At 32.7% G+C, this 230,686-nt stretch carries 199 protein-coding genes and 2 tRNA genes (2 of these 201 cut by a window edge); 126 read left to right on the forward strand and 75 right to left on the reverse strand.

Features of this window, described 5'->3' with window-relative positions; all coding sequences use genetic code 11:
• The 3 genes in view from Q0921_RS17925 to Q0921_RS17935 are tightly spaced (at most 44 nt apart) and all read left to right on the forward strand, a layout consistent with a single transcriptional unit that may run on beyond the window.
• Positions 1-319 carry the 3' portion of a DUF2721 domain-containing protein gene (locus Q0921_RS17925; protein ID WP_299259319.1) on the forward strand. 77 nt of this gene lie to the left of the window's left edge, so only the last 319 of its 396 coding nucleotides appear in the window; the start codon falls outside the window, past its left edge; its stop codon occupies positions 317-319.
• Positions 320-363: 44 nt separating this feature from the next.
• The gene (locus tag Q0921_RS17930) at positions 364-1,815 is read left to right on the forward strand and encodes an ATP-binding protein (RefSeq protein ID WP_299259320.1); all 1,452 of its coding nucleotides are present in this window, start codon (positions 364-366) and stop codon (positions 1,813-1,815) included.
• An 18-nt stretch (positions 1,816-1,833) separates the two neighbouring features.
• On the forward strand, positions 1,834-2,241 hold the full coding sequence (locus Q0921_RS17935) for a response regulator (RefSeq protein WP_299259322.1): 408 nt from the start codon (positions 1,834-1,836) through the stop codon (positions 2,239-2,241).
• Positions 2,242-2,295: 54 nt separating this feature from the next.
• On the opposite strand, the gene pyk is transcribed toward Q0921_RS17935, so the two are convergent.
• From pyk to Q0921_RS17960, 5 genes are all read right to left on the reverse strand, one after another.
• The gene (gene pyk, locus Q0921_RS17940; protein ID WP_299259324.1) at positions 2,296-3,723 is read right to left on the reverse strand and encodes a pyruvate kinase; all 1,428 of its coding nucleotides are present in this window, start codon (positions 3,721-3,723) and stop codon (positions 2,296-2,298) included.
• Positions 3,723-4,217: an IPExxxVDY family protein gene (locus tag Q0921_RS17945; RefSeq protein ID WP_299259326.1), complete on the reverse strand. Its 495-nt coding sequence runs from the start codon at positions 4,215-4,217 to the stop codon at positions 3,723-3,725. Before Q0921_RS17945 ends, pyk begins: the two co-directional genes overlap by 1 nt.
• Before the next feature lie 199 nt (positions 4,218-4,416).
• Positions 4,417-5,154 carry a ribonuclease III gene (gene rnc / locus Q0921_RS17950; RefSeq protein WP_299259328.1) on the reverse strand — a complete coding sequence of 246 codons (738 nt, stop codon included), beginning with the start codon at positions 5,152-5,154 and terminating at the stop codon, positions 4,417-4,419.
• 2 nt (positions 5,155-5,156) lie between these two features.
• A complete protein-coding gene (gene fabF / locus Q0921_RS17955; RefSeq protein ID WP_299259330.1) occupies positions 5,157-6,410 on the reverse strand; it encodes a beta-ketoacyl-ACP synthase II in 1,254 nt (417 codons plus the stop codon).
• Positions 6,411-6,427: 17 nt separating this feature from the next.
• On the reverse strand, positions 6,428-6,661 hold the full coding sequence (locus Q0921_RS17960) for an acyl carrier protein (protein WP_027394586.1): 234 nt from the start codon (positions 6,659-6,661) through the stop codon (positions 6,428-6,430).
• A 178-nt stretch (positions 6,662-6,839) separates the two neighbouring features.
• On the opposite strand from Q0921_RS17960, the gene Q0921_RS17965 reads away from it, so the two are divergent.
• Both Q0921_RS17965 and Q0921_RS17970 read left to right on the forward strand, forming a co-directional pair.
• On the forward strand, positions 6,840-7,430 hold the full coding sequence (locus tag Q0921_RS17965) for a phosphoribosylglycinamide formyltransferase (RefSeq protein WP_299259331.1): 591 nt from the start codon (positions 6,840-6,842) through the stop codon (positions 7,428-7,430).
• Positions 7,431-7,631: 201 nt separating this feature from the next.
• A complete protein-coding gene (locus Q0921_RS17970; RefSeq protein ID WP_299259332.1) occupies positions 7,632-8,267 on the forward strand; it encodes a ribonuclease H family protein in 636 nt (211 codons plus the stop codon).
• A 114-nt stretch (positions 8,268-8,381) separates the two neighbouring features.
• On the opposite strand, the gene Q0921_RS17975 is transcribed toward Q0921_RS17970, so the two are convergent.
• Both Q0921_RS17975 and Q0921_RS17980 read right to left on the reverse strand, forming a co-directional pair.
• Positions 8,382-9,452 carry a matrixin family metalloprotease gene (locus Q0921_RS17975; protein ID WP_299259334.1) on the reverse strand — a complete coding sequence of 357 codons (1,071 nt, stop codon included), beginning with the start codon at positions 9,450-9,452 and terminating at the stop codon, positions 8,382-8,384.
• 243 nt (positions 9,453-9,695) lie between these two features.
• Positions 9,696-10,772 carry a M12 family metallopeptidase gene (locus tag Q0921_RS17980; protein ID WP_299259336.1) on the reverse strand — a complete coding sequence of 359 codons (1,077 nt, stop codon included), beginning with the start codon at positions 10,770-10,772 and terminating at the stop codon, positions 9,696-9,698.
• Positions 10,773-11,016: 244 nt separating this feature from the next.
• On the opposite strand from Q0921_RS17980, the gene Q0921_RS17985 reads away from it, so the two are divergent.
• Both Q0921_RS17985 and Q0921_RS17990 read left to right on the forward strand, forming a co-directional pair.
• Positions 11,017-11,943 carry a PfkB family carbohydrate kinase gene (locus Q0921_RS17985; protein ID WP_299259338.1) on the forward strand — a complete coding sequence of 309 codons (927 nt, stop codon included), beginning with the start codon at positions 11,017-11,019 and terminating at the stop codon, positions 11,941-11,943.
• 100 nt (positions 11,944-12,043) lie between these two features.
• Positions 12,044-13,942, forward strand: coding sequence for an amidophosphoribosyltransferase (locus Q0921_RS17990; RefSeq protein WP_299259340.1), 1,899 nt, complete (start codon positions 12,044-12,046; stop codon positions 13,940-13,942).
• Between the two features lie 273 nt (positions 13,943-14,215).
• Here Q0921_RS17990 and Q0921_RS17995 read toward each other — a convergent pair whose 3' ends face one another.
• Positions 14,216-14,824, reverse strand: coding sequence for a superoxide dismutase (locus Q0921_RS17995; protein ID WP_299259341.1), 609 nt, complete (start codon positions 14,822-14,824; stop codon positions 14,216-14,218).
• Positions 14,825-15,027: 203 nt separating this feature from the next.
• Here Q0921_RS17995 and Q0921_RS18000 point away from each other — a divergent pair, with 203 nt between their 5' ends.
• The 19 genes from Q0921_RS18000 (at position 15,028) to Q0921_RS18090 (ending at position 40,189) form a co-directional block, all read left to right on the forward strand.
• Positions 15,028-18,180 carry an exodeoxyribonuclease V subunit beta gene (locus Q0921_RS18000; protein WP_299259343.1) on the forward strand — a complete coding sequence of 1,051 codons (3,153 nt, stop codon included), beginning with the start codon at positions 15,028-15,030 and terminating at the stop codon, positions 18,178-18,180.
• Between the two features lie 284 nt (positions 18,181-18,464).
• Positions 18,465-19,859 carry an OmpA family protein gene (locus Q0921_RS18005; RefSeq protein WP_299259345.1) on the forward strand — a complete coding sequence of 465 codons (1,395 nt, stop codon included), beginning with the start codon at positions 18,465-18,467 and terminating at the stop codon, positions 19,857-19,859.
• 72 nt (positions 19,860-19,931) lie between these two features.
• Positions 19,932-22,667, forward strand: coding sequence for a PD-(D/E)XK nuclease family protein (locus tag Q0921_RS18010; protein ID WP_299259347.1), 2,736 nt, complete (start codon positions 19,932-19,934; stop codon positions 22,665-22,667).
• A 2-nt stretch (positions 22,668-22,669) separates the two neighbouring features.
• Positions 22,670-23,518 carry an alpha/beta hydrolase family protein gene (locus tag Q0921_RS18015; RefSeq protein ID WP_367183349.1) on the forward strand — a complete coding sequence of 283 codons (849 nt, stop codon included), beginning with the start codon at positions 22,670-22,672 and terminating at the stop codon, positions 23,516-23,518.
• A gap of 57 nt (positions 23,519-23,575) precedes the next feature.
• A complete protein-coding gene (locus Q0921_RS18020; RefSeq protein WP_299259349.1) occupies positions 23,576-23,863 on the forward strand; it encodes a hypothetical protein in 288 nt (95 codons plus the stop codon).
• A 74-nt stretch (positions 23,864-23,937) separates the two neighbouring features.
• Entirely contained in the window at positions 23,938-26,331 is a 2,394-nt protein-coding gene (locus Q0921_RS18025; RefSeq protein ID WP_299259351.1) for a TonB-dependent receptor, read from the forward strand.
• 12 nt (positions 26,332-26,343) lie between these two features.
• Positions 26,344-26,916: a type 1 periplasmic binding fold superfamily protein gene (locus Q0921_RS18030; RefSeq protein ID WP_299259353.1), complete on the forward strand. Its 573-nt coding sequence runs from the start codon at positions 26,344-26,346 to the stop codon at positions 26,914-26,916.
• Positions 26,917-27,718: 802 nt separating this feature from the next.
• Positions 27,719-29,362 carry a tetratricopeptide repeat protein gene (locus Q0921_RS18035; RefSeq protein ID WP_299259355.1) on the forward strand — a complete coding sequence of 548 codons (1,644 nt, stop codon included), beginning with the start codon at positions 27,719-27,721 and terminating at the stop codon, positions 29,360-29,362.
• Positions 29,363-29,593: 231 nt separating this feature from the next.
• Complete coding sequence (locus Q0921_RS18040) at positions 29,594-30,325, forward strand: hypothetical protein (protein WP_299259357.1); 732 nt, start codon at positions 29,594-29,596, stop codon at positions 30,323-30,325.
• Positions 30,326-30,342: 17 nt separating this feature from the next.
• Positions 30,343-30,630 carry a hypothetical protein gene (locus Q0921_RS18045; protein ID WP_299259359.1) on the forward strand — a complete coding sequence of 96 codons (288 nt, stop codon included), beginning with the start codon at positions 30,343-30,345 and terminating at the stop codon, positions 30,628-30,630.
• 129 nt (positions 30,631-30,759) lie between these two features.
• The gene (locus Q0921_RS18050; RefSeq protein ID WP_299259361.1) at positions 30,760-31,314 is read left to right on the forward strand and encodes a hypothetical protein; all 555 of its coding nucleotides are present in this window, start codon (positions 30,760-30,762) and stop codon (positions 31,312-31,314) included.
• Positions 31,301-31,918: a hypothetical protein gene (locus Q0921_RS18055; RefSeq protein WP_299259363.1), complete on the forward strand. Its 618-nt coding sequence runs from the start codon at positions 31,301-31,303 to the stop codon at positions 31,916-31,918. The genes Q0921_RS18050 and Q0921_RS18055 overlap by 14 nt, the downstream gene beginning before the upstream one ends.
• Positions 31,919-31,995: 77 nt before the next feature.
• Positions 31,996-32,262, forward strand: a complete 267-nt coding sequence (locus Q0921_RS18060; RefSeq protein ID WP_299259365.1) for a hypothetical protein — start codon at positions 31,996-31,998, stop codon at positions 32,260-32,262.
• Positions 32,263-32,435: 173 nt separating this feature from the next.
• On the forward strand, positions 32,436-33,008 hold the full coding sequence (locus Q0921_RS18065; RefSeq protein ID WP_299259367.1) for an SMI1/KNR4 family protein: 573 nt from the start codon (positions 32,436-32,438) through the stop codon (positions 33,006-33,008).
• A 25-nt stretch (positions 33,009-33,033) separates the two neighbouring features.
• Entirely contained in the window at positions 33,034-35,526 is a 2,493-nt protein-coding gene (locus tag Q0921_RS18070) for a WG repeat-containing protein (RefSeq protein ID WP_299259369.1), read from the forward strand.
• A 287-nt stretch (positions 35,527-35,813) separates the two neighbouring features.
• Positions 35,814-36,020, forward strand: a complete 207-nt coding sequence (locus Q0921_RS18075) for a hypothetical protein (protein ID WP_299259371.1) — start codon at positions 35,814-35,816, stop codon at positions 36,018-36,020.
• A 248-nt stretch (positions 36,021-36,268) separates the two neighbouring features.
• Positions 36,269-37,759 carry an FGGY family carbohydrate kinase gene (locus tag Q0921_RS18080; RefSeq protein ID WP_299259373.1) on the forward strand — a complete coding sequence of 497 codons (1,491 nt, stop codon included), beginning with the start codon at positions 36,269-36,271 and terminating at the stop codon, positions 37,757-37,759.
• Complete coding sequence (gene xylA / locus Q0921_RS18085; RefSeq protein WP_299259375.1) at positions 37,759-39,084, forward strand: xylose isomerase; 1,326 nt, start codon at positions 37,759-37,761, stop codon at positions 39,082-39,084. The genes Q0921_RS18080 and xylA overlap by 1 nt, the downstream gene beginning before the upstream one ends.
• 73 nt (positions 39,085-39,157) lie before the next feature.
• Positions 39,158-40,189, forward strand: a complete 1,032-nt coding sequence (locus tag Q0921_RS18090; protein WP_299259377.1) for an aldose epimerase family protein — start codon at positions 39,158-39,160, stop codon at positions 40,187-40,189.
• A 30-nt stretch (positions 40,190-40,219) separates the two neighbouring features.
• On the opposite strand, the gene Q0921_RS18095 is transcribed toward Q0921_RS18090, so the two are convergent.
• Positions 40,220-41,251 (reverse strand): LacI family DNA-binding transcriptional regulator, encoded by a 1,032-nt coding sequence (locus Q0921_RS18095; RefSeq protein WP_299259379.1) that lies wholly within the window; start codon positions 41,249-41,251, stop codon positions 40,220-40,222.
• A gap of 546 nt (positions 41,252-41,797) precedes the next feature.
• On the opposite strand from Q0921_RS18095, the gene Q0921_RS18100 reads away from it, so the two are divergent.
• The 10 genes from Q0921_RS18100 to Q0921_RS18145 all read left to right on the forward strand — a co-directional run bounded on the left by Q0921_RS18100 (position 41,798) and on the right by Q0921_RS18145 (position 64,016).
• Positions 41,798-42,520 carry a glycoside hydrolase family 11 protein gene (locus Q0921_RS18100; RefSeq protein ID WP_299259381.1) on the forward strand — a complete coding sequence of 241 codons (723 nt, stop codon included), beginning with the start codon at positions 41,798-41,800 and terminating at the stop codon, positions 42,518-42,520.
• A gap of 105 nt (positions 42,521-42,625) precedes the next feature.
• Positions 42,626-43,474 carry a formylglycine-generating enzyme family protein gene (locus Q0921_RS18105; protein WP_299259382.1) on the forward strand — a complete coding sequence of 283 codons (849 nt, stop codon included), beginning with the start codon at positions 42,626-42,628 and terminating at the stop codon, positions 43,472-43,474.
• A 383-nt stretch (positions 43,475-43,857) separates the two neighbouring features.
• Positions 43,858-45,525: a sodium:solute symporter gene (locus Q0921_RS18110; RefSeq protein WP_299259383.1), complete on the forward strand. Its 1,668-nt coding sequence runs from the start codon at positions 43,858-43,860 to the stop codon at positions 45,523-45,525.
• A 107-nt stretch (positions 45,526-45,632) separates the two neighbouring features.
• Positions 45,633-49,799, forward strand: coding sequence for a hybrid sensor histidine kinase/response regulator transcription factor (locus tag Q0921_RS18115; protein ID WP_299259385.1), 4,167 nt, complete (start codon positions 45,633-45,635; stop codon positions 49,797-49,799).
• A gap of 564 nt (positions 49,800-50,363) precedes the next feature.
• Complete coding sequence (locus tag Q0921_RS18120) at positions 50,364-53,033, forward strand: glycoside hydrolase family 3 protein (protein WP_299259386.1); 2,670 nt, start codon at positions 50,364-50,366, stop codon at positions 53,031-53,033.
• A 134-nt stretch (positions 53,034-53,167) separates the two neighbouring features.
• Complete coding sequence (locus Q0921_RS18125; RefSeq protein ID WP_299259387.1) at positions 53,168-56,305, forward strand: TonB-dependent receptor; 3,138 nt, start codon at positions 53,168-53,170, stop codon at positions 56,303-56,305.
• Positions 56,306-56,336: 31 nt separating this feature from the next.
• Positions 56,337-57,887, forward strand: a complete 1,551-nt coding sequence (locus tag Q0921_RS18130) for a RagB/SusD family nutrient uptake outer membrane protein (protein WP_299259388.1) — start codon at positions 56,337-56,339, stop codon at positions 57,885-57,887.
• 4 nt (positions 57,888-57,891) lie between these two features.
• Positions 57,892-59,088 (forward strand): hypothetical protein, encoded by a 1,197-nt coding sequence (locus tag Q0921_RS18135; RefSeq protein ID WP_299259389.1) that lies wholly within the window; start codon positions 57,892-57,894, stop codon positions 59,086-59,088.
• Positions 59,089-59,212: 124 nt separating this feature from the next.
• Entirely contained in the window at positions 59,213-60,595 is a 1,383-nt protein-coding gene (locus Q0921_RS18140) for an endo-1,4-beta-xylanase (RefSeq protein WP_299259390.1), read from the forward strand.
• Between the two features lie 352 nt (positions 60,596-60,947).
• Positions 60,948-64,016, forward strand: coding sequence for a glycosyl hydrolase family 8 (locus tag Q0921_RS18145; protein ID WP_299259391.1), 3,069 nt, complete (start codon positions 60,948-60,950; stop codon positions 64,014-64,016).
• A gap of 66 nt (positions 64,017-64,082) precedes the next feature.
• Here Q0921_RS18145 and Q0921_RS18150 read toward each other — a convergent pair.
• Positions 64,083-64,156 (reverse strand) — tRNA-Ala (locus Q0921_RS18150).
• Between the two features lie 9 nt (positions 64,157-64,165).
• Complete coding sequence (locus Q0921_RS18155) at positions 64,166-64,975, reverse strand: universal stress protein (RefSeq protein WP_299259392.1); 810 nt, start codon at positions 64,973-64,975, stop codon at positions 64,166-64,168.
• 188 nt (positions 64,976-65,163) lie between these two features.
• Between Q0921_RS18155 and Q0921_RS18160 the strand changes: the two genes are divergently transcribed.
• From Q0921_RS18160 to Q0921_RS18180, 5 genes are all read left to right on the forward strand, one after another.
• On the forward strand, positions 65,164-65,664 hold the full coding sequence (locus Q0921_RS18160; protein WP_299259393.1) for a GNAT family N-acetyltransferase: 501 nt from the start codon (positions 65,164-65,166) through the stop codon (positions 65,662-65,664).
• Entirely contained in the window at positions 65,661-66,992 is a 1,332-nt protein-coding gene (locus Q0921_RS18165; RefSeq protein WP_299259394.1) for an MATE family efflux transporter, read from the forward strand. The genes Q0921_RS18160 and Q0921_RS18165 overlap by 4 nt, the downstream gene beginning before the upstream one ends.
• Positions 66,993-67,206: 214 nt before the next feature.
• A complete protein-coding gene (locus Q0921_RS18170) occupies positions 67,207-67,974 on the forward strand; it encodes an enoyl-CoA hydratase/isomerase family protein (protein ID WP_299259395.1) in 768 nt (255 codons plus the stop codon).
• 148 nt (positions 67,975-68,122) lie between these two features.
• A complete protein-coding gene (locus Q0921_RS18175; protein WP_299259396.1) occupies positions 68,123-68,575 on the forward strand; it encodes a 6-carboxytetrahydropterin synthase in 453 nt (150 codons plus the stop codon).
• A 42-nt stretch (positions 68,576-68,617) separates the two neighbouring features.
• The gene (locus tag Q0921_RS18180; protein WP_299259878.1) at positions 68,618-69,370 is read left to right on the forward strand and encodes a UDP-2,3-diacylglucosamine diphosphatase; all 753 of its coding nucleotides are present in this window, start codon (positions 68,618-68,620) and stop codon (positions 69,368-69,370) included.
• A 69-nt stretch (positions 69,371-69,439) separates the two neighbouring features.
• Here the strand turns inward: Q0921_RS18180 and Q0921_RS18185 are convergent, their stop codons facing one another.
• The 4 genes from Q0921_RS18185 to Q0921_RS18200 all read right to left on the reverse strand — a co-directional run bounded on the left by Q0921_RS18185 (position 69,440) and on the right by Q0921_RS18200 (position 75,091).
• On the reverse strand, positions 69,440-70,981 hold the full coding sequence (locus tag Q0921_RS18185) for an Ig-like domain-containing protein (RefSeq protein WP_299259397.1): 1,542 nt from the start codon (positions 70,979-70,981) through the stop codon (positions 69,440-69,442).
• A gap of 208 nt (positions 70,982-71,189) precedes the next feature.
• Positions 71,190-72,167: an ABC transporter ATP-binding protein gene (locus tag Q0921_RS18190; RefSeq protein WP_299259399.1), complete on the reverse strand. Its 978-nt coding sequence runs from the start codon at positions 72,165-72,167 to the stop codon at positions 71,190-71,192.
• A 79-nt stretch (positions 72,168-72,246) separates the two neighbouring features.
• Positions 72,247-74,415: a prolyl oligopeptidase family serine peptidase gene (locus tag Q0921_RS18195; RefSeq protein WP_299259401.1), complete on the reverse strand. Its 2,169-nt coding sequence runs from the start codon at positions 74,413-74,415 to the stop codon at positions 72,247-72,249.
• A gap of 304 nt (positions 74,416-74,719) precedes the next feature.
• Positions 74,720-75,091, reverse strand: a complete 372-nt coding sequence (locus Q0921_RS18200; protein ID WP_299259403.1) for a DoxX family membrane protein — start codon at positions 75,089-75,091, stop codon at positions 74,720-74,722.
• Positions 75,092-75,233: 142 nt separating this feature from the next.
• On the opposite strand from Q0921_RS18200, the gene Q0921_RS18205 reads away from it, so the two are divergent.
• Positions 75,234-77,780, forward strand: coding sequence for a M14 metallopeptidase family protein (locus Q0921_RS18205; protein WP_299259405.1), 2,547 nt, complete (start codon positions 75,234-75,236; stop codon positions 77,778-77,780).
• 103 nt (positions 77,781-77,883) lie between these two features.
• On the opposite strand, the gene Q0921_RS18210 is transcribed toward Q0921_RS18205, so the two are convergent.
• The 4 genes from Q0921_RS18210 to Q0921_RS18225 form a co-directional block, all read right to left on the reverse strand.
• On the reverse strand, positions 77,884-78,876 hold the full coding sequence (locus Q0921_RS18210; RefSeq protein WP_299259407.1) for an aspartate-semialdehyde dehydrogenase: 993 nt from the start codon (positions 78,874-78,876) through the stop codon (positions 77,884-77,886).
• 235 nt (positions 78,877-79,111) lie between these two features.
• The gene (gene mscL / locus Q0921_RS18215; RefSeq protein WP_299259409.1) at positions 79,112-79,519 is read right to left on the reverse strand and encodes a large conductance mechanosensitive channel protein MscL; all 408 of its coding nucleotides are present in this window, start codon (positions 79,517-79,519) and stop codon (positions 79,112-79,114) included.
• A 102-nt stretch (positions 79,520-79,621) separates the two neighbouring features.
• A complete protein-coding gene (alr, locus tag Q0921_RS18220; protein WP_299259410.1) occupies positions 79,622-80,734 on the reverse strand; it encodes an alanine racemase in 1,113 nt (370 codons plus the stop codon).
• Entirely contained in the window at positions 80,727-81,374 is a 648-nt protein-coding gene (locus Q0921_RS18225; protein ID WP_299259412.1) for a thymidine kinase, read from the reverse strand. Before Q0921_RS18225 ends, alr begins: the two co-directional genes overlap by 8 nt.
• A 170-nt stretch (positions 81,375-81,544) precedes the next feature.
• Here Q0921_RS18225 and Q0921_RS18230 point away from each other — a divergent pair, with 170 nt between their 5' ends.
• The 10 genes from Q0921_RS18230 to Q0921_RS18275 all read left to right on the forward strand — a co-directional run bounded on the left by Q0921_RS18230 (position 81,545) and on the right by Q0921_RS18275 (position 88,862).
• Positions 81,545-82,345 (forward strand): hypothetical protein, encoded by an 801-nt coding sequence (locus Q0921_RS18230; RefSeq protein WP_299259414.1) that lies wholly within the window; start codon positions 81,545-81,547, stop codon positions 82,343-82,345.
• Positions 82,346-82,405: 60 nt separating this feature from the next.
• Positions 82,406-82,753 carry a DoxX family protein gene (locus Q0921_RS18235; RefSeq protein ID WP_299259416.1) on the forward strand — a complete coding sequence of 116 codons (348 nt, stop codon included), beginning with the start codon at positions 82,406-82,408 and terminating at the stop codon, positions 82,751-82,753.
• A 3-nt stretch (positions 82,754-82,756) separates the two neighbouring features.
• On the forward strand, positions 82,757-83,428 hold the full coding sequence (gene rsmI / locus Q0921_RS18240) for a 16S rRNA (cytidine(1402)-2'-O)-methyltransferase (protein ID WP_299259418.1): 672 nt from the start codon (positions 82,757-82,759) through the stop codon (positions 83,426-83,428).
• Positions 83,429-83,431: 3 nt separating this feature from the next.
• A complete protein-coding gene (locus tag Q0921_RS18245; RefSeq protein WP_299259420.1) occupies positions 83,432-83,779 on the forward strand; it encodes a HopJ type III effector protein in 348 nt (115 codons plus the stop codon).
• A gap of 222 nt (positions 83,780-84,001) precedes the next feature.
• Positions 84,002-84,670: a M50 family metallopeptidase gene (locus Q0921_RS18250; RefSeq protein ID WP_299259880.1), complete on the forward strand. Its 669-nt coding sequence runs from the start codon at positions 84,002-84,004 to the stop codon at positions 84,668-84,670.
• Between the two features lie 287 nt (positions 84,671-84,957).
• Positions 84,958-85,755, forward strand: a complete 798-nt coding sequence (locus tag Q0921_RS18255) for a hypothetical protein (RefSeq protein ID WP_299259422.1) — start codon at positions 84,958-84,960, stop codon at positions 85,753-85,755.
• A 196-nt stretch (positions 85,756-85,951) separates the two neighbouring features.
• A complete protein-coding gene (locus Q0921_RS18260; protein ID WP_299259424.1) occupies positions 85,952-86,422 on the forward strand; it encodes a hypothetical protein in 471 nt (156 codons plus the stop codon).
• A 91-nt stretch (positions 86,423-86,513) separates the two neighbouring features.
• Positions 86,514-87,230, forward strand: coding sequence for a hypothetical protein (locus tag Q0921_RS18265; RefSeq protein ID WP_299259425.1), 717 nt, complete (start codon positions 86,514-86,516; stop codon positions 87,228-87,230).
• A gap of 165 nt (positions 87,231-87,395) precedes the next feature.
• A complete protein-coding gene (locus Q0921_RS18270; RefSeq protein WP_299259426.1) occupies positions 87,396-88,178 on the forward strand; it encodes an ATP-binding protein in 783 nt (260 codons plus the stop codon).
• A 30-nt stretch (positions 88,179-88,208) separates the two neighbouring features.
• Positions 88,209-88,862, forward strand: coding sequence for a response regulator transcription factor (locus Q0921_RS18275; protein ID WP_299259427.1), 654 nt, complete (start codon positions 88,209-88,211; stop codon positions 88,860-88,862).
• A gap of 106 nt (positions 88,863-88,968) precedes the next feature.
• Here Q0921_RS18275 and Q0921_RS18280 read toward each other — a convergent pair whose 3' ends face one another.
• Positions 88,969-89,559 (reverse strand): carboxymuconolactone decarboxylase family protein, encoded by a 591-nt coding sequence (locus Q0921_RS18280; RefSeq protein ID WP_299259428.1) that lies wholly within the window; start codon positions 89,557-89,559, stop codon positions 88,969-88,971.
• A gap of 131 nt (positions 89,560-89,690) precedes the next feature.
• On the opposite strand from Q0921_RS18280, the gene recJ reads away from it, so the two are divergent.
• On the forward strand, positions 89,691-91,376 hold the full coding sequence (gene recJ / locus Q0921_RS18285; RefSeq protein ID WP_299259429.1) for a single-stranded-DNA-specific exonuclease RecJ: 1,686 nt from the start codon (positions 89,691-89,693) through the stop codon (positions 91,374-91,376).
• Positions 91,377-91,436: 60 nt separating this feature from the next.
• Positions 91,437-91,790, forward strand: a complete 354-nt coding sequence (locus Q0921_RS18290; RefSeq protein WP_299259430.1) for a hypothetical protein — start codon at positions 91,437-91,439, stop codon at positions 91,788-91,790.
• A gap of 6 nt (positions 91,791-91,796) precedes the next feature.
• Here the strand turns inward: Q0921_RS18290 and Q0921_RS18295 are convergent, their stop codons facing one another.
• The 11 genes from Q0921_RS18295 to pdxA all read right to left on the reverse strand — a co-directional run bounded on the left by Q0921_RS18295 (position 91,797) and on the right by pdxA (position 101,262).
• Positions 91,797-92,729, reverse strand: coding sequence for an alpha/beta hydrolase (locus tag Q0921_RS18295; RefSeq protein ID WP_299259432.1), 933 nt, complete (start codon positions 92,727-92,729; stop codon positions 91,797-91,799).
• A gap of 133 nt (positions 92,730-92,862) precedes the next feature.
• Entirely contained in the window at positions 92,863-93,315 is a 453-nt protein-coding gene (locus tag Q0921_RS18300) for a 3-oxoacyl-ACP synthase (protein WP_299259434.1), read from the reverse strand.
• A 133-nt stretch (positions 93,316-93,448) separates the two neighbouring features.
• Positions 93,449-94,021, reverse strand: coding sequence for a hypothetical protein (locus Q0921_RS18305; RefSeq protein WP_299259436.1), 573 nt, complete (start codon positions 94,019-94,021; stop codon positions 93,449-93,451).
• 73 nt (positions 94,022-94,094) lie between these two features.
• Positions 94,095-94,769 (reverse strand): monofunctional biosynthetic peptidoglycan transglycosylase, encoded by a 675-nt coding sequence (gene mtgA, locus Q0921_RS18310; protein WP_299259438.1) that lies wholly within the window; start codon positions 94,767-94,769, stop codon positions 94,095-94,097.
• Positions 94,770-94,786: 17 nt separating this feature from the next.
• The gene (locus Q0921_RS18315; RefSeq protein WP_299259440.1) at positions 94,787-95,899 is read right to left on the reverse strand and encodes an FAD-binding oxidoreductase; all 1,113 of its coding nucleotides are present in this window, start codon (positions 95,897-95,899) and stop codon (positions 94,787-94,789) included.
• A gap of 43 nt (positions 95,900-95,942) precedes the next feature.
• The gene (gene accC, locus Q0921_RS18320; RefSeq protein ID WP_299259442.1) at positions 95,943-97,295 is read right to left on the reverse strand and encodes an acetyl-CoA carboxylase biotin carboxylase subunit; all 1,353 of its coding nucleotides are present in this window, start codon (positions 97,293-97,295) and stop codon (positions 95,943-95,945) included.
• 90 nt (positions 97,296-97,385) lie between these two features.
• Positions 97,386-97,880, reverse strand: a complete 495-nt coding sequence (gene accB / locus Q0921_RS18325) for an acetyl-CoA carboxylase biotin carboxyl carrier protein (protein WP_299259444.1) — start codon at positions 97,878-97,880, stop codon at positions 97,386-97,388.
• A 28-nt stretch (positions 97,881-97,908) separates the two neighbouring features.
• Positions 97,909-98,904 carry a beta-ketoacyl-ACP synthase III gene (locus Q0921_RS18330; protein WP_299259446.1) on the reverse strand — a complete coding sequence of 332 codons (996 nt, stop codon included), beginning with the start codon at positions 98,902-98,904 and terminating at the stop codon, positions 97,909-97,911.
• Positions 98,905-99,177: 273 nt separating this feature from the next.
• A complete protein-coding gene (rpmF, locus tag Q0921_RS18335) occupies positions 99,178-99,375 on the reverse strand; it encodes a 50S ribosomal protein L32 (protein ID WP_027394691.1) in 198 nt (65 codons plus the stop codon).
• A gap of 9 nt (positions 99,376-99,384) precedes the next feature.
• Positions 99,385-99,924 (reverse strand): DUF177 domain-containing protein, encoded by a 540-nt coding sequence (locus Q0921_RS18340; protein ID WP_299259448.1) that lies wholly within the window; start codon positions 99,922-99,924, stop codon positions 99,385-99,387.
• Between the two features lie 270 nt (positions 99,925-100,194).
• Positions 100,195-101,262, reverse strand: coding sequence for a 4-hydroxythreonine-4-phosphate dehydrogenase PdxA (gene pdxA / locus Q0921_RS18345; RefSeq protein WP_299259450.1), 1,068 nt, complete (start codon positions 101,260-101,262; stop codon positions 100,195-100,197).
• An 85-nt stretch (positions 101,263-101,347) separates the two neighbouring features.
• Between pdxA and Q0921_RS18350 the strand changes: the two genes are divergently transcribed.
• Positions 101,348-101,935 (forward strand): riboflavin synthase, encoded by a 588-nt coding sequence (locus Q0921_RS18350; RefSeq protein ID WP_299259452.1) that lies wholly within the window; start codon positions 101,348-101,350, stop codon positions 101,933-101,935.
• Between the two features lie 16 nt (positions 101,936-101,951).
• Here Q0921_RS18350 and Q0921_RS18355 read toward each other — a convergent pair whose 3' ends face one another.
• From Q0921_RS18355 to mce, 3 genes are all read right to left on the reverse strand, one after another.
• Positions 101,952-102,125: a hypothetical protein gene (locus Q0921_RS18355; RefSeq protein WP_155839739.1), complete on the reverse strand. Its 174-nt coding sequence runs from the start codon at positions 102,123-102,125 to the stop codon at positions 101,952-101,954.
• Positions 102,126-102,484: 359 nt separating this feature from the next.
• Positions 102,485-102,558: transfer RNA gene (locus Q0921_RS18360), tRNA-Ile, on the reverse strand.
• 56 nt (positions 102,559-102,614) lie between these two features.
• Positions 102,615-103,016, reverse strand: a complete 402-nt coding sequence (gene mce / locus Q0921_RS18365; protein WP_299259882.1) for a methylmalonyl-CoA epimerase — start codon at positions 103,014-103,016, stop codon at positions 102,615-102,617.
• 275 nt (positions 103,017-103,291) lie between these two features.
• Here mce and rbfA point away from each other — a divergent pair, with 275 nt between their 5' ends.
• Both rbfA and Q0921_RS18375 read left to right on the forward strand, forming a co-directional pair.
• Positions 103,292-103,684: a 30S ribosome-binding factor RbfA gene (gene rbfA, locus Q0921_RS18370; RefSeq protein WP_299259454.1), complete on the forward strand. Its 393-nt coding sequence runs from the start codon at positions 103,292-103,294 to the stop codon at positions 103,682-103,684.
• Positions 103,685-103,782: 98 nt separating this feature from the next.
• Complete coding sequence (locus Q0921_RS18375) at positions 103,783-104,988, forward strand: FtsX-like permease family protein (RefSeq protein WP_299259456.1); 1,206 nt, start codon at positions 103,783-103,785, stop codon at positions 104,986-104,988.
• A 13-nt stretch (positions 104,989-105,001) separates the two neighbouring features.
• Here Q0921_RS18375 and dusB read toward each other — a convergent pair whose 3' ends face one another.
• Positions 105,002-105,994 carry a tRNA dihydrouridine synthase DusB gene (gene dusB / locus Q0921_RS18380; protein ID WP_299259458.1) on the reverse strand — a complete coding sequence of 331 codons (993 nt, stop codon included), beginning with the start codon at positions 105,992-105,994 and terminating at the stop codon, positions 105,002-105,004.
• Between the two features lie 279 nt (positions 105,995-106,273).
• Here dusB and lepA point away from each other — a divergent pair, with 279 nt between their 5' ends.
• A complete protein-coding gene (lepA, locus tag Q0921_RS18385; RefSeq protein WP_299259460.1) occupies positions 106,274-108,070 on the forward strand; it encodes a translation elongation factor 4 in 1,797 nt (598 codons plus the stop codon).
• A 305-nt stretch (positions 108,071-108,375) separates the two neighbouring features.
• Here lepA and Q0921_RS18390 read toward each other — a convergent pair whose 3' ends face one another.
• Positions 108,376-109,194: an HAD family hydrolase gene (locus Q0921_RS18390; RefSeq protein WP_299259462.1), complete on the reverse strand. Its 819-nt coding sequence runs from the start codon at positions 109,192-109,194 to the stop codon at positions 108,376-108,378.
• A 268-nt stretch (positions 109,195-109,462) separates the two neighbouring features.
• On the opposite strand from Q0921_RS18390, the gene Q0921_RS18395 reads away from it, so the two are divergent.
• From Q0921_RS18395 to Q0921_RS18405, 3 genes are all read left to right on the forward strand, one after another.
• Positions 109,463-109,690, forward strand: coding sequence for a hypothetical protein (locus Q0921_RS18395; protein WP_299259464.1), 228 nt, complete (start codon positions 109,463-109,465; stop codon positions 109,688-109,690).
• Positions 109,691-109,785: 95 nt separating this feature from the next.
• Positions 109,786-111,123, forward strand: a complete 1,338-nt coding sequence (locus Q0921_RS18400) for a hypothetical protein (RefSeq protein WP_299259465.1) — start codon at positions 109,786-109,788, stop codon at positions 111,121-111,123.
• Positions 111,120-111,542 (forward strand): secondary thiamine-phosphate synthase enzyme YjbQ, encoded by a 423-nt coding sequence (locus Q0921_RS18405; protein WP_299259466.1) that lies wholly within the window; start codon positions 111,120-111,122, stop codon positions 111,540-111,542. The genes Q0921_RS18400 and Q0921_RS18405 overlap by 4 nt, the downstream gene beginning before the upstream one ends.
• On the opposite strand, the gene Q0921_RS18410 is transcribed toward Q0921_RS18405, so the two are convergent.
• From Q0921_RS18410 to uvrC, 10 genes are all read right to left on the reverse strand, one after another.
• Complete coding sequence (locus Q0921_RS18410; protein WP_299259468.1) at positions 111,539-111,979, reverse strand: hypothetical protein; 441 nt, start codon at positions 111,977-111,979, stop codon at positions 111,539-111,541. The two genes, Q0921_RS18405 and Q0921_RS18410, sit on opposite strands and share 4 nt — an antisense overlap.
• A 103-nt stretch (positions 111,980-112,082) precedes the next feature.
• Positions 112,083-115,337 (reverse strand): TonB-dependent receptor, encoded by a 3,255-nt coding sequence (locus Q0921_RS18415; RefSeq protein ID WP_299259470.1) that lies wholly within the window; start codon positions 115,335-115,337, stop codon positions 112,083-112,085.
• A gap of 175 nt (positions 115,338-115,512) precedes the next feature.
• Positions 115,513-117,150 (reverse strand): glucose-6-phosphate isomerase, encoded by a 1,638-nt coding sequence (gene pgi / locus Q0921_RS18420; protein WP_299259472.1) that lies wholly within the window; start codon positions 117,148-117,150, stop codon positions 115,513-115,515.
• A gap of 4 nt (positions 117,151-117,154) precedes the next feature.
• On the reverse strand, positions 117,155-118,411 hold the full coding sequence (locus tag Q0921_RS18425) for a peptidoglycan DD-metalloendopeptidase family protein (protein ID WP_299259474.1): 1,257 nt from the start codon (positions 118,409-118,411) through the stop codon (positions 117,155-117,157).
• Positions 118,412-118,417: 6 nt separating this feature from the next.
• Positions 118,418-119,383: a tryptophan 2,3-dioxygenase family protein gene (locus Q0921_RS18430; RefSeq protein WP_299259477.1), complete on the reverse strand. Its 966-nt coding sequence runs from the start codon at positions 119,381-119,383 to the stop codon at positions 118,418-118,420.
• Positions 119,383-120,159: a DUF3108 domain-containing protein gene (locus tag Q0921_RS18435; protein ID WP_299259479.1), complete on the reverse strand. Its 777-nt coding sequence runs from the start codon at positions 120,157-120,159 to the stop codon at positions 119,383-119,385. The genes Q0921_RS18430 and Q0921_RS18435 overlap by 1 nt, the downstream gene beginning before the upstream one ends.
• Before the next feature lie 389 nt (positions 120,160-120,548).
• The gene (gene hppD, locus Q0921_RS18440; RefSeq protein ID WP_299259481.1) at positions 120,549-121,688 is read right to left on the reverse strand and encodes a 4-hydroxyphenylpyruvate dioxygenase; all 1,140 of its coding nucleotides are present in this window, start codon (positions 121,686-121,688) and stop codon (positions 120,549-120,551) included.
• Between the two features lie 159 nt (positions 121,689-121,847).
• On the reverse strand, positions 121,848-123,005 hold the full coding sequence (locus Q0921_RS18445) for a homogentisate 1,2-dioxygenase (RefSeq protein WP_299259483.1): 1,158 nt from the start codon (positions 123,003-123,005) through the stop codon (positions 121,848-121,850).
• Positions 123,006-123,189: 184 nt separating this feature from the next.
• Positions 123,190-125,475 carry a patatin-like phospholipase family protein gene (locus Q0921_RS18450; RefSeq protein ID WP_299259485.1) on the reverse strand — a complete coding sequence of 762 codons (2,286 nt, stop codon included), beginning with the start codon at positions 125,473-125,475 and terminating at the stop codon, positions 123,190-123,192.
• Between the two features lie 7 nt (positions 125,476-125,482).
• On the reverse strand, positions 125,483-127,282 hold the full coding sequence (gene uvrC / locus Q0921_RS18455; protein WP_299259486.1) for an excinuclease ABC subunit UvrC: 1,800 nt from the start codon (positions 127,280-127,282) through the stop codon (positions 125,483-125,485).
• Between the two features lie 162 nt (positions 127,283-127,444).
• Here uvrC and Q0921_RS18460 point away from each other — a divergent pair, with 162 nt between their 5' ends.
• The 5 genes from Q0921_RS18460 to Q0921_RS18480 all read left to right on the forward strand — a co-directional run bounded on the left by Q0921_RS18460 (position 127,445) and on the right by Q0921_RS18480 (position 130,770).
• Positions 127,445-127,882, forward strand: a complete 438-nt coding sequence (locus Q0921_RS18460; protein WP_299259487.1) for a RimK/LysX family protein — start codon at positions 127,445-127,447, stop codon at positions 127,880-127,882.
• The gene (gene rimK / locus Q0921_RS18465) at positions 127,872-128,744 is read left to right on the forward strand and encodes a 30S ribosomal protein S6--L-glutamate ligase (RefSeq protein ID WP_299259488.1); all 873 of its coding nucleotides are present in this window, start codon (positions 127,872-127,874) and stop codon (positions 128,742-128,744) included. The genes Q0921_RS18460 and rimK overlap by 11 nt, the downstream gene beginning before the upstream one ends.
• A gap of 6 nt (positions 128,745-128,750) precedes the next feature.
• On the forward strand, positions 128,751-129,740 hold the full coding sequence (locus Q0921_RS18470) for a succinylglutamate desuccinylase/aspartoacylase family protein (protein ID WP_299259490.1): 990 nt from the start codon (positions 128,751-128,753) through the stop codon (positions 129,738-129,740).
• A complete protein-coding gene (locus Q0921_RS18475; RefSeq protein ID WP_299259884.1) occupies positions 129,733-130,299 on the forward strand; it encodes a 5-formyltetrahydrofolate cyclo-ligase in 567 nt (188 codons plus the stop codon). The genes Q0921_RS18470 and Q0921_RS18475 overlap by 8 nt, the downstream gene beginning before the upstream one ends.
• Positions 130,300-130,362: 63 nt before the next feature.
• Positions 130,363-130,770: a response regulator gene (locus Q0921_RS18480; protein ID WP_299259492.1), complete on the forward strand. Its 408-nt coding sequence runs from the start codon at positions 130,363-130,365 to the stop codon at positions 130,768-130,770.
• A 4-nt stretch (positions 130,771-130,774) separates the two neighbouring features.
• On the opposite strand, the gene Q0921_RS18485 is transcribed toward Q0921_RS18480, so the two are convergent.
• From Q0921_RS18485 to ileS, 8 genes are all read right to left on the reverse strand, one after another.
• The gene (locus Q0921_RS18485) at positions 130,775-131,386 is read right to left on the reverse strand and encodes a lipoprotein signal peptidase (protein WP_299259494.1); all 612 of its coding nucleotides are present in this window, start codon (positions 131,384-131,386) and stop codon (positions 130,775-130,777) included.
• A 42-nt stretch (positions 131,387-131,428) separates the two neighbouring features.
• Positions 131,429-132,049, reverse strand: coding sequence for a hypothetical protein (locus Q0921_RS18490; RefSeq protein WP_299259496.1), 621 nt, complete (start codon positions 132,047-132,049; stop codon positions 131,429-131,431).
• 65 nt (positions 132,050-132,114) lie between these two features.
• Entirely contained in the window at positions 132,115-132,828 is a 714-nt protein-coding gene (locus Q0921_RS18495; protein ID WP_299259498.1) for a DUF4097 family beta strand repeat-containing protein, read from the reverse strand.
• A gap of 32 nt (positions 132,829-132,860) precedes the next feature.
• Positions 132,861-133,619, reverse strand: coding sequence for a DUF4097 family beta strand repeat-containing protein (locus tag Q0921_RS18500; protein ID WP_299259500.1), 759 nt, complete (start codon positions 133,617-133,619; stop codon positions 132,861-132,863).
• Between the two features lie 32 nt (positions 133,620-133,651).
• Positions 133,652-134,443: a HEAT repeat domain-containing protein gene (locus Q0921_RS18505; protein ID WP_299259501.1), complete on the reverse strand. Its 792-nt coding sequence runs from the start codon at positions 134,441-134,443 to the stop codon at positions 133,652-133,654.
• Between the two features lie 4 nt (positions 134,444-134,447).
• Positions 134,448-134,981, reverse strand: a complete 534-nt coding sequence (locus Q0921_RS18510; RefSeq protein ID WP_299259503.1) for an RNA polymerase sigma factor — start codon at positions 134,979-134,981, stop codon at positions 134,448-134,450.
• A gap of 127 nt (positions 134,982-135,108) precedes the next feature.
• Entirely contained in the window at positions 135,109-135,492 is a 384-nt protein-coding gene (locus Q0921_RS18515; RefSeq protein WP_299259505.1) for a TraR/DksA C4-type zinc finger protein, read from the reverse strand.
• A gap of 4 nt (positions 135,493-135,496) precedes the next feature.
• Complete coding sequence (ileS, locus tag Q0921_RS18520) at positions 135,497-138,901, reverse strand: isoleucine--tRNA ligase (protein ID WP_299259508.1); 3,405 nt, start codon at positions 138,899-138,901, stop codon at positions 135,497-135,499.
• A gap of 234 nt (positions 138,902-139,135) precedes the next feature.
• Here ileS and Q0921_RS18525 point away from each other — a divergent pair, with 234 nt between their 5' ends.
• Together Q0921_RS18525 and Q0921_RS18530 are read left to right on the forward strand one after the other, a co-directional pair.
• Complete coding sequence (locus Q0921_RS18525; protein ID WP_299259510.1) at positions 139,136-139,600, forward strand: hypothetical protein; 465 nt, start codon at positions 139,136-139,138, stop codon at positions 139,598-139,600.
• Between the two features lie 45 nt (positions 139,601-139,645).
• Positions 139,646-140,434 (forward strand): amidohydrolase, encoded by a 789-nt coding sequence (locus tag Q0921_RS18530; RefSeq protein ID WP_299259512.1) that lies wholly within the window; start codon positions 139,646-139,648, stop codon positions 140,432-140,434.
• Here Q0921_RS18530 and Q0921_RS18535 read toward each other — a convergent pair.
• Entirely contained in the window at positions 140,421-142,034 is a 1,614-nt protein-coding gene (locus Q0921_RS18535) for an Ig-like domain-containing protein (RefSeq protein WP_299259514.1), read from the reverse strand. The two genes, Q0921_RS18530 and Q0921_RS18535, sit on opposite strands and share 14 nt — an antisense overlap.
• Positions 142,035-142,093: 59 nt before the next feature.
• On the reverse strand, positions 142,094-142,774 hold the full coding sequence (locus Q0921_RS18540) for a ComF family protein (protein ID WP_299259516.1): 681 nt from the start codon (positions 142,772-142,774) through the stop codon (positions 142,094-142,096).
• A 79-nt stretch (positions 142,775-142,853) separates the two neighbouring features.
• On the opposite strand from Q0921_RS18540, the gene Q0921_RS18545 reads away from it, so the two are divergent.
• The 3 genes from Q0921_RS18545 (at position 142,854) to Q0921_RS18555 (ending at position 148,687) form a co-directional block, all read left to right on the forward strand.
• Positions 142,854-143,735: a hypothetical protein gene (locus tag Q0921_RS18545; RefSeq protein WP_299259518.1), complete on the forward strand. Its 882-nt coding sequence runs from the start codon at positions 142,854-142,856 to the stop codon at positions 143,733-143,735.
• Between the two features lie 143 nt (positions 143,736-143,878).
• On the forward strand, positions 143,879-145,414 hold the full coding sequence (locus Q0921_RS18550) for a glycine--tRNA ligase (protein WP_299259520.1): 1,536 nt from the start codon (positions 143,879-143,881) through the stop codon (positions 145,412-145,414).
• Positions 145,415-145,693: 279 nt separating this feature from the next.
• The gene (locus Q0921_RS18555) at positions 145,694-148,687 is read left to right on the forward strand and encodes a GEVED domain-containing protein (protein WP_299259522.1); all 2,994 of its coding nucleotides are present in this window, start codon (positions 145,694-145,696) and stop codon (positions 148,685-148,687) included.
• Here the strand turns inward: Q0921_RS18555 and Q0921_RS18560 are convergent.
• Both Q0921_RS18560 and Q0921_RS18565 read right to left on the reverse strand, forming a co-directional pair.
• Positions 148,684-149,052, reverse strand: coding sequence for a hypothetical protein (locus Q0921_RS18560; protein ID WP_299259524.1), 369 nt, complete (start codon positions 149,050-149,052; stop codon positions 148,684-148,686). The two genes, Q0921_RS18555 and Q0921_RS18560, sit on opposite strands and share 4 nt — an antisense overlap.
• A gap of 48 nt (positions 149,053-149,100) precedes the next feature.
• Positions 149,101-152,517 (reverse strand): hypothetical protein, encoded by a 3,417-nt coding sequence (locus tag Q0921_RS18565; protein ID WP_299259526.1) that lies wholly within the window; start codon positions 152,515-152,517, stop codon positions 149,101-149,103.
• A gap of 446 nt (positions 152,518-152,963) precedes the next feature.
• Here Q0921_RS18565 and Q0921_RS18570 point away from each other — a divergent pair, with 446 nt between their 5' ends.
• The 5 genes from Q0921_RS18570 (at position 152,964) to Q0921_RS18590 (ending at position 159,363) form a co-directional block, all read left to right on the forward strand.
• Positions 152,964-153,629 (forward strand): ATP-binding cassette domain-containing protein, encoded by a 666-nt coding sequence (locus tag Q0921_RS18570; protein WP_299259528.1) that lies wholly within the window; start codon positions 152,964-152,966, stop codon positions 153,627-153,629.
• 50 nt (positions 153,630-153,679) lie between these two features.
• Positions 153,680-154,108 carry a cytochrome c oxidase assembly factor Coa1 family protein gene (locus Q0921_RS18575; RefSeq protein ID WP_299259530.1) on the forward strand — a complete coding sequence of 143 codons (429 nt, stop codon included), beginning with the start codon at positions 153,680-153,682 and terminating at the stop codon, positions 154,106-154,108.
• 115 nt (positions 154,109-154,223) lie between these two features.
• On the forward strand, positions 154,224-157,457 hold the full coding sequence (locus Q0921_RS18580) for a CHAT domain-containing protein (protein WP_299259532.1): 3,234 nt from the start codon (positions 154,224-154,226) through the stop codon (positions 157,455-157,457).
• A gap of 101 nt (positions 157,458-157,558) precedes the next feature.
• Positions 157,559-158,323, forward strand: coding sequence for an exodeoxyribonuclease III (locus Q0921_RS18585; RefSeq protein WP_299259534.1), 765 nt, complete (start codon positions 157,559-157,561; stop codon positions 158,321-158,323).
• Positions 158,324-158,403: 80 nt separating this feature from the next.
• Positions 158,404-159,363, forward strand: a complete 960-nt coding sequence (locus Q0921_RS18590; RefSeq protein ID WP_299259536.1) for an OmpA family protein — start codon at positions 158,404-158,406, stop codon at positions 159,361-159,363.
• A gap of 56 nt (positions 159,364-159,419) precedes the next feature.
• On the opposite strand, the gene Q0921_RS18595 is transcribed toward Q0921_RS18590, so the two are convergent.
• Positions 159,420-159,842 carry a hypothetical protein gene (locus Q0921_RS18595; protein WP_299259538.1) on the reverse strand — a complete coding sequence of 141 codons (423 nt, stop codon included), beginning with the start codon at positions 159,840-159,842 and terminating at the stop codon, positions 159,420-159,422.
• Between the two features lie 281 nt (positions 159,843-160,123).
• Between Q0921_RS18595 and Q0921_RS18600 the strand changes: the two genes are divergently transcribed.
• The gene (locus tag Q0921_RS18600; protein ID WP_299259540.1) at positions 160,124-160,642 is read left to right on the forward strand and encodes a hypothetical protein; all 519 of its coding nucleotides are present in this window, start codon (positions 160,124-160,126) and stop codon (positions 160,640-160,642) included.
• A 136-nt stretch (positions 160,643-160,778) separates the two neighbouring features.
• Positions 160,779-161,075 carry a hypothetical protein gene (locus Q0921_RS18605; protein ID WP_299259542.1) on the forward strand — a complete coding sequence of 99 codons (297 nt, stop codon included), beginning with the start codon at positions 160,779-160,781 and terminating at the stop codon, positions 161,073-161,075.
• Between the two features lie 533 nt (positions 161,076-161,608).
• On the opposite strand, the gene Q0921_RS18610 is transcribed toward Q0921_RS18605, so the two are convergent.
• The gene (locus tag Q0921_RS18610; protein ID WP_299259543.1) at positions 161,609-161,827 is read right to left on the reverse strand and encodes a hypothetical protein; all 219 of its coding nucleotides are present in this window, start codon (positions 161,825-161,827) and stop codon (positions 161,609-161,611) included.
• A gap of 619 nt (positions 161,828-162,446) precedes the next feature.
• On the opposite strand from Q0921_RS18610, the gene Q0921_RS18615 reads away from it, so the two are divergent.
• Positions 162,447-163,478, forward strand: a complete 1,032-nt coding sequence (locus tag Q0921_RS18615) for an aldo/keto reductase (protein ID WP_299259544.1) — start codon at positions 162,447-162,449, stop codon at positions 163,476-163,478.
• A 20-nt stretch (positions 163,479-163,498) separates the two neighbouring features.
• Positions 163,499-164,320 carry a phosphodiester glycosidase family protein gene (locus tag Q0921_RS18620; RefSeq protein ID WP_299259546.1) on the forward strand — a complete coding sequence of 274 codons (822 nt, stop codon included), beginning with the start codon at positions 163,499-163,501 and terminating at the stop codon, positions 164,318-164,320.
• A gap of 34 nt (positions 164,321-164,354) precedes the next feature.
• On the opposite strand, the gene radA is transcribed toward Q0921_RS18620, so the two are convergent.
• The 5 genes from radA to panC form a co-directional block, all read right to left on the reverse strand.
• Positions 164,355-165,722, reverse strand: a complete 1,368-nt coding sequence (gene radA / locus Q0921_RS18625; RefSeq protein ID WP_299259548.1) for a DNA repair protein RadA — start codon at positions 165,720-165,722, stop codon at positions 164,355-164,357.
• Between the two features lie 119 nt (positions 165,723-165,841).
• The gene (locus Q0921_RS18630) at positions 165,842-166,990 is read right to left on the reverse strand and encodes an alpha/beta hydrolase-fold protein (RefSeq protein ID WP_299259550.1); all 1,149 of its coding nucleotides are present in this window, start codon (positions 166,988-166,990) and stop codon (positions 165,842-165,844) included.
• Between the two features lie 95 nt (positions 166,991-167,085).
• Positions 167,086-168,078 (reverse strand): lysylphosphatidylglycerol synthase transmembrane domain-containing protein, encoded by a 993-nt coding sequence (locus Q0921_RS18635; RefSeq protein ID WP_299259552.1) that lies wholly within the window; start codon positions 168,076-168,078, stop codon positions 167,086-167,088.
• Between the two features lie 4 nt (positions 168,079-168,082).
• The gene (panD, locus tag Q0921_RS18640; RefSeq protein ID WP_118459936.1) at positions 168,083-168,433 is read right to left on the reverse strand and encodes an aspartate 1-decarboxylase; all 351 of its coding nucleotides are present in this window, start codon (positions 168,431-168,433) and stop codon (positions 168,083-168,085) included.
• 19 nt (positions 168,434-168,452) lie between these two features.
• Positions 168,453-169,301, reverse strand: coding sequence for a pantoate--beta-alanine ligase (gene panC / locus Q0921_RS18645; protein WP_299259554.1), 849 nt, complete (start codon positions 169,299-169,301; stop codon positions 168,453-168,455).
• A gap of 108 nt (positions 169,302-169,409) precedes the next feature.
• Between panC and Q0921_RS18650 the strand changes: the two genes are divergently transcribed.
• The 12 genes from Q0921_RS18650 to Q0921_RS18705 all read left to right on the forward strand — a co-directional run bounded on the left by Q0921_RS18650 (position 169,410) and on the right by Q0921_RS18705 (position 189,684).
• Entirely contained in the window at positions 169,410-170,219 is an 810-nt protein-coding gene (locus Q0921_RS18650; RefSeq protein ID WP_299259556.1) for a glycogen/starch synthase, read from the forward strand.
• A 14-nt stretch (positions 170,220-170,233) separates the two neighbouring features.
• Entirely contained in the window at positions 170,234-171,964 is a 1,731-nt protein-coding gene (locus Q0921_RS18655) for a DUF4270 domain-containing protein (protein ID WP_299259558.1), read from the forward strand.
• 20 nt (positions 171,965-171,984) lie between these two features.
• Positions 171,985-173,832, forward strand: a complete 1,848-nt coding sequence (gene glmS / locus Q0921_RS18660; RefSeq protein ID WP_299259560.1) for a glutamine--fructose-6-phosphate transaminase (isomerizing) — start codon at positions 171,985-171,987, stop codon at positions 173,830-173,832.
• Between the two features lie 199 nt (positions 173,833-174,031).
• Positions 174,032-176,707 carry a TonB-dependent receptor gene (locus Q0921_RS18665; protein ID WP_299259562.1) on the forward strand — a complete coding sequence of 892 codons (2,676 nt, stop codon included), beginning with the start codon at positions 174,032-174,034 and terminating at the stop codon, positions 176,705-176,707.
• A gap of 273 nt (positions 176,708-176,980) precedes the next feature.
• Positions 176,981-179,704 carry a TonB-dependent receptor gene (locus tag Q0921_RS18670; protein ID WP_299259563.1) on the forward strand — a complete coding sequence of 908 codons (2,724 nt, stop codon included), beginning with the start codon at positions 176,981-176,983 and terminating at the stop codon, positions 179,702-179,704.
• Positions 179,705-179,980: 276 nt separating this feature from the next.
• Positions 179,981-182,746 (forward strand): TonB-dependent receptor, encoded by a 2,766-nt coding sequence (locus Q0921_RS18675; protein ID WP_299259564.1) that lies wholly within the window; start codon positions 179,981-179,983, stop codon positions 182,744-182,746.
• Between the two features lie 24 nt (positions 182,747-182,770).
• The gene (locus tag Q0921_RS18680; RefSeq protein WP_299259565.1) at positions 182,771-184,351 is read left to right on the forward strand and encodes a G-D-S-L family lipolytic protein; all 1,581 of its coding nucleotides are present in this window, start codon (positions 182,771-182,773) and stop codon (positions 184,349-184,351) included.
• Positions 184,352-184,769: 418 nt separating this feature from the next.
• On the forward strand, positions 184,770-186,278 hold the full coding sequence (gene atpD, locus Q0921_RS18685; RefSeq protein WP_299221453.1) for a F0F1 ATP synthase subunit beta: 1,509 nt from the start codon (positions 184,770-184,772) through the stop codon (positions 186,276-186,278).
• A 94-nt stretch (positions 186,279-186,372) separates the two neighbouring features.
• The gene (locus tag Q0921_RS18690) at positions 186,373-186,648 is read left to right on the forward strand and encodes a F0F1 ATP synthase subunit epsilon (RefSeq protein WP_299259566.1); all 276 of its coding nucleotides are present in this window, start codon (positions 186,373-186,375) and stop codon (positions 186,646-186,648) included.
• A 77-nt stretch (positions 186,649-186,725) separates the two neighbouring features.
• Positions 186,726-187,538, forward strand: a complete 813-nt coding sequence (locus Q0921_RS18695; RefSeq protein WP_299259567.1) for a LytTR family DNA-binding domain-containing protein — start codon at positions 186,726-186,728, stop codon at positions 187,536-187,538.
• A gap of 130 nt (positions 187,539-187,668) precedes the next feature.
• Positions 187,669-188,529: an alpha/beta fold hydrolase gene (locus Q0921_RS18700; RefSeq protein ID WP_299259569.1), complete on the forward strand. Its 861-nt coding sequence runs from the start codon at positions 187,669-187,671 to the stop codon at positions 188,527-188,529.
• Between the two features lie 153 nt (positions 188,530-188,682).
• Entirely contained in the window at positions 188,683-189,684 is a 1,002-nt protein-coding gene (locus Q0921_RS18705) for a hypothetical protein (RefSeq protein ID WP_299259571.1), read from the forward strand.
• Between the two features lie 61 nt (positions 189,685-189,745).
• Here Q0921_RS18705 and Q0921_RS18710 read toward each other — a convergent pair whose 3' ends face one another.
• Positions 189,746-190,294: a GNAT family N-acetyltransferase gene (locus tag Q0921_RS18710; protein WP_299259573.1), complete on the reverse strand. Its 549-nt coding sequence runs from the start codon at positions 190,292-190,294 to the stop codon at positions 189,746-189,748.
• A 66-nt stretch (positions 190,295-190,360) separates the two neighbouring features.
• On the opposite strand from Q0921_RS18710, the gene Q0921_RS18715 reads away from it, so the two are divergent.
• From Q0921_RS18715 to Q0921_RS18740, 6 genes are all read left to right on the forward strand, one after another.
• Positions 190,361-191,701 (forward strand): DEAD/DEAH box helicase, encoded by a 1,341-nt coding sequence (locus Q0921_RS18715; protein WP_299259575.1) that lies wholly within the window; start codon positions 190,361-190,363, stop codon positions 191,699-191,701.
• Positions 191,702-191,819: 118 nt separating this feature from the next.
• Positions 191,820-192,269, forward strand: coding sequence for a KTSC domain-containing protein (locus Q0921_RS18720; RefSeq protein ID WP_299259577.1), 450 nt, complete (start codon positions 191,820-191,822; stop codon positions 192,267-192,269).
• Positions 192,270-192,405: 136 nt separating this feature from the next.
• Entirely contained in the window at positions 192,406-193,569 is a 1,164-nt protein-coding gene (locus Q0921_RS18725; RefSeq protein ID WP_299259579.1) for a pyridoxal phosphate-dependent aminotransferase family protein, read from the forward strand.
• A 29-nt stretch (positions 193,570-193,598) separates the two neighbouring features.
• Positions 193,599-194,225 carry a dethiobiotin synthase gene (gene bioD / locus Q0921_RS18730; protein ID WP_299259581.1) on the forward strand — a complete coding sequence of 209 codons (627 nt, stop codon included), beginning with the start codon at positions 193,599-193,601 and terminating at the stop codon, positions 194,223-194,225.
• Positions 194,222-195,487, forward strand: a complete 1,266-nt coding sequence (bioA, locus tag Q0921_RS18735; RefSeq protein WP_299259583.1) for an adenosylmethionine--8-amino-7-oxononanoate transaminase — start codon at positions 194,222-194,224, stop codon at positions 195,485-195,487. The genes bioD and bioA overlap by 4 nt, the downstream gene beginning before the upstream one ends.
• A gap of 133 nt (positions 195,488-195,620) precedes the next feature.
• The gene (locus Q0921_RS18740; RefSeq protein WP_299259585.1) at positions 195,621-196,388 is read left to right on the forward strand and encodes a hypothetical protein; all 768 of its coding nucleotides are present in this window, start codon (positions 195,621-195,623) and stop codon (positions 196,386-196,388) included.
• Positions 196,389-196,449: 61 nt separating this feature from the next.
• On the opposite strand, the gene Q0921_RS18745 is transcribed toward Q0921_RS18740, so the two are convergent.
• Together Q0921_RS18745 and Q0921_RS18750 are read right to left on the reverse strand one after the other, a co-directional pair.
• Positions 196,450-197,472 carry a hypothetical protein gene (locus tag Q0921_RS18745; RefSeq protein ID WP_299259587.1) on the reverse strand — a complete coding sequence of 341 codons (1,023 nt, stop codon included), beginning with the start codon at positions 197,470-197,472 and terminating at the stop codon, positions 196,450-196,452.
• 26 nt (positions 197,473-197,498) lie between these two features.
• Positions 197,499-197,936 (reverse strand): cytochrome c oxidase assembly factor Coa1 family protein, encoded by a 438-nt coding sequence (locus Q0921_RS18750; RefSeq protein WP_299259589.1) that lies wholly within the window; start codon positions 197,934-197,936, stop codon positions 197,499-197,501.
• Positions 197,937-198,081: 145 nt separating this feature from the next.
• On the opposite strand from Q0921_RS18750, the gene Q0921_RS18755 reads away from it, so the two are divergent.
• The 5 genes from Q0921_RS18755 (at position 198,082) to Q0921_RS18775 (ending at position 204,240) form a co-directional block, all read left to right on the forward strand.
• The gene (locus tag Q0921_RS18755; RefSeq protein ID WP_299259591.1) at positions 198,082-199,254 is read left to right on the forward strand and encodes a beta-ketoacyl synthase N-terminal-like domain-containing protein; all 1,173 of its coding nucleotides are present in this window, start codon (positions 198,082-198,084) and stop codon (positions 199,252-199,254) included.
• 102 nt (positions 199,255-199,356) lie between these two features.
• Positions 199,357-200,463, forward strand: a complete 1,107-nt coding sequence (gene bioB / locus Q0921_RS18760) for a biotin synthase BioB (protein ID WP_299259593.1) — start codon at positions 199,357-199,359, stop codon at positions 200,461-200,463.
• 145 nt (positions 200,464-200,608) lie between these two features.
• The gene (locus tag Q0921_RS18765) at positions 200,609-201,475 is read left to right on the forward strand and encodes a cupin-like domain-containing protein (protein WP_299259594.1); all 867 of its coding nucleotides are present in this window, start codon (positions 200,609-200,611) and stop codon (positions 201,473-201,475) included.
• Positions 201,476-201,545: 70 nt separating this feature from the next.
• Positions 201,546-202,685 (forward strand): AraC family transcriptional regulator, encoded by a 1,140-nt coding sequence (locus Q0921_RS18770; protein WP_299259595.1) that lies wholly within the window; start codon positions 201,546-201,548, stop codon positions 202,683-202,685.
• A gap of 169 nt (positions 202,686-202,854) precedes the next feature.
• The gene (locus Q0921_RS18775) at positions 202,855-204,240 is read left to right on the forward strand and encodes a S41 family peptidase (protein ID WP_299259597.1); all 1,386 of its coding nucleotides are present in this window, start codon (positions 202,855-202,857) and stop codon (positions 204,238-204,240) included.
• Positions 204,241-204,301: 61 nt separating this feature from the next.
• On the opposite strand, the gene Q0921_RS18780 is transcribed toward Q0921_RS18775, so the two are convergent.
• The 3 genes from Q0921_RS18780 to Q0921_RS18790 form a co-directional block, all read right to left on the reverse strand.
• Complete coding sequence (locus Q0921_RS18780; protein ID WP_158597060.1) at positions 204,302-204,466, reverse strand: hypothetical protein; 165 nt, start codon at positions 204,464-204,466, stop codon at positions 204,302-204,304.
• A gap of 381 nt (positions 204,467-204,847) precedes the next feature.
• Entirely contained in the window at positions 204,848-205,828 is a 981-nt protein-coding gene (locus Q0921_RS18785; RefSeq protein WP_299259599.1) for a hypothetical protein, read from the reverse strand.
• 99 nt (positions 205,829-205,927) lie between these two features.
• Positions 205,928-206,125 (reverse strand): hypothetical protein, encoded by a 198-nt coding sequence (locus Q0921_RS18790; RefSeq protein ID WP_299259601.1) that lies wholly within the window; start codon positions 206,123-206,125, stop codon positions 205,928-205,930.
• Positions 206,126-206,452: 327 nt separating this feature from the next.
• Here Q0921_RS18790 and Q0921_RS18795 point away from each other — a divergent pair, with 327 nt between their 5' ends.
• The 3 genes from Q0921_RS18795 to Q0921_RS18805 all read left to right on the forward strand — a co-directional run bounded on the left by Q0921_RS18795 (position 206,453) and on the right by Q0921_RS18805 (position 208,821).
• A complete protein-coding gene (locus Q0921_RS18795) occupies positions 206,453-208,150 on the forward strand; it encodes a helix-turn-helix domain-containing protein (protein WP_299259602.1) in 1,698 nt (565 codons plus the stop codon).
• Positions 208,151-208,288: 138 nt separating this feature from the next.
• The gene (locus Q0921_RS18800) at positions 208,289-208,519 is read left to right on the forward strand and encodes a class I lanthipeptide (RefSeq protein ID WP_299259604.1); all 231 of its coding nucleotides are present in this window, start codon (positions 208,289-208,291) and stop codon (positions 208,517-208,519) included.
• Positions 208,520-208,587: 68 nt separating this feature from the next.
• On the forward strand, positions 208,588-208,821 hold the full coding sequence (locus tag Q0921_RS18805; protein WP_299259606.1) for a hypothetical protein: 234 nt from the start codon (positions 208,588-208,590) through the stop codon (positions 208,819-208,821).
• A 44-nt stretch (positions 208,822-208,865) separates the two neighbouring features.
• Here Q0921_RS18805 and Q0921_RS18810 read toward each other — a convergent pair whose 3' ends face one another.
• The 3 genes from Q0921_RS18810 to Q0921_RS18820 all read right to left on the reverse strand — a co-directional run bounded on the left by Q0921_RS18810 (position 208,866) and on the right by Q0921_RS18820 (position 211,527).
• Complete coding sequence (locus tag Q0921_RS18810; RefSeq protein ID WP_299259608.1) at positions 208,866-209,348, reverse strand: regulatory protein RecX; 483 nt, start codon at positions 209,346-209,348, stop codon at positions 208,866-208,868.
• A gap of 57 nt (positions 209,349-209,405) precedes the next feature.
• Complete coding sequence (locus tag Q0921_RS18815) at positions 209,406-210,944, reverse strand: Rne/Rng family ribonuclease (RefSeq protein WP_299259610.1); 1,539 nt, start codon at positions 210,942-210,944, stop codon at positions 209,406-209,408.
• Between the two features lie 292 nt (positions 210,945-211,236).
• A complete protein-coding gene (locus Q0921_RS18820; RefSeq protein WP_024768281.1) occupies positions 211,237-211,527 on the reverse strand; it encodes an HU family DNA-binding protein in 291 nt (96 codons plus the stop codon).
• A gap of 131 nt (positions 211,528-211,658) precedes the next feature.
• On the opposite strand from Q0921_RS18820, the gene mutY reads away from it, so the two are divergent.
• The 12 genes from mutY (at position 211,659) to Q0921_RS18880 (ending at position 224,073) form a co-directional block, all read left to right on the forward strand.
• A complete protein-coding gene (mutY, locus tag Q0921_RS18825; protein WP_299259612.1) occupies positions 211,659-212,711 on the forward strand; it encodes an A/G-specific adenine glycosylase in 1,053 nt (350 codons plus the stop codon).
• A 43-nt stretch (positions 212,712-212,754) separates the two neighbouring features.
• The gene (locus Q0921_RS18830) at positions 212,755-213,216 is read left to right on the forward strand and encodes a single-stranded DNA-binding protein (RefSeq protein WP_299259614.1); all 462 of its coding nucleotides are present in this window, start codon (positions 212,755-212,757) and stop codon (positions 213,214-213,216) included.
• A gap of 24 nt (positions 213,217-213,240) precedes the next feature.
• On the forward strand, positions 213,241-214,566 hold the full coding sequence (locus Q0921_RS18835; protein WP_299259616.1) for a gliding motility-associated protein GldE: 1,326 nt from the start codon (positions 213,241-213,243) through the stop codon (positions 214,564-214,566).
• Positions 214,556-215,128: a gliding motility lipoprotein GldD gene (gene gldD, locus Q0921_RS18840; RefSeq protein WP_299259618.1), complete on the forward strand. Its 573-nt coding sequence runs from the start codon at positions 214,556-214,558 to the stop codon at positions 215,126-215,128. Before Q0921_RS18835 ends, gldD begins: the two co-directional genes overlap by 11 nt.
• Before the next feature lie 82 nt (positions 215,129-215,210).
• Positions 215,211-216,098, forward strand: a complete 888-nt coding sequence (locus tag Q0921_RS18845; RefSeq protein ID WP_299259620.1) for an EamA family transporter — start codon at positions 215,211-215,213, stop codon at positions 216,096-216,098.
• Between the two features lie 218 nt (positions 216,099-216,316).
• Positions 216,317-216,790, forward strand: a complete 474-nt coding sequence (locus Q0921_RS18850) for a DUF4199 domain-containing protein (RefSeq protein ID WP_299259622.1) — start codon at positions 216,317-216,319, stop codon at positions 216,788-216,790.
• A gap of 99 nt (positions 216,791-216,889) precedes the next feature.
• Complete coding sequence (gene rplU, locus Q0921_RS18855) at positions 216,890-217,579, forward strand: 50S ribosomal protein L21 (RefSeq protein WP_299259624.1); 690 nt, start codon at positions 216,890-216,892, stop codon at positions 217,577-217,579.
• A gap of 35 nt (positions 217,580-217,614) precedes the next feature.
• Positions 217,615-217,875, forward strand: coding sequence for a 50S ribosomal protein L27 (rpmA, locus tag Q0921_RS18860; protein ID WP_118459983.1), 261 nt, complete (start codon positions 217,615-217,617; stop codon positions 217,873-217,875).
• Between the two features lie 94 nt (positions 217,876-217,969).
• The gene (locus Q0921_RS18865; RefSeq protein ID WP_299259626.1) at positions 217,970-218,302 is read left to right on the forward strand and encodes a hypothetical protein; all 333 of its coding nucleotides are present in this window, start codon (positions 217,970-217,972) and stop codon (positions 218,300-218,302) included.
• Between the two features lie 108 nt (positions 218,303-218,410).
• Entirely contained in the window at positions 218,411-220,000 is a 1,590-nt protein-coding gene (locus tag Q0921_RS18870; RefSeq protein WP_299259628.1) for a tetratricopeptide repeat protein, read from the forward strand.
• A gap of 177 nt (positions 220,001-220,177) precedes the next feature.
• Positions 220,178-223,045, forward strand: coding sequence for a TonB-dependent receptor (locus Q0921_RS18875; RefSeq protein ID WP_299259631.1), 2,868 nt, complete (start codon positions 220,178-220,180; stop codon positions 223,043-223,045).
• Positions 223,046-223,062: 17 nt separating this feature from the next.
• Entirely contained in the window at positions 223,063-224,073 is a 1,011-nt protein-coding gene (locus Q0921_RS18880; RefSeq protein ID WP_299259633.1) for a phytase, read from the forward strand.
• A 118-nt stretch (positions 224,074-224,191) separates the two neighbouring features.
• On the opposite strand, the gene ahcY is transcribed toward Q0921_RS18880, so the two are convergent.
• Positions 224,192-225,508 carry an adenosylhomocysteinase gene (ahcY, locus tag Q0921_RS18885; RefSeq protein WP_299259635.1) on the reverse strand — a complete coding sequence of 439 codons (1,317 nt, stop codon included), beginning with the start codon at positions 225,506-225,508 and terminating at the stop codon, positions 224,192-224,194.
• Between the two features lie 137 nt (positions 225,509-225,645).
• Between ahcY and Q0921_RS18890 the strand changes: the two genes are divergently transcribed.
• The 8 genes from Q0921_RS18890 to Q0921_RS18925 all read left to right on the forward strand — a co-directional run.
• Positions 225,646-226,281, forward strand: coding sequence for a 4'-phosphopantetheinyl transferase superfamily protein (locus Q0921_RS18890; RefSeq protein WP_299259637.1), 636 nt, complete (start codon positions 225,646-225,648; stop codon positions 226,279-226,281).
• A gap of 27 nt (positions 226,282-226,308) precedes the next feature.
• Positions 226,309-226,569, forward strand: coding sequence for a hypothetical protein (locus tag Q0921_RS18895; protein WP_299259639.1), 261 nt, complete (start codon positions 226,309-226,311; stop codon positions 226,567-226,569).
• Positions 226,553-227,185, forward strand: coding sequence for a nicotinamide riboside transporter PnuC (gene pnuC, locus Q0921_RS18900; RefSeq protein ID WP_299259641.1), 633 nt, complete (start codon positions 226,553-226,555; stop codon positions 227,183-227,185). Before Q0921_RS18895 ends, pnuC begins: the two co-directional genes overlap by 17 nt.
• Positions 227,146-227,709, forward strand: a complete 564-nt coding sequence (locus Q0921_RS18905) for an ATP-binding protein (RefSeq protein WP_299259642.1) — start codon at positions 227,146-227,148, stop codon at positions 227,707-227,709. Before pnuC ends, Q0921_RS18905 begins: the two co-directional genes overlap by 40 nt.
• A gap of 1 nt (position 227,710) precedes the next feature.
• Positions 227,711-229,276: a DUF4301 family protein gene (locus Q0921_RS18910; RefSeq protein WP_299259643.1), complete on the forward strand. Its 1,566-nt coding sequence runs from the start codon at positions 227,711-227,713 to the stop codon at positions 229,274-229,276.
• Entirely contained in the window at positions 229,273-229,674 is a 402-nt protein-coding gene (gene arfB / locus Q0921_RS18915) for an alternative ribosome rescue aminoacyl-tRNA hydrolase ArfB (protein ID WP_299259645.1), read from the forward strand. Before Q0921_RS18910 ends, arfB begins: the two co-directional genes overlap by 4 nt.
• 182 nt (positions 229,675-229,856) lie before the next feature.
• Entirely contained in the window at positions 229,857-230,186 is a 330-nt protein-coding gene (locus tag Q0921_RS18920; protein ID WP_299259646.1) for a hypothetical protein, read from the forward strand.
• A 184-nt stretch (positions 230,187-230,370) separates the two neighbouring features.
• Positions 230,371-230,686: the 5' end (the start) of a sigma-54 dependent transcriptional regulator gene (locus tag Q0921_RS18925; RefSeq protein WP_299259647.1), read on the forward strand. The gene runs 1,037 nt beyond the window's last position; only the first 316 of its 1,353 coding nucleotides appear in the window; its start codon is at positions 230,371-230,373; its stop codon lies off the right edge, out of view.

Below are 230,686 nucleotides of genomic sequence, written 5' to 3' on the forward strand. Positions count from 1 at the left end.
TTTGGCAATAGCAGGATTAATAAGACAGTTACACAAGGAATATCAAGCTTCGCCATCAAAAAATACAGTGTTACAAATTAAAAACCTCAGAAAGCGATTGTGGTTGATAAGAAACATGCAAGCAATTGCTATTGTTAGTTTTCTTACCAGTGTAATCACTATGTTTTTATTATATGTAGAAAAAAACAGTTTGGCCAATTTAATATTTGGCATAAGTTTATTTGCCTTAATGATTTCACTTTTTTTATCATTTATTGAGGTTCAGATTTCTACAAAAGCATTGTCTATAAGGTTAGATAGAATTGAAGAAAACAATTAGAAATTCTTATATTGTTAGAATCATTATTTTTTAACCGACTTTAAATGCTCCAGAATGAACTTTTTAATAATGTAATGCAAGATTTCAATACGGGTTATTGGGAGTTACATCGCGATCCGTATAGAGAAAATTGGTCAGAGAGATTTTATGAAATCCTTGGGTATTCTATAAATGATATCAAATCTAACTTTGATTATTTTTTGGAACATCTTATTCATAAAGAAGATGTTGACATCTTTAGAGACAATTTTTTAAATTATCGAATAAATTCTGTAAACTTCAAGCAACACATTAAGATACTAAATAAAAAAGGCAAGTATCAGTTGTTTCGATGTGTTACAAATAATGCGTTACCAGTAAATATTAAAGCCGAAACTAGCTTTGTTTTTTTCTTTGAAATAAAACTGGAACCTGAAAACACAATTAAAAAAGATAATTTTTATTATAAAGAAACCGCCCAGATGACCTCTACAGGAAGCTGGTATGTGGATTTTCATAAAAAAGGAAGTTATTGGGATTTCGAGACTTATAGAATACTAGAGTATTCAGAAGATTATAAACCTTCTCTAAAAGATTCTGCTAACTATTATGCAGAAGATTGTAGACAATTAGCTGCTGATTGTTTTTTTAATTGTGCTATGATGGGGACACCATTTAATACCGAGATAAAAATGGTTACAGCTAATAAGAGAGAATTTTGGGCAAGAGCAATCGGAAAACCGGTTTACAATGAAAGCAAGGAAATTATAGGTATTCGAGGTGTTTTTCAAGATATTGATGATATAAAAAGTAAAGAAATTAGGTTACAGAAATCTGTAGATATTATAGCTGCTCAGAATTCTAGGCTATTTAATTTTGCGCATATTGTTTCGCATAATCTTAGATCACATACTAGTAACCTGTCTCTGTTAGTTCAACTTATAGAAGATATTGATGATCCTAAGGAAAAAGAAGAATTAATTAAAGAAGTAAAAACCATTTCCTCTAATCTAAACACCACGATAGAGCACCTTAACGAAGTTGTTACTGTACAAACAAATAATAATCAAAAAAGAGTAGGTGTAAAATTTAATGATGCTTTAAAGTTGGTGGTCAATGGAATCAGTCATGTGATTAGCAATAGTAATTGTCAATTACGATCTGATTTTAGTGAAGTCGAAGAAATCGATTACATACCTGCTTATTTGGAAAGTATTTTACTTAATTTAATAACCAATGCTATTAAATATAAACATCCCGAAAGAGATCCTATCATCAATATAAAAACATACATTCATGAAGGAAGGAAGTATCTAAAAGTTTCGGATAATGGAATAGGAATTGATATGACACTTTTTAAGGATAAAGTGTTTGGGATGTATAAAACCTTTCATTATAACAAAGATGCTGTAGGTATTGGATTATTCTTAACCAAAAATCAAGTAGAATCGATGGATGGTACTATAAATGTCGAAAGTGAGGTTGATAAAGGAACCACTTTTACTATTGAATTTTAAACACACAATTCTTATATAATGGGCGATAAAATAGGAGTAGCATGTATCATCGATGATGATAGTATATATGTCAATTTAGTGAAACGAATAATTGAGGCAAAACAGCTTTGCCAGAACTTATTAGTTTTCGAAAACGGAAAGGAAGCTTTAGAATACTTTGAAGCGATTTTGAGTAGTTTGAACGAAGATAGCATTCCCGAGATCATCTTTTTAGACCTTAATATGCCAGTAATGGATGGGTGGGAGTTTTTAGAAAAATTTATTAAAATTAAGAATAAATTTGGAAAAGTAATTACACTCTATATCGTAAGTTCTTCTATTAATCCGCTGGATATCAAGAAAGCAAAAAGCATAAAGAGTGTCAAAGATTATCTAATAAAACCAGTTACAATAGGAGATTTAGAATCTATTTTTAGCACAGCTTAAAAATAATTGAGGCCTCTATTGAGGCCTCAATTAAAATATTTTGATAAACAATATTTACATTTGTGATACTCTCAATGTATTTACCATTCCTTTTTCTACTACAGGCATAGCAGCAAGATTGATTAACATATCACCTTTTTCTACAAAGCCCCGCTCTAAGGCTAAATTATTAACATCTTGTACTGTTTCATCTGTACTAACATACTTATCATAATAAAATGCTTTTACTCCCCAAAGAAGACTAAGTTGAGATAGGATTCTTCTATTGCTTGTAAAAACTAGAATATGAGCTCCTGGTCTCCACGCAGAGATCTGAAAAGCAGTATATCCACTATTGGTTAATGTACAAATGGCTTTAGCATTTATATCATTTGCCATATGTGCAGCGTGATAACAGATAGATTTTGTAATAAATCGATTTGTTCTTATGTGTGGAGGATTTTGAGGAACTTGTATCAGATCAGAGTTTTCTACACTATTAATTATTTTAGTCATAGTTTCGATGACTTGCACAGGATATTTACCCACTGATGTTTCACCAGATAACATTACAGCATCAGCACCATCCATAATGGAATTAGCTACATCATTAACTTCGGCACGAGTTGGGGTTAAACTATCGATCATAGTTTCCATCATTTGCGTTGCTATAATCACGGGTATTCTTGCCGTTTTAGCTTTTAAAACCAATTTCTTTTGAATTAAAGGAACTTCTTGAGCTGGAATTTCTACCCCGAGATCCCCTCTTGCGACCATTAAACCATCACAATAAGCAACAATCTTATCGATGTTTTCTACACCTTCTGGTTTTTCAATTTTTGCTACGATAGGAATTTTATGTTCTGTATGTTCTTTTATAAGGTCTTGTAACCCTATTAGATCCTGAGCGTGACGCACAAAAGATAAGGCCATCCAATCCACCTCTAGACTACAGGCAAAAATTGCATCTTTAACATCTTTTTCGGTAAGTGCAGGCAAGGAGATATCCGTGTTCGGTAGATTTACACCTTTTTTAGATCTTAAAGGTCCACCTTGAATTACTTTTGCCTTAACAGTATCTTTATTGTTGGTTGAAACGACTTCGAAAATTAATTTTCCATCATCCAGTAAAATTCGTTCTCCTGATTTTACATCTTTAGGAAAACTGGCGTAGTTCATATAGACACTTTCCGCAGTACCTTCAAAAGGTTTTCCTGTTATAAAATTAATAAAATCACCGTCATTAACGATGACATCACCTTTCATAACACCAACTCTTAATTTAGGTCCTTGTAAATCGGCTAATATAGAAGCATTATAATTATGTTCCGAACTTAAATCACGTATCATTTTTACACGCTCTTTTACATCTTCATAGTCAGCATGAGAAAAATTAATTCTAAAAACATTTACACCTGCATCTAGCATGTTTTTCAATACCTCCTTAGTACTGGTAGCAGGTCCAAGTGTTGCCACTATTTTAGTCTTTTTAGTTTTTGGCATTATTCAAATATTAAATTGTTCTTTGATTTTAGTTGTGTATAATCCACTACATAAGCTGTTATGACTTGTGGAATAGTAAGTAATCTACTTGTCAATGATTTACTCGAAAATTGAGAAGTTTCAGCTTCTATTTTTAAAAAGTAATCTACATTTTTTAATTCAGGAATTAGATATTTAGTAACATAATTATCCTCTTCTTCTGCAGCAAATAATCCTTCTACGGCTGCAGTTTCTGATTCAATTTTTGTTCTGAATTTATTTCCCAAAAGGCTATAAGTATTATATTGAAAATGATCGTGATATTGAAACAGCGGAAAACTTGCCGAATGAGTATCATATTCAAATTTTATATCTTGTTTTTTTCTGAAAAGCCGAAGATCCACATATTTGTTTAACCCAAAAGCTAAACGATATGACGCTAACGAACAATGAATGGCAATTAAGTCATAATCATCATCCATAATGGTATCTAAAACTAACCTTTGGATCGCCATTAGAATTTACATTTTTCCAGAATTATCGAGAAATATACAAATAAAATCTCCTTGGAAGTTTAATAAAACATAAAGATATTGTACGAAAACGATTGAGTTAGTATCTTTTAGTTAAGCTGGGATAAAACTGAGGATAAAATGACAATTTTGTAATCTATTAACACCTTTTTTAAAATAGGAATAAAAGAATGGTTCTGTTTTATGGAAAATTGATTTTTGACTGGAATGCGAAATAAGCTCTTTTTGATGCTTTTTCTTCTGCCTTTTTTTTAGAAGTTGCTCTAGCTTTTGCAACTACCTTTTCATCAATCCAAAGTTTTACCGCAAAATGTTTCATTTCATCTTTTCCGGTATCTTCATAGATTTCATAGTTAAAGTTCTTTTTTACTTTTTGACACCATTCTATCAATAAACTCTTATAACTAATAATTTGGCCTTCAAGACTCTCTATATCTACGTATGGATTGATAACAGCTTCGTGTATAAAACGTTCACAGTAAGGAAATCCCTTATCAAGGTAAATAGCACCGATTAATGCTTCAAATAGATTACCATGAATATTTATACCGAATTGAGATTTTGGAATGTTTGTACGAACCAGATCAATTAATTTGAGATCTTTTCCTAGTTCGTTCAGATGTTTTCTGCTTACTACTTTAGCTCTCATTTTAGTAAGATATCCTTCATTACCTTCAGGAACTTGTTTAAACAAGTGAGCTGCAATAATACTACTCAGCATAGCATCACCTAAAAATTCGAGTCTTTCATAATTAACAGCATTCCCTTTTTTATCTTTTAGATTCAGTGATCTGTGCGTAAAAGCTTTTTCGTAAGGCGCAATACTTTTAGGTTTGAATCCAAGAATATTTTGAATTTTGGAAAAAAAATTCCCGTTCTTTTCAGAGCGGGAACTTAATATGTTGCGAATAACACTCATTATTATTCGTCTAGTTTTTTAAATAATACACAAGCATTATGACCTCCGAAGCCAAATGTATTGCTCATTGCATACGTAATATCACGTTTTTGTGCTTTGTTTAAAGTTAAATTCAACCTACTATCTATGTTCTCATCCACAGTAGTGTGGTTGATTGTTGGAGGAATTATACTGTGTTGCATGGCGAGTATAGAAGCAATTGATTCTATAGCTCCAGCTGCACCAAGTAAGTGTCCAGTCATAGATTTTGTCGAATTTATATTCATGTTAGGTGCGTGATCACCAAAAACTTTAGTAATAGCCTTCAATTCTGCAACATCTCCTAAAGGAGTGGATGTTCCGTGAGTATTTATGGCATCTACTTGTTCTGGTTGTACACCTGCATCTTTTAAACAGTTAAGCATTACACGTTCTACTCCAATCCCATCTGGATGAGGGGCGGTCATGTGATAAGCATCACTAGACATTCCACCACCTACAACCTCTGCATAGATTTTTGCACCACGTGCTTTAGCGTGTTCATACTCTTCAAGAATGAGGGCTCCACCACCTTCTCCTAATACAAAACCATCTCTGGTAGCATCAAAAGGTCTAGAGGCAGTTTCTGGACTCTCATTTCTTGTTGATAAAGCATGCATAGCATTAAACCCTCCCATACCAGCGATGGTAACAGCAGCTTCACTTCCTCCTGTAACAATGATATCACAGTGCCCTAATCGAATATAGTTTAAAGCATCAATCATTGAATTAGCGGAAGAGGCACAAGCCGAAACCGTAGTATAGTTAGGACCCATAAAACCATTTCTGATAGAAATATGTCCTGGAGCAATATCGGCAATCATCTTCGGGATGAAGAAAGGATTGAAACGAGGTGTTCCATTCCCATTGGCATAACCAATTACTTCTTCCTGAAAGGTTTCTAATCCACCAATACCAGCACCCCAGATAACACCAACTCTAAATTTATCAACCTTCTCAAGGTCGATAGCAGCATCTTTTATTGCTTCTTCTGAAGAAACAATGGCGTACTGCGCAAATTTATCAAGCTTACGTGCTTCTTTTCTTTCGAAATGATCTGTAGGATTATAATTTTTGAGTTCGCAAGCAAATTTAGTCTTGAAATGTTCGGTATCGAAATAAGTAATGGGAGCGCAACCGCTCCTACCATTTACCAATCCATCCCAATATTCTTCAATATTGTTACCGATGGGCGTTAATGCCCCTAGTCCTGTGACTACAACTCGCTTAAGATTCATATTGTGTTGTGAAGTTATTACTTTGCGTCTTCAATATAAGATATTGCTTGACCAACTGTTGCAATGTTTTCAGCTTGATCATCTGGAATCTGAATATCGAATTCTTTTTCGAATTCCATAATCAACTCTACAGTGTCTAACGAATCAGCGCCTAGGTCATTTGTGAAGCTAGCTTCAGTTACAACCTCATTTTCGTCTACTCCTAATTTGTCAACGATTATCGCTTTTACTCTTGATGCAATGTCTGACATAATGTTTAATTTTAATTTTTTAATTAGGTGGCAAAAATAAAAAACTTTATTTTAAAACCCCACAATCCTCTAAAAATGTATTTGTATTTTATCAAATATATGGAAGTATTGCGTTTTTGCTACCTAAAAATGGATAATAATTATTTTTTTTGTGCTCTCTAATTTAACAACTCTATTTATGAAGCGTATCATAATTTTTGCTTCCGGTTCCGGTACCAATGCCGAAAATATAATTAAATACTTTCAAGAGCGGAAAACTGCTAGAGTAACACATGTGTTCTCTAACAACCTGCGTGCCAAAGTCTTAAAACGAGCTCATGACCTGGAAGTAAAGGCTTTACATTTTGACAAAGAGTCATTTTATACTACTAATGAAGTGCTAAATATCATTAAAGATGCCCAACCAGATATTATTGTGCTAGCTGGGTTCTTATGGATTTTTCCAAAAAAGATCATTGATGCCTTTCCTAACAAGGTAATTAACATCCATCCTGCTTTACTTCCTAAATATGGAGGGAAAGGCATGTATGGTAGCCATGTTCATAAAGCGGTAGTAAAGAATAAGGAAAAAGAAAGTGGTATTACGATTCATTATGTAAATGAACATTATGACGAAGGAGCGATTGTTTTTCAGGCGAAAACTCCTGTAGAAAATGATTACTCCGCTGAAGATGTGGCTAAGGCAATTCACACATTAGAATATAAATATTTTCCTATCGTTATTGAAAAAGTATTGGGGTTAAGGGAAGAGGTTTCAGAAAGTAAGTGAATATTTTGAGAAGTTGAGGAATGAGAATTAGATTGATGTTCTGACTGGCTATTCGTTGTAATACTAAAGTTTTTTATGCTGGAAATGCATATACTCATGATTTCTCAAAACAATGTAAGTCGATGAGTAATCTCTAACGCAGAAAATTAGTCTAATATAAAAAACCTTAAACAACAATTAACTAGTAACTGTCAAAGAAATATGGGCAAGAAAGAAAAATTTTATGTTGTCTGGGAAGGTCACAGACCGGGAATCTATACGAAATGGGATGATTGTAAAGCAGCAGTAAAAGGATATGCAAGTGCGAAATATAAATCTTTCGAATCTTTTGATGTAGCAAAGAAAGCCTATAATGGGGATTATGAAGATTATAAAGGAAAAAGCAAACCAAAATCTTCTCTTACCAAAGAACAATTAGAAAAAATAGGAGAACCTAACTTATACTCTATAGCTGTAGATGCAGCTTCTAGTGGTAATCCTGGTAAAATGGAATATCGAGGAGTGGATACACAGACAGAAAAACAACTTTTCCACCAAGGACCTTTTCCACAAGGAACAAATAATATTGGTGAGTTTTTAGCTTTAGTTCACGGGTTGGCATATTTGAAAAATAAGGGTAGTGATAGAATTTTATATACAGATTCCAGAATTGCCATGGGTTGGGTGCAAAGAAAAACTTGCAAAACTAAACTACAACGGAATGTCAAAAATAAAGAAATGTTTGATCTAGTAGATAGGGGAATCAAATGGCTTAAAGAAAATAAATATACTACGACAATAGTTAAATGGGAAACTAAAGCGTGGGGTGAAATTCCAGCAGACTTTGGTAGAAAGTAACTTGAAGAGTCTTATTTATAAAATGCTCCAGTTATTTTTCTGGAGCATTTTATTAAACAATGAGATTCTTAAATCTAATATACTAAACGAATCGTTATAAGATTACAAGTTTTTTTAGCCACCACAAGGCCCAAGATTACTCCATCCCGAAGCAGTTCTTTGGTATAAATCTCCGTTATAAGTAACTTGATCTCCAGCAGAATAAGAAGCACTTCCGTTATATGGTGCTACACCATCACAAGGGTCGGTACTAACAGGACCACAGGCTCCAAGATTTGACCATCCCGAAGCAGTTCTTTGATATAAATCTCCATTATAAGTAACTTGATCTCCAGTAGAATAAGAAGCATTACCATTATATGGCGCTACGCCAGCACAAATATCTCCGCCAGTAGCAGGAAATGGATATATTGTGCCAATAAATTGTTTATCAGTGTCTGATAATTGGTTATTAGAACCTACTCCAACTCCATCTAATGTATGTTCTGCAGGAACAGGATAGTGCATAATTGATGCTGGATCATATGCACTGTAGTTAGAAATATTTGCTTCATAACGTCTAAAAAGGTTATTGTCAACCTGCGCTCTAGACCAATTATTTGGTGGTCCAGCATAATATGCATAAACAGTTTCTTTATCCCAGTTAATTCCAGCAACAGGATTTTGATGCTCATGGATTAATCCAAGTGCATGTCCAAATTCGTGAATTGTTGTTCTTCTGAATTCTGCATCAGTTGTGTTATTGTCAAACCATCCAAAATGCATACTATGTGCATAGCTGTTAGAATCAGTTCCTAAATAAGACCAAGAACCTGCTTCATTTGCATATTGACCTTCTCTAAAAGCAATTTTGATATTTGCACTACTGGTTGAAGAAACCCATTCAAATTTAAGATTTGCATAGTCTTCCCATTGTACAGCATATTGTCTAACTTTGGATTGAACAAAGCTGCTTCCGTTTAAAAATTTTACTCGAATAGTTTGGCCTGTTTCCCATTGTTTGTCCTTAACACTGGTAGCCTTTGCTTCAGTTGGAGAATCCCACTTAGCAATACAAACGTGTGCACTTTTAGCGTCATCAATTTGATTCGTTTCAAAAACATCTTCTGTGTCTTTATCACAATTTGAAAGAGAAAATGAGACTAGTACAGCCAGAACTAGTCTGGTAAACTTATTTGTTTTCATAATAGAGTTGAGTTTGTTAAATATTTCATAAATTTAACACAATTTTAGTAAGAAAACAAGTTTTTTTGAAAGAAAATACTTTTTATACGTATAATTACTACGGTAAAATTGTAAAAAATTGATTTAGATAAATACTATTACAATAGTTAAAATTGAATAAAAATACCCTGAAGTGTAAAACAACAGGGTATTTTTATTTATCATTTATAATAGTATTATTTAAGTAATGAGTTTTGGTCGCTATTAACTACCACAAGCCCCAAGATTGTTCCATCCACTAGCTGTTCTTTCGTATAGATCTCCATTATAAGTAACTTGATCTCCAGTGGAATACGAAGCACTACCATTATATGCTGCTACACCATCGCAAATATCAGTGCTAGGAACACTATCACAAGGGCCAAGATTAGTCCATCCGCTAGCGGTTCTTTGGTATAAACTTCCTTGATAGGTTACTTGATCTCCGATAGCATACGAAGCACTATTATTATATGTTGCTACACCGTCACAGTTGCTGCCACCAGTTGTAGTTCCAGGGTAAATAGTAGCTATAAAAGATTTGTCTGTTGTAGATAACTGAGTATTACTTCCTACGGCAACACCATCTGTAGTATGTTCTGCAGGGATAGGATAGTGCATGATAGATTTTGGATCGTAGTCACTATAGTTAGAAACATTCACTTCATAACGTCTGAAAAGATTATTATCTACCTGTGCTCTACTCCAGTTGTTAGGTGGCCCTGCATAGTATGCATATACGGCCTCTTTATCCCAATTAATACCAGCTACAGGGTTTTGATGTTCGTGAATCAAACCAAGAGCATGTCCGAATTCGTGAATTGTAGTTCTTCTAAATTCAGTATCAGATGTGTTATTATTAAACCATCCAAAATGCATACTATGTGATTGGTTATTCGAATCAGTTCCAAGATATGACCAAGATCCTCCATCATTTGCAAATTGGCCTTCTCTAAAACCAATTTTAATGTTAGCACTACTGCTTGAAGAAACCCATTCAAACTTAATGTTTGCATAATCTTCCCATTCTACAGCATATTGTCTTACTTTAGATTGAACAAAATTATTTCCATTTAAAAATTTTACTCGGATAGTTTGACCTGTTTGCCATTCCTTTGCTTTAAGACTAGCAGCTTTTGAAATGTCATTATCAGTGTTCCATTTTTCTATACATACGTGAGCGACTTTTTCAGTTGTAATTTGATTTGTTTCAAAAGTATCTTCAATATCTTTTTCACAGTTAAGCAATAAAAGTGAAACTAAAGGGGCCAAAACTAATTTGGTTAATTTTAATTTTTTCATAATTATATTGAGTTTATGTGTTAGTTCAATAAATAAACAGCTAACAATTAGATAACCCTATCTTTAGCGTTAATTTTTTAGCGTTTAGATTTATCTATATGTTAAAAACGGATGTTATTTTTAATATCAAAGTAGACTTTTAGCAAAGGATGATATCTGCTTTTTTGTAAAAAGTAAGTTTACTTCAATCTCATAATTACTCAAAACTAAAACGTATATTTGCAAAAAAATATTACGCTATTTTATGAGCAAATTACTTATTGTAGGTACCGTAGCCTTTGATGCTATTGAGACGCCATTTGGTAAAACAGACAAAATCTTAGGCGGAGCAGCGACTTATATAGGTCTTTCTGCAGCTAATTTTAATATACCTTCAGCAATAGTTTCTATTGTGGGAGATGATTTTCCTGAAGAATATCTAACAATGCTTCAAAAGAAAAATATCGATACTTCTGCTGTAGAGGTTGTAAAAGGAGGAAAAACCTTTTTCTGGAGTGGAAGATATCATAATGATCTAAATTCTAGAGATACTTTGGATACTCAGCTTAATGTATTGGCGGATTTTAATCCAGTAGTTCCTGAGAGTTATAAAGATGCAGAAATTGTAATGTTAGGAAATTTACACCCTTTAGTTCAGCTAAGTGTTTTAGAACAAATGTCATCTAAACCTAAGTTATCTGTTTTGGACACCATGAACTTTTGGATGGACAATGCCTTGGAGGATTTGATGAAAGTTATTGCAGAAGTAGATGTAATTACGATTAATGACGAAGAAGCAAGGCAACTAAGTGGAGAATATTCATTGGTAAAAGCAGCTAGAGCAATTGAGAAAATGGGCCCGAAGTATGTAGTTATTAAAAAGGGAGAACATGGAGCATTATTATTTCACAATGATCAAATTTTCTTTGCACCAGCATTACCATTAGAAGAAGTGTTTGATCCTACTGGAGCTGGAGACACATTTGCAGGAGGTTTTACTGGATATTTAACAAAAACAGGAGATCTCTCTTTTGAGAATATGAAAAAAGCAATCATTCATGCTTCTAACCTAGCTTCTTTTTGTGTAGAGAAATTTGGTACGGAAAGAATGGAGGACTTAAAACGAGAAGAAGTTCAGAAACGACTTCTGGAATTTAGGGAATTGACACAATTCGAAATAGAATTGTCTTAATAATAAAATATAAGCCCTGCTCGTTTCGTGTAAGGGCTTTTTTAATTGACTATTAAATAGTAAACCTACGATAACACAACAATAGAATTTTTGGAATACAATGAGTGATGCCTTAAAACATGAATGCGGAATCGCATTTATTAGATTATTAAAACCATTAGAGTATTATAAAGAAAAATACGGAAGTGCATTTTATGGAGTAAATAAAATGTATTTGATGATGGAAAAGCAACATAATCGCGGACAGGATGGAGCGGGGTTTGCTAGTATTAAACTAGATACGGCTCCTGGAGAACGGTATATAAGTAGAGTTCGTTCAAGCGAGTCGCAGCCAATTCAAGATATCTTTTCGCAAATTAATGATAGAATCAATAAAGAATTGGTTGAGCATCCTGAGTATACTGATGATGTTGACTTACAGAAAAAAAATATCCCTTATATAGGAGAGGTGTTATTAGGTCATGTTCGTTATGGTACTTTTGGTAAAAACAGTGTAGAAAGCGTACATCCGTTTTTAAGACAAAACAACTGGATGCATCGTAATCTTATAGTAGCGGGTAATTTTAATATGACCAATAACAATGTGCTATTTGATAATTTAGTACGATTAGGCCAGCATCCTAAGGATCATGTGGACACGGTTACGGTAATGGAAAAAATTGGCCATTTTTTGGATTCCGAAGTTGCCAAACTTTATAAAAAACTTAAAAAGGAAGGATACAGTAAGGTAGATGCTTCTCCAGAGATCGTAGAAAGATTAAACGTTGTCAAAATACTAAAGAAATCATCTAGAGATTGGGATGGAGGTTATGCTATGGCTGGAATGCTAGGTCATGGGGATGCTTTTGTTCTTAGAGACCCTGCAGGAATAAGACCAGCTTATTATTATCAAGATGATGAGGTAGTGGTTGTGGCTTCTGAAAGGCCTGTAATTCAAACAGTGTTTAATGTTCCGTTTAATAAAGTAATAGAGTTAGATCCAGGAAAAGCTATTATCGTTAAAAAAGATGGCAAAACATCTATAAGTAAAATTATAGAACCGTTAGAAAGAAAAGCATGTTCTTTTGAACGTATTTATTTTTCAAGAGGAAGTGATGCAGAAATTTATGAAGAGAGAAAAAATCTTGGTAAGCTAATCATGCCCCAAGTATTAAAGGAAATAGATCATGATACTGTAAATACAGTTTTTTCTTTTATACCAAACACTGCTGAAACATCTTTCTACGGGATGGTAGAAGCAGCGCAAGATGAACTTAATAAACAAAAAAATGAAACCATACTTTCTGAGAAAGACTCGTTGACCGATGAGCGATTAGCAGAAATACTTTCTTCTAGGTTGAGAACTGAGAAATTAGCGATTAAAGATGCTAAACTACGTACATTTATTACAGAAGATAGTAGCAGAGATGATTTGGTAGCGCATGTATATGATGTTACTTATGGAGTAGTAAAACACCAAGATAATCTGGTAATTATAGATGATAGTATAGTAAGGGGGACAACCTTAAAGAAAAGTATTATCAAGATGCTCGACAGATTGAAACCTAAAAAAATTATAGTTGTTTCTTCTGCTCCTCAGATTCGTTATCCTGATTGTTATGGAATCGACATGGCGCGACTGGAAGGGCTTATTGCTTTTAAAGCTTCATTAGAATTGTTAAAAGAAAATGGTAATTATGATCTAGTAGAGCAGGTTTATGAGAAATGTAAAGCGCAAGAGCATCTAGCTGATAAAGATGTCCAGAATTTTGTGAAAGAGATCTATGAAGGCTTTTCTGATCAGGAAATAAGTGATAAAATTGCAGAGTTGTTAATTGATGATACAGTAAATGCAGATATAAAGATTATTTATCAAACTGTAGATAATTTACATATTGCTTGCCCTAAAAATTTAGGAGATTGGTATTTTACGGGTGATTATCCAACCGCAGGTGGGAATAGAGTCGTAAATAAGGCGTTTATAAATTTTTTCGAAGGGAAAGATGAACGTGCATACTAAAAAAACAAAAAACCTCGTTGTTAAAATCAGTTAATTTGTGTATTTCAACAATTATTTTAGCTTTTCGTCTAAAACATTTTTACACATTGAAATAACGCTTTATATTAGCAGAGCCATAGCATAAGTAGGTTAAGTTCATGGTAGATTTGGGGCAAAAAAAGGTGGACTTTCCACCTTTTTTTATTTTAGAATAGTTTGTAAAACATATATATAAAAAAAGAGTCATAAATTTTATGACTCTTTTTCTTTATTATGATAAATATTGAATATAATCTATTTTCCTTGTGCGTATCTTATAGAAACTTCATCCCAATTAATTACATTAAAAAATGCACCTATATAATCAGGACGACGGTTTTGATAATTTAAATAATAGGCATGTTCCCATACATCAAGACCCAAAATAGGAGTTCCGCCACAACCAGTACCTGGCATTAATGGATTATCTTGGTTTGGAGTAGCGCAAACTTCTAATTTACCACCTTCCTGAACACATAACCAAGCCCATCCAGAACCAAATTGTGTTGCTGCTGCATTAGAAAAAGCTTCTTTGAACGCATCAAAAGAACCAAAAGCACTATTGATAGCATCACCAAGCTCGCCAGAAGGAGTTCCACCGCCATTAGGAGACATAATTTCCCAAAACAAACTATGGTTATAATAACCGCCACCATTGTTTCGGACAGCGCCATTAGATTTGTCTAGATTAATAAGAATGTTTTCTATAGTCTTACCTTCAAGATCAGTTCCAGAAATGGCTGCATTCAATTTATTAGTATATCCAGCATGATGTTTATCATGATGAATTTCCATCGTACGAGCATCTATATTAGGTTCTAATGCGTCAAAGGCATATTTTAATTTCGGTAATTCAAATGACATAATCTATTTTTTTAGTTAATAAGAAAAAAATGAAACCAAATTTAGGAATAAGAGTGATGAATAAAAATTAATATTTGTTATAAATTAATTAAATTCAAATTTTTGCGAACCCCTTTCTCCGTTGAACTTGAGTTCAATTTATTTTTAGTGGTTATTAATACATAAAAACTACTCTTTTTTGATACTTTAGTAAAAAAACAGACTTGAATTCTCAATATCCTTTCACTATTTATAATGCAGCTGCAGGAGCTGGAAAAACGTATACCTTGGTTAAGGCGTATTTGGTTGCTCTTTTAACAGGAGAGTATAAGGATGCTTATAAAAATATTTTAGCAATTACGTTTACGAATAAAGCAGTCGCTGAAATGAAAACCAGAGTTATAGAAAATCTGGTAGGTATTCGCAGTGCTGAAATTTCATCCAAATACGAGTTGTTATTAAACGATATTATCCAAGAAACGGGATTAGAGAAAGAGGTAGTAAAACAAAAAGCAGATAGAATCCTTAAAAGTATTCTACACAATTATGCAGCTTTTGATATCGTCACGATAGATACCTTTACGCATAGGGTGATTAGAACATTTGCAAGGGATTTAGGGATTCCGATGAATTTTGAAATTGAAATGGATACAGAATCATTAATAGAAGAGTCTGTAGATGCAGTCATAGCAAAAGTAGGAGAAGATGCAGTCTTAACAGAAACAATTATTGATTTTGCTTTAAGTAAATTAGAAGATGATAAAAGTTGGGATATTACCATAGAGCTAAACAAAGTAGCTAGGCTTTTGTTTAGTGAAAATGATCGAGCACACTTAAATAGTCTTTCTAATAAAACAGCGAAGGATTTTGATGAATTAAAAAAGCAATTAATATCCAAAATCAAGAATCAAAAAGAAAAGATTGTAAAAACCTCTGCGGATATTCTAAGCCTTATCACAAGTAATTCTTTAGATTACAAGGATTTTTTCAAAAGCTACATTCCTCTTCATTTTGTAAAACTTTCTAAAAAAGACTTTAAAATAAATTTCTCTTCTGCGTGGAGGCAAAATATTGAAACTACAGACTTTTACACAAAATCTCTCAATCCTGATAAAAAAGAATTGATAAATAGTATTCGGCCGCCAATTGAACAAGCGTTTTTAGAAACAAAACAACAAATACTAGACATAAAGTTATATGAAAATATAACAAAGAACCTTACGCCTCTTTCTGTGCTGAATGTTATTAATAAGGAGCTTCAAAAGATCAAAAAAGAAAGGAGTATCTTATTAATATCAGAATTTAATAAGATTATTAGCGAAGCAATTCAAGATCAACCTGCTCCTTTTATATATGAGCGATTAGGAGAGCGATACAGAGATTATTTTATAGATGAGTTTCAGGACACATCAGAACTACAATGGAATAATATAGTTCCTTTGATAGATAATGCTATTTCTTCAGAAACCTTAAGTGGTAAAAGAGGGCAATTAACTATAGTTGGTGATGCTAAACAGGCTATCTATAGATGGCGGGGAGGAAAAGCTGAGCAGTTTATAAATCTTTCTTTAAATCAAAATCCATTTTCAGTTGAAGAAAAACAAGTACTTAATTTGCCTAAAAATTATCGAAGCCATCAAGAGGTCATTAAGTTTAATAATGATTTGTTTACACTTTTATCAAACGACTTTAGTGACGATCTGCATAAGAAGTTATATTTATTAGGTAATAATCAGGAGTATAATGATAAAAAAGGGGGTTACGTGCAACTTTCTTTTGTAGAAGCTAAAAATGTTGAAGAAGAAAATGAAATATATCCAGAAAGAGTATATGAGTCAGTGTTAGAACTTAAGAAAAAGGGATATTTACTAAATGAAATTTGTATTCTTACCAGAAAACAAAAGGAAGGAGCTGTTATTGCAGATTTTCTTACTGAAAAAGGAATGTCTATTATCTCTTCAGAGACACTATTGCTTAAAAATGATCCAAGAGTACGTTTTATTGTTGATATGCTTACCTGGTTTGTGTACCCAGATGAGTTGTTGTCCAAAACCAACGTTTTACATTTTATAACAGAAGAGTTTTCAATATCGGAGAAACACACCTTTTTAAAAAAACTGGTATTCGCTGATAAAAAAACATTTTGTGATGAGGTTGAATTGTTAGGAGTTGAGTTTAGTTTTACTCAATTGGACATAAAACCTCTTTATGAAGGGGTAGAGTATATTATAAATAGTTTTAATCTTACATCAGTATCACCGGCATATGTACAATTTCTCTTAGATGTAATATTTGGATATACCCAAAAACACGCTGAAGGTATTATCGGTTTTTTGTCATATTGGGATCATAAAAAAGATAAGCTAAGCATAATTGCTCCAGAAGGAGAAGAGGCAATTCAGATAATGACGATACATAAGGCTAAAGGTTTAGAGTTTCCCTGTGTTATCTACCCATACGCAAACATTGATATTTATAGAGAAATAGAGCCTAAAACCTGGTTGCCGGTTGCAAAAAAAGATTTTAATGGTTTCCGTGAGGTGTTTGTTAATTATAATAAAGAGCTTTCTGATTATGGGGTGCAAGCAGAAAAAATCGTTCAAGAACGACAATCACAACTAGAATTGGATGCTTTTAATCTATTGTACGTTGCCTTAACCAGAGCAGAAGAACAATTATATATTATTTCTAAAGCAGAAATAAATAGTAAAGGAGAGGGTAATTCAAATAAGTTTTCAGGAAAGTTTATTAATTATCTAAAACATATAGGTGCTTGGCATAATGAACAATTATCATATGATTTTGGTGATCCAGAAAAACCTTTTAAGGAAACTGTATCTATAAAGTCTAAAACAAAGAATATAACACTTACTAAATTTGAGAATTCAAGAAAAAAACGCAAAGTACATATTGTTACCAATTCAGGAAAACTTTGGGATACATCACAGGCCGCTGCAATAGAAAAGGGTAATCTAATACACGAACTAATGTCGTCTATATATTCTCATAAAGATCTGGATAAAGTTGTAGAAAGTGCTTTTGAAACAGGAATGATTAGTTTTTTAGATAGAGAAACACTCCATAATGAGTTAAAAATGGTTTTAGATCATCCAGAACTCTCTAAATATTTTTTAGAGGATAAACAAGTGTTAAATGAAAGGGAAATTATCTCAAATGGACGCATTTATAGGCCAGATAGAGTTATAATTGATGCCCAAGGAGAGGCTGCAATAATTGATTATAAAACAGGGGAACACAGTGCTTTGCACGGAAATCAGTTAAAGGAATATGGCTTACTTCTTCAGAGGATAGGATATAAATTAAATAATCAGATATTGGTGTATTTTAATGACGGGATTACTTTAAAATATGTATAAATAAAAAATATTTTAGTAATTACTAGTAGAAATTTATTGATAAAAAATATTTTTATCTTATAATTGTACCGTAATTAAGGAAATTAGAACAGTAGGTTTCAGCTTAATACGGCAATTTTTTCACATTTGAGGGGGGCTTAAAGATTTAAAATAGAACTTTAAAAACTTCGCAAAGGTCGATATACACTGGCCTATTAAGAAAAATTTATTAGTTTTGTCTTTGACAGTAATTTTTAACATATTACATTTGCTCTAATTAACACTTAAAAATTAAATTATTGAATATGAAATATCTTAGCAGATTTTTAGTGGCTTCGTTATTAGTACTTGGGTTTAGTACTGCGAATGCACAGGATGAAAACAACCCTTGGGCAGTATCGATCGGCGTTAATGCTGTTGATATCTTTCCTACTGGAGGAGATTTACCTAACCAAGGTGAAATCTTTGACGAGTTTTTTAACGCTACTGACCACTGGAATATTCTTCCATCTGTTTCTAAACTATCGGTTGGTAGATATATAGGAGATGGTTTTACTTTTACCGCTGCTGGTTCAGTTAACAAAATTGATAAATTAGGAGAAACTCCTGATGGAACTCAAGTTACAGCTGAAGACTTATCTTATTATGCAGTAGATGGAACGATAAGCTATAGCCTTAAAAACGTTTTGAAGTCTAAATGGTTCGACCCTTACTTAGGAGTAGGTGGTGGTTACACTTGGGTTGATGAAATTGGTGTTGGAACTCTTAATGGTTCTTTTGGATTAAACCTTTGGGTGACTGAAAATTTAGCTTTCAATTTACAAACTACTTATAAGCACGTATTCGAAGATTACGAGATTAGTAACTATCCTCCAACTCACTTTCAACATTCTGCAGGAATTACTTTCGCTTTCGGAGGTAAAGATACAGACGGTGACGGTGTATTTGACAAAGATGATGAGTGTATCGATGTTCCTGGTTTAGCAGAATTTAACGGATGTCCTGATACTGATGGTGATGGAATCACTGATGCTAAAGATGACTGTCCTGATACTGCAGGTACTGCAGAATTTAACGGATGTCCTGATACTGATGGTGATGGAATCGCTGATCCTAAAGATGATTGTCCTACTGTTGCTGGTTTAGCTAACTTAAATGGATGTCCTGATGCTGACGGTGATGGAATCACTGATGCTAAAGACGGTTGTCCTAACGAAGCTGGTCCTGCTGCTAACAACGGATGTCCTTACCAAGATAAAGATGGTGACGGAGTATTAGACAAAGATGATAATTGTCCTGATGTTGCTGGTACTGTTGCTAACAACGGATGTCCTGAAGTAACTGAAGAAATTCAGAAAACTTTAAATGAGTATGCTGCTCAAGTATTGTTTGATTCAGGTAAAGCAACTATAAAAGATCAGTCTACTAAAGTATTAAATGATATTATCGGTATCCTTAAAGAGTATCCTACTGCTAAATTCGTTATCGAAGGGCATACAGATAGTCAAGGTAGAGAAGCAAATAACCAGAAGCTTTCTGATTCTAGAGCAAACGCTGTTAAGACATTCTTAACTAGTAACGGTATCGATCAGTTCAGATTATCTGCTGTTGGTTATGGAGAAGCAAGACCAGTTGCATCTAATAAAACTAGAGCTGGTAGAGCACAAAATAGACGTGTAGAGATCAACTTAGTGAAGTAATTATTTTTCACTAAATAATAAATATATAGACAAAACGTCCCGATTATTCGGGACGTTTTTTATTTTTAATGGGTGGATAGTTTTTTAAAAGAAGTTATATCAGAAGTACAAAAAAAAGATCACAATATAAGTGAGCTTATTTTTATACTACCTAGTAAAAGAGCAGGGCTTTTTCTTAAAAAGGAATTGCTAGAAAAGTATACGGACCAAACTTTTTTTGCACCGATAATTCTTAGTATAGAGGAGTTTATCACACAATTATCTGGATTACGTCAGATTGATGCTACACAAACCTTATTCGAGTTTTACGAAACCTATCTTACAACACATACCCATTTAGAAAAAGAAAACTTAGAGACATTTAGTAGCTGGGCTCAAACCTTGGTGTATGATTTTAATGAAATCGATCGTTATTGCATTGATAACGAAAGCTTTTTTTCATATCTCTCAGGGATACAAGATCTAAATCACTGGTATCTTCAAAAAGAAAAAACTGAACTTATACAGAACTACATTAGTTTTTGGAATAACCTATCTGATTATTATACCAATTTTAAAACCAAACTTCTAGAAAAAAAGATTGGTTATCAAGGATTGTTGTATAGAAAAGCTTCAGAGAATATAGGAGGTTATATTAAGAATAATGACCAGAAACATGTTTTGGTAGGTTTTAATGCGCTTAATAACGCAGAGCAAGTCATTTTTCAATCATTGTTAGAAGCTAATATTGCTGAGGTATATTGGGATGTCGATACGTTCTTTTTAGAAAATAAATATCACGAAGCTTCTTTGTTTTTAAGAGATTACAAAAATCAATGGAATTACTATAAAGAACACCCATTTAAATGGATTAGAGATAATTTTTCATCTTCAAAAGATATTAAACTAATTGGAGTTCCTAAAAATGTTGGCCAAGCAAAATTAGCTGGTCAAATACTTAGAGCTATTCCATCTGCTAGTATTGAAAAAACTGCATTGGTTTTAGCTGACGAATCATTGCTACTGCCAGTTCTAAACTCATTACCCGAATCAATTAATTCACTCAATATTACGATGGGATTACCTCTAAAAGATGTCCCGGTAGCTTCATTTTTTGAGTTGTTATTTAAACTTCATAAGGCTGTAAATTCTAAAGGACTATACCATAAGTCTGTTTTGGAGATTCTAAATAGTCAACCTAGTTATTGGTTATTAGGTTCTTTGACTAATCAATTAATTACAAAGATCTCAAGAGAAAATCTTATTTTTATTTCTTTAGAAAAATTGCAAGATGAAGCTAGTGATCTAGACAGTGAAGTTTTGGAAATATTATTCTCTCCTTGGGATAAAGCTTCAAAAGCCATAGAACAATGTAGGAGAATAGTTCAGTTATTAAAAGAGAGTTTAGATAAAGAGAAAGATTCTTTAGAACTTGAGTATGTATATCATTTTCATCTTGTTTTTAATAAACTATTGACTCTTAGTAGAAATTATCAATACATTACAACAGTATTTTCTTTATATCATTTATATAAAGATATCATTAACTCAGAGACACTTGATTTTAGAGGAGAACCTTTTAGTGGATTACAATTAATGGGGATGTTAGAGTCTCGGTGTTTAGATTTTGAAACAGTAATAATTACTTCTGTCAATGAAGGTGTACTTCCTGCAGGAAAAAGCATGAATTCTTTCATACCATATGATCTAAAGAGAGCCTATAGCCTTCCAACATATAAAGAAAAGGATGCAATATATACATATCACTTTTATCGTTTAATTCAGAGAGCTAAAAATGTGTATTTAATTTACAACACCGAGGATGAAGGAGTCGGAGGTGGTGAGAAAAGTAGATTTTTACATCAGTTAGAAATAGATAAAATACCAGCGCATCAATTATCTAAATATATAGCATCTTCTGAAGTACCTACGCTAAAAAACGATCCATTGGTTGTTGAAAAGAATGATGCTGTAATTAAAAAAATAAAAGAATTAGCATTAAATGGATTATCACCTTCTGCATTAACATCTTATATTAGAAACCCTATTGATTTTTATTATAAATATGTGTTAGGAATTAGAGAAAGTGATCAGGTAGAAGAAACTATTGCCGCAAACACCTTAGGAACAGTAATCCATAATACGCTGGAAAATTTATATAAACCGTTAGAGAATAAATTTATATCTATTGAGGACATTGCAAAAATGATTACCCAAATTGATGCTGAAATCAAATACCAGTTTCGGAAAGAGTATTCTAAATTAGATATCACCCAAGGTAAAAACTTACTTATTTTCGAGGTAGCTAAAAGGTATATTTATAATTTTCTAAAAGCCGAAGAGAAGATGCTGAAATCCGGGTCACAATTGAAAATTATTGCTATAGAAAGTAATCTAAAAAGAGAATTAAGGATTCCTGAGCTTGATTTTCCTGTTTTTATTAAAGGAAAAGTAGATCGCATTGATCAATTAGACGGAGAATTACGAATTATTGATTATAAAACTGGCAGCGTGACTAAAAGTGATGTGATTTTGATGGATTGGGATGTAATTACAGAAGATTACAAGTACAGTAAAGTCATACAAGTATTAGCATATGCGTATATGCAAGATAACCAACAATCACTATCAGAACCTTTTCAGGCTGGAATTATTTCTTTTAAAAATCTTAAAGAAGGATTTCTGAAATTCGGGACTAAAACATCTGTTAGAGGAAAAGTTGATTACGAAATAACAACTGAAGTATTTGATGAATATTTGTTACAACTAAAAAAATTAATTACAGAAATCTCTACTTTAGAAATTCCTTTTACAGAAAAAGAAGTATAGGTATGATTATAAATAAAAAGAATATCATTATAAATGGAAAACACCAAAGACCCATTCTTGTGGATGTTTTTTATAATGAAGAGAAAAAACAGCAGCCTATAGTTATCTTTTGTCATGGATATAAGGGATTTAAAGATTGGGGAGCTTGGGATTTGGTAGCGAATACATTTGCAGAAGCTGGTTTTTTTTTCGTGAAGTTTAATTTTTCTCATAATGGCGGAACGGTAGAGCAACCTATAGATTTCCCAGACTTAGAAGCTTTTGGTCATAATAATTATATAATAGAACTAGATGATTTAGAATCTGTTTTGGATTGGGTGACCGGTTCTGATTTTGAAGACAAACAATTTATAGATACTAATAATATTACGCTTATAGGTCATTCTCGAGCAGGTGGGATTACAACGATCAAAACTTCAGAAGATGCTAGAATTACAAAATTAATTACCTGGGCGGGTGTTTCTGATTATGAACAGAGGTTTCCAATTGGAACAGCCTTCCAAACTTGGAAAAATGATGGAGTATATTATATAGAGAATGGTAGAACCAAACAAAAAATGCCACATTATTTTCAATTTTACACATCATTTGTTGAAAACAAAGAAAGACTTACCATTTTTAAGGCTGCAGAAAAAATTAAAGTCCCCTATCTAATTATTCATGGAACAGAAGATCCTACCGTTAACTTACAAGAAGCTAAAAGTTTACATAGTTGGAATCCACAAAGTGACCTGTTTTTGGTAAAAGGAGCAGATCATGTTTTTGGAGTCAAACACCCTTGGGAACAAGAAGAAATACCTAAGGATTTAACAATAATCACTGAGAAATCAATAGCGTTTGCAATACTTTAACACACTTTAGTGATTGAATTTATAAAGATTTTGATTTTTTTTTGTTTATTTGCGATTGTGAAGACTAATAAAAGACATATCATAGCTTCTGTATTTCTGATAGTATTCAGTCTTATACAAGTATTAGATTTGCACGCCTTAAGTCATGATGCTAATGATTTAGAGTGTAAAATATGTCAATTAGCTGCAGAAAATCTAGATGATAATTTTGTTTCGGTAGACTTTATAGAAACACCAAAAGAGATTATTCTTCCATCAGATCATATTCAGATCAATAATATAACGATCTATTTTGATAGAGAAACACACTATTCTTTTCTCAATAAAGCACCGCCTGTAGCTTAAGCTATTAACCAATCAGGTTATTATACCTATTTACTATTGCTCATTGGCAATAGAGATCCTTTTTTATTTTTAGAATGAAACGAAACACATTATGTATTGTGTTTCTTCTAGTAGTCAATCATTTATTCGCTCAAGATTGTAATCAAACACTTTCTGGTCGTGTAATTGATTTCCACGATGGAGTGCCTCTAGAAGGAGCAACAATTACTTTTAATAGTACAACAATTAAAACTGATAGTAACGGGATGTATAAAATGACAGGGCTTTGTGCCACTTCTTATGCCTTTACCATATCACACGAGGATTGTAATTCTCAAGTGGTTACTATTAATATAAATGAGGTTTCAAATAAAGACTTTTATTTAGAACACCATTTGAACGAATTACTAGAAGTAAAGGTTTCTGGTAATAATAAGACTAAAACATCCTCTTCCCAAGAAGAGACTATTAACAAAGATGTTATCGAAAGATATAGTAGTGCAGCTTTAGGAGATGCACTTAGAGAGATTACAGGTGTTTCCTCTCTCAATACAGGCTCTACGATTGTAAAACCGATTATTCAAGGTTTAAGTGGAAGTAGAGTATTAATTATGAATAATGGTGTACGGATGCAAGATATGGAGTGGGGAGACGAACATGCTCCTAATGTAGATATCAATACGGCTGGTAATGTAACTGTAGTTAAAGGAGCAGCAGCACTGCGTTATGGAGGAGATGCTATTGGAGGAGTTATTGTTATGGAACCTAACAAAATTGCAGCAAAAGACACATTGTTTGGAAAAACTGTTGTTACCGGTGCTACTAACGGTAGAGGTGGAGCCATCTCTTCGGAGATAATTAAAGGATATGAATCTGGCTGGTTTTTGAAAGCGCAAGGAACATTAAAAAGATTTGGTGATGTAGAAGCACCTGATTATGTTTTATCTAACACCAGTATTTTTGAAAGAGGAGGATCCTTATCCTTCGGAAATAATAAATTTACTCAAGGTTGGGATGTGTATTATTCATATTACCAAAACGAAATAGGAGTTCTCGCTGCATCCCATATTGGAAATGCAGATGACCTTATTGAATCCATTAATAGTGGGCAACCATCTGTTATAGAAAATTTCACTTATACTATAGATAATCCAAAACAAGATGTTACACATCATCTGGGTAGACTACGTTACTTTAAAAGATTTGAGAAATTAGGTAAATGGACTACCCAATACGATTTTCAACATAACCAACGCTTCGAATTTGATATTAGACAAACTGAAGAGTTAAGAAAAATTCCAAGTTTAGATTTGGAACTTACAACACATACGCTGACTTCTGACTTCGTTTTAGATTCTAAATTTGATTATAATCTAGATTTTGGGATAGTAATGCGTTACCAAGATAATTTTGCTGATCCTAGTACAAGAGCAAGAAGATTAATTCCAGATTATGATAAATTTGATGCGGGATTATTCGTATCAGGTAAATACGATATCAATGATAATGTAACTATCGATGCAGGGGTTCGATATGATTATAACCAAATCGATGCTAAGAAATTTTATATAAAAACCAGATGGGAGGAGCAAGGCTACGATCAAGAATTTAATGATCTTATTATTGCAGATGAAGGTACACAATGGCTTACAAATCCAAAGTTTGATTATCATAGTATTTCGGCAACCACTGGGTTTAATTATGTTTTCGAAGATAGTTATGAGTTAAGAGGTAATTATGCACTAGCTCAAAGAGCGCCAAACCCTTCAGAATTATTTAGTGATGGTTTGCATCATTCAGCATCTCGAATCGAACTGGGAGATCTAAGGATTGATCAAGAAACATCTCATAAAATCTCATTTTCTTTTCAGAAAAATGATGAGAATTGGACTTGGGAAATTGCTCCTTATGCTAATTTTATTAATGATTATATCCTATTAGAACCTACAGATGTTGAACTCTCTATTAGAGGAGCGTTTCCCGTTTGGGAATATCGACAAACGAATGCGAGATTATTAGGTATTGATGCTAAACTGACTAAGAAATGGCATACTAATTGGCATACTAATCATCAATTTTCTTTGGTGAAAGGAAAAGATACTGAAACTAAAATACCTCTTATTAACATTCCTGCAGCTAATTTTAGAAATAGTATAGTTTTTCAAAAAGAAGATTGGATGGGCTTAGTGATGAGTCTTGAGAGCGATTATACCTTTAGACAAAATGAATTTCCCGATAATATCATTGTTTTTTCACCTCAAGAACAAGAAGATGTTCTTTTAGATATTAATACACCTCCTGGTGATTATCATCTTTTGCATATGAATGCAGATATTAGGACTCCTTTTTTTAAAGAAAATGAGTTGAATATTGGTTTAACCATAAATAATATTACAAATAATAAATATAGAAACTATCTGAACCGTCAACGCTATTTTGCAGATGAAGTAGGACGAAACTTTTTATTGAGATTAACTTTTAACTATTAAATTTTTTAAATGATGAACACACGTAAATTTTTATCAATGTTAGCAATCGCAAGTGTATTAATGTATTCTTGTTCTGACGATGATGACAACCCCGCAGTAGTAAATGAAGAAGAGGTTATAACGACTATGACGGTTACTTTAACTGCAGGAACAGATGTAGTTACCTTAACATCTCGCGACTTGGATGGACCTGATGGACCTAATGCACCTGTGATTGACATATCTGGGCCATTATCAGCCAATACAACGTATGCTGGAGAGGTAGTATTACTTAATGAAACTGAAACACCAGCAGAAAATATTAATGAAGAAATTGAAGAGGAAGCAGATGAGCACCAATTCTTTTTTGTGGTAGCGGGTACTTTAAACGCAACAACAATGTATACAGATACGGAAGCAGATTATCCGCCTAATACTGGAACTAATCCAGTTGGAATTACTTTTAATCTTACTACCACAGATGCTAGTACAGGTAGTTTTTCTGTTACGTTACGTCACCAGCCTACAAAGCCTAATGATGGAACATTAGCTGATGCTGGTGGAGACACAGATATTGCACAATCCTTTGATGTTACAATACAATAGGATAATAGAAATAAATTATAACAATTATAAGTTGGGTTTGTTTATAATATAAACAAACATTTTTTTCAAGATGAGACTCTTGAGAAGTAGTTAGCTCAGGAGTCTTTTATTTTAATTATCAAAAAAATAAACCACATTAATAAGCAAAATTGAAACAACCATAAATCATAGTATAATAATAAGTTGAGTTTGTGTATTTTATTATTAATACTGATTTGTTTCAATCTGAACCCTTGGGATATTTATCCTGAGGGTTCTTTTATCTATCGCGAAATTTTAACTATAAAATATGAAGTTCGGTACGAACTTTGATCAATTATCATCAAACAATTAGCGAGTTATTAGATTTTATAGAAAAAATCATTAAGAATATAGTAACAAATTAGAGAGAAAAGACACTAATATATAGTAAAGCTTGATTTTTAGTGAGTTAATCTCAAGAATTTTAATGAGGTATTAAGGCATCGTTAAATGTGTATTACTACTCTAAATTCATTTAAATATTTGAAGATTAGCTCTTATATTCGCGGCGTAAAAACCTAACCAAAAAAACAGCAAAATTGAAGCAATCATAATTATGTATAAGTTGAGTTTGTGTTAAATATTATAATTTAGTTTCAATTCAGACCCTCAGGAAGTAGTTAGCCTGAGGGTTGTTTTTTTTAATAGATTACAAATCAACATATTTTAACTTATTTGGGAAGCATGAACAAGGAATGCTAAATCAAATTATTTTCTAAAAACAGATATTCATCATACATTTGTTTTATACTTCAGTTTATCACCAGTTGATTTTTAATAAATGCGTATTCTACTTTACATAATCCTTGCTTTTATACCATTTTCTTTAATTGCGCAAAATGAACTAGATACAATTACTACAGTTAAAGAAGCTAAATTCAGTTTGTCTATTGATAGTATTTCTAAATATCAACAGTTGTCTGTAAAAGCTCATCAGAAGGGAAATTTTAAAACCTTTAAAGAATATTGTGAGGCTATTTTAGAGATTGCCAATAAACACGAATTAGATGATTTAAAGAACCAAGTCTTAGTGAATTTGGGGATTTATTATAGTAATGTCGATCAATTAGATAAAGCTATCGAAAAGTACTTAGAAGTTTCAGATAACCTAAGTAAACTTCCCGAAAACAAAAGAGCAGAGCTTATAGTTTTAGCAAACCTAGGTAATTTATATAATAAGATAAAAGAATATGATAAGGCGATTGCCACTATGAACGAAGTGGTTGCAGTTGCGTCAACAATAGATGAATCCGAGCATTATTTGATGATGGCTTATAATGCTTTAGGAATTGCTGCCTCTAGTAAAAAAGAATATTGCGAATCAGTAACGTATAGTTTGAAAGCTAAAGATCTAGCAGTGAAACTAAATCGTAAGGGTGCTATTATAAGTATTCTTTTAAATTTAAGCGATAGTTTTCTAGCATTAGAGGAGTATGATAAGGTAGTTTTTTATTGTAAAGAAATATTAACCGCCATTACTGAAGAAGATTCTAAAAAACATCAAGCGACTGCTCTAATACTTATAGGAGATGCTTTGGTTCGTAACAACGAACCATCGGAAGCTTTTTCGTATCTAATAGAAGCTAGAGATCTTGCTATTTCTGGAAATTTTTTTAAAATACGAAAAAACGCTCATAAATTACTTGCTAAAGTATATGAGATTAAGGGAGATTTCAAAAAATCTTTAGAAGAGCAGAAGTACTATACTGTGGCTAATGAAGAATATCTTAATACGCTTTCTAAAGCCCAAAAAAAACAATTAGAAGTAGAATCAGAAGAGAAGACAGAATTATTAACCGAGCAAACAGAAGAACTTAAATTTCTTGCCAGAGAAAAACAGATATACTTGTTTTTTGGGTTTGTATTATTGATTTTATTAATAAGTTCTTTTGTAATATATAAGAAAAAAAGGAAAAGACTTATATCTGAATCTTTGAGTTTAAAAGCAGATAAAGAGCTATTAACAAATGAAAAGGAAGTATTACAGGTAAAGTTAAAAAGGATCGCTAAGAATACTAAAAACAGAAAAAACACTAATATTACTTCTTATCAGAATTCTTCACTTACCCAAGACGATCGAAAATTGTATATGCAACAAATCTTGGATTACATGGATAATAAAAAACCATATTTGAATCATGAGATTAAACAATCAGATATAGCAAGTGACTTGTCTATGAGTGTTCATCTTTTTTCTGAAGTATTGAATGTGTGTTTTCATAGAAACTTCAATAGTTTTATTAATTTATACAGAGTAAGTGAGGCAAAATCACTTATGAAAAACCCTAAATACGAACAGTATAAAATTTTATCTATTGGTTATGAAGCAGGTTTCTCAAGCAAAACTTCATTTAATAGGGTTTTTAAAAACCTAGTGGGCTCGACACCTTCAGAGTATCAAAAAAAACATATTATTTTAGATTAAGTGTACGTTTCGTATTAAGTCTGCTCTCCCCTAATTTATAACTGTGATTATAACAGTTATAGGTTTCAAATTATAAGATGGAACCATTTTTACAGTATTTCTTTTTAACATTGGAATGTCGTAATTAATAAGGTTTAATATGAATCCGACGAACATTAAATTGTCGATAAGATGGCCTTAATATAAATTCGAAAGTTTTTTTGATGAGATTAAACCAAGAAGAATACACCAATGTTAAGAAGGAAAGAGTTTATAGAACTGTATAAAAGTTTCGAGAGTAAGTTTGTATCTCCATATAGTGAAACAAGGGAACTGATAAAAGTACAGTTATATAAACAGATAGTATCTTCTAGAATATCAGTAAATATAAAAAAGAAGCCATTGGTAGTCTTTTATTTTGCATCTAACGGAATCGATATTCCTAAGGAAGATTGGACTTATGAAATGAAGCAAAGCGCAAAACAGTATGCGATGGATTATCCGGTGCCAGGTGCAGAAAAGAAATATTCTCGTTTTGGAAAAGTTACAAACGCTGTAGCGGGTATAATAGTCGTATTGATATGTGTAACTATTTTTTATTATTTTAATCAAAAAGCAATTAAGCTTAGAAATGATTTTGTTGAATTTACAAGTTTGCCAAAAATAGGAGATAAATATTATGGATCTATTACTCAGTCCGTATCTGATTCGGATGTACCAGAAAAAAGTTATGGTTGGATAAAAATAATATATGTGAATCCTTCTGATAGTATTATTAGTTATAGAACAAGCTTCGATTTAGGAGAAGTTACTTTTAATACTTTAAATACGGATTATACTAATTTTGAATTTATAATTTTTGAAGGTAAGTTTGAAGTTACAGCAGATCGCGAAATAAAGATTATATCACCAGATGAAAAAATGAGATTCGAATCTCAAGTGATTCGTGAGAATACCAGAAATTATAAAATATCAGCGTATTAAGTAAAATCGATAAATCTATGAAAGTGCCATTTTATGTTTTTTTGACCTTTACTATACTGTTGTTAGGTTTGTTTATCTATAATGCATTTTTTGCGTATCATGGAGCGGATGGTCTAAGCGGTTTTTTTGAAGGTATTATACTTGGAGCAGGCTTTATACTGTGTATGATTATTACGATATCATTTGGTAGTATTGCTTTTCTTCCTAAAGCTTCAGTAACGAAACGTTTTATTGTTGCAACAAGTCTTTCTATTCTGGGTATTATAATATTTCTGTCAACATTCATATTGTTAGGGACTACTTAGATGATAGAATTAATAAAAGAAACTTAGATATCAATAGTACAAATGTCAATTTATAATTTGAAACTCTTTTAACTATAAAATTAACCGTTTTAAACCATTTCATTTTTGATTAATTTATGTTTAGAAACTATGAGAAGAATTTTTAAAAACACAATAGTAAAAAGTAAACACATTTTTGTGTTATTAGTAATATGTTTTCAAGCTTGTAATCTGCATACACCGGAAAATTATTTTGGTAGAACAACTTTAAACACTAATAGGTATCATAATTTAGGTGCTAGAGATTTTGCAGAAATGAAATCTTCTAAAAAAGCAAATATGCTATACGGTAGTTTTGATGAGGGAGAATTTAAAACTACGGATAGTTATGAAACCCATATAAGAGGAATGAAAATGACCTTTTTAGATGAAGATATTAAAAAAATTAAAGAACTAAAAGTAACTTCAGAAACAGAAGACTTGATAAAAACCTCTTTAGAAGTTTTCGAGCTTGTGCAATCAATTTATGAAAATGATTATATTAAAATTGCTAAATTGATGGATGATAAAGCTTCATCTGAAGATTTAGATGCAGCTATGAAAAAATTAGAGCGTTCTGTTAATCAATATTATGTAAAGCGGGAAGCACTTATGGGAATAGCAATCCCATACGCAAAACAAAATAAAATAGATGTTAGGTTTTAAGAAGGATTATGCCGTAATAATTACCATAATCGTCATAATAGTATCTTGTACTTCGCAAAATAAAAAGATACAAATTACAGATGAAAAAGATACTGTTTTGACTGTAAATCAGAATCAGTTATCTCCATACGAGGAGTATTTGAATAATTTTCGGTTTGAGAACGGAACAGATACGTTATTAGTACAGCGAAAAAGCAGAATATTTTATTGTGGTACGGGAGCTATGGAATATTATGATGAGCTAAAGAAAAATGGGTTAGAAAAATACTTTGAGAAGTATAAGGATTTAGTTGAATATCCTACATTTTCTAAAAAAATAGAAACGAACAATAAAACAAAAATACTATGGGTGAATCGCGGTAACGAAGGTGAACTTATGCAATTAGAAAATAAGACTATTCGTGCTAATAAGGAATTGGAGAAAAGACTTTTTGAAGAAAAAGCTTTTGTTCAAATTACCGAAAACCCTCTTACTATGGACAAGGTAGAAATCTATACAACGATTTTTTATCCTGTATCAAACAAAACCGAAAATTTAATGCACATTATCATTAAAAATAAAGGAGAATGGAACATAAAACTATTGAAAAGAGAAATTAGGTAAGATGATAAATAGAAGTATGATTAGTTTTGATTTTGGTTTCCTGTAACAATATCGACTCTAAGACAATCGAAAAAAACATGAATTCTTCTAATACAGAGATATATGAATACGATTTAGGTTTCTTTGGTGATGAAGAAGGTTCTTGGATTCACAAACAAGCAAAACATTTTGAAATAAGTGAAATAAAACGAAATCATAACACTGGCCAGCATTTATACATATATAAACCGAAAGAAGGATTTACAGGTACTGATGTTGTAGAAATTGAAACAAATAAAGGCTCTAATGGAGCAAGTTTTGGAACTAAAAATTTGTTGAAAATTGTATTTAATTTAAGTGATTAAGAAGCTAATATTAGGGCAGGAGCTGATCAAGATTATATAAAGTAATTCTAATAACTGTTTTTAAGAAATATGTAGTTTTTGCAAAATGCTATATTTTAAAGTACCTAGTAAACATGAAACGGATAGTGTTATTGTTCTTCTTATTTGTATTTATAAACTGTACTGATAATACGATGAAAACTGAAATAAAGAAATTAGATAGTAACTTAAGAGAAAAACGTCCTGAATATTATAGTAAACTTCAGAAACCATTATCAGAAGCCGAAATTTATGATTTAGAAGTTAAATACAGCATTACATTACCAGAAGATTTAAAAGAACTTTATTTATGGAAAAATGGACAAGAATATACTTGTTATGAATCATTTGTAAATAATTCACAATTCGAACCGTTGGAACAAGTATTGTCTGGAAATCAGGAATTAACTGAGATGATAGGGTATGATTTTGAAATTGAAAATTGGTGGAATAAAAATTGGTTACCAATATTTAGCAATGGCGGCGGAAGTTATATTTGTTATGATACTGAAGGTATTTTTACTAAACAAAAAGGACAATTAATAAGCTATTGGAATGAATATAATGACAGAAATGTAATTGCTCCAAGTCTATTTGATTTTATTAAAAGTTTGAACGAATACTACAAAGAAACTCCAGCATCAGAGTTTGATGAATATTTTAATATTACTTCAAAAATCTCAAAATGGAAAAAAGAATTTATCGTCGACAAGCGTATCGCACAATGAATATTATAAATAGAAATATAGTAAAATGCCAAAATTTCCTTTTTCAAAATTATTGACTTTCGGTTTTATTTTTTTAGCACTTTGTAATTCATATGCTCAAGAAAATCAAGAAATTATACCAACAAAAGGATACTATATTATAGATAGCCTTTCTCACGATATCCCGAAAGATATTATGAAATCTATTAATTGGAGTCTCCCAATAGATTCGTTGTCAAAAAAATCTTATTATTTTTTAGAGACTGATGCAGCAGAAGTATCTTATATCAGTGCCTATACTACTCAGAAAAAGAAAAAAGATCGCATCGATTTTCAGAAATTAAAAATCCTAGATGATTCTGATAACGCATTACATCTTATTGATCAAAGCAGGTTCATTATTGAGTTAACGATGAATTTATCATTAACTAGTTCTGCCAGATATTATATAAAATTAAATTTAGGAAAAGTATCTGAGAATGATAATAAGTTACGAACTATTAAAGCCAAGATCGAAAGTTTAAATAACAAAAAGAAAAAGGAGCAAGATAAATTTACGCAAGATTTTTTATATGAAGAGAAAAGAACTGTAGATGGATACGTAACCGCTATTGAAGTAAGTGATTATGGGATTTCAATTCCATTAGAATATACGTCCAAATATCTCAGAGAATCTGGAGAAAAGACATCGCTATATTCATTGAAAAAAGATAGCCTTCTCGGTGGAATTACTTTAGGAAAATACAAAGATCATTTTTATGGTCATATGAATGTAGGTATCATAACATCTAAACAACCTGTTACTATAGCAGATTATATAGCGGTGGCTCCAAATTACAGACAAGAGGTATTCTTTAAAGATGGTGATTTAATATTATTTAAGTTTTTTAATGAGTTTAGATTTATTGGTGTCAAAAAAATAAATGACCAAACTTATGCTATTGCAGAAGCCGAAAGCCAAAACAAAAATATAGAAGAGTTAAAAGAGTTTTACCGTATTTTTAATTCAGTGAATAGTATCTCAGAAGTAAAAACCTTAGATCTAAAATCAGTTTTCTTACAAGTAGCACCCTTTTTACAAACCGATAAGGAAAAAGAACTATTTAAAAAGATAGAAAAAGAGGTGAATAATAGCTTAAAAGATAAAATGAGACCAGATCATTTTGTAGAGAAACGGTTGCCAAAAAGCTTTTATTTAGAGGAGTACAATACATATTCGGTAGTTTTTTCGATAACAAATGTATCAATAGATAAAAAGCTACAGGAAATTATACAAAGCTATCCCGATGCATCTATTATCATACAAACTAACAATAGTATCGTATTACAAACAAAAGATAAAATATATAAACCTTTTGTCCTTAGAAAGTATCAAGGGTATACTTTACTTTTCCAAATTAAAGAAGACTCTTTTTCTAAGAATGTTCCCCTAAAACTTGCTGTTAAATTTTATCAGGTAATAGAACGATTAGAATTAGGAATCTATCCTTTAAAGAAAGAATTGAAATCATATTTCAACAGATTCCGATCAGCATACAGAGATAGGATTGATTCTACATATATTTTTATAAGTGACGAAGGTTGGGATACCAAAGGAGTTCTTTCTGATAAAGGAAAAATTATTTTACCAACAAAATATGAGAATATTAGAAGTTATAAGCAAGGGTTTTTGTTAACTATTGATAGTCTTGTAAACAAAGAAAATACAGAGACAAATAAAAAGAAAGAATATACCGGATGGGCAAATAGAAAAGGTGAAATTGTTTTAAAACCTAAATATGAAAGTATATACCCTATGGAAGAAACATCTTTTTTGAAAGTTAAAGATTCTCTGTATGGTCTATATGATATGAACAAGAAGCAATATATCATACCTTCTTCTTATGAAACAATAAGTTTTCATAAAGAAGCACAGCGTATAGAACTTAAAAAAAAGAGTAAAGAATACTATATGGCAGATTATACAGGAAGAATAACTCATAATAAACCATTTACAAGTATTAGAGTTTTAGGTAAGCAGGCTCCGATAACATTTATGGCAACCAGAAATCATAAGGACTTCTTTATCGATCACAACGGAAAAAAGTTAGATAGTAATCAATATGATATGTTATATCCTCATTATAAAGAAAAGGTGGTTTATTATAGAATAGGATCTTATGGTTCTGTAGATAAAAAAGATGGATATTTAGATTATCAAGGGAATATAGTGGAAGAGTTTTCGAAGACATGTAAGGATATTGATAGAAAAATTGTAACTCGTCCGAACGAAGTCTTTATTGCTGATATAAACGGAAATAGATTGCACAAAAGATCTTTTAAAAGTGTATTCAGAATTCCAGAAAAACGATTATTTATAGTTACTGAAAACAGAAAGAAGTTTATTGTTAATGACTCTGGTGTACCTATTAATAAGAAGAAATATGACGGACTATTTCCTGTAGTTCCAGAAAAAAGAATTCTTTATAGGATAGGAAAAAAAGGATCGTCGGAGGTAAAAGAAGGATATTTAGACTTTGATGGAAATATTATGCAATAAATTCAGAGAATAATGAAATCGAAAATATTAGGAATACTAAAGCAAGATATTGGAAACTGACCTTTAGAAAAGGATTGAATAGCTATGAAACCAATAGCAACCCCTTTTTTTTGAAAACAAGGAGGTTCCATATCGATTGGATTTTATAGAGTTTTCCTATAGAGATCTAAATATAGTGGATCAAACACTTTCGAGTTTTATGAATATTGATTCATCTATAAAAAGGAAGCTGCCGAAAGGGCTTTTGATGATTGGAAAACATTTAATGATGCTGTAGGTTACCTCTTTTGTCGCTTGATGAGCCCAAAAAAGTTTGGAGCTACATAACACCAACCGATATTATTATTACTAAAGATAGACATCGGAGAGATAATGAGATTTATGATCAAATCTTGTGTGATTGTGTATGGCAAGAAGGACATGGATTACATTTTATATTAAGAAAAGGAAATGAATTGATTAGAGTTAGTGATCAAGACGGAAATTCATTTTAATAACTGAGATTACTTTAACGGACAGAGCTTTCACTGTTTAATTTCAGTAGAAATGGCAGATATCTTTTCTTAAAATCTATTCCATAAGGATATCTGTACTAAATTGGTTCTTATTTATAAAGGAAATGCACGTTCCTGTTTGTCGTTTTTTACGAAAATTTACCTACGAGTTTTCGTTCATATCCATAACTTATCCATTGTAATTGGTATAGATTTTAGATTTTTATATCCAATAACCAAATTACTGAATGTATTATATAGGATTTGATATAGGAAGTTCATCTGTTAAAGCAGCGTTGATTGATTCAGAGAACGGCAAAAGTATTGCTTCAATAAATGAGCCAAAGGATGAGATGGATATTATCTCAGTAAACAAGGACTGGGCAGAGCAGAATCCAGATTTCTGGTGGGAGTATGTTTGTATTGCTAGTAAACGATTATTAAAAGAAAATGCAATTTCTCCTGAGTTAGTTATAGGAATAGGGATTTCTTATCAGATGCACGGTCTTGTTTTGGTAGATAAAGAAGGGAGTTTATTGAGAAATTCAATTATCTGGTGTGATAGTAGAGCAGTTGATATCGGGAATAAGGCTTTCAAAGAATTAGGAGAAAAAAAATGTAAAAGTAGTTTACTTAACTCTCCAGCAAATTTTACTGCGTCTAAATTAAAATGGGTACGAGATAATGAACCTGGTATTTATAAGAAAGCATATAAATTTATGTTGCCTGGCGATTATATCGCTTATAAATTTACTGGTACAATTAATACTACTAAATCAGGGTTGTCTGAAGGAATACTATGGGATTACAAAAAACAAGAGTCTGCAAAATGGTTGTTAGAGTATTATGACATTGACCCAAGCTTAATACCTGATATAGTCGATACGTTTTCGAACCAAGGAGAATTAAATAGTAAAGGAGCTCAAGAAAGTGGTTTACAAAAGGGAACTCCTATTTTTTATCGAGCAGGTGATCAACCTAACAATGCTTTATCTCTCAATGTTTTTAATCCGGGAGAAGTAGCATTAACAGGTGGTACTTCTGGTGTTATTTATGCTGTAACGGATAATGTATCTGGAAAAGAACCTGTAAAGTATAATAATTTTGCGCACGTTAATTATAGTGAGAATAAGCCAATAATTGGTAAGTTACTATGCATTAATGGAGCAGGTATTCAATATAGGTGGTTAAAAGATAACCTTAACCTAGAAACTAATTCATATCAGGCTATGAATGTGCTTGCTTCAGAAGTTCCGGTAGGATCTAATAATCTACAAATAATACCTTTTGGTAATGGTGCGGAGAGAATGTTTGAAAATAAAACAATAGGAACTCAAATCTGCAATATCAATTTAAATAAACACACCCGATCACACATATGTAGAGCAACATTAGAAGGTATTGCATTTTCTTTTGTGTATGGAATGGAAATTTTAAGAAAAGATGGTGCGAATATAAAGGTGTTAAGGGCTGGAAATGATAATTTATTTAGATCAGAAATTTTTTCTAATACAGTCTCTACATTAATAGATCAAGAAATAGAAATTTATAATACAACAGGTGCAATAGGAGCAGCTAGAGCTGCAGGATGGGCTCAAGGTGCATTTAAGGATATTGGTGAGATGATAATAAAAAATGATAAAGTCATGACCTACCATCCTTTACACAATAGAGATGATTATCAGTTAGCTTACCAAAGATGGAAAAATGAATTAAATAGAATTTTAAAAAATAAGTAATGGTTTTACTAGGAGATAAAGAGTATTTCAAAGGAATAAGTGAAATTAAATTTGAAGGGAAAGAATCTGATAATCCCTTAGCATTTAAGTATTATGATCCTGAAAGAATTGTAGCTGGAAAAACGCTAAGAGAACATTTTAAATTTGCAATAGCATATTGGCATACCTTCTGTGGTCAAGGGGCTGATCCATTTGGATGGGGAACCCAAAACTTTGCTTGGGACACATCTTCAGATCCAATTCAAGCAGCAAAAGACAAAGCGGATGCAGCATTCGAGTTTATTAGCAAAATGGGGTTTGATTACTTTTGTTTTCACGATTTCGATTTGGTTCAAGAAGCCCCATCGTTATTAGAGTCAGAGAAAAGGTTAGTCACAATTGTCGATTATGTAAAAACTAAGAAAAAGGAATCTGGCATTAAGTTATTATGGGGTACAGCAAATTGTTTTTCTAACCCTAGATATATGAATGGTGCAGCAACTAATCCCGATTTTAATGTTTTAGCAAGAGCAGGTGCTCAGGTTAAATCGGCATTAGATGCTACCATAGCATTAGACGGAGAAAATTATGTGTTTTGGGGAGGGAGAGAAGGTTATATGTCTTTACTTAATACAGATATGAAAAGAGAATTAGATCATTTAGCTCGGTTTTTAACAATGTCTAGGGATTATGCAAGAGCAGAAGGGTTTAAAGGCATATTTTTTATAGAACCAAAACCAATGGAACCAACAAAGCACCAGTATGATTTTGATACTGCTACGGCTATAGGATTTCTTAAAGAATATGGTTTAGAAAAAGATTTCAAGATTAATATAGAGGTAAACCATGCAACGTTAGCACAGCATACATTTCAGCATGAATTAGAGGTAGCGGCAAGTGTAGGAATGTTAGGAAGTATAGATGCTAATAGAGGAGATTATCAAAACGGATGGGATACAGATCAATTTCCAAATAATATTTTAGAAGTCACAGAAGCTATGTTAGTCTTCCTTAAAGCAGGTGGATTGCAAGGAGGAGGAGTTAATTTTGATGCGAAAATAAGAAGAAATTCTACAGATTTAGAAGATGTGTTTTTAGCACATATTGGAGGAGCAGATGTCTTTGCTAGAGCATTGATTACTGCGGATAAAATAATTACTTCTTCTTCGTATGAAAAATTGAGAACAGCTAGATATAGTTCTTTTGATATTGGAAAAGGGAAAGAGTTTGAAAACGGTACATTAAATTTAAAGGATTTGTACGAAATAGCATCGGATAATGGTGAGTTTTCTTTGCAAAGTGGCAAGCAAGAGCTGTTTGAGAATATTGTAAACCAATATATTTAATAGCTTTACAAAAGTTTTTTAAAATGTTATAGTAGCGCCAAATATTAGTTATATAAAATAACAGTTGTGAAAAATGACTCATATAATCGTGGATAAAAAGGAATATACTGATTGTGTTTCTATAGTACTCGCAAATGATCAAAGAACTAAGTTAACCTTAACTAATTTTGGAGCATCAATTGTAAGTTTAGAAATTCTGAATAAAAGAGAAGAATTTATCAATGTTATAGTCGGTTTAGACGCTATTGATGCCTATAAAGAAATCTCGGTTCATCCAAGTGCTAAGTTTTTAGGAGCTTCTATCGGAAGGTATGCCGGTAGAATTCGTAAAGGAGGTTTTGTGCTTAACGACTATAAATATGAGTTGTATGAAAAAGCAGGAGTTAATTTGCATGGAGGGTTAGAAGGTTTTGATAAAAAATTTTGGAAAGTTGACTCGATCGATCACGATACAAATACCGTTATTTTTTCGTATTACAGTAGGCACATGGAAGAAGGATATCCAGGTAATCTAGAGGTAAAAGCAATCTATCAATTATCAGATGATAACAATGTAATGATTACCTATAAAGCATTTTCGGATCGAGATACTTTTGTAAACCTTACGAATCACGCGTATTTTAATCTCAATGGTTCAAATAATATTTTGGATCATTCATTGTTTTTGGATTGCCCTGAATATTTAGAAGTTGATACGCAACAATTACCAACAGGAGAGCTAAGATTAGTTAATGATACTAAGTTTGATTTTTTAGAGCCTAAAAACTTAGCATCATTAGAAAATTTTGGTCTAATAGATGATACCCTTATTTATAATGCTAAAAATGGAGCGTCAATTGATAAAATCAAAGCTAGATTGATTGCTCCAAAGAGTGGTTTACAAATGGAAATCAAAACAAATCAACCAGCAGTAGTGATTTATACTCCAGAAAATTTCCCTAATTGGAATTTTAAAAATCAAACAAGATACGATAGTTTTCCAGCTATTTGTTTTGAGAACCAGAATTATCCTGATGCACCTAATCATCATCATTTTCCATCTGCTTTACTAAAAGCAGGAGAAGAATATGAAAACACAAGTATTTTTGAGTTTTCGATTATTTAAAATGATAAAGTAGTTTCCCCTGCCCTATTGTTAATGAAGACGTTTTGTAGATTCTCTCTCGATTAGGTTTGTTTTTATTACTTTGGTAGTATAAGAGGTTTCTATGTTTTCGTTTTCTATTTTGTCAATAAGAATTTTTGCAGCAGCTTCACCAAGATAAATACTGTGTTGACTTACAGTGGTAATAGATGGTGTTACATGACGAGGAAGAACACCATTAGTAAAGCCTATGATAGAAATATCTTCCGGTACCTTATATCCTTTAGATAATACCATTTTTAGAGTGCTAACGGCAGAATCTTCTTCAAGACACAGTATCGCATCTACTTTTTTCGAGTCAAGCAATATTTTTAGCAAAGTATTAATATCATTGAATTCATCAACCTTAAGTATTAAGTCTTCATCAATTAGGATACCCGCTTCCGTAAGTGCTTTTTTATACCCTTTTAGTCTAAGTTTTCCAACACTAAGTTGGTGTATGTTAGAAACTATTGCAATGTTTTTGCAATTGGTTTTAATAAAATAATTAACAGCATTAAAGGCTCCTTCTTCGTCATTTACAATAACCTTATCACATTCTATCTCATCAGTAACTCTATCAATCATTATGATTGGAATTCCTTGATTTATAGCGTTCCGAAAATGTTTAAAGTCTCTTTTGATTTGTGTTTCTTCTGCAATTGATAAAATGAATCCATCTAAATCTGAATTTTTTAATAGCTCCATAGCAGCAACTTCCTTTTCTCTAGATTCGTTAGAAATACATGTAATAATATTATATCCTTTTTCTGTTGCAATCTTTTCGATACCTACAAAAACTTTGGTAAAAAAGTGATTAAGCATATTGGGTATAATTACACCTATCGTTTTAGTGCTTTTATGTCTTTCATTTGCAAAAGCGCTATTATTGGATTTGTATTGGAGCTCTTTTGCATATTCCTGAATCATAGATTTAGTGCTATTGCTGATTTCATAGCTATCATTAAGAGCTTTTGAAACGGTCGCAATGGAAACATTAAATTTTTTTGCAATATCCTTTAATGTGATTCTCTTTTTTTTCATACTAGTTTTTAAAGATGTTTTTGACTAAATAATGGCTAAGAGTTGTTTATTCTGAGATATCAAAATTTTCTGAAAGGTTTTAATAAGTTATTCGTAAAGATCAAGTAAATGAAGCTTCCTTGTAAAGTAATCTTAATAATTTAATTTGTAAGGATGTGAAGTTCTAATTGCAACAAAATTTGTAAAGATTGCTTCAAATATTTTAGAGCTACCTCTTTTTGAAGGATTGGAAGTGAATAGGTATTTCATTTTCTTAGAGTACTTCTTAGAAGATAGTATTTTTAAAAGTAAGTTGGATCATTACCTTCAGAATGAAACATATAAATAATTGTTTTTCAGGTTTTTATGAGTTTACGAAAAGTTTTCGTAGAATTAGATTTAAAATGAATAAAATTATCAATTGTTTTTATATTGAATCATAATTTTGAGCATTAACTAAATTTTTAACACAAATTCACTTGTATTCATAATCAATTAATCTCAAAAGATTATTGATAATAATTGAATATGAATTTTTGAATCACTCTAACTTTAAAACATGTAATTATGAAAACACTTTTAAGCATTTCAGTATTTTGTTTGTTTTTATTTACCAATTGCTCTGACGATTTGGATTCTGATAACCTGCCAGAAACAATAGAACTCGAACAAAAATCGATAGATAGTAATGGCTACATTAGCGATAATCGTACCGATGGATATAATAAAGGTTATTTTTGGACCATTTATAAAGAAGGAGGATGGGGTAGACTTAGATTTCCTCAAGCCAATCAATACAGTGGTAATTTTGAGATTGAATATAAAAATAATCAAGATATTGTTGGAGGAAAAGGATGGTCAACAGGTAATGGTAGAAGAATAAACTATAACATAGGACTGCTGCAAGGGTCGTACAATTTTGTTGGTGTATATGGATGGACACAAACGCCACTTATAGAATATTATGTGGTAGAAAAAGGTAGTATTACAGGTCAAAATCAAAACAGAAACTATACTGTAAATAATAAGAATTACAAATTCAAGAAACAATTAAGGTCCAATGCTCCTTCAATTTTAGGGACTAAAACATTTTATCAATATATAAGTGAGCACGGTAATGCTTCTACTGGTTCTAATCAACAAGTTCATATGCAAGCACATATTAATCATTGGAATAAGTATGGTGGTCATAAACCAGAATGGGGAAATCTTAGGGATTTTGATTATCAAGTTTTCGGTATCGAATCTTATACCGGTAATTGGGGAAAAATTAATGCGAGTATTTGGTAATTAGTACATGAAAAATTAAAAACTATAAGGCCGATTCATTGTTTCGGCTTTATGGTTTTACAAGTTTATTAAAAACAGAAAGGCTATTAATTTTTTGATTTAATAATGAAAAGAGTTTTATTCTATTTTTTTGCTGGATTCTTAATGATGTTTTATTCCTGTAACCAGGAAGAAACGAAGAGAATTATAAATGATAATTTGATTTTAGTCAAAGGAGGAACCTTTATAAATAAGCAATCTAATTTATATGGAAAAAATGCTTATGTGAATGATTTTTACATAGCGAAAAGTGAAGTTACACAAAAGGATTGGATAGCGGTTATGGGAAACAATCCATCTCGATTTAAAGGAGATAGTCTACCTGTCGAAATGGTCAGTTGGTATGATTGTGTAGAGTTTTGTGTCAAAAAAAGCATAGCAAAAGGATTGAGACCTTATTATAAAATTTATAAAGATTCTATTGACAAGTTTAATGATTCCGAGTTCGATAGTATTAAATGGCTAGTCAAGAAAAATCCAAAAGCAAATGGATATCGCTTGCCCACTGAAGTCGAGTGGGAGTATGTTGCAAGCGGCGGTCAGTTAAGTAAAAATTATTCATATAGTGGAAGCAACAATATTGATGAGATTTCCTGGTATTGGAGAAATAGTGGAGATACTATTTTAAAAGAAAAATGGGATTACCGTCTTCTAGAACAAAACCGATGTAAAACACATCGTGTAGGCACTAAAAGCCCCAATGAGCTTGGCTTATATGATCTTACAGGAAATGTTAGAGAATGGTGCGATGATTGGTATGAAGATGAAGGAATACCTCGTGGACATTTTCGCTCGCAAAGAGGTGGCGGATGGATTGGCCTTGAAACTTACTCCAAAAACGACGACAGAGATTATTTTGAAGCTAGTGGTGTAGGGCCAGATCAAGGTTTTCGTATCTGTAGGAATAAACCTTAAAAACATACTTTATTTTCTTTCGCTAATATTGTTAACTGATATAGCATTTTGATTTTCTGATATTCTCTCTCTTTACGATTAGGAACTATTAAAAGAGTAAAATTCAAGGCACTTGAATGAATATAGTTTCTTGTACATCATAATTTACAGTATTTGCTTCAAATCTTCCATTTAATTAAGGGGTCACATAATAGTTTTGGTTTTTACTTAAAATTTTAAGTAAAAATTAAACGATTTATCAAATGATGTTTTCGAAAATTGCTAATCGTTTATAGGTTTGTAAATATTTTATTCAGTAACATAATAAATGAGATGATCATTTAGCACTGAATTACTAGAAGTTTTAAACAACACAAATTTTTATAATTAACCAAAAAGGATTTATGGAATCAGTCTTAGAAGAATTGGATTGGATAGTATTAGGTATTTATTTTTTAGCACTTATTGGAGTAGCAGTCTGGGTAATATTACAAAAGAATAAGGATACTGCGGATTATTTTTTAGCAGGGCGTAATGTAGGTTGGTTTGTTATTGGAGCTTCAATTTTTGCATCTAATATTGGATCAGAACATGTGGTTGGTCTGGCAGGAACTGGTTTTGAATCTGGAACTCCAATGGCACATTATGAGTTGCACGCTTGGATAGTATTGCTTTTAGGTTGGTTATTTCTTCCTTTTTATATTAGAAGTGGAGCGTATACTATGCCTGAGTTTTTAGAAAAACGATTTGATAGTAGATCACGTTGGTTCTTATCACTTTTTTCTTTGGTTGGTTATGTAATTACCAAAGTTTCGGTAACTATATATGCTGGAGGAATTGTAGTTTCTGAGTTACTGGGCGTCTCTTTTTGGGGAGGTGCCATTGGTATTGTGATATTTACAGGGATTTATACAGTCATAGGAGGAATGAAAGCGGTAATTTATACGGAGACCTTACAGACAGTCATTCTTATTTTAGGTTCTTTGATAATCACTTATCTTGGATTGCAAGAAGTCGGTGGATGGGGAGAGCTCACAACAACGGTAAAAGCAGTAAGTCCAGAGCATTTTAATATGTGGCGACCGATGAACGATCCTGACTTTCCGTGGACAGGTCTGCTAATTGGAGGTACTATTGTAGGGATTTGGTATTGGTGTACAGATCAGTATATTGTTCAACGAACATTGGCTGCAAATAATATAAAAATAGGAAGACGAGGAGCAATTTTTGGGGCGTATCTAAAGTTACTACCAATTTTTATCTTTCTGATTCCTGGAATTATTGCTTTTGCGTTAACTATTCAAAATCCAGAAGTATTTAGTGTTGAAAAGGCAGATAGAGCGTTTCCTATGTTAGTAAAAACTTTGTTACCTGTTGGCTTAAAAGGTTTAGTAGCAGGAGGATTGATAGCCGCATTGATGAGTTCTTTGGCTTCTGTGTTTAATTCCTGTTCTACAATTTTCACAATAGATATTTATAAGAAATTAAAACCCGAAAAAACGGAAAAAGAGTTGATTAAGATTGGTAAAATAGCTACAGCTTTTATTGTAGTACTTGGGATCTTTTGGATTCCTGTAATGGAAAAAATAGGAGGAGGAGTAATGTACCAATACTTGCAAAATGTACAGTCTTATATCGCACCTCCCGTAACTACAGTTTTTTTATTAGGTGTTATCTGGAAACGTGTAAACTCCAAAGCTGCAATCACAACTTTACTGGCAGGACTCGCTTTATTAATAGTTCGTTTAGGTACAGAAATATTTTATCAACCAGAAATTTTTCATTTTAAAGAAACGGGAGAGCAAATAGCTACAGGTATTGCATATGCTTTTGCAACTATTAATTTTGCACATATGGCCATCTTTATGTTTATTTTTTCTGTTATTTTATGTATTTCGGTTAGTCTAGCTACGAGTCCTCCAGATTACCAATTAATCAGAGGATTGGCCTTTGGTACATTAACAGAGTCTGAAAAACAAGATGCAAAGGGAAGTTTTACTTGGTTAGATGTGATTTTATCCATATTATTGGTGGTTCTCGTTATAGTAGTATTAACCTATTTTACTGGCTGATAATTATATCGGTATAAATCTAATTTCTTAAACTTGAAGGGTATTAAAAATCAACGAAATACAATAAAACATGCTATATTTATTCTTAGGTACTGGAATATCAATTTATGAATAATAAAAATACTATAGCATTTTTATTATGTTTTTGCTGTTGTCTGAATTTCATTTGGACACAAGAAAAATGTAATGATTTCAATTTTGTAAATTTTGAAGATGGTATCTCTAAAATAGCTGTACCAGTAATTGTCCAGGACCATAATGGTTTTATTTGGATTGGTACTAGTGGAGTAGGTTTACATAGATATGATGGGATCGACTATGTATCATACAAGCATAAGTTAAAGGATACGACCTCCTTAAGTAGTAGTTCGATTTATTGTTCATTCGTTGATAAAAAAAATAGACTTTGGTTTGGTACAGAAAACGGATTAGATCTTTATGATAGAGAATTGGATCAATTTAAGAGAATTGATATTATTTCTCAATTAAAGAATTTTAATCTATCTAGTATTGCGGTTGGTAGTATCACAGAAGACTCAATTGGTAATATTTTTATTGGCACCTTCGAAAGAGGTTTACTTAAGTTAGATGTAGAAACAAAGGTGATTGAACAGATTGCCAATGTTGATATTCATAATACGCAAAATTTAATAGATATTAATGATCTTAAAAATGATCAGCAGGGAAACATATACGCGGCAACCAATTATGGGCTAAGAATATATAATCCTAAAACAAACAGCTTGAGCCTTGCGGTTTTTAAAACGGGAAAGGGTTTGGAATCAGTAAGCACTCCAATTGAATCTTTATTGATTGATAAGGAGGACCGGATTTGGTTAGGGAGTATGTCTAATGGTATATATAGAATACATAGGGATTCTGATACTATCTATAGAATTGAAAATCTTCCATTTACAGAAAAGCGGATATTATCAATGATTTTTAATGCAGATGGGTCTATAATCTGCGGTACTGAAAATGATGGGTTGTTTCATATCAAAGCTAATGGCGAGCTGATAAAAAATTACCTTTTCGATAAAAATGATAAAAACAGTATTCGATCTAATTCCATATGGTCTTTGTTTATAGATAATAATGAAAGGATATGGATAGGGTATTACAATAAGGGTATTGCAGTATATGACAAACTGTATGATAAGTTTAAAAATATAGAAAGTCTGGCCAGTAATCCCAATTCTCTAGAAGCAGGTTCTGTTACTGGTATTGTTCAGGATAAGTCAGGCTTACTTTGGATCAGTACAGATGGAGGTGGAATCGATATTTATGACCCAAATGATCAGAAGTTTATTCATATTAACAAAAATAGTAATGAAGACTTTTCAAACCTTACTGCATATGATATTCAAACCATATTTATAGATAGCAAAGAAAATGTTTGGGCAGGAAGTTGGAATGGAGGTGTTTTTTTACTGAAAAAAGGAACAAAAAGATTCATTAATTATACGATAGAAAACACAAATGGAGCATTAGCCTCTAATAGTATATTAAGTTTTGCAGAAGATACTAATGGAACCATTTGGTTAGGGACTTTTTTTAGTGGAGTAATATCGTATAATCCATCAAATGAAGGATTTACTCATCATGATTCAGAAGAGTTTTCTAAATATGGAATTCATACTAGTGATGTTCGAAAGGTGCTAATAGATTCTGATAATAATTTATGGATAGGTGCTACTAATGGACTGTATAAAGTAAGTAAAAAGGATGCTGATCATTTTTCTGTAATATTTTTTAGAGATAAAATGACTAATAAATATCAAAATGACTCAAATGCAAATCATATATTCTCGCTTTATGAAAGTGTTGATGGATCTATTTGGATTGGTACAAAAGGAGCAGGATTATGTAAGTATGATACTGATAAAAATAGCTTTATATGGTATAATGAAATGTATGGATTAGAATATGAAAATGTCTCTGCGATTATTGAAGATGAGTATAACAACATTTGGACAAGTGGTAATGCAGGAATTCATAAGTTGAACCTTAAAAATAAAAAAAGTATTGATTATAATATTAACGATGGCCTTCTATCAAATGATTTTAATTTTAACGCCGCTTTTCGTGATAAAAAAGGAAATATTTATTTTGGAAACTATAATGGTGTAGATTATTTTAATCCGAAAAACATACAAACAAATAATAGTTCGACGAGTTTATACCTTACTGATTTTAAAATATTTAATAAGAAGGTTTATCCGAACCAGAAAGGATCTCCTCTAGGTAAAGTAATATCAGAGACTGATAGTATTTCCTTGAGTAATGAACAATCAGTTTTTACAATTGAATATACCGGTATTAACTATACACGTTCAGAGAAAAATCAATATGCTTATTACTTAGAAGGGTTAGAGGATTCTTGGAACTATGTAGAAAACACAAGAAGTGCTACTTATACTAATCTGGATCCGGGAAATTATACATTTAAATTAAAAGTCGCGAATAATGATGGTAAATGGAATGAAACTCCGCTGCATTTACACATAAAGATTTTACCGCCTTGGTGGAAAACAAACTGGGCATTATTGTCATATGTTCTATTGTTTTTGCTTGGTATATATCTTCTAAATAAAGTAACAAAAAATAGAATCAGAGAGAAGCAACTAATACAATATGAAAGGGAAAAAAGAATTAAAGAAGAAGAACTTCATAATAAGAAACTACAATTTTTTACAAACATATCTCACGAGTTTCGAACTCCTTTAACACTTATAATTAATCCTCTAGAAGATATACTCAAAAATGAAGAATTAAACTTACCAAAGGAGGTGAATGAAAAGCATCTGATAATTCATAAAAATACAGATCGACTATATAGATTAATTAATGAGTTGATGGATTATAGAAAGCTAGAACTTAATAAATTGAGTATTAAGGCAAGGCAACTCGATATCATCATCTTTGTACGAGATGTAGTAAGTCATTTTGTTGTGGAAGCGTCTCATAAAAAAATAGATCTGACTATAAATCATGAAGTTCCAGAACTAAAAGTATGGGTAGATATTGGTATGCTAGAAAAAATCATTTTCAATTTATTGTCCAATGCATTTAAAGTTACACCAGAAGGAGGAGAGATAACCGTTTCAATAAAAAATACTAGACAAACTCTTACAGAAAAGGCTACTGAGGATGTTTTATCTCACTCTTTCGAAATTAGTGTGTCTGACACGGGCCCCGGTCTCAAAAAAGAACAATTGGATAAGATATTTGAGCGATTTTATCAAGTGGATAACTTAAACAAATGGTATTATGGCGGCACCGGAATTGGTTTAGAGGTTGTTAGAAGTTTTGTAGAACTGCATAAAGGGAAGGTAAAAGTTGATAGTGTTGTTAATGAAGGAACAACATTTTCGGTAATATTACCTTTGGGTAAAAAACACTTCAGCGAAAGCGAAATTGTGTTAAGTGATGAAGATTTGGATGTTCTGCTTAAAACTAAATTTATAGGCAATGTTCATAATCAAAGCTTAGAAAATCAAATAGAAGAGGAACAAAAAACCAACAGGTTATTAATTGTAGAAGATAATACCGAGTTGCGAAACTATTTGAAAAAAGAATTAAGTAATAACTACAAAGTTTTTGATGCGAAAAATGGTAATGAAGGACTTGAAATAGCTAAAAAAGAAGTGCCGGATATAATTATTACGGATGTAATTATGCCAGAAATGGATGGTTTTGAATTCTGTTTAATGATTAAAAAAGATATAAAGACAAGTCACATCCCTATTTTAATGCTTACTGCAAAAACCATGGCCGATGATCGATTAAAAGGAATTGAGTCTGGTGCAGATGTATATTTAAACAAACCCTTTGATATGAGGGTTTTGAAATCTTATTTAACGCAAATGCTATCGATCAGGCAAATACTTTTTAATAAGTATTTTAGTGATATTAGTGATGCTGATATCAATCAGAACAACACATCACTGGATAAAGAATTTATTCAAAAAGTATTGAATCATATTTATGAGAATTTAAGTGATCCGGATTTAAGCGTAGAATCGTTATCTTCAGAACTTCACCTGAGTAGAAGCCAGTTTTACAGGAAGATAAAAACGCTTACAGGACAAACGGCTAATCAATTTTTAAGGAACATCAGATTGCAAAAGGCGAAACAAATTTTAGAAAGTGGCTCTACTAATATTAGTGAAGTCTGCTATAAGGTAGGGTTTTCTTCTCCCTCCTATTTTACAAAGTGTTTCAAAACACAGTTTGGAATATTACCCACAGAGGTAACTACTAATGAATCTTAATACTATCCATATACGTCAAAATAAGTATTCAAGGCGACATTATTGACTTTTTACACCATAATTTAATTATCTAATTATAGGGTTATTAATAGGTTATACCCCTATCCTATCCTAACGTTATTTTAAGTGTAATTGAAGGATCGTTTTATGGCGCAATGTATTTTGATCAATCCCTTGTAATTTGAGATATATTTAATTTTCTATAGCGTTAATTATAGAAGTATTAGTAAAGAGAGCCGTAAAATAAATTTTTCACAATTAGGTCACGGATTGGTCAAATTTAGCTATAACGATTGTTGCTTCAACTGTCTAAAATGTTGTAAAACCCCTGTAAAGAGGCGAGATGCAACAAATGTTTTATCATATGCTTTATCTGTGGCATTGTTTTTTTAATCCTGTATATAAATTGTTAAAAAATTGTGAATTAGTCAAAAGAGATGAATAGGAAGTACTCTAAAATTAAAATTTTGGGAGAGATATTTTTAATAGTATTAGTGCTTGGATTGTTTGTTTTTATACTTGATCTAATATCATAAAAAGAACCAGCTTTAACTAACAATAATAATGATAAGGAAAGAATCTAAAAAAATATTTAAAACACTTTTCAGGGTTAACAATTTAATTGTTATTTCAATTATTCTTCAATTAAATATTGGATGCGAAACAAAAAAAGAACCAGAATATAAATTTAAGAACCCCGAACTGTCTACTAGTGAGAGAGTAAGTGATCTAATAAGTCATATGACTCTTTCGGAGAAGGTATCTCAGATGCGTTATGACGCGCCTGCTATCGAACGTTTGGGAGTGCCTGAGTACAACTGGTGGAATGAATGCTTACACGGTGTTGCAAGAGCTGGAGAGGCCACAGTGTTTCCGCAGGCAATTGGAATGGGTGCTACTTGGAACGCACCATTATTATTTGATGTGGGTACTGTAATTTCTGATGAAGCAAGAGCGAAGCATCATCGTTTTGTCAAGGAAAATAAAAGAGGAATATATCAAGGACTTACTTTTTGGACTCCTAATATCAATATTTTCAGAGATCCAAGATGGGGAAGAGGTCAAGAAACCTATGGAGAAGACCCATACCTAACGGGAAGAATGGGAGTTAATTTTATAAAAGGATTACAAGGAGATGATCCAAAATACCTTAAAGTGGTAGCTACGGCTAAGCATTTTGCAGTGCATAGCGGACCGGAAAAATCAAGACACGAGGATAATTATCACACATCGGATAGAGATTTAAGAGAAACATATTTACCAGCTTTTGAAGCAGCGATTAAAGAAGCTAATGTGCAATCAGTAATGTGCGCATATAATAGGTATAGAGATGAAGCTTGTTGTGGAAGTAATTTATTGTTAAATGATATACTTCGAAAAGAGTGGGGGTTTAATGGTTATGTGGTTTCAGATTGTTGGGCAATCAATGATTTCTGGGAACCAAATAAGCATGAATTAGTCGAGACCCCTGCTGAGGCTTCAGCCTTGGCGGTAAGTAGAGGTACGGATTTAAATTGTGGAGATGTATATGATCCTAACTTAGGAGATGCTGTCCTTAAAGGATTAGTAGATGAAGAAAAGGTTGATCGTGCATTATCCAGATTGATGGAAGCTCGGTTTAAGCTTGGCATGTTTGACCCAGAAGAGATAGTATCTTGGTCTAAAATACCTTATGATGTTGTATGTAGCGATACCCATTATAAGTTGTCTGAGAAAACAGCCAGAGAATCGATGGTATTGTTAAAGAACAAGGGAAAATTACTTCCTTTAAAAAAAGATATCAAATCTATTGCTGTGATAGGTCCTAACGCAAACGCTAAACAAGCGCTATTAGGAAATTATCATGGAACTCCTCTAAATAATATTACACCTCTAAAAGCGATCAAAGAAAAACTACCTAATACAACAGTACATTATGCTAAAGGAAGTCATATTGCAAAAGGGTGGCCTTTATTACAACCAATACCGACTTCTGTATTGCGAAATGGAGATAATGTAGGATTAAAAGGAGAGTATTTTGACAATAAAGAGTGGAAAGGTGAACCAAAAGTAACCAGAAATGATAGTATAATAGACTTTATATGGGTTTCTGAAGCACCATTCGAAAGTGCAACTTCAGATAGTTTCTCTATTAGATGGACAGGAAAAATTATTCCAGAAGAAAGTGGTTCATATAGAATAGGATTGAGAGCTAGTAGTGCAGGTAAACTTTATGTAAATGATTCGCTAAGAGTAGATTTTAAAGATGATCACGAGCCAAAAATGAAATATCTGGACATGAAATTGGAGGCAGGTAAATCATATGATATTAAAATAAAATATTACAATTATCATACAGATCCACAAGCTCAATTACTGTGGTCTAAATTAGATGAAGATCTTTTATCCCCAGCAATAGAAGCGGCTAAAAAATCAGAAGTTGTAGTGCTTTGTTTGGGATTATCTCCTGATATAGAAGGAGAAGAAATGCCAGTTGTTTTAGATGGTTTTGATAAAGGAGATAGATCAGAAATCTCTTTACCGCAATCTCAGGTTACTTTATTAAAAGAAATACAAGCTCTAGGTAAGCCAACAGTATTAGTATTGATGAACGGAAGTGCGCTTGCCATCAATTGGGCTGATGATAATGTTGCTGCTATTCTTGAAGCATGGTATCCAGGAGAATTTGGAGGAAGAGCTGTTGCTGATGTTCTTTTCGGAGATTATAACCCAGCAGGTAGATTACCTGTTACCTTTTATAAATCTGTTGAAGACCTTCCGGATTTTAAATCCTATGATATGACGAACCGAACGTATAAATATTTTAAAGGAGATCCTCTATATGAATTTGGACATGGATTGTCATATACCACTTTTTTATATTCAAAATTAGAAACACCGGATACTATAAAAGCTAATGAAAATATTTCTGTAACAGTAGAAATTACTAACACTGGGGATGTTAAAGGAGATGAGGTTGTTCAGCTCTACCTATCTCAAGATAAAAAACAATTTACTGATGGACCGAAACATTCTTTAATAGGGTTTAAAAGAATCAACTTAGAAGTCGGAGAAACAAAAAAAGTAAGTTTTACCGTTACTCCAAAACAATATGCTGTTATCAATTCAGCTGGAGAGGAACAAAAAATATTAGGAGCAGTTCAAATTTATGTGGGAGGAAAACAACCCAATCGAAATGATGAATTAGATACTACAACTCCAAAGAATTTAACTAAAACAATCACACTTAATTAAAAATGGAACTAAAAAATGAAGCTTTAATTAATAGGTATATCTAAATAGTTGTAAGGGACAAGGAATACTAATTAAAGGAAAACAAAAGGAGCTATCAAGCGCTTTTTAACTAAACTACATAAAAACAATGTCATATGATAAAACTTAAACTAGCAATTATTGCATTTATTTTAATTGGAACACAGCACGTTTTTTCGCAAGAAGATACTGTTAGTGGAACAGTTACAGATAAATCTAATTTGCCCTTACCAGGCGTAACTGTATTGGTAAAAGGTAGCACTAACGGTGCGTTAACTGACTTTGACGGGAATTATGAATTACAGGGACTATCCAAAGGAAATATTTTAGTGTTTTCTTATGTTGGAATGCAAACTGTGGAAAAAATTGTTATTGAATCCGGACAAATTAATGTCGTTATGATTCCAGAAGCAACAGATTTAGAACAAGTTGTGGTTATTGGATATGGAGAAAGTAGAAAAAAGGATCTTACATCAGCTATATCAACAATTAGTGCAGACGTTTTAGAAAAACAAGTTGTTACTAATATTGATCAAGGTATTCAAGGATTAGTATCTGGTGTTACGGTAACACGAAGTTCTGGACGACCGGGTGGAGCGGTATCTGTAAGAATACGTGGAACTACATCGGTAACCGGATCTAATGAACCTTTATATATTATTGATGGAGTAAACGTTCAGAATTCAGAGAGTGATTCTTTTAATTTTTCGCGTTTCGGAGGAACTGGCGGGCAAACTGCAATAAGTCCTCTTTCTGCATTGAACCCTAATGATATCGAATCAATAACAGTTTTAAAAGATGCTTCTGCTGCAGCGATATATGGAGCACAATCTTCTAATGGAGTGGTTCTGATTACAACAAAAAGAGGAAAAGCTGGTAAAGCTAAGATAAGCTATGAAACGTATGGAGGTATACAAACAGCACCAAAATTGTTGGATATGATGAATCTTAGAGAATTTGCAGCATATTCAAATGAGGTTAGACAAAGCCCATCAACTAATTTACCTCCAGCTCCTCAGTTCGAAGATCCAAGCATTTTAGGAGAAGGTACTGATTGGCAAAAAGCAATTTTTAGAGCTGCGCCGATAACAAATCATCAATTATCTATTTCAGGAGGAAAAGAAAACACTAAATTTTATGCCTCAGCCAATTACTTTGAACAAGATGGTATTATAATCAATTCTGGTCTAAGAAGATATGGTTTACGATTAAATCTCGATCATAAATATAATGATTGGATTAAATTTGGACACAATATAAACTTGAGTAGCTCATTAGAGCAAATAGGATTAAACGATTCTCGTAATGGGACTATTACATCAGCTTTAAGACAAACACCTGATGTACCTGTTCGAAATCCAGATGGGACTTTTGGTTCCCCAGAAAATGGTTTAGGGAATACAGGAGCACTTAACCCAGTAGCAGCTTCAGAAATAAGAAATAGTACGCTGGAACGATTTAAAGTGAATGGAAATGTTTATTTGGATCTAAAATTGGCGAGTAACCTAAAGTTTAGATCTGACTTGGGATATGATTATAATACTGCCAAAACAGAAAGTTTTTTCCCAACTTTTGATTTTGGATCACTTTCTAATGGCTTAAATTCAGCTTTTAAAGGAGCAAATGAAGGATTGTATTATCTATTTAAAAATTATTTAACGTATACCCCACAGATAGGAAATCACGGATTGGATATTTTATTAGGTACAGAAGCCCAAAAAGTACAATTTCAGGGTCTATCAGGACAGCGATCTAATTTTCCTAGTAATGATATTCCAGGTCTAAATACGGGTGATGCAGAAACGTCCCTATCAGAATCTTTTGAAGGAGCTCAATCACTCCTTTCATATTTCGGTAGAATTAATTATAATTATGACTCTAAATATTTTCTTTCAGCATCACTTAGGTATGATGGATCTTCAAAATTTGGGCCTAATAATCGCTGGGGGTTATTCCCGTCTTTATCAGCTGCTTGGGTAGTTAGTGATGAGCCTTTTATGGAAGGAATCGCCAGTAGCTGGAGTTATTTTAAGATCCGAGCAGGATATGGAACAAGTGGAAACCAGGATATCAATAACTTCCTTTATTTAAGTTTTCTGAGAAATCAAAATACAGCACTTGGTAGTGGATTTAGTTTAGCCAATTTCGCGAATGCCGATGTAGCTTGGGAATCATTGATTTCTCCTAATTTAGGAGTTGAACTTGGTTTTGTGGATAATAAAATTAGACTAGATGTTGATGTGTATAGAAAAACATCCAAAGATTTTCTTGCTACCAGACCAGTTCCTGGTTTTTTAGGAAGTTTAAATACATTATCTTTTATAGGAGTTAACGCGCCTGTGGAGAACTTTGGTGAAATGATCAATGACGGTATTGATGTTACTTTAAACACAAAAAATATAACTAATAAAAAGTTTAGCTGGGATACTAATATTGTATTCAGTTTATATCGTAATGAAATCACAGAACTATCCGGTGAGAATGATGCTATTATAGGTACATTGAGAGATGAGGAAATTATTGCAGATTTAACAAGATCAGAAGTTGGTCAGCCAATCGGAATGTTTTATGGTTTTGTAACTGATGATCTATTTAGAACGCAAGAGGAATTAGATAATGGTGTAATTCCTGCAGAGAGTAGTCGTAATGAGGCTACTGGTACTTGGATAGGAGATATACGTTTTGTAGATCTTAATGAAGACGGCGTTATAGATGATAACGATAGAACTTTTATTGGGAATCCACATCCTGATTTTACGTATAGTATTACTAATAATTTCCGATATGGAATGTTTGATCTCTCTATATTTCTTCAGGGATCTTACGGTAATGACATTTATAACTATACTAGAACATATATCGAAGGTGTAAATCGTTTTAATGCCAATCAAGCAGCCTCGGTGATCGATCGCTTCAGTGCTTCGAATACAGATGGAAGCTTACCAAGATATTCTGACGGAGACAAGAATGGAAACAATAGAGTGTCTGATAGGTTTATAGAAGATGGATCTTATCTAAGAATTCAGAGTCTTACTTTCGGATGTACCTTGCCGAAAGATACGTTTGGTAAAACCAAAATCTTTGATCAAATTAGAGTATATACCACTATTCAAAATTTATACACGTTTACGGATTACTCGGGTTATGATCCAGAGGTAGGATCATTAAATCAAAGCGCTCTTTTTAAAGGTATAGATTTTGGTAGATATCCCGTTCCAAGAACAATGACGCTTGGACTAAATGTACAGTTTTAAAAAAAATGAAAAAGAAAATAATATGTTCGATATGAAAATTAATAAGAATTTTTTTAAGTATGTTATTGTATTGACCTTTCTCACCTCTTGCGGGGATGATTTTTTAGAAATTGATGTCGTAGATTCTATCACAGAAGATAATTTTTATACTACAGATGATCAATTATTATCAGGTGCAAATTCCTTATACGGACAATCCTTTTTTACAACAAACGATAAGTTTATGTATTCTTTGGATATGCTGTCTGGTAATTCGATAGGTTTCGAAGGAGACGCTCCTTATAGATTATTCTCGGTAGGAGTTAATAATGGTGCTCTCTTAGAAGGATGGGAAGGTTTTTATAAAGGAATTGCAGATGCAAATCAACTATTAAAAGTCGTAGGAGGGGAATTGAGCCCTGAGATTTCTGAGGAAGTTAAAAATCAAGTAGAAGGTGAAGCGCGCTTTATCCGCGCTTTTTCGTACTTCTATTTGGTACGATTATGGGGAGAAATTCCAATTATTGATGAAATTACTTCAGACACCTCAAGTTTATACCCACTTAATACAGTTTCTAGTATTTATGCTTTTATAGAAAATGATTTACAAAGGGCAGCAGCGTTATTACCATCCGGATCTTCGGATGGAATAAGAGTTGGAAAAACAGCGGCTTGGTCGTATCTAGCAGAAATGTATTTAACTCTTAAGGATTATGACAAATCTAAGGAGTATGCAGAATTGGTAATCAATAGTGGATTGCACAATTTACAGCCCAATTATCAAGATCAATTTATAGATCCATCAGCGAGTGTAAATAGTGAAGGTATTTACAGATGGGTTTGGACAGCTATAAACGGTTTATGGGGTATACAAAACACTAATCAAGCTTATCTTATAGCGAGTGATGATGTTATTGGTAATGATGGTTCTTTTGGTTCTGTATCGCCAAGTATCGATCTGTTTCTTGCCTTTGATAAGATAACAGAACCTGGTGAAGAAGATCTACGAAGAAAATGGATTATTTGCGAACCGGGAAGAACGTATTCTGAATTGCTAACTTCTGAAGGTGGGTGGACATTTCCTGAGAATGGAGATGAATCTTCAACAAAGTTACGATATAGAAAATATGTGGTAGGATCATTAAATGAGCATCCAAATGTATTTTTTATGAGAACAGAAATGAGTACACAATTGATGCGATATGCCGATGTACTTATGATCTATGCAGAAGCTATTATGGGTGATGCAGATGCTACAGGAGATGTTCAGGCATTAGATGCATTTAATCAAATTCGAAGAAGAGCTGGTTTATCAGAAAAAACATCATTAACAAGACAAGAACTTATGGATGAAAGAAGAATCGAATTTGCTTTTGAAGCAGGGAAGTATTGGCTTGATTTAGTAAGAATGGATAGAGGTATGGCAACATCAATTATTCAAAGTCAAGATAGAGGAACTGTAAATACATTGGTTCCATTAGATGTCACATCATTTTTTGTTAATAATGTAGATAATAATGCCTTTACATTGCCAATTCCATCTGCAGAGTTATCATTTATAGATACTACAAGCCCAGCAGTAGATTATGTAATTAATAATTAAGAAAATGAAAAACAAATTAATAAATACGAACAAGGGATTACTTACCTTATCTTTTACAATGATATTGTTCTTAGGGTTATTTTCTTGTGAAGAAAATGAAAACGATAGAGATGGGTTTGGTACACCAGAAATAGCAAATATCCTATCTCTTGGTGATGAATCTACAATCAATTCAGGTTTTCCGGATGAATTGGTTAGAGTAGAAGGATCAGGTCTAAGTGATATGAAAGAAATCGTTTTTGATGGCACGGTAAATACCTTTTTCAATTCAGCATTGAATTCTAATGTAGCATTATTTTTTAATATTCCTTTTGATATAGATCAAGGAAGCCGTTTTGGAAATCAGACAGTGAAATTTACTAATCTTTATGGTGAAACGGTGTCTTCTCAGTTTGAGATAAAACAACCTGAACCTACATTGACGGTTCAGGATACTTTTTCTCCGGCAAAAGGAGAAGGTGGTATAGAAATTAGAGTGTTTGGTAACTGGTTTTTTAACGTAGAAGATGTACTGATTGATGGAGAATCAGTAGGGGATTTTATTGTGGTTTCTCCTCAGGAACTTATTTTTACTTTTCCTGACGGTAAAACAGAAACAACAGAGTTTACAGTGGTAACTTCTGCAGGAATGGTTTCTAAGGATTTACCAATTGTAGGCGGTATTGTAGAGATCTTGATAAGTGATTTTGAAGGAAATGGAATACCAAATATTAACAATGATTACGCGGCAGATTGGTTTAGTTATGGAGACAATATGTTTCGAATAGCCAATGGGATAGGAGCAGATGGAAGTACTGGAGCAGAAATTATTTGGGATGATACAGGTACAGATGGTTTTACAGGAAGTTCTCATCAAAGTATTGCTTCTGTAACAACAGCTACGGATGCAGAAAATGCTTTCCTAATTATTGATATTAATGGAGATGGTTTTCCAGGTACAATAATGGAATTTGTATTAGAAGATGACCGAAGCAATTGGTTAATCAAAGCTCCATTAGAAGGAACAGGGTGGCAAACCTTAAGATTAAAAATGGCTGATTTCGGCTTTGGCTTTGACCCAGGAAATCAGGGTAATGGAGATGTAAATCCATCAACTATCGTAGCTGTTAAAATGCAAATCAGTCAAGAAGGTGGTACTGGAGTAGTGCCTTCAGGATATAAATATGATAATATTAAATTAGAGGTTTTAGAGTTGGAATAACAATTCTAAAAAAAAGAGCCCTAGATGCTTTTCTAAAAAAAGTTAGTCATATCAAGGAGGAACTGATTCAAGTTAAGATTTGATGAGATCCTCCTTGTCTTATGTAAATAAAAAAATAAATACAATGAAAATGGGAAAAATATGTAATTGGATATTTTATGTAATAGTATGTCTTATCACGCTATCACTTACATCGTGTGCTAGTGATGATAATGGAAATGATGCTTCGGGAGTATTAGCACCGGTAGCTCAAGAAGCAACCGATATTTCTTTAACAAGTTTTAAGGCAAACTGGGATAATGTATTCAGAGCGAGTGAATATGTGCTAGATGTATCTACAACTAATGATTTTAGTTCTTTTGTAGATGGCTTTAATAATCTGTCTATAAATCAACTGTCTCAATCTGTTACTGGGTTGATGTCAAACACTACATATTATTATAGAGTTAGAGCAGTCGTAAGTGGAGTAATCTCTGGAAACTCAAATATTGTTTCTGCCGAAACAAACACAGAGTTTCCTGATGATATTACCCTTAAAAGTGCCACTGAAAATAACTTTTTTGTTGGTGTAGCTGTTTCTGAAGCTAGAACTAATATTTCATCCTATGATGAAATATATATAAGAGAGTTTAGTAGCATCACCGCAGAAAATGATATGAAAATGGCTTCTATATTTACAGGTATTGATAATACGGGTGCAATTATATATGATTGGAGTAAAGTAGATGCATTAGTTGATTATGCAGAAACAAATAATATAAATGTACACGGGCATACACTGATTTGGCATAGAAGTTTACCACAAGCATTAGAGAATTTTAGTGGTACAGATCAAGAGTTTGAAGACTTAATAGAGCAGTATATAACGGATGTATTAACTAGATATCAGGGTAAAATTAATTCGTGGGATGTGGTTAATGAAGCTATTGATGATGATCCAAATGTCCAATGGAGAGATACTGTTTTCTTACAAAGAATGGGTGAGGATTATGTAGAAAAATGTTTTGCTTTTGCCAGAGCTGCTGATCCGGATATCAAGTTGTTTTATAATGATTATAATATGACATTTGATGCTACTAAAAGAGGGAAAGTCCTGGATCTGGTAGATCAATTACTATTGGAGAATATTATAGATGGTGTTGGATATCAAATGCACATAGATTACAATTTTCCAAGTACGCAACAAATACAGGATGCCACGGATGAGTTAGTTGCAAAAGATGTATTAATACATTTTGCAGAACTGGATGTAAAGGTTAATGCTGCAAATGATTTAACTGAACTTACTGAAGAAAGAGCTATGGCTCAATCCCAAAGAGTAAAGGAGGTTGTTGAAATTTTCAATGCTATTCCACAGAGCAAAAAGTATGCAATAACAGTTTGGGGATTAAAAGATGATGATACTTGGTTAATTCCCGAAAACAATGGTCGACCAGAGTGGCCTTTGTTATTTGATGATTCTTTTGATAAAAAATCTTCATACCAAGGGTTTTTAGAAGGGCTCTAATAAGGCTTTATCTTATAATACAAATAGTTATATATAATCCCTGTAAATACAATTTTTACGGGGATTTTTATTTCTAATCATATGTACTAGTTATCCATTTTACTTTTTTTTGATATTATTTTTCACGAAAACCTTTTCGTAAAAAATATAAAAATTGTGCAATTCAAAAATAAAATTACATAATTGATTATCAGTAATTTAATTATTTATTAGTGATTGTTTTTATCTAAAAGGAAGTTGTTAATTAGTTGCCTTTTCTAAAGAATTTTTATGTGTTGCATTGTTTGCTAATTGTTTGTCTGAAAATATCATAGTTTAGACCAACTTAATTTCTAACACACACACACTACTTATGAAAACAATTAAAACTATTTTTTTAAAACTATTTTTACTCTGTGGAGTAATAGTTTCTGGACAAAATATTGTTCAGATAGAAGACCTGAGCATTGGTGGCTTATATGCAGGAACGATTGATTCGCCTTTCAATGGTGTAGGCTTTTACGGCAATGGAGATAAAGCAGAAGGTTCACTTAGTTTATCAGTATTACCTGGTTTATATAAAGTAGAAATAAGAGGAGCATCTTCAAATAATAGCGAAGCTAATATTAATTTGACTATAGGAGACACTAATGCTGGTTCTTTTAGCTTTTCTGGAGCCTCTATTTCTAATAGTTCTAGAGAGATTACGATTATAGAAAGTAATCCTCTTGATTTTTCTTTAGAATTAATAACAGATAATGGATCGAATGATACATTTTTAGATCGAATTAGTTTTACTTTTTTAGGATCTCCTCCTCCACCTAGATCAGCTCCTGTTATTCCTTCAGTTCCTTCATTTGAATCTGGGGTATATAGAAATATGTTTGTAGAGTCTGGAAAGTCTGAAACGGCAGTACAACAAAAATTAGATGCTATTTGGAATCAGTATTTTGTAAATGGAGATACTAATAATGAAAGACTTTATTATGAAGTAAATGATGATATGGCGTATATTTTAGATACAGGAAATAATGACATAAGATCTGAAGGCATGTCTTATGGTATGATGATCTGTGTCCAATTAGGTAAGAAAGATCAATTTGATAAATTATGGCGATTTGCAGAAACTTATAGTCAACATAAAGAAGGTACAGATAGAGAGGGATTATTCTCTTGGCAATTAAGTCGATCTAATTTTTCTATGATCGACCAAAATTCTGCACCGGACGGAGAAGAGTATTTTGTAACAGCTTTATTCTTTGCAGATGCTCTTTGGGGTAGTAATGGTTCTATTGATTATAGAGCAGAGGCAAATTATATTCTTGATAGTATGCTTAACAAACCAACACCTAGTTCAGGAGGATGTCCTACCGGTTTGGTAGATCAAGATGAAAAACAAATAGTTTTTGGAATTTGTGGAAACTCTGCAAGTTTTACAGATCCATCGTATCATCTCCCAGCTTTTTATGAAATATGGACTATAGAAGCTGATAATAATAATCAATTATGGGCAGATATGGCAACAATAAGTCGAACCTATTTGCTCCCAAGAGCAGCACATCCGGAGACTGGATTAATGCCCGATTACTCCGAGTTTGATGGTAGACCTGTAATTCAAGGAAACCATGGTAATTTTGAGTTTGATGCTTGGCGAAATATTATGAATATGGGATTTGATTTTGCTTGGTTTCAAAAAAATAAAAATAGTATACAACCACTAATTGACAAGCAAATCAATTTTTTTAAAGATAAACCAGGTTATAGCACTTTGTGGACATTAGATGGTTCTTTTAGCAGAAATAGTGACCATTCTTCAGGTTTAGTGGCTTGTAATGCTGTCGGGGCTTTAGCTCTCGAAGACTCAAAAGTATGGCCATTTATAGATGAATTTTTTGATACTCCAACTCCTTCAGGTCAATTTAGATATTATGATGGGTTGTTATATATGATGAGTTTTATGCATTTGTCAGGAAATTTTAAAGCAATTATAAATAACGTTAATATTCCAGATTGTAATGGTACATCATTTCCAACTGCTGCGATAAGCACTACAGATGAAACAATGCAGGGAGCTAATGATGGAAAAATCACTTTTACGTTTTCTGATGAACCTGATAGAGGAGCTATAGAGTTTAGTAGCGATGGAGGGTTAACATATCCTTTAAATGTGAATGATGATTTAGGTTCTGCAACCTTTAACAATGTTGCTCCAGGAAATTATGATGTATGGGTGCGTTGGGGGAATAATGATTGCCCTACTAATTTAGGTAATGTGGTTATAGGTGAAGGAGATATAGTAGATCCTACACAATCACCGTTTAGAAGTCATACTATTCCAGGGATAATACAAGCAGAAGATTATGATAATGGAGGGCAAGGAGTTGCCTATAATGATTCTGATTCAAGTAATAATGGAGGCCAAGGCAGAACAAACGAGGGAGTTGATCTACAAAATACAACCGATAATGCTGGTGGTACTAATGTGGGATGGACAGCTAATGGAGAATGGTTAGAATATACCATAGGAGATGTTACTCCTGGAACATATGATATAGTTTTGAGAGTCGCAAGTACTCAAAATAATTCGAAAGCTTTATCTCTAAAATTAGGAACATCAGAATTAGGTTCAGTAGCTATTCCTAATACCAATGGATGGCAATCTTGGCAAAATGTTCGTATAGAAAATGTACAAATAACAAGTGGAAGTGCAAACCAAATATTAAGATTAAACATTTCAGGTGGTCTTTTTAATATGAATTGGATAAGGTTTGAAGAATCAGATAGTGATACAGGAGGTTCAAGTTGCGAAAAAATACAAGCAGAAAATAATTCAGATAATTTTTATCAATTGAATACTGTAAATGGAGTCGTAACGAATATTAGTTACTCTCATTGGATGAGGTTTGATAATATTGATATATCAGGAGGTAAGTTTACATTCAGATACTCTAAAGGAAATAATGAGAATGGTTATATGAAAATACGACTTGACAATAATCAGGATAGTAATAATATAGCAGAGATATATCCCGAAAGCACAGGAAATTGGAATAATTATGTGGAAAAAATAATAGATGTATCAGGTACTGGTAATCATGTTGTATACCTATATTTTCATAATGCAAGTAGAAATATTCAATTAGATTGGATCAGTTTTAAAACTGGATGTGACCAACGAATTGATGATGATAATGAATCCAAAGACGAGGAAGAAACTATACGAATTTTTCCTAATCCAAGCAACGGAAATGTCCATATTGAAGTATCAGATTATGATGACATAAGACGAATGATTTTATTTGATATATCTGGTCGAGAGGTAAGAAATATAGAAAAAACAGGTCAAAAAGAATATAGCTTTAGTAACCTTACTAAAGGTGTTTATATTTTGAAAGTAAATAAGAATAAAAAATCGATAATAAGGAAGCTTATTGTGAACTGATCAAAAGATAGAATTGTTATATTTTTCAAACAGTTATGAAAATACTTTCATAACTGTTTGTTTTTGTGGAGAAGATGGGACTCGAACCCACGACCTCTTGACTGCCAGTCAAGCACTCTAGCCAGCTGAGCTACATCCCCAAGTATTGATTAATCACGTAAAGCGCCCTTAAGAATTAACAAAGGTATTCTACTTTCGAAATCTTTTTTCAATATTGTATTCTCCTCCCATAGCTTGGCAAAAAAACCTCTTCTTCGTCTAAAAACACATAACAAATCGGGATTGTTTTCATTAAGATGTTCTAAAACTCCGTGAAATAAAGTTGCATTTTCAGAAGATTTATAGGATGTTATAATTTCTGCCAAATCTTTTTGAAACTCTACATCTTCTGGTAAAAATTCTTTTGTTTTAACCTGAAGTAACTTTACATCTGAATTAAAAGCATTTAAAATTTCTTTTATAGGGTTCAGCGATTTTTGTTTTTTAATAACCCCTGATTTGATAGCCATTAAAACTTTGGATATTGGTTGGAAAATATAATTTTCTGGAATTACAAGCACTGGTATCTCAGTTTTTTTTAACAAACTCCCGGAGGTCTGACCAAGGAAATAAGGGTTTTTGATATCATGACTTTCTGCACCAAGAACGATTAAATCAATGGAGTGCTTTAGATTAAATTCTGGGATAGCCTCTAATAAATCATCACCCTCTAAAGGAAGTGCAATTATATCAACCCCCTTTTTATTAACTTGAGCAAATTTTTCCTCAATCGTAGTAACTGAAATATTTTTTAGCGTTTCGTTGACAGAAGGAAGACTACCTGATCTTGGTAGTTCTTTAAAAACTTGAACAGCATATACTGTTCCTCCTATTTCTTTTGCGAAATCAATAGTGTATTGAAGTCGTGCTATACTAACTGAATTTTCTGATAGACCTAAAGGAACAAGAATATTTTTCATTACTAAACTTGATTTGTGTTTAAGGATGCAAAATTACAATTTTTGATCAGTAAATAAGATTTTTTAGGTACTCATAATGCTATTAATAACCTGTGTTTTCTTAAAGTTTATATAAAATAATGTTCACGCATACTTTAGATATCATTGTGCAAAATAATAGTTTGTATTTTTGAAGCTTGTAAAAAAGTATGATCCGTAAAGCTGTACCTTTTAATCTAGATGCTATTCATAAATTAACACAGGCTTGTGCTAAGGCCATGATTGCTAAAGAAATTTACCAATGGAATGAACATTACCCTACTCGATCTCGTTTTGAGAAAGATATAGAACTACAAGAATTATATGTTTTAGAAGAGAACAATGTCATTAAAGGTATTATTGTAGTTACGGAATTAATGGATGATGAATACATTCCGATCGAATGGCTTACTAAGAACCAAAAGAATCTATATATCCATCGATTGGCAATACATCCTGATTATTGGGGTCAGGGGTATGCACAACAATTAATGAACTGGGCAGAAATCTTTGCGGAAAAGAAAGGTTATAAATCTATTCGTCTAGATACTTTTAGTCAGAATAAAAGAAATCAAAAATTTTATGAAACCAGAGGGTATAAAAGGTTAGGAAATATTTTCTTCCCTAAGCAAAGTAAACATCCTTTTTATTGTTATGAATTAGTATTGTGAGTAGTGTTATAAGTTTTAAAAATATAAACCGTTTGGCAATTCCGGCAATTATAGCAGGGGTTGCAGAACCAGTCTTATCTGCCACTGATACCGCAATCGTCGGAAATATACCTGTAAATGGAACAGAATCTCTAGCTGCAGTTGGGATTGTGGGATCATTTTTGTCTATGTTGATATGGGTGCTAGCACAAACTCGTGCAGCGATCTCGGCTATTATTTCGCAATATTTAGGAGCAGGAAAATTAGATGAGGTAAAGACGCTACCTGCACAAGCAATACTTTTTAATATTGGTCTAAGTATAACGATTCTTCTTATTACCGTACCTTTTATTAAAGAAATTTTTATACTTCTAAAGGCTGAAGGTCAGGTACTGAAGTATTGTATTTCGTATTATGGCATTCGAGTATGGGGATTTCCTCTATCATTATTTGTATTTGCTGTTTTCGGAATTTTCAGAGGACTTCAAAATACATTTTGGCCTATGATTATTGCCTTGATTGGAGTTGTAGCTAATGTTATATTAGATTTTGCTTTGGTTTATGGAATAAAAGGAATTTTGGAACCAATGTATCTAGAAGGTGCGGCATGGGCAAGTCTTTTTTCGCAGATTCTAATGACTGTCTTATCACTTATCTTATTGCTTAAAAAAACAGAAGTATCACTAAGATTAGAAAAACTTTGGCATCCTGAAATGAAACGTTTTTTAGTGATGAGTGGAAATCTCTTCATTCGCTCACTGGCACTAAATACGACATTACTTCTAGCGGTACGAGAAGCGACAAGTTTAGGAACAAATTATATCGCAGCACATAGTATTGCTATACAATTATGGTTATTCTTTGCGTTTTTTATTGATGGATATGGTGGAGCTGGTAATATTTTAGGTGGGCGATTATTGGGTGCTAAAGACTATAAAAGCCTAGTTGAAATGTCTAAGAAAGTAAACATATACGGAATTATAGTAGCGTGTATTTTAGGAGGTTTCTCTTTCTTGATGCTAGAACAATTAGGTTTGATTTTTACTAAAGACCCCGAGGTGTTAACTATATTTACCGGTTTTTTCTACTTAGTTCTACTTGCATTACCAATAAATGCATTGGCGTTTGTTGGTGATGGAATATTCAAGGGACTTGGAGAAACTGGATTTTTACGCAATGTACTATTAGGGTCTACGTTTCTTGGTTTTGTTCCTACATTAGTAATCGCAAGATATTTTGATTGGAAACTACACGGAGTATGGATCGCAATTACTGTTTGGATGCTGATTAGAGGGTTAGCATTAGTAATAAAATTCAGAAGTAAGTATTATCGATTAGCCGCTACTTAAAACGCAAATTTTAAAATTGCCATTACAATAATTACATATAAACAAATGAGTAGAGCTGCTAATCTGAATTTTCCCAAATATTTTTTTTCCATAAATCAAAGTTAATTTATCAAATGAGAAATATAAATACGTGGAAATACGCGTTTATATTATAGTACGTGCTTAGTGTAAAAGAATCTAAAATATTATCTATTTTTATCAAAAATCTAGTATGATGACTACTACAAGAACCAACGGAAGTTTATATACACACTCAGAAAATCATATTGCCACTGTAGAATTTGGACACCCATCAAGTAATTCATTCCCATCGGAGCTATTAGAGAGATTGACAAATGCTATTAATACGTTGTCTAAGGACTCTTCGATTCATGTTATTATTTTAAAATCAGAAGGAGAAAAAGCATTTTGTGCGGGAGCTTCTTTTGATGAATTAGTTTCTATTACTAACCTAGAAGAAGGAAAAAAATTCTTTTCAGGGTTTGCTAATGTAATAAACGCAATGCGAAAATGTAAACAACCAATTATTGGTAGAATACAAGGGAAAACTGTAGGTGGTGGTATTGGATTAGCTTCGGCGTGTGATTATTGTATGGCAACAGAAGCCGCATCAATTAAATTAAGCGAATTGACCATTGGAATTGGACCTTTTGTTATTGAACCAGCTGTATCTAGAAAAATAGGATTAGCCGCGTTCGAAGCATTAGCCTATGACGGATCCCAATGGAAAAATGCCTATTGGGCAAAAGAAAATGGAGTATTTGCCAGAGTATTTGAAACCATTGCAGAGCTGGATAAAGAAGTTCAATTGTTTACGGAGAAATTAGCAAGCTATAACCCACAGGCAGTACAGACAATGAAAAAAGTCAATTGGAAAGGAACTGATCATTGGGATGAATTATTGATGGAAAGAGCTGAAGTATCAGGAGAATTAGTATTGTCAACATTTACCAAAGATGCATTAAAAAAGTTCAAAAAATAACATATGGATATACTCAGTTTTTTAGGGGGTAATGGATTATTCCTGATCTTAGGAATTATATTGGTAGTAGTTTACTTTTATAATAAAAGAAAGAGAAGATAATGTTCACTAACTTTGCAAAAAGTTACAAAAAGTTACAAAGCGACAAATGAGTAAGATCAGAATTACCAAACAGTTTTCTTTTGAAACAGGTCACGCATTATATGGATATGATGGTAAGTGTAAAAATGTTCATGGACATAGTTATAAATTAAGTGTTACTGTTATCGGAAGTCCTATCACCGATACGTCACACGTAAAATTGGGTATGGTTATCGATTTTGGAGACCTTAAGAAGATTGTAAAAGAAGATATAGAAGATGTCTTTGATCACGCCACTGTTTTTAATAAGAACACGCCACACTTAGAGTTGGCTGAAGAATTAGAAAAAAGAGGGCACAATGTTATTTTGGTAGATTATCAACCTACAAGTGAAAATATGGTAATTGATTTTGCTGAAAAAATTAAGGCTAGGCTTCCAGAGAATATACTATTACACTCCCTAAAACTTAAGGAAACCGAAACTTCTTTTGCAGAGTGGTATGCATCTGATAACGATTAATAACGAATATTTTTTTATCATCTAATAACATACATGAAACTTATAAATCTTCCAGAAGGTAAAAAGATATATTTTGCATCTGATAACCACTTAGGAGCTCCGACAACGGAGAAGAGTTTTCCAAGAGAGCAAAAGTTTGTAAGCTGGTTAGATGATGTTAAAAAAGATGCCGCTGCGATCTTTTTATTAGGTGATCTTTTCGACTTCTGGTTTGAATATAAAACCGTAATTCCTAAAGGATTTACAAGAACATTAGGAAAGCTAGCAGAAATTACTGATGCGGGTATTCCTATATATTATTTTGTAGGGAATCACGATCTTTGGATGAATGGTTATTTTGAAGAAGAATTAAATATCCCAGTATTTCACAAACCACAAGAATTTACTTTTAATAACACAACATTTCTTATAGGTCACGGAGACGGACTAGGACCTGGAGATAAAGGGTATAAGCGCATGAAAAAAGTGTTTACCAATCCTGTCGCCAAATGGTTTTTTAGATGGTTACATCCAGATTTAGGAGTAAAACTAGCGCAATACCTTTCTGTAAAAAACAAATTAATATCAGGAGACGAGGATGTTACTTTTCTCGGAGAAGATAATGAATGGTTGGTGCAATATTGTAGACGAAAACTAGAGGCTAAAAATATAGACCACTTTGTTTTTGGACATAGACACCTTCCTATGGAGATTGAACTAAATTCAAAATCGAGATATACCAATCTAGGAGATTGGATAGTGCATTATACCTATGCTGTTTTTGATGGTAAGGAAATGAAGTTGAAGCAATATTAAAAATAAAAGCTGATAATAAAAAAGCGGATAACCTAAATTGATTATCCGCTTTAAAATATAAGGAACGAATTATTGTTTCGTTATTTTCTTAGTAATTACTGTATCATCCAATCTAACCTTTATTATATAAAGTCCATTGGAAAGCATACTTTGTTTCATTTCATTTAATGAAATAGATTTGGTACCTGATTCCATAGCACCTGTATTCTTTTTTGCAATACTATTTCCTTTGAGGTCTATAATTTCAATAGAAGAATATGTCACTTTTTTAGGTAATGAGATTGTAAGGTTAATATCATCAGCGTTCATAGGAATAGGATATACACTAATCGAATAAGGTTCTATGTTTCCTTTAATTAATTCATTTGACCTGTTTGTGTTTAATCCTTTGATAGTAAATTTTTCCCAATCACCTATTGCATCTCTGTTACAATTAATGGCTTTAGTACCGTTTTCGTGACTTACGTACTTGCCATTATTCCCTTTAATAGCGTAAAGATCACCTCCTATAGACTCTAAGGTAAATTTTTCCCAAGATCCTACAGCATTTCTATTACAGTTCATAGGCTTGCCACCATTTTCTGAACTAACATATTTGCCATTACTATCCTTAAAACTTACTGTTCCGTTTCCAGCTGATTCAACAATAAATTGTTCGTTTGTTCCTACAGAATTTCGATTTGCTTGCATAGTTCTAGTGCCACCTTCAGAGCTTACATACTTGTTAATACTTTGTCCTAATATTGTTACAAAGTCACTAGTTCCTCCTCCATCATCATTACCTACAGTAAAAGAAATTGTTTTTGTCGTTTTGGCTCCTTTAGTATCAGTAGCTTCAGCTTTTAACGTATAACTTCCTTCAGGAAGATTTTTTAAGACATTATCCTGATTATTGTTATTCCAAGTGTACGGGCTAACGTTTTCTTGTCTTACTAAAGAATTATTAAGATATAAGCGCACATTACTTACACCATCACTATCAGTTGCGGTAACAATAGCTTCTATAGTCGCAGGAGCTGAAAAAGATGCGTTATTTGATGGAGTAGTAAATGAAGTATTAGGACCAGTATTGTCTCCGTTTCCGCCACCACCAAATCGAGGTCTAGAACCTAACCAGTTCATATCGAATTTAGGTCCTTTACATTGACACCCTGCACTACCTTGGTCTACACGACCAGGACAAACTTTCTCGTCTTTAATTCTCTTACCTTGTATGGTAATGGCGTCTTCATGTCCAGGGTCGTTACCACATTGTATCGTATTATATCTGGGATCTCCGTTTGCTATATTCCTGAAACTAGGATGTTTTTTAAGCTCATCACAGATATCTTTAATATTTCTCCCTTGTCCATTGATATCAATTTTGAAATTACCAACACCGTGATCAAAAGAAGATTCACAGAAACAAAAACCATTTGCTTGATAGCTATCCTTCCATGAATTAGCATTAGGGACAATTCTCACACCTTGGTCAAAAGTATCTTGACCAGTACAACCTGTATCTGCTACTTTGGCTATAGAACTATCGGTTTGATTTGATTCTTGAGCAATTGCGATATTGGCAATAAACAAGAAAGCTAAAATTTTTAAAATAAATAATTTACGTTTCATAGTTGTTGGTTTTAAGAGTAAATATTCTATAAGATAATAATAATTGGCTAGATAGATGTGTAATATCTACCAACTGTAAAGGTATTTTAATAAAGTGAATTAGAACGATTAGAAATAGAATCCGTAGAGGACTAATTAGCCTGCGTTAGGTTTGGTTGACCAGAAGTCGGGAGTTTATATTTATCTTGCTAAGTTGTTTATCCTAGAATTAATTGTTTTTGGCTCTAGAGGTAATTATTTCTTGAGAAACTTGTATTGCAATTTCTTCGGAATTTTCTATGGAATACGGATGTTCAATAAAAATAACTTTATTGTTAAAAACAGCTTCAATTAGATAATGATTTCCATTAAAATAGGATTTCTTAATTCTAGCCTTTAGATCAGAATTCTCGACAATTTGCAACTCATGAGGATATAACAAAATAGTTTTATCATTGTTAGAATCTGGTATAATGGTAGAAATTGGTAATTCGTTTACTTCACCAAAAAGTGATGCGATATAATAGTTATCAGGATTTTGATACAGGTTATGAGTTTTTCCTTTGGTTATAATCTCACCTTTATGAATTACAATAGTTTCTTGAGCAAAGGATAGGATGTCTGTTTTATCGTGAGTTGCTGTAATACTAGTAATCTTATTTCTTTTTAAGTAGGAAAATAAATTTCTCCGTAAAGAACTTCGTCTGAAATTATCAATATTTCCGAATGGCTCATCTAACAGTAGCAACTCTGGTCTTTTTGCTAATGCTTTTGCCAGTGCAACTCTTTGTTTTTGACCTCCACTTAAGTTTTCAATTTTAGTATCGGCAAATGGAGCCATCTCTACGATTTCCAAAAGTTCATTGACACGACCAAGTTTCAGTTCTGGTTCAAAATTAGATAGATATTGACCTATATTTTCTTCTACAGTTCTGAAGGACTGCAGTTCGAATCCCTGAGAAAGGTATTTCATGTTTTCTTGTCCGGGAACCAAATTATATGCGGGTCCTAATATCTTTTGATCATCCCAGAATAGCATTCCTTGATCCACGTCCAAAAGTCCATAAATGATTTTTAGCAATGTGCTTTTTCCACAACCACTAGCTCCGATGAGAGCAATATGTTGCCCTTTTTCAATAGTAAAATTGATTTTTTTTAAAACCGGAGCGGTATCATAAGCGAAAGAAACATTTTGAACTGTAAGCATATTTCAAATATAAATAACTTCAACAAAAAAATCCGTCTCTTTTCAGAAAACGGATCTTTTAATTTTAATAATAAAACAATTATCCTTTTATCTTATCATTTACTTGTTCTGGTAAGACTTCATATCCCATATTGAATAAGGTAAAGCTAAAAATATCTGCGTATTGTTCAATTGTCTTTTTAACGGGTGTACCTGCTCCATGACCAGCATTTGTTTCAATTCTTATCAATGTTGGATTGCTACCGCTTTGTTTTGCTTGTAATTCTGCTGCAAATTTAAAGGAGTGTGCAGGTACAACACGATCATCGTGATCTCCAGTAGTAACAAGTGTAGCCGGATATTTGACACCTTCTTTTACGTTATGTACGGGAGAATATCCTTTTAGGTATTCAAACATTTGTTTGTCATCTTGTGCAGTTCCATAATCATATGCCCATCCTGCACCAGCTGTGAATGTATGATAACGTAACATATCCAAAACGCCAACAGCAGGTAATGCTACTTTCATTAAATCAGGACGCTGTGTCATTGTTGCTCCTACCAATAAACCACCGTTAGAACCTCCTCTAATAGCAAGATACTCACTGGAAGTATATTTATTTTCTATTAAATATTCTGCAGCAGCTATAAAATCATTAAATACATTTTGTTTTTGCATTTTAGTTCCGGCATCGTGCCATTTTTTACCATATTCACCACCACCTCTAAGATTAGGAACAGCATAAATTCCACCTTGTTCCATCCATACAGCATTGGTAATACTAAAAGAAGGGGTAAGGCTAATATTAAACCCTCCGTATGCATATAAGATAGTTGGATTCTTACCTGTCAATTCTATTCCTTTTTTATGAGTAATGATCATTGGGACTTTAGTACCGTCCTTAGAGCTATAGAAAACTTGTTTACTTTCGTAATCTTCCGGATTAAAGTCAATTTTAGGTTTACGATATAATTCTGAAGTACCTTCTGCAATGTTATATTTATAAATACTTCCTGGAGTTTTGTAATTTGTAAATGAATAATATAATGCCGTTTCTTCTTTTTTGGTTCCAAAACCTCCTACGCTTCCTACTCCTGGTAATTCTACATCACGTACCAGTTTCCCATCGTAATCATATTGTAAAACTTTAGATACAGCATCTACCATATATTCTGCAAAGAAATAACCACCACCTGTATTTGGACTCAAAACATTTTCAGTTTCTTGAATAAAATCTTTCCAGTTTTCGGATATCGGATTAGCCGCATCTACTGTTACAATTTTTTGATTGGGTGCATCTAGATTAGTGACAAGATATAGTTTAGAACCTACATTTTCGATTACATAAGTATCACTTTCTGTTGTATCCAAAACAGTAACTAATTTGCTATTTGGTTTAGTTAAATCTTTGATGAATAACTTGTTTCCTGAGGTAGAAGTACTAGCGGTAATAACCAAATATCGATCGTCCTCAGTTACACGACCACTAGTATATCTATGTTTTTCATCTGGAGTGCCTCCAAAAATTAATGAATCATCTTTTTGAGAAGTTCCCAATTTATGATAATACACTTTATGTTGATCAGTCTTAGCAGATAGTTCACTTCCTTCTGGTTTGTCATAACTAGAATAATAGAAACCTTCATTTGCTTTCCAAGACATTCCAGAAAACTTGATATCTACCAATGTATCTTCTATAATTTCTTTGGTTTCTGAATTTTTGATAATTATTTTTCTCCAATCACTACCTCCTTCAGAAATAGAATAAGCCAATAATTTTCCATTTTTAGAAAAACTCAACCCTCCGAGAGAGGTTGTTCCATCTTTACTAAAAGTATTTGGATCTAAAAATATTTCTGGTTCATCACCTTCGTTTTTAAATCTATAAATTACATATTGATTCTGTAATCCGTCGTTTTTATAAAAATAGGTATAGTCACCTTCTTTAAAAGGAGCTCCAACTTTTTCATAGTTCCATAAACTAGATAATCGTTTTTTTAGCTGATCTCTAAAAGGTATACTATCTAGATATCCAAAAGTTACTTTGTTCTGTTCAGTAACCCAGTTTTCAGTTTCTTTACTGCGGTCATCTTCTAACCATCGGTAAGGGTCTTTGACTTGAGTATCGAAATAAGTATCTACAGTATCTACTTTTTTGGTTTCTGGATAATTCAATGGAATAGTAGTTTTAGCAGTTTCTATTTTTGTTTCTTCTTTACATCCTATTATAAATGAGATCAAAAATAGTATTAAAAGTGATTTTTTCATGATGAGTTAGATTTTGCAGTCTTATAATTAGCTGTACATTATTTATTTCATAAGTAATTCGACTTATTTTTTAATACCTATTGTGATTTAACACGCAAATCTATTAAAAGTCCAAACTGCAATATGCTAAAGAAAGTATAAAAAAGACTGCTCTACTAACGATCATATAGTTATTACACATTTAAGTGTTGCTTTGGGGTTTAGCAACGCTGGAGATCATTTAATGTAGAGCAGTCGGAATTTTCCGTCCTCTAAGAAACGAAAAATTTTACTTTTATACCAGTAAAATTATACGAGTAGCCTGTTAAAATAAGCTTTTAAAAGTGTTCCAATTTCCATAAATTAAGAATGCATTTATCAGAAAAACAAATGCTCCGGGAGCTATGTTTGCAGGATCCAGCGTCGCATGAAAGAGAATTATGTTTACAGAAATAGGAGCCATTAACACTAATGCAAAGGGCACCGCTTTATTACTTACTAATAAAAGTCCGACAATTACTTCTATCAATCCAACGGTTTTAAGGATATAACTACCTGCCAATGCTCCAAAAAGAACTCCTGCCTCTGGATTAGCAAATTCAAAATCAGGTAAAAAACCGATAAACTTATTACTTCCGAAAACAATTAATAAGATTCCTAATAAGATTCTTATGGCTAATATTAATTTAGTATTCATTGTTTTATTTTTTTATGATTAAGTGATGTATTAGAGGAGCAAATGTTAAAAACCTTACAAATGTTATTAAAAACCGGAGTTAAAAAAATATCTTACACCTATTGAAAACTAACTAATTGAAGCAATTTTAATATTATAAATAATGAGGCTCACACATCTTCTAACACTAACCTTTTTTATCTCTTTGTTATGTACGATCCCTATTATTGGACAAGATTATTTTTTAAAAGACAAAGCTCCTTTTTCTTCGGAAATTCCAACACCTGAAGAATTTTTGGGGTATCCAATAGGTGAACAACATACACGTCATGATCAAATTGTGGGATATCTTACAAAGCTTGCGGAATTATCAGAAAGAGCATCTATTAAAAGCTATGGAAAAACTCATGAGAATAGAAAATTAGTGATATTGACTGTTTCTGCATCGGATAATCTAAAGAATCTACCAAAACTCAAAGAGCAGCATTTAGCATTTACGAAAACTTCAATTAATCCTACAAATTATAATGATGTACCGATTTTTGTTCAATTGGGATATAATGTTCACGGCAATGAACCTTCCAGTTCCGAAGTAGCCATGTTAACAGCATATACCTTGGTAGCTTCTAACACTTCGGAAATAAAAACATATCTGGAAAATGCTATTATATTCATTGATCCTACGATTAATCCAGATGGACGTGATAGGCATACTCAATGGGCTAATCAGTTTAAAGGTACTCCATTAGTAAGTGACCGTTATGATGCTGAGCATAATGAAGGATGGCCTCGTGGTCGAACGAATCATTATTGGTTTGATCTTAATCGAGATTGGTTACTGGGGATCAATCCAGAAAGTCGTGGAAAATTAACGTGGTATCACGAATGGTATCCAAATGTGGTAACTGATTTTCATGAAATGGGCACGAACAGTACGTACTTTTTTGAACCTATGAAACCTATTGGTTCTCAAAATCCTATTATGCCTAAGGAAAATTATGAAGATTTAAATAATCTATTTGCGCCATATTTTTCTAATGCGTTAGATAATATAGGGTCTTTTTATTTTACAAAGGAAGCTTTTGATGGAACATATCCAGGTTATGGATCTTCCTATCCTGATTTGCAGGGAGCATTAGCCTTATTGTTTGAGCAAGCTAGTTCCAGAGGGCATTTGCAGGATACAGATTATGGAACAATTTCATTTCCTTTTACAATCAGAAATCAGTATGTTTCTAGCATAGCTACAATAAAAGCCGCTGTCGAAAATAAGGGAGCACTCCGTAAGTATCAGCAGAACTTTTTTAAATCAGCAGTGACTAATGCGGTAAAGAATAATGTTGCAGGGTATGAGTTTGGAGATGCTTACGACCAGAATAGAAATAAGGCCTTTATTGATAAATTATTGCTTCATAAGATTAAGGTATATAAAAAAGGAGACCGATATGTTGTACCAGTAAAACAACCTCAAAAACGAATGGTGCAGACTATTTTCGAAACCTACAATAAATATCGAGATAGTGTTTTTTATGATGCTTCGGCCTGGAGTGTTGCTAATTTTTACAACCTAAAATATAAAGAATTGAAATCTATCAACTTAGGAGAAGAGGTAACTTCTACTGAAGGAATAACTACTATTTCAAAGGTTTCAAAATCTGATTATGCATATATAGTGGATTGGGATGATTATAACTCCCCAGCTGCATTATATTATATGCAATCCAAAGGATTACTTGTAGCATCAGCTTTTAAACCATTTAGTATCATAACCTCTAATGGAAACAAAAGCTTTAATTACGGAAGTGTTTTGATTCCGGTAAGTAAGCAGAAAAAAAACAGTGACGAAGTATTTACAATAATTAAAGAAGTACAAGAAAAGTTTAATGTACCTATTTTTAGTACAAATACCGGATTTAGTACGTCAGGAATTGATTTAGGAAGTGGTAATTTTAGAAAATTAGATATTCCAAAAGCACTATTATTAATTGGTGATGGAATAAATTCTTATGAAGCGGGAGAGGTATGGCATTTATTGGATACTCGAGTCCACATGCCAATAACCAAGTTAAGAATGAGTATGTTTAATAGAGCTTCTTTAAAAGAATATAACACCTTAGTTATGGTTTCTGGAAGATACCAACAATTAGATTCTCTTCAACAGAAAAAAATAAAAGAATGGGTGTCTTATGGAAATACACTGGTTACTATTGCAAATGCTTCAAAATGGGTCATCGATAAAAAAATGGTGAAAGAAGAGTTCACCAAAAAAGAAAAGGACACCACAAAGAATAAAGTTGTAAAACGGTTAGCATACGTAGATGCAGGTGAAAATATTGGAAGAGAACAAGTTGGAGGGGCAATTTTCGAAGTAGATCTTGATATTACACACCCTTTAGGTTTTGGATATCGAGATAATTCATTGCCTGTTTATAAAAACAATGAGGTATTTATCGCTCCAAGCAAGAATCCATACGCTACAGTGGCAAAATATACAGAAGATGCACATATTGATGGATATGTATCTAGTGATAATTATGAAAATTATTTAAAACCATCAGCTTCACTTATTGTCAGTAATATAGGAAGCGGTCGGGTGATTTTATTTGCTGATAATCCTAATTTTAGAGGTTCTTGGTACGGAACTAACCGTCTATTTCTGAATGCATTATTTTTAGGAAAGCACATATATGTACCAAGAGTTGGAGAGTAATACTTAAATAGATATAAATCTTAATTTATAAAATATCAATAAAGAAAAACCCCTTGTTTATACTTTCGTGATAACAAGGGGTTTTAGAATAAAGGTTGGTTATTTAGCCGATTAAATTATTTTCTACTAAGTATTCTCCAATCTGTACAGCATTAGTGGCTGCTCCTTTACGAAGATTATCCGCTACAATCCACATATTAAGGGCATTTTCTCTGGAGTGATCTCTTCTTATTCTACCCACAAAAACATCATTCTTTCCTTCTGCATAGATAGGCATAGGATACGTATTGGTATCGGGATTATCCTGTACAGTAACTCCAGAAGTGTTATTTAACAATTGACGAATTTCATTTTCCTGAAATTCATTATCAAATTCAAGATTTACACTCTCGCTATGTCCTCCAACAACCGGAATACGAATGGCTGTTGCTGTAACAGCAATAGTACGATCGTCAAGGATTTTTTGAGTCTCATTAACCAACTTCATTTCTTCTTTAGTATATCCGTTTTCCTGGAATACATCACAGTGCGGGATAGCATTACGATGGATTGGATAAGGATACGCCATTTCGCCTTTTTCACCTGCGTACTCATTTTCTAACTGTTGTACAGCTTTTACTCCGGTACCGGTAATAGACTGATACGTGGAAATTACAGCGCGCTTGATTTTATATTTTTTATGTAATGGACCTAATGCCATTACCAGTTGTATGGTTGAACAATTAGGATTAGCAATAATCTTATCTTCTTTGGTTAACTCTTTTGCATTAATTTCCGGTACCACTAACTTTTTAGTTGGATCCATTCTCCAAGCCGATGAATTATCAATCACTGTAATTCCAGCATCTGCAAATTTGGGAGCCCACTCTGTTGAAGTACTTCCACCTGCCGAAAATAATGCTACATCAGGTTGCATTTCTATAGCAGTAGCCAAGTTAACTACGGTAAACTCTTGATTTTTATAAGATATCTTCTTACCCACAGATCTTTCTGACGCTACTGGAATTAATTCCGTTATTGGAAAATTACGTTCTTCTAATACTTTTAACATTACGGTACCTACCAATCCTGTGGCACCTACAACAGCTACTTTCATCTGCTTTATTTATTATTGACTTCTTAAAGACACAAAAATCGGTCTTTGTTTTTAAATTCCAGCAAATGTGCTGAATATTTCTATAAGAGTAATGATTTTTTAATAAATTATATCAATTTAAACAATTTGTTATTTATTTAACATTATTATAAAAAAGAACCGCTCGTATAGAGCGGTTTAGTTAGAATATGTAGTATAGCGGTAGCTATAGATTATTCATTTGAGATATAAGATTTTACTTTTTAAGTAAATCTCTAATTTCAGCTAATAACTCTTCTTGAGTTGGTCCAGCTGGAGCTGCAGGAGCTTCTTCTACTGGTTTTTTAGTTTTGTTGTATGCTTTTACAATCATAAACATAACAAATCCAACTATGATTAAATTAATTATGGTATTAATCCAAGCTCCATAAGTTATCGCATTTTCTGCGGTTGTTATGGCACCCGTAGCATCTACAATTGCTTCTTGAAGAATGATTTTCTTATCGTTAAAATCTATTCCTCCAGCAAAATAACCTACAACAGGCATCACGATGTTAGATACGAAGCCTTTTACAACTCCTCCTATTGCAGTAGCCATAATAACGGCAACGGCAAATTCAACGACATTACCAGTCATTATAAATTCCTTAAATTCTTTAAGCATGATTTATTTTATTTAGTTAGTAAATATATCAACCAAAATACGCAAAATATCAATGATTTGTAAAAATAATGTTAAAAAACAGCGCGGAGAATTCGATGAAAATCAATTATTATCGATAACAATACGTTTTACCCTTGGAGAAATTGCGGTAAGCAGCTCATAAGAAATTGTACCTGCACCTTCAGCAATTATAGCTGCAGACGAGGAGTTGTCAAATATTATTACCTCATCACCTTCTTTACACTCAATATCCGTGATATCTATCATAATCATATCCATACACACATTGCCAATGATATAAGCCTTTTTGCCATGTATGGTTACAAAACCTTTTTTGTTCCCATACTGTCTTCCAATACCGTCCGCATGTCCGATTGGTATGGTTGCTGTTTTGGTAAAGCTATCTGCGGTAAAAGCTCTGTTGTATCCCAGAGTTTCTCCTGGTTCCAACATATGGATTTGGGAAATAACAGATTTTAAAGATGCTACGGGTTTTAATTGATTATCATAAATTGTCTCGTTTCCATATCCATATAAACCTATTCCCGTGCGGACCATATCAAAATGAGCTTTAGGGTAGTTTAACACTCCCGAAGTGTTCGACTGATGAAGTATTGGTGTATATCCGAGTTGATCAATCATTTCTGAAGCGGTTTTCTTAAATGAATTGATCTGGTTTATCGTAAATTCTTTTTCATTATGATCTTCACTTGCCGCAAGATGAGAGAATAGAGATCGTATTCTAATGGAGTCAGTTTCGTTTAGATGATCAATAATATCATCCACATCATTCTCCCAAAACCCTAATCGGTTTAGTCCAGTATTAAGCTTTATATGAACAGGATATTCTTTTTGCTTTTTAGTCTCAGCTATAGCAATAAATTCTTTCAAAACTCTTGAACTATATAGACTAGGTTCTAGCTGATAATTTATTAATGCCAAAAAATTTATCGGTTGGGGATGTAGTACCAGTATCTGAGTTGTGATTCCCGCTTCTCGTAACGCAATTCCTTCAGAAACATAGGCGACTGCAAAATAATCAGCTCCTATTTTTTCCAGATGCTTTGCCATAACTACAGCATCACTACCATAACCCGCAGCTTTTACTACTGCTAATAGCTTAACTCCTAGTTTGAGCTTACTTCTTAAATAGTTATAGTTATGAGTAAGGTGAGCCAAGTTAATTTCCAGAACAGTTTCTTTTACATTACTCATTAGATTTTTCAGAATTTTTAGATAATTCTTTAGGATCAGTGACTTCAATGTCTTTTACTTTTTCTTTAAGAGAAGCTTTGTAATAAGCAGCACGACTTAGCGGTTCATACTCATCGGTTTCTCCGAGTAATACTAAATCGTCTTTTTTTGATTTTCGAAAACTAAACTGAGCGAGATTACCGGTTCGTGTACAAACAGCGTGGACTTTGGTAACATATTCTGCAGTGGCCATTAGCGCTGGCATTGGTCCAAAAGGATTTCCTTTAAAATCCATATCTAATCCTGCGACAATAACACGAATACCTTTATTAGCCAAATCATTGCAAACACTTACAATTTCATCATCAAAAAATTGTGCTTCATCAATACCTACCACATCACAGGTATCCGCCAAAATTCTAATATTAGCTGCCGCTGGAACCGGAGTAGAACGAATTTCATTAGCATCGTGAGAAACAACCATTTCATCGTCATAACGAACATCGATGGCTGGTTTAAAAATTTCAACTTTTTGTTTGGCAAACTGTGCGCGTTTTAGTCTACGGATCAATTCTTCGGTCTTACCCGAAAACATCGAACCACAGATAACTTCTATCCACCCAAATTGCTCTTTATGATTTACCGTATTTTCGAGAAACATTTTGTATTTTTCAGCGTCAATTAAAAGAAACCCTATTCCTTTAATACCAAATGAAATTTAAGACCGTCGTTGAAACAATCTTACATTTCACTTTATTATTTGGTATTGCTTTAAAGATGAGGTAAATTTATTAAAAAACAAAAAGCATAGCCCAAACGAACAAGAAAGTTATGAAGAAGAAATTGGAAAAAGAACTAATAAGCATTGCACGTAGGATATTGCAACTTCAGGATAGATCTACCTTACCGCAATTGCAGGAAGAGGCAAGACAACTGTATGAAAAAATAAGTATTCTAAATTTTACAGAATCTCATTTCGCTGATGCTGAACCAACAATAGGACTGATTAAAAATATTTTAGCAGAGCAAGATACGACAGAGATTCCAGAGGAAACTACACATAAAATAAAATCAAAACCTATTATAAGTCTTGATGAGGAGATCGAAGCAGAGGAGGTTTCGGAAACAATGTTTAATCTCGGAAACAAAACTATTGAACCACCATTAGAGGAATTTGAAGAACAAAAACCTGAAATTTTTATTGAAAAGATCAACGAGAAAGTGACCGAAGATCTTTTTGTACCTGTTCCAAAATTTACCGAAGAAAATGTTTTATTATCAGAACCGGTATATGAAAAAAATGATAAAGAAGAGATTGGATCTGTACCACAGAGTATGCCTATTTTGGAAAAAGTTAATGATATAGATGAAAAACCAAAATCGTTAAATGACCAATTAAAAAAAGGCATAAATATAGGGCTTAATGATCGTTTGGCTTTCATAAAACATTTGTTTGATGGAAGTTCTACCGATTATAACCGTGTGCTTTCACAACTAAATACGCTGAATAGTAAAAGTGGAGCGCGACAGTTCGTTAAGAATATGGTGAAACCAGACTATAATAATTGGGTAGGGAAAGAAGAATATGAAGAGCGTTTTATGGCGATTGTAACCAATAAATATGAATTCTAAGTAAGGATTAATGTTTTTTGATAACTAAATCCCTCAAGAAATAAAATAACAACGATTTATATGAAAATTATCTACTGGATTGCTACGATAGCAATGTGTGGAATTATGCTGTTTTCTGCACAGATGTATTTTAGGAATACCGAAATGGTAAGAGGTTTTTTTGAAAGCCTCGGATATCCAATCTATTTGGTCATACCTCTTGCAATTGCTAAAATAGGAGGAATTATTATGATCCTTACAAATAAAATAAAATGGTTAAAAGAATGGGCGTATGCAGGTTTCTTTTTTGATATGGTACTTGCCTATACTGCTCATTATATAAAAGATGATGGACAAGGGTTATTTTCAACTTTAGGATTAATATTTCTGATCGTATCATATACAACCAGTAAAAAAGTAAGACCTTAACACATGTCTAAATTATACTTAGTTCCAACGCCTATTGGTAATCTAGAAGACATGACTTTTAGAGCTATTAAAGTACTAAAGGAAGTCGATCTCATTTTAGCAGAAGATACCCGCACTAGTGGTAAATTATTAAAGCATTATGAAATAACAACGCATATGCAAAGTCATCATATGCATAATGAACATAAAACTATAGAGCGTATTATTGGAAGATTACAGAGTGGCGAAACAATTGCTTTGATTAGTGATGCAGGAACACCAGCTATTAGTGATCCTGGGTTTTTATTAACCAGAGCTTGTGTCGAAAATAATATAGCAGTAGAATGTTTACCTGGGGCAACAGCATTTGTTCCTGCTTTAGTTAATAGTGGTTTGCCAAATGATAAATTTATTTTTGAAGGATTTCTTCCAGTAAAAAAAGGAAGGCAAACCCGACTCAAAATATTAGCAGAAGAAACCAGAACCATGATCTTTTATGAATCCCCTCATAAGCTTATAAAAACATTGGGAAGTTTTACCGAATATTTTGGAATAGATAGATTAGTTTCAGTATCAAGAGAATTAAGTAAACTCCACGAAGAAACAGTTAGAGGAACTGCAAAAGAAGTATTGTCTCATTTTGAAAATAAACCTCCCAAAGGAGAAATAGTTATTGTAGTTGGAGGTAAAAAATAGTATATGAATATATCCGAATTTATTAAAAAACTTAGAAACCCTTCAACAGAAATTACATTTCAGAATACAATGGACATCATAGATGCTCATTATAGTTTTGAACCACAATCTTTTGTTAATGGAAATATAACTAATCAAGCTGGAGAAAATTCTGGTTCTTGTAAATTATTTTCCTTTGCAAAATTGCAAAATTTAACTAAAGAAGAAACGTTAGATTGTTTTGGTAAGTATTATAAAGGTGTGCTGGAAAATCCAGAAGGAACGGATCATCAAAACATCCGTAATTTTATAAAAAAAGGATGGAGTGGTGTATCTTTTCAAGGTCAGGCCCTGACTAAAAGGCTCTCTTGATTTATTGTCTTTACTTTTTAAAATTTTTCTGATTACCATCGATTGTTTTGTAACTTTTTCTTAACAATGAATACCAATAGTTAGAAAATAAGCCAGAATAATAAAACATACCAGCAGATGATTTTGGGAAATTTAAAGTCACATATTTGGTTTGTTTCTTAAAGACTATAAACAAATTTAAAAATCACAAGTATTTCTAAACGTTTTGATTATACCATAATTATTGTTGCTTTAGTAGTTGTTGTACTATGGCAGTTACCCTATTTTGGATGGTTTCAATATCCTTTTCGGTTATTAGGAACGTGGTTTCATGAAATGGGTCACGGACTAACAGCCTTATTAGCAGGTGGGAGTTTTGAGTATTTGGAAATTTATGAAAATGGTGGAGGTGTTGCCTATTATCATTTAGGAGGAAGTTATCTGCCAGCTTTTATGGGTAATGCTTTAGTAGCTGCCGGTGGATTATTAGGGCCAGCGGTTGTGGGGGCGTTATTAATTGTATCAGCAAAATCGCATAGAAGTTCTATGATTGCTCTTAGAATATTGATAGGTGTCATGATACTTTCCTTATTACTCTGGATCAGGTCTTTTTGGGGAATTGCGGTAATGAGCAGTTTTGCAGTGTTCTTATTCGTTATTACGCTATTCAAAAGTAGAAAGTTAGAAGTAGTAGTGATTTTGTTTTTAGGCTTGCAGTCTGTATTAAGTACCTATCTTCAGTTAGATTATTTGTTTACGAAACAGTTCGAACGAGATGGTGTTATTCAGATTTCTGATACGCAGGCTATTGCTCAGAATACTATTGGGACTTATTGGATATGGGCCATTCTTATCATTATAATAAGCATCTATTTACTTTGGAAGAGTTTTCGATATTATTTTAAAAAGTAACAACCTAAATTCTTGAAAGAGAATATTCCCAACATTACTTATTTATTAGTTTTTATTGTTTTTTGAGTATGTCTAAAATATTCTTGTATGCAGAAGATATTGACTCTTCAGTATTTGTATAACTATACATAGAATAAGAGGTGCGAATGGCGGGAGTTTTGAACCCGTGGTAAATACGTGTTTTTTAATGGTTATTACCTGTTAGTTGAGTCATTATTAGCAGCAAAGTTGTTTTTTGATTAATTTTAAAGGAATAAACCAATTTAACGTACTAAATTTTCACACAAATGGAACAGACAACCCTAGAAAAAAAACAGTTAATGACCTTAGATCAATCAGAGAAGATTCAACGATGGCAAGAAGAAGAGGTATTGTTATTAGCAAGACATTTTCAACGTTTAAATGAGACGAAAGGCAAACCTTTTAGTGGGCATTATACTCGTACTAATTATTTTCAGATGAAACAACAAGATGTTGATACATTAAACGGTCTTAAGGATGAAAAAACTATCCAAAGCATTAAAACCCATCTGGCATTGGAGGTAGAAGATAAAAAGCAATTCACTTTTGTACCAATAATAGAGGTAGATGTAGTAGGTACATTAGGAAATTTATTTTTCAGTTTGGTACCGCGTTATAAGGAGCCATTACAGCCTAATCAGAATGGAACAGTAGGAGATGCGGATAATGGAGGAGCATTGGTACCAGGCATATTTAAAGAGATGATATTAACCAATTGGAACAATCTCGAAGATAATTTGGTGGATGATCTTTTCGTAGCGGTCGACACTAAAGCAAGACAGCGGGAACGAGTAAACTATTACTTGATTGAAAATACCGATATTATCACTCTTTTTAATGATGCTTTAATAGGTAATATCAAGGAATTTATTCTCTATCCAGGAGTAGATATGAATAAGTTTCTTAAAAGAGATATGATTTCATTTACACCAGTTATAGGAATCACTCCTAAAATAGAGGTAAAGACCGATATTATATCAAGACATGCAGTAGTAGAATTTACAGAAGACGAGATTTTTATAGAATATTCTAGGCCTTGTCCACCAACATGTCCTATAGAATAGACTATTAAAAATAATACAAATGGGTAAGCAATTGTTTGATAATTTAAGTTTGATATCATCATTTATAGTTGTTATCCCTTTAATATTATCTGTAGTTAAAATCAAGTTATTAAATAAGGTTCAATTAAGACTTTTATATTTACTTATAATAATTTTTATTGTAGAAATCATTTCAAATATTCTCTGGTATAAAAAAATGAATAACTTACCATTATATCATTTTTATGCGGTGATCGAGTTTGTATTAATTATTAATATTTACAGAATAGTATTGTCAAAAATATTTTCAAAGCAAGTTTTTATTATTCTAGGAGTTGCTTTTACAATATTTGCTATAATGAACACACTGTTTTTTCAAAACTTAAATACATTTAATTCTAATGTGACAACCCTTATGGGGTTACTGGTTATTTTTCTTGCTCTAAGTTACTTTTATGCCTTGTTAAAAGAAGTAAAGTATAGTGCTTTAGAAACCAATCCAATGTTCTGGATTAATGCTGGTTTTTTGATATATTTTTCGAGTAACTTAATCCTGTTTTTTATTAATAATAATATGTTCAAAGGTTCTACAGAAGCTAGTTATCTGGTCTGGGGGCTTCATGCAATCGTAAATATTGTATTGACAATTTTTTATACAATCGCTTTATGGGTGCATCCGGGGAAATAATAACTTAAGGAGTAGTTTAAATTTAGTTAAATAGGTATATCTTGTGCGATCATTATCCTATTTTTATATAAACTTTTAAAACCTTAAAATTATGAAAACAAATCATGTATTATTTTTAATGTTGTTTGCTGTTTTTATTTCTTGTCAGCAAGAAGAAACTGTTACGAATCCAGAACAACAGAATGATGTAGCCGAAAACTGGAAGAAAGTCACTCCCGAAAAAGTGTTTACGATTCCTGAAAATGGTTTTAGTATCTCTAAAGAAGCTATAGAACGAGCATTAAGCCTTCCTGAAGTAACAACTATACGTTTTGTACTAGAAGTTAATGATGCAGCATTACAAATCCGAATAGTTGGCGCAGATCAGCGTGGAAATACAACTGAAGGAATGCTGGCAACACCAATCTTATTAGAAAAGACAATTAACAAGCTTTTTGATGAAAAATCAACACGTTTTGAAAAATCAATATTTTCTAAATCAGTAGCATCTCATATCATGCAACCAGAGGATGCAGTAACTTTTATATCCAGATGGCAACAACAATTTACGGATCAAACATTAGAAACAGCAGTTGGGTATAACGGAGTACGTATTGAACATTTTAGTATGCCTGCAGCAGTAGGAGAACAAATGTTACTGAGCAGTTCAGAAAGTATAAACTTGGTATGGGGGGTAAATCCAGAAGGAAAATTTACTACCATATTTTTGCCAGAATTGGATCAGGAACAGCGTTTATTCAAAAATAATGAACTTATTTTTGAATATTCGTCACCTTGTCCTCCAACGTGTCCAGATCTAGATAATTAATGAAGTAAAGAGGCTGTCTTAAACATACTATTATTTTTCAATCTGTCACATGGAACGTAGTCGAAATATATTGAAAACCAAGACAAATTATTTCTCGACTCCGTTCAGAATGATAGAAAAATTAACTTTTCTGGCAGCCTATTTACGGTTTTGTATAATGACTTTATGGGTGCATCCGAAGAAGCCATAACACTAAAGATCATCATCATTGGTATGGTAGTAATTTTTTTACTATCATTATCAGTGATTGTGTTTTTTATTATCTATCAGCGCAGATTATTGGCGCAGCAAAAAAAACATCAAAAGGTAGAATCAGATTATCAGAAAGAATTACTAAAAACAGCTATCCAGAGTCAGGAGGAGGAGCGCACCAGAATAGCAAAAGAATTGCATGATGATGTAGGTGCTATGTTGACGACAACCAAACTTTATATTGGTCAGATAGAACCAGAATTATCGTCAGAGGAGTTAACAGGCCTAGCTGATAAAATAGGAGGATTTTTTGACGACATGATCCAGAGTGTACGCAGTATTTCTCAGGATTTAAGACCAGTTGTGTTAGAGAAGTTAGGATTCATTGAAGCTATGGATAGCTTGGTACAAACAATAAGGGATTCAGGAAAAATCAAAATTTCTTTTAAAAATTATAGCACACTATCTATAGCCAAAACCAAAGAGTTAAATATTTATAGAATTATTCAGGAGTTAATTACCAATACACTTAAGCATGCGGAAGCCTCAGATATAAAAATTGAGATGAAGAATCAAAATGATGCATTAATTATTGTGTATGAGGATAATGGAAAAGGACTGGATCAAAAACAACTTCAGTATAGAAAAGGACTTGGGCTAAAAAACATTGAAAGTAGGTTATCTGTTTTATCAGGAACTATTAGTTTTTTAGAAGAAAAATCAGGAATGAAAGTTCTACTAGAAATACCAGAATGAGAACTCTTAACAACCTAAAAGACTACAACCATGGAAACTATTACACTTGGATTAATAGATGATCATAATTTATTTCGGGAAGGTATCAAATCGTTATTGGATAAAATGAACAATATAGAACTTGTTCTAGAAGCAGTTAGTGGAAAAGATTTGTTAGCCAAATTAAACAATACAGTTCCTGATGTGATACTATTAGATTTGGAAATGGAAGAAATGAATGGGATGGATGCAACAGTAAAAATAAAAGAGTTGTATCCAGATATGAAAGTTATTATACTGACTATGCATAAAGAAGAACGAATGATATCGTATCTTATGGAAGTCGGTGCAAACGGATATTTATTAAAAGATACGAATCGGCAAGAATTAGAAGATGCAATAAAATCTGTGTATGATAAAGGTTTTTATTTTAATCCTTTTGTCTCTCAAGCGTTATTAAAAGGATTGAAGAATAAATCGGCTAAGCCTCCTTTAATCGGAAAAGACTATCATCTCTCTTCAAGAGAGATGGAAGTGTTGGAGTTAGTTACTAAAGAATATACTACTGCAGAAATTGCAGAAGAATTATTTCTGAGCGTTCGAACCATAGAAGGCCATCGTAAAAATTTAATGATGAAATTAGAGGTGAAAAATACTGCAGGGCTAATTATAAAAGCGATAAGAGAGAAAATTATTTCTGTGTGAAGATTTTATAAAAAGACCTCACAGATGTTCAAAATCTGTGAGGCCTGATCCAATATTATTACAATCTAACTATGCTAACATTCTAAAAATTGAACGATCTATAAAATTATATGTGTTTTCCTTTTTCCCAGCCGTGTTTGCCGAGATATTGCTCTCCAGATTCGATGGCTCCTTCCTCTACAGTAGTTCCCATAGAATCATTCCATCGGTTTAAGTATCCAAATAAAGAAATAACACCAAGCATTTCTACGATTTCACCTTCATCCCAATATTTATAAAGCTCTGTTTTGATAGCTTCATCTACATTGTTAGGAACTAAGGATGCAGCCAAAGAAAAATCAAGTGCTGCACGTTCCGCATCGCTGAACGCAGGATGTGTTTTATACTCCCAGATATTATCTAATTGTTCTTGTTCTGCGCCATATCTTTCTGCAGCGCGTATTGCGTGAGCTTGACAATATCTACACCCCGTAGCATTGCTACTCACCCAGGCAATCATTCGTTTTAAGGCTGAGGTTACACGACCTTCATTTGCCATAACTGCTTTGTTTAAATTGATAAAAGCTTTAGAAATAGCAGGTCTTCTCTGCATGGTTAATACAGAATTAGGACAGAACCCTAAGGTTTCATTAAAGAATTCAGCCAATTCTTTGGTCTTTGGATCGTGATCAGCTGATAAAGGTGTTACTAATGGCATGTGTATGTGTAATTTTTTGAGTTAATTATAAATTTTAGTATAGCAAAATACAAAACTAATGGCAAACCGAAAGGAGTAGGGATGTTTTTCGTACTTTGGATTTTTTAAATAATTTCGGAACGAGAATACCAATGAGATGGACCTTAAAGCCAAAACTTGACACTGCAATCATAAACAACTTAGTAGAAGCTCTAAATGTAGATGCTATAATTGCTTCTTTATTGGTCCAAAGAGGAATTGAAACCTATGATCAAGCAAAAAAGTTTTTTCGACCGTCATTAGAAGACTTGCATGATCCTTTTTTAATGAAAGATATGGATAAAGCTGTTTCTAGAATTGAGAAAGCATTCTCAGATCAGGAAAATATCATGGTGTATGGCGATTATGATGTGGATGGAACCACATCTGTAGCATTAATGTCTTCATATTTAGAAACAATATCATCTCAGGTTACCACATATATTCCAGATCGTTATGGAGAAGGATATGGAGTCTCTTATCAGGGAATTGATTATGCTTCAGATAATGATATTTCATTGATTATAGCATTAGATTGCGGGATTAAAGCTATAGAAAAAGTAGCATATGCAAAGTCAAAAGGGATTGATTTTATAATCTGCGACCATCACCGACCGGGAGTTACAATTCCTGATGCTGCTGCTGTGTTAGATCCGAAAAGAGAAGATTGTGAATATCCATATAAAGAGTTATGTGGTTGTGGTGTAGGTTTTAAATTAATTCAAGCAGTTGCTTTTGGCCAAGGACAATCAATAAATGATTTATTAGTGTATTTAGACTTGGTTGCTACTGCTATAGCTGCAGATATTGTTCCAATGACAGGAGAGAATAGAGCACTGGCATATTTTGGTTTACAAGTTATTAATCAAAGTCCAAGGATGGGTTTTAAGGCAATGCTTTCGCAAGTTAAAAAAGATACCTTAACAATTACTGATGTAGTATTTATATTGGCCCCTAGAATTAATGCGGCTGGAAGAATGAAACATGGATTGCATGCCGTAAACCTCCTTAAGGAAGAAGATTCTGAAATAGCAATGCAGTATGCTGCAGAAATAGAAACGTATAATAGTGATCGAAAAGATGCAGATAAAAGCATTACAGAGGAAGCTTTAGAGCAAATAGTCCAAAATTCTGAAGAAGAAAGATTTACTACCGTGGTATATGATGAGCAATGGCATAAAGGTGTGATAGGAATCGTTGCGTCCAGATTAACAGAAACCTATTACCGACCTACATTGGTTTTTACCAAAAGTGGGGATAAACTCGCCGCTTCCGCTAGATCAGTAAAAGGGTTTGATGTATATAATGCCTTGGATGCTTGTTCGGAACATATAGAACAATTTGGAGGTCATAAATATGCAGCTGGATTGACGTTGAAAGAAGAAAATTATGAAGGGTTTAAGCAAAAGTTCGAAGAAGTAGTGCTATCTACTATTGATAAGAAGTTATTAACTCCAGAAATTCTGATAGATGGAATTATAGAATTTGATCAGATTACACCAAAATTCTTTAGAATTCTAAAACAGTTTGCGCCATTTGGTCCAGGAAATATGACACCGGTTTTTATGACTGAAGATGCTAAGGATACTGGATATGCAAAATGTGTCGGAGCTGATGAGAAACATCTGAAATGTAAAGTGCAGAAAAACGGATTAGCTATTGGTGCTATTGGCTTTAATCTTGGATCTAAATATCATTTGATAACGGAGTCTCAAAGCTTCAAATTAGCTTATACGATTGATGAAAACGAATGGAATGGAACCGTATCTCTACAATTAAAACTTAAAGATATAATTTAACTTATTTTTATTTAGATTAATTATAAATAATTAATATTTTTGAATCAAATACGATTCAAGATGAGTGCTATTGATAAAATTTACAGTAACAAAATTGGTATTTCTTTTTTTTGGAAGAAGCAACAAGCTACTACTTTGTTAAAAGTTCAATTGGTATTTAAGGATATTGGATTTTTGCTTACACTAAACGAGTTAAAGGATTTTTCGGAAGCATGCAGGATTACTGAAGAATCTCAGTGTTGTGATCAATGCGAAGGAAATCAGAATTGTAGATCCTTACTACTTAGAACACCATCTGATAAAATTGATTTAGCTATAAGTAAAGATGAGCTCTTGCAGATAAAAGAATTAATAAATGGTACTGTTTTTAGAATAGAATTACAACATTGGGTAACGAATGCCGGTCTTAATTAGACAGTATTATTTAAGAAAATCTAAGATTTTATAGGAAATCTCTTCTGCTTTTGTTTCCTGAATAAAATGTTTTTCATCAATAAAATGAATATCCGCTTCATCTATTTTGAGAGCATTCGTTACTTTGGTTTGTTGCGGAGTCCACTGAAGCATGGTGTCGTGAATTCCCCAAATTACCGCAACTGGAATATCGATACTCTCAAAAACTAAGGAATAGTCAGGAAAGTAATTACACGTTCTAGTAAAGAAATAGTACATTCCGTCAGTTTTTCCTTCTAATAAAGGAGTTTTATAGCCCTCAACGTCAATTTCATTTAACTTGTTTTCTTTTAGTCCTTCTTTAAATAACGATTTTAGTAGTGTGTTGGTGGTGACTCCATTACGATAAGACCACATTGCTGCTTTGGCCGCTGCACCGGGACTAAATCGTATTGGAGGATAAAACCCTTCTTCATACAGTAGTGTATTTAGTATGATTAGTTCTTCAATTCTTTTAGGAGCTTGATTAAAAAGTTCCCAGGTCCATACACCACCTACATCGTGCATTACATGAGACCAATACTCAATGCCTAATTCATCCATAAGGGCAATAAGCCTTTCTGCGTGTTCTTTTTCACTATAGATTTTATATCCTTCAGGAGAGTCGCTAGAGCCATAACCTAACATATCTGGAACAATAACACGGTATCCTCCTGCAACTAATGGGTCGATCATTTTACGATATAACCAGCCAGAAGTAGGAACTCCGTGGAGTAATACAATCACAGGTCCATTTCCTTTATCAATATATTTTATAATCCCATCTTTACTCGGAAAAGATCGTTGTTGTGTTCTAAATTCTTCATAGGTCATCTGACCTTTTCGGATTTTGGTGTCTTGATATGGTTTGCACCCAAAAACGATTACTGCAATTAGAAGTAATAAAGAAAGCTTCTTCATTTAGAATGATAATTTGTGAGGTAGCAATTTACTTAAAATCATTTTTTTATACTATCACATTTAACAAATTTATAGTACTAGCTTTCTAGCATATGTTAATTACGGAAATATAATTCTAGTTTTTTAGCTTCCTTTAAAGTATATTTTCTATTGTTATCTCATTTCCATTGAAACTAAAATGATCTCCAATTGTTTTTCCTAATAACAATTTTCCAATAGGAGTATTGGTAGCTATGGCAAAATAGGTGCTATTATCAATAATAATTTCCCCTACCGAAATACTTAAATAATAATTTCCTTTAGAGGTTTCTGCGATGCTTCCCAATCGCATAGTCTTAGAAGATGAGTGTTTGTCGATTTTAACTAAAACCTCCTGTAACTTTTGAACTTGGGCTAATTGCGCGCCGGCTTTTTCTCTTTCTAACTGAAGCATGGCTCTTCCGGTCTCATGTTTATCACCTGCAGTGCTTTTCGTTTCAGAGGTCAATGATTCTTGTATATTGGCAATCCTATCTTGAATGCGGTTATGTCGATCTTGTACAAATTGTCTACAATGATCATATAGTTCTTCTTTTATTTTTCTCAAAAAAAACAGATTTAAATTTCAATATAGAATAACCTCGATAATTGTACAAATATTATTGTAGCGTAGCATATTAAAAAAGAGATAAGCAGCACATAATGAAACTGTTCATTTATCGTTTAGAAAATATTTTAAACTAAATTTTTGGCAAAAAAATAGACACATCAGCTTCTAGATAGCCTATGTTGTTAAATTTAAAGTCTATGATTCTACAATTTTCTGCTACCAGTGCAATTTCATCTATTAGAACTCTGGGATCATCCTTAAAATAAATTTGAGTTTCTAATGTTCTATGTCCTTTTGCAGAAATTTTATAATGAAAATGTCTAGCCCTATATCCATAAACTCCAGGACGGATTGTTTTAATTTTATAAATTCCCGATTCATTTGCAGTAATACATCCTGATAATGTTGTTTGTGAAGGGAAATAAAAACTTCCTTCAGTATGATAAGCCCCTACATCATCTGCGTGCCAAATTTCGATTTTTGCATTTGGTACTGGTTCTCTGTCTTTAGTATAGATTTTTCCCGAAATAACTGTAGGGATTCCAGGTAGGTTTTTGGTGTTCAGATTTATTACCTGAGTAGTATTGTAATAATTAGAAGCCTGTTTATTGCTTTGATTTCCCAAATAATAAGGAGCTACAAAACCATTTTTTATTCCATTAGATCGTTGTAAGAAGTTATTATTACTCATATCGTTTTCCATAATAAAGAATTTTAAGGGCTTTATTATAAAACAAATCGCTAAGGTTTTACCCTACCTGTAATTTAGTATTTCTCTATTCTGAAAAAGAAAGAGAACCATAATTGCGCATTTGTTGAAGAATCCATTCCTTTCTTTTCTGGACATAATTCGATGGTGGATCGGCTAAATATTTTCTGGGATTAGGAAGAATAGCAGCTATGGCAGCAGCTTCATTAGCGTTTAAATCTTTTGAGGATTTATTAAACCAGAATTTAGCGGCAGCTTCTGCACCATAAATTTCATCTCCCATTTCTATACTGTTCAGATATATTTCTAAGATACGCTCTTTGCTCCATAACGTTTCTATCAAAAAAGTAAAATAACTTTCTAGTCCTTTACGAACCCAACTTCGTTGCGGCCATAAAAACACATTTTTTGCTGTTTGTTGAGAGATGGTACTGGCTCCTCTTAATCGTTTACCTGCTTTATGTGCCAAAATTGCTTTTTGAATTGCTTTGGTATCAAAACCATTATGCGCTATAAATCGTTGATCTTCGCTACAAATTACTGCAAGTTGTAAGTTCTTAGAAATATCGTTTAATGGAACCCACTGGTGTTTGATCGGAATCGGGTTTTCCGATTGAAAATTCCTAATCCCCATTAGTGGAGTTGCTGGGACATCAATCCATTTATAAATGAACACCCATAACACACTAAGAATAAAGAAGGCTAGAAAACTTCTATATATGAAACGAAATATTTTTTTCATGTTTACTAAGTAACTATCTATAAAAGATCAGCTAATTCCCTGCCGACCAGACTACCAATTGCTACGCCCATCCCTCCAAGTCTTACTCCGCAGAAGACATTGTTAGAAAGTTGGTTAACTATAGATTTTTTTTGACTTCCAACTCCCATAATACCACTCCAGCGACGGTCAATTTCGAAATTTGTACCAGGTAAAATTACTGTTTGTAAAATTTCCTCTAATTTTTGTTGGATTAATTCGGTTTGTCCTGATTCTGTAGTTTCTTCTCCTTTAAAATCCATGTTCCTTCCTCCGCCAAAGAGAATTCTATTATCAATATTCCTGAAGTAATAATAACCTTTATCTAAATGAAAAGTTCCTTTAATATGTAAATTCTGAATAGGCTTTGTAATTAGTACTTGTGCACGAGCTGGTTTGACACGGTTAAGCCCAAATTGAGAGGCAAAACCATTGGTAGCGATTAATACTTTATTAGATGATAACGTAAAATGATCTGTTTTTATTTCTACAGTATCATTAGTATCGGTAATAGCTTGTACGCTGCAATTATTAAGTATTCTGATATCACAAATTTGGGTTTTGCATAATAAAGCATCCATCATTTTACCTGTATCAACTTGACCTTCGAATTGATTTACTACATATTGAGGTTGAATGTTTTTAAAATTAAAAACATTACTTTTTTTGTGAAAGACATTGTCCTTAAAAATAGGTTTTAAGAATGAGTTGATATCCTCAATTTTAGAAAGACAGGTTTCATATAAATTGTGGTCAGATGTAGTAAAAAGTTCATAACCTCCATTAGGAGTATAATCAATAATGGAGTCTCCAAGGTTTTTACGCAACAGTTTAAGTCCTTGAAATCTTTTTTGCACGAGTTGTAGGACTTCTTCTTCAGAATGTGTATTTAGGTCATCAAGAATTTCTGATAAACTTCCGAAACAGGCAAAACCTGCATTTTTTGTGCTCGCACCATTTGGAAGAATTCCTCTTTCTAGCACTAGAATTTTAGCCTTCGGAAATTTTTCTCTTAACCGAATCGCACTATTAAGCCCGACGATTCCACTACCTATAATCGTAAAATCAATATTAGATAACCATGTTTTATGTTCCCAATAGCTGAAAGGCATATTCTAAATTCATGAAAAAAGCCTCATTACTGAGGCTTATAAGTTAGTTGTCTTTTGGTTCTTCCATTTTAAAATCCTCCATAAATTTGGTGGTATAGTTTCCAGAAACATAATCCGGATGATCCATCAATTGTCTATGGAATGGAACAGTAGTTTTTATTCCTTCTACTACAAATTCATCAAGAGCTCTTTTCATTTTATTAATTGCCTCATCTCGAGTCTGTGCTGTCGTAATCAACTTAGCAATCATAGAGTCATAATTAGGAGGAATAGTATATCCACTATATACGTGCGTATCAATACGAACTCCGTGACCTCCAGGAAGGTGTAAATTAGTTATTTTACCAGGAGAAGGACGGAAATCCTTGTAAGGATCTTCTGCGTTTATTCTACATTCTATAGAGTGTAACTGCGGATAATAATTTTTACCAGAAATAGGCACTCCAGCCGCTACTAATATTTGTTCTCTGATTAAATCATAATCTACTACTTGTTCAGTTATAGGGTGTTCTACTTGGATACGAGTGTTCATCTCCATAAAGTAGAAATTACGATGCTTATCTACCAAAAATTCTACAGTTCCAGCTCCTTCATATTTGATATATTCTGCTGCTTTTACTGCTGCTTTTCCCATTTCGTCTCTTAATTCATCGGTCATGAATGGAGAAGGAGTTTCTTCGGTAAGTTTTTGATGTCTTCGTTGTACAGAGCAATCTCTTTCAGATAAATGACATGCTCTACCGTTACTATCACCAACAATTTGGATTTCGATATGACGAGGTTCTTCGATAAGTTTCTCTATATACATATCATCATTACCAAAGGCAGCTTTACTTTCTTGTCTGGCAGATTCCCAAGCATTTTGCAGGTCTTCTTCTTTCCAAACGGCACGCATACCTTTACCACCACCACCAGCACTGGCTTTAAGCATTACCGGATAACCAGTTTCTTTAGCTACTTTTATACAAGTCTCAAAGTCAGGAATTACACCTTCACTTCCTGGTACACAAGGTACACCAGCTTCAATCATAGTTGATTTAGCGGATGCTTTATCTCCCATTCTGTCAATCATCTCGGCACTAGCGCCAATAAACTTTATTTCGTGCTCTTCACAAATTTTAGAGAATTTGGCATTTTCTGATAAGAATCCGTATCCTGGGTGAATAGCATCTGCATTTGTGATTTCTGCAGCGGCTATAATATTAGACATTTTAAGGTATGATTCGCTACTTGGCGCTGGTCCTATACACACAGCTTCATCAGCAAAACGAACATGTAAACTTTCTGCATCAGCGGTAGAATATACTGCTACAGATTTTATACCCATTTCTTTGCAGGTTCTGATTACACGCATTGCAATCTCACCTCTATTGGCAATTAGAATTTTTTTAAACATAACGGTCTAAATTTAAAAATCTCAAATTCCATGTTCCAAATTCCATATTATTGGATTTTGGGATTTGTCAATTGGAATTTTAAAATTGGGTTATGATGGGTCTACTAAGAATAATGGTTGATCAAATTCTACAGGAGAATTGTCATCAGCTAAAATTTTAACGATTTTACCTGAAACTTCACTTTCAATTTCATTGAAAAGCTTCATTGCTTCGATAATACAAAGTACATCTCCTTCTTTGATAACATCTCCTACTTCTATAAAATTTGATTTATCTGGAGATGGCTTTCTATAAAGTGTTCCTATGATAGGGGATTTTATAGTAATGTATTTAGAATTGTCTTCTTCACCACTTTTAGCCGCAGGCTCAGCAGCAGCGGGAGCAGTAGACTGTTGTACTTGTGCTACTGGTTGGGCAGCAGGCACCGCATTACCTACTGGTATTTGCTGTACAAAAGTTGTTTCTTTGTTTTCTTCTGAAGTTGTTTTGATGGTGATTTTTACATCTTCCATCTCTAACTTCACTTCGCTAGCCCCAGATTTGGCAACGAATTTGATTAAATTCTGAATTTCTTTTAAATCCATAATGTTGGGTATTGTGTGTTTTAGTTGTTTAGGAATTGTAGGCCCATTTTAAGAAAATAGAACCCCAAGTAAAGCCTCCACCGAATGAGGCAAATACTATATTGTCTCCTTTTTTGAGTTGTTTTTCGTAATCACTTAATAATAATGGTAATGTTGCTGAAGTTGTATTACCATATCGATGAATGTTCATAAGAACTTTGTTCTGATCCAGATTCATTCTGTTTGCAGTAGCATCGATAATACGTTTATTAGCTTGATGTGCAACAAGCCAATCTACATCATCTCCACTGATGTTATTACGTTCCATGATTTTCATACTGGCATCTGCCATATTAGAAACAGCGTATTTAAATACTGATTTCCCATCTTGTTGAACGAAATGTTGTCTATTCGTTACGGTTTCTTGTGATGGAGGTAAGATAGATCCACCTGCTTCAATTTTTAGAAACTCGCGTCCTACACCATCTGTGCGTAAGTATTCGTCTTGTAGTCCTAATCCTTCGTCGTTAGGTTCAAAAAGTACTGCTCCACCACCATCACCAAAAATAATGCAAGTCGTACGATCAGTGTAATCAATAATTGATGACATTTTATCTGCTCCAATCAATAAGATCTTCTTATATCTTCCTGCTTCAATATAACTGGCTGCAGTAGACATTCCATATAAAAAACTAGAACAAGCTGCTTGTAGGTCATAAGAAAATGCATTGACTGCTCCTATTTCTGAAGCGGCATATGCTGCAGTTGCTGCTACAGGAAGATCAGGTGTAGCAGTTGCAAAAATCACCATATCAATCTCTGTAGGATCGAGATTTTTTTTAGCGATTAAATCTTCTGCTGCTTTTATACCTAAAAAAGAACTTCCTTTACCTTTTTCTTTTAGTAATCTACGTTCTTTAATACCTGTACGAGTGGTGATCCATTCATCGTTTGTATCGACCATTGTTGCTAATATATCATTAGATAACACATAGTCTGGCACATAAGCGCCTACAGCTGTGATAGCGGCTGTGATTTTACTCATATCTTGATTTTAGTTTCATCTGAATCTCTATTATATTCGTTTCAGATGGAATTCGCTAATAACTCCTCTGCGCGCCTGCATTACAGGAATTAGCATCAATAAATTACTTAGCTAATTTCAGAATCTATTACACAATAATGTGTAAAAAGTGGTCGAAAATACTAAATTACATGCAAATATGGCGCAAAATAACGGGATTTTGACACATATTCAACTAAAAACAAAAAAACTCTCACAAATGTGAGAGTTTTGTATAGAATTTTAACAATATACTTATGCTACTTCTTCTTCAGTATTGTCAATAATTACCTGACCACGGTAATATAATTTGCCTTCGAACCAATGTGCTCTGTGGTATAAATGTGCTTCTCCTGTTGTAGGATCTGTAGCTATTTGTGGTACAGTAGCTTTATAATGTGTTCTTCTCTTATCTCTTCTTGTTTTGGAGATTTTTCTCTTAGGATGTGCCATTGTTAGCTATTATTTATCGTTTAATAAGTTTTTTAATTTATCCCAACGAGGATCAATTTCCTCGTTATTATTTTCTAATGTTTCCTCTTTTGGGCTCAATTCATCTAATTTTTCCAGTATATCAGATTCTAATGTACCATCTTCGACACCAGGATGAACTCGTTTAGAAGGTACTCCTAAAACAATAAGTTCATATATATATTGCTGAACGTTAATTTCATATTCTCCAAAAGGGATAATAAGAATTTCTTCGTTCTCATTGTTGTACTCTTCTCCAAATTTAACTACTAAAAAGAATTCATTTTCAATAGGTAAATCAAAAGGTTCGTTGGTGACATCGCAATTGACATTTATCGTGCCATTAGCCACAAAGTGAAGTTCTAACATAGTTGTTTTCTTGTTAAACTCCAGATCGACTTTTATTGCAGATGCATTAAATTCATCATACTCAAAATGTTCGAAGAACGTATTGCCAATTTGATACTCAAACTTGTGTAATCCTTGCTTCAGTCCAACAAAAGGGATATTAAACTCTTTTAGTGGTTTCATTTCATCATCAGTTTCGAGTCTCTGCCAATTCGGCAAAGGCGGGTGCAAAGATAACAAAAAATCGTTATGAAAGCATTTTTGTAAATAAAATTATATCAGAAAGTTAGTATTTAGTCAGCAAGTAGCTAAGTATTTAAGTGTTTGAGGCAAATTTTCTTCGAACAACTGGATTAAAAATTTTTCTTTGAACTTGATTTTGCGCTTAATTAATTGATTACAAACTAATTTATACTCTATTGTATGCGAATCCTATAGACCTATACTAGTTAATTACTCTTTGTTTCCTTTAAATTGAGGTTTACGAGGCTGTTTTTTTAATGGATTTTTGGTAAGCTCATTGTATTGCTGTCTGTTTTTAAAAATCTTCAAAGCTGCAAATACTGCTTCTTTGAAAGATCCATTATCCGCTTTGTTTTTTCCTGCAATTTCGAAAGCTGTTCCGTGATCTGGAGATGTTCGCACTTTGTTTAATCCTGCAGTGTAATTCACACCTTTTCCGAAGGATAGTGTTTTAAAAGGAATTAATCCCTGATCATGATAAGAAGCTACAATCGCATCAAAGGCTTTATATCCATCTGAACCAAAAAAACTATCTGCTGCGTATGGACCATATACTAATTTACCCGATTCATTTATTTTTTTGATGGTAGGTTTTAATATCTCCTCATCTTCTTTGCCAATCACACCGTTGTCTCCGCTATGAGGATTGATGCCTAAAACTGCAATCTTGGGCTTACTGATTCCAAAATCCTGCTTTAATGCATTATAAATAGTATCTATTTTTTGTTCGATAAGTTCTGGAGTAATGGTGTCGGCAATATCTTTTACCGCAACATGATCTGTGAGTAATCCTATTTTTAAGGTATCTGTGATCATAAACATTAAGCTATTTCCTTCGAGCTCCTGATCTAAGTAATCTGTATGTCCAGGAAAATTAAAATCTTCAGATTGAATACTGTGTTTATTAATAGGTGCTGTTACTAGAACATCTATTTCGTCATTTTTTAGAGCAGCAGTTGCTGCTTTTAATGATTTAATAGCATATGCTCCAATTTTTTCATCCTCTTGTCCGAAATTAATATCTACTCCTTCTTTCCATATATTGAGTACATTTATTTTACCATCTAGAATTTGAGAAGTTTTATCAATACCGTGAAGATTTGCATTAATGGTGTACTGTTTTTTGAGAAAAGAAAGAACTTTTACAGATGCAAAAATTACAGGAGTACAGAAATCCAACATGCGCGGATCTTCGAAAGTTTTGAGAACTACTTCACTTCCGATACCATTTAGGTCTCCAATGGATATGCCTAATCTTATTTTTTCTTCTTTCTTCATTATAACCTACTTTATAAGTATTTTTGAAATCTAAGAACAGATCACAAATTTTGAAGTCACAAATTTAACTAAATAATTCGCATTTATGTTTACAGGAATCATCGAAGAATTAGGAACAGTCTCTAATCTAAAAACAAATCGGGAAAATCTTGATATTACAGTCCGTGCGAATTTCACTTCTGAGCTTAAAATTGATCAAAGCGTTGCGCATAATGGAGTTTGTCTTACAGTAGTATCAATTGAAGATGATACGTATACCGTTACTGCAATAAAGGAGACATTGGACAAAACAAATTTTAATAATCTGGAAGAAGGGCAAGTTGTGAATTTGGAGCGTGGAATGAAATTGGGCGCTCGTTTGGATGGTCATATTGTACAAGGTCATGTAGATCAGACAGCTACCTGTATAAGTATTAAAGAAGCAGATGGGAGTTGGTATTTTACATTTGAGTATGATCCTTCTTTAAGTAATATTACTATAGAAAAAGGTTCGGTTACAGTGAATGGGGTGAGCTTAACTGTAGTGAATTCTAAAAAAAATGAATTCAGTGTAGCGATTATTCCTTTTACATATGAGCACACGAATTTTAATACCTTCGAGGTGGGTACTATAGTGAACTTAGAGTTTGATGTTATTGGTAAATATGTAAAAAGAATTACAGAATTGGGATAGGTTGTCCAAAACTTTCTTAACTAGCTAAAATTGTATCTATTTTTTCGACTTCATTAAATCGAAATAGAGAAAAAGTTTCTTCATCTATTTTTAAAATTACGCCACCTAAATCCTTAACATCTGCGCAAGACTTAAAATCTAATACCTTACCAAAGTGTTGGCTTTTAGTATCAATTACTTTATACTGCATAATTACAAGTTTTGATTTGTATTCCCTCTATCATTACCGATGTTCTTTCCCCAAAAAACATGCTAGAATGTATTAATCTCAAAAAGTAAATGTAATGGTAGGGATCCTGTTTAAAAAATTATTTTATCAAGTTTTATTAACAATGATTGTTTAAAACACTGTTTATCAGCATTTAGGATGCTTTTTGTGCTTAAGCTTATCAATTAGATGTGATAAGAAAAGGAAGTGGTTTTATTGTTGTTGTCTTATTTTGGGTTTATTCGAGATTCCTTTGACTCGTCTCTAGTGAAGGATAAATTTTGTCGCTAAAAACGTTTTAAAATAAAAAAGCTGCTTCTAATAAAAGAAACAGCTTTGGGTGGTCCCACTTGGGCTCGAACCAAGGACCCCCTGATTATGAGTCAGGTGCTCTAACCAGCTGAGCTATGGGACCTAAAACGGAGCGCAAATTTAAGTAATTGCATCAAACACGCCAAATATTTTTAAGATTTAATTTATCTCTTGACAAAGCTCTACTAAAACGCCATTTGTGGTTTTAGGATGTATAAACGCAACAAGCTTATTATCAGCTCCTTTTTTTGGAGTTTTATTGATCAATTGAAATCCTTCTTTTTCTAATCTTTTTAATTCTTGTTCAATATCATCTACATCAAAAGCGATATGATGGATACCTTCACCTTTTTTAGAAATAAACTTTCCTATAGGTCCATCTTCCTTAGTGCTAGCAACAAGCTCGATTTTATTTTCTCCTACTCTAAAAAATGAAGTAATTACTGCTTCGCTTTCTACAGTTTCTTGTTTGTACGGAGGAACACCTAGTAGTTGCTCATATAACGTATTGGCTTGGTCAATATCTTTTACTGCAATTCCGATATGTTCTATTTTATTAATATGATTCATGAGATGTTTTATTACTAAAAAGTAAAAGTACAAAATAGGGATAAGTAAAGAATTTTATAACGAAAGAAAATTAATAATATCATTTATCCTTTGGATTCGCTGGCAAAGAAAATTAATATTTTTTTCTTTCAGTGAAGAATAAAAATCAAGCATAGCATAGCGACCGTTTATTTTTATTCTGAAAATGAGGTAAAAAAAGAATGTTTTATCCCAGTAAATCCAAAGGATAAATGGTATAACTCACATAATTACCTATTTTTGTGGTCATGGAAACAAACAGACAGAAAAAAATAGGTGGAGTATTACAACGCGATGTCGCTGATGTAATACAACATGCGTTACGTGAAGCGGGAGTACAGGGGATTTTAGTTTCTGTTACTAAGGTAAGTGTGACGACGGATTTATCGATTGCGAAAGTATATATGAGCGTTTTTCCTCATAATGAAGGAGAAAAAGTCTTGATGGAAGTAAATGCGGTAAAATCACAGATCAAACATCAAGTAGCTCAGCGAACGAAAAACCAGCTTCGTCGTATGCCAGAATTGTCTTATTTTATAGATGATTCTTTAGAATATATAGATAATATAGATAAAGCGATAAAAGGCAAAGAAAATCCATTAGCAAATCCTGATTTATTACCACGTCGCAAGAAGAAGTGAAATTTTATAGTTTTTGAAAAATAATAAAGAGGTAATAGTCCTTTATTGTTTTATCTTTATTCAAAAAATTAAATTTATTTAGATTCGTAGTTAACGATTTGAAATTTTCCTACTACATCGCTAAGCGTTATTTATTTTCTCCTGGTAGCAGTAATGCAATCAATATTATTGCGGGTATTGCAGCAGCAGGAGTAGTAATTGGTGCTATGGCATTATTTCTGGTATTATGTGGTTTTGCTGGACTGAAGGATTTTAGTTTGCAGTTTTCTTCTTATTTTGACCCAGATCTGAAGGTTTTTCCACTTGCTGGAAAAACATTTACTTTTACGGATGCTCAAAAAGAAAAACTAACTAATTTAGAAGGTGTTGTTAGCTTTTCTGAAATTATAGAAGAACGCGTGTTCTTGGGGTTTAAGGACAAACAAAAAACAGGTTTTATAAAAGGTGTTGATGCTAATTATAAAAATGTTATTCAAACCGATAGTATTGTGTTTGCCGGAGAATGGTTGACAGGTAATGACGCGCAAGTGGTTGCAGGATATGGGATTAGTAGAGAGTTAGGTATGGGGGTAGAACAGATATATACTAATTTTTTAAATATATATGTTCCTAAACCTGGAAAAGGAATTCCCAAAGACCCATCTAAGGCTTTTAGAAAAAAAGCCGTTGTTAACACTGGGATTTACACAGTAAATGAAGATCTAGATAAAAAATATGTTTTTTCTACCATCGGATTGACAAGAGATTTATTAAAATTGTCTGATGATGTTATAACAAATATAGAACTTAAGCTATCTCCTGATGCAGATGAAGGTGATATTAAAGAGCAATTAGAAATTCTTTTTGAGAATCAGGTTATTATAAAAAACCGAATACAGCTTAATGATACCTTATATAAAATGCTCAATACTGAGAATTTGGCATCATATCTGGTGATAACATTGATAGCCATTATTGCATTATTTAATGTTGCTGGAGCAATTATAATGATGATCATCGATAAAAAGAACAACATCAAAACATTGTACAACTTGGGTGCTGCACTGCCAAGAATCCGAAAAATATTTTTATTTCAAGGATCATTAATGACTATTTTAGGAGCATTATTAGGTCTTTTTTTAGGCTTTATACTGATTGTATGTCAACAGCAGTTTGGGTTGCTCATGATCACACCTTCTTTGCCTTATCCTACCAAGATTACTGTGACTAGTTTTATTATAGTATTTCTAACGATTACAGTAATTGGTATTGTAGCTTCACTATTAGCGTCCAGTAGAATTAATCAGAAGTTAGTGAGTTTTTAACCATAGTTGGGGTTTACACAAACTCAAATCCGCTAAACTTTTCCTGAATTTCATTAAACGTATCAAAAACGTCTATAGAATGATCACTGGTAACCATTTTCATGCGGTATTCTTTAAAGTGCGGAATCCCTTTAAAGTAGTTAGTATAATGTCTACGGGTTTCGAAAACACCTAGTTTTTCTCCTTTCCAATCAATAGCCATTTCCAGATGTCTGCGTGCAGCAATGACACGTTCTTCTATGGTAGGAGGTGGTAGGTGTTCTCCAGTTTCAAAAAAATGTTTTACTTCCTTAAAAAACCATGGATATCCTATACTGGCACGACCAATCATAGCGCCATCCAGTCCATATTGATCACGCATTTCCATTGCACGTTCGGGACTATCTACATCACCATTACCAAAAACAGGAATATGCATTCTCGGGTTATTTTTTACGGCTGCAATAGGTTTCCAATCTGCATTACCTTTATACATTTGAGCACGTGTACGACCATGGATGGCAATAGCTTTTGCTCCTACATCTTGCAATCGTTCTGCAACTTCTACAATTTTTATGGAATCATGATCCCAACCTAATCTTGTTTTTACTGTAACTGGTAGCTTAGTATGTTCTACCATTGCTTTGGTAAGAGACACCATAAGGTCAATATCCTTAAGAATACCAGCTCCTGCACCTTTGCTTACTACTTTTTTAACAGGACACCCAAAGTTTATATCTATGATATCAGGCCCAGATGCTTCTACAATTTCTATAGATTTAAGCATAGAATCTAGGTTAGCTCCAAAAATCTGGATTCCTACTGGACGTTCCTTTTCATAAATATCCAATTTCATAACACTTTTAGCCGCATCACGAATGAGTCCTTCACTGGATATAAATTCTGTATACACCACATCAGCTCCTTGTTCTTTGCATAATGCACGAAAAGGTGGATCACTTACATCTTCCATAGGTGCTAATAGCAATGGAAATTCTCCTACATCTATGTCTCCAATCTTTGCCACAATCTCTCTTTGTTTGGTTATTTGTTACTAAATATGAGGCAAAAGTACGAATTATAGTGAATCTTCACGTTCTAAAACCTAACAGGTCTAAAAATGCTTAGATAGATGATATAAACCTTTTAAAATCGATTATATTTGCAAGTCATTACAGTAGTGGAAACTGCGTGAGGGATTGCAGAAGAAATCCCGCAGCCTGACAAAGGAAGTGCGAGGAATTGAAACGAAAAGCCCGACCCGCCCTAGGTGGGTCACGCCCCAGAAATTAATTGAAGAGATAGCATGAAAAATATAAGAAACTTTTGCATTATTGCGCATATTGATCACGGTAAGAGTACATTGGCGGATCGACTTTTGGATTTTACTGGATCCGTTACAGCTCGTGAAGCTCAGGCACAATTATTAGATAGTATGGATCTGGAGCGTGAGCGTGGGATTACGATTAAGAGTCACGCAATCCAGATGGAGTACACGTATAAAGGCGAAGAATATATCCTTAACCTTATTGATACTCCAGGACACGTAGATTTCTCATATGAGGTTTCTCGGTCTATTGCAGCTTGCGAAGGTGCTTTGTTGATAGTTGATGCAGCGCAAAGTATACAGGCGCAGACTATTTCTAATTTATATTTGGCTTTAGAAAATGATCTAGAGATTATTCCGGTATTAAATAAAGTAGATTTGCCAAGTGCAAATCCTGAAGAAGTGACTGATGATATCGTCGATCTTTTAGGATGTGATCCGGAAGAAGTAATTCCTGCAAGTGCTAAAACAGGGATTGGTATTGAGGAAATCCTGACGGCTATTATTGAAAGAGTTCCGGCTCCAAAAGGAAATCCTGATGAACCCTTACAGGCGTTGATTTTTGATTCTGTTTATAATTCTTTTAGAGGTGTAGAAACCTATTTTAAGGTAGTGAATGGCGAAATAAAAAAGGGGCAGCAAATTAAATTTGTTGCTACAGGAAAAAATTATTTTGCAGATGAAGTAGGAACATTGAAGCTTAATCAGGTTGTTAAACAATCTATTAAGACAGGTGATGTAGGATATCTAATTACTGGTATTAAAGATGCACGTGATGTGAAGGTAGGAGATACTATCACAGATGCTAAAACACCTACTCAGAATGCTATTGCAGGTTTTGAAGATGTAAAACCTATGGTATTTGCGGGTATTTATCCAGTAGATACAGAGGATTATGAGGAGCTTCGTTCTTCTATGGAAAAATTACAGCTTAATGATGCTTCTTTGGTTTTTGTGCCAGAGAGTTCGGCGGCTTTAGGCTTTGGTTTTCGTTGTGGGTTTTTAGGAATGCTACACATGGAAATCATCCAGGAGCGTCTGGAGCGAGAGTTTAATATGACTGTGATTACTACGGTACCTAACGTATCGTATCATGCATTTACTAACAAAAATCCAGATGAGATTATCATCGTAAATAATCCTTCAGATTTGCCTGAACCTTCTTCATTAAACCGGGTAGAGGAGCCTTATATTAAAGCTTCTATTATTACGAAATCCGATTTTGTAGGTTCTGTCATGTCTTTATGTATCGAAAAACGAGGTGAGATTACTAACCAAACATACTTAACTACGGAAAGAGTAGAACTTACCTTTGATATGCCATTGGCAGAAATCGTTTTTGATTTTTATGATCGACTTAAAACAGTGTCTAAAGGATATGCTTCTTTTGATTACGCTCCTATTGGTTTGCGTGAATCTAAATTAGTAAAAGTTGATCTATTACTTAATGGAAGCATTGTTGATGCCTTATCTGCTTTGTTACATAAGGATAACGCTTATGGAATTGGTAAAAAAATCTGTGAGAAATTAAAAGAGTTAATTCCACGTCAGCAATTTGATATTCCAATCCAGGCGGCTATTGGAGCAAAATTTATTGCTCGTGAAACAGTAAAAGCATTGCGTAAGGATGTTACTGCGAAGTGTTATGGTGGTGATATATCACGTAAGCGTAAGTTATTAGAAAAGCAAAAGAAAGGTAAAAAACGTATGCGTCAGGTTGGTAATGTGGAAATCCCTCAGGAAGCGTTTATGGCAGTACTGAAGTTGAATGATTAGTTTTAGTTAAGTAGGAAAAAACTTATATTAAGTTAGTAAATAAAGGTTAAAAAACACTTTTTTGAGGATTAAGTGTGATTCAATCCAATTTTTATATATATTTGTATTCAGATATAATGCCCTAAATTATTTTTTGTATCAAAACTTAACTAAATAACGATAATACAGTACGCTATGCAGAATTTTTTTACAAAGCAACCGATATATGTTTACTTTTTCATTATTTCCATTGTATTAGCTTGTATTTCGTAATTACAATGTTAGCTTCTTAAGAATTATACTAATCTTATAGGGAAATTTTAGAATTAAATAAGATTTGTCTTTTTTGCTTCAATCATTTTGGATAAGATGTGTTCTACACCATTCTCATCATTACTTTTCGTAGTATAATTTGCTATTGCCTTTACATTAGGATGTGCATTTTGCATCGCAAAACTATAGGTCGCCTGCGACATCATCTCTAGGTCATTATTATAGTCACCGAATACCATGGTTTCTTGAGTAGAAATATTTAGACTTTTCTGAAGGTTTTTGAGCGCGTGCCCTTTATTTGCATCATTATGAGATAAATCCAACCAGACTTTACCGGAAACTTTTACTTTTATTCTATTTTCTAGATGTTTCAGTGCTGGGTATAGATACTTTTCTGAACCTTTTTCATTACATATGGCAATTTTTAGATATTGATCATCTAGTACTTGAGATAAATCCTCTACAATCTCATATCTTCCATAGAATTCATTAAGCATATTTTCAAAATCTTTCCCATAATCTTCAATATATGCTCTTTTCCGACCACATAATATTACTTGAGACCCTTTTAAATCCTTTGTGATTTCTAATAATTCTAAATATGTTTCACGATTAATCTCAGTGGTTTGTAATTCCTTATCCTTATGCATTGTCAAGGCACCATTTTCTGCAATAACAATCATATCATCTTTGATAGTATTTAGTTTATGTATAATACTATAATATTGTCTTCCACTTGCAGCAACAAAAGTAACTCCTAGATCTCTTAATTCTTCGAATAGGTAATAGAAAGATTGACTAACTTCTCCTCTTGAATTAAGAAGTGTACCATCCATATCTGTTGCAACTAGTTTTATTTGAGATAAATCCATAAAGTCAAAATTTAAGATACAAAGGTATTGGAGTTAAAAAGAATATGCTTCGTTATTGATATAAAATTTGGGTTAAATAGACGTAGTGATTTTGAGTTTTATAACTTTTTTTTAGTAATAATCATATTGTATATACGACTTAACAAAGTATAACACTTTTTATAAACAATATAACATTTGTTGATCTTAAAGAGGGATGATTTTATGGTAAATTTAGGGGAATATTTAGTAATTTAAATTATTTATTAACCTTTATAAATTTATTAAAATGAAAAATTTAAAATCTTTAAAAGAATCATTATTATCCAAAGATCAGGGAAGCAGAGAGCTGACAACAGAAGAAAGGAAATCTATAAATGGTGGAACATTTAATACGCTAGAAGAATGTAAGGCTGGTTGTGGTGGTGATACAAGTGGTTGGGGATATTATACCTCTTCTGGATCTTGTGTGTATTATCCTGAATATGGTGGGTTTTGGGATTGTAAAGATAGCTAGAAATTAATAATAGAAATACTGATTAAATAAAATACGATCTTGATAAATAGGTCGTATTTTGTTTTAGGCGTAATTTGATTAGAGAAAATGATATGGTGACAGAAAGAACTTATTCTGAGCTTATTAATACTATTCAAGAACTGGTTAATGGGAATTCAATAAAGGTAATTGAATTAGATACAGTATTGCTTGTAGGAAGTAATCATAATATAAAAAATATTGATGAAGCTAGTAATAAAGATTCAGATATAGATATTATTGTTTTATCAGAAGTGGATCCTTTTCAAATTTATACTGTACATAACGGAGTAAAATTTGATATATCCATTGTTAATCAAAACGATATTATTAATTTGATTCTGGCAGCTTTTAATGGCTCACCTATGGCAGGTAAGATATTTTCTTCGAGTAGTCAATACACAATTATTAGAGATAGAAAAGGTGTTGGTTTGTCTTTTGTTAATATTATAGAAAAAGTCTATGGTATTTTCACTCAAGTGTGTTTACCAAATTATAATATAAATCATGTTTTTTTACACAATATATCTGCAAATCTTACAGATACTCGAAAACAAAATGCTTCAGAATCGTTTTTCGCTTACAATAGATTATCCAATCATCTGTTTGATTACATTTCAAAATTAATCTACCCTTTTCATACCAGTGGATCTTATAGGGGGAAAGTTTTTGAAAAATATATTAATGATTTTCATGAAAAAATAATCAAAAACACTAATGAAGAAGGTGTTTTTATAAACTCTATAATTGTTTACTATTGTAATAAATTTTCTCCAATTCTTCATAGTGATTATAAAGCAATAGCATATTCTTCGTCATTAGAAAAAGAAATTTTATCAGGTAATATAAACTCTTTTTATTTTGGACAGGACAATCTAATTTCAGAATCTACGGTTATATTTCTTCCAAAAGAAGAACTTCTGAAAAACAAAAATAGGTTTTCATATGAATTACTAGATTTATATAATATTATCCCTTTTCTTTTAAAAGATCAATTGGAGGCATATAATTTATTTTTAGTAATGATATCTAAGAGGTATTTTTCTTCGGATCTAAAAGAAAGAAAATATATACTGAGTTTAATTATTAATAGATTTGTAGAAGAAGGTTTTGGAAAAACAATTTCAACATCTTTAGAAGCAATATTGATTATAAAGACTTGTCAAGAAATCTCGAAAGAAAATGTTTTTATTGGTTTAGAGGGTTTTAAAGAATGGATGTTGGAATTAGACATTGTTGTTCCTTCTACAGAATATAGTAATGATTTACCTGAAAATATAGAGTATACACTTTCGACACTTTTTAAATATATAAATTGCAGTGATTTTGATAAAGAAAAAGAAATTAAAGTAGGTCACATATTTTTCGGAATTATGAGCGCTTTAAGAATACAAATTCAAGATCTTGATTTATGAAATTTTTCCAAAAAGAAATAAAGCTACAACCTTACTCCAGAGGTTTCCATTTAATTACAGATAAAATTCTATCAGAAATTCCGGAAATGAATCAAATTGTTATAGGACAATTACAAGTATTTATTAAACATACTTCAGCTAGTTTAACTATTAATGAAAATGCAGATTCAACGGTTCGGCAGGATTTTGAAAGTCATATGAATATAATGGTACCTGAAAATGCACCGTATTATATCCACACCTATGAAGGCTCTGACGATATGCCGGCACATATCAAAGCTTCCTTAATGGGTACTTCTGTGCAGATACCAATTACTAATGGAGAACTGAATCTTGGAACCTGGCAAGGAATTTATCTTTGTGAACATAGAAATGATGGAGGTTCTAGAAAACTGGTATTAACAGCTTTTGGTTCTTAAAACCAATTTGCCCAAGGAATTCTAGATAACATCAATAGCCAAGCTATTGTATAAAAAATTGCCAACATTTTAAGTTTTGGAGTAGAAGTAAGTTTCTTTTTATGTTTAGAATAACCAACAGTAATAAATACAACTGTTAATATCATTACCGTAGGATGTTCTACATTATATAATCGCAATAAAGGATCACCCATAATATCACTTACAGAAACACCATCGGTAAACCACATAATAGTTGGAGATACAAAGAATATAATAATTCCTATCAGAAGTTGTAGATGTGTTACGATTAGAGCGAAAAGTGATACTCTAAAATCTTTGGGAGCATATTCTCTCTTAGTAAAAAACCCGATTAAAGCGTTAATAGTAGCAAGAGTAACAACAAGAACAACTAAGTATGCCCAATAAGAGTGAACGATTTGTATAGCTTCGTACATAATGAAATGATGTGTTTAGTTTATCCAAAGGTAAACATAATGTATAAAAAAACCTCGCTCAATTTGAGCGAGGTTTTTGGTAAACTATAGTAAATTAGTTTTGTTAATTGAAGTTGTATCTTAAACCAATTTGCATTTGCCATCTTGATGACTGATTTCCGAAATCATCTACTTGTTCTACATCGTCTACTACATTTTGATTTAATTCGAAAGTAGGGATATTATCACCATCAATATCAACTATATCTAATAAATTTACTTCACTAGATATGAAGTTTCTTACTCCCCATTCTTTGTTTAATAAGTTTCCGAAGTTAAGGATATCAGCGGTTAATTGTAAACCGTGAGTTTGATTACCAACTTTCAATGAGAAATCCTGAACAAATCGAAGATCGAATATATGATTCCATGGTCCTCTGTCTCCATTTCTTTCAGCATATTGACCTCTTCTTTCACTTAAGTAATCATCATTCCCTATATAGTTATTAAATGCTTCCCATTGTGCAGCTTGCTCTTCAGTAGTACCTAAAAAACGAATTTCACTAGCATTGTTAGGAACATAAATTAATGCTCCATCATCAAAATCATCGTTTAATACTAATTGATTGTTTTCATTTCCATACGTATATGAGAATGGTCCAGCTTGAGATCCTTCATATACTACACCTATTGTTGTTTTGATATTATCATTCCATTTTAGCTCGTAAGAAACATTACTGATGATTCTATGACCAGCAGAGAAATTAGAGCGAGCCAAAACAGGTCTTGCATTTTTACCATTTACAGTAACCTGATTATTCCATTGAGAGCTATTTTGTGAAGAAGTAGCATCAAAAATATTTTTTGAATCACCGTAAGAATATGATATACTACCTTGGAAACCATTTTGGAAAGGTTTTGTAATAGTAACGGCTGCGTTATAAGAATATCCTTCTCCTGTATTAGAAGCAAGATAAATACCGGAACCATAGGTATTATCAATTCTGTCAAACAAATCATAACGTGGTCTATTATCAGGTCCGTTATTGAGAGTTTCTTCAGCGTCTTTTATATTTAGATTTTCATACTGTATTTGAGTAATATTATCTTGATATAATAGATCAACAGAACCAATTAATCCCCACCAAGGTAATTTTTGATCAACCGCAATGTTATACTTCATAATTTGAGGTAATTTCGTATCTGGTGCGAATAAGTCAATTTGTCCACCAAAATTCCCTGGACCAGATGCGATATGTCTTTGTTGAGTATTAACATCAGGGTTGAAAAAGATAGGATCGGTAAAATCTCTAGCGTCACTAACTCCTTGTGTTACCCCATTATTATTGTAAGTCCCTCCGGCCCATACTAATGGGACTCTAGAAGTAAAAATACCTAATCCTCCTCTTATTTGAGTTGTATTGTCTCCTTTTACATCCCAGTTAAAACCGATTCTAGGAGATATATGAGCTCTAGATTCAATTGCTTTTCCAACTCTAGCACCTTGTAAATCTTTTCCATTTGCTTCTAACAATGCTACTGTACGAGTGTTAAAGTCTTCATTAGCTAAACCTTCTTCCCAGAAAGGAACATCTACCCTCAATCCGGCAGTTACTTTAAGGTTGTCGGTTACTTGAACTTCATCTTGTACATAAAAACCTAAAACAAAACGTTGGAATTCTGCAGCACCTGTAGACTCGTCCCCAACTCCTCCTCCAGGAATTAATGAATAACTATAATCATACCTACTCACTGCTTCATTATTTAAAAAGGCATCTACTCCTGTAGTACCAGCACCACTATTATCAAAATATCTATAACGTCCAAAGTTATTTGGGAAGAACAAGTTTTTAGTTTTAGCAAATTCATTCTGCGTACCAATGGTTACTGTATGTCGTCCTGCATAAATACTAAAGTTATCAGCAAACGTAAATACATCTTGATCTAATAGGTTAGCTGTACTAAAACGTTCAGCACCAAAATTGATTCCACCATCTCCATCATCTAAAAATACAGTAGGAAATGGATTCCCGTCAGGATCTCTATCGTCTCTTACAATAGAATATCCTAAAATTAAATTGTTAGAATATTTATTTCCTATAGATGAGTTCCATTCTAAAGTAGTTGTATTGGATACACTTTCGAATAATTCAGAACCATTACTAAAGTTAATTGTTCCATTACTAGACCCTCTTCCTTCTAAGTTTTCAGACTTAACATAATTATTTTTGATAAAAATTTGATTATTATCATTTATGTTCCAGTCTAATCTTACTGTAAAAGTATTTCCTAATAGTGTAGAAGCGTTGTCATCATAATCTCCTACGTCGTAGTTATATCTGTCTAGTACGGTTTGTCTTAAGCTAGCAAGATCTTGAGCGCTAGAATTACCTCTATAATTAGAGATATTAAAAGGAGCAGGTGTCTCATTATCTATTCTTTCATAATTTGCAAAGAAGAATAATTTGTCTTTAATGATAGGTCCTCCAACTCTAAGGCCATAAGTTAAAGCTGTAAATTCACCCGTTTTTTCTCTTTCTTCATCTTCATCAACTAAATCAACTGGAGTTTTTCCAACAAAATCTTGGTTTTTGAAGAACGTGTAAGCAGATCCTTCCCAGTTATTTGTACCAGAACGTGTAATTGCATTAATAGCACCACCTGCAAATCCTGATTGTCTTACATCAAAAGGAGCGATGTTAACTTGAAATGATTCAATAGCATCAATAGAAAAAGGATTGATTCCTGTTTGTCCACCATTTGTACCTGATCCAGCAAGACCAAATACATCATTATTTACAGCTCCATCAATATATATACCATTAAATCGATTATTTTGACCAGCTATAGAAATAGAGAATCCATCATTACCCTCAGTTAATTGGGCTTGTGGTGTTACTCTTACAAATTCTGCTACAGATCTCGATGTATTAGGTAACGTATTAATATCTCTCTGTGATATTTTTGTTCCAGCACCAGTTTTATTAGAGTCAAAAATACCATTTCCGGTAGCGGTTATTACAACCTCTTCTAATTCACTAGTGGATTCTTCAAGTTGCGCACTAATTCTTTCAGATTGACCTAATTGAAGGTATAAACCATCTTTTACATACCCATTAAAACCAACATAAGTAATTGTTACTCTATAAGGTCCTCCAACACGCATATTTTGTATACGATAAAAACCATCAAAATCTGTTGTTGTAGCATAATTGGTACCTGTAGGACCGTGAACAGCTATTATAGTAGCACCAGGTAATGCACCTCCTTTATTGTCGGTGATCTTACCATTAATTGACGAAGTTGTTACACCTTGGGCAAACGTTTCTGCAAACGTTGCCAAAAGAATTACAACAAATAAAAATGTAATCTTTTTCATTATAATGAATTGAGTTAATTGTTTGGCGCAAAAGAACGAATCTTTGTGCAATCTAAGTTTATCTTAATGTTAAAATTTTTCACATAAAATTTTAACGGTTTTAAGGTAAGTCTATTTTGTATTCTATTGATTTGTAAACTATTGGAGATATTCAAAAGTTATTAACTAAAAAAGATTAACTCAAATACTTTTTTAACAGTGTTTCTGTTGACGAATCATGGTCAGAAATCTGCGAATTATCGATTTCACTCAAAATTTTTGTAGCTAATTGCTTACCTAATTCTACACCCCATTGGTCATAACTAAAAATATTCCAGATGACTCCTTGAACAAAAATTCGTTGTTCATACATGGATACCAATGCTCCTAAAGTTTTAGGAGTTAATTTGTTAATAAGTAAAGTGGTGGTTGGTTTATTACCGGTAAAGATTTTGAAAGGTACCAACTGTTTTAATTTATCTTTAGTAAGATTTTTAGATTTCAATTCTTCAATAACTTCAGTTTCAGTTTTTCCGTTCATTAAAGCTTCGGTCTGTGCAAAGAAATTAGCCATTAATTTATCCTGATGATCCTTGTCCCCAAATAGGGAATGTTTAAAACCTATAAATTCTGCAGGAATAAGTTTTGTGCCTTGATGAATTAACTGAAAAAATGCGTGCTGAGCATTTGTTCCTGGTTCACCCCAGATAATAGTTCCTGTTTGGTAATTAATAGGATCTCCATTACGATCTACACTTTTGCCATTACTTTCCATAATACCTTGTTGCAAATATGCAGGCAATCTATGAAGGTATTGAGAGTATGGAATAATAGCTTCACTCTCTGCACCAAAGAAATTGTTATACCATACACTAATCAATCCTAAGATAACAGGTATGTTTTCTTCGAAACTTGCAGTTTTGAAATGTTCATCCATTTCATGAGCACCTTCTAATAGAGATTCAAAGTTTTTATAACCTACGGATAAACTTATGGATAGTCCTACTGCGCTCCAGAGTGAAAAACGACCTCCAACCCAATCCCATAAAGGGAAAATATTAGATGAGTCAATACCAAATTTGGTTACATTTGGAATGTTACTAGATACAGCAACAAAATGTTTACTAACTGCTTCTAGAGAAGCCTGTTTGGTAAACCAGCCTCTGGCAGTAGTTGCATTGGATAATGTTTCCTGCGTAGAGAAAGTTTTGGAAACGACCACAAACAAAGTAGTTTCTGGGTCAAGATCTTTTAGGTTTTGATGCACGTGATCACCATCTACATTAGATATAAAATGTACTTTCAGGTGGTTTTTATAATGTTCTAAAGATTCTGTGATCATAGCTGGTCCAAGATCAGAACCGCCAATACCAATGTTTACAATATCTGTAAATGACTTATTTGTATATCCTTTTAATTCACCGGTGATCACCTTATCACAGAAGGTTTTTATTTTATTTTTTACAACAGATACTTCAGCTACTATATTTTTTCCTTCTGCATCAACAATATAACTTGATGGAGTTCTAAGAGCTGTATGAAGTACTGCTCTTTCTTCTGTTTCGTTTATGATTTCACCTTCAAAATAGCTTTTTATCGCTTTATCAAGTTGTACTTCTTTAGCAAGATCTATTAAAAGTTTTTTTGTTGTTTCATCAATTCTATTTTTAGAATAATCTACAAAAAAATCATTCCAATCTATAGAGAATATTTCTGCTCGATTTGGAGATTGCGCAAAAAGATCTTTTAAATGCGAGTCTTTTATATTCTCAAAATGGTTTTGTAAAGCTTCCCAAGCTTTTGTGGTGGTGGGATTAATAGTTGGTAATGCCATTAGGTTATAAAATTTCTTGTTTTGGTTTGAATATAATACTGTCTAATTTTGTTTTCATAGGTTCTATATGCTTATAAAACAACGGATGAAGGCTATCATTTAATGGTTTTGATGCCGGAAGGTCTTCTCTGAAAGGATCTACTTCTTTACCGTTTTTCCAAAAACGATAGCATACATGAGGTCCACTGGTGTTTCCTGTCATCCCGATGAATCCAATAACATCTCCCTGTCTTACATACTCACCTACTTTTACTGCTCTTCTACTCATATGAAGGTATTGTGTATCGTAGGTGGCATTGTGTCTGATTTTTACATATTTTCCGTTTCCTCCTTTACGCTCTGATTTGGTAACAGTACCATCTGCAGTTGCTAAGATGGGAGTTCCAACTGGAGCTGCAAAGTCTGTTCCGCGATGTGGCCTTATTTTATTGCCATAATATCGTATTCTTCGTTTAAGATTATATCTTGAGGAAATTCTGCTAAACTGAACAGGGGCTCTAAGAAAAGCTCTACGCAAATTGTTTGCTTCCTGATCGAAATAATCTGATGTCCCATTAATTGTGTCATCTTCGAATTGAAATGCATATATGGGTTTGCTTCGGTGTTCAAAATAAGAAGCTTTGATTTCACCAATTCCGGCAGGTATGGTATCATTTATATACTTCTCTGTATAAATAACTTTAAATTGATCTCCAGCCTGAAGTCTTGTAAAGTCTATGGTCCATGCATAAATGTCTGCCATTTTATAAGCAACAAGAAAGCTAAGATTCATATCATCAAAGGTTTGGGATAGATTACTTTCTATGGTTCCAGAAGCTATTCTTTCTACTATTTTTACTGGTTTTGCACTTTTTCTAGCAACAATACTATCTCTAAAATCTACAACGGTATAGTCGATAAGTCCATTTTGGTACACAAAAATTTGTGCTTGTTCTGTAGTATCTTTGGATTTAAAAACGGTATACGCTTTTCCTGCCATAATCCTAGCAACATTAAAGGTATCCTTAATTTTGTTTGAAATTTCAAATACTTTAGCTCTGGATATACCGTGACTATCTAATATGGCTCCAAAACTATCACCTGGGCGTACAGTGTCTCTAACTACCTTGAAGTTGTTAAGATCGAATCCAAATTCCTTAACGACAGGCGGCTCTTTTATTTCTTCAATTACCTTAGGGAGAACAACTTCTACTTCTTTCTTTTCTTGCTGACATGAAATCAATACTACTGCTAAAAGTAGTATGTAACCTAAATTCTTCAACTGACTTTATTTTGTGGTATTAAATTGATGGGTAACCCATTGTTGTCCCCAGTTTTCTTTTTCTTCTGCGCTCCAAAGATCAGGAAAAAATATAATCCTTTGGAAACTAGGGGGTAAAAACTTTTTCCAGTTGGTTCCTCCTGTGGCCAATACTTGACCTTTATCTCTATTGAGATACCTGTAGGCGGCACCCATATGCATTAATAACCAATTAATATTTACATTAGTGTCAAAAGTACGTAATGCATTAATAAGCTGTGCATTATTTTGTTCTTTTTCTGGAAGTTCCAAATATCTGTGATAAATAGTACTTTGTTTTACCTGATGTGCAATACGCATCATTCTAGGTGTGTATCTGTATTCGAATTGTTTTAATGTTAATGTTTTTTCACCAGTCTTGATATCAGTTGCGCCGGATTTCCAGTATAAGTGCTCGTATACTTCTTCTAGTGGGTCTTCTTCAGAAAACTGGCTTCTTTCTTTACTGTTAACCAGATTAGCTAAAGGAGTAGCATATATTTCTATCATTCTGAATTGTACTGATTGAAATCCACTAGCTGGTAATAAGGACATTCTATATTTTAGAAACTGTTCTTTATCCATTCCTTTGATCATGACATCAAAAGAGTCTATTAACACTCTAAAATATCTATTGATTCGGTCTAGTTTTTTTGTAAAGAACTCTGCGGTCTGTAATTTGTCATCAATGATCTGTTTTAGCTCATGAATAATTAACTTAAAGTAAAGCTCGGTGATTTGATGATATGTGATAAAAATCTCTTCATCAGGAAAATGTGTTCTTGGGATTTGTAGACTAAGTAAGGTGTCTAGATGTATATAATCCCAATACGTAAGATATCGGTCGTGTAGTAAACCGTCTAAATAGGATCCCAGATCCTGACCAGAATTTTTGAATTTTTTCTCGAGTTGTCTAATTTTTTCGGCAATCTCAGGTTTTATGGATTCGTCCATCAATCTATTACAATTTTAAGAGGATGTTTAAGTCCTTTATAGGCTATTAAATCTGCATTAATAGATCCTACAAGAATATCGGCTTTTATTCTAATTGGCATTCGATTATCATCATCGCTTACCCAAACTGTCAAGCTTTCCTCTTCCTTAAATACTCTTTCTGCTTGCACTATTGGGCGAAATTTTAAACAACGTATTTTATTACCATTCATCTTCACTGTTTCTCTTCCTAAAAAACGCAGTTTAAATAGGTAGTTTTCATTGTCAAAAAACATGTTAACTAATTGTTCATCTCCCTCTTTTAGCGAAGATACATCAATATTGTTTCTTAAATAATAAAAGGAAGACATCATATCTTGGATATTATCCTTGACAGTAAATGTTTCCTTTTTGTTGTACTTTTTATTGAATACTAGAGCTTTTTTGGTTTTATGATCAAAATTAATCTCAATATCTTTAGTGTGCCCTCCCTCATTAATCTTACGAATAAAACGATAAGGTTTAACTTCGTTTTTATCTACATATGTTTCATAATAGTCTTCTACCTTAAAAAACATGCTAAGAACTCCTGAGGATTTCCCTGTGCCTACAATGTGATGTACAGGCATTCCATTGAGTGTTTCATTCTTAACCTCTAAGGTGGCGTAACTAGCAGTAAAAATTCCATAACGAATTTTGAATTTAAACCATTCTCCATTCTCAAAAGAACTATGGATGTCTTGAGCAATAGAGGTAGTTGTAATAAAGATTAACAATAAAAGAATATATCTTTTCATAACTGTTTTGGGTATTGTTTTGTTCAACGTAAACATTACGATTAGTAATATTTACAATATCCATTCCAAAAATACTATTTAATATAAACAGATAAAAGGGGACAGTATTACTAAATTTTAAAAAAAGTAATAAAAAAAGAGAGCCACCACAGCTCTCTTTTACTTTTATTAACCAACTAAAAACTTAAATTATGAGAATAATTATTGTTTTTGGTATAAGCAGTAACCACTCCGCTTATAATACAAACATCCGCTTTTTTTGCATAATTATCAAACGAAAACGTTTTTTTATTATCATATTTAACAAAAATTTAGGCAGAAACAAATAATTTTTCAATAATCTCAATTTATTAACATATGATACATTAATTTTTCAAGGCTATTTTATATCATAAAGTTCCTCTTTGTTCTTGTTCTCTTTCTATCGCCTCAAAAAGAGCTTTAAAGTTACCTTTACCAAAAGATTGTGCGCCTTTTCTTTGTATTATTTCAAAAAACATGGTTGGACGGTCTAAAATAGGTTTGGTAAAAATCTGTAAAAGATATCCTTCATCATCACGGTCAATAAGAATTCCAAGCTCCTTTAATGGCTCAAGATCTTCATCGATTTCTCCAACTCTATCTAAAACAGTTTCATAGTAACTGGCAGGTACTGTTAGGAATTCTACTCCCCGATTATAAAGTGCCGTAACTGTTTCTATAATATTATCTGTTGCTAGTGCCATATGTTGTACACCTGCACCGTTATAAAAATCAATGTACTCTTCTATCTGAGATTTTTTTCTCCCTTCTGCTGGTTCATTTATAGGAAATTTTATTCTACCATTACCGTTACTCATTACTTTACTCATTAATGCAGTATATTCTGTAGAAATATCTTTGTCATCAAAAGATACAAGTTGTGCAAACCCCATTACTTTGGCATAAAATTCACACCATTTATTCATTTCATTCCAGCCAACATTTCCCACTATATGATCTATATATTTAAGCCCGTTGGATTCTGTTTTGTAGGGCTTATTCCAAGGTATATAACCAGGTAAGAATGCTCCGTGATAATTTTTTCTTTCTACGAAGACATGAACAGTTTCTCCATAAGTATGTATCCCAGAGAAAACTACTTTACCATCTTTATCTTCTTTTGCAGTAGGTTTCATATAAGATTCAGCACCACGTTTAACAGTTTCTTCATAACTTTTTGTAGCATCATCTACCCAAATCGCAACTACTTTCACACCATCACCGTGTGCATTAATGTGTCTGTTAATATCTCCATCCGGTTGCAGAGGAGACGTGAGAACTAAAGTGATTTTATCCTGTCTTAATACATAAGAAACTCGATCTTTAAGACCAGTTTCTAATCCGGCATATGCAATGGGTTGAAATCCCCAAGCTGTTTGATAATAATATGCAGCTTGTTTTGCGTTACCCACATATAGTTCTACATAATCAGTTCCTAAAAGAGGTAAAAAATCTTCTGCTTCAGGAATTATTTTTTCTAAATTCTGAGAGGTTATATTTGTTGACATTTTTTTAAAAATTAGATAATTATTAAATAAGATAATGGATTTATATTATTTCAAAAAGTAATTTTTTCTGAAATAAAACAAACTTACCACATGGCTCTTAGGTGCGCTGTAATATCTTTTCTATAATTCAACATTGATCTTTTTTTTAAACTTTATTAATTAATCTAACCAAGATTTATGGTAATCTTCATCGGCTATTTTCATCGCCTCTTTAGTTACCATAAGTGGCTTGAAAGTATCAACCATTACAGCCAGTTCGTCTGTTTTGGTTTTACCAATACTTCTTTCTACAGCTCCAGGATGTGGTCCATGAGGAATGCCGGCTGGATGTAAGGAAATATGACCTGCATCAATATCGTTTCTGCTCATAAAATCACCATCTACATAATAGAGTACTTCATCGCTATCGATATTGCTATGATTGTAAGGAGCCGGAATACTCTCAGGATGATAATCATATAGTCTTGGAACAAATGAACAAACTACAAATGCATCTGTTTCAAAAGTTTGATGTACCGGAGGTGGTTGATGTATTCTTCCTGTAATTGGTTCAAAGTCATGAATTGAGAATGCATAAGGAAAGCTGTATCCATCATAACCTACCACATCAAAAGGATGTGTAGCATAGATCATATCAAAGATCTCATCTTGTTTTTTTACTTTGATTAAGAAATCTCCTTTTTCATCATTATTTTCTAATTCATAAGGTGCTCTTAGATCTCGTTCACAAAAAGGTGAATGCTCTAGCAATTGTCCGAACCAGTTTCTATATCTTTTTGGTGTATAAATAGGTCTTCTGGATTCTACAATAAATAAACGATTATCTGTGGTATCAAAATCTAATTTATAGATGGTGCCTCTTGGTATTAAAATATAGTCTCCATATTTGAAGTCCAGATTTCCTAAGTGACTTCTAAATTTACCACTTCCGCGATGTATAAAAATTAATTCATCTGCATCGGTGTTCTTATAAAAATACCCTGAAGTAGATTCCTGAGGAGCAGATAAAATAATGCTTACATCACTATTGGTTAACACATTTTTTCTACTCTTTAAATAATCTTTCTCCGGCTTCACTTTAAAACCGTGAAGGCGGTAGGATTTAATATTGTTATTAATTGCAATTTCTGGAGCGACACTGTAACTTCCTTTAATTTCTTTTAATTGGGTAGGACGATGGTTGTGGTATGAATTGGTTGACATTCCATCAAAACCAATGGTTCCGAATAATTGTTCATAATACAGATTTCCGTCAGGTTTTCTGAATATAGTATGACGCTTAGGAGGTATTTTACCTAAAGAATGATAAAAAGGCATGATTTTTAAAGATTATGGTGTTAACTATTAGGTTTTTTAAAAAAAGTAATGCAATAGTAAACTCCTACCTTATTCCGGATTTCGTTTGATAAGGTAGTGTAGTAGCAATAATAAATCCTGCCAGTACAAGCTCATAATAATACAAATATCGTAAATATTTCGATCTTTTTAATAGTAAAACTTTTTAAAACCAAAAACCAACGCTAAAAAACCATTCTCCTTCCTTTTGTTCGGGAGAATATGAATATTTTACTTGCACAGGTCCGGCAAAAGTTTCCAAACCATATCCAAGCGCATATCCAGAATATTCTGGAGATTCTAACCATCCACCATTTTCAAATAATCTGTTGCCTACATTAGCATAATTTGCCGCAAGATTGATATGGTTTTTTGGAAATATTTCATAATCTAAAGTGATAGCTGCTTTTGCAAAACTATCTCCTACAATACTTAAAAAATCGTACCCATAAAAGGGAATGTTGTTATTGATCATTTTTGCACCAAAACCGCCAACAAAAAAATTAAGACTTCTAACGTTTTGTTCCTCCCAGCGGTTACCTGCACTTAACCCTAGATTAACTGAAGTTTTATCAAAAATCTTAAAAGCGTATCCAAAATCAGCCTTTGCAATAACAAAATTGCTGTTTTCACTATTAGGGTTATTGTCAAACAAATAATAATTAACATTTCCATCAAAGAAAAATCCGGAAGATGGGAAATATTTATTATTGTAGCTATCAAATTTTAAATAAGAAAAGGCACTCCAGTAATTACTGTTATCAAAAACAACTCTCGGGAGTTGATCTTCATCTTCTCCAATAGTTTCAGAAATAAGTCGGAATCTTCTATATTCTGCACCAAGACCTAAAGAAAAAGTTTGATTCAATAAAGTTTCTAGATAGAACTGAGTTTTAAAATCCAAATAATCCAGATTAATTTTATTGACTTCTATATCTGGTAAACTAAAATCTTCTCTGACTAGCTCATATTGTACATTTCTATTGAAACGATTGAGGCTGTTTTTTAGACCAATACTCCAGTAGAAACCTTTGTCTATATAATAGTCCAAATTATACCTGATATTGTCTCCCAATGCTACATCGAATGAAAGCACATCGTTATTGAAGAGTAAGCTTTTTTTTGTGAAATTTACTAATGCAGCTGTTTTGTATAGGTCATCATAATGAAGTGCTAGGCGCAATAACATAGTATTTTCTGATTCTTTAAGGTTAAGAACCAGTTCTTTTCCAAACTTCTTATCTACTAATCGATGACTTACCCTATCAAAATTACCAGTAGCAGATAAGTTATTAATTCCTTCATAGAGCTTTTTATAGGTGGTGGTTTTTGGGTTGTTTAGTTTTAGCTTTAATTTCCCCTTTACATAGGATCTTGTGTATCTCTGATTACCCGAAATAACTAAGCTATTGACAAGAAGTGTATCAGAGTTTTTAGAAACTTTAACGAATGGTTTTGGAGTTTTTTGGCGTCTTTTTATTTCTCTTAATTTTTCATAATTAGCGAATGCGGCTTTTTCTCCATTAGCAATTATTTTATCGGCCTGATCAAAAGATATTAATGAAAATTCCGAAATAGATGGTTTTATATACACATCAGTCTCAGGCATTTTGGTTTTCATCGCTTTAATAGTCCTGAAATTACTTATCTGTAACATGATGTTGGTTACAGAATTTAATTGATTTTTTGGTATCAAACTGTCTTGCACATCAATTCCGATTACGATTTCAGCTCCTTTTTTACGAATTTCTTCTATTGGATAATTGTTAGCAACACCTCCGTCGGTCATTAAAATACCATCTAATTCGATTGGACTAAAAATAGAAGGTAGTGCACCACTCGCAGAGACAGCTTCAGGTAAGTATCCCTTATCTAATAAGATTTGTTCCCCAGTAGCTATATTGGTAGACATGCAGAAAAAAGGAATAGGAAGCTTGCTGAAATCACTAACCTCGTGAACGTGAGAAGTTAATCGTGCAAATTCGTTAAAAAAATTTTGACCTTTTGATAATCCTTGTGGGAGTCCTATTTTGAAATCATCAAAAGGAAGTGTAAGTGCATATTTTTCAGAGTCCTCGCGTTCATAAAAAGTTTTAGCTTTTCTTGGTAAATCATCTTGTATAAGGACATCAAAATCTACAGCTCTGAAAATAGAATCTAGTTCTTTTGCAGTATATCCGGACGCATATAGAGAGCCTATTATTGCCCCCATACTTGTTCCTCCTATATAATCTATTCTAATTCCAGCTTCTTCAATAATTTTTAAAGCGCCAATATGTGCCAATCCTTTAGCTCCACCGCCACTTAAAACTAGCCCAACTTTGACATCTTGATCTTCCAGGTTTTTATGTGTTTCGAGGATATCGATATTTTGAGAAGATCCAGTTTTGGACGCAAAAAGTACCACCACCAATAACAGTATTTTTAGAACTTTATATGAGGTAGATTGCATAAGAAATTTATTCTTTTTTAGAAAGATAGTAATTATACACTTTGGTTGCGCGCGAATCTCCAACTACTTCTGCAAGTTCTTTTTTGGTTGCTTGACTAATTCTTTTTACTGACCTAAAATGTTTCAATAATTCTACAACTGTTTTTTCCCCTATCCCAGGAATTGTATCCAGCTCTGTATCTAGTGCGGCCTTACTTCTTTTTTGCCTATGAAAGGTAATACCAAAACGATGCGCTTCGTTTCTAAGATGTTGTATTATTTTTAGCGATTCTGATTTTTTATCTAAATATAAAGGTATTGAATCTCCGGGATAGTAGATTTCTTCTAGTCGTTTTGCTATTCCAATAATAGTTATTTTTCCTCTTAAATTAAGATCATCTAAAGCTTTCAATCCAGAAGAAAGTTGACCTTTTCCTCCATCTACAATTACCAATTGAGGTAGTGGTTGTTCTTCATCTAATAATCGTTTATATCTACGATATACAACTTCTTCCATAGAAGCAAAATCGTTTGCCCCTTCTACAGTTTTAATATTGAATTTTCTATATTCTTTTTTGCTTGGTTTACCATTTTTAAAGACTACGCAAGCTGCCACTGGATTAGTTCCTTGTATGTTAGAGTTGTCAAAACACTCTATATGTATTGGCTCTTCCGGTAGTCTCAGGTCTTTTTTCATCTGAGCCATTAACCTTTTTACATGTCTATCAGGATCAATAATTTTGATTTGTTTGAATCGTTCCTGACGGAAGTATTTTGCATTTCGTAACGATAAGTCTACGATTTTCTTTTTATCTCCTAGTTGTGGGATTGTAATTTTCAGGTCTTCACCGACATCAACCTTAATCGGAACAAATATTTCTTTGGATCTTGAACCGAATCGTCGTCGTAATTCTATAATTGCCAACTCTAGTAATTCTTTATCTGTTTCTTCTAGTTTCTTTTTAATTTCTGTGGTGTGGGATCGTATAATGGCACCATAAGAAAGCTGAAGAAAATTAACATAGCCATATGATTCATCAGAAAATATAGAAAATACATCTACGTTACTTATTTTAGGATTAACCACAGTAGACTTCGCTTGATATTTTTCTAATACTTCAATTTTTTCTTTTATACGTTGTGCATCCTCAAACTCCATTTTTTGAGCGTGATCAGCCATTTGCTTTCGAAATCTATTAAGAGAATCCTTAAAATTACCTTTTACAATTTGGCGGATTGCTTCTATGTTTTGACGATATTCTTGCTCTTCTTGTAAACCCTCACAACCTCCTTTACAATTACCTAAATGATATTCTAGGCAAACTTTATATTTACTACTATCTATTTTTTGTTGTGATAAATCATAGTTACAAGTTCTTAGTTGGTATAAACCTTTGATAAGATCCAGAAGGGTGTTTACTGTTTTAAAATTGGTATATGGCCCAAAGTATTCAGAGCCATCTTTTATTAAAGTGCGAGTAGGAAAAACTCTAGGAAAGCGTTCTTTCTTAATACAAATCCAAGGATATGTTTTATCATCCTTAAGCATGACATTAAAACGTGGTTGATGCTTCTTAATAAGATTGTTTTCTAATAGTAATGCATCTGTTTCTGTTTCAACTACTATATGTTTTATGGAGTTGATTTTTTTAACCAACACTTTAGTCTTATAGTTATCGTGGTTTTTTGTAAAATATGAAGTAACTCTTTTTTTAAGGTTTTTGGCTTTACCTACATAAAGTAACTTGTCGTCTTTATCGTAATATTGATAGACTCCGGGACCTGTCGGTAATGTTTTAAGTTGTATATCTAATGAAGGCTTCTGCATAATCTAAGTGTAAATTTAGTGCTTTACGTGAATTATTGAATACACTTGACTTGAATATTATGTTAAAAACAGAAAATGAATTTAACTATTAAAAAGTATTCTAGTGTAGAATGCATCTGGTTTTTTTATTACTTTAGTAGCTATATTTTTAAAGATATTTTTTTGAAAGATCAAAAAAAAATAATTGGTAGAACAGATAAGGTGGACTTCCCACTTTTGGATTTACAGGGTATTGATGCAAAAGTCGATACTGGAGCGTATACTTCTTCAATACATTGTAAAGAAATAAAAGAAGTAGGTCAGATTTTGGAATGTCGATTTCTTGACCCTACTCATCCCGAATATAATGGTAAAAAATTTACTTTTAAGAACTATGATATTACTGCTGTTAAGAGTAGTAATGGAAAAGTAGAGGTGAGGTACGCTATTAGAACAAAAATCACACTTTTTAATAAAACTAATTCTATAACATTAACACTGTCTTCTCGTGATGATATGCGTTTTCCTTTATTGATTGGACGTAAATTTCTTAGCGGAAAATTTTTGGTAGACCCTCAACTTGAAGACCAATCTTATAATTTAAAACCTAATGAATATTAAAATTTTGTCGCGCAGTGCGAGTTTATACTCTACTGATGCCTTGGTACAAGCAGCAGTAAAGCGTAAACATAATGTGCAAGTAATAGATCCGCTAAACTGTGATATTGTTATTGAAAAAAAGAAACCTGAAATTTATTATAAAGGAAAAAAATTGGATCATGTAGATGCAGTAATTCCTAGAATTGGTTCTTCTATTACTTTTTATGGTACAGCTGTGGTGAGACAGTTCGAGATGATGAATGTATTTACTACAGTTCAATCCCAAGCATTAGTTAATTCTAGAGATAAATTGAGAAGTTTACAGATTTTGTCAAAAGCAGGATTAGGATTGCCTAAAACGGTATTCACCAATTATTCAAAAGATGTTTCTGAAGTTATTTCACATGTTGGAGGTGCTCCACTTATCATAAAACTACTAGAAGGTACACAAGGTTTAGGTGTGGTTTTAGCAGAGACAAAGACAGCAGCGGAATCTGTATTAGAAGCTTTTAACGGATTACAAGCCAGAGTAATTGTTCAGGAATATATAAAAGAGGCTAAAGGAGCAGATATTAGAGCTTTGGTAGTAGACGGGCAAGTCGTTGGAGCTATGAAAAGACAAGGGAAAGAAGGTGAGTTCCGATCGAATTTACATAGAGGGGGTAGTGCTCAGATTATTGAATTATCAGATGAAGAAGAGAACGCCGCAATAAAAGCTGTTAAGTCGCTAAAATTAGGAGTGGCTGGAGTCGATATGCTGCAAAGTGAAAGAGGGCCGCTTATATTAGAAGTGAACTCATCACCTGGTTTGGAAGGAATTCAAACTGCGACGGGAAAGGATATTGCGAAATCAATTATTCGTTTTATCGAAAGAAGCTTATAAAATAATATGATAGAGACTGGAGAAAAAGATGTCCTAAGTATTTTAGGGGAAGACATTCCACTTGGTTCAAGTCGAACGATAAATTTTAACATTGCGAATCTATATACTTCTACAAAAGTAGAAATTCCTATTATTATAGAGCGATCAAAAAAACCAGGACCAACAATATTAATTACAGCAGGAATTCACGGAGATGAAATTAATGGAGTAGAAGTGGTTCGTCAGATTATAGCTAAAAAAATAAACAAACCTGCAAAAGGAACTATTGTTTGTATTCCTGTTCTTAATGTATTTGGTTTTTTAAGTATGAATAGATTTTTTCCAGATGGTAGAGATTTAAATAGAGTATTTCCAGGAACAAAAAGTGGTTCATTAGCTAGTCGTTTTGCATATCAGTTTGTTAACGAAATTTTACCAGTAGCAGATTTTTGTTTGGATTTTCATACAGGAGGAGCCAGTAGATTTAATGCGCCACATATTCGTGTGGATAGCAAGAATGAAAAATTGTTGGAATTTGCAAAGATATTTAATGCTCCATTCACAATGTTTTCTAAGAATCTGGATGGTTCTTATCGCGCTACTTGTGCCAAAAAAGAGATTGATATTTTATTATTTGAAGGAGGAAAATCACAAAATAGTAATAGAGATATTGCTAGAGAGGGTGTACATGGTACGATGAGAATATTAGATCATTTGGATATGTTGCATCCTTCTTTCACAATCCCAGAAATCAAAACAGAAACTATATTTATAAAAAAAAGCTCTTGGTTACGTGCAAAATATAGTGGATTATTACATATTAAAATCCCGTATGGGAAACATGTTGAAAAGGGAGAACATCTAGCTACAATAACTGATCCTTATGGGAAAATGAGACACGTAGTAAAAGCTACTAATGAGGGATATATTATCAATGTCAATGAAGCACCAATAGTTTACAAAGGAGATGCAATTTTTCATATTACAACAGTTTTAGGAGATGAAAAATCTGAGTAAAAAAGACTTAAGAAAAAAATATAAAGAACTACGTGATCAACTTGGAGCTGATGAAATCAATGATTTAAGCATGGATATAGCCAATAACTTGCTGAAATTGTCAATCTGGGAGAAATCCTTTTATCATAATTTTCTATCTATCCAAAGCCAAAAAGAAATTAATACAGAATTTATTCTTCATATTCTTCTAGGAAAGGATAAAAATGTAGTGGTGTCAAAAAGTAATTTTGATAATAATACCCTGGAACATATTTTGCTAACAGATGCTACGGTACTTAAAGTAAATTCTTGGGGTATTCCAGAACCCATTGATGGCATCCCAATACCTGAATCTAAGATCGAGGTAGTTTTTGTTCCTTTATTAGCTTTTGATCAAAAAGGAAATCGTGTGGGTTATGGCAAAGGTTTTTATGATAAGTTTTTAGCTAAGTGTAATCCGGATACAATTAAAATCGGACTTTCTTTTTTTTCTCCAGAAAAAGAGATTAGCGGAATTTTACCAGCTGACATTCGACTTAATTATTGTGTAACACCTTTAAATGTGTACACTTTTAACTGATTGCAGACAATTTTTATTCTTAAGGGTAGTTATACCGTCTTAAGATTTTAATTTTACCCCATCATGCCCCATAATTCAAAGAGTGTTTGCATCATTGATGATGACAATATGTACGTTAATTTAGTTAGTAAAATTATAGAGCTAAAAAAATTATCAGAAAAGGTTATCGTATTTAACAACGGTAAAGAAGCGTTAAACTTTTTTATTAAATCAACACAAGACAAGGAGGCAGAGGAGGATATTGTTCCTCAGGTTATATTTCTTGACCTTAATATGCCCATTATGGATGGTTGGGAATTTCTAGAAGAATTCACAAAAATCAGGGATGAAATTAGTAAAAAAATAGACCTATATGTGGTAAGTTCCTCTATCGATACAAGAGATATTGATAGAGCAAAATCTATCAAAGTGGTATCTGATTATCTAACCAAACCGATTAAATTAGATGATTTTGAAAAGATTTTTATTTAAATAATTATACTTCTTCTTTCTTTGGAAAAGCTCTTTTATTAAAAACTAATAGTAAGAATACACCAATACTAATAGCAGAATCTGCAACATTAAATACAGGGTCAAAGAAGGAGAAATGTTTTCCACCCCAGAACGGAATCCATGCTGGTAAAATATCATCATAAAAAGTAAATTGGATCATATCTACAACCTTCCCATAAAACACACTTTCATATCCACCGCCTTCTGGCAGAAATTCAGCTATTTGAGTCATAGTACTTGCATTAAAAATAACACCATAAAGTATTGAATCTATAATATTTCCAAAAGCTCCGGCAAAAATTAAAGCAATACAAAACGTAAGGATTCTGGAACTGTTTTTACGAACAGAATCATATAACCAATACCCAATACCGGTAATTGCAACCAATCTGAATAATGTAAGTACGAGTTTTCCATAATTTCCCGGAAGTTCAAACCCCCAAGCCATTCCTTTGTTTTCTACAAATACAATTCGGAACCAACTAAAAACCGGTGCTTCTTCGTGAAGTGTGAAGCTAGTTTTGATATATATTTTGGAAATCTGATCTATTAGCAGAACTAAGATTATAACTAAAATAGACTTCTTCAAGGACATAAATTTCTCTTATTTCATACAGTGACGGACAAAAATAGTGTTTTATTTTGTTTTGTAAACACTAATATTTCCTGTTATGGATTTTAATTCGATCTGATGTTGTCCGAAAGTTTTTTCTATAGAAAGAATTCCGGATTTTGTCATAGCAGTAATCGTTGAGTTTTTAGTATACACTGTAATATCTCCTTCTAACGTATTAATAGTTGCATTACCTATAAAATTTTGTAGCAGACAATCACCAGAGTTAAGCTCTACGAACAAAGATTTTATTTTGGCATCTAATTGCAGAGAGGCGATTCTGGATTTTACTGTTACTCTTAGATGTTGAGGTATTTGTATTTTTACTTTCAATACAATTACTTTATGTGCGCTTAGTTTGTCATTATGGTTTTCCGAAAAAGGCTGGACATCATCAATAATTATGAGCGAATCTTCTTTGCGTTTAGCATTTATTAATATATTATTTTGGTATTCTCCTTCAGAAATACCATTGACTATAATTTTGTTTTCTGAAGTGTTAGTTATTTCTATCTGAAATGTGTCATCAAGAAATATCAAAACTTCTGAAAGATCAGTCGCATCAATACTTTTGTTAAAAGTAGATTGTGATTGTACCGATATAGATAGTGTAAGAAAGATTAGAAAGAAAAAAAGCTGCCTCATATTGCTGTAAGGTAGCTTTTTTTCTAATTTATAGAACACTAAAGAATTGTGTTTTGATGTTGTGGTTATTCTTTTCTTAAGAAAATATCTCCACTAATTGTTTTGAGATGTAAATTACTTCTAATATCACCAAACGTTCCGGTTACTTTACTGCCAACCATTCTGTTTTTTCCTTGATCAAACTCCATTTCTTTATCAGAATAGATAAGGCCAGTAATAGTTTCTGCTAATAACTTAGATTGAGAAATATTGATATCAATATCACCGCTAATAGTTTTTAGGGTTAATTCTCCACCATATTTTTTGATATTAATGTTTCCGCTAATAATATCAATTTCTAGATCACCTTCGTAATTTTCTGACGCTATGTTACCAGAGATACTTTTTATTCTCAATTTAGCATTTTTAGGAAGATATAGCGTATAATTAGCATCAATGTCTATGCTGTTGCAAGGACCCCAATTTTTTCGCTTCGAGTTTTTAGTTTCTTTTTTTTGCTTTTCGAATAAATCTCCATAACTGGATTCTATATCCAAAACAGAAGAAGCGTTGTCTATTTTTAGATCAAAGTAATTGTCAAACTCTCCATCATTAATACTTACTTCAGCTTTGAGGTAGACATTGTTCTTATCCCAAGTTTTGATAACAATTTCTTCGGCAAACTTAAACTCTATATTAATTCGATCAGCAGAAGTTGTAATTTCTTTTTCAATTACTTTTTGTGCGTTTACTTGAAATGCTATACAGCATAATGCGATGAGATTTACTAAAATTTTCATGATTTTTTGTTTTTGATTGATGTATGACCTCTTTATTGTTTTCTTAGGTAGATATTTCCGGTAGAAGATCTTAGACTAATTTCTACTCCACCGTTATTTAATTGGGTTTTTATGGTTCTCCTTCCTCCAACTACTTTCATATTATTATTGTTTACAGGAAGTTTAAGTTCGAAATCTGTAAAGATTTCTCCCATTGTTGTTTTCATCTCTAAATTTGCTGGTGTGCCAGAAGGTAAGCTTACATCTATAGTTCCAGTTGCAGAAATCAAAGAAATAGGTGAAATTTGACTTACTTTATCAAATATAATATTAATCTCTCCTGTTGCTGTTTTAGCAACAATTGGACCTGTTACATCTCTAAATGTCATATCACCGACATTCGTCGTGGCTTCTATTTCTGAAGAAAAACCATGAACAACCAAATCACCGAGATTACTTCTTTCTACTTTGACATTGATATTTTTCGGAAGAAAAACTTCCAGTATTTTACTATGCATGTTTTTTAGGTTTCTAACGATCAGTGTTCCTCCTTCTTTTTGTGCATATACTCCAAAGCCTGTATTATCACTTCCACCTGCATATACTGCTTTTAATCCTCGCGCTTTTTCGGGCATCTTGCGACCATTCCCTATAATCAATAATTCATTTTTATCGTGAGCTTTTATCTTTACTCCAGATTCTGATCCAATAACCACATTTTTAACTCCTTGTAAGGATTGTGTGTAATTTCCTTGTGCGTGTATATGTCCAATAGTTATAAAAAGCACTATTGCAATTGCTATATTTTTCATCTGTTCTTTTTTTTTGATTTTTGATTGAAATTTTAAATTAAACTAGGAAGACCAATAGTTACTTGATCCTTGACATAACTAGGTGTTTCTTCATTGAGAAGTAACTTTTCCATAGAAGGAACTGCGCGTTTTTCCTGTATAGAAACTAATATTTGAATTAATTCAATTTGCATGCCCGGATCTTGTTCCATTTCCAGAGCATCTATTAAAGCTTTACGTACCATTTCTAAGTCCGAAAACTTATTAAGTGCTTCTGCTGCAGCTAATCGCACATTGATATGGTCATCATAAAACATTTTATTAATTAAGGCTTTTAGTATCTCATTTCCGGGTTTTTCAAATTCTTCTGCATAGTTCACTGCCTTTAAGCGTTTACTTGCAGATTTATTTTCAATAAGAGAAATGGTTACTTCTTGTTTTAATTGTACTTTTTCTTTTTCTAATATTGCCATTTCCTGAGAAAAGGACTCATTGTTTTCTCGTTTTCCGTAGAAATATGCTGAAACAATTAAGGCAACGGTAGCGGCTATTTGTAATGCTGTTTTCCAAGAATTTTTTGGATTTTTACGAAGTGAAACTATTTTGGAATCACTTAATACCTCTTTTTCCTTTTGAAGCATTTCCTCAAAATTTAGTTGAATACTTGCATCTGGTAATTCCTCGGAATCATTGTCAATTCCATCAAAAACTAGTTGGAGTTTATGCAATGACTCTTGACAGTTATCACAAGTTGTAAGATGAGCTGCAATAATATGATACTCTTTCTGATCTAAATTATTATCTAGATAATCGATAAGTTGTTCTTCTATTTGATTACAGTTCATAGCGTTATGTGTTTTGTAGGTAATGATCTTTTAATTTATGAATTGCTCGATGTACTTTGGTTTTTACTGCTCCTGCAGTTGATCCAGTTATCTCTGCAATCTCTTGGTATTTGATACCTTGGTATCTATTCATGATCACTAATTCTCTATCACTTTGATTTAATTGTCCTAAAGCTCTATTTAGTTGCTCTTTAATTTCACTTTTTTCTATACCATTAGTTTCTTCTCTTTCTATTTTATATTCAATTTCATCTAAAGGTTGTTCTTTGTTTTTCTGGCTTTGATAATGATCAGAAAAGATGTTCCTGGCGATGGTATAGATCCAGGATGAAAACTTACCTTTTTTATAAGATGTTCTATATTTTATGGCTTTATAGAAAACTTCCTGAGTAATATCTTGACTGACATCTCTATCTCTTGTCATTTTTAGTAAAAAATTAAATATTCTGATATGGTATCGGTCAAAAAGAATACTCATCATATCTAAATTCCCATTAGATACCAGAATCATTAGTTCTTCATCAGTTAAGTTTTTCAAGATGCCACTATTTATGGTTAGTCTCTATTAGTAATACCTTCGTTTTGTAAAAAGGTTACATTTTAGGAATAAAAAAAGTGCTTCCCAATTTGGAAAGCACTTTAAATTTACAATATTTTATAGTTTGTTAGCTTTGCATGTTCTTAGCTTCAATACTTAGCGTTGCGTGCGGAACAAGCTTTAATCGCTCTGGATTAATGAGTTTTCCTGTCACACGGCAAATGCCATATGTTTTATTTTCTATTCGTAATAATGCATTTTTAAGATCACGTACAAATTTCTCTTGCCTAATTGCTAATTGTGTATTTGCCTCTTTAGACATTGTTTCGCTTCCTTCTTCAAAAGCTTTAAACGTTGGTGAAGTATCATCTGTACCATTGTTACCATCGTTTTTGTAAGCACTCTGAAGTAATTCTAAATCTTTCTGCGCTTTTTCCATTTTGTCAACGATGATTTCCTTGAACATCGTTAAATCGGCATCACTATACCTTACTTTTACGTCTGCTGCCATACTCTTATTGTTTTTTAATTACCAATTGGGTTGCAATGTCGTCAAACGCAATTTCTGTACCATTTATTACATCTGTTGCAAATTCAATTGTCTCGGTTAAGGTTTCATTCTTGATGTATGCTTCATTAGTTGCAACTGCTTCTTGTATAGATTTGTTTTCCTTTATTACAATTTCTATTCGATCAGTCACTTCTAATCCACTATCCTTTCGGATATTTTGGATTCGGTTTACAAGCTCTCTGGCAATACCTTCTTTTTTGAGCTCTGGAGTTATGGTTATGTCCAGTGCTACTGTTAGAGTTCCTGAATTTGCAACTAACCAACCCTCGATATCCTGAGAACTGATTTCTACATCATCGGTACCTAATGTAATAATTTTATTATTAATTTCTATATCAAAACTTCCAGTTTGTTCAAGAATTTTAATGGTATCTTGATCAAAAGATTGTATTTCGCTGGCAATCAATTTCATATCTTTTCCGAAACGAGGGCCTAAATTTTTGAAATTTGGTTTTATTTGTTTCACCAATATTCCCGAAGCATCGTCAATCAGCTCTATTTCTTTAACATTTACTTCATTTTTTATTAAATCGGCAATGTCATTTATCTCAGCTTTGTCAGCTTCATTTAATACAGGAATCATTATTCTCTGTAATGGTTGACGTACTTTGATCTTTTCTTTTTGACGCAAAGACAGCACTAGAGAACATACAGATTGTGCTTTTTGCATCTTATGTTCTAAAGCTTTGTCGACAAAAGAGTTATCATATTCTGGGAAATGAGCCAAATGAACACTTTCAAAAGTTTCCTGATTTGAATTAGAGATAAGATCCTTATATAAGCGATCCATAAAAAATGGAGCTACTGGTGCTCCCAGTTTTGCTACTGTAAGCATACAAGTGTATAGAGTCTGGTATGCAGATATCTTATCTTTTTGGTAATCACCTTTCCAATATCTTCTTCTACTTAACCGGACAAACCAGTTACTTAAGTTTTCCTGAACGAAATCAGAAATAGCTCTTGTAGCTTTTGTAGGCTCATATTCATTATAATATTCGTCCACATTTTTGATCAGCGTATGCAATTCACTTAAGATCCATCGATCAATCTCAGGACGTTCTGCTAATGGAATATCAGCTTCTGCATATGTGAAATTATCAATATTTGCGTATAGTATAAAGAACGAATATGTATTGTATAAAGTTCCGAAAAACTTGCGACGCACTTCTGCGATTCCCTCAAGATCAAATTTTAGGTTATCCCAAGGATTGGCATTACTAATCATGTACCATCTAGTAGCATCTGGGCCATACATTTTTAGTGTTTCAAAAGGATCTGCAGCGTTACCCAGTCGTTTAGACATTTTCTGGCCGTTCTTATCTAATACCAAACCATTAGAAACTACGTTTTTATAAGCTACATCATCAAAAATCATTGTTCCTATCGCGTGTAGGGTATAGAACCATCCACGTGTTTGGTCCACACCTTCTGCTATAAAATCTGCTTTTCCTTCGCCAGATTCTACCTTTTCTTTATTTTCAAAAGGATAATGCCACTGTGCATATGGCATGGATCCAGAATCAAACCATACATCTATCAAATCGCTTTCGCGTTTCATTGGTTTTCCAGAAGCGGAAACTAGCGTAATCTTATCTACTACATTTTTATGAAGATCTATCTTATCATAGTTCTCCTCACTCATATCTCCAACGGCAAAATCTGCAAAAATATCAGCTTCGAGTACCTTAGCCTCCACTGCTTTTTGCATTTCAGCCTTTAGTTCTTCTACAGAACCTATTATTATTTCTTCTTTACCATCTTCTGTTCGCCAGATCGGTAAAGGAATTCCCCAAAAACGTGATCTAGATAAATTCCAGTCATTGGCATTTGCTAGCCAATTTCCAAAACGTCCTTCTCCAGTAGCTTTTGGTTTCCAGTTGATCCCTAAATTAAGCTCGTGCATACGATCCTTAAAATCGGTCACTTTTATAAACCAAGAGTCTAACGGATAATATAGAATAGGTTTATCTGTACGCCAGCAGTTAGGGTAACTGTGCACATATTTTTCTACCTTAAATGCTTTATTCTCTATTTTTAATTTGATAGCAATTTCTACATCTACAGATTTCTCTGGCGCTTCACCATCATTGTAATATTCATTTTTTACATACTTACCACCAAATTCACCAACGTGTTTTGTAAATTTACCTTGTAGATTCACTAATGGAACAAGGTTGTCATTATCGTCTTTTACAAGTAATGGTGGAATTTCTGGCGTAGCTTGTTTGGCTACCATAGCATCATCTGCACCAAAAGTAGGAGAAGTGTGTACAATACCAGTACCATCTTCTGTAGTTACAAAATCACCCGATATTACTCTAAAAGCATTCTCTGAATTGTTATAAGGTGTTGCATAATCTAATAATTGCTCATAACGAATCTCTACAAGATCAGCTCCTTTGAATTCTTTTAGTAAGAAATAAGGAATTTTTTTATCACCTTCTGTAAAGGCGTTTAAATCTTCTTCATTTTCTGCTAAGACAAATTTTCCTGTAAATTGCTTTCCAACTAAATTTTTAGCCAAAATTACATTGATTGGTTCGAAGGTGTATTGGTTAAAAGTTTTGACTAAAACATAATCAATCTTTGACCCAACGGTTAATGCAGTATTCGAGGGCAATGTCCAAGGAGTAGTTGTCCAGGCCAAGAAATGAATATCACCTTCTACATTTTCTAAAAATGATGGTAGTGTTTCTTTCTTAGCTTTAAATTGAGCAACCACAGTTGTGTCAGTAACATCTTGATACGTTCCTGGTTGATTAAGCTCGTGTGAACTCAATCCTGTTCCTGCTTTTGGTGAATATGGTTGAATAGTATATCCTTTGTACAGTAACCCTTTCTTATAGATTTCTGAAAGCAACCACCATACTGTTTCCATGTATTTGGACTTGTAGGTGATGTATGGATCTTCCATATCTACCCAATAGCCTATTTTTTCGGTAAGGTCATTCCAGATATCTGTATAACGCATTACTGCTTTTTTACAAGCTTCGTTATATTCTTCAACGGTGATTTTTTTACCAATATCTTCTTTGGTGATACCTAGTTCTTTTTCGACTCCCAATTCTACAGGAAGTCCATGAGTATCCCATCCAGCTTTTCGCTTAACCTGAAATCCTTTTTGGGTTTTATAACGACAAAAAATATCTTTAATCGCACGAGCCATTACATGGTGAATTCCTGGTAATCCGTTAGCCGATGGTGGTCCTTCAAAAAATATAAAAGGAGTCGCACCTTCTCGCTCAGAAATACTCTTCTCGAAAATATTATTCTGTTGCCAGAATTCTAGTATATCATCTGCCACTTTTGGCAAGTCAAGTCCTTTATATTCAGGAAACTTCGTGCTCATTTGATCGTTCTTTCTATTAAGTCAGCGAAAATAAGGATTTTCTGGAAAAATGACGAGTGTAAGCTGCTCAAATATTGATGATTATTTAGCTGTGAGACTTTGATTATTAAATCTCGTATTTAGTTTGCATTTGATTTAATTGGAAAACATATTTATAAAACCAGTCATAAAATCTAAATGAGTATGTTTATCGTTTCAAAATGAAAAACTATTTTTGGAATCTAAACCAGAATTATGAGTTTAAAACGTTCTATCCTAAAAGTACAAGCTGCTCTTGGTAATGTGAGAGCTATGGAAAAATTACATGTAGACACCTATACTGAAGAGATTATTATTGAGGTTGATGGTACCCGATTCGCAACATCAGAACTAAATGAAATTTATCTAGATTTAGTTGAGTTAGCAGGGTATTATTATTTAAAAGTTATAGTTGTAGGCAGTTTTCATATTAAAACATGGAAAGGCGCTAATCTGTTAATTGGAGGTAAGAATTTTGAGTTAAATTTGATTTCTGATATGCAAGAAATAGAATCCGATTTTTCTAATGTATCTAATAGAAGTATTACTCAAATAGATTTTATTATTGAAGAACAGGATATTGATAAAATTGAGAAATCTCAAATAGATAAAATCACTATTTCTTCTAAAAAGAAAATAGCTTGTTTCGACAACATTGTTATTACTGACGAAGAGGAATAGTTCATTGCCTTCTTTTAAAATCTAGGATTTTATTATTTTTAACCTATGAACACTACCTTAAACATTGCCTTAATTCAATCTCATTTAGCTTGGGAAAATCCAATCCAGAACAGAGCGGTCTTTGAACGAAAAATCAAATCCGTACATAACGAGACGGATCTGATTATTTTGCCAGAGATGTTCAATACCGGGTTTACGATGAACGTTGTTGAAGTTGCTGAGACGATGGATGGTGAAACTATAAGCTGGTTAAGAAAATTAGCTAAAGAAAAAGATTGCGCTATTGCGGGAAGCATTATTATAAAAGATGTTAAAGGATACTTTAACCGTTTTCTTTTTGTAAGACCTGATGGGAGTATCCAGAAATATGACAAGCATCAATTATTTACATTAGCTAAAGAGGAAGAAGTGTTTACAGCTGGTAATGAAGAAGTAATTATACTTTATAAAGGTTGGAAAATTAAACCACAAGTTTGCTATGATCTTAGATTTCCTGTTTGGGCAAGAAATACATCTGGATATGATTTATTAGTTTATGTAGCCAGTTGGCCAAAACCACGAGTAAATGCTTGGGATACGCTTCTTAAAGCAAGAGCTATTGAGAATATGTCATATTGCATTGGAGTCAATAGAGTAGGTCTTGATGGAAAAGGGTACGAGTATAATGGTCATTCGGCTGTTTATGATGTATTAGGAAATTCTGTTTTACAAGAGAACTCAATTGAAAGAGAGGTTATATTATATGCTACTTTGGACAAATCCTATGTCGAAAATACTCGCAAAAAACTACCTTTTCTGGATGATGCGGATAACTTTCGGATTACTCCAAAATAAAGGTTTGTTTTAATTCCCAATTGGCTCTCACTTCTATGTCTTTAGGGTAATAAACCACTTTTTCTGCCTGAATTCCTTTTAGAAAATCTCCAGTATCCCATTTTCCATTTTTATTAGTGTCAAAAATCACCCTTAGATTATATTTTCCAGGATCTAAGTTATCGAAAACGGTTGTTTCTTCTTTGATCACTACTTTCTCATCAATAAATAATCCCTTTTCATCAGTCGCCTGAATCAGAACCGGATATTCTTTTACATTTTGTAGCGTAAAAAAGATCGTGCCATAATCAGCTAATTTTGTAGTTCTGAAATTAACATTAAGACTGTCGTTTACATTGCCCACAAAATCGGTAATGGCTTCTGGTAATAATTGCATTGTATAGGTGTTACTTTCTGTTCTTTCGAAAGTAAATATTGCTTCATTTTTAATTTTGTCTAATTTTACTAAAAATGGTACGTTTAACGTGTCTTTATCGGTTAACGAAATTAATTGTTCATCAATCGCTTCTATAGGAGTGTTGGAGAAAAGTGTAAAATCTTGATTAAAAGCTAGACTTCTTTTTATATTACTCTTAAGATTTAGAGAATCTTTATATTGATCTTTAAATCTTGCAACTAGAGTATCTCGGAAATTTTTATTGTTAGTTACCTCAAAAATCAATGAATCTGCTTCGAAAAAAGGTCTAAACCAATAATGTAAAGTATCTTTTGTTTTGTCCGGAAAAATTCTAGTCTCAAAATTTTCAGGAGTTTTACTTACTAAATTGATCTTCATAGAATCGGCTATACCGTTATACCCAAAAACGAAAGAATTTTTTGATACTTGTTTTGGTTTTAATGCTTTAAAATCTAGAATTTCTTTAAATAAATTTATGTTAAAGACTTTTGCAGTATCCGCAGGAAGTGTCACAATGTCTTCATAAAAACCAATCTTATCTTGTTTTGGTTCGTAAGTATAGTTTGTAGCAACATCTTTTAGAGCAATTAGCTTGTATTTACCTTCTTTTAGATTGTCTAAGTCAAAATTAATACTGTCTAAAGTGCTGGTTATATATCTAGGCACTTCTTTAAAAACCAGGGAGTCAGAGTAATTTTTATCAATTTCATACAATGCAACTGTTATAAAAGGATCTGCTTTTTTTTCTAAAGCATCTCCAACAGTACCTTGTATTCTGAGAGAATCTAATGAGCCTCCTGTAGAGAAGACATATTTAAAAAATGGAGTAGCGTTTCCTTCATTGTTATCTTCGATACTTTGACCAAAATTGATGCTATAGGTGGTATTTTCTAATAAAGTATCCAGAAATTTAATTTTCAGATACTTACTTGCACCTCCTAAGGGTGTTATCTCTGGTTTGGGATCCATAGGAGGAGATATAATGATTTGTTTTTGGGGATCCTTTAATTTTACGTATTCATCAAAATAAATTCGAATTTCATTCTTGTTAAAATTTGTTGAAAAATTAGGAGGAGTTGCCTTCACAAATTTTGGAGGAATTTCATCCTTTTCGCCTCCTGTTATAGAACCTTTTTTGGCACAACTAACAATCAAGATTAAATAAAAAGCAGTTAACAATAACGTATAGGATCTTTTATACATAGCTCCGTTACAATTTTTTAAAGACACAAAGAAACGACTATTTATAACAAACAAAAAATCTATATAGTAATAGCCATGGTCGCAATGCTTATTTTGATACCTGGGATTGTTTTAAGAACTTGAATACAAGCTTCTATCGTAGCACCTGTAGTGACAATATCATCAACAATCAAAATATGTTTGTTTATTAGTAAGGACTCATTTTGTATTCCAAATGTTTCAGAAGTGTTTATCCAGCGAGTTAAACGACTATTTTTTGATTGTTTTTCATTGTAGGAATTTTTTTTCAAAACAAAATCAATGTATTCGGTATCTAATTTTTTAGCAATTTCCCTTCCAAATTTCTCTACTTGGTTATAACCTCTTTCTCTCAATCTTTTGGGATGAAGAGGTACTGGGATTATATAATCAATATTTTGATAATCAGGTAATTGTGTTAGTTCTTGACCTAGCCAGATACCAAGCTCTTTACCTATTTCTTCTCTACCTCTATACTTAAGATTGTGTATCAAATTTTGTACTAAACTATCCTTTTCAAACACCAATAATGAGGTGGCATTTTCTATTTTGGCTCGCCCATAAAATACTTTTTCGATCTTTTTAGCGTTTACCTTATGGAAATTACCTAATGGGAGCTTATGTCTGCATGATGTACATAAGATCCTTTCGTTTTTATATAAAGGATTGTCACAAGCAGCACAATATATAGGATAGAATAAATAAGCTAAGTCGCTTAACATATTAGGTCAATTAACATTAATCATTATATTTAACTAAATTTACTATTTTAACGTAACCATCAAAAATTAGAAATTTATTATGACAACTCAAAACAATAACTTGACCCTTAAGATACTAATTGGTGTTCTGGGAGCTCTTTTATTAATTCTGGGGATCTTCACGTATAAGTTTTACAACGAAGAAAAGAGAGAAAAAGCAATTTTGCAACAAGAAAAGGATTTAATTGAAAGTGAATTAGGAGAATTAATAACAAAATATGACAATGCTATAGCTCTTAATGAGGTAATGGATGATCATTTACTAAAAGAAAAGCAGCGTGTTGTTGTTTTATTAGATAGTTTAAAAGACTATGATGCTAATGTAGCATTGATTGCACGATATAGAAGAGAAGTAAGTAAACTGAAAAAAGAGCGTGAAAGATTATTTAAATTAGCGGATAGTTTAACTACTGCTAATGCTCAGTTAGCTACTGATCTAGATAGTACTTCTACAGCTTTATCAGAAAGAATTGTATTCTCTGATTCTTTGGCATCACAGAATAGTAAGTTGGCAGAAATTGTAGAAAGAGGATCTGCTTTACAGGCTTCAGGTATCAAAGCAGAAGGAGTTAGAGTAAGAAATAGTGGTAAAATTACTACTACATCAAGATCAAGTAGAGCTGAAAAAGTAAGAGTTTGTTTTACACTATCACCTAATAAATTGACTGAAAAAGGAGATAAGGATTTATTCGTTCAGGTTATTAATCCTGAAAATAACCTTATAGGAGATAAAGTTTCTATAAACTTTGATGATGCTGTTCTTACTTATAGTGGTCGTAATAAGGTGTTTTATGAGAATGATGCGCTAGATGTTTGTGTTTTAGTTGATTCTGCAGATGGAGAGTTAGTAAAAGGAAACTACGTAGTAAACTTGTTCTCTGGTCCTAGAATGATTTCTAACACACAGTTTGAGTTGAAATAAGAATAATTTTTCTAAAAAATACCAAACCACCTTGTTATTAGTAATATGGTGGTTTTTTTGTGTTTTTGTCAGAAATTACTTTATCCGATCATTAATTAAATAAATTCGTTTTCAATTCTTGTAAATTCAGTTATTTTTGCGGCATGGCAAATCAAGAAGATAAATTTAAGAAGGTTATTGCTCACGCTAAGGAGTATGGGTATATTTTTGGTTCTAGTGAGATCTATGATGGATTGAGCGCGGTATATGATTACGGACAAAATGGAGCTGAGCTTAAAAAGAATATTAGAGAGTATTGGTGGAAAAGTATGGTGTATATGAACCAAAATATTGTGGGGCTCGATGCTGCAATATTTATGCACCCAACTACTTGGAAAGCTTCAGGGCACGTAGATGCTTTTAGCGATCCACTTATAGATAATAAAGATTCTAAGAAAAGATATAGAGCTGATGTATTGTTAGAGGATTATGCCGAAAAGCAATACCAAAAGGCTCAAAAAGAGATTGCAAAGGCTAAAAAACGCTTCGGAGATTCTTTTGATGAAGAACAATATAGTACCACCAATCCAAGAGTAGTAAAATATCTTTCGGAACAACAGAGGGTATTGAAGCGTATGGCAAAATCCTTAGAAAACGAAGATCTAGCGGATGTAAAGGCTTTAATTGAAGAGTTAGGTATTGCTGATCCTGATACAGGATCTAAAAACTGGACGGATGTTAGACAGTTTAATTTGATGTTCGGTACTAAGCTTGGTGCTTCTGCAGAATCTGCCACAGATTTGTATTTAAGACCAGAGACTGCGCAAGGTATTTTTGTAAATTTCTTGAATGTTCAGAAAACAGGTCGAATGAAAATTCCTTTTGGAATCGCTCAGACAGGTAAGGCATTTAGAAATGAGATTGTTGCAAGACAATTTATCTTCAGAATGCGTGAGTTTGAACAAATGGAAATGCAGTTTTTTGTGCGTCCAGGAGAAGAAATGAAGTGGTATGAATACTGGAAAGAAACACGTTTAAATTGGCATTTATCTTTAGGATTAGGAAAAGAAAATTATCGCTTCCATGATCACGATAAGTTAGCACATTATGCAAATGCAGCAGCAGATATAGAATTTAATTTCCCATTTGGATTTAAAGAATTGGAAGGAATTCACTCTAGAACAGATTTTGACTTAAAAGCACACGAAGAGTTTTCTGGTAAAAAATTACAATTTTTTGATCCAGAATTGAAGGAGAGTTATGTGCCATATGTGGTTGAAACTTCTATAGGATTGGACAGAATGTTTCTTGCTGTATTCTCTACTGCATTACAGGATGAGGTGCTAGAAGATGGATCCAGTAGAGTAGTATTAAAATTACCAGCGGTGGTTGCACCGGTAAAAGCAGCTATTCTTCCATTGGTTAAAAAAGATGGTTTACCAGAAGTTGCAGAAAAGATTGTAGAAGATCTTAAATGGAAATTTAATGTTGCCTATGATGAGAAGGATGCTATTGGGCGTCGTTATAGAAGACAAGATGCTGCAGGAACTCCAATATGTATTACAGTGGATCATGATACATTAAATGATCAGTCAGTTACCATAAGAGATAGAGATACTATGGAGCAGAAACGTGTTCCGATTTCAGAACTAAAATCCATTATCTCAGAAAAAGTAGATCCAGAATTTTGGTTGAAATAAGATAATAATAGTAATGAAAAGCTGTCTATAAGGCAGCTTTTTTGTTTTTAGTGGGTAAAAATAGATAGATGCAGTAGGGTTTATGGGCCTTTAGATGTTTAATTATATATTAGGGGAAACATTTTTTGACCCCAAAGGAACTTAGAGGTTTTAATTATAAGAAATCTCTCTTGTTTCCCGTTATAAGTATAGATTATGTGTTTAGTTTTTATCATATTTTGAAGTTTAATTGTATTTTAGACCAAAAATCGAGATAATTATCATCTTAAAAATTCTCTTATGTTATTGAAAAGGATAGCTTTCTTTTCTTTTTTATTTTTTAGTATAGTTGGTTTTTCTCAAAAAAAGAAAAGTGCAACAGCTACTTTGATTACTACTTCTAGTTATATGAAAGAAGTGGAACCGTTGATTGGTAAGAAATTGATTCCTGAAGAACCTCGAGAAGGAGAAGTGAATCCTAAGAGAACTGATGCTAATAAAATTGTACCAGGTAAAGGATTTCCAAAAGGGCAAGATCCTTTATTACTAAAGCAAAAAAGTGCTAATAACATTAGAGCTAATAGAGCTCCATCATTAGTTTTTGAAGCTAATTCTAGTTCTGTTTCTCCAACAGATCCTACAGGAGCGATAGGACCTAATCATTACATAACTGCTAAAAATTCTGCATTTGCAATATATGATAGAAATGGAAATGTCTTAGTTCCTTCTACTTCCTTGACCAATATTTTTCCAGGAGAATCCTTGGGTGATCCAATAGTATTTTATGATAGTTTCGTAGATCGATTTGTAATAACACAATTTAGTGAGACGCCTAATGGTTTTTTGGTGGCAGTCTGTAGAGGATCAGACCCGGTTAATGATGGTTGGTACACCTATCGTTTTAATACTGGTAGCTTTCCGGATTATACTAAATTTTCAATTTGGTCGGATGGATATTATATCACCGCTAACAAAGATCAGGGGCAGCAAATGACAAGTGAGGTGGTGTATGTTATCGATAGAGAACAAATGCTAGCAGGTGTTGATACCGCCCAAATGATTGGTTTCCCATTACCTGGGGCCAGAATAGGAGGGTTTTATAGTCCAGCTTCTTTTAACGCAATTGGAAGTTCTCTTCCTCCAGAAGGAAATGCCAAGATCATTTATTTTCAGGACGATGCGTGGGAAGGAGTTAATCAAGATGCATTAAAGTTGTGGACAATTAATGTAGATTGGATTAACCCTGAACAATCTACGATTACTGAAGCAGAAGAACTAAACGTTAGCAATGGAAATATAACTCCTTTTGATTCTACATTTGATGGAGGTTCTTTTGCTAATCTTCCGCAACCTGGTTCGGATGCTCAAGATATCGATGTGTTACAAGGGACCGTAATGTTTGCTACCAATTATAGAAGATTTTGTAGTTATAATTCTGTAGTATTAAATTTCCCAGTAGATATCGATGATAGGTTAGATTCGGATAATATTTCTGGAATTAGATGGTATGAGCTTCGCCAAAGCGGTGATGATCAGCCATGGTCAGTATTTCAGGAGGGAACATATACATCGCCTGGAGGTAAAAGTGCTTGGTGCGCAAGTATGGTTATGGATGTTTTTGGAAATATCGGAATGGGTTATACGACTATGGGTACAGTAGCCGATGGAGCAAATACAGACAGTTTTGGTTCTATTAGATATACTGGACGATTAGCCAACGATCCTTTAGGAATTATGACTTTTGCAGAACAAACGATAGCTGTTGGTACTGATGTAAATCGAACTACTAGAAATCGCTATGGTGATTATGCTCAGATTACGGTTGATCCATTGGATGATCAAACATTTTGGCACATTTCAGAGTACTTTGAAGGTTCAGGAAACAATGCGAGAAATATTGTTGGAGTATTCAAAATTGCGGAGAACGTAGCAAATGATGTAGGTGTTATCAGTATTGATGCTCCTGACGATGCCACTTTTACTACTTCTGAAGTGATTACCGTTACAATTAAGAATTTTGGAACTTCAACACAAAGTAATATTCCGATAAGTTATTCTGTTAATGGAGGAACAGCTATTGATGAAATTTTTACGGGATCTATTGGAGCAGGTCAAACAGCGTCATTTACTTTTAATACAACCGCAAATTTAACCGGTAGTAGTACGTCTTTTATTTTAGCAGAAACAAACCAAGTAGGTGATGTTATGCCAGAAAATGATTGTATAACTAAAGAGGTTTCTAATTTATTACCAAATGATGTAGGAGCCATTAGTTTAGTATCTCCTGTATCTGGAGGAGGTCTTTCATCTACAGAAGCTATTACAATAACTATTAGAAATTACGGAGGTTTTCCACAATCCGATATTCCAGTTTTTTACACAATTGATGGTGGAGCTGCGGTGAATGAAACATTCACAGGCACTATCGCTGTTGGAGAAACTGCCCAATATACATTTACGACAACCGCTGATTTATCAGAATTTGGAAGCTATTCTTTTCAGATTGGAACTGCTTTGACAACAGATGAGGATGTTAATAATGATGCGATACATAGAGTAATTGAGCATCGATTATGTTCGCCAACTTCTGATTGTCAGAGATTTGGTGATGGGCTATCTTCTTTTGAATTGTCGAATATCTCTAATCAAAATATTGAATGTGGAAATGGCTATGATGATTTCACTAATATGGTTATAAATCTAGATAGATCCATAGGAGTATATACGTTAACTGTTCAGGTAGGCTTTGCACAGGGGGATTCGGAACAATTATCATTGTGGATAGATTATGATGATGACACCGTATTTGAAGATGAAGAATTAATTATTAGTAACCAAGTAATTACAGAAGAAGACGTCAATCAAACTTTTCTTTTTTCGTTGGGTAATGAAGCCCCTTTGGGAAGACACTTGTTAAGAGTTAGAGCTGGTGATACTAATACCAATAATGGAGCGGACCTTAATGATTCTTGTGGTTCTATGCAGTTTGGTACTACTCATGATTATACCGTAGAAATAGGAGAAAATACGAACCCTAATTCTGATCTTATTGTAGTTAGTTTGTCAAATAAACAATTTGTAATTACCATGAGTGATTCTAATGCTGATGATGTTTTAAGGCTTAGAATTTATAATATAAATGGTCAGGTGATATATGCTAATAATAGAGTAGAAAAAGATGCTAATGCTAGATTTTTTGATAATGTGGATATGTCATACGCTAGTACCGGAATCTATTTTGTGCGTCTTGGTGGGAGTAAGACGGGAAAATCCGCTAAGTTTTATGTAAACTAATCTATACGTTTACTTATTTCTTGTATAGAGACAGGTCGTGCTTCATTACATCTACTATTCATTCTTAGATCACTATATTTTACCCATACTTTTTCTGGTATATCTGTTTTAAAGAAGTCTTGAATGTTTATTGGATCTAACTTATCTGTATATTTTTCTACAGTGAGAATATATGGGCAGTCTTTTGATTTGTTAATAGACAGTGCTCCTTTAGTAAAACCTTTTTCTAGCATTTTTTCCGAACTTGTAATTTGAGAATTATTTTGATCATCATTAACTGCTTTTACATCAGTTCTTTTAGTTGTATTACAGCTTTGCAAGTAAATAATAGCAATTAAGCAAGAAATTTTTAGAAGCCCTCTCATAGTATCTAATTTGTTTTATAAAGATAAGGATAAGTATTAAAGTCATTACTAAAAATATGCTCTAAGTTGAATGCTACCTGTATGAATTGTACTAGCAGTTTCGCTTTTTCGACCTAAATATGATATGTTAAGATCCAGATATTTAGTTAATTTTTTTTGTATTAAAAGAGACCAGGTATAATTATCTCCAGGTTGCAAACCATTAAGTAATTGATATCCAACTGGCGAAAAAGCATTTCCCGTAAATTCATTATTAAAATAATTAAACTCACCTGTAATTGATACTTGTTGTTTGTTTGCGTAAGCAAAAGAAACCCCTAATTTTTGTTGGGCTAGAGCTTCTTCTCCTGAAATATTTTCCTGATCATTTAAGAGGTAGAAGATACTAAACTGTGTTTGTGGAGAAAGTAAATAGGATAACTTAGGTTCAATTTTATAACCTTCTAAGAGATAGTTTCTGTTACTAAAGTTTTCTGAAACACTTTCGGTTTCTACAAATTCATTTTTTAGGTCAAAAAGCCATGTTTTTGCCATTTTGTGTGCAAAAGTTAATTGATGGCTGTCTATAATGTTTTCTTGAAGACCTGTAACTTGTAAGTTAGTATTTTTAGTAGAGAGAAAAGTGTATGAAGTAGTATATCGTTGCTTTCCACGGTTAAAGAATAAGGTGTTTCTAAAGCTTAGATTTAGTGCTAGTTCATTATCGTCTTTTTTAAAGGGATTAATATCAAAAGAACTGTCATCGCGCAGGTTTTTTCTGTCTACTATATAAGATGTTTGATTATAAAAATGAGATAAAAGTTTTTTCGTTTTATTTTCTGACCCAGACCAAGAAAGAGGGTTTAAGGTAATAATTTGACTGAGTCGATTTTGATGTGTTTTTACAAAAAGTTGGTTAGGTAATAATACTCTAAGATATATAGCTTCGTCTGTAAATTGAGCAATTTCAAACTCTTCTAATTCCTGAACTCCATTATCATTGTAATCATTCCAGGTGTAGGTTCCTTGTCCTGGGTCCACTTGTACATAGGTAAATTCCTGTTGAGGTAAGGTTCCACTATTAGTTTCAAAAACAGTATTCCAGTTAATTTTACCTGCAAAAAACTTTTGATTATAGAGTAATCTTGAATTTAATGATTGTTCGGTCTCACGGTTTTGATCTTCATTATTTAGTGTTCTGTAATTCACGAACAAGGATAATTGTGTGCTGGTAGTATTTAGTAAATTAGATTTCAGAAAGAAAGTATTTGAAGTGCTTACTTTGTTTAAAAGATTATTTCTTACACTGTCATTGATACGATGTCTGTATCCAACTTCAGCATAAATTTTTGTACTATCACCTATCCCACTGAAGACTTCATAAGATTTGAATCTTTGGGTATTTAGGGTAAAAGTCTGGTTGCTTAAATCTATCTCTTTATTTTCTTCCGTAGCGATTTTAGCTCCAATCCAGTTTTTTGAAAAGCTATATGTTAATATGCTATATATTCTGAAAAACCTAGAATCTAAGTCAGCATTTTTACTATTTAACAAACTTGAATATAAAGAAATGCCTAATTTATTCAACTTAAGTTCCGTATTTAACAAATGTCTATTACCGTTGTAATTCTCTGAGAAATTAAGATGCTGAAAAGAATATCTGGTAAATCCTTTTTTAGGATGAAGCAGCTCCAGACCTGATGTAAAAAACTGCTGATCTCCCAGAGGATTATTTAAGTTCCAATCTCTATTAAATTCTACGTTGTAGATTCTTTCAATACTTTCAAATTCCTTCTGAATATAATCTCCATTGGCAAATGCGTTCATTGTCCAGCTACTATCTCTGGAGAAAATTCGTTGCTTCAGCTGCAGTCTTCCTGCTACTCCATCATTATCATCGTCATCCAAATCCGAAAAAAGATTTAGGTCATTTTTACTACCCGAAATCTCGAATCCAATGATTGTTTTTTCATTTGGGATATAAGAGCCCTGAATTACGGCCGTCTGAAGCTTAGTCGGAGCTACTAATTGAATTACGGGGGCAAAATTACCCTGAGGAATACCATTAATAGGCGCTACATATTCAAAAATCCGACTAATTGTAGTAACGTCTCCTACGATATAATCACCTTGATTATTACCTACCAATGAGAATCGAACGTTAAACAATTCATCTTCTGGATTATTAGAAAACACAAAAACTTCCTGACCACCAATAACATCTCTTCTATATAGAATTTTATTTTCACTAAATACATCAGGGACAGCAGATGGGGAAATCATCTGAGTAGTATCATCACCTGCATTGGATAGAATTTCTTTTTGTGGATCGCTTAAATTTTGTTGTAAAGGTTGATTTTTTGCGTCATTTTCTGAGTATACAAAAGCTCCTATTTTTAGTTTTTCGCTGGTATGTTCACCACCACCATACACGATGATTCTAGAGTAATTACGTTCTGTAGTTTGGTATTCTATCGATACTCTCATATCCGAAGTAATTGGAAAGGTTGGATTAAAACGTACCTCTCCTGCGTTGTAATCTATAATATAATCCTTGTTTTCTCCTCTCTCCAGCAATAAACCATTTACATATACGCGTTCGCTACCTGATACAATAAGAATAAACAATTCTCCATTAGGGCCTGTTAGTTTATAAGGACCTTGGTTTCCTTCTTGTCCGGTAAACTGACTTCTGGTAAAAACTCCTCTTACCAAAGCTCCTGAAGCGAATAGATTTGTCTTAGATTCGGGATGGTTTAATGTTCCGTTGATAGATATACCTTGTACGTTTTTGGTAAACCTGTTAAAGTAACTTGTGCTGTTTTGTAACTGTACATCACCAGCTCTAACATTCCAGTTTTTACTATATAATTCAATAAAAACCTGATCAAATTCATCAAGATTCTGAGAATATCCACTTTGTTGTACCGGTACATTTGCATCTTGTATCGATGCCCGTAGGGATATATTATCACTTATTTTTCCAGAAATTTGTAGATCTAATTCAGAATTTAAAACAGTACTTTGATTACTACCTACGGTGACTCCTCTGGATATGCTTCCATTGGTAGTAAGCCCATCAAAAGGTGTGAACTCTTTTTTGTTATTTGCTTCAGATAAGCTATACAATTTCTGCAGATCACCACTTTGTTCGACAATAATAGAAGGGTCGAATTCGAAATATTTTTTAGTCAAAAATTCAGGGTAGCGATAGTATTGTATAGTGATTGAATCGTTTTGTGATTGTATCTGTGATGACAAGACAATCGAAGCATTTTCAAAACTAACTTTGTATAATGTACTATCAATTGCAACACCTTGTTTCGAAATTAATTTAAAATCAAAAGAGTTGATACTTACAGAATCAATGCGGATAGTATCAGTAACTCGCACTTTTTTACTTCTGAAGTTTCCAGAAGTATCCTGTCCAAGTAGGTTACTTGTGCTAAGTAATACTAAAAAACCTAAAACCGTAAAAATGCGCATCGATACAAAACTAAAGTTTTTCACTTACTGAGATAGTGTTAATCCCTTAAATTACTATGATTTATGCAACAACTATTGATTGGAAAGGTTTTTATAGTAGCAATAACGATAAAAGTAACATTAAGTTTTATTAATCTATCAAAATTTTATGAATGTATTATTATAGGGCGATTTTTAAATTCTTCTGTGATGTAAACCTTTTTAACTTAATATTTTGTCTTTTCATGAGTTTGATCAGCGGAATATATTGGAGTATATTTTTGTTTAATACAGTGGGTATTTGCGTAGGATTACAAGGCTTTAAGATCTTTAAAAATAACGAGTACTATATGTATGCTAATCTTGGGTTTACAAAATCGGAGCTTACTATAAACGTGTTTTTTATGAATGTGTTTATATCATTACCATTCCTGTTTTTACTCTTGACTTTTTTTTAATTCTAAAATATGAATAATCTTTTTATTAGGGATCTAACAAAATCATTTGGTAAAAACAGCATTCTAAATCAGGTTGCTTTGCAATGTGGTGTGGGCGAAATTGTTGGGGTTTTTGGAAGAAACGGAACAGGAAAATCTACGATGTTACGATGTGTTTTTGGAACAATGAGATCTAATGCAATACATATTAGTATAGATGATGAAACGATAAAGCCTAAAGAGGTAATAGCAGATGGTAGAATAGGATATCTCCCTCAGGATTCTTTTTTGCCAAAAGAGAAAAAAGTAAGAGATATTATTCCTTTACTATTTCCAAATGGAGAGGATCAGGATAAAATATTTTATACAAAAGGAATACACGCCATAGAAAACCGAAGAGTAGGAAAACTATCATTAGGAGAGTTGAGGTATTTAGAAGTTGTATTACTCTCGCATTTAGAGCATCAGTTCTTAATGATGGATGAACCTTTTTCTATGATTCAACCTTCTTATAAGGAGTTGATAAAAGACTTACTACTATCTATTAAGAAGAAAAAGGGAATTATCATTACCGATCATTATTATGAAGATATATTGGATATTACAGATAGAAGTTTGTTAGTAAAGGAGGGTGGTTTGATTGCTATCCAAAATAAAACAGACCTAGTAACTCATGGGTATCTTAGATCGCTGTAAACTTGAGAGAACTATAAAGAGTTAAATTTTTTAATCTAAAGCAGGAATTTATGACGGATTATATAGATAAAAAAAGTTGGTGGCGTAAAAACCGAAGCTGGGTTTTAGGGATTTTGATACTAACGTTTGGATTTGTCATAACCGTATTGATAGTTCTAGGGAAACCTATCGGAGATTTTACCAAAACTGTCATAGATCCATCAGTGTATGACAATGCTTTTGATATGGTACAAGATGATGAGCGAGTGATTACATTATTAGGAGAAGTACAACCGATTAGTATTTTTGAACTTTTGGAAGGAGAAGTACGATATGCAGAAGAAGGTAAAGCAATCATAACAGTTGGGATTAAAGGGGCAAAGCAAAAAGGGAAAATGGACATTGTTGCCAATAAAAAGAATAACACTTGGCAATATCAAACCATCAGAATTCGAACAAAAAAACCAAAAAAAACTATTGAGGTGTTAGATAGTGAATAAAATAGCGTCAGTTTGAGTGTTTTTACGGTAGTAAAAATGTATCGAAAACAAGATATTTTAGACGAAGTTATCTGATTTTAAAATATCTTAGCTATACCCTTTTAACTTTGCCCAAATGAACCCACTAAAAACCATCGTCCTTTTATTATTCTTTACTAGTCTCTCTTTTTCTCAGAGCAAAACTGTAAACGATACTATTCTGGCTTCTCAATATTTTAAGAAGGCAGATTCTTTATTGGCTGAGAGAAAGTTAGATAGCGCTATTGTTTATTTTAAAAAAGCGTCGCCTATTTATGAGAAGGCACAGGCTTGGTGGCGAGTGGCTGGGTGTTATAATAAGGTTTCAGAGAGTTATTGGCGGGATTCAAAACACGAAAAATCTTTATTAAATGCTAGAAAAGCACTAGAAATTAGTAAAAGGCATACGACTTTAGAGAGTTATGAGAAAGCGAATGCATATGAAAATATTGGTAAAGTTTATTCTAAAAAATCTGATTTTGATAATGCTCTTTTAGAGTATAAAAAAGCATTAAATATTAAGTTGAAAAAAGCTAAAGAAAAGAATTTAGGGGTAGCTAAATCATACCATGAAATTGGTCACGTTTATAGAGAGAAAGGAGAATATAGAAAAGCCTTAGAGTATTATGAAAAAGCACTAAAAGGCAACATAAAATTTTACGGAAACAGTAACAATGAAACTGCCCCTATTTACGACAATATTGGAGATGTTTACAATAAATTAGGAAAGTATGACATAGCTATAGAAAATTTTAAAAAAGCTTTACAAACAGGAAGCAATGATCTTAAAATTGCAGATTATTATACAAATCTAGGTTATGCCTTTTTAAACAAACTGGAAAAGGAAAAAGCATTAGAATGTTTTGAAAAATCATTAACTATTAATGAATTAAATCAAGATAAAATTGGAATGGCACTATCCAATAGGGGAATTGGAATGGTTAATCTTAAAAAGAGATTATCTATAAAAGCTCTAGAATACTATAATAAATCTTTAGAAATAGAGATAAATTTTTTTGGTAAAAATAATTACCTACTTGCTCCATCTTATCGCAATATAGGGATAGTATATTATAATTTGGAAATGTATAAAGAAGCTGAGTATTATTTTAAAAAATCTTCTTCCATATTGCGTTCTAAATTTGGAAAAAATCATCCAAAGCTGATCTCCAACTACTATAATATGGGTTTATTACATAAAAAAAAGAAACAATATGATAAGGCATTGGAATATTATGAAATAGGCTTATCTATAATCTTAAATACTTATGGAAAAAATCATTATTATGTAGGAAAATCTTACGTGAGTTTTGGAGCTACATATTTTGAATCGGGTAATTTTGAAAGAGCTTTACATTATTTTACTAGAAGTGGAGATGTTTTTAAAGAGAATTATGGTGAAGATAGTGCCATTTTAATCAATACATATAACTGGATTGGAGCGGTTTATCTTAAGAATAATGAATACTGTAATTCTATTGATTACTATGATAAATCTATAAAAATTAATTTAGGAAAAATAGAGGCAAACAAAAAATCAATTGATTTATCCTATTTTAATGATTTACGTAGTCTTCTTATTAGTCTCAAGGGAAAATCAAAATGTTTGAAATATCTATATGAAGATAGTGCGAACATAAATTATTTAGTGCAAGCAAAAAACATTCATGAAAAAACTGATTCCATTTTTAATTTCTTAAGAAGAAAATCAACTAATTATAAGGATAAGATACAATTTTCTAAAACAGCGAAAAGTATTTTTCTAGGGTCAATTGAAACTCAATTGCTGCTACACAATAAAACAAAAATTCAAGAAGATATTAATCGTGCATTCTACTATTTAGAAAGAAGCAAATCCAATACCCTAAAAGATTTACTAAACGATTCTAATGCAAAAAGCTTTTCAGGATTGTCAGAAGGATTAGTTGCATTAGAAAAAGACTTAAGAATAGATAAAGCCTTTTATCAATCTAAGGTCAATGAAGAAGTATCCAATAAACAAATGGATTCAACCAAGCTATCTAATTACGAAAATAAACTCTTCGGCATCTCTAGAAGACAAGATTCCCTAACCAAAATTTTAGAGGAAGATTATCCTAAATATTATCAATTAAAGTATAAAAATGAGGTGATTTCGGTAGCTGAGATTCAACAAAAATTAAATGACAAAACTACCTTGCTAGAGTTTTTTACCGCCGATAGTATTACTTATGCTTTTACAATTTCAAAAAATAAGATTACGGTAAAAGAATTATTAACTCCAAAGCTTACGGATCAAATTGAACAATTTAGGGCTTCGATGACTAAAAACTATGAGGAATATAAAGATAGTTCACATGTACTATATCAAAAGTTGATTGCACCTATTCAAGATCAGTTTGTAGGTACTCAATTAATAATAGTTCCCGATGGTCCACTTTGGCACCTTAATTTTGATTTATTACTAACGCAAGAAGATGCTTCTAATAACCCAAAAGATTGGTCATATCTTCTTGAAAAATATGCTATTTCGTATGCTAATTCCGCTACGCTTTTATTTGGAAACAAAGTACAGCAGGATACTGTTTCTAATAAGCGACAAGAATGTTTAGCCTTTTCTTTTTCTAGCGGAGATAATATCGCTAATACAAGAAACCTGTCTCTAAAAACTTTTAGGAATTCGAGTATGGATCTTCCAGGAACTCGAGAAGAAATAAAAGCAATCGCTAATATCGTAGATGGAAACTATTTTTATGGATCAGAAGCTACAGAACAAAATTTTAAAAAACATGTTGGAGCGTATAGTATTTTGCACTTAGCATTACATGGCGATGTAGATAATGAACGCCCAGAAAACTCTAAGTTGTATTTTACTAAAAGCAAAGACACCTTAGAGGATAATTATTTATACAGTCACGAGCTATTTGCGTTAGATATCCCCGCAGAACTTACTGTACTCAGTGCTTGTAATACAGGGACCGGCAAAATTGCTAAAGGAGAAGGAATTATGAGTTTGGGGAATGCATTTCAGTATGCAGGAACCAAAAGTTTGCTGTTAACTAATTGGGAAGTGTCTGATCAGACGACTCCTAAGATCATGGAGTATTTCTACAAGAATCTCAAAGACGGAAAAAATAAAGCAGAAGCATTGCAACAAGCAAAGTTGCAATTTCTTGCTACCACAAACGAAGAAACCATCCATCCTTATTATTGGGGAGGATTTTATTTGCTCGGAGATACGGCTCCGATTAAGTTTCAGGACAATAGTTATGTATATTGGGTGATTGGGTTTGGTGTTTTAGCAATTATCTCACTAAGTTTGTTTTGGTATAGAAAACAACATAGTAAATAACTTTTGTTACACTAGTGATCTGCGAAAGTTCCCTTTCCTGTGGGAGAAGGAGGCTTTAAAATTATATAATACAAATTAAATCAATAGACTAAAAAGAATACATGAAAATAATATCATATAACGTAAACGGAATCCGGGCAGCACTAAAAAAAGGATTCATAAGATGGTTACAACAAGCAGATCCAGATGTGATTTGTTTACAGGAGATCAAAGCAAATGAAGATCAATTAGACTTAGCGGTTTTTGCAGAAGCTGGATATTCTTATAACTATTGGTATAGTGCTCAGAAAAAAGGATATAGTGGCGTTGCTGTTTTATCTAAAACAGAGCCTGATCATATAGAATATGGAACCGGAATCGATTATATGGATCACGAAGGTCGTAACCTTAGAGTTGATTTTAATGGAGTTTCTATTATGAGTTTATATCTGCCAAGTGGTTCTAATATAGAACGTGTGGAGCATAAACTAAAGTTTATGGATGATTTTCAGGAGTATATCAACGAGTTAAAGAAGTCTCATCCCAACCTGGTGATTTTGGGTGATTATAACATTTGTCATGAAGCGATTGATATTCATGATCCGGTTCGTAATAAAAATGTATCTGGATTTTTACCTGTCGAGCGCGAATGGATTGGAAATTTTATTAATAGTGGGTTTATAGATTCTTTTAGACATTTTAATAAAGAACCAGACAATTATTCTTGGTGGAGCTACAGAGCAAATGCCAGAGCGAATAATAAAGGATGGCGTTTAGATTATGGAATGGTGGCACAACCGTTACAAGATAAATTAGAAAGAGCCGTTATTTTATCAGATGCTAAACATAGTGATCATTGTCCAATTATGGTAGAATTGAATATGTAAAACGATAGCTCCCTCTCCTGTGGGAGAGGGTTGGGGAGAGGGCATTTGTAGTCTGTTAAAATTAAAAATATAGAAAAAACATGATAAAAAGAATTGTAATACTAATATTCATAGGAGCATTTGCTACTTCTTGTGTTTCTTCAAAAGTGCATAAGCAACTAGAAGGTAAATACGCTCGATTAAAAAGAGATAATCGCAAGTTGGAGGACAAGTTTAGAGCTTTACAAAAGACTAGCGATGCTGATAAGTTAGCAATGGATCAACTTAATGATGCATATGAAAAAACCAGAACAGAAAGAGATGAACTGCGATCCAAATATGACGCGCTTTCTGCTAATTATGAAAACTTAAAAAATTCGTATGATGCCTTAGGCAAAAATAGTGCAGCCGCTCTTAATGAGAATAGTAAGAGAAATAGAGAATTATTGTCTCAGTTAGAAGAAAAAGAAAGAACCTTAGCTGCAGAGCGAAATCGTTTAGAAAAACTACAAAGAGATTTAAAGAGTCGTTCTAAACGAGTAGATGAACTAGAAGGATTGATAGCTGCCAAAGATGCTAAAATGCAAGCATTAAAAACAGCTATTTCAAAAGCCCTAAGAAATTTTGAAGGAAAAGGATTGACGGTAGAAGAACGAAATGGTAAAGTATACATCTCGATGGAAAATAAATTGTTGTTTGCCTCTGGTAGTTGGGCAGTGGGAACACAAGGAAGACAGGCTGTAAAACAATTAGGGTCTGTTCTAGGAGAGAATAATGATATTGCCGTACTAATAGAAGGCCATACGGATAATGTGCCTTATACGGGTAATGGGCAGTTAAAAGGAAATTGGGATTTATCTACTAAAAGAGCTACGGCTATTGTAAATTTATTATTGGAGAATAATCAAATAGACGCGCAAAACCTTACTGCTGCCGGAAGAGGAGAATTCTCACCAGTGGCATCTAACGAAACATCAACCGGTAAAGCTAAGAACAGAAGGATAGAAGTGATTTTAACACCTAAGTTGGATGAAATTTCTAAATTATTGAACGATATATAATGGTGACTATAGGAAATAAAAAAGCGCTCATTTGAGCGCTTTTTTATTTAAATTTATTAATTACTAAATAATTCGGATAATATACTATCAACTTCCTTACCGTTATTAGCTTTTAACTGTTCCTTTAAGATTAGGAGTTTGCTTCTAAAGCTATCAATTACATCACTTGCTGTGTCTTTTCCAAGACGGATTTGTTTACCAGAACTTGTTAACAAAGTGTAATTATAAAATTCTTTAGCTTTAGACTTATCTTTTTTCGTTTCTAGTGAAATAGTACCTGACTTTAGCACAAAAGAGATTATATTGTCTTGAGCGGTTACTTTATCTGTTATTTCTCCAATATCAGAAGCTAGAGCATATAGCTCTTTTTGCTCTTCATAAAGTTGAGACCAATCAGTGCCCTTACCGTTTTGAACTTCCTGAGCCTTTGCAGTTAATCCTGCGCCTACTATAAGTAAAAGTAGAAATAATTTTTTCATAATATTTGGGTGTTAATATAATTTAGTATCAAAACTACGTATTTGATTTCACGTATTCCAAAACGGAATAATTAAAAATTTATTATTAAAGTTATCTTAAAAACTGCTTTAAATTAACCAATTTAATTTGAAGATTCCAAAAAGTATGCCACGAATTTAGTAAACAAAAATAAAATCCTTAATTATGCATATAGTAAAAAGTATAAAAATAAGGAAGACAGATAACAAATGGCCATTGCCAGACGTTTATACTACCCAACTAATTTAAAACTATAAAACAAATGAAGAGGTTATCCATTTTTGTAATAGTATTATTATCAGTAATTAAAGGAGTGAGCCAGGAAAGCGAAGAAGAGTACCAGGAAGAAGAAACACAAAGTGAAGAAGAGTATCAGGATGATGAGGAAAGTCAAAACAGCTATTTTGATTTCTATAAATATTTTGATTTCACCAATGATGAGTACTCTAATGTCCTAGATAAAGTGAATGAGATGAATTCAGACGAGGAAGACATACTGTATAAATTTGTGGTAACGGTTCAACAAGATAAAGTATTAAAAGATCGCTTATTCCGAGAGTTGATTACAAAAATCAAAAAGAAAGGTCCTTATAAAGGTAAAGACAGTCCGGGTTTTAACTGTATCATAAATGGTCTTATAGAAAATAAAACAGTATATGATGCAATAATTCAAGATGGTCGCTCTGAAGAACAAGCTAGAAATGCTGCAGCGCTTTCTGAAAGAACCGTTCGCAGAAAATGTGGTGTCATTAAAAAAGTAAATAATAAAGAAGAGCAATAAGACTTTCCTTCTAATATTTATCAACGTAGAGATTATTAGAAAAACAACTATCTTTGAGGTGTACTTTTGTGCACGTTCTTTGTAAAACCATACTCCATAGTTCTTGAATTAAATATTAATTTTTAAAACTATGATGATGAATTGGAAAATTCAAAAACTATTGAGTGGTGAGACAATTGTCTCCAAAGAACCAGGTAATTCTATGTTACCTATCTTACGATCAAAACAACCTGTAGTACTGAAACCCGTAGATTGGGAAGATTGCCAAGCAGGTGACATTGTTTTTTGTGAAGTAAGAGGAAACTGTTTTACACATTTAGTCAAGGGCAAAAATGTAAAACGAGGATTACTAATCGGTAATAATCGAGGTCGTATCAACGGATGGACCAAAAATGTATATGGCAAAGTAATAGAAATATTACCAATGTCATAGTAGTAGCGCGTTAAGCGCTTTTTTTATTTATAAAAACTACCTTTATAAAAATAATATATTAAACTAAAAAAGTTATGATTTCATAGTATGTTTGGTTTTTAGTTCACGTTATACTTCCGTTTTTCGAAAAAGGATTGAAGGAGCTGTTTTACTTAGAATACCCGTCCTAATATTTACATTACTAGTCGAGTAGTCTCTGAAACTTTTCCATTTTATCTGCCAACATTTCAGTACCCATACTTTAAACTCACTTTTGAACGCGATCTCTTTTTTATAAATCACTATAAATGATTTATACCATTTATAATCCTAATTTACAGTTGGATATTATTATTCATTACGCATTAAATAACAAAATCTATTATTTCCCTAATTCAAAACACCGTTTCCCTCATTTGTGCTTTTATCAATCATAGAAAGACAATACTTTTATATTGATCTAAAGAATAATAAGTGTTGGATGAGTGAGGAATTAATTTTTAGGTTGGTTAGTTGTTAAACGGATGTGGTAATGGGGTAACTGCATCCGTTTTTTATTTTGATAGTATGTTTTCTTTATATAGTTCTCGAACTAATTTATGATAAGAGTTCCGGTTGATCACAATTCTATTTTCTTGTATTTCCATCAGAGGATTGTAGCGTTGTAGCACTTTTTTTACGGTTTCTTCGGTAAAATCAGTTTTAGACGCGATTCGGTGTATAGCAAATCGTTTATTTTCTTTAGTTAAGTTTTTATAGTATGTGTTTAGCATGGATTTGTCTCATGAGTTAGTCATAAAGTTAAAAGCAAACTAAAGATATAAAAATATATACAAAATATAGTTTATGTATAAAATAATATACAAAAAATAATCATTCTACTTATAAACAAATATATCTAGTTAGGTGTTTTTCAAGAAATAATACTATAAAAAAAGAACTCCTTAACTAAGAAGCTCTTTTTCCGGTTAAAAAAGTAAAGGGTTCGGGGAATACAAACCCTTTTAAGTGAGGTAATAATAATACCTCTTTTTGGTTGGTATAAAATTTTTTAGATTTTGTTCATCATAAAAACAAATCGTTATTTCTTTTTTTATAGTATTATAATTTTATCAGAATATATAATACCTATCGAAATAATTATTCCATAAATCTTAAAAAATACAAGTATTTGATAATCAGTATATTATGTTTTATTTAGTAAATGAAATTTTAATACATGTGTGGATGTTTTCTTGTTAATGTAGATAAAACACTCACTTATGACTTTCAAAATCGGGTAGAATAATGTGCGTGATATCTAAGAATTTATTATGATAATTTTTTGAATAACTAAAACGAGAGTCTTTAATTTTGAATTTTTGTGTATCTATAAAATTAACCAATTCGACAATGAAATATACGACATTACCAAATACAGATATTAAAGTTAGCAAAATATGTTTAGGCTCTATGACTTGGGGAGAACAAAACACAGAGTCAGAAGGTCATGAACAAATAGAATATGCAATTGAGGAAGGAGTTAATTTTATAGATACTGCAGAGTTATATTCTGTACCTGCTAAAAAAGAAACACAAGGAAGCTCAGAACGAGTTATAGGAAGTTGGTTAAAGAAATCAGGAAAACGGGATAAGGTAGTAATTGCTTCAAAAATTGTTGGACCCGCAGAGTTTTCGAAACACATAAGAAAAGGAGAATTTAGCAAACAAGAAATAGCAAATGCCATTAATAAAAGTTTAGAAAGATTACAAACTGATTATATAGATTTATATCAATTGCATTGGCCTGAAAGGCAAACTAACTATTTTGGTAAGTTAGGATATACCCATGATAAAAATGACAGGTGGACTGATAATTTTGTCAAAGTTTTGGAAAACCTCAATGATTTTGTGAAAGAAGGAAAGATAAGACACATCGGAGTTTCTAATGAAACAGCATATGGGTTGATGCGATATACTGAAGAATCCCGAAAAGGAGCACCTAAAATGATTACGATACAAAATCCATATAATTTACTAAATCGAAAAGATGAAATTGGTCTTGTAGAGGTTTTGCATCGTGAAAATATCGGTCATTTACCTTATTCACCACTAGGTTTTGGGATGCTAACTGGGAAGTATCTTGAAGAAATTCCAAAAAAATCTAGAGTTGACCTTTTTCCTAATTATAATCGATATATGAATGAGAATAGTTATAAGGCAACTAGATTATATAACGAAATTGCTAAAACACATAATATCAGTTTAACACAATTATCACTAGCGTTTATAAATCAACAACCATTTGTAACGAGTAATATCATTGGGGCTACTTCTATAGATCAGCTTAAAGAAAACATTGGCAGTATTCACATTACTTTGTCTGATGAAATTATCTATGAAATAAATGAAGTCCATATGCAGATTCCTAATCCTGCGCCATAAACGAAACATCTTTGTTTTTTATGAAAAAACGATTCTTTTTTATTCTTTTTATAGCTTCTGCTTCTATAACATTAGGGTCAAAACCTTATAATGATATATCGTGGAAAAAAATTGACAATGGATTATATTTTACCGAATATGATGCGCCCTTAAAATCTTCAATAAATGATAGTAAGATTACTATATTAAAAATAGACCCTTCTTTTTACAATTTCAATTTGTTTAGTGCTAAAGAACCAAAAGAGCATATTAAAACAGTGCCACAATGGGCGAAGCAGGAAAAACTAATTGCAGTGATTAACGCAGGTATGTACCGTTCTGATTATAAAACTAATGTTGGGTACATGAAGGATTATGATTTTATAAATAATGATCGATTAAATAATGATAATGCTATTACGGCATTTAATAGAAAGGATGACACCGTGCCAGAATTTCAAATTATAGATATGAAATGTCAGAACTGGGAAATATTAAAAGATAAATACCATTCTTACACTCAGTCTATCAGAATGGTAGATTGTAGTCAGAAAAATCGTTGGAGCCAACAACCCAAAAAATGGAGCATGGTAGTTATAGGAAAAGACAAGAAAGGGAATACTTTATTTATTTTTTCAAGATCTCCTTATACTGTTCATGACTTTATCGATATATTATTAGAAGCTCCTCTTGATATATACAATTTAATGTATTTAGAAGGAGGACCTGAAGCATCTTTTTATCTTGATCACAACGGGGCTAAAATTGCTAAAATGGGAAGTTATGAAACTGATTTTAACGAAAATGACGATAATGATTTTTTTTGGCAAGTTCCTAATGTTATTGGGATTACAAAGAAATAGTAAATTGATTTTTAGAAAAGCAGAAGCTTAAGACTTACCCAAAAAGAAAATCCACTATATCTTCAATTTTAGCAACTAGCTGAATACTAATCTGCGTATTTTTTTTGGAAATTTTATTATATTTAGAAACAAAAATAGTCGAGAAACCTAACTTTTCGGCTTCTTGTATTCTTTGCTCTACTTTATTTATAGGTCTGATTTCACCTGCAAGGCCAACTTCTGCTGCGAAGCAATAATCTTTAGCAATTGGTATATCCTCGTTAGATGATAATATAGCAGCAACAACGGCAAGATCAATAGCGGGATCATCCACAGAAATACCACCAGTAATATTCAGGAATACATCTTTAGCACCTAATCTGAAGCCGGCACGTTTTTCGAGCACAGCAAGGATCATATTTAATCGTTTGAGATTGTATCCTGTGGCACTTCGCTGAGGGGTACCGTAAACTGCGGTACTTACTAGTGCTTGTATTTCTATCATTAATGGTCGCATACCTTCTACAGTGGCTGCAATGACAGTTCCGCTTAATTCTTCTTCCTTTTTAGATATTAGAATTTCACTAGGATTACTTACTTCTCTAAGACCAGTACCTAGCATTTCATAAATTCCTAATTCTGATGTAGAACCAAAACGATTTTTTAAGGCTCTTAGAATTCTATAAACGTGATTTCGATCTCCTTCGAACTGAAGTACAGTGTCTACCATGTGCTCCAGTATTTTTGGTCCAGCTATATTTCCGTCTTTTGTGATATGCCCAATAAGAATTACGGGAGTTGCCGTTTCTTTAGCAAATTTAATGAGTTCTGTGGTACATTCTCTTATTTGCGAAATACTACCAGGGCTACTTTCTATATAATCACTATGTAAAGTCTGTATGGAGTCAATAATAACAATGTCTGGTTCTGTAGTTTCTATTTGTCTGAAAATATTTTGAGTTTTAGTTTCGGTAAGAATTAGACAGTTATCTGTTTTAGAGTGTATACGCTCTGCACGCATTTTTATTTGTTTTTGGCTTTCTTCACCAGAAACATATAGAGTTTTATAAGGTAGCTTTAAGCTAATCTGTAGTAACAGGGTACTTTTTCCGATGCCTGGTTCTCCTCCTAACAATGTGAGTGATCCAGGAACTAACCCTCCACCGAGAACTCTATTTAGTTCTGCATCGTCTGTGTTATATCTAGCTTCGTGACTGGTATCAATTTCAGAGATTTTTAAAGGTTTCGAGATTCGGCGCTCTTTTGATGATGTGTTAGGATCTTTCCAATCACTTTTTTGAGCCTTCTGGACTACTTCCTCTGCAATAGTATTCCATTCTTTGCAAGAAGTACATTGTCCTTGCCATTTAGCATATTGTGAACCGCAGTTCTGGCAGAAAAAGACAGTTTTGGTTTTGGCCATAGCTTATAAATTGATTGTAAAAATACTATTATTTAAGTTCATTTTACAATTAGTACGAAAACAAAAAGACCCCATTTTTGGGATCTTTTTACTATAGAATTTGGTTGTTGAACTAAGTGTTAATAACCGAAATCTTCTTTTATTTTATTAACTTTTTCTAACATATAATCTTTGGTTAAAAAAGCTATTTCATTTAATTGAAATCCATTTTCATATGCTCTCATGGCTTTTTTAGGTTCACCTAGTTGTTCATAACCTAATCCTAGATAGTAAAAACCTAGCATAGTTTCAGGATGTTCTTTAATAGCTAATTTTCCAAGTGGCTCTAGCTCTTCCCATAATTCCTTTTTTTCTATCGCTGTAGAAATAGCTATAAAATCGTTGATTCTAATTTGGCGTTTGATTCCGTATAACTTTTCTGTAGTATCATAAATGTCTACGAGGTATTCGTATAGTGATGTTTCTAGCGTTAGGATGTCTTCTTTATAAGTTTTTTTACTAATTGGTCGATACATTTTGAAAAAAACCTCCATTGCTTTTGGAATTGCTCTTCCAACCAATGTATAATGTGATGATTCATCAAAATTATCAAAGAAATAATTTAATTCTGTGTTTTCAATTAATGCTAGTTTTTCATCTAAGGAAATCAGATCGTTTTTAATATTTTCGGCATCATTACTTGCAGTAGCTAGATAATACCATAAATCACTTTTTGTACTAGCAAGAACATTTTCTAAACGTTCTTTCATTGGAGGTGCTAATTCGGGACTTAAATTAATATACCCTTGAAAAATAGGATTGTCTTTAAATAAAAAGTAATTAATGAAGTTTCCGGTATAATCGTGACCAACAATGATTTTAAGCTCTGCAGTTCTATAAGTTTCTTCGATATGCGGCATTAACTCCTGACCTAAAAATTCAAAAAACTCTGCGCCTTTACCTTCAGGTAAATAGCTAGCTAAATCATACCTACAGTCGTCTTCTCTTGTTTTTCTCTGAAGAACACCAACTACGATAGACTCAGGCATATCTTCCCAATATGAGAAATAATCCACATTACCAGCTACTGGTTCGAATAGATGATCACCATCTAATACAAGAATTACTGGATATGTTTTATCCTCGTTTTTTTCATAATTACGTGGTAATTGGATTTTTAAATCCCTGTTTTGATCTAGTTTGATAGATCTAAATGTTTCGTATTTTACCTGACCGTATGAGATCGAGGTAAAGATGGATATAAGAATTAAAAATATATTTTTTTTCATAAGTGGTAAGATTAAGGTTAAGCGAGTGACAATATATAAATTATTTTAAACCTTTAAAATTTTATATCAAATCGATAAAATAATCAATCTATTGTTTATAAGGATTTTATTATGTTCTTTTTTTCTCTATTTAAAATTGGGAGGAATAAAAATGATAACGCCCCAACAATAATATTTATTGCAGTTTGTGAACCCCAGAGGATCCAACCAAAAGCCTCTCCATCACTTTTTTCGAAACCAAAAAAAATAAATACTGCTCCAACAACAATTGGGAATGGTAGTATTCCAATACCTCCGTTTGTGGTAGACATAGAAAAAGAACCAACGACAAAAGCAATCAGAATTACTCCTATAGAGGCATTATCTAAATTAGGAACAGCAAATTTTACAACATAGAACATTAACACATATAAGAACCAAATTAGGATGGTATGAAAAAGGAAAGCCCATTTTTGCTTCATAGAGAAAATGCTTTTCATTCCATCTAGTAAGCCCATCCCAAAATCTTTGATTTTTACAATCCATTTGTTAGAAGATTTTTGAAGAATTCTTAGTCCTAACAAACCGATAATTATTAGTGATAGAATTATCCCAAGTGTAAATAAAGGATTAATGTTTTTTTGTTCAAGAAAGTTAAGTAAATATTCCGTCTGTAGAATACCTGCCATAGTGGTTACTATGATAAGCATAATTAAATCAGTTATTCTTTCTGCAACTATGGTTCCAAAAGCTTTTTCAAAAGGAATTTTTTCGTAAGTAGATGCGGTAAAACCTCTTAATACTTCACCCGATCTAGGAACTCCTAGATTGGATAAGTAGCCAACCATTACTGCCATGAAACTATTGTATAGCTTAGGGTTATAACCAAGAGGGTTTAGTAAAAACTTCCAGCGATAGGCTCTGGAGATATGAGATATAATACCTAATGTAAGTGATATGACTATCCAAACTGGATCGGCGTTTTTAATGTTTTGTAATAATTTAGTTCTGTATTCTGGAGTTGCAGAACTGAGAAAATACCATATTAAAAAAACTCCCAATATAATCGGGAGTATTATTTTTAATAATTTTATGAGTTTAGGATTCACTCTTTTACTTTAGCAAATTATTTTCCTCATTAGGAAATAACAATGAAGGTTTAAACTTTTTAGCAGCTTCAATATCCATCATTGCGTAAGTGATAAGAATTAGGATATCTCCTTTAGCTACTTTTCTGGCAGCGGCTCCATTTAGCGTGATTTCTCCACTATTTCTAGGTCCTGGAATAGCATAGGTTTCTAGACGTTCACCGTTATTGTTATTAACGATCTGCACCTTTTCACCTTCTATTATATTAGCGGCATCCATTAAATCTTCGTCAATAGTAATACTACCTATGTAATTTAGGTCAGCACCTGTTACTTTAACTCGATGAATTTTTGATTTTACAACGTGTACAAACATGTTACAAATTTAGTTATTTTTAATTTAGGGCAATGTTATCTATAAGTCTAACTTCTCCTGCAAAAACTGCAATAAAAGCTCGATACTTCGTGTTCTTTCGCTTTCTTTTGATTGATTTAAGATTAGAAATTTTAGCGATCTCGAAATATTCTAATTCTAGGGTGTCATTATTTTTAAACTGCTCCGAAACCCAATCACTTAGATCTATTGCACTTTTTGTGCCAAAATCATTTTTCACCTGTTTTAATATTTTGTATATCAAAGGAGATTCTTGAAGTTGTTTTTTGCTTAATCTTTTGTTTCGAGAGCTTAATGCCAGTCCACTATCTTCTCTGTAAATTGGACAGCCAATAATTGTTACTGACATTTTTTCAATTTCAACTAGTTTTTTTACAATTTGAAGTTGTTGAAAATCTTTTTCGCCAAAATAAGCCTTAGTTGGGGATACAATAGTAAATAAATGTTTAAGAACAGTCCCAACTCCATCAAAATGACCTGGACGAAACCTACCTTCCATTTCATGTTCTAAACCATTAAAATCATACTTTATAGAATTGTTTTTTGACCCATATATTTCTTCAGGATTTGGAGCAAAAATAATAATGTCTTTAGATAAACTAGAAAGAAGTGCTATGTCTGAATCGAGCGTACGTGGATAATTAACTAAATCTTGAGAGTTGTTAAATTGCGTTGGATTTACAAAAATACTCACAATGACAACCTGATTTTGGTTGATTGCTTTTTGTACTAACGCTAGATGTCCATGATGTAAAGCTCCCATTGTGGGAACAAAACCAATGCTTTTATTTTGTTTATGTAAGTCTGCAACATCCTGTTCAACGTCCAGTCTTTTCTCGTATACCCGCATTTATCTAAAAGTTAAAGGCGTGCAAAAATAAGATATTACTGGCAGACTACATAAATTTTCGTAATTTTGCAAAAATTTATTCCTAAGGAGACGAGAAAAGTAGATCATATGAAAGATAAGAGGATATTGTACGTATCATCAGAAGTAATACCTTACCTACCAGAGACAGAGATTTCATCAATGTCTTTTGAAGCACCTAGAATGGTAAACAGTAAAGGCGGGCAAATTAGAATTTTTATGCCCAGATACGGAAACATTAATGAACGTAGACATCAACTACACGAAGTAATTCGTTTATCGGGGATGAATCTTGTTATTAACGATCTGGATATGCCTTTAATTATTAAAGTGGCTTCTATCCCCAAAGAGAGGATGCAGGTTTATTTTATTGATAATGAAGATTATTTTAAGCGGAAAGCTACCCTTACTGATGAAGAAGGAAACTTATTTCCAGATAATGATGAGCGGGCAATATTTTTTGCAAAGGGAGTTATTGAGACTGTTAAGAAATTGAATTGGTCTCCCGATGTAATTCATGTTCACGGATGGTTAGCGTCAATGCTGCCATTGTATTTAAGAAATTATTATGCTAATGAACCATTATTTAGCGATAGTAAGATTGTAACTTCTGTTTATGATCACGGATACAAAGGAACATTGGATAAGAATATGTTAGAAAAAGTTAAGTTCGATGGAATAGATGAAGAGAAGATAACTGATCTTGCTAAACCAACATATAATAATGTAATGAAAGTTGCAATAGATAATTCTGATGCAATAATTGTTGGGTCAGAAGAAATTCCTGAAGAACTTTCCAAACATTTAAAAACTATAGATCAACCTGTATTAGAATATAAAAAACCAGATGAATTTGCTGACGCCTATGAAGCCTTCTATCAGACAGAAGTTTTGGTGTAGCAAAAGGAACTATTATGAATTTGAAAAATGTTTTGATCAAAATAACAGCTATAGTAGTTGTTGTTTTTACTGCTGTATCTTGTGATGATGATTTTAATTCGGTGGGAAGTGAGGTAATTGGAGATGTAAATTTTGAAGATGACGAATACAATGCTATTCCAATAGCTTACAGTAAAAGATTTGAAAAAGTACAAACCAGTGGTTTACCTAATAATTTATTAGGTATTTATGATGATCCAGTGTATGGTGAATCTGTTTATAGTGTAGTTTCTGAGGTGTTGCCTAGTCAATTTAATCCTAGTTTTGGGGATAATGCGGTTTTGGATAGTGTAGTCTTGAATCTGCCGTACTTTAGTACGATTACGGAATCAAGTACAGAAGATGGTGTAGTAACGAATACATTTGAACTAGATTCTGTGTATGGGTCTAACGAAATAAGATTATCTATTTATCATTCTGATTATTTCCTAAGAGATTTTGATCTTGATCAAGGAGGAGAACAAAGACAGGTGTATTATTCTGATGATATTACGAACAATTTTGGATCTAGTTTAGAGAACAGGTTGTTATTTACTGATAATAATTTTAAACCTTCATCAAATCAAATACGTTTATTAACTGAGGATGATGATACAGATGAGGATGAGGATCCCCAGTTTTCGACTGAAATTCCAGCTTTAAGATTAGTATTGGCTTCTGAAGCTGCTGCTGCTGCTGCTACAGAATTAAATGAGGACAACGCAAGGATAGGTAATCAAGAACTTATTAATTATTTTAAAACCTTATTTCTAGATAAAGAAGGAAGTATAGAATTAAGTAATGCAAATAATTTTCGTAATTATTTCAGAGGTTTTTATTTTAAGGCAGAATCGAATACAAATACTGATGAAAGTCTCATATTTTTTAATATAGCTGATGCAAATTTCACATTATTTTATTCTTTTGACACAAATGAGGCAGATGAGGATGATGCTGATGAGGATGGTGATATGACTGAACTGATAAGAGGTCAGGGTAGTTTTATACTTAATTTCTCGAATAATATTGTAAATAGTATTGATTTTGATTTCGCAAATGCTACATTAAATGATAATACTACTATAGAAAGTGCTTTAGATAGTCAGGATGAGGTTAATGGTGAAGAAAACTTGTTTTTGAAAGGTGGAGAAGGATCTTATGCAGTGATAGACTTGTTTAATGGAATGGTGACTAATGAAGATGGAGAATTAGAAAATGAATTAGATTTCTTGAAAAGACAGAATTGGTTGATTAATGAGGCCAGTATGAAAATTTATATCAATCAGGATGAAATGGTGTCTGGCGATACCGAACCGGAGAGGATATATATTTTTAACCAGGAAACAGGAGCAGTTCTTGTTGACTTTGTAGCAGACCCAACATCTAATCAAACTAGTCCAGTAGTCTCTCTTACTAACCATTTAGGGAGGATTAGTCGAGATAGTGACGAAAATGGAGAATTTTATAAAATAAGATTAACGCGTCATGTAATCAATGTTTTGAGTGAAGATATAGATAATGTAAAACTAGGATTATCAGTGTCTCAAAACGTTAATGTTGTAACATTAGCTGAAGGATTTACCCCTAATAACTCTGAAGATGAACTTATCCCCTTTTCATCTATAATATCCCATGAAGGGACAATTCTTTATGGAAATGGAGTCAATGTTCCTGAAGAAAAGCGTTTAAAGCTTGATATTTTTTATACAAGATCAAAAAGTAATTAACCGACAAACAAGTAAACCATATGTGTGGAATAGTAGGGTATATAGGTCATAGGGAGGCTTATCCAATTATATTAAAGGGATTAAAAAGGCTAGAGTATAGAGGGTACGATTCTGCAGGAATTGCGCTTTATGATGGTAAGGATATTAAGTTATCCAAAACCAAAGGTAAAGTTGCTGATCTTGAAGAAAGATTATTAAAAGAAATTTCTACAGATGGAAATGTTGGAATAGGGCACACTAGGTGGGCTACTCATGGTGTTCCAAATGATGTAAATTCTCATCCTCATTATTCTAATTCTGGAGATCTGGTGATTATTCATAATGGAATTATTGAAAATTATGAATCACTTAGAAAAGAATTAATAAATAGAGGATATACTTTTACTTCTGAGACAGATACGGAAGTATTGGTTAATTTGATTGAAGATGTAAAGACAAAGGAAAATGTCAAATTAGGAAAAGCTGTTCAAATAGCATTAAATCAAACAGTTGGTGCTTATGCTATTGCAGTTTTTGATAAACGAAAACCCGACGAAATAGTTGTCGCTAGACTAGGAAGTCCATTGGCAATCGGTGTAGGTGAAGATGAGTTTTTTATCGCTTCAGATGCTTCTCCATTTATAGAATATACTAATAATGCTATATATCTCGAAGATGGCGAAATGGCTATCGTTCGTAGAAATAAAGAAATAAAAGTAAGGAAAATTAAAGATGATAGTCTTGTTGATCCTTACCTTCAGGAATTGCAGATAAATCTGGAACAAATAGAAAAAGGTGGGTATGACCACTTTATGCTTAAGGAGATTTATGAGCAACCGAGTGCTATTAGTGATACCTATAGAGGTAGAATGAGAGTCGCTGAAGGAATCATAAAAATGGCAGGTATTGATGATAACCTAGCAAAACTATTGAATGCTAAACGTATTTTGATTATTGCTTGCGGTACTTCTTGGCACGCTGGTCTTGTAGCTGAATACATTTTTGAGGAGTTAGTAAGAATCCCTGTAGAGGTAGAGTATGCTTCAGAATTTAGGTATAGAAATCCTGTCATCCATCAAGATGATGTAGTTATAGCAATATCACAAAGTGGAGAAACTGCAGATACAATGGCTGCAATTAAATTAGCAAAAGAGCGAGGAGCATTTGTTTTTGGAGTATGTAATGTAGTAGGGTCTTCTATTTCTAGAGAAACACATGCAGGAGCTTATACCCATGCAGGTCCGGAAATTGGTGTGGCGTCTACCAAGGCTTTTACAACGCAGATTACAGTGCTATCATTGATTGCATTAAAATTAGCCGAAAGAAAAGGAACGATTTCTAATAGTGATTTTCATTACTATCTACAGGAATTGGAACGTATTCCTGAAAAAGTAAAACTTGCATTAGAGTCTAATGATCATATTAAATTAATTGCTGATAAGTACAAAGAAGCTAAAAATTTCTTATATCTAGGAAGAGGATACAACTTCCCGGTAGCTTTAGAAGGTGCTTTGAAATTAAAAGAGATTTCATATATACATGCAGAAGGGTATCCTGCTGCAGAAATGAAACATGGCCCTATAGCTCTTATCGATGAGCATATGCCTGTGGTTGTAATTGCTACCAAAAAGGGGCATTATGAAAAGGTAGTAAGCAATATTCAAGAAATTAAATCTAGAAAAGGAAAGATCATAGGGATTGTAACAGAAGGAGATGAAACTGTAAAAAAGCTTGCAGATCACGTAATCGAAATACCGGAAACCATTGAGTTTCTTACTCCGCTTTTAACAACAATACCACTTCAGTTATTATCTTATCATATTGCAGTCATGTTAGATAAAAATGTAGATCAACCAAGAAATCTTGCTAAATCCGTTACAGTAGAATAATATTTTTGGAACATAGAAAAATACTTATTTAAATGCAAAAATGTGCGATATATCGCACATTTTTGCATTTAATCGATAAAAAATAGATCAAAATTGTTTTTATAAATATTTTTTTGCTAGTTTCGCGGCCAAAATGTAGAAAACCCATTTTTACAAATTTAAGTCCCTAAATAGACTTAAACTTTAAAATAACCTATTTATGAAAAAAATCACCTTTATAGTAACACTATTGATATGTGTTATTAGTAATGCGCAAACAACTATCAATGGTAGAGTGGTAGATGACTTTAATCAACCAATTCCAGGAGCAAACATCTCTTTAAAAGGAGAAACTATAGGAACAGTTACTGATTTTGATGGTCTTTTTTCGTTTACAGTGACTAAAAAACCACCCTTTAAGATTACTGCGAGTAGTATTGGATATGAAGCTAGTTCTGTGGAAGTAACTTCGACATCAGAAGAAGTGATCATAGTTCTTACTGAAGGTAATGTTCTAGATTTGATCGTAATATCTGCATCGAGAGCGCCGGAACGTTTGTTTGAATCACCGGTAAGTATTGAGCGATTTGGTGTTAAAGAAATTAAAAATACACCTTCCATAGATTTTTATGGTGGTTTAGAAAACTTAAAAGGAGTAGATGTAAATACGAATAGCTTAACTTTTAAGTCTATCAATACAAGAGGTTTCGCTTCATTTACAAATACTCGTTTTGTTCAGTTAATAGATGGAATGGATAACACGTCTCCTTCTTTAAATTTTGCATTAGGTAATCTTATCGGAATGAATGAGCTAGATGTTGAGAATGTCGAATTACTTCCGGGAGCATCATCTGCATTATATGGTGCTAACGCATTTAATGGAATATTATTTATGACCAGTAAGAGTCCTTTTGAAAAACAAGGGATTAGTGCTTACGGAAAAGGGGGAATTACATCTCAGGAAGCAGCTGGGGATAATGAATATTATGATGTGGGAATAAGAGTGGCTCATAAGTTTGCAGATTTTTTTGCAGCCAAGGCTAACTTTTCTTTTATGAATGGCACGGATTGGTTTGCTACAAGTAGAGATAATATTGAAAATCCTGGACAAAGCCGTGAATTAGATCCTGCATATAATGGTCTAAACGTTTATGGTGATGAAGTTAGAGCACTTCTGCCGGGTGCAGGTGTTGTAACCAGAACTGGGTACAATGAATCTGATCTAACAGATTATAATGCTGAAAGTATCAAGTTTGATGGAGCTTTGCATTTCAAGCCTTTCAGTAATGATTTTGAAATTATCTATGCAGGTAAATTAGGTAAAGGTCAAACAATCTTTCAGGATTCTAACAGATTTTCTCTAAAGGATTTCTTTTTTCAACAACATAAAATAGAAGTAAAGAATGACAACTTTTTTGTAAGGGGTTATATTTCTGCAGAAGATGCGGGAGATACATATGATATGCGCTTTACAGGAATTAATATTAACAGAAGATGGAAAAGTGATGAAGATTGGTTCCAAGAGTATGCTACTACATTTGCTACAGCATCAGGTACGGATCAGGAAAGACATCAAGCTGCTAGAGATTTTGCAGATACAGGTAGATTGGAGCCTGGTACTACTGGTTTTGAAGATGCATTTAATGAAGTGACAAGTACTCCTGATTTTCAAACAGGATCAAGATTTATTTCTAAAACTGAGTTACGACATGTAGATGCTAACTATAATTTTGGTCATATTACTAATGGTTTTGCTGATATTCAGGTAGGAGGATCATTTAGAGAATATTCTTTAAATTCTGAAGGTACTTTTTATACTGATTTTGATGGTGCTATTAATTATTCTGAATTAGGTATTTATTCTCAAATTCAGAAAAAATTATTAGACGATCGATTAAAATTAACTGGATCCGTTCGTTATGATAAATCTCAATTATTTGATGGTAATTTCTCTCCAAGGTTTTCTGTAGGATATACGCTTGGTAAGAATAGAAACCGTAATCTTCGTGCTTCTATCCAAACAGGTTTTAGAAACCCTACTACTCAGGATTTATATTTAGGTCTAGATATTGGAGAAGGAGCTATTGTAGGTTCGGCTCCAGATAATTTAGATCGTTATACAAGAACGATAAATGGTACAGTTATTACAGGTCGTGCTGCATATGAGAATTCTTATACTGCAGAATCTGTAGAAGCTTTTATAAGATCAGGTGGAACAGATGCATTAGAAATTGCGAATCCTAATATTGTGCAACCAGAAAGAGTAACAGCTGTTGAGATTGGTTATAGAGCGGATTTTGGTAAATTACTACTTGACTTAAGTGGATATTATAATATGTATCAAGATTTTATTTCTACAGTTGATGTAGTAAGTCCACTAAGTGGAACTGTAGGAACTCCTGAGGGTCAGGCTGCAATAGGTACAGGTAATTTTGCAGGTTTTCAAGCGACTACAAATTCCGAAGCAGATATAAACTCTTATGGAGCTGTATTAGGAATTACTGCTAAGGTATTTGGTGATTTTGATCTTAATGCAAGTTATACATATGCTAAGCAGGATTTTGATCAAAACGAAGATCCTGGTTTTAGAACTAATTTCAATACACCAGAGCATAAGGCTAAAGCAAGTTTTGGACATGATAACTTATTCAGAAATTTTGGTTTCAACACAGCTATTAAATGGAGTGGAGAATATGTTTGGGAATCTGCTTTTGCGGTAGGAGATGTGCCATCATTTACTGTTTTTGATGCACAGGTTAATTATAGAATACCATCATTAAAAACAACCCTTAAGCTTGGTGGAACTAATATTGGAGGTAGTGAGTATTTTACGGCAGTAGGAACGGCTCCAATTGGTTCACTTTACTACTTTGGATTGACAATTAATAATTTTTAATATAAGAAAATAGATAATGAACTAGTTAACTAACTTGTTGTCTGTAATATAATCCCTGTTTAGTTTCCTAAACAGGGATTTTTTATTTTAAACGAATATGTTAATCATAAATTATAGGATTTTACCTACAAATAACAATATTTTTATCAAAAAAATTGTTATTTATCGATTTTTTTATACTTTAGGCGATGTATTTTAATAAAAGCTTAGAATAAAAGCAATTTTTGTAAGACATTTTAGTGTCCCAAGCACTTGAACTTAAACCTAAAATCTATGAAAAAAAAATTACTATTATTTAGTATGTCTCTTTGGTGTGCATTTACTTTTGCACAAACAACGTTATCCGGAAGGGTAATAGATGAGGCTGGTGAATCAATCCCTTTAGCCAATGTTAAGTTAAGGGGTGAAAGAGTTGGAGCCGTCGCTGACTTTGATGGTGAGTTTGTTTTAACAGTAAAGGATAAACTTCCTGTAACATTAATTGTAAGTAGTATTGGATATGAAACCGTTTCATTAGATATTGCTTCTAGTACTGAAGAGATTCTAGTGGTATTAAAAGAAGGAACTGAGCTGGATGTTGTTATTGTTTCTGCTTCAAGATCACCAGAAAGAATATTCGAATCGCCCGTAAGAGTTGAGTACTATGGATCTAGACAAATAAAAAATACTCCTTCCATTGATTTTTATAGTGGTCTAGAAAATCTAAAAGGAGTAGATGTTAATACGAATAGCTTAACATACAAATCTGTAAATACGAGAGGATACGGATCATTTTCGAATACGAGATTTGTTCAGTTAGTTGATGGAATGGATAATAGTTCGCCGGCATTAAACTTTTCTTTAGGTAATTTAGTAGGAGTTTCAGAATTGGATGTAAGTAATATAGAACTGTTACCAGGAGCCTCATCTGCATTATATGGAGCTAATGCTTTTAATGGTATTTTATTTATTAATAGTAAAAACCCATTTGATAATCAAGGGATGAGTACTTATGCTCGAGGAGGTGTTACATCTCAAGAAGCTGCAGGAAATAATTCCTTTTATGATGTAGGTATTAGGATGGCAAAAGCGTTTTCAGATAAATTTGCAGCAAAAGTGAATTTTTCTTTTTTCAAAGGGACAGATTGGTTTGCTGTTAATGGAACAAATATTAATAATGCTTCGCTTGATCGCCTTACAGATCCTAATTATGATGGTGTTAACGTTTATGGTGATGAAATAAATCTAAACATTCCTGGTATCGGTCTTGTTAGTAGAACAGGATATGAGGAAAGAGATTTAGTTGATTATGATGCAGAAAGTTTAAAATTTAGTGGAGCACTACATTACAGACCATTTGCTGATGATTTTGAAATTATTTATAATGGTAGGATAGGAAGAGGAACAACAATTTTTCAGAATGCGAATCGGTTTTATTCTCCAGATTTTTTCTTACAACAACATAAGTTAGAAGTTAAAAACAATAATTTTTTTATTAGAGGTTATATAACTGCTCAAGATGCTGGGGATACGTATGATACCAGAATAGCTGCCTTTAATATTAATAATAGGTGGAAGGATAATCGCACTTGGTTCGGTGAATATGCGGGGACATATTTGGTTGGAATAAATGGAGGTTTGACTTCTGATCAAGCACATTTGGCTGCCAGAAATCAAGCGGATACAGGAAGGTTAGTACCGGGAACACCTGAGTATCAAGAGGTATTTGATTCAGTAATATCGGATCCAGACTTTTCAACTGGAGCAAGATTTCAGGATGAAACTCAACTGCGACATGTAGATGCTAATTATAATCTTAGTTACTTGACGAATGATTTTGCAGATATACAAGTCGGAGGATCTTTTAGAGAATATGTATTAAGATCGTTCGGGACAGTATTTACGGATATAGATGGGCCTATTCGTTATTCTGAACTAGGTGCTTATGCACAATTACAAAAGAAAGTCTTAGATGAGCGATTAAAAATAACAGGATCCGTGCGATTCGATAAAGCTGAGTTGTTTAAAGGTAATTTTTCTCCAAGACTGGCATTAGGTTATACTTTAGGAGAAGATAGAAACCATAATATTAGAGCTTCCTTTCAAACGGGTTTCAGGAATCCAACTACCCAAAATTTATACATGGGATTAGATGTAGTTCGAGCAATTACAATTGGTTCTGCGGAAGATAATTTGGATCGAGAGCAAAGAGATTTTGAATTAAGTGCCAATGGAGCGATTTTAGTAGGTGAAGATTCTGTGACTATAACAGGAAGAGATGCATTTGAGAATTCCTATACATTGGCCTCTGCATTTGCTTTTTCTCAAACATCAGACCCATCACAATTAATTCAATCAGCCGTGGAATTGGTGAAACCAGAAAAGGTAACAAGTATAGAATTAGGATACAGAGGAGATTATAATAAGATATCACTTGAAGTAAGTGCTTATTATAATATGTATAAAGATTTTATTACTAGTGATAATGTTTTGGTTCCGTTTTATGGAACTGTAGGTTCTGTAGAATCCTTTCAAGCAATTGCAAATGGAGATTTTAAGGTATACAATATTTCAACCAACTCTACGGAAGATGTAAATTCGTATGGAGCGATTGTTGGTGTGGATGGTAAGGTGTTTAATAATTTCGATTTTGGAGTGAACTATACGTATGCTAAGGAAGATTTAGAATTAGATGATGAGAGTACTTTTCAATCAGAATTTAATACAGCTGAACATAAGGTGAAATTAACTTTTGGGAATAGAAATGTTTTTCAGAATTTCGGTTTCAATACGAGTGCAAGATGGAGCGATAGTTTTATTTGGAATGATGCTTTTGGTTCAGCAGAAATTCCTTCTTTTACTGTAATAGACGCACAGTTAAATTATAGAATACCAAAACTAAAATCAATACTTAAAGTTGGAGCTACTAATATTGGAGGAGAAGAATATTTTACTGCTCTTGGTACTGGTTTTATAGGATCACAATACTATATAGGATTGTCTATAAATAACCTGTAAATTAATAGATTTTAAGATTGAAATTAATAATATTTGAACCTGTTTGAAATTTTTCAAGCAGGTTTTTTTTTATTTAAAATATTAAGAATTTTCGAACAATGAATCATTTTGTTAAGGTTTTTGATTTTAGATAAAAACAAGTAGTTAGTGTAATAATTAAATAAATTTTCAATATATAAGAGTTGTATTTGATAAAAACACAACTTTTTAACTTTTTTTTAAAGAATTAGTAAAAAAACGTATATTGTTGTCATAACATAAAAACTAATCTAGAATATGAGGACAATTACGTTAGGAATGATGCTTTTTATAGGCATTATTTCTACTGCACAAACAACAATTAGTGGGACAGTCGTTGATAATAACAATCAACCAATCCCAGGGGCTAACATTGCATTACAAGGGGCTTCGGTAGGTACAGTTACCGATTTTGACGGATTATTTACCTTAACATTGGAGGAAACACCTCCTTTTACTATTATAGTAAGTAGTGTTGGTTTTGAGTCTACTACTGTAAATATTACTGCTAGCTCAAGTGATTTAAGGATTACCTTAAAAGAAGGAACGGAATTAGATGAAGTGATAATTTCTGCTTCAAGAACACCAGAACGTGTTTTTGAATCACCAGTAAGTGTGGAACGCTTTGGAATAAAGAAAATAAAAACCACACCAGCTGCAGATTTTTATGATGGTTTAGAAAATTTAAAGGGAGTTGATATTAATACGAATAGTTTAACCTTTAAATCAGTAAATACTAGAGGGTTTGCAGATTTTGCCAATACTAGATTTGTACAGTTAGTTGATGGAATGGATAATGCTGCGCCTGCATTAAATTTTGTTTTAGGTAATTTATTAGGGATGACAGAATTAGATGTGAATAGTATAGAGTTGCTTCCTGGAGCATCTTCTGCACTATATGGGGCGAATGCCTTTAATGGGATCTTGTTTATGACGAGTAAAAACCCTTTTGATCATCAAGGAATAAGTGCCTATGTTAAAGGCGGTATTACTTCACAGGATGCTGCTGGTGATAATGAGTACTACGATTATGGAATTAGAGTAGCGCATGCATTTTCAGATAAGTTCGCGGCAAAAGTTAATTTCTCATACTTAAGAGGAACAGATTGGTTTGCTACTAGTGAAGTGAGTGTATCAGATGATATTATTACAGGTACAAGATTAGATCCCAATTATGATGGATTGAATGTTTATGGAGATGAAGTAAGTACTAACATCAGGGGAGTTGGAGTAGCGCTGGTTAATTTAGGTGTATTGCCTGCTGGAGCAGAGAATTTATTGCCTAATGAAGAGGTTAGTAGAACAGGGTATTTAGAAAGTGATCTAAATAATTATGGAGCAGAAAGTATCAAGTTTGACGCAGCTTTGCACTATCGACCTTTTGCAAATGATTTAGAAATCATATACTTAGGAAAAGTTGGTAGAGGGACCACAATTTATCAAGGAGCAAATAGATATTCTATTCGTAATTTTTTCTTACAACAACATAAATTGGAAATTAAAAACAAAAACTTTTTTGTTAGAGGGTATATTACAGATGAGGATGCAGGAGATTCGTATGATTCTAGGTTTACAGGAATTAATATAAACAGACTATGGAAAGATGATCAAACTTGGTTTGGTGAATATGCTGGTACTTTTGCACAGGCAACTCTCGCTGGTCAACTACCAGAACAAGCTCACTTAATTGCTAGACAAACCGCTGATACTGGAAGACTGATTCCTGGTACTCCAGAATTTGAAAGCGCATTTAGAAGAGTAACCTCTGATCCTGATCTTGCTACAGGGTCTAAATTTCAGGATGCCAGTCAACTAAAACACGTTGATGTTAATTATAATTTTAGTCATCTTACAGAAAATTTTGCTGATATTCAGGTTGGAGGGTCTTTCAGAGAATATAAATTGAATTCTTCAGGAACTATTTTTACCGATTTCGACGGACCTATTCGTTACTCAGAATTTGGAGTATACACGCAGATTCAAAAGAAATTAGTAGATGATAGGTTAAAAATCACAGGTTCTATTAGATATGATAAGTCGGAATTATTTGACGGAAACTTTTCTCCAAGACTATCTTTAGGTTATACCGCTGGAGAAAACAGAAATCATAATATTCGTTTCTCCGCGCAGACTGGTTTTAGAAATCCCACAACACAGGATTTGTTTATTGGATTAAATGTAGGTAGGGCTATTCTTGTAGGATCTGCCTCAGAAAACTTGGACCGAGACGTTAGAACTTTTGACCTAAGTGGTGATGGTCAAATATTAACTGGTAGCAGTACTGCTAATGTAGTGGGTAGACAAGCTTATGAAAACTCGTTTTCATTAAATTCTGTATTGAATGGTGCTCCAACTGTGTCTAATGTGGACCTAGTAGAGCCTGAAAAGGTTATAGCCTTCGAGGTGGGATACAGAGGAAAAGTCAATAAGTTTGTTATTGATTTAAGTGGTTATTACAATCTTTATACTGATTTTATTTCGACAGAAAATGTATTGGTTCCTCTTTATGGAGAGGTTGGAGACGGAACGCTATCTCTTGCTGCTTTACAAAATGGTGATACCGAAATATATCAGGCGTACACTAATTCTGACGCAGATATTAAATCATTTGGAGGGACTGTTGGTGTGGATACCAAGATATTTGGAAATTTTGATGTGGGAGTAAATTATACATTCACAAAGCTAGATTTTGATAAGAGTGAAGATCCTGATTTTAGAACAAATTTTAATACTCCAGAGCATAAAGTGAAGGCGTCTTTTGGTAATACTAGATTGTTTAAAAACTTTGGATTCAATACTAGTTGGACTTGGAGTGATTCTTATTTTTGGGAAGCCTCTTTTGGAGATGGAAATGTACCTTCTTTCAATGTCGTTAATGCGCAAATTAATTACACAATCCCAAAATTAAAAGCAACCATTAAGGGAGGTGCTACTAATATATTAGGAGACGAGTATTTTACTGCTTTTGGTACTGGATTTATTGGATCTCAATATTACATAGGTGTATCAATAAACAACTTATAATTAATGCAAAATATTTTAAGAAATATGAAAACTCAATATAAATGGCTATTAATCTTATTGGTTTTTGGATTTATAGCTTGTGAATCAGATGACGAATTGGGGACAACGGAAGAAGTAGTGATCACTTCTGGAACTGCTGATTTTTCGACCTTTGTAGCATTAGGAAATTCTCTAACTGCTGGTTTTACAGATGGAGCATTGTTTATTGCTGGGCAAGAAAATTCAATGCCGAATATTTTAGCGCAACAGTTTGCATTGGCAGGAGGTGGAGCATTTACGCAGCCTCTTATGAATGACAATATAGGAGGATTCCTTTTTGGAGGAATGCCAATGACTAATGGTAGTTTCGGACCTAGATTTTATTTTTATAGTGACGTTAATCCTGATGATGACTTTAATTCTGGTCCCTACCCTTTAGGTATTGTTCCCGATATCTTAGATTTTTCACCAGAAACACCTACAACAGAAGCTACCACTAATCTGGGATCAAGCTTTAATAATCTGGGAATTCCGGGAGCTAAAAGTTTTCACCTATTAGCTAATGGGTATGGCAATGCTGCAGGGTTAGCAGCGGATCCTCCGCTTGCAAACCCTTATTATGTGCGTATAGCCTCTAGCCCTACTGCATCTGTATTAGAAGATGCTATAGATCAGAATCCTACATTTTTTTCATTATGGATTGGTAATAATGATGTATTGGGATATGCATTGACTGGAGGAGATGGTACAGATCCAATAACGGATACCGGAATGTTTAATCAAGCATATAATGGTCTTGTAGCTACCTTAACATCTGGTGGTGCAAAAGGTGTGGTAGCTAATATACCTGATGTAACTTCAATCGCTCATTTTACGACAGTGCCATATAATCCGGTTCCTCTAGATGCTGCTACTGCAGGAGCTGTAAACGCTGCTTACACTGCTTATAATGATGGACTAAATGGAGTATTAGCTTTTTTAACAGCTAATCCATTAACATTAGGAGCTCTTTTTCCACCTACATCAGATATGACTTCACTAGAATTAGCGACAGCGGAAATGGCTAAAAGAAAAATTAGTTTTCAGGCAGGAGAAGGAAATGCCGTAGTTATATTAGATGAGGATTTAACTGATTTAACTGCAATAAATTCTGGCCTAGTTAGTATGAGACAAGCTACTGAAGCTGATCTTTTAGTATTACCATCAAGCAGTTTTATAGGGACTTTAGCGGATCCGAGCAATCCATTATCCGTAAATGGAGTTGCTATTCCTTTAGGTGATAAGTGGGTGTTAACTCCAGAAGAACAAGAGGATATAGCTATTGCGACTGGAGCATTTAATACTACTATTTCTGCTGCAGCACAGCAAGCAGGGTTAGCTTTTGTAGATGCTAATGCTTTATTAGTCGAAGCTTCTGATGGAGGCACTACATTTGATGAATTCTTACTGCAAGGTAATCTAGTGTTTGGAGGGTTGTTTTCGTTAGATGGAGTACACCCAACGGCAAGAGGATATGCTTTTATTGCAAACAAGACAATGGAAGCAATTAACACTACTTATGGTTCTAATTTACCAATGGTAAAAGCGGTGGATTATCCAACGTTTTATTCAACTATGTTGCCTTAAATTAATAGTGTGTAAAGAATAAAGAACTGGTAAGAATACGTATTCTTACCAGTTCTTTTATTCTAATTGTTTTTGAGTTATGGCGTTATATCTTCTTTCAATAAGCTAGAAATAACTGAGATTATAAATGAGGAGATGATTATGTAAATGGTGTATAGCCTTAATGTAAGTGAGAATAAAAAATAAATTGAAGGAAAAGCATAATTTAAAGATTTCAAAATCAAATAAAGCCTTCTAAAATCAATACTTTTTGTACAGGAAATAAGCTTCAGATTTTTGCATAAAAAAAACAAAATAAAACACAGTATTTTTTTCATTTTAAAAGCCTATATTTGCAGCCTGAAAAAAGGTCGTATTCGGTACATTCGAAAAAAGGATCTTTTAAATAGTTAAATACTAAACATTAAATAGTTATATAATGTCTCAAGTTACGGGTAAAGTATCACAAATTGTAGGTCCGGTTATAGACGTAGCATTCGCTGCCGGTACTGAATTACCAAAAATTTACGATTCGTTAGAAATTAATAGAGCAGACGGTACCAAGTTGGTGTTAGAGATTCAGTCTCACATTGGTGAAGATACTGTACGTACTATCGCGATGGATTCTAGTGATGGATTAAGTAGAGGAGTAGAAGCTGTTGCAACAGGGTCTACTATCCAGATGCCAATCGGAGGAGATGTGTACGGACGTCTATTTAACGTAATTGGTGATGCAATTGATGGTCTTGGAGATCTTCCTAAAGCAGGAGATAATGGTCTTTCTATTCACCGTCAGGCACCAAAATTTGAAGACTTATCAACTTCTACTGAAGTTTTATTTACAGGTATTAAAGTAATCGATCTTATTGAGCCTTACGCAAAAGGGGGTAAGATTGGATTATTTGGAGGTGCTGGAGTAGGTAAGACAGTATTGATTCAGGAGTTGATTAACAATATTGCAAAAGGTCACGGTGGTCTTTCTGTATTCGCAGGAGTAGGAGAAAGAACTCGTGAAGGAAATGATTTACTTCGTGAGATGTTAGAGTCAGGAATTATCAAGTATGGTGATGACTTTATGCACTCTATGGAAGAAGGAGGATGGGACCTTTCTAAGGTTGATAAAGAAGTAATGAAAGAATCTAAAGCTACTTTCGTATTCGGACAGATGAATGAGCCACCAGGAGCACGTGCTCGTGTTGCACTTTCAGGTCTTACGATTGCAGAATACTTCCGTGATGGAGCTGGAGATGGACAAGGAAAAGATGTACTTTTCTTCGTAGATAATATCTTCCGTTTTACACAAGCAGGTTCTGAAGTTTCTGCACTTCTAGGACGTATGCCATCAGCAGTAGGGTATCAGCCAACACTAGCTACAGAGATGGGTGTGATGCAGGAACGTATTACTTCTACTAAGAAAGGATCTATTACATCTGTACAAGCGGTTTACGTACCTGCGGATGATTTAACGGATCCAGCACCAGCAACAACATTTGCTCACTTAGATGCAACAACAGTATTATCTCGTAAAATTGCGGAGCTTGGTATTTACCCAGCGGTGGATCCATTAGATTCTACATCTAGAATTCTTACAGCAGATATTTTAGGAGATGAGCACTACAATTGTGCACAAAGAGTAAAAGAGCTTTTACAGCGTTACAAAGAATTACAGGATATTATCGCGATTCTTGGTATGGAAGAATTATCAGAAGAAGATAAATTAGCGGTAGGACGTGCACGTCGTGTACAACGTTTCTTATCTCAGCCATTCCACGTAGCAGAACAGTTTACAGGTATCCCAGGATGTTTAGTAGATATTAAAGATACTATTAAGGCATTTACGATGATTATGGATGGTGAGTTAGATCACTTACCAGAAGCAGCGTTTAACCTTAAGGGTACGATCGAAGAAGCTATCGAAGCTGGTGAGAAAATGTTAGCTGAAGCATAAATTAGTATAGAGAAGTTAGTAATGAGTAGTGAGAGTGATATTTTTCTCATTATTTGCTTAATACTAATTACTCAATACTCAATACTTTAAAAATATGTATTTAGAAATAGTAACTCCAGAAGCAGTTTTATTTAGTGGTGAAGTAACTTCTGTTGCTGTACCAGGTGTGAACGGAGAATTTCAGATGTTAGATAATCACGCGCCAATCGTTTCTTTATTAGGAAAAGGAAATGTAAAAGTGTATGGAGATATAAATCTGCAAGAGGAAGTAGTAAAGAAGTTTTCTAAAGAAAATGGCGTTACACTTCTTTCTATTAATTCTGGAACGATCGAAATGAAAGATAATAAAGTAATTGTTTTAGCTGACTAAATGTATTTTTATTAGTTATTACAATTATAAAGATTGTTATATTTAATCCCTGTTACTTATGTCAACAGGGATTTTTTATGTTTTTTAATAAGCCTTTTCCATATTCTATATCACTTAGAAATCATTTAATGATCGCTGCTATTCTTAGTTTTGTGGTAGTTTTTATACTTATTTTTCTACAACCTTTTGGAGCGAATAATTTTAATCACCCCTATAAGGATCTTTATTTTATTGGTTATGGAATTATTTCTTTAGTAGTATATATTTCTCTCTACTTTTTATCGAGATATTACTATATGAATTTTAAAAGATGGAAATGGACGGAAGAATTAGTGTTCTGTTTTCTCTACATATCTGTGGCAATTATAATTGCTTTTTTTTATACAGAGCTACTCATAAATAATAGATCAAATTATATCAAGTTTGATTTTTTTATAGAATGGTTTCGATTTATATTTCTAGGTTTTGGAATAATTCTATCTGTAGTGTCATTTTTTTTAAGAAGTTACTATGGTAAAACTATCAACACTGAAAAGGAAACTAATTTGATATATGATAAAAAGGTGTTACTAAAAAGTTCTTTAAAAAAAGAATCGTTTGTGGTTGTGTTAGCAAATGTTATTTATGTTAAGTCAGAAGATAATTATGTAAATATTTATTACAAGGAAGAACAAAAGGTAAAGAAAAAAGTAATACGAAATACGCTATCATCTATACTTGATCAATTAGAGAGTATGATAAGAGTTCATAGGTCATATATTATTAATCCTCGTTATATTTCTTCTTTAGAAGGTAATGCCCAGAATGGTAAAGTACGTCTAGAAAATATAGAAGAAGTAATTCCTGTATCTAAAACTTATTTTGATGTAGTAAAATCTCATACGAATTGACCACAGCAATTTAAAATTTCACCACAAAAAATATTTCTCTACCACAAAAAGTATGTAATCATCACATTCTTTTTTTTGTGTATATGATAGCATATTTATTTGCAGCATTGAACAGTTAGAAATATTAAAAATGAAGAAATTTATTAAAATAGGAAAGATAAATATCGTCGTAGCGATTTTTATAATAGTAGGGAGTATAATATATGTAAGATTTTCGAGATATACAGATAAGATGATCTATCAAACAAATGGATTAGCATATGATAATTTTGAAACTACATTAAATCATAAGCGATATTATTTTGATATTGATGATGATATAGTATTACATGGCGTACTTTTTAAACCAGATTCTCAGATAGCAAGGGCAACAATTATACATTATCCAGGTAAAGGAATGCATTTAATGGCATCCCGAAAATATTATGAAATATTAGTTAAAAAAGGGTTTCAGGTTTTTAGTTTTGAACGCAGAGGTTTTGGGGAATCTACAGGAGTAGCTAATAATTCTTTAACGTTAAAAGAGGACGCTCTATATGTATTTGATAAAATACTTGATGATGTTCAGGTGAAAAATACTCCAATACTTATCTGGGGGCAGTCGCTAGGAGGAGCATTTGCTACAATGAATGCAGCGGAACGTAATGATAAGATAACGGGAGTAATTTTAGAAGGCACATTTAATTCGTTTCCTGATATCGGAAAGGTGTATGCAAATGCATTAGGTCTAGAGAATTTTAAATGGTTGATCCCTTTATTAATGAATAATGATTTTTCTGCTGAGAATGAAATAAAAAAGATCAGTAAGCCGATATGGATTGTTCATAGTGTTATTGATAAACAGGTTCCTTTTGGGTTAGGAAAGAAGCTTTATGAAGCCTCTGATAAATCTAATACGCAGTTTTGGGAAATTGAAGGAAAACATATTAAAGCAATATTTGATTATGAAGAAGAATACGTTCAAAAATTTATAGACATAATAGATTATTGATTATATGTTTTGCTGTTGAGATGTTTAAAGAAAGATAACATTCATAACTTTTGATCAATGTTAGTTTCATAAAGTCTTAAAGTTGAAGTAAACTAAACTAACAATTACCGTATTAATTTAGGTGCTTAACTAACTTAGTAAAATCACCTAAACATGAAAAAAATCTTAACAATTTTTGTCCTAATTACATTTTTTTATAGTTGCGAAACAGCCGAGGATGTAAACAATTTTGAAGAAAATTTTCCTGAGAAGAAGAATGCCAATTTCTATTTAGATTTGGCATATCAACACGCACCTGTTCATTATCAAGATGTGGATCGAACGGGTTCTCACGGGTTAAATGGAAAAGCCGACTATATCACAAGATATGATTTTGATGGTGATCTTAATGCCAGAAATAACTGGAGTAATATTGTCAGTTCTTCCAGAAAAGGAAATGCAGTTAGTTATTATTCTGTGGTAGAAACATCAACTCACTATTTTATTACCTATGCATTCTTTCATCCTCGCGATTGGACTGATATTTGGTTTTTATATCGTATTGATGAACACGAAAATGATTTGGAAGGAGTACTTACGATTATAAAGAAAGATAGCTCTACTTATGGAGAAGCTCTAGGAATTGTAACCGTATTTCATTCAGACTTCTATTCATACAAAGGCTCTAATTCTGGGTTAACCAATGGAAATGAAAATATAGACGGTACATTAACCACTGAAAATCATAACGGAGTAAATCGTTTCAAAACTTCTGCAGAAGCAAAAGGTCATGGTATCAAAGCTCATGCAAAGCAAAAACCTGGAGGAAGCGACTATGTAGTATATTATCCTAGTAAAACAAAAAGCGAATATCCATCAGATATCTATGATAGAAATGTTAAGTATAAACTAGTCAATATATTCGAAAATGATGGTATGTGGGATCAGCGTTTTAATACGGATCTATTTAGTAATGCGAAGTCGTTTCAGAAATCCTATGGTAATGGATCAGCTAATGCTCCTTGGAATTGGGATGATAGAAACGATGGAGGAAATCAAGGATTATTGGCAGGTGGATTAGCTTATTATCCGGCTCATTTAGTAGATGAATATTTTAATGGTTTAGGAAGTTTTAGCAAAACATATGTATACAATCCATATTTAGGAATAGAATAATAACCAACTCGATTAAACCAAACCAGAAAAGCTTTTAGTAATTATAGACTAAAAGCTTTTTTTATTCCCAGTTCCAATAAATAAGATGCCATTTTATGTTATCACTTTCGTAAACCATAAGATCTTTAAAACCAATAGCATTGTGAGCTCCTAGTGAACGTATATTATTTGCTGCTACTTCAGTAATCAGTAGATCATATTTCTTATGTAATTCTAGTTTCATATGTTTATATAAACCTCTAAAAATACCTTGACCGCGATAATCTTTATCAATACAAACTTGCCCCATCACGATATACTTGTTGGATTGATCTAATGAGTTTTCAATTTTCTTAAACATCGGTTTAAGAACTTCGATATCATTACCAAAATCTGAAGTCATGCATAACGTATAGCCAACAACCTTATCCCGATCTTTAGCAATAATGTGAGGTTGTTGATCATTCATCTTTTTTAGGATGTTAAAATCATGTTCTACTGTAACAAAACCTTCTTTTTTCTTCTCTTCTGATGAAATTGAAACGGATAGGTTTTTTTGCTGAAGTAGAAGGATTTGTTCTAACTCCTTATCAGATGTGACTGTTGCGTATTTTAGGTATTGAATAGCCATCTTTTTAACTTTAGTATTTAGATATAAAGATAGGATTATACACCTATCTTTGCCAAAAATATTTTTATGTCAAATCAGTTTCTTACTTTAGGAGTTGCCGCTCCTTTGCAAAAGAGTTTAGCGGACTTAAACTTTTCTATCCCTACCGATATTCAAGAAAAATCAATCCCTGTTTTATTACAAAAGAAAGATGATTTTGTAGGATTAGCAAAGACCGGAACTGGAAAAACTGCAGCTTTTGGGTTGCCTTTATTACAATTGATTGATTTGGATAACCCAAAAATTCAAGCAGTAATCCTTGCTCCAACAAGAGAATTGGGACAACAGATTTATGATAATCTACTGTCTTTTTCTAAGTATTTACCTACGATATCAATAGCTTCGATATGCGGAGGAATTCCTATTAAACCACAAATAGAACGCTTAACAAATATCACTCATATTGTGGTTGCAACTCCAGGGCGTTTAATTGATTTAATAAAACGAGATAAGATTGATATAAAAAGTGCTGATTACCTTATTCTAGATGAGGCTGATGAAATGATTAGTTCTTTAAAAGAAGGATTAGATGAAATCGTAGCGGTCTTACCAAAGAAAAGAAGAACAATTTTGTTCACCGCAACAATGCCAGGAACTATAAAGCAATTGATCCAGAATTACATGTCCAAACACGTAATTCAGGTAAGTGCGGACATGGAAACTTTGGGACATCAAGGAATTGATCATCAGTATGTGGTTGTAGAACCTATAGAGAAATTGGAGGTTCTAATGCATTTTCTTAGTGCTAGAGAAGGTGAACGAGGTATCATTTTCTGCAAAACAAAAGCAGCGGTTAATAAACTAGCGAAAAACCTAGCCATCAATAAATTCTCTTCTGGCGCACTTCATGGAAGCTTATCACAGCCTATACGAGATAGAATAATGGGACAGTTTAGAGAAGGGCATATTAATATCCTTGTTGCTACTGATTTAGCAGCTAGAGGAATTGATGTAAAAGAAATATCGTATGTGGTAAACTATCATTTGCCAGATGTGTATGAAACTTATGTACATCGTAGCGGAAGAACAGCAAGAGCTGGAGCGAAAGGATTATCATTAACTGTATTGCAAAAAGAAGAAATTGAAGATTTAGAAGAGTTTACAGAGGAATTGGGAATTACTTTTAAGGAGTTTGAAAAAGCAGATGCTCAGAGTATAGAAGAGAATAATACACTTCTATGGGCTAAAAAAATATTTAAAACTAAACCTAATCACGAAGTATCTACAGAGTTTAAAGAAAAAATTAAAACTGTTTTTCATCACTTGACAAAAGAGGAATTGATTGAGAAAATATTAGCGAATCATCTAGTAGAAAAAACGAATATTACCTCTCTGAAGTCAGAAACCACTAAAAAGAAAAAGAAGTAACCCCTTTTTCTATATATCTCATTGATTCTTATAAGAATGTAAGCGTCTTTATAAGCAAAAAATGCTATTTTAAAATTAAAACACGTAGTTTCGCGCCTGATTTAGAAAAAACCTGTTTATGAAGCGTATTAATGAATACAAGAAGTTGTTTTCTGTTGAAAAAGAAATAGATCTTAAAACACTAAAAACTACGTATAGAAATTTAGTAAAGGAGTGGCATCCGGATAAATTTATGGAGGGAGATTCGATGAAGGAAGAGGCAGAAGAAAAAAGCCGCAAAATCATAGATGGATATCATTTCTTGGTAAGTATAGCGCCAGAAACAAAAGCAGCTAATCAAGAAGAATACAATCGGACTATAACTGAATCAGGCATAGCAGATTTTCAACACAAAGGATTACTATTAGAGGTTTCATTTTTAGATGGTACTACTTATGAATATTTTGGAGTTCCTAAGAAGGTATATGTGAAATTAATTAATTCTGACAGGCAATTTAGATTTGCAAAAAGAAGCATTTTTAATTCATACTTATATAGAAAATCAAAGAAAGATTTAGAAATGGCTTAGTGCACGAAAAATGATATATAAAGCTGTAATTGTGACACTATATTTTAGAGAAGCAGTTCCAGTTTTTTGTGCTCAATGAAAATAGTAAGTTAATCCAAATTATCTGGGTTAAATAGTATTATGTATTTTTGTTATTATGCAAAGCTTCCCAAAGAAACTTCAAAAAAAACTTGATAATAGAAAAGAGAATAAGGGATTGCGAAGTCTTCCTAAACGAAATAATTTAATAGATTTTGCTACAAATGACTATGTAGGTTTTTCTAGATTAAAAGTGATTTTTGATAATGCAAATAAGGCATTAGAAGAAAAAGGGATTTATCAAAATGGAGCTACGGGATCTCGTTTACTTTCGGGAAACCATGCATTATATTACAATACAGAAGAGATATTGGCAAATTTTCATAATGTAGAATCGGCATTGATATTTAATTCTGGATACGATGCTAATGTTGGCTTTTTTTCATCAATTCCGCAAAGAGGTGACATTATCTTATATGATGAATTTATCCACGCTTCTATACGAGATGGAATTACAATGAGCAATGCAAGATCATATAAATTTGCTCATAATGATATAGAAGATCTAAAAAAAAGGCTTCGACAAGCTTTACCTAACGATAAAAGTCACACGGAATTTATCGAAATCTATATTGTTACCGAGTCTGTGTTTTCTATGGATGGGGATATTCCTGATCTAAATAGTTTTGCTCAATTATGTAAAGAAAACGACTATCATTTTATAGTGGATGAAGCTCACGCAACAGGGGTTTTTGGCGATAAAGGTGCTGGGCTTATTCAGGAATTAGGATTAGAAGATCAGGTTTTTGCCAGAATACATACATTTGGTAAAGGATTAGGTTGTCACGGAGCAGTAATCCTAGGATCTTCAGTGTTAAAAAGCTATTTAGTGAACTTTTCTCGAAGCTTTATTTACACAACGGGTTTACCACCGCATTCACTTGCGGTTATTCAAGCTGCGTATATAGAATTGACAAAAACTTTAGAAATCGAAAAACTGAGAAGCAATATTTACTTTTTTAATCAAAAAGTGAAGGAAATTAATTTAAAGTCATTTTTTATAGAAAGTAATTCTTCGATCCATTGTTGTGTAATTTCCGGTAATGAGAAAGTAAAAGCGGTAGCACTAAATCTTCAAAATAATGGATTTGATGTAAAACCGATCCTCTCTCCTACTGTTGCTGAAGGAAAAGAACGATTGCGTTTTTGTTTACATTCTTATAATACAAAAGAAGAAATAGTAGAAGTTTTAGAGTTGTTAGCTACCTTTGTTCAAAATTAAAAAGAGACATTATCATTTCTCACAGGGCTATGGCAAATTCAAAAAAGATATTTATCACAGGAATCGGAACGGATGTGGGTAAAACAGTAGCTTCGGCAATTGTAGTTGAGGCGTTACAAGCTGATTATTTTAAACCTGTTCAAGCTGGAGATTTATCATATTCTGATACGGATAAAGTAAAGGAATTAGTGAGTAATACTAATTCTAAATTTCACCCCAACAGTTATGCACTAGAAACGCCAATGAGTCCTCACGCGGCTGCTGATATTGATGGAGTTGTAATCGACATCGATGCCATTAAGATTCCAAAAACTAAGAATGATATCGTTATTGAGGGAGCAGGAGGATTATTGGTTCCGCTTAATGAGCAAGATACTATTTTAGATCTCATAGGTTCAGATTATAAAGTGATTGTAGTTTCTAGACATTATTTAGGCAGTATTAATCACACATTAATGACAGTAAAGTTGTTACAGGAGAAAGGATTCGATCCAGCTATTGTTTTTAGTGGAGATGAACATCTAACAACAGAGGCTATTATTAAAAAAATGACCAAAGCTAACATTATAGGTAGAATTGATAATGAGCCTTATTTTGATACAATGGTAGTTAAGGAATATGCATCATTGTTTATAGATAAATTAGAAGCGCTATGAATCTAAGAGAAAGGGATAAAAAACATCTTTGGCATCCACTTACACAACACAAAATTCATCCAGATGCTTTACCCATAGCAAAGGCAGAAGGGGCTTTGTTATTCGATGATGAGGGGAAAGAATATATAGACGGAATCGCCTCTTGGTACACTGCGATATATGGGCATTGTAATCCATATATTATAGAAAAGGTAAATAAGCAAATGCGAAAGCTAGATCAAATTGTATTTGCTGGATTTACGCACGAACCAGCGATTCATCTTTCCGAAGAATTGATCAAAATATTACCGCACAATCAAGAAAAAATATTCTTCTCTGATAATGGTTCTACAGCAAATGAAGTGGGAATTAAAATGGCATTGCAGTATCATTTTAATAAAGGAGAAAAAAGAAATACGATTATAGCCTTCAATAATGGTTTTCATGGAGATACTTTTGGAGCCATGTCTGCATCTGGATTATCAGTGTATAACGGTCCTTTTGAGGATTTTTTTATAGATGTACAGCGAATTCCAACTCCAAATAAGGAAAATTTTAGTGAGGTTATAAAAGAATTATTACAAATTATTTCTACATATGATGTGGCAGCATTTATATATGAACCATTGGTTCAGGGAGCAAATGCCATGCATATGTTTGAAGCGGAATATTTAAATGAAATTCTTCAAATCTGTAACACAAATCGTATTATCACTATTGCCGATGAGGTAATGACAGGTTTTGGTAAAACCGGAAAAAACTTTGCTTCAGAGTACATAGAAACTAAACCAGATATTATATCTATGTCTAAAGCTTTGACAGCAGGTTTTGTTCCAATGGCTGTAACTAGTTGTACACAAGAAATATATGATGCGTTTTTAGATGATTCTGTTGGTAAGGCTTTTTTTCATGCACATACCTATTCTGCTAATCCAATAGCATGTTCCGTGGCCATTGCCGGGATTGAACTTTTAGGTTCTGAAGAGATTCAGAAAAACATTCAAACTATTATAAAATCCCATACAGATTTTGATACTAAAATAAAGAACCATCCCAAAGTAAAAACTACACGACAAAAAGGAGTTATATATGCTTTGGATCTTGATATAGAAATGGATCGCTATGGTAAAAAAAGATATGAGATCTTCGATCATTTTATGAAAAATGGAGTTTGCCTTCGTCCTTTGGGTAAAACCATCTATATATTACCACCTTATGTGATAACAAAGGATCAATTGCATAAAATTTATGACACAATTCTGATGCTTTTATCTTCTTTATAAACAAAAGGTTATAAAATAATTTGTAAATACAAGGAATTATAAGGTAACAAATGTGAGGTTTTTGATACTATTAAGAATAGACCTGGTATACTACCTGGTTAATAAAGTGAACAAAAATCCAATTTAATTTACTATGAAAAAACTTTTATTTTTAACCACAATTTCAATTACTCTTTTAGCCAGTTGCGACAGTGATTCTGTAACTGATGAATTTGATAACGCAAATGGTGATACTGCTAAAAAATTAATTGAAAGAGTCGAATTTAATTCGGCGCAGATCGATGAAGATGATTATGTGTTTACAGTTAACTATGACGCTAATAATAGGGTGACAAGTGTATCTAATGGAGCCGATACGGGTGTTTTGGTATATGAAAATAACGAATTATCAACTGTTACGGGCGGGAGTGAACCTTTTAGCTTAAGCGAGTTGTATCAAGATCCTTATGATGTTTTTGAAACAGGAGATGTATTAGAATATGATAACAGTGGTAATCCAATTTCTATAAAAGTGTTTGAGGAAAGTTATGAGTATAATGAGACAACTGGTTTTTATGAAGAGATAACAGAAGAGTTTACTGCTACTATAGCATATGATGCTACTCCGAATCCGTATTTCTATACATTTGAGGCAGCTGGTCTAATTGAAGTATTAGATAGAGTTCAGTTAAATTTTAGTATGATGCCACAAAGCTCTGAAATCTTGAGAGCTCGGGCATTATTTCCGTTAAATAATATTAAGTCTATCGTTTACAAAAATGAAGCTGGAGAAGTAGAAGGAGAAGTAAAGATTGATTATATTTATGATGCCGATAACTATCCTAGTTCTGCTATTATTACAGTGATTGTAGACCAAGAGACAGCTTCTGTTTATAGCGTAAATTATAGTTACAAGCAATAGAGTAACTTAATATTCTTAAAAAAATTTAGAAAAGAGATTAGTAATTCACTAATCTCTTTTTTTATTCTGATAACGAAATTTTTTTATCTAATTGAGCTTTGAATTCTTCTTTCTTATCAATATAAAATGCTAGGGTTTTAAATTTTCTTTTAACTCCGTAAAGTCCGATTATAGGATTTTCTTTCTTTACATGGATAGCTATATTATGACTTTCTAATTCGCCTAACGGAGATAGTTTCCGATTAGTATCATTGAATTCAATAGGTTTTGAAGAAATCTCTACTGATTTTATATTATTGATATCTATTGTAGCTTCGCTTAAGATTCCATATCGTAAATAAATTGTGTTCTTTTCGATAGAAAAAGGTCTTTTAAACATTGATTTTAGAAATCCAAAAAGTTGAATTCCAGAATAGATACTTAATCCACTTACTATCCAGGCTGCTATAATATTCCATCTGCCGAGAAGAATATGTAGCACATATGTTTCTATTGCAATTATTACAATTAATGCCATTAAGATAGAAATAGTGCCACTGTTTTTATGATAAGAAAACTCGTTACTACCTAATTTAGTTTTCTTCCAAGAGATAAAACCATAATAGAAAACGGCTATTTCCATGAGAAGTAAGATGGCTATCCTTTCAGGTAATAATTCTTTACAAGTAACTTTTAAAGTAGAGAAAAAATCACTACCCTCTTTTTTATTATGCCTATATGATTTTAGAACTTTTCTTACTTTAAACAAGACAAAAGTAAACACGCCAATTTCTAAAAAAGGTAAGAACCAAGTTTTAATTTGATCCAAAAATAACTGGTTCTCTTTGGGTATAATAAAAGTTGTTATTACAACTCCCAAAATAAATAATGATAAGACTGTGATTTTTGGGACGTTCTTTTTTCTTATCAATAGAAAATAAATAAAAGGAACTGTAAAAAGAAGATCAGCAGTAACACCTATTGATAAAGCTTCTGGGTTTAATACGAATAATTTTGATTTCGTAATTGCAATCATCAAAATTATGATCAGTAAAGGAGATCCAAATGTAATAATTGAATTAGTAATGTTTAATTTTTTAATCATAAACTGCTTTTTTTAATTAAAAAAAATCATTCATTATTTTGACCTTCTCCCCATAATAAATCAACTTGTTCATTTGTTTCTTCTAATATTACATAGAGCTCAGAATATGTCCAACTATCCTGCTGTTTTGTGCCTAATACATAGATCCTAGCTTCTCCTTGAGGACCTTTTATCGGAATAGAAATATCCACGGAACCTTCATTGTTTTCAAAGTTTAGACTACCACTCATTATACCATTAGTTTCTATTGGTTCTCCTAACATTTGAACAATATATTCATCTTCTTGCGCTTTTACAAGTGCGTCTTGATAAGGCGTCGAGTTTGTAAATGCTTGGGAAACTCCAAATATAACAGAGCCTAAAAAGATAAAAAATATGATGATTAACGTAAGACAGCCTCCTAAAGGCACTGCCCAAGGCCAATTTCTACTAAACCAACTTTTTTTTGGTGTATATTCTTCCATAATAATTTGTTCAGATTAAGTTTATCATATAAGTCTGGAAATCATTATTTTCGTTACAACTAATATGTTTATAATTTAAACAAAAAAAAACATATTCAGTTGAACAAAATTTAGCAAACCCCTACATTTGTTGAAAAATTAAGTGTTGCAAAATCCTGTATCCATAATTGGAATTTCATCTATTTCTCCTTTAGGTATTTCATCCGAGGAGATTTGGAATTTATATAAAGAATCATCCCATAAGATTACTTTTGAAGATTTTACAGGTAGTTTAGCTCCTGTTGCTAAATTAAATTCGGTAGCAAAGCAAGAAATTGAAAAACTTAAAGAAGAAAGTTCACAGTACGCATCTCTAGATGATTCTGTTTTATTTGCGATTTTGACTGCGAGAAATGCCATAAAAGAAGCAAAGTGGGAAGGAGAATTTAATTTCGGGATTAATGTTGGTTCTTCTAGAGGAGCAACAGGTCTTTTTGAAAAGTATTATAAAGAATTTTTACAGACAAACCAATCTTCTACGTTGAGTTCACCTACAACTACTTTGGGTAATATATCCTCTTGGATTGCTCAAGATTTAAGGTCTAAAGGTCCAGATATTAGTCATTCTATTACATGTTCTACGGCTTTGCATGCAGTATTGAATGGTATTGCATGGCTTCAATCGGGCTTAAGTGATAAGTTTTTGGTAGGAGGAAGTGAAGCTCCATTGACTCCATTTACCATTGCTCAGATGAAAGCTTTAAAGATATATGCTTCTGTTACTAAGGAAGCTTATCCTTGTCAAGCAATGAGCCCAAATAAAACTAGAAACTCTATGTTTTTAGGAGAAGGAGCGGGTATTGCCTGCCTTGAAAATGGAATTAAAGAGAATGCCTTAGCGTTAATAACAGGTATTGGGTATGCTACCGAACCTTTAACACATAATATATCAATATCTACTAATGCGGATTGTTTTCAGAGATCCATGAAAATGGCTATAGGGACCAACAGCTTAGATGAAATCGACGCTGTAGTTTTACACGCTCCTGGAACAGTAAAAGGTGATGAAGCAGAGTATAATGCTATTCAGGCGGTTTTTGGTAAAGAACTTCCCGCATTAACAACTAATAAGTGGAAAATTGGTCACACTTTTGGAGCAAGTGGAATTCTGAGTATGGAACTGGCTATTTTAATGATGAAACATCAAGAGTTTATACCAGTCCCTTATATAGAGCATAAAAAAATTCCCAAAAAATTGAGTAAAATTATAGTCAATGCTGTTGGATTTGGCGGAAATGCCGTTAGTATTTTATTAGAGCTGCCAGAAAAAAAGAATTAGAATAAAGATAGATTGTTATTAAAACTATCGAATTTGATAAAGCTAATTTGTGTTTTTTGATTTTAAACAATTACTTTTGAAAATTCACATACCATTAATTTTATGAGCGTTATTAGACACGATTGGACATCGCAGGAAATACTAGATATCTATAATAAACCATTAATGGAGTTGCTTTATGAAGCAGCAACAATTCATCGAGAATATCACGATCCTAATACTGTACAGGTATCTACTTTATTATCTATTAAAACAGGTGGGTGTCCCGAAGATTGTGGGTATTGTCCACAAGCGGCAAGATATCACACAGATATTGAGGGTAATGATTTGATGAGTGTACAGCAAGTAAAAGCACAAGCATTACGTGCCAAAGCTTCAGGAAGCTCTAGAGTATGTATGGGAGCAGCTTGGCGTAATGTAAAAGATGGTCCTGAGTTCGATAACGTATTAGAAATGGTACGGACAATCAATAAACTAGAAATGGAAGTTTGTTGTACCTTAGGAATGATTACAGAGAATCAGGCACAACGTCTTGCAGAAGCTGGTTTGTATGCTTATAATCATAATTTAGACACATCAGAAGAATACTATAAAGAAGTAATTTCTACCAGAGGTTACGAAGATCGTTTAGAAACAATAGATAATGTTCGTAAAACTAATGTAACTGTATGTAGCGGTGGTATCATAGGAATGGGTGAGAAATCCGAAGATCGAGCAGGAATGTTAGTGGCTTTGGCTAAATTGAATCCACAACCAGAATCGGTGCCGATTAATGCACTAGTTGCTGTTGATGGTACACCAATGGAAGATCAGACGCCTGTAGAAATTTGGGATATGATTAGAATGGTTGCAACAACTAGAATTGTAATGCCGCAAACACAGGTAAGATTGTCCGCAGGAAGAACAGAAATGAGCAGAGAAGGACAAGCAATGTGCTTTTTTGCTGGCGCAAATTCAATTTTTGCAGGAGATAAATTATTAACAACTCCTAATCCTGATGTAAATGAGGATATGGCAATGTTTAAGAAATTAGGATTAAATCCTCAAAAACCATTTGTTAAAAAGGCTCAACCTGATACGATAGAAGCAGAAGATTCTAAGTATGAAGCAAAAGGAGAAAAGCCTAAATGGTCAAGACCCGATCATACCATTGAAAAAAATGAACTTGCCAAGCAGAAAGCTAAAGAAACTGTTTATAGAGATCGATAAACAATAGTAGAAATTTTTGATAACACAAAATCTTGATATTGTTTTGCGAACTTTAAATTTAACAAACCGTGATGTTAACTATTTTTTATGCCAAATGGTATTAATCAATTTTTTAATAAGTGCCCATAATGGGCTTTCATAGTCAGTGGAATTAAATTTAGAGCAAATACCAAGAGTTGAGTCAATCACCAAAGAAGAATTTCTTAAAGAATATTTTATACCACAGAAACCAGTGGTTATTCGGAAATTAATAGAAGATTGGCCGGCATATAAGAAATGGGACCTAGAGTATATTAATAAGGTAGCTGGTGATAAAGAGGTGCCTTTATTTGATGATAGGCCGATAAATTCTGAATTTAAATTTAACGAACCACATACAAGTATGAAAATGAGCGAGTATGTGAATTTGTTAAACTCAAAGCCTACTAATTACAGAATCTTTCTATATAATTTACTAAAAGAAGTACCAAAGCTTAGGGAAGATTATAAGTATCCTAAAATTGGTTTAAGATTACTAAAAAAAATGCCGTATCTTTTTTTTGGAGGCCAGGGTTCTAAGGTGTTTATGCATTATGATATTGATTTGGGGAATATTCTTCATTTTCATTTTCATGGAGAGAAACAATGCATATTATTTCCTCCATCTGAAACTAAATATTTATATAAAGTACCTCACGCGCTAATTGCACATCAGGACATTGATTTTACAAATCCTGATTTAGAAAAATGGCCTGCCCTTAAAAAAGCTAAAGGATATATAGCGAATCTTACACACGGCGAAACACTTTATATGCCAGAAGGATACTGGCATCAAATGACCTATCTCACACCAGGGTTTTCTATGAGTATTCGCGCGATGGCTACGAGATTAGGAAATATGAACAAAGCAGCATACAATATTTTCTTTATGCGGTATTTTGATAATGCTATGCGTAGGATTGGTGGTCAGAAATGGATGGATTATAAAAATGAAATAGCTATCAAGAGAACCAACAAGAGGTGTAATTTGTAAGTAGAGAAACCTTGCAACTTTTTTGATTTCTTTTTGTCTTTATAAAAAGAAGATCATATAATCTCTATGCATGGAATTTGTGAATATTATTTTGTTAATAAGTGCTTCTCAAGGGTTTCTTTTTGGTTTTGCTATTTTACTTTCCCCATATTTTAAAAGCCAAACGAATAAATATTTAGGATATTCAATTTTAATTTTGGCTTTTTTAATGTTTAATGTATATCTAGATACGTTGGAGATATATCAGCAATATCCTAAACTCTTGATTTTATATGATATAGAATGGATATTTTTGTTTCCAGTTTTTTTCTTTCATTACATACTAAAATCGATAGATCATAATCTACTAGAAAACAAGAACCTTTTTCTATTATATATCCCATTTTCATTCTCTGTAATCATAAATATTGTTTTTAATCTAGAGTACGCTTATGGATGGTATTCGTATTCATGGGAATATAAAGAGTTAGTTTATGGTTGGGTTTTTAATATCCAAGAGTTTGGTTATTATTCCTTTAATTTTGTGATTGCAATTTGGGCATATAGTATTCTTAAAAACAAAAAATATGTAGACCACCAAAATGGTAAATGGTTAAAAAGGTTATGTATTTGGGAGGTTGTATTAGTCGCTTCCTGGATTCTGGTTGATATTACTGATATGATTTTCGGGATAGGTTATGAAATTGGTATCTCTATAATATGTTCTGGAGCATCTTTGTTTATTTTTTGGATTGTATATAATGGAATTTATTCATTAAAACTCACGAATACACAAAAGGGCTTTATTAGTGTTGACCATAATGATGTACATAGAAAAAAATCGGAGATTTCAGTTTCTCAACATTCATTTTCTAAGAACAATGTATATTTCCAAAAACTAGAAAGTTTGTTACAAAAAGATTATATCTATCGCAACCCAAATTTGAATCAAGAAATGATTGCAGAAACTCTAAATATAAGCTCTGGTTATCTTTCCCAAATTGTAAATGACGTTACTAAAAAGAATTTTACGGCATATATTAATTCATATCGTGTAAAAGAGGTAAAAGATATGATACTCAATGAGGAGTTTGATAAATATAGCTTATTAGCAATAGGATTAGAAGCGGGTTTCAAGTCTAAAACTACATTTTATACTTCTTTTAAAAAAGAAACAGGATTAACTCCAAACCAGTTTAAAACGAATCAGAAAAAGGTACTGATTTTTTAAATGTTCATATTTCGGAACATTGATTCTCTATTTACTGTCTAGTTTTGACTCCAATCAGAAGCTGTGTTTATCTATTTAGATTTATAGACTATTATCTTTCTTTATAACTTCATGCAACTGATTGATTTTTTAATTGTCAATAGTGATGTAATTCTTAAAACGGAATAGTATGATTTTAGATTTTTTAAAAAAGTATTTTTTAGGTTTCATTTTGGTGTTTGTAATAGGATGTCAATCCGATGATGATACGCCAATAATAGTAGAAGGGACTAAAAATGGATTTTGGTTGGCAGCCGATAAAGGGTATATAATTGAATTTACAGATGATCAGGATATCCTGTATAATGTGAATACCTATGGATGTTCAATTGCCGATGAAAATTTTAACGAAGAAGAATTTGCAGGTTTTCAATTTGATGTAGTTAATGTTAATGAATTAATAGGTGCTTCAGAATTAATAGCATCGGATCTTAAATTTACAAGACTTGAAAATCAAAATGAGTTTTGTTTAGCAGATCAAATTTCCCAAACAGAGGATCCAAAAGTGAATTTTGATCATTTCTGGAATATCTTCAATGATTATTATGCTTTTTTCGAAACAAGAAATGTGGATTGGTCACAATACGAAAACTTGGGAGAACAGGTAACTTCCGAAAATTTTTATCAGATTATTGGTGAACTAGTTTTATTGTTAAATGATGGTCATGTTGCAATTGATGATGAAGAAAATAATATTAGTATAGATGCTGGTTTGCCTGGTTTATTAGAGCGATTAAATGCAGGATTAACAGGAGATTTAACAATTGATTCAGGAGAAGATTATGATAGACTATATAATCAACGATTTGAGGTGATAACACTAAAATATTTTGGAGGAGAGTTCGAGATAGATGAAAGCGAAAATATTGCCTGGGGTTTGCTAAATAATGATATTGGATATGTTAATATTCTTAGTATGGAAGGTTATAGTGCTGATGAAAGTACAGAGTTACAAACGCTGAATGCCGTTTTAGACAGAATGATGAATGATTTTAAGAATTCGGGAGTGTCTAAATTGATTATAGATACTCGTTTTAATGGAGGAGGATATGATATGGTATCTGTAGAAATAGCATCGCGATTTGTGGATCAAGAACGCCCTGCTTTTTCTAAAAAAGCTAGATTAGGAAATAGTTTTACAGAAACCACCTCTATATCTGTAACCCCTAAAGGAGATTTTCAGTTTACGGATGACATTGTATTACTAACAAGTCCATTAACTGCTAGTGCTGCAGAAATTTTCACACTTTGTATGAAAGATTTACCCTATGTAACTATCGTAGGAGATAATACAAATGGTGTTTTTTCTGATATTTTGGTTCATGTATTGCCAAATGGAGCATCAGTAGGTTTGTCTAATGAAGTGTATAGTGATGCTCAAGGAGTTGTTTATGAAGGAGTGGGTATTGGGCCAAGTCAAGAGAACAATATTCCGCTGTTTTCCAATGATGATTTTAATGAGGAAAAGGATAGTGGAATAGATCGAGCGGTTGAATTACTAAGTATTGGTAACTGATAGTTTTATTTGTAAAAAAATAATCCCGCAATTACTGATTGCGGGATTATTAGTAAAAGAATTATACCATTTCGTAAATGCAGTAAAATCCATTACATATTCCTCTTCCGTAGTCACAATCCATTTCGGTACGACAAGTGTTTGCACCTGGACCTCCCCCACCATTGATTGTTTTTAATTCTTTACTTTTTAGTGTTTTTCCTAATTCAGAAATTTGTTTTAACATATCTTAATCTTTGTTTATTCTTATCTCCTGAACTTTTAGAGACACTCAGGGTTTATGTCTTTTAAATATATTTTGTAATAATTATCGAGATTGAACTCGCATGAATAGTTTAGAAAAATTGAAGTTTAAAAATGATTTTATTCCTTATGGAAAAAACTATATTTAATTAAATGATACGATAATAATATTGTTCCAATAGTAGCAAAGAGTATTGCTAAATAAAGGCTTGGTGAATATATATTGTTTAGGATTGTTTCAATAGCTATAGGTCTGTCTGATCGTTCAGAAAAGAAGAACAAATAAAAAAACAATAAGAAAACGGCAATAATATAAATTACTGTAAAGCTTTTTAAAGCGTTAGACTTAAGCATCGTTTTTTACCTAAAACCCTAATGGGAATATACTTGGCTCACCATATTTGAGAAGTTCTTTTGGTGAGTCAGCTGGGGTTAAATAAATTTTTGCAAACGGTTCGAAATATTTGGGACCATTAACAGGACCAAACTCTTCCATGTATTCTTCTAAAGACATTCTGTATAAACTTGCTTGTAACCCACAATCAGCGGCTGCCCAAGCAACTGCTAGTATTCCTCCTCTTACAGCTCCGGATGCAGCACCAAAGACAGCTCCTCCTACCGCACCAGTAGCTGTACCCACGCCCGGTAGGGCAACGGTTCCCCCAAGAGCACCTGTAACACCACCGCCAATAGCTCCTAGAATTGCACCACCAGCAATTCCTCTTCCAATAGTTTTACCCTTACCTGCAAAACAGTCCCAGAAGCCTCCTTTACTGGAAAACTGAGAACTCGCATTGAGTGATTTACTATCTAATTCAAGATAGTTGTTGTAAGCAAGTTCTGAGGCATATAAGAGCATATCTAATTCTTTATAAGCATCTTCTGATAAAGATGTTTTCTGAGTTTCTAATTTGCTTTTGTATTCCTCAATAGTATTGAGAACTTCATTATCATAGCTTTTTCCTAATGCGTTAATGTATTCGATAAAAAAGCTTCTATGATCAGAAGAGTATGTGTTAAATTGCCCCGGTAAATTATTTACATATACTACTTGTCTGGCGATAAGTTCATTATCCAAAATTACATTTGGTAATATGGATACGTTATCGTCTTCTTCATGATGGTTTGTTGTTTTGGAAATTTCGTTGTTTAAATCATCGAAATTTTTAATATTCTCTCTAACAGAAATAGAATATTCTTCAAGCAAGGTTTTTGCTTCTTCAAATTGAACATCTGAAATATTTCTTTGAGATTCTAAATTTTCTAATTCGTTAGTAGAACAGGAAGCAAAAAGAGATAAAATAAGTAATATAGCCGCTATTTTCAAAAATGATATTGTTTTCATAAAAGTGTTTTTGATTTTTTGTCTAAATGCTAATAGAGATTCAGAATTTATGTTTATGAACTATTGTCTATTGGGATCTAGATTTAAATGTTTTAAAACCTAGAAATGTAATGCTTCTGGTTTATGATCTACTACTCCACATCCTATACCACCATAGCCTCCTTCGCATGGTTGATTAATAATTACCCCAGCCCCATTACATCTGCATTGTTGATGAGTTTGATTTCCGCTTCCATAGATGTTTTTTTGTTGTGTTTTGGTTAAAACTTTTCCAAAACTTAAAATTGTTTTTTTCATAATTTAAATACTTGAAAAAAATGAATGAATTCTTGAATTATTTATAGACACTCAAGCTATATGTCGATTTGTAACATAATGTTTGTTTTGATTGATGTAAATATAGAATGAGAGATAATCTATTAACAAGTGCTATATGATGACATTCCGGAAAATCGACTAGATATTCTAAGAATATCGATTGTTTGTTTGTTTTGTCAAGATTCTGATTTTCAAGTATTTTAGGTTTTTTGCATGTGTAAATTGATAAAAACAAATAATAATATCTTTACCTACCGTTTAATAGTACAGATAAAGGTTTAGTTTTTATTAAAATTTGTTTTACAAATGAATTATAAGAGGTCGTTCTTTAAAATTTTTCTTTTTTTTCTATATATTAACCATATAATTGCTTTTCAAGAATATCCCACGTCTCATAATTTAGAAGATAGTTATCAATATTTGTCAAAAGCTTTTTATGAAAACGAAAGGGATACGATAAAAGCTCAAGAATACGCCCATAAGTATCTTTTAAAGGCAAGAAAAAATAATGATACAACTAATATAATTCATGGTTTTTACTTAATATCCTTAATCAGCGAAAGTGCTATTTCTCATAAGTATAGTGATACCATTATTTCATTTACTAAAAATAGGAATTCACCTCAATATCCAATTTATTCGTATCGACAGAAGGCAGTAGTATACTTCAATGATGGAGATTTTAAAAAAGCCTTTGATTATTTTCTTAAGGTAAACGAGGAAGCAAAGAAATATGATAATATAGGTCTTCAATATTCCAGTAAAAAGAGTATAGGAATATTAAAAGGATGGATGGGAGAGAATGAAACGGCTTTGAAGAACTTAAGAGATTGTTATCCTTTTTTTTCTAAATATAAAAAAGATGCGCCGGAACAATATTTGGAATTACTTTTTGCACTTTCGGAATCATACAATTTTAACAAAATATTGGATTCTGCTTCTGTAGTAAATAGTTTAGGTTATAAAGAATCTTTGGAATTAGAACGTCCAGATTTTCAACACTATTTTATTCTCAATGAAGGAATAAACCAATTTAGTAAAGAAAAATATATAGTTGCTAAGGATAGTTTAGTAAAAGCTATTGATTTATTGAAGAAGACTCATGATTTGGCTAATCTTGGTCAAGCACATTATTACTTAGGAAAATCATATGCAGCCATTGGTATGTTAGAGAGTGCTATAGAAGAGCATAAGTTGGTAGATGTTATTTTCCAGAAAAGTCCACAGATAATTCCAGAGAGTAGAAAGAGTTATGAAATTTTGATCAATCATTATAAAGAAATAAATGACACAGATAATCAACTAAAATATATTGAAAGATTACTAAAAGTGGATAGTGTTTTAAATAGCAACTATAAATATTTAATTAAAAATGTAATTCAAAACTACGACACTCCAAAGTTAATAGCCGAAAAACAACAGATTATTAATTCACTAGAAAAAGAAAATCAATCTTCTCTGTTTTGGATGCTTTCAATCATAACTTTATGTTTGATCTCTATTCTGTTTTTGGGATACAATTATGTGAAAAATAAAAAGTATAAGAAAAGATTTAATGAACTATATAATGCAGCAAATCCAGATAAAAATCTAAACAAGGAAGGTTTAATAATCGAGGGAAAAAATACAATCGGCATCGATGAAACCTTAATTAAAGCAATATTAGTTAGATTAGAAGAATTTGAATCTAAATCAGAATTCTTAAAGCGAAATATAACTACTAATAGTTTAGCTAAAAGTTTTGATACCAATTCTAAATACTTATCCAAAGTAATTAATAGGTATAAGAAGAAAAATTTTAATTCCTATCTTAATGATTTGCGAATAGCATATGCAGTTGAAAAATTAAAGACAGATAGAAAATTTAAAAAGTACTCTATAAGAGCAATTGCTCAGGAAACAGGATTTAATAGTACGGAGGTTTTTTCTAAAGCATTTTATAAAAAAAATGGAATTCATCCTTCTTATTTTATAAAACAATTAGAAAAACACGAACAAGGTTAGTTTTTTTTAAAACGTTCATAGTCAGATTTTTGAAATTCGTTTTTCCGGAAAAACGAGTACTGTTTTGAATCAATTCACATACTGACAAGAAATAATCTTTATGTTTGTATTGGAAGCAATCAAAAATAGAAGAACAGTATGAAAAAAAAGCAAATTAAAAGGAAATTGAGTTTTGATAAATTGACGATCGCAAAATTATCAAATTCAGCAGCAATTAAAGGAGGTAGTAATAACTGTACTGCTAATGGACCAATATATACAGAAGGTTGTATGCCTTCAGTAGATCAGTGTACCCTTACTGTGATTGGTCCGACAACTGGAGGAGGTAGACCTACAGAGGGGCAGACGAGATGTAATTGTGAGATATAAACTTATGATTTATTGCTCAAAGACATTACTTGCAATGATATTTAATAAAAATTTAGTGTTAAGATAGAATGAAAAAAAGAAAAGTAAACGGGAGATTAAATTTGGATAAATTGACTATTGCTAAGTTGTCTAATAAGATTTTGGTTATAGGAGGAAGCATTTTAGTATTAGAGGAGGAATCAGTAGTTGCAGAATGTGTGACAAAATATGGTGACACTTGTGGAACAGTTACTGTGATTGGTACTACTACTGTAGGGAATAGACCTACAGAAGAGCAGACAAAATGTAATTGTGATTTATAAATGTATAATTAATTTTCAGTACTAGTAGAAGATTTACTGTTTTATTAATTATTTTGAAGCTCATTAACCTTTTCAAAAACTAGTTGATTTTCCCATCCTCTATAAAGGAGATAATCAATTAGTTTTTTTCTTTTCTTAAAGGCATTTGTTTCAGAAATAGTAGCAAATTTCTTTTCGGCGAGCTCATGAAAAGTTTCCAAATATTCGTTTTCAGGAATTTCTTTTAAGGCCATTTTGATGCAGTATTCAGAGATTTGTCTAAATTTTAATTCTCTAACAATTCTTTGTTTACCCCATTTCTTAATTCTGAATTTTCCTCTGGCAAAACTTTTAGCAAAGCGTTCTTCATTAAGAAAATTATGTTCCAGAAGATGTAAGATGATCTTTTCTTTTGCCTCAGGAATCAGTTTCATAGAGCTTAACTTATCCTTGATATCTTTATGACAGCGTTCTTGATAAGCACAATAATGCTCCATTTTTTTTAAGGCCTCTGTAACGGTTATGGATTGTGGTGTTTTTTGATACATGAGCGCAAATATAGCAAACAAAAAAAGCCCAACCTACATATGTAAGTTGGGCTTAGTTTATTGTATCACTTCTCCGTCTTTATCGTGGAAATGATATTCTAAATACGTGTAAGCGTCTCTAGGTATTACTTTTACCCATCTTTTATGGTCTATAAACCATTTAGATCGGGCGGATGGAAATCCTTTAGTTAAAAAAGCTGCAATAAAAGGGTGCGCACTAAGCGTTAACTTTTTATGTTCTTTTTTAATTAGTTTTTCTAAATCGACCTTTATTTTGTCTATTAAACCTATTGGCGCCTCAATTTCGCCATTTCCTCCGTTAGGATTATCCTCACGGGTTTTAATATTCATTTCTGGTCGTACACGCTGTCGCGTTATCTGAATCAAGCCAAACTTACTTGGCGGTAAAATTTTGTGCTTCGCCCTGTCGTCTTTCATCTCTTCACGTAAGTGATTGAAGAGCGTTCTGCGGTTATCAGCATTATTCATGTCTATAAAATCGACTACAATAATACCTCCCATATCTCTAAGACGTAGTTGGCGGGCTACTTCGGTTGCACTGATAAGGTTGACCTCTAGAGCAGTGTCTTCTTGATTTTTGGCTTTGTTAGATCGGTTTCCACTATTTACATCAATGACGTGCATTGCTTCAGTGTGTTCGATTACAAGATATGCTCCTTTACTCATGGAGACTGTTTTACCAAAACTTGTTTTGATTTGTCGTTCGATACCGTGTTTTTCAAAAACAGGTACATTTGACGTGTGTAACTTTACGATTGATTCTTTTTTTGGTGCAATTTCTTGCAGATAATCTTTGATTTGGTTGTAGAGATCTTGTTCGTCTACAACAATAGAAGTGAAAGTATCATTAAAGACATCTCGTAATATGGAGGATGCTCTATTCATTTCACCTAAAATTTTTGATGGATGGGGTGCTTTGTATAATTTTTTACACATTGACTCCCAGCGTTCCACTAGATTTTGTAAATCTCTATCTAGTTCTGCTACTTTTTTGCCTTCTGCTACTGTACGTACAATAATTCCGAAGCCTTTTGGTTTAATACTTTTTACCAGTCTTTTCAGACGTTCTTTTTCTTCTGATGATTCTATTTTTTGTGAAATAGAAACTCGGTTAGAAAAAGGTACTAAAACAATATATCTACCAGCAATCGATAGCTCTGAGCTAATTCGAGGACCTTTTGTAGAAATAGGTTCTTTTACTATTTGTACCAATAGCGATTGATTTGATTTTAACACATCTGTAATAACTCCGTGTTTATCAATATCGTTCTCAAAAGGAAAATCCTTTAGAGAATAATCTCTTAATTTACCTGTGCTTACACGTTTAATGAATTTAAGTAAAGAAGATACTTGAGGACCTAGATCATGATAATGCAAAAATGCATCTTTCTCATAGCCTACATTAACAAATGCGGCATTAAGACCAGGGACAGCTTTACGGATCTTGGCAATGAAAATATCACCTACCGCAAAATTGCTGTCGTCTTCTTCCTTATGTAATTCAACTAGTTTTCCATCTTTTAATAAGGCAAAATCAGTAGAGGAACCAGATCTAATGATCAATTCTTTGTTCACTCTGATTAGATTTTTATCCACCTCGATATGTTCGAGACAGATGGATTAAACAAATTTTATTCACAGGAATTTTAATAATTCCGTTGAAACAAAGTCTTATAAAGGTAGAGATATAAGATACTCTATTTCGATTTCAAAGAACATTCTTAAATAGAAAAAGTAGTTAGAAAACTACTTTTTCTTATGGCGATTAGCTCTTCTTCTCTTTTTACGCTTGTGCGTAGCTACCTTGTGTCTTTTACGTTTCTTACCACTTGGCATAGTGCGTCTGTTTATTGATTATTAATTTTTTTTACTTAACTTCTACGTTAGTTTTTACACCTTCCACAAATACTTTCGCCGGCTTAAAAGCAGGAATATTATGTGCAGGTATTTTAATTGTAGTATTTTTAGAAATGTTACGGCCAGTTTTTTCAGCTCTTGTCTTGATGATAAAGCTACCAAAACCTCTTAGGTACACATTATCACCGCTCTCTAAAGAACTTTTTACTTCTTCCATAAAGGTCTCAACAGTTGCCTGAACATCTCCTTTTTCAATTCCTAGTTTTTCTGAAATTTTTGCTACAATATCTGCTTTAGTCATTATATTACCTATTTAGGGGTTTTTAAATTTTCAAGGGGGCAAATATAGCAATTTAAAATCCAAAAAATCAATACTTAAGATGAAATTATCATCTTTTAAAGGTTTAATTTTACAAAACTTATATTTTCATTATGATTTTCTCTAAAAAACTCATTTCGTGGTACTTAGAAAACAAAAGATCGATGCCCTGGAGGGAAACTATAGATCCATATTGCATTTGGTTAAGCGAAATTATACTTCAACAGACCAGAGTTGCGCAAGGATTACCTTATTATGTGTCATTTACCAGCCAATATCCTACTGTTTTTGATTTAGCAAATGCAGAAGAAGAAGAAGTGCTAAAATTATGGCAAGGATTAGGTTATTATTCCAGAGCCAGAAACCTACACGCTACTGCGCAATTCATCGCGAATGATCTTAATGGTGTTTTTCCCAACAATTATAAGGACCTGTTAAAGTTAAAAGGGGTTGGTGATTATACGGCTAGTGCTATTGCTTCTATATGTTATAATGAAGTAGTTCCAGTAGTCGATGGCAATGTCTATAGAGTTTTATCTAGATATTTTAATATTGATACTCCTATTAATAGTACACAAGGTGTTAAGGAATTTAAAAAAATTGCTTTTGAGTTTATAGATCCTGAACAACCGGCAACTTATAATCAGGCAATTATGGAGTTTGGAGCGTTACAATGTAAACCTCAGAGTCCATATTGTATTGTCTGCCCAATTAACGACAGTTGTGAGTCTTTAAAAAAAGGAACGGTTGCTTCCTTGCCAGTAAAGCTTAAAAAATTAAAAGTCAAGAAGCGATATTTTAATTATTTGATATTTTCTATAAAAAACCAACAAACAATTATAAGACAAAGAATAGGTAAAGGAATTTGGCAAAACTTATACGAATTCCCTTTAATAGAAAGTGATAATGATGTAGACCTTACTTATATAAAGGATCACGATATTTTTAAAAATTTAATAAATGCTAAATCTTATGATATTACGCTTTATAAGGATGAGTTTAAAATTCATAAACTATCCCATCAGCATTTATATACTCGTTTTTACATTGTAAAAATGGATGAAAAACCTGAAATGAATGGTGAATTGGATCTAGTGGAAATAGAGAAAATTCGCGAATATCCGGTTCCTATATTATTAGGTAATTTTATAGATAGCTTTTTTTAGGTATGATGCTTTTTTATTACATTTACTATAAATAATATAGAGTATGTCTGGAACGTTGAATAAAGTAATGCTTATTGGCCATACGGGTGATGAAGTAAAGATGCATTATTTTGAAGGAGGAAACTGTATTGGTAGATTTCCGCTAGCAACTAATGATTCTTATGTGAATAAAACTACAGGAGATAGAGTGACTTCTACAGAATGGCATAATGTTGTAGTGCGAAATAAAGCAGCAGAAATCTGCGAAAAATATCTTAAAAAAGGAGATAAAGTATATATAGAAGGTCGTCTTAAAACCAGAAAGTGGCAAGATGATCAAGGAAAAGATAGATATAGTACAGAAATACAGTGTACTGATTTTACATTTTTAACTCCAAAAACTGAAGGTCAGCACTCTGAAATAATTGCAGAAAAACAACCAGGCATACATAAGCCTTCGGTTGATAGTTCGCAATCGGTTTCATCTTCACCCACAGAAATGGAAGAAGATGATCTTCCGTTTTAATATGTTTAACTAAACAGATATAATTTGGACCCTGATCCCGAACCGTTGTTTATTTTGTTATTTGCTTTTGATTCTATGCAGGTAATTAATTTGCTTGTCCTTATATTACTATTGATTTGTTCTGCCCTCATATCCGGCAGTGAGGTTTCATTGTTTTCGCTTACTCCATCAGATCTAAAGCTAGAAGGTGAGGATCCTACTGTAAACCAAAAAATAATTTCGAAATTACTTAGCAGACCCAAGAAACTATTAGCTACAATATTGGTGGCAAATAACTTTATTAATATTGCTATTGTTTTACTTTTTGATACATTAGGAGAGATCTATTTTAAGGGGCTGGATATTGTATGGTGGGGTTGGGTAGATGTAAGATTTGTTGTCGAAGTGGTGGTTGTAGCATTTCTTATATTATTATTCGGAGAAATATTACCAAAAATATATGCGAGTAGAAATAAAGTGAAATTCGCCAACTTTATGGCACGACCATTAAGAGTGTTGGATTGGATTATTACTCCTATTAGTTTACCAATGAGGAGTATAACTATACGCATTCATAATAAATTAGGTAAACAGAAATCGAATATTAGCGTGGATCAATTATCACAGGCGCTGGAGCTAACTTCTGATACAGATACAACTTCAGAAGAGAAAAAAATTCTGGAGGGGATTGTATCTTTTGGGAATACGGATACCAAACAGGTCATGAAACCAAGAATTGATATTTTTGCGCTAAATCAAGACATGGAATATGCTGAAATTATTCCAGAAATTATTAAAAATGGGTATTCTCGTATTCCAGTATACAGAGATAGTATTGATAAAGTAATAGGGATTCTTTATGTAAAGGATTTGTTGCCTTATATTAATCATAAAAACTTTGATTGGGTCGTTTTGGCAAGAGAGCCTTATTTTGTTCCAGAGAACAAGAAATTAGATGATTTATTAAATGATTTTAAAGATAAAAAAAATCATTTAGCCATTGTGGTAGATGAGTATGGTGGGACAAGTGGGTTAATTTCATTAGAGGATATTATTGAAGAAATTGTTGGGGATATTAGTGATGAATTTGATGATGAGGATTTGATATTCTCTAAGTTAGATGATAAAAACTATGTTTTTGAAGGAAGAACATCACTTAAGGATTTTTATAAAGTAGTTAAGTTAGAAGATCATTCTGTTTTTGAGAACAAAAAAGGAGATGCGGAAACTATTGCTGGATTGTTATTAGAGATATCCGGTAGCTTTCCAAAAAGAGGCGATATAATTACGGTAGAGTCATATATATTTAAAATAGAATCCTTGGACAACAAACGAATTAAAAGGATAAAATTAACGATTAATGAAGAGTAGACTTAGTAAATTTATAGTAGGTATTCTTGTGTGTACTTTGTGTTCTTGTGGAGGCGAGGTGTTGCCCAAACCCAAAGGAATGTTAAGGCTTGCTTATCCTGCTCCAAAATATGAACAGGCGTTACTGGATTGCTCTTATGTTTTTGAAAAAAATAGTATTTCGGTGTTCGAAAGAGCAAAAAATAATAAGAGATGTTGGTATAATATTAATTATCCAAAATTAAATGCTACAGTGTATATCTCTTATTATAATGTAAATAATAATCTCGATTCTTTATTAAGAGATGCGCAAAATCTTACACAAGAACATTATATTAAAGCTGATGGAATAGATCAAAAAGATTTTATCTTACCAGAAAAAAATGTTTACGGAAGTATTTTTGAAGTAACAGGAAATGCTGCTTCTTCTTGTCAATTTTATGTAACAGATAGTATTAATCATTTTGTGTCTGGCTCTGTTTATTTTAAGGTGAAACCAAACTATGATTCTATTCTTCCAGCAGCAAAATACTTGCGAAATGATATTATTCATTTTATGGAGACTGTTCAATGGAAAGAATAACGCTAAACGTTCGTTAATTTTTCTACATACTAGATTGTTGCTTTCATAATTTTAGTGATTTTTGCAGCTCATAAAACGGCAGATGCAAAACGCAAAACTAAAATGGATATACTTGGTTGTACTATCACTGGTGTGGGGTAGTTCATTTATCCTAATTAAAAAATCATTGATAGGTCTAACGCCAATGCAATTGGGAGCCTTAAGAACATTATTCGCAGCCGTTTTTTTATTTCTGATTGGTTTTAGAAGTATGAAAACTATCAAGAAAAAAGAATGGAAATGGATCGTTATTTCGGGTTTTTTAGGCACATTTATTCCTGCATTTTTGTTTGCCTTTGCAGAAACTGAAATTGATAGTGGTATTGCTTCGGTTCTTAATTCTACCACGCCTTTGGTTACTCTTATTTTAGGAGCATTAGTCTTTTCTATTCGTTTTAGTAGAAATCAGTTAATAGGAGTTGTTGTTGGGTTAATTGGGTGTTTGGCCCTTATATGGGAAGGAGCTTCTGTAAACCCTAATCAAAATTATTGGTATGCGTCCCTAGTGCTTTGCGCTTCTGTTTGTTATGCAACGAATGTAAATATTATAAAGCGATATATGCAGAATATATCGCCAATGGCAATTGCAAATGGTAATTTTATCGTGTTAGTAATTCCTTCGCTTATTGTATTGTATTGCTCTAATTTTTTTGATGAGAAAGTAATTACGAGTCCTAGAATGCACACAAGTTTGATCTATATATTAATTCTTGCAGTAGTAGGAACGGGAATTGCTAAGGTGTTGTTTAATAAATTAGTGCAAATGAGTAGTCCTGTTTTTGCTACTTCAGTAACATATACAATTCCGATAGTAGCTTTAATGTGGGGATTGCTGGATGGCGAAGAGTTTTCCTTTTATCAGGTAATTGCAACCGGGATTATAATTTTAGGAGTTTATATTGCTAACCGCAAAAAAAGGGTTCGCTCTTAGATAAACAAATCCTTATTGTGCTATGTTTTGAGTTGGGTTTAAATAAAATCTTCTTCAGTTGTGTATTCTTTTATTTTTAATTAAAAATAATTTTGTTGCGATTTTAACTGAAAAGTTGTGATGTGTTAATCATCTCGCTTACAATAAATTAACAGTTTTTTAAGTCTGAAAACCGCTAATAATCCATAAATTTCTATTAAATCTAAATAAGAGAAATTATGAAAAAGTCTACAATCCCTGTTAAATATGGTGTTATGATTGCAATTGGACTGATTGCTTATTTTTTAATTTTGTCATTAATTGGGGTTCAAACTAATCCTATTTTTAGTCTCGGTAATGGAATCATAGTAGCATTTGGATTATATAAAGCTCTTAAAGATTATAAACTTGAAAAAGGAAATGCTTTTGAATATCAAAAGGGTTTTATGGCCGGATTATTTACAGGATTTAATGCAACACTTATTTTTACTATTTTCTTTGCTATTTATGTCACTAATATTAACACCAGTTTTCTCCCAGAAATGCTTGCTAACTGGAGCTCGCATTACCATGTAGGCGTAGGTATTGTAGTTTTTGTGTCGGCAATAATGGGTTTTGCAACTACATTCGTGTTGACCCTGTCTTTTATGCAATTATTTAAAGACAGTTGGAATATCAAGAAAAAACATAATTCGCAGCCCATAAAGGCGTAAAATATTTGTTAGTTAATTAATTAAGAGTATATTTGCACCCGCTTATTTTTTGGATAAGCGATAATTTTTATTACAAAATAATTAATTAAACGTTACGCTATGTACGCAATTGTAGAGATAGCAGGGCAGCAATTTAAAGTTGCAAAAGACCAAAAAGTTTTTGTTCATCGTTTAGTAGGAGAAGAAGGAGACAAAGTTTCTTTTGATAAAGTTCTTCTTACTGCAGATGGAGATAAAGTTACTTTAGGCGCCCCGGCTATAGATGGAGCTCAAGTAGGAGCAAAAATCACAAGACACCTTAAAGGTGATAAAGTTATTGTTTTCAAGAAAAAGAGACGTAAAGGATACCGTGTTAAAAATGGTCACCGTCAATCTCTTACTGAAATCATAATTGAGAGTATAGTTGCCTCTGGAGCTACAAAATCAGCTCCTAAAAAGGAAACTAAGAAAGCTGCACCAAAAGCTGAAAAGAAAGTAGAAGCTAAACCTGCTGCTAAGAAAACAGAAGCACCGAAGAAAGCTGCTCCTAAAAAATCAGCTAAAGCGGATGATCTTAAAAAGATTGAAGGTATTGGACCAAAAATCGCTGAAACTCTAAATGCTAATGGTATCGTTACTTTTGCTGATCTTGCAAAAGCTGATCCAAAACAAATTGCTGAGTTTATTAAAGATGTTCGTGGAAATCACGTTCCTGATACTTGGCCTAAGCAAGCTGAAATGGCTGCTGAAGGTAAGTGGGATGAGTTAAAAGAATGGCAAGATAAATTAGACGGCGGGATTGTAAAATAATCTCGTTATTATTAACGATATAAAACCTTAAGAAAATGGCTCATAAAAAAGGAGTTGGTAGTTCTAAGAATGGTAGAGAATCAGAATCAAAACGCTTAGGTGTTAAGATCTTTGGTGGACAAGCTGCCATCGCTGGTAACATCATTGTAAGACAAAGAGGTACAGCACACAAACCAGGTGAGAATGTTTACGCTGGTAAAGATCATACGCTACATGCTAAAGTTGACGGTATGGTAAAATTTACTAAGAAGAGAGATAATAAATCTTATGTTTCTATAGTTCCTTTTGAAGCATAAGGATATTTTCCTTTGTTACATACAAATAAAACCCTTTTCAGGCTAGCTTGAAAAGGGTTTTTTGTTTATTTTAAACAAATAAAACTATTTTCTCATGAGTAAAATTATCAAAATTTCTTGTTGTTTAGTTTTTTTACTAATGACAACGGCTGTGATCTCTCAAGATATCCCGAAGTATGATTATCTAGAAGTTATTGTAATACAGAAAGCTAATAATAGCGGAAGAGTAAAAAGAATAAAAGTTCAAGAACAAAAATCATTAGAAGGAAAACAGATAACGATTAAGCAGCTAGAGGATCTAGAGGGAACTTCTGATTTGCTAAATTATATGAATATTGCTAATTGGGAGTTTGTGGATAGACAATCTGTGGTTTCCGAAGAAAATGATCCAGTATGGATGAGTTATATTTTTCGGAAAAGGAGATAAAGATTAAGGTGTAACATAAAAATAATATCTAAGTAACATTCTATAATAGGTATATCACTAGATTTATGAGATTTTTACTTTTTAGTAAGAGTTTTGTAATAGATTTTTATGAGACAAGAATTGTCGTGGTTACTTATATGTATATTGTTAATTATTTCTTTTTGTAAAGTTGTTGCGCAGGTTGATAATAGCTTAGAAAAGGATAAGAAACAGATTGATGATGCATTACAGATTTTAAGAGTTGAGTTAAGGACTGCACAGAAAAATGGATCACCTATTAGTATTGCTGAGAAGTATTTTCTTTTAGGGGGCTTTTATCAAAATGCAAGAGTATATGACGAGGCTTTAGAACAATATAATAAAGCTGTAGTTTTAATTGAAGAGAAAGACACTCTTTTTGTCCTTCTGAAAAACGAGATAGGTAAGATATATCTCTCTACAAAGAATTTTCCTAAAGCCAAGCAGTATTTTAATCAGAGTCAATTAATATCTTCTAAATTCGGATATAAAAAAGGAGTAGCTATTGCTAAAAGATTACTAGGGTCATGTTTTGAAAAAGAAGGCAATTACCTTAAAGCATTACAATATCAAAAAGAGAGCCTTAAAATATTCTCTGTACTTAGAGATATAGAAGGTGTTGCTGTCGTTAATGAAAACTTAGGAAGTATATATGAAGATTTAGAACAGTATGATGTAGCTTATGAATATTTTAAAAAGTCAAACGAGTACTTTGAAAAAATGGACAAAGCTGGAAAAATCAGTGTTTTTAATAATCTGGGAGATATATGCAGAAAAACTGGCAATTATAGTAAGGCTATTGAATATACCAATAAAGCGCATCAATCGGCGCTATATTTTCAAGATAAATATCAGATTAAAAGTGCCCACAAGGATCTTTCTAAAACGTATAACCTTATGGGAGATTTTAAAAAGGCTTTTGATCATCTTTCTAAAAGTGAAAAAATTAATGAAGAGCTTATTCTATCAGAAAATATTAATCAACTGAATACTCTTCAGGCAATATATGAAACCAAACAAAAAGAAGCTCAAATAGGTGCGTTATTGCAGCAAAAAGAAATTAGTCGGGCGAATCAAAATCTGTTATTAGTTAGTTTAGGTGCTATTATACTTATTGCAGGTGTTCTTTATGTTTATTATAGAAGGAAAGGGAAAGAGAGCTTAAGAATTCAAGAGTTCGAACAAAGAACTTTGAAAGCAGAATTAGAGAAAAAGGAGTTTGAAGAAAAAAATTTACAAAGAGAAATCCACTTAAAGACATCTACATTGTCCAGATATAGTCTTCATCTGTCTCAGAAAAATAAAATTTTATCCGATTTGTCTTCTACCCTATCCAATATAGCGAATAGAAAAGGAATAGACATAAATACTAATATAAAACGTATAGTAAAAGAGATTAATTTCAACTTAAAACAAGAAAGAGAATGGGACGAATTCCATAATTTTTTTAAAGAGATTCATCCAGATTTTACTAAGAGATTATCTCAATTATCAGAAGACAAACTATCACCTGCAGAATTGCGGTTGGGAATGTTGTTACGACTCAATTTATCTTCAAAAGAAATAGCTTCTATTCTTAGAGTTACTCCAGATAGTGTGCGAGTAGCACGTTACCGATTACGAAAAAAATTACCTATCAACCAGAAAGAAGAGTTGGTTAATTTTATGATTGCTTTGTAGTAAAAACTTGAAAAACGCACTGTTCTTTTAGTCTATGTTATTGTAATGTAAATAAATCTTAATTGTTGCCTTGTTGTTTATCGTTATTAAGAAAAATGTTTATCCTTTGTTGCTTTACGTTTTTAAAGTAAAACATTGTGTTACAGTAGTTTTATAATGATTTTAAAAGACTAACAAATGACACCAATCAAATTACTAAAATTAATATCTGTAACGCTCATTTTCTTTTTGAGCACGCAGTTTGTAGAAGCCCAAAAGGGTTCTGTTAAAGGAATTATTACCGATGAGAATGGAATTTCTATGCCAGGAGCTTCTGTTGTAATTAATTCGATAAACAAAGCAACCATTTCTGATTTTGATGGCAAGTTTACACTTGTCAATATAGCGGAAGGCAATTATACAATCTTAGTGAAATACCTGGGGTATGCTGATTTAGAACAAAAAATAAATGTATCCTCTTCTCGAACTACTTTTGTCTCTTTATCGCTAAATACAGAAGGCGTTCAATTAGATGATGTTACTATTTCAGGTTATGGAAATAGTGGACAGGCAAGGGCTTTAAATACACAGAAGAATAATATTAATATTACCAATGTAGTATCGACTGATCAAATAGGTAAATTTCCTGATGCTAACATTGGAGATGCGGTAAAGCGTATTCCTGGAATAACTATGCAAGTAGATCAGGGAGAGGCACGAAATGTTATTGTAAGAGGTCTATCTCCTCAGTTAAATTCGGTAACATTAAATGGAAGTAGAATTCCTTCTGCAGAAGGTGATAATAGAAATGTACAGATGGATTTAATACCATCGGATATGATTCAAACCATAGAGGTTAATAAGGCAGTAACTCCTGATATGGAAGCAGATGCTTTAGGAGGATCCGTAAATCTGGTAACTAGAACAGCTCCACAAGGGTTTAGACTTTCTGCTACTTTAGGCTCAGGAATTAATTTCATTACAGATAAAAGAATATTAAATGGTTCCTTTTTAGTTGGAGATCGATCTAAAAACAAAAAGTTTGGATGGATGTTATCAGCTTCAATTAACGATAATGATTTTGGATCTGATAATATCGAGGCGCAATGGACAGATGAATTTGAGTTTTATACAGGTGTCGATGATGCTGATGGTGAACCAATATTGGATGAGGTTTCTGTAAATCCATATACAAATGAATTTCAGATAAGAACATATTTAGTTCAGAGAATTAGAAGAAGTTTTGCAGCCAACTTTGATTACGAATTTGATAATAACAATTCGATGTATCTGAAAACAATCTATAACTGGCGTGATGATAGAGAAAATAGATTTCGTTTAGAGCATCAAATGCTAGATGCCGAAGATATAGAAGCAGGCGATTTTGAGGTGGTAAATGGGAATCTTACTCGTTTTCCTGTCGAAGTAGCTCGACAAACCAAAGGTGGAATCGATAGTAGTAGGAGTAAAAACCGAAGATTAGAAGATCAACGTATGCAGAATTATAGTTTGGGTGGAGATCATTTGTTCGGAAATGTTAAGATAGATTGGATGGCATCGTTTGCCAAAGCATCAGAGGAAAGACTTAATGAAAGATATGCGGAATATCAATCAGAATATAGTATAATTAATGATAATTCTGATCCAGAATTTCCTTTATATACACCGGTTAATAGTGCCGATGCCAATGATGTGTCCGCTTTTGAATTTGGGGAGATTACTGAAGAAAATCAATATACAGAAGAGCAAGACATTAACTTCTTTGTAAATGCAGAATTATCCTCTGATTTTTTTGGTAATGGTAATGGAACTATAAAGTTTGGAATACGAAGTAGATTGAAAAGTAAATTTAGAGATAATGACTTTTTTGAATTCGATTTAGAAGGAGATTTCCCTACGTTGGCAGATGTTCCTACCCGTAGTTATAGTGATCCTGATTTTCTTGCTGGAAGTCAATACCAAGCCGGATTATATGCAGATGAAAGATGGTTAGGAAGTCTTAGTCTCGTGGATGGAGAATCAGTTCCTGATGAGTTTTTAAGAGCTAATTATGATGTAGAAGAAGATGTGTTGGCAGGATATTTTATGGCTAATCAAAAGCTTTCAGAAAAGTTTAGCGTATTGGCAGGTATTAGGTTAGAGCATACTAAAATTAATGCTACTGGAAATCAAATTGAAGATGAAGAGAATAGGGTTGGTGAAGTAACAGAAGAACAATCTTATATAAACGTGTTACCAGGAATACATTTGAAATATGATCTTAATTCGCAAACCGTTTTTAGATTTGCTTGGACCAATACATTAGCAAGACCCAATTATGTTGATTTAGTGCCATCTCTTGATGTATTGTTTGGGGATGAAGAGATTGTTACAGGTAACCCTGATCTTGATCCAACTACTTCTACGAATTTTGATGTAATGGCCGAACATTATTTTAAATCAGTTGGAATACTATCTGGAGGTTTGTTTTACAAAAAAATAGATAATTTTATTTATACGTTTAGAGGAGAAACCGAGGATGATCGATTTGGTACGGGTACAGAGGGGTTTGATATTTTTCAGCCGCTTAATGGAGAAAATGCTTCTATTTTTGGAGTAGAGTTATCCATTCAGCGCCAACTAGATTTTTTACCTGGCTTTGCTAAGAATTTTAGTGTATATCTTAATTACACATTTCTTACTTCTAGTGCAGATGGAATCCGAAATGAAGATGGAGAAGAAAGATCAGATCTCGACCTCCCGAATACATCACCAAATATGTTCAACGGATCTTTAGGATATAACAATAATAAGCTAAGCTTACGATTATCTGCTAATTTTTCTGATGCATATATAGATGAGATAGGTGGAAATTCTTTTGAAGATAGATATTATGACAAACAGTTTTTTCTGGATTTCAATGCCAGTTATGCCATCAACAAGAATTTAAGTGTGTATGCGGATTTAAATAATATTACAAATCAACCATTACGTTTTTATCAGGGAATATCAGAAAGAACAATGCAGGCAGAATATTACGAAAGACGCCTTACTTTTGGTTTGAAATATGATCTTTTTAAGAAATAATACTGATACTTTATTTTATGAAAATTTATAGACTAATTCTTGTAGTGAGTGCTTCACTTATTATTTCGTGCGATAAAAAAGAACCGTTAATCCAACCAGATTTGATTACAGAAAAAGTGTTACATGATACTGATGATCCTGCTATATGGGTTCATCCAACCGATCCTTCAAAAAGTATAATTTTTGGAACTGATAAAGATACTAATGGAGCTATTTATGCCTTTGATTTAGATGGGAAAATAATTCCTGAAAAAGTGATCAGAGATATAAAATACCCAAATAATATCGATTTGGAATATGGATTTAGGTTAAATGACTCTACTACAACAGATATTATTGTTTTTACTGAAAGAGAAAAAAATCAAATCCGCTTGTTTTCGGTTCCAGATATGAAACCACTTGATGGTGGTGGTTTTCTTGTTTTTGAAGATGAAAAAAACCTAGAGTTAAGAAGACCTATGGGAATAGGTTTGTATAAAAATCCAAATAATCATAGTGTTACTGCAATTGTAAGTAGAAAGTCAGGACCCGAAAATGGTTACCTATACCAATATCAATTGGTAAGTGATAGTTTGGGAGTACACGCTAAGTTAGTTAGGAAATTTGGAAAGTTTAGTCAGCAAAAGGAGATAGAAGCGATAGCTGTAGACGATGAGCTTGGATTTGTATATTATTCTGATGAAGGTGTTGGTATTAGAAAATATTATGCAGATGCTGAGATGGGAAATGAAGAATTGGCTTTTTTTGGAGGTGAATTTTTTAAAGAAGATATTGAAGGTATTGCGATTGCTTCTAAAGAAAATGGTCATGGTTTTTTAATTGTGTCTGACCAGCAAAAGGGACAGTTTAATGTGTTTTCTAGAAAAGATAATAGCTATATTAAAGCAATAAATTTAGGAACTACGGCAACAGATGGATGTGATGTAGTTACAATTCCCTTGGGTGCTACTTTTACAAAAGGACTTTTTGTAGCAATGAATGAACAAAAGGATTTTTATCTCTACGACTTAGGTAGATTGGGGTTGTAAACTTATTCATACGTTTAAGCTAATAAAAAAACTCCTTGTCTAGAACAAGGAGTTTTTTGTAACATATTCCTGCTAAAAACTTAAACTTAATTTTAAGTGCAGGAATTATAATCTGATTTTAGTATCTGTAGTGTTCTGGCTTGTATGGTCCTTCAACAGTTACACCGATATATTCGGCTTGGTCGTTACGAAGTTCTGTTAACTCAACACCAATTTTAGCCAAGTGTAGTTTTGCTACCTTTTCATCTAAATGTTTTGGTAGCATATATACATCATTTCCGTAGTTTTTACTATTTTTCCAAAGCTCAATTTGTGCTAAAGTCTGGTTTGTAAATGAATTACTCATTACAAAACTTGGGTGACCTGTTGCGCATCCTAAGTTTACTAAACGGCCTTCAGCAAGAATGATTATATCATTTCCATTTACATTATACTTATCTACTTGAGGTTTAATAGTGTCTTTAGTATGCCCGTGATTTTTATTTAACCATTCCATATCGATTTCGTTATCAAAATGTCCGATATTACATACAATAGCTTTGTCTTTTAAAGCTTCGAAATGACGAGCTTGAACGATATCTTTATTTCCTGTTGTAGTAATTAAGATATCACTATTTCCAATAACGGTTTCCAGTTTCTTTACTTCAAAACCATCCATAGCAGCTTGTAAAGCACAAATAGGATCAATTTCAGTTACAGTCACAATACTTCCTGCACCTTTGAAAGAAGCTGCTGTGCCTTTACCAACATCGCCGTATCCACAAACAGTTACTCGTTTTCCTGCTAACATAATATCTGTTGCACGACGAATAGCGTCTACAGCACTTTCTTTACAGCCATACTTATTGTCAAATTTAGATTTCGTAACGGAATCATTAACATTAATAGCAGGCATTGGCAAGGTTCCATTTTTCACACGCTCATATAAACGATGCACTCCTGTAGTAGTTTCTTCTGATAGACCTTTGATTCCATCAGCTAGTTCTGGGTAGCGATCTAAAACCATGTTTGTTAAATCTCCACCATCATCAAGAATCATATTTAATGGTTTACGATCTTCTCCAAAAAACAAGGTTTGTTCGATACACCAATCAAACTCCTCTTCATTCATACCTTTCCAAGCATATACAGGTGTTCCCGCATCTGCAATAGCAGCAGCAGCTTGATCCTGAGTAGAGAATATATTACAAGAACTCCATGTTACTTCTGCTCCAAGAGCCTGTAATGTTTCTATTAACACCGCAGTTTGAATAGTCATATGAAGACAACCTGCAATACGAGAATCCTTTAGAGGTTGCTCGTCTTTATACTCTTCTCTAAGTGACATAAGACCCGGCATTTCAGCTTCGGCTAGTTCGATTTCTTTTCTTCCCCATGCGGCTAATGAAATGTCTTTCACCTTGTAAGGAACATAAGGTACTGTTTTGGTACTCATAGTATCTGTTTTATGTTTATGAAGTGCAATAATTTTAGTATTTCGCACTAAAATATTCTAAATTCGTCTACTGAAAATCATGCTATTTGTTCCTGATTTTCGGTTTGCAAAGGTACATAATAACTTTAATAATTCACATGCCTCTTTACAAAACTATAACAGTCGATCAAAGTACTAATATATTGATTTGGAAGATAGAAGAATCTTTTGAAGTTCTATCTGAAGGGATTCAGTTAACGAATCATTGTCAGAATAGAGTAGATAACATGAAATCTGATATGCATAGAAGAGGTTTTATGAGTATTAGGCATTTATTAGCAGTTTTCGGGTATACAGATTATGATTTATACTATGACGATTTTGGAAAACCTCACCTAAAAGATGGAAAACAAATTTCGATAACGCATTCTTATGAATACGCTGGAATCATTGTTAGTGATAAGCTTGTAGGTATTGATATTGAGAAACAACGTGAGAAAATTCATCGGATTGCTCATAAATTTGTGGAATCAGAACAAGAATTTGTGAGCAAATATGAAGAGGAAGAAAAAACACGTGTGTTAACCATTATTTGGGGAGCCAAAGAATCTTTGTATAAATTGTATGGAACTGCTGGATTGAGTTTTGAACAGAACATTCATATTATGCCGTTTGATCTAAATATGCCATTTACAGCGGGAACTATAAGTCATAGGGATAACATAAGTCATTATGATATTACTTTTACGGAGTTTGATGGTTTTACTTGTGTGTACGCACTTCCATATGTTTAACTTAACATAAAACAGAAATTTATACCAATGCAAATATCAATAGAATTAACACTTACCCCTTTACAAAATGATTTCGAAAAACACATTATTCGATTCATAAAAGAATTGCGAGCTTCTGAATTTACAATCTTAGAAAATCCATTAAGTACTCAGGTATATGGAGAGTATGATAAGGTGATGCCTTTTTTGACTTCGGAAATTAAGAAGGCGTTTGGAGATATGGAACACGTTTTAGTATATATGAAAATGGTAAAAAGCAATAGAAGCGACTATGAGCCAGATTTTTGATTTTCTTTTTGGTCAATATGCGGAATATTCTACACTAGATATTTCTTTAGAAATTACAGCAGTTTTATTTGGAATAGCAAGTGTTTTTTTTGCTTGGTTTAATAAAATATGGGTGTATCCTACCGGTTTAGTAAGTACATCAATTTATGTGTATTTACTTTTAAAATGGGCTTTGTTAGGTGATATGATGATAAACGCCTATTATTTTATAATGAGTATTTATGGTTGGTATATTTGGACAAGAAAAATAGATGAAACACATACGACTCCTATTTCCAGAACAAATTCTAAAGAAAAAATTATAGAAATAATAATTTTTATTATAACATTGATTTTTGTTTATATAGTATATAAAGCATTTGATAAATGGAATGACTGGACCGCGTATGTAGATACATTTACGACAGCTATATTTTTTGTAGGGATGTGGTTGATGGCTAGAAGAAAAATAGAGAATTGGATTTTCTGGATAATTGGTGATATTATTTCTATTCCTTTATATTTTCACAAAGGATTTACGTTTACCAGCTTTCAATATTTGATTTTTACAATTATGGCAATTCAAGGATATTTAGCATGGAAGAAAAGCTTAGACAAAACACTAGTAACAGCATAAAGATAGTATTGTTTGGTCCAGAATCAACAGGTAAAACTACTTTGTCTAAGCAATTAGCTAAACATTATAACGCTTCTTTGGTCCCAGAATATATGCGAGAGTATCTTCAGAAAAAATGGGACGCCTATAAAGAAGTATGTACTTATGAGGATTTGATTCCAATTGCTGTGGGGCAAATGAAATTAGAAAATGAAATCATAAAAGAATCGGACAGAATACTATTTTGCGACACGAATCTTCTTGAAATAAAAGTGTATTCTGAAGCATATTATAATGGGTCAATTCCCGAATTAATACGTAAATTTTCATTAGAAAACAGCTATGATTTGTATCTTTTAACTTATATTGACACACCGTGGGTTCCTGATGATCTAAGAGATAAACCACATGAGAGAGAAGAAATGTTTTTACGTTTTAAAGAATCTCTGGAAGAAAACAATTGTAATTACATCACATTAAAAGGAGATTCTGAATCTCGTTTTAAAAAAGCAATAAAGACTATTGATCAATTAATAGATAAGTAACGTGAATATTACCGATAAAGATATTAAGCTGATTACATCCAAAGGCTTAACTGTAGAGAAAGTATTAGCACAAATCGAGACATTTAAAAATGAAATTCCTTTTGTAGCATTAAGAAGTGCTGCTAGTCTTGATAATGGGATTTTAAAGTTTTCTGTGCATTACCAGGTTGAATTAACTAAGTTATATGAGTCTAGATCTTCTGATCTGGAGACGATCAAATTTGTACCGGCTTCTGGCGCTGCTACCCGAATGTTTAAGGAATTATTTAAATTTTTGGATAACTATGAGTATGAAAAAGAAAGTTTAAACTCTTATACCAATCACGAAAAGGCAAATGCAATACGACTTTTTTTAATAGGCTTAGAAAAATTTCCCTTTTATGATATAGTAATACAAAAAATAAAGAATTCTTATCCTAATTTTGAATCTCTTTCAGAAGGAAGACAGCTTTATATTTTCGTAGAAATGATGCTGAAAGAAAAAGGGTTGAATTTTGGAGTATATCCAAAAGGATTACTGCCATTTCATAAATACACAAATAGTATATCTACTTCTTTTGAAGAACATTTGTTTGAGGCTGCAGGGTATAATAAAAATGTCAAAGGAGATTCTAAGTTGCATTTTACGATTTCTAAGGAACATCTAGATGCATTTAAAGATGAATTCGAAAGGATAAAGAAAAAAGTAGAAGAAAAAACAAATACTAATTTCATAATTACATATTCTTTTCAAAAGTCAGAAACGGATACTATTGCAGTTGATAAAAATAATGAGCCATTTAGAACGGAAGATGGCTCTATATTGTTTAGGCCAGGGGGTCACGGAGCATTGATTGAAAATCTAAACGACCTGGATGCTGATATCGTCTATATTAAAAATATAGACAATGTTGTAGTTCGTAAATATCAAGATGAGGTATCGGGATATAAAAAGGTACTAGCAGGTAAATTAATCGAAATTCAGGATGAAGTTTTCAGAATATTAAGTGCTATTGATAAAAATGCTCCATCAGAAGCTGAGCTCAAAGACATAAAGAAATTTTTGGTACAGCAACTTAATGTTAGGTTGCCTTTGGATTTTGATAAGTTTGCTGAAAAATATAAACTTCAATTTCTAAAAGAATCATTAAACAAACCCATTAGAGTATGTGGGATGGTAATCAATGAAGGAGAACCTGGAGGAGGCCCTTTTTGGGTAAAAAGAGAGAATGGAAGATTGGTTTTGCAGATTATTGAAACCCCGCAAATAAATACAAAAGATAATAGACAACAAGATATTTTAAAAAGCGCAACGCACTTTAATCCTGTGGATCTAGTTTGTGGTGTTCGCGATTACAAAGGAAATAAATTTAATTTACTTGATTTTATTGATCCGGATGCTGGTTTTATAACCACAAAATCTCTTAACGGAGAAGTCTTAAAAGCATTAGAGTTACCAGGGTTGTGGAACGGTGCGATGGCTAATTGGATTAGTGTTTTTGTAGAAGTACCATTGACTACGTTTAACCCTGTGAAAACAGTGAACGATCTATTAAAATCAGCTCATCAGGTGAAACTTTTTTCGTGAATATTTCGGTAATCATAAATGAATTGAAATTCAAAGCCACTAGAAGTTCTGGTGCCGGTGGTCAGCATGTAAATAAAGTTTCTTCTAAGATAGAGCTTAGTTTTAGTATAATAGATTCTAAAGGCGTTACTGATGAAGAAAAGTTACGAATTACTAATAAATTAAAATCACGAATTACTAAATCAGGCGAATTAATTTTACAATGTGGAGATACAAGAAGTCAACACAGAAATAAGGAGCTTGTAATTAGTAGATTTTTAGAGATTATAAAAGCAAGTTTATATATCCCTAAACTAAGAAAGGCTTCTAGACCATCTAAGTCTTCTATTAGAAAACGTTTGGAAAACAAAAAAAGACATGCGTCTAAAAAATCTAATCGTAAAAAACCTTTTATATAAAAGCGTGTATAATTTCTACACTTTTGTGTAGAATCCACAGATTTCCACAGATTTCAAATCTAGAGCGAAACATTTAAAACACTGTAAATCAGTTAGTTTTATATTTTTTTCATTTGATTCTATTTTGGAACAATTATTCCTCTATACATAATCGTAAAACAGGTGTTTACAATTATAATCAAATGAAAAACTTACAAATGATCATCGCTATAGTAGTCAGTATTATATCAGCACAAGGAGTGGTAGCACAAGATGATTTGGCTGAGAATGATGGATGGGAGTTTATGGATTACGAATATGAATTGCAAGAGTATACCGAAATTGAAATTGTGGAGTTACCAATGACAATTCAGGACGCAGCTGCAAGAGATTTTGAGAACTTACGTATTTACAAAGCATATATTTCCAAGGATAATTCATATAAGATTGTTCTTAAAGGTAAAGATAACTATACAAAAGTTGTATTCGCAAGCGCCAATGGCGAATGGATAAAGCCAGACGACAAATCTTAAATCTAGGGGTAGAAAAGGATATCGTTTTGCAACCAAAAGACGATATAAAGTTGTTTAGTGCTAAAAAGAGACCCAATCCCAAGGGTCTCTTTTTTATTTTTTATGTTTCTTTTATGTTAGAGAATAATTAAATGTTTTTAATGTTTAATTTTATACCATACATTTAAAATTAAATGATATCAATATGTCCAAATTACTGATAGTTGAAGATGATGTAGCTTTTTGTACGATGCTTAAAACTTTTTTACAAAAAAAAGGATATGAAGTGTCTACTTCGTTTTCTGGTAATGAAGCCGTTTTACAAATTCAGGAGCATACATTTGATATTGTTCTTACAGATGTAAGATTGCCAGATAGAGATGGGATCACCCTATTAGATGATATTAGAGCAAAGAATCCAAAGACTCAGGTTGTGATTATGACCGGCTATGCGGAAATTGACATGGCAGTTAACGCTATAAAGCAGGGTGCATTTGATTATGTTTCTAAACCCTTTAATC

The organism is uncultured Aquimarina sp. (assembly GCF_947496855.1).
In the GTDB taxonomy this organism is placed as follows: Bacteria; Bacteroidota; Bacteroidia; order Flavobacteriales; family Flavobacteriaceae; genus Aquimarina.

What these genes read in the sequence shown, in the direction of transcription:
- Q0921_RS17930 (WP_299259320.1), top strand. Translation starts at nt 364, where the DNA reads ATGCTCCAGAATGAACTTTTTAATAATGTAATGCAAGATTTCAATACG.
- Q0921_RS17935 (WP_299259322.1), top strand. Translation starts at nt 1,834, where the DNA reads ATGGGCGATAAAATAGGAGTAGCATGTATCATCGATGATGATAGTATA.
- pyk (WP_299259324.1), bottom strand. Translation starts at nt 3,723, where the DNA reads ATGCCAAAAACTAAAAAGACTAAAATAGTGGCAACACTTGGACCTGCT.
- Q0921_RS17945 (WP_299259326.1), bottom strand. Translation starts at nt 4,217, where the DNA reads ATGGCGATCCAAAGGTTAGTTTTAGATACCATTATGGATGATGATTAT.
- rnc (WP_299259328.1), bottom strand. Translation starts at nt 5,154, where the DNA reads ATGAGTGTTATTCGCAACATATTAAGTTCCCGCTCTGAAAAGAACGGG.
- fabF (WP_299259330.1), bottom strand. Translation starts at nt 6,410, where the DNA reads ATGAATCTTAAGCGAGTTGTAGTCACAGGACTAGGGGCATTAACGCCC.
- Q0921_RS17960 (WP_027394586.1), bottom strand. Translation starts at nt 6,661, where the DNA reads ATGTCAGACATTGCATCAAGAGTAAAAGCGATAATCGTTGACAAATTA.
- Q0921_RS17965 (WP_299259331.1), top strand. Translation starts at nt 6,840, where the DNA reads ATGAAGCGTATCATAATTTTTGCTTCCGGTTCCGGTACCAATGCCGAA.
- Q0921_RS17970 (WP_299259332.1), top strand. Translation starts at nt 7,632, where the DNA reads ATGGGCAAGAAAGAAAAATTTTATGTTGTCTGGGAAGGTCACAGACCG.
- Q0921_RS17975 (WP_299259334.1), bottom strand. Translation starts at nt 9,452, where the DNA reads ATGAAAACAAATAAGTTTACCAGACTAGTTCTGGCTGTACTAGTCTCA.
- Q0921_RS17980 (WP_299259336.1), bottom strand. Translation starts at nt 10,772, where the DNA reads ATGAAAAAATTAAAATTAACCAAATTAGTTTTGGCCCCTTTAGTTTCA.
- Q0921_RS17985 (WP_299259338.1), top strand. Translation starts at nt 11,017, where the DNA reads ATGAGCAAATTACTTATTGTAGGTACCGTAGCCTTTGATGCTATTGAG.
- Q0921_RS17990 (WP_299259340.1), top strand. Translation starts at nt 12,044, where the DNA reads ATGAGTGATGCCTTAAAACATGAATGCGGAATCGCATTTATTAGATTA.
- Q0921_RS17995 (WP_299259341.1), bottom strand. Translation starts at nt 14,824, where the DNA reads ATGTCATTTGAATTACCGAAATTAAAATATGCCTTTGACGCATTAGAA.
- Q0921_RS18005 (WP_299259345.1), top strand. Translation starts at nt 18,465, where the DNA reads ATGAAATATCTTAGCAGATTTTTAGTGGCTTCGTTATTAGTACTTGGG.
- Q0921_RS18015 (WP_367183349.1), top strand. Translation starts at nt 22,670, where the DNA reads ATGATTATAAATAAAAAGAATATCATTATAAATGGAAAACACCAAAGA.
- Q0921_RS18025 (WP_299259351.1), top strand. Translation starts at nt 23,938, where the DNA reads ATGAAACGAAACACATTATGTATTGTGTTTCTTCTAGTAGTCAATCAT.
- Q0921_RS18030 (WP_299259353.1), top strand. Translation starts at nt 26,344, where the DNA reads ATGAACACACGTAAATTTTTATCAATGTTAGCAATCGCAAGTGTATTA.
- Q0921_RS18035 (WP_299259355.1), top strand. Translation starts at nt 27,719, where the DNA reads ATGCGTATTCTACTTTACATAATCCTTGCTTTTATACCATTTTCTTTA.
- Q0921_RS18040 (WP_299259357.1), top strand. Translation starts at nt 29,594, where the DNA reads ATGTTAAGAAGGAAAGAGTTTATAGAACTGTATAAAAGTTTCGAGAGT.
- Q0921_RS18045 (WP_299259359.1), top strand. Translation starts at nt 30,343, where the DNA reads ATGAAAGTGCCATTTTATGTTTTTTTGACCTTTACTATACTGTTGTTA.
- Q0921_RS18050 (WP_299259361.1), top strand. Translation starts at nt 30,760, where the DNA reads ATGAGAAGAATTTTTAAAAACACAATAGTAAAAAGTAAACACATTTTT.
- Q0921_RS18055 (WP_299259363.1), top strand. Translation starts at nt 31,301, where the DNA reads ATGTTAGGTTTTAAGAAGGATTATGCCGTAATAATTACCATAATCGTC.
- Q0921_RS18060 (WP_299259365.1), top strand. Translation starts at nt 31,996, where the DNA reads ATGAATTCTTCTAATACAGAGATATATGAATACGATTTAGGTTTCTTT.
- Q0921_RS18065 (WP_299259367.1), top strand. Translation starts at nt 32,436, where the DNA reads ATGAAAACTGAAATAAAGAAATTAGATAGTAACTTAAGAGAAAAACGT.
- Q0921_RS18070 (WP_299259369.1), top strand. Translation starts at nt 33,034, where the DNA reads ATGCCAAAATTTCCTTTTTCAAAATTATTGACTTTCGGTTTTATTTTT.
- Q0921_RS18080 (WP_299259373.1), top strand. Translation starts at nt 36,269, where the DNA reads ATGTATTATATAGGATTTGATATAGGAAGTTCATCTGTTAAAGCAGCG.
- xylA (WP_299259375.1), top strand. Translation starts at nt 37,759, where the DNA reads ATGGTTTTACTAGGAGATAAAGAGTATTTCAAAGGAATAAGTGAAATT.
- Q0921_RS18090 (WP_299259377.1), top strand. Translation starts at nt 39,158, where the DNA reads ATGACTCATATAATCGTGGATAAAAAGGAATATACTGATTGTGTTTCT.
- Q0921_RS18095 (WP_299259379.1), bottom strand. Translation starts at nt 41,251, where the DNA reads ATGAAAAAAAAGAGAATCACATTAAAGGATATTGCAAAAAAATTTAAT.
- Q0921_RS18100 (WP_299259381.1), top strand. Translation starts at nt 41,798, where the DNA reads ATGAAAACACTTTTAAGCATTTCAGTATTTTGTTTGTTTTTATTTACC.
- Q0921_RS18105 (WP_299259382.1), top strand. Translation starts at nt 42,626, where the DNA reads ATGAAAAGAGTTTTATTCTATTTTTTTGCTGGATTCTTAATGATGTTT.
- Q0921_RS18110 (WP_299259383.1), top strand. Translation starts at nt 43,858, where the DNA reads ATGGAATCAGTCTTAGAAGAATTGGATTGGATAGTATTAGGTATTTAT.
- Q0921_RS18115 (WP_299259385.1), top strand. Translation starts at nt 45,633, where the DNA reads ATGAATAATAAAAATACTATAGCATTTTTATTATGTTTTTGCTGTTGT.
- Q0921_RS18120 (WP_299259386.1), top strand. Translation starts at nt 50,364, where the DNA reads ATGATAAGGAAAGAATCTAAAAAAATATTTAAAACACTTTTCAGGGTT.
- Q0921_RS18125 (WP_299259387.1), top strand. Translation starts at nt 53,168, where the DNA reads ATGATAAAACTTAAACTAGCAATTATTGCATTTATTTTAATTGGAACA.
- Q0921_RS18130 (WP_299259388.1), top strand. Translation starts at nt 56,337, where the DNA reads ATGAAAATTAATAAGAATTTTTTTAAGTATGTTATTGTATTGACCTTT.
- Q0921_RS18135 (WP_299259389.1), top strand. Translation starts at nt 57,892, where the DNA reads ATGAAAAACAAATTAATAAATACGAACAAGGGATTACTTACCTTATCT.
- Q0921_RS18140 (WP_299259390.1), top strand. Translation starts at nt 59,213, where the DNA reads ATGAAAATGGGAAAAATATGTAATTGGATATTTTATGTAATAGTATGT.
- Q0921_RS18145 (WP_299259391.1), top strand. Translation starts at nt 60,948, where the DNA reads ATGAAAACAATTAAAACTATTTTTTTAAAACTATTTTTACTCTGTGGA.
- Q0921_RS18155 (WP_299259392.1), bottom strand. Translation starts at nt 64,975, where the DNA reads ATGAAAAATATTCTTGTTCCTTTAGGTCTATCAGAAAATTCAGTTAGT.
- Q0921_RS18160 (WP_299259393.1), top strand. Translation starts at nt 65,164, where the DNA reads ATGATCCGTAAAGCTGTACCTTTTAATCTAGATGCTATTCATAAATTA.
- Q0921_RS18170 (WP_299259395.1), top strand. Translation starts at nt 67,207, where the DNA reads ATGACTACTACAAGAACCAACGGAAGTTTATATACACACTCAGAAAAT.
- Q0921_RS18175 (WP_299259396.1), top strand. Translation starts at nt 68,123, where the DNA reads ATGAGTAAGATCAGAATTACCAAACAGTTTTCTTTTGAAACAGGTCAC.
- Q0921_RS18185 (WP_299259397.1), bottom strand. Translation starts at nt 70,981, where the DNA reads ATGAAACGTAAATTATTTATTTTAAAAATTTTAGCTTTCTTGTTTATT.
- Q0921_RS18190 (WP_299259399.1), bottom strand. Translation starts at nt 72,167, where the DNA reads ATGCTTACAGTTCAAAATGTTTCTTTCGCTTATGATACCGCTCCGGTT.
- Q0921_RS18195 (WP_299259401.1), bottom strand. Translation starts at nt 74,415, where the DNA reads ATGAAAAAATCACTTTTAATACTATTTTTGATCTCATTTATAATAGGA.
- Q0921_RS18200 (WP_299259403.1), bottom strand. Translation starts at nt 75,091, where the DNA reads ATGAATACTAAATTAATATTAGCCATAAGAATCTTATTAGGAATCTTA.
- Q0921_RS18205 (WP_299259405.1), top strand. Translation starts at nt 75,234, where the DNA reads ATGAGGCTCACACATCTTCTAACACTAACCTTTTTTATCTCTTTGTTA.
- Q0921_RS18210 (WP_299259407.1), bottom strand. Translation starts at nt 78,876, where the DNA reads ATGAAAGTAGCTGTTGTAGGTGCCACAGGATTGGTAGGTACCGTAATG.
- mscL (WP_299259409.1), bottom strand. Translation starts at nt 79,519, where the DNA reads ATGCTTAAAGAATTTAAGGAATTTATAATGACTGGTAATGTCGTTGAA.
- alr (WP_299259410.1), bottom strand. Translation starts at nt 80,734, where the DNA reads ATGAGTAATGTAAAAGAAACTGTTCTGGAAATTAACTTGGCTCACCTT.
- Q0921_RS18225 (WP_299259412.1), bottom strand. Translation starts at nt 81,374, where the DNA reads ATGTTTCTCGAAAATACGGTAAATCATAAAGAGCAATTTGGGTGGATA.
- Q0921_RS18230 (WP_299259414.1), top strand. Translation starts at nt 81,545, where the DNA reads ATGAAGAAGAAATTGGAAAAAGAACTAATAAGCATTGCACGTAGGATA.
- Q0921_RS18235 (WP_299259416.1), top strand. Translation starts at nt 82,406, where the DNA reads ATGAAAATTATCTACTGGATTGCTACGATAGCAATGTGTGGAATTATG.
- rsmI (WP_299259418.1), top strand. Translation starts at nt 82,757, where the DNA reads ATGTCTAAATTATACTTAGTTCCAACGCCTATTGGTAATCTAGAAGAC.
- Q0921_RS18245 (WP_299259420.1), top strand. Translation starts at nt 83,432, where the DNA reads ATGAATATATCCGAATTTATTAAAAAACTTAGAAACCCTTCAACAGAA.
- Q0921_RS18255 (WP_299259422.1), top strand. Translation starts at nt 84,958, where the DNA reads ATGGAACAGACAACCCTAGAAAAAAAACAGTTAATGACCTTAGATCAA.
- Q0921_RS18260 (WP_299259424.1), top strand. Translation starts at nt 85,952, where the DNA reads ATGAATAACTTACCATTATATCATTTTTATGCGGTGATCGAGTTTGTA.
- Q0921_RS18265 (WP_299259425.1), top strand. Translation starts at nt 86,514, where the DNA reads ATGAAAACAAATCATGTATTATTTTTAATGTTGTTTGCTGTTTTTATT.
- Q0921_RS18270 (WP_299259426.1), top strand. Translation starts at nt 87,396, where the DNA reads ATGGGTGCATCCGAAGAAGCCATAACACTAAAGATCATCATCATTGGT.
- Q0921_RS18275 (WP_299259427.1), top strand. Translation starts at nt 88,209, where the DNA reads ATGGAAACTATTACACTTGGATTAATAGATGATCATAATTTATTTCGG.
- Q0921_RS18280 (WP_299259428.1), bottom strand. Translation starts at nt 89,559, where the DNA reads ATGCCATTAGTAACACCTTTATCAGCTGATCACGATCCAAAGACCAAA.
- recJ (WP_299259429.1), top strand. Translation starts at nt 89,691, where the DNA reads ATGAGATGGACCTTAAAGCCAAAACTTGACACTGCAATCATAAACAAC.
- Q0921_RS18290 (WP_299259430.1), top strand. Translation starts at nt 91,437, where the DNA reads ATGAGTGCTATTGATAAAATTTACAGTAACAAAATTGGTATTTCTTTT.
- Q0921_RS18295 (WP_299259432.1), bottom strand. Translation starts at nt 92,729, where the DNA reads ATGAAGAAGCTTTCTTTATTACTTCTAATTGCAGTAATCGTTTTTGGG.
- Q0921_RS18305 (WP_299259436.1), bottom strand. Translation starts at nt 94,021, where the DNA reads ATGGAAAACGATATGAGTAATAATAACTTCTTACAACGATCTAATGGA.
- mtgA (WP_299259438.1), bottom strand. Translation starts at nt 94,769, where the DNA reads ATGAAAAAAATATTTCGTTTCATATATAGAAGTTTTCTAGCCTTCTTT.
- Q0921_RS18315 (WP_299259440.1), bottom strand. Translation starts at nt 95,899, where the DNA reads ATGCCTTTCAGCTATTGGGAACATAAAACATGGTTATCTAATATTGAT.
- accC (WP_299259442.1), bottom strand. Translation starts at nt 97,295, where the DNA reads ATGTTTAAAAAAATTCTAATTGCCAATAGAGGTGAGATTGCAATGCGT.
- accB (WP_299259444.1), bottom strand. Translation starts at nt 97,880, where the DNA reads ATGGATTTAAAAGAAATTCAGAATTTAATCAAATTCGTTGCCAAATCT.
- Q0921_RS18330 (WP_299259446.1), bottom strand. Translation starts at nt 98,904, where the DNA reads ATGAGTAAAATCACAGCCGCTATCACAGCTGTAGGCGCTTATGTGCCA.
- rpmF (WP_027394691.1), bottom strand. Translation starts at nt 99,375, where the DNA reads ATGGCACATCCTAAGAGAAAAATCTCCAAAACAAGAAGAGATAAGAGA.
- Q0921_RS18340 (WP_299259448.1), bottom strand. Translation starts at nt 99,924, where the DNA reads ATGAAACCACTAAAAGAGTTTAATATCCCTTTTGTTGGACTGAAGCAA.
- pdxA (WP_299259450.1), bottom strand. Translation starts at nt 101,262, where the DNA reads ATGAAGAAAGAAGAAAAAATAAGATTAGGCATATCCATTGGAGACCTA.
- Q0921_RS18350 (WP_299259452.1), top strand. Translation starts at nt 101,348, where the DNA reads ATGTTTACAGGAATCATCGAAGAATTAGGAACAGTCTCTAATCTAAAA.
- Q0921_RS18355 (WP_155839739.1), bottom strand. Translation starts at nt 102,125, where the DNA reads ATGCAGTATAAAGTAATTGATACTAAAAGCCAACACTTTGGTAAGGTA.
- rbfA (WP_299259454.1), top strand. Translation starts at nt 103,292, where the DNA reads ATGGAAACAAACAGACAGAAAAAAATAGGTGGAGTATTACAACGCGAT.
- lepA (WP_299259460.1), top strand. Translation starts at nt 106,274, where the DNA reads ATGAAAAATATAAGAAACTTTTGCATTATTGCGCATATTGATCACGGT.
- Q0921_RS18390 (WP_299259462.1), bottom strand. Translation starts at nt 109,194, where the DNA reads ATGGATTTATCTCAAATAAAACTAGTTGCAACAGATATGGATGGTACA.
- Q0921_RS18395 (WP_299259464.1), top strand. Translation starts at nt 109,463, where the DNA reads ATGAAAAATTTAAAATCTTTAAAAGAATCATTATTATCCAAAGATCAG.
- Q0921_RS18405 (WP_299259466.1), top strand. Translation starts at nt 111,120, where the DNA reads ATGAAATTTTTCCAAAAAGAAATAAAGCTACAACCTTACTCCAGAGGT.
- Q0921_RS18410 (WP_299259468.1), bottom strand. Translation starts at nt 111,979, where the DNA reads ATGTACGAAGCTATACAAATCGTTCACTCTTATTGGGCATACTTAGTT.
- Q0921_RS18415 (WP_299259470.1), bottom strand. Translation starts at nt 115,337, where the DNA reads ATGAAAAAGATTACATTTTTATTTGTTGTAATTCTTTTGGCAACGTTT.
- pgi (WP_299259472.1), bottom strand. Translation starts at nt 117,150, where the DNA reads ATGGCATTACCAACTATTAATCCCACCACCACAAAAGCTTGGGAAGCT.
- Q0921_RS18430 (WP_299259477.1), bottom strand. Translation starts at nt 119,383, where the DNA reads ATGGACGAATCCATAAAACCTGAGATTGCCGAAAAAATTAGACAACTC.
- Q0921_RS18435 (WP_299259479.1), bottom strand. Translation starts at nt 120,159, where the DNA reads ATGAAAAGATATATTCTTTTATTGTTAATCTTTATTACAACTACCTCT.
- hppD (WP_299259481.1), bottom strand. Translation starts at nt 121,688, where the DNA reads ATGTCAACAAATATAACCTCTCAGAATTTAGAAAAAATAATTCCTGAA.
- Q0921_RS18445 (WP_299259483.1), bottom strand. Translation starts at nt 123,005, where the DNA reads ATGCCTTTTTATCATTCTTTAGGTAAAATACCTCCTAAGCGTCATACT.
- Q0921_RS18450 (WP_299259485.1), bottom strand. Translation starts at nt 125,475, where the DNA reads ATGCAATCTACCTCATATAAAGTTCTAAAAATACTGTTATTGGTGGTG.
- uvrC (WP_299259486.1), bottom strand. Translation starts at nt 127,282, where the DNA reads ATGCAGAAGCCTTCATTAGATATACAACTTAAAACATTACCGACAGGT.
- rimK (WP_299259488.1), top strand. Translation starts at nt 127,872, where the DNA reads ATGAATATTAAAATTTTGTCGCGCAGTGCGAGTTTATACTCTACTGAT.
- Q0921_RS18470 (WP_299259490.1), top strand. Translation starts at nt 128,751, where the DNA reads ATGATAGAGACTGGAGAAAAAGATGTCCTAAGTATTTTAGGGGAAGAC.
- Q0921_RS18480 (WP_299259492.1), top strand. Translation starts at nt 130,363, where the DNA reads ATGCCCCATAATTCAAAGAGTGTTTGCATCATTGATGATGACAATATG.
- Q0921_RS18485 (WP_299259494.1), bottom strand. Translation starts at nt 131,386, where the DNA reads ATGTCCTTGAAGAAGTCTATTTTAGTTATAATCTTAGTTCTGCTAATA.
- Q0921_RS18490 (WP_299259496.1), bottom strand. Translation starts at nt 132,049, where the DNA reads ATGAGGCAGCTTTTTTTCTTTCTAATCTTTCTTACACTATCTATATCG.
- Q0921_RS18495 (WP_299259498.1), bottom strand. Translation starts at nt 132,828, where the DNA reads ATGAAAATTTTAGTAAATCTCATCGCATTATGCTGTATAGCATTTCAA.
- Q0921_RS18500 (WP_299259500.1), bottom strand. Translation starts at nt 133,619, where the DNA reads ATGAAAAATATAGCAATTGCAATAGTGCTTTTTATAACTATTGGACAT.
- Q0921_RS18505 (WP_299259501.1), bottom strand. Translation starts at nt 134,443, where the DNA reads ATGAACTGTAATCAAATAGAAGAACAACTTATCGATTATCTAGATAAT.
- Q0921_RS18515 (WP_299259505.1), bottom strand. Translation starts at nt 135,492, where the DNA reads ATGGCAGCAGACGTAAAAGTAAGGTATAGTGATGCCGATTTAACGATG.
- ileS (WP_299259508.1), bottom strand. Translation starts at nt 138,901, where the DNA reads ATGAGCACGAAGTTTCCTGAATATAAAGGACTTGACTTGCCAAAAGTG.
- Q0921_RS18525 (WP_299259510.1), top strand. Translation starts at nt 139,136, where the DNA reads ATGAGTTTAAAACGTTCTATCCTAAAAGTACAAGCTGCTCTTGGTAAT.
- Q0921_RS18530 (WP_299259512.1), top strand. Translation starts at nt 139,646, where the DNA reads ATGAACACTACCTTAAACATTGCCTTAATTCAATCTCATTTAGCTTGG.
- Q0921_RS18535 (WP_299259514.1), bottom strand. Translation starts at nt 142,034, where the DNA reads ATGTATAAAAGATCCTATACGTTATTGTTAACTGCTTTTTATTTAATC.
- Q0921_RS18540 (WP_299259516.1), bottom strand. Translation starts at nt 142,774, where the DNA reads ATGTTAAGCGACTTAGCTTATTTATTCTATCCTATATATTGTGCTGCT.
- Q0921_RS18545 (WP_299259518.1), top strand. Translation starts at nt 142,854, where the DNA reads ATGACAACTCAAAACAATAACTTGACCCTTAAGATACTAATTGGTGTT.
- Q0921_RS18550 (WP_299259520.1), top strand. Translation starts at nt 143,879, where the DNA reads ATGGCAAATCAAGAAGATAAATTTAAGAAGGTTATTGCTCACGCTAAG.
- Q0921_RS18555 (WP_299259522.1), top strand. Translation starts at nt 145,694, where the DNA reads ATGTTATTGAAAAGGATAGCTTTCTTTTCTTTTTTATTTTTTAGTATA.
- Q0921_RS18560 (WP_299259524.1), bottom strand. Translation starts at nt 149,052, where the DNA reads ATGAGAGGGCTTCTAAAAATTTCTTGCTTAATTGCTATTATTTACTTG.
- Q0921_RS18565 (WP_299259526.1), bottom strand. Translation starts at nt 152,517, where the DNA reads ATGCGCATTTTTACGGTTTTAGGTTTTTTAGTATTACTTAGCACAAGT.
- Q0921_RS18570 (WP_299259528.1), top strand. Translation starts at nt 152,964, where the DNA reads ATGAATAATCTTTTTATTAGGGATCTAACAAAATCATTTGGTAAAAAC.
- Q0921_RS18575 (WP_299259530.1), top strand. Translation starts at nt 153,680, where the DNA reads ATGACGGATTATATAGATAAAAAAAGTTGGTGGCGTAAAAACCGAAGC.
- Q0921_RS18580 (WP_299259532.1), top strand. Translation starts at nt 154,224, where the DNA reads ATGAACCCACTAAAAACCATCGTCCTTTTATTATTCTTTACTAGTCTC.
- Q0921_RS18585 (WP_299259534.1), top strand. Translation starts at nt 157,559, where the DNA reads ATGAAAATAATATCATATAACGTAAACGGAATCCGGGCAGCACTAAAA.
- Q0921_RS18590 (WP_299259536.1), top strand. Translation starts at nt 158,404, where the DNA reads ATGATAAAAAGAATTGTAATACTAATATTCATAGGAGCATTTGCTACT.
- Q0921_RS18595 (WP_299259538.1), bottom strand. Translation starts at nt 159,842, where the DNA reads ATGAAAAAATTATTTCTACTTTTACTTATAGTAGGCGCAGGATTAACT.
- Q0921_RS18600 (WP_299259540.1), top strand. Translation starts at nt 160,124, where the DNA reads ATGAAGAGGTTATCCATTTTTGTAATAGTATTATTATCAGTAATTAAA.
- Q0921_RS18605 (WP_299259542.1), top strand. Translation starts at nt 160,779, where the DNA reads ATGAATTGGAAAATTCAAAAACTATTGAGTGGTGAGACAATTGTCTCC.
- Q0921_RS18610 (WP_299259543.1), bottom strand. Translation starts at nt 161,827, where the DNA reads ATGCTAAACACATACTATAAAAACTTAACTAAAGAAAATAAACGATTT.
- Q0921_RS18615 (WP_299259544.1), top strand. Translation starts at nt 162,447, where the DNA reads ATGAAATATACGACATTACCAAATACAGATATTAAAGTTAGCAAAATA.
- Q0921_RS18620 (WP_299259546.1), top strand. Translation starts at nt 163,499, where the DNA reads ATGAAAAAACGATTCTTTTTTATTCTTTTTATAGCTTCTGCTTCTATA.
- radA (WP_299259548.1), bottom strand. Translation starts at nt 165,722, where the DNA reads ATGGCCAAAACCAAAACTGTCTTTTTCTGCCAGAACTGCGGTTCACAA.
- Q0921_RS18630 (WP_299259550.1), bottom strand. Translation starts at nt 166,990, where the DNA reads ATGAAAAAAAATATATTTTTAATTCTTATATCCATCTTTACCTCGATC.
- panD (WP_118459936.1), bottom strand. Translation starts at nt 168,433, where the DNA reads ATGTTTGTACACGTTGTAAAATCAAAAATTCATCGAGTTAAAGTAACA.
- panC (WP_299259554.1), bottom strand. Translation starts at nt 169,301, where the DNA reads ATGCGGGTATACGAGAAAAGACTGGACGTTGAACAGGATGTTGCAGAC.
- Q0921_RS18650 (WP_299259556.1), top strand. Translation starts at nt 169,410, where the DNA reads ATGAAAGATAAGAGGATATTGTACGTATCATCAGAAGTAATACCTTAC.
- Q0921_RS18655 (WP_299259558.1), top strand. Translation starts at nt 170,234, where the DNA reads ATGAATTTGAAAAATGTTTTGATCAAAATAACAGCTATAGTAGTTGTT.
- glmS (WP_299259560.1), top strand. Translation starts at nt 171,985, where the DNA reads ATGTGTGGAATAGTAGGGTATATAGGTCATAGGGAGGCTTATCCAATT.
- Q0921_RS18665 (WP_299259562.1), top strand. Translation starts at nt 174,032, where the DNA reads ATGAAAAAAATCACCTTTATAGTAACACTATTGATATGTGTTATTAGT.
- Q0921_RS18670 (WP_299259563.1), top strand. Translation starts at nt 176,981, where the DNA reads ATGAAAAAAAAATTACTATTATTTAGTATGTCTCTTTGGTGTGCATTT.
- Q0921_RS18675 (WP_299259564.1), top strand. Translation starts at nt 179,981, where the DNA reads ATGAGGACAATTACGTTAGGAATGATGCTTTTTATAGGCATTATTTCT.
- Q0921_RS18680 (WP_299259565.1), top strand. Translation starts at nt 182,771, where the DNA reads ATGAAAACTCAATATAAATGGCTATTAATCTTATTGGTTTTTGGATTT.
- atpD (WP_299221453.1), top strand. Translation starts at nt 184,770, where the DNA reads ATGTCTCAAGTTACGGGTAAAGTATCACAAATTGTAGGTCCGGTTATA.
- Q0921_RS18690 (WP_299259566.1), top strand. Translation starts at nt 186,373, where the DNA reads ATGTATTTAGAAATAGTAACTCCAGAAGCAGTTTTATTTAGTGGTGAA.
- Q0921_RS18695 (WP_299259567.1), top strand. Translation starts at nt 186,726, where the DNA reads ATGTTTTTTAATAAGCCTTTTCCATATTCTATATCACTTAGAAATCAT.
- Q0921_RS18700 (WP_299259569.1), top strand. Translation starts at nt 187,669, where the DNA reads ATGAAGAAATTTATTAAAATAGGAAAGATAAATATCGTCGTAGCGATT.
- Q0921_RS18705 (WP_299259571.1), top strand. Translation starts at nt 188,683, where the DNA reads ATGAAAAAAATCTTAACAATTTTTGTCCTAATTACATTTTTTTATAGT.
- Q0921_RS18710 (WP_299259573.1), bottom strand. Translation starts at nt 190,294, where the DNA reads ATGGCTATTCAATACCTAAAATACGCAACAGTCACATCTGATAAGGAG.
- Q0921_RS18715 (WP_299259575.1), top strand. Translation starts at nt 190,361, where the DNA reads ATGTCAAATCAGTTTCTTACTTTAGGAGTTGCCGCTCCTTTGCAAAAG.
- Q0921_RS18720 (WP_299259577.1), top strand. Translation starts at nt 191,820, where the DNA reads ATGAAGCGTATTAATGAATACAAGAAGTTGTTTTCTGTTGAAAAAGAA.
- Q0921_RS18725 (WP_299259579.1), top strand. Translation starts at nt 192,406, where the DNA reads ATGCAAAGCTTCCCAAAGAAACTTCAAAAAAAACTTGATAATAGAAAA.
- bioD (WP_299259581.1), top strand. Translation starts at nt 193,599, where the DNA reads ATGGCAAATTCAAAAAAGATATTTATCACAGGAATCGGAACGGATGTG.
- bioA (WP_299259583.1), top strand. Translation starts at nt 194,222, where the DNA reads ATGAATCTAAGAGAAAGGGATAAAAAACATCTTTGGCATCCACTTACA.
- Q0921_RS18740 (WP_299259585.1), top strand. Translation starts at nt 195,621, where the DNA reads ATGAAAAAACTTTTATTTTTAACCACAATTTCAATTACTCTTTTAGCC.
- Q0921_RS18745 (WP_299259587.1), bottom strand. Translation starts at nt 197,472, where the DNA reads ATGATTAAAAAATTAAACATTACTAATTCAATTATTACATTTGGATCT.
- Q0921_RS18750 (WP_299259589.1), bottom strand. Translation starts at nt 197,936, where the DNA reads ATGGAAGAATATACACCAAAAAAAAGTTGGTTTAGTAGAAATTGGCCT.
- bioB (WP_299259593.1), top strand. Translation starts at nt 199,357, where the DNA reads ATGAGCGTTATTAGACACGATTGGACATCGCAGGAAATACTAGATATC.
- Q0921_RS18770 (WP_299259595.1), top strand. Translation starts at nt 201,546, where the DNA reads ATGGAATTTGTGAATATTATTTTGTTAATAAGTGCTTCTCAAGGGTTT.
- Q0921_RS18775 (WP_299259597.1), top strand. Translation starts at nt 202,855, where the DNA reads ATGATTTTAGATTTTTTAAAAAAGTATTTTTTAGGTTTCATTTTGGTG.
- Q0921_RS18780 (WP_158597060.1), bottom strand. Translation starts at nt 204,466, where the DNA reads ATGTTAAAACAAATTTCTGAATTAGGAAAAACACTAAAAAGTAAAGAA.
- Q0921_RS18785 (WP_299259599.1), bottom strand. Translation starts at nt 205,828, where the DNA reads ATGAAAACAATATCATTTTTGAAAATAGCGGCTATATTACTTATTTTA.
- Q0921_RS18790 (WP_299259601.1), bottom strand. Translation starts at nt 206,125, where the DNA reads ATGAAAAAAACAATTTTAAGTTTTGGAAAAGTTTTAACCAAAACACAA.
- Q0921_RS18795 (WP_299259602.1), top strand. Translation starts at nt 206,453, where the DNA reads ATGAATTATAAGAGGTCGTTCTTTAAAATTTTTCTTTTTTTTCTATAT.
- Q0921_RS18800 (WP_299259604.1), top strand. Translation starts at nt 208,289, where the DNA reads ATGAAAAAAAAGCAAATTAAAAGGAAATTGAGTTTTGATAAATTGACG.
- Q0921_RS18805 (WP_299259606.1), top strand. Translation starts at nt 208,588, where the DNA reads ATGAAAAAAAGAAAAGTAAACGGGAGATTAAATTTGGATAAATTGACT.
- Q0921_RS18810 (WP_299259608.1), bottom strand. Translation starts at nt 209,348, where the DNA reads ATGTATCAAAAAACACCACAATCCATAACCGTTACAGAGGCCTTAAAA.
- Q0921_RS18820 (WP_024768281.1), bottom strand. Translation starts at nt 211,527, where the DNA reads ATGACTAAAGCAGATATTGTAGCAAAAATTTCAGAAAAACTAGGAATT.
- mutY (WP_299259612.1), top strand. Translation starts at nt 211,659, where the DNA reads ATGATTTTCTCTAAAAAACTCATTTCGTGGTACTTAGAAAACAAAAGA.
- Q0921_RS18830 (WP_299259614.1), top strand. Translation starts at nt 212,755, where the DNA reads ATGTCTGGAACGTTGAATAAAGTAATGCTTATTGGCCATACGGGTGAT.
- gldD (WP_299259618.1), top strand. Translation starts at nt 214,556, where the DNA reads ATGAAGAGTAGACTTAGTAAATTTATAGTAGGTATTCTTGTGTGTACT.
- Q0921_RS18845 (WP_299259620.1), top strand. Translation starts at nt 215,211, where the DNA reads ATGCAAAACGCAAAACTAAAATGGATATACTTGGTTGTACTATCACTG.
- Q0921_RS18850 (WP_299259622.1), top strand. Translation starts at nt 216,317, where the DNA reads ATGAAAAAGTCTACAATCCCTGTTAAATATGGTGTTATGATTGCAATT.
- rplU (WP_299259624.1), top strand. Translation starts at nt 216,890, where the DNA reads ATGTACGCAATTGTAGAGATAGCAGGGCAGCAATTTAAAGTTGCAAAA.
- rpmA (WP_118459983.1), top strand. Translation starts at nt 217,615, where the DNA reads ATGGCTCATAAAAAAGGAGTTGGTAGTTCTAAGAATGGTAGAGAATCA.
- Q0921_RS18865 (WP_299259626.1), top strand. Translation starts at nt 217,970, where the DNA reads ATGAGTAAAATTATCAAAATTTCTTGTTGTTTAGTTTTTTTACTAATG.
- Q0921_RS18870 (WP_299259628.1), top strand. Translation starts at nt 218,411, where the DNA reads ATGAGACAAGAATTGTCGTGGTTACTTATATGTATATTGTTAATTATT.
- Q0921_RS18875 (WP_299259631.1), top strand. Translation starts at nt 220,178, where the DNA reads ATGACACCAATCAAATTACTAAAATTAATATCTGTAACGCTCATTTTC.
- Q0921_RS18880 (WP_299259633.1), top strand. Translation starts at nt 223,063, where the DNA reads ATGAAAATTTATAGACTAATTCTTGTAGTGAGTGCTTCACTTATTATT.
- ahcY (WP_299259635.1), bottom strand. Translation starts at nt 225,508, where the DNA reads ATGAGTACCAAAACAGTACCTTATGTTCCTTACAAGGTGAAAGACATT.
- Q0921_RS18890 (WP_299259637.1), top strand. Translation starts at nt 225,646, where the DNA reads ATGCCTCTTTACAAAACTATAACAGTCGATCAAAGTACTAATATATTG.
- Q0921_RS18895 (WP_299259639.1), top strand. Translation starts at nt 226,309, where the DNA reads ATGCAAATATCAATAGAATTAACACTTACCCCTTTACAAAATGATTTC.
- pnuC (WP_299259641.1), top strand. Translation starts at nt 226,553, where the DNA reads ATGAGCCAGATTTTTGATTTTCTTTTTGGTCAATATGCGGAATATTCT.
- Q0921_RS18905 (WP_299259642.1), top strand. Translation starts at nt 227,146, where the DNA reads ATGGAAGAAAAGCTTAGACAAAACACTAGTAACAGCATAAAGATAGTA.
- Q0921_RS18920 (WP_299259646.1), top strand. Translation starts at nt 229,857, where the DNA reads ATGAAAAACTTACAAATGATCATCGCTATAGTAGTCAGTATTATATCA.